The sequence below is a fragment of the Pseudomonas sp. Pdm06 genome, assembly GCF_014851795.1.
GTDB lineage: Bacteria > Pseudomonadota > Gammaproteobacteria > Pseudomonadales > Pseudomonadaceae > Aquipseudomonas > Aquipseudomonas fluorescens_AA.
Window position 1 is genome coordinate 1 of sequence record NZ_JACVAH010000016.1, and the last position, 201,488, is coordinate 201,488.

At 62.2% G+C, this 201,488-nt stretch carries 179 protein-coding genes and 1 riboswitch; of the genes, 91 read left to right on the plus strand and 88 right to left on the minus strand.

Going from position 1 to position 201,488, the window contains the following annotated elements:
• Positions 1-228 precede the first annotated feature (228 nt).
• The 4 genes from IB266_RS23320 to IB266_RS23335 are packed head-to-tail and all read right to left on the minus strand — an operon-like array spanning position 229 to position 4,708.
• The gene (locus IB266_RS23320) at positions 229-1,227 is read right to left on the minus strand and encodes a hydrolase (protein WP_103310935.1); all 999 of its coding nucleotides are present in this window, start codon (positions 1,225-1,227) and stop codon (positions 229-231) included.
• A gap of 31 nt (positions 1,228-1,258) precedes the next feature.
• Positions 1,259-1,870 (minus strand): 16S rRNA (guanine(966)-N(2))-methyltransferase RsmD, encoded by a 612-nt coding sequence (rsmD, locus tag IB266_RS23325; protein WP_192262656.1) that lies wholly within the window; start codon positions 1,868-1,870, stop codon positions 1,259-1,261.
• Positions 1,870-3,360, minus strand: coding sequence for a M16 family metallopeptidase (locus IB266_RS23330; RefSeq protein ID WP_192262658.1), 1,491 nt, complete (start codon positions 3,358-3,360; stop codon positions 1,870-1,872). The genes rsmD and IB266_RS23330 overlap by 1 nt, the downstream gene beginning before the upstream one ends.
• On the minus strand, positions 3,353-4,708 hold the full coding sequence (locus IB266_RS23335; protein ID WP_092203097.1) for a M16 family metallopeptidase: 1,356 nt from the start codon (positions 4,706-4,708) through the stop codon (positions 3,353-3,355). The genes IB266_RS23330 and IB266_RS23335 overlap by 8 nt, the downstream gene beginning before the upstream one ends.
• A 343-nt stretch (positions 4,709-5,051) precedes the next feature.
• On the opposite strand from IB266_RS23335, the gene ftsY reads away from it, so the two are divergent.
• The 4 genes from ftsY (at position 5,052) to rpoH (ending at position 9,139) form a co-directional block, all read left to right on the plus strand.
• Positions 5,052-6,485 carry a signal recognition particle-docking protein FtsY gene (gene ftsY, locus IB266_RS23340; protein ID WP_192262660.1) on the plus strand — a complete coding sequence of 478 codons (1,434 nt, stop codon included), beginning with the start codon at positions 5,052-5,054 and terminating at the stop codon, positions 6,483-6,485.
• On the plus strand, positions 6,482-7,153 hold the full coding sequence (ftsE, locus tag IB266_RS23345; protein WP_060740190.1) for a cell division ATP-binding protein FtsE: 672 nt from the start codon (positions 6,482-6,484) through the stop codon (positions 7,151-7,153). Before ftsY ends, ftsE begins: the two co-directional genes overlap by 4 nt.
• Positions 7,150-8,172, plus strand: coding sequence for a permease-like cell division protein FtsX (ftsX, locus tag IB266_RS23350; protein ID WP_060740191.1), 1,023 nt, complete (start codon positions 7,150-7,152; stop codon positions 8,170-8,172). Before ftsE ends, ftsX begins: the two co-directional genes overlap by 4 nt.
• 112 nt (positions 8,173-8,284) lie before the next feature.
• Positions 8,285-9,139, plus strand: a complete 855-nt coding sequence (rpoH, locus tag IB266_RS23355) for an RNA polymerase sigma factor RpoH (RefSeq protein ID WP_003177476.1) — start codon at positions 8,285-8,287, stop codon at positions 9,137-9,139.
• A 183-nt stretch (positions 9,140-9,322) separates the two neighbouring features.
• Here the strand turns inward: rpoH and mtgA are convergent, their stop codons facing one another.
• Complete coding sequence (mtgA, locus tag IB266_RS23360; RefSeq protein ID WP_060740192.1) at positions 9,323-10,045, minus strand: monofunctional biosynthetic peptidoglycan transglycosylase; 723 nt, start codon at positions 10,043-10,045, stop codon at positions 9,323-9,325.
• 73 nt (positions 10,046-10,118) lie between these two features.
• Here mtgA and IB266_RS23365 point away from each other — a divergent pair, with 73 nt between their 5' ends.
• The 4 genes from IB266_RS23365 to trmB all read left to right on the plus strand — a co-directional run bounded on the left by IB266_RS23365 (position 10,119) and on the right by trmB (position 12,365).
• Positions 10,119-10,490 carry a DUF423 domain-containing protein gene (locus tag IB266_RS23365; RefSeq protein WP_192262661.1) on the plus strand — a complete coding sequence of 124 codons (372 nt, stop codon included), beginning with the start codon at positions 10,119-10,121 and terminating at the stop codon, positions 10,488-10,490.
• 90 nt (positions 10,491-10,580) lie between these two features.
• Positions 10,581-10,781 carry a sulfur carrier protein ThiS gene (gene thiS, locus IB266_RS23370; RefSeq protein WP_060740194.1) on the plus strand — a complete coding sequence of 67 codons (201 nt, stop codon included), beginning with the start codon at positions 10,581-10,583 and terminating at the stop codon, positions 10,779-10,781.
• Between the two features lie 54 nt (positions 10,782-10,835).
• Entirely contained in the window at positions 10,836-11,630 is a 795-nt protein-coding gene (locus IB266_RS23375) for a thiazole synthase (protein WP_060740195.1), read from the plus strand.
• 9 nt (positions 11,631-11,639) lie between these two features.
• Entirely contained in the window at positions 11,640-12,365 is a 726-nt protein-coding gene (gene trmB / locus IB266_RS23380) for a tRNA (guanosine(46)-N7)-methyltransferase TrmB (RefSeq protein WP_014340682.1), read from the plus strand.
• A 161-nt stretch (positions 12,366-12,526) separates the two neighbouring features.
• Here the strand turns inward: trmB and IB266_RS23385 are convergent, their stop codons facing one another.
• The 9 genes from IB266_RS23385 to IB266_RS23425 form a co-directional block, all read right to left on the minus strand.
• Positions 12,527-12,850 carry a DUF3392 domain-containing protein gene (locus tag IB266_RS23385; RefSeq protein WP_060740196.1) on the minus strand — a complete coding sequence of 108 codons (324 nt, stop codon included), beginning with the start codon at positions 12,848-12,850 and terminating at the stop codon, positions 12,527-12,529.
• A gap of 18 nt (positions 12,851-12,868) precedes the next feature.
• On the minus strand, positions 12,869-14,068 hold the full coding sequence (hemW, locus tag IB266_RS23390; RefSeq protein WP_225613634.1) for a radical SAM family heme chaperone HemW: 1,200 nt from the start codon (positions 14,066-14,068) through the stop codon (positions 12,869-12,871).
• A complete protein-coding gene (rdgB, locus tag IB266_RS23395) occupies positions 14,065-14,661 on the minus strand; it encodes an RdgB/HAM1 family non-canonical purine NTP pyrophosphatase (RefSeq protein WP_060740198.1) in 597 nt (198 codons plus the stop codon). Before rdgB ends, hemW begins: the two co-directional genes overlap by 4 nt.
• Positions 14,658-15,092, minus strand: a complete 435-nt coding sequence (locus tag IB266_RS23400) for a DUF4426 domain-containing protein (RefSeq protein WP_192262663.1) — start codon at positions 15,090-15,092, stop codon at positions 14,658-14,660. The genes rdgB and IB266_RS23400 overlap by 4 nt, the downstream gene beginning before the upstream one ends.
• A gap of 25 nt (positions 15,093-15,117) precedes the next feature.
• Positions 15,118-15,738 (minus strand): methionine biosynthesis protein MetW, encoded by a 621-nt coding sequence (gene metW, locus IB266_RS23405; protein WP_060740200.1) that lies wholly within the window; start codon positions 15,736-15,738, stop codon positions 15,118-15,120.
• Positions 15,739-15,745: 7 nt separating this feature from the next.
• Entirely contained in the window at positions 15,746-16,885 is a 1,140-nt protein-coding gene (gene metX / locus IB266_RS23410) for a homoserine O-succinyltransferase MetX (protein ID WP_046063237.1), read from the minus strand.
• Positions 16,886-17,102: 217 nt separating this feature from the next.
• A complete protein-coding gene (locus IB266_RS23415; RefSeq protein ID WP_014340674.1) occupies positions 17,103-17,693 on the minus strand; it encodes a YggT family protein in 591 nt (196 codons plus the stop codon).
• A 10-nt stretch (positions 17,694-17,703) separates the two neighbouring features.
• Positions 17,704-18,522 (minus strand): pyrroline-5-carboxylate reductase, encoded by an 819-nt coding sequence (gene proC / locus IB266_RS23420; protein WP_192262665.1) that lies wholly within the window; start codon positions 18,520-18,522, stop codon positions 17,704-17,706.
• A 35-nt stretch (positions 18,523-18,557) separates the two neighbouring features.
• Complete coding sequence (locus IB266_RS23425; protein ID WP_192262667.1) at positions 18,558-19,244, minus strand: YggS family pyridoxal phosphate-dependent enzyme; 687 nt, start codon at positions 19,242-19,244, stop codon at positions 18,558-18,560.
• Positions 19,245-19,298: 54 nt separating this feature from the next.
• Between IB266_RS23425 and IB266_RS23430 the strand changes: the two genes are divergently transcribed.
• A complete protein-coding gene (locus IB266_RS23430; protein WP_060740204.1) occupies positions 19,299-20,333 on the plus strand; it encodes a type IV pilus twitching motility protein PilT in 1,035 nt (344 codons plus the stop codon).
• A 182-nt stretch (positions 20,334-20,515) separates the two neighbouring features.
• On the opposite strand, the gene IB266_RS23435 is transcribed toward IB266_RS23430, so the two are convergent.
• Positions 20,516-21,127 (minus strand): C40 family peptidase, encoded by a 612-nt coding sequence (locus IB266_RS23435; RefSeq protein WP_192262669.1) that lies wholly within the window; start codon positions 21,125-21,127, stop codon positions 20,516-20,518.
• A gap of 249 nt (positions 21,128-21,376) precedes the next feature.
• Between IB266_RS23435 and IB266_RS23440 the strand changes: the two genes are divergently transcribed.
• Positions 21,377-21,805 (plus strand): NINE protein, encoded by a 429-nt coding sequence (locus IB266_RS23440; protein WP_072405906.1) that lies wholly within the window; start codon positions 21,377-21,379, stop codon positions 21,803-21,805.
• 132 nt (positions 21,806-21,937) lie between these two features.
• On the opposite strand, the gene IB266_RS23445 is transcribed toward IB266_RS23440, so the two are convergent.
• The 7 genes from IB266_RS23445 to gshB all read right to left on the minus strand — a co-directional run bounded on the left by IB266_RS23445 (position 21,938) and on the right by gshB (position 27,980).
• A complete protein-coding gene (locus IB266_RS23445) occupies positions 21,938-23,209 on the minus strand; it encodes a dihydroorotase (RefSeq protein ID WP_072405905.1) in 1,272 nt (423 codons plus the stop codon).
• Positions 23,206-24,210, minus strand: a complete 1,005-nt coding sequence (locus IB266_RS23450) for an aspartate carbamoyltransferase catalytic subunit (RefSeq protein WP_003177495.1) — start codon at positions 24,208-24,210, stop codon at positions 23,206-23,208. Before IB266_RS23450 ends, IB266_RS23445 begins: the two co-directional genes overlap by 4 nt.
• A 24-nt stretch (positions 24,211-24,234) precedes the next feature.
• Positions 24,235-24,741: a bifunctional pyr operon transcriptional regulator/uracil phosphoribosyltransferase PyrR gene (pyrR, locus tag IB266_RS23455; protein WP_060740208.1), complete on the minus strand. Its 507-nt coding sequence runs from the start codon at positions 24,739-24,741 to the stop codon at positions 24,235-24,237.
• A gap of 85 nt (positions 24,742-24,826) precedes the next feature.
• Positions 24,827-25,264: a Holliday junction resolvase RuvX gene (ruvX, locus tag IB266_RS23460; protein WP_003177497.1), complete on the minus strand. Its 438-nt coding sequence runs from the start codon at positions 25,262-25,264 to the stop codon at positions 24,827-24,829.
• Positions 25,264-25,833: a YqgE/AlgH family protein gene (locus IB266_RS23465; protein WP_092203077.1), complete on the minus strand. Its 570-nt coding sequence runs from the start codon at positions 25,831-25,833 to the stop codon at positions 25,264-25,266. The genes ruvX and IB266_RS23465 overlap by 1 nt, the downstream gene beginning before the upstream one ends.
• A gap of 220 nt (positions 25,834-26,053) precedes the next feature.
• Positions 26,054-26,950, minus strand: a complete 897-nt coding sequence (locus tag IB266_RS23470; protein WP_192262671.1) for an energy transducer TonB — start codon at positions 26,948-26,950, stop codon at positions 26,054-26,056.
• A gap of 76 nt (positions 26,951-27,026) precedes the next feature.
• The gene (gshB, locus tag IB266_RS23475) at positions 27,027-27,980 is read right to left on the minus strand and encodes a glutathione synthase (RefSeq protein WP_060740210.1); all 954 of its coding nucleotides are present in this window, start codon (positions 27,978-27,980) and stop codon (positions 27,027-27,029) included.
• A gap of 224 nt (positions 27,981-28,204) precedes the next feature.
• On the opposite strand from gshB, the gene IB266_RS23480 reads away from it, so the two are divergent.
• The 17 genes from IB266_RS23480 (at position 28,205) to madM (ending at position 47,194) form a co-directional block, all read left to right on the plus strand.
• Positions 28,205-28,633, plus strand: coding sequence for a response regulator (locus tag IB266_RS23480; RefSeq protein ID WP_060740211.1), 429 nt, complete (start codon positions 28,205-28,207; stop codon positions 28,631-28,633).
• 48 nt (positions 28,634-28,681) lie between these two features.
• Positions 28,682-29,047 (plus strand): twitching motility response regulator PilH, encoded by a 366-nt coding sequence (gene pilH / locus IB266_RS23485; RefSeq protein WP_003206465.1) that lies wholly within the window; start codon positions 28,682-28,684, stop codon positions 29,045-29,047.
• Between the two features lie 10 nt (positions 29,048-29,057).
• Positions 29,058-29,597 (plus strand): chemotaxis protein CheW, encoded by a 540-nt coding sequence (locus IB266_RS23490; RefSeq protein ID WP_060740212.1) that lies wholly within the window; start codon positions 29,058-29,060, stop codon positions 29,595-29,597.
• A 210-nt stretch (positions 29,598-29,807) separates the two neighbouring features.
• Positions 29,808-31,868, plus strand: a complete 2,061-nt coding sequence (locus tag IB266_RS23495; protein WP_192262672.1) for a methyl-accepting chemotaxis protein — start codon at positions 29,808-29,810, stop codon at positions 31,866-31,868.
• Positions 31,869-32,054: 186 nt separating this feature from the next.
• Positions 32,055-37,991, plus strand: a complete 5,937-nt coding sequence (locus IB266_RS23500) for an Hpt domain-containing protein (protein WP_192262674.1) — start codon at positions 32,055-32,057, stop codon at positions 37,989-37,991.
• Positions 37,984-38,454, plus strand: coding sequence for a chemotaxis protein CheW (locus tag IB266_RS23505; protein ID WP_192262676.1), 471 nt, complete (start codon positions 37,984-37,986; stop codon positions 38,452-38,454). Before IB266_RS23500 ends, IB266_RS23505 begins: the two co-directional genes overlap by 8 nt.
• A gap of 196 nt (positions 38,455-38,650) precedes the next feature.
• Positions 38,651-39,280, plus strand: coding sequence for a nucleotidyltransferase domain-containing protein (locus tag IB266_RS23510; protein ID WP_103308875.1), 630 nt, complete (start codon positions 38,651-38,653; stop codon positions 39,278-39,280).
• Positions 39,243-39,668: a hypothetical protein gene (locus tag IB266_RS23515; RefSeq protein WP_103308874.1), complete on the plus strand. Its 426-nt coding sequence runs from the start codon at positions 39,243-39,245 to the stop codon at positions 39,666-39,668. Before IB266_RS23510 ends, IB266_RS23515 begins: the two co-directional genes overlap by 38 nt.
• Positions 39,669-39,921: 253 nt before the next feature.
• Entirely contained in the window at positions 39,922-41,592 is a 1,671-nt protein-coding gene (gene mdcA / locus IB266_RS23520; RefSeq protein ID WP_192262678.1) for a malonate decarboxylase subunit alpha, read from the plus strand.
• Entirely contained in the window at positions 41,593-42,468 is an 876-nt protein-coding gene (locus tag IB266_RS23525) for a triphosphoribosyl-dephospho-CoA synthase (RefSeq protein ID WP_060740217.1), read from the plus strand.
• Entirely contained in the window at positions 42,468-42,767 is a 300-nt protein-coding gene (locus IB266_RS23530; protein WP_003206454.1) for a malonate decarboxylase subunit delta, read from the plus strand. The genes IB266_RS23525 and IB266_RS23530 overlap by 1 nt, the downstream gene beginning before the upstream one ends.
• Entirely contained in the window at positions 42,760-43,611 is an 852-nt protein-coding gene (locus IB266_RS23535) for a biotin-independent malonate decarboxylase subunit beta (protein WP_192262680.1), read from the plus strand. The genes IB266_RS23530 and IB266_RS23535 overlap by 8 nt, the downstream gene beginning before the upstream one ends.
• Complete coding sequence (gene mdcE / locus IB266_RS23540; RefSeq protein ID WP_192262682.1) at positions 43,608-44,411, plus strand: biotin-independent malonate decarboxylase subunit gamma; 804 nt, start codon at positions 43,608-43,610, stop codon at positions 44,409-44,411. Before IB266_RS23535 ends, mdcE begins: the two co-directional genes overlap by 4 nt.
• Complete coding sequence (locus IB266_RS23545; protein ID WP_192262684.1) at positions 44,405-45,028, plus strand: malonate decarboxylase holo-ACP synthase; 624 nt, start codon at positions 44,405-44,407, stop codon at positions 45,026-45,028. The genes mdcE and IB266_RS23545 overlap by 7 nt, the downstream gene beginning before the upstream one ends.
• Complete coding sequence (mdcH, locus tag IB266_RS23550; RefSeq protein ID WP_192262686.1) at positions 45,025-45,945, plus strand: malonate decarboxylase subunit epsilon; 921 nt, start codon at positions 45,025-45,027, stop codon at positions 45,943-45,945. The genes IB266_RS23545 and mdcH overlap by 4 nt, the downstream gene beginning before the upstream one ends.
• A gap of 66 nt (positions 45,946-46,011) precedes the next feature.
• Positions 46,012-46,428, plus strand: coding sequence for a malonate transporter subunit MadL (gene madL, locus IB266_RS23555; RefSeq protein WP_060740222.1), 417 nt, complete (start codon positions 46,012-46,014; stop codon positions 46,426-46,428).
• A gap of 1 nt (position 46,429) precedes the next feature.
• Entirely contained in the window at positions 46,430-47,194 is a 765-nt protein-coding gene (madM, locus tag IB266_RS23560; RefSeq protein WP_060740223.1) for a malonate transporter subunit MadM, read from the plus strand.
• Between the two features lie 137 nt (positions 47,195-47,331).
• Here madM and IB266_RS23565 read toward each other — a convergent pair whose 3' ends face one another.
• Positions 47,332-48,246, minus strand: coding sequence for a LysR substrate-binding domain-containing protein (locus IB266_RS23565; RefSeq protein WP_060740224.1), 915 nt, complete (start codon positions 48,244-48,246; stop codon positions 47,332-47,334).
• Positions 48,247-48,404: 158 nt separating this feature from the next.
• Here IB266_RS23565 and trhA point away from each other — a divergent pair, with 158 nt between their 5' ends.
• Complete coding sequence (gene trhA, locus IB266_RS23570; RefSeq protein WP_060740225.1) at positions 48,405-49,022, plus strand: PAQR family membrane homeostasis protein TrhA; 618 nt, start codon at positions 48,405-48,407, stop codon at positions 49,020-49,022.
• Between the two features lie 137 nt (positions 49,023-49,159).
• On the opposite strand, the gene IB266_RS23575 is transcribed toward trhA, so the two are convergent.
• The gene (locus IB266_RS23575; protein WP_192262688.1) at positions 49,160-49,879 is read right to left on the minus strand and encodes a 16S rRNA (uracil(1498)-N(3))-methyltransferase; all 720 of its coding nucleotides are present in this window, start codon (positions 49,877-49,879) and stop codon (positions 49,160-49,162) included.
• A 157-nt stretch (positions 49,880-50,036) separates the two neighbouring features.
• Positions 50,037-51,443 carry an adenosylmethionine--8-amino-7-oxononanoate transaminase gene (locus IB266_RS23580; RefSeq protein ID WP_092177031.1) on the minus strand — a complete coding sequence of 469 codons (1,407 nt, stop codon included), beginning with the start codon at positions 51,441-51,443 and terminating at the stop codon, positions 50,037-50,039.
• Positions 51,444-51,689: 246 nt separating this feature from the next.
• Between IB266_RS23580 and IB266_RS23585 the strand changes: the two genes are divergently transcribed.
• From IB266_RS23585 to IB266_RS23595, 3 genes are all read left to right on the plus strand, one after another.
• Positions 51,690-53,441 carry a flavin monoamine oxidase family protein gene (locus IB266_RS23585; RefSeq protein ID WP_192262690.1) on the plus strand — a complete coding sequence of 584 codons (1,752 nt, stop codon included), beginning with the start codon at positions 51,690-51,692 and terminating at the stop codon, positions 53,439-53,441.
• A gap of 826 nt (positions 53,442-54,267) precedes the next feature.
• A complete protein-coding gene (locus IB266_RS23590; RefSeq protein ID WP_072405882.1) occupies positions 54,268-54,819 on the plus strand; it encodes a cytochrome b in 552 nt (183 codons plus the stop codon).
• A 32-nt stretch (positions 54,820-54,851) separates the two neighbouring features.
• Positions 54,852-55,448: a YceI family protein gene (locus IB266_RS23595; RefSeq protein ID WP_025215936.1), complete on the plus strand. Its 597-nt coding sequence runs from the start codon at positions 54,852-54,854 to the stop codon at positions 55,446-55,448.
• A gap of 413 nt (positions 55,449-55,861) precedes the next feature.
• Here the strand turns inward: IB266_RS23595 and IB266_RS23600 are convergent, their stop codons facing one another.
• The 5 genes from IB266_RS23600 to ahcY form a co-directional block, all read right to left on the minus strand.
• A complete protein-coding gene (locus IB266_RS23600) occupies positions 55,862-57,730 on the minus strand; it encodes a DEAD/DEAH box helicase (protein WP_092204931.1) in 1,869 nt (622 codons plus the stop codon).
• Between the two features lie 261 nt (positions 57,731-57,991).
• Positions 57,992-58,771 carry a substrate-binding periplasmic protein gene (locus tag IB266_RS23605; protein WP_192262844.1) on the minus strand — a complete coding sequence of 260 codons (780 nt, stop codon included), beginning with the start codon at positions 58,769-58,771 and terminating at the stop codon, positions 57,992-57,994.
• A 124-nt stretch (positions 58,772-58,895) separates the two neighbouring features.
• Positions 58,896-59,978 carry a hypothetical protein gene (locus IB266_RS23610; protein WP_192262692.1) on the minus strand — a complete coding sequence of 361 codons (1,083 nt, stop codon included), beginning with the start codon at positions 59,976-59,978 and terminating at the stop codon, positions 58,896-58,898.
• Positions 59,979-60,064: 86 nt separating this feature from the next.
• On the minus strand, positions 60,065-60,910 hold the full coding sequence (metF, locus tag IB266_RS23615) for a methylenetetrahydrofolate reductase [NAD(P)H] (RefSeq protein ID WP_060740233.1): 846 nt from the start codon (positions 60,908-60,910) through the stop codon (positions 60,065-60,067).
• Positions 60,911-61,094: 184 nt separating this feature from the next.
• Positions 61,095-62,504, minus strand: a complete 1,410-nt coding sequence (gene ahcY / locus IB266_RS23620) for an adenosylhomocysteinase (protein ID WP_103311190.1) — start codon at positions 62,502-62,504, stop codon at positions 61,095-61,097.
• A 23-nt stretch (positions 62,505-62,527) separates the two neighbouring features.
• Positions 62,528-62,634: riboswitch (S-adenosyl-L-homocysteine riboswitch) on the minus strand.
• Between the two features lie 191 nt (positions 62,635-62,825).
• Between ahcY and IB266_RS23625 the strand changes: the two genes are divergently transcribed.
• Complete coding sequence (locus IB266_RS23625; RefSeq protein ID WP_060740235.1) at positions 62,826-63,227, plus strand: acyl-CoA thioesterase; 402 nt, start codon at positions 62,826-62,828, stop codon at positions 63,225-63,227.
• A 231-nt stretch (positions 63,228-63,458) separates the two neighbouring features.
• A complete protein-coding gene (locus IB266_RS23630; protein WP_192262694.1) occupies positions 63,459-64,340 on the plus strand; it encodes a formate/nitrite transporter family protein in 882 nt (293 codons plus the stop codon).
• 38 nt (positions 64,341-64,378) lie between these two features.
• Here the strand turns inward: IB266_RS23630 and IB266_RS23635 are convergent, their stop codons facing one another.
• Both IB266_RS23635 and IB266_RS23640 read right to left on the minus strand, forming a co-directional pair.
• On the minus strand, positions 64,379-66,325 hold the full coding sequence (locus IB266_RS23635; RefSeq protein WP_192262695.1) for a patatin-like phospholipase family protein: 1,947 nt from the start codon (positions 66,323-66,325) through the stop codon (positions 64,379-64,381).
• A gap of 244 nt (positions 66,326-66,569) precedes the next feature.
• Entirely contained in the window at positions 66,570-67,730 is a 1,161-nt protein-coding gene (locus tag IB266_RS23640) for an MFS transporter (protein WP_192262696.1), read from the minus strand.
• Positions 67,731-68,031: 301 nt separating this feature from the next.
• Between IB266_RS23640 and IB266_RS23645 the strand changes: the two genes are divergently transcribed.
• Together IB266_RS23645 and IB266_RS23650 are read left to right on the plus strand one after the other, a co-directional pair.
• Positions 68,032-68,865, plus strand: coding sequence for an EamA family transporter (locus IB266_RS23645; RefSeq protein ID WP_192262697.1), 834 nt, complete (start codon positions 68,032-68,034; stop codon positions 68,863-68,865).
• Positions 68,866-68,914: 49 nt separating this feature from the next.
• A complete protein-coding gene (locus tag IB266_RS23650; protein WP_060740239.1) occupies positions 68,915-69,298 on the plus strand; it encodes an MAPEG family protein in 384 nt (127 codons plus the stop codon).
• Positions 69,299-69,452: 154 nt separating this feature from the next.
• Here the strand turns inward: IB266_RS23650 and IB266_RS23655 are convergent, their stop codons facing one another.
• Positions 69,453-70,640, minus strand: coding sequence for a murein transglycosylase A (locus IB266_RS23655; protein WP_192262698.1), 1,188 nt, complete (start codon positions 70,638-70,640; stop codon positions 69,453-69,455).
• A gap of 125 nt (positions 70,641-70,765) precedes the next feature.
• Between IB266_RS23655 and IB266_RS23660 the strand changes: the two genes are divergently transcribed.
• The gene (locus tag IB266_RS23660) at positions 70,766-71,215 is read left to right on the plus strand and encodes a c-type cytochrome (RefSeq protein WP_092474620.1); all 450 of its coding nucleotides are present in this window, start codon (positions 70,766-70,768) and stop codon (positions 71,213-71,215) included.
• A gap of 48 nt (positions 71,216-71,263) precedes the next feature.
• Here IB266_RS23660 and IB266_RS23665 read toward each other — a convergent pair whose 3' ends face one another.
• Both IB266_RS23665 and ligB read right to left on the minus strand, forming a co-directional pair.
• Positions 71,264-71,659 carry a DUF1090 domain-containing protein gene (locus tag IB266_RS23665; protein ID WP_060740242.1) on the minus strand — a complete coding sequence of 132 codons (396 nt, stop codon included), beginning with the start codon at positions 71,657-71,659 and terminating at the stop codon, positions 71,264-71,266.
• Between the two features lie 90 nt (positions 71,660-71,749).
• On the minus strand, positions 71,750-73,423 hold the full coding sequence (gene ligB, locus IB266_RS23670) for an NAD-dependent DNA ligase LigB (RefSeq protein ID WP_192262699.1): 1,674 nt from the start codon (positions 73,421-73,423) through the stop codon (positions 71,750-71,752).
• Positions 73,424-73,629: 206 nt separating this feature from the next.
• Between ligB and IB266_RS23675 the strand changes: the two genes are divergently transcribed.
• A complete protein-coding gene (locus IB266_RS23675) occupies positions 73,630-74,250 on the plus strand; it encodes a LysE family translocator (RefSeq protein ID WP_192262700.1) in 621 nt (206 codons plus the stop codon).
• A 224-nt stretch (positions 74,251-74,474) separates the two neighbouring features.
• On the opposite strand, the gene metK is transcribed toward IB266_RS23675, so the two are convergent.
• Both metK and IB266_RS23685 read right to left on the minus strand, forming a co-directional pair.
• Positions 74,475-75,665 (minus strand): methionine adenosyltransferase, encoded by a 1,191-nt coding sequence (metK, locus tag IB266_RS23680; protein ID WP_060740245.1) that lies wholly within the window; start codon positions 75,663-75,665, stop codon positions 74,475-74,477.
• Positions 75,666-75,684: 19 nt separating this feature from the next.
• Positions 75,685-76,680, minus strand: a complete 996-nt coding sequence (locus IB266_RS23685) for an ArsR/SmtB family transcription factor (RefSeq protein ID WP_192262702.1) — start codon at positions 76,678-76,680, stop codon at positions 75,685-75,687.
• Between the two features lie 310 nt (positions 76,681-76,990).
• Here IB266_RS23685 and tkt point away from each other — a divergent pair, with 310 nt between their 5' ends.
• The 6 genes from tkt (at position 76,991) to fba (ending at position 83,384) form a co-directional block, all read left to right on the plus strand.
• A complete protein-coding gene (tkt, locus tag IB266_RS23690) occupies positions 76,991-78,988 on the plus strand; it encodes a transketolase (RefSeq protein ID WP_192262704.1) in 1,998 nt (665 codons plus the stop codon).
• A 165-nt stretch (positions 78,989-79,153) separates the two neighbouring features.
• Complete coding sequence (gene epd / locus IB266_RS23695; RefSeq protein ID WP_060740248.1) at positions 79,154-80,209, plus strand: erythrose-4-phosphate dehydrogenase; 1,056 nt, start codon at positions 79,154-79,156, stop codon at positions 80,207-80,209.
• A gap of 24 nt (positions 80,210-80,233) precedes the next feature.
• Positions 80,234-81,397, plus strand: a complete 1,164-nt coding sequence (locus tag IB266_RS23700) for a phosphoglycerate kinase (RefSeq protein WP_192262706.1) — start codon at positions 80,234-80,236, stop codon at positions 81,395-81,397.
• Between the two features lie 31 nt (positions 81,398-81,428).
• Entirely contained in the window at positions 81,429-81,653 is a 225-nt protein-coding gene (locus IB266_RS23705) for a hypothetical protein (protein ID WP_192262708.1), read from the plus strand.
• Between the two features lie 56 nt (positions 81,654-81,709).
• Positions 81,710-82,045, plus strand: a complete 336-nt coding sequence (locus IB266_RS23710) for an MliC family protein (protein ID WP_103310280.1) — start codon at positions 81,710-81,712, stop codon at positions 82,043-82,045.
• 274 nt (positions 82,046-82,319) lie between these two features.
• The gene (gene fba, locus IB266_RS23715) at positions 82,320-83,384 is read left to right on the plus strand and encodes a class II fructose-bisphosphate aldolase (RefSeq protein WP_003177554.1); all 1,065 of its coding nucleotides are present in this window, start codon (positions 82,320-82,322) and stop codon (positions 83,382-83,384) included.
• A 467-nt stretch (positions 83,385-83,851) separates the two neighbouring features.
• On the opposite strand, the gene IB266_RS23720 is transcribed toward fba, so the two are convergent.
• The 3 genes from IB266_RS23720 to IB266_RS23730 all read right to left on the minus strand — a co-directional run bounded on the left by IB266_RS23720 (position 83,852) and on the right by IB266_RS23730 (position 86,691).
• Positions 83,852-84,136 (minus strand): fructose-bisphosphate aldolase, encoded by a 285-nt coding sequence (locus IB266_RS23720; RefSeq protein ID WP_192262710.1) that lies wholly within the window; start codon positions 84,134-84,136, stop codon positions 83,852-83,854.
• An 884-nt stretch (positions 84,137-85,020) separates the two neighbouring features.
• Positions 85,021-85,689 carry a polysaccharide lyase family 7 protein gene (locus IB266_RS23725; protein ID WP_092446209.1) on the minus strand — a complete coding sequence of 223 codons (669 nt, stop codon included), beginning with the start codon at positions 85,687-85,689 and terminating at the stop codon, positions 85,021-85,023.
• Between the two features lie 333 nt (positions 85,690-86,022).
• The gene (locus tag IB266_RS23730; RefSeq protein ID WP_060740254.1) at positions 86,023-86,691 is read right to left on the minus strand and encodes a polysaccharide lyase family 7 protein; all 669 of its coding nucleotides are present in this window, start codon (positions 86,689-86,691) and stop codon (positions 86,023-86,025) included.
• A gap of 322 nt (positions 86,692-87,013) precedes the next feature.
• On the opposite strand from IB266_RS23730, the gene IB266_RS23735 reads away from it, so the two are divergent.
• The 3 genes from IB266_RS23735 to IB266_RS23745 are packed head-to-tail and all read left to right on the plus strand — an operon-like array spanning position 87,014 to position 89,984.
• Entirely contained in the window at positions 87,014-89,137 is a 2,124-nt protein-coding gene (locus IB266_RS23735; protein ID WP_192262712.1) for a putative bifunctional diguanylate cyclase/phosphodiesterase, read from the plus strand.
• 42 nt (positions 89,138-89,179) lie between these two features.
• Positions 89,180-89,683: a M48 family metallopeptidase gene (locus IB266_RS23740; RefSeq protein WP_122566584.1), complete on the plus strand. Its 504-nt coding sequence runs from the start codon at positions 89,180-89,182 to the stop codon at positions 89,681-89,683.
• Between the two features lie 4 nt (positions 89,684-89,687).
• The gene (locus IB266_RS23745) at positions 89,688-89,984 is read left to right on the plus strand and encodes a winged helix-turn-helix domain-containing protein (RefSeq protein ID WP_192262714.1); all 297 of its coding nucleotides are present in this window, start codon (positions 89,688-89,690) and stop codon (positions 89,982-89,984) included.
• 126 nt (positions 89,985-90,110) lie between these two features.
• Here the strand turns inward: IB266_RS23745 and IB266_RS23750 are convergent, their stop codons facing one another.
• Complete coding sequence (locus IB266_RS23750) at positions 90,111-90,563, minus strand: GNAT family N-acetyltransferase (RefSeq protein WP_192262716.1); 453 nt, start codon at positions 90,561-90,563, stop codon at positions 90,111-90,113.
• Between the two features lie 259 nt (positions 90,564-90,822).
• On the opposite strand from IB266_RS23750, the gene IB266_RS23755 reads away from it, so the two are divergent.
• Complete coding sequence (locus IB266_RS23755; protein WP_192262718.1) at positions 90,823-91,560, plus strand: substrate-binding periplasmic protein; 738 nt, start codon at positions 90,823-90,825, stop codon at positions 91,558-91,560.
• A gap of 133 nt (positions 91,561-91,693) precedes the next feature.
• Here the strand turns inward: IB266_RS23755 and yccS are convergent, their stop codons facing one another.
• From yccS to IB266_RS23815, 12 genes are all read right to left on the minus strand, one after another.
• Positions 91,694-93,877, minus strand: a complete 2,184-nt coding sequence (gene yccS / locus IB266_RS23760; protein ID WP_192262720.1) for a YccS family putative transporter — start codon at positions 93,875-93,877, stop codon at positions 91,694-91,696.
• Between the two features lie 279 nt (positions 93,878-94,156).
• Positions 94,157-95,335 carry an NAD(P)/FAD-dependent oxidoreductase gene (locus tag IB266_RS23765; RefSeq protein ID WP_192262722.1) on the minus strand — a complete coding sequence of 393 codons (1,179 nt, stop codon included), beginning with the start codon at positions 95,333-95,335 and terminating at the stop codon, positions 94,157-94,159.
• A gap of 192 nt (positions 95,336-95,527) precedes the next feature.
• On the minus strand, positions 95,528-96,865 hold the full coding sequence (gene dbpA, locus IB266_RS23770; RefSeq protein ID WP_256217155.1) for an ATP-dependent RNA helicase DbpA: 1,338 nt from the start codon (positions 96,863-96,865) through the stop codon (positions 95,528-95,530).
• A 314-nt stretch (positions 96,866-97,179) separates the two neighbouring features.
• Positions 97,180-98,646 carry a multidrug transporter subunit MdtD gene (gene mdtD / locus IB266_RS23775; protein WP_109791138.1) on the minus strand — a complete coding sequence of 489 codons (1,467 nt, stop codon included), beginning with the start codon at positions 98,644-98,646 and terminating at the stop codon, positions 97,180-97,182.
• Positions 98,647-98,716: 70 nt separating this feature from the next.
• Entirely contained in the window at positions 98,717-100,054 is a 1,338-nt protein-coding gene (locus IB266_RS23780) for a TldD/PmbA family protein (RefSeq protein WP_192262724.1), read from the minus strand.
• Positions 100,054-101,496, minus strand: coding sequence for a TldD/PmbA family protein (locus tag IB266_RS23785; protein ID WP_192262726.1), 1,443 nt, complete (start codon positions 101,494-101,496; stop codon positions 100,054-100,056). Before IB266_RS23785 ends, IB266_RS23780 begins: the two co-directional genes overlap by 1 nt.
• Before the next feature lie 641 nt (positions 101,497-102,137).
• The gene (gene betA, locus IB266_RS23790; RefSeq protein WP_192262733.1) at positions 102,138-103,841 is read right to left on the minus strand and encodes a choline dehydrogenase; all 1,704 of its coding nucleotides are present in this window, start codon (positions 103,839-103,841) and stop codon (positions 102,138-102,140) included.
• Positions 103,842-104,059: 218 nt separating this feature from the next.
• On the minus strand, positions 104,060-105,532 hold the full coding sequence (betB, locus tag IB266_RS23795) for a betaine-aldehyde dehydrogenase (RefSeq protein WP_192262735.1): 1,473 nt from the start codon (positions 105,530-105,532) through the stop codon (positions 104,060-104,062).
• 79 nt (positions 105,533-105,611) lie between these two features.
• Positions 105,612-106,232 (minus strand): transcriptional regulator BetI, encoded by a 621-nt coding sequence (gene betI, locus IB266_RS23800; protein ID WP_192262737.1) that lies wholly within the window; start codon positions 106,230-106,232, stop codon positions 105,612-105,614.
• 310 nt (positions 106,233-106,542) lie between these two features.
• A complete protein-coding gene (gene choV, locus IB266_RS23805; RefSeq protein WP_192262739.1) occupies positions 106,543-107,721 on the minus strand; it encodes a choline ABC transporter ATP-binding protein in 1,179 nt (392 codons plus the stop codon).
• Positions 107,718-108,563, minus strand: a complete 846-nt coding sequence (choW, locus tag IB266_RS23810) for a choline ABC transporter permease subunit (protein WP_060740269.1) — start codon at positions 108,561-108,563, stop codon at positions 107,718-107,720. Before choW ends, choV begins: the two co-directional genes overlap by 4 nt.
• 71 nt (positions 108,564-108,634) lie before the next feature.
• The gene (locus tag IB266_RS23815) at positions 108,635-109,582 is read right to left on the minus strand and encodes a choline ABC transporter substrate-binding protein (protein WP_192262741.1); all 948 of its coding nucleotides are present in this window, start codon (positions 109,580-109,582) and stop codon (positions 108,635-108,637) included.
• Between the two features lie 425 nt (positions 109,583-110,007).
• On the opposite strand from IB266_RS23815, the gene IB266_RS23820 reads away from it, so the two are divergent.
• Both IB266_RS23820 and IB266_RS23825 read left to right on the plus strand, forming a co-directional pair.
• Positions 110,008-111,384 carry an L-serine ammonia-lyase gene (locus IB266_RS23820; RefSeq protein WP_192262743.1) on the plus strand — a complete coding sequence of 459 codons (1,377 nt, stop codon included), beginning with the start codon at positions 110,008-110,010 and terminating at the stop codon, positions 111,382-111,384.
• A gap of 617 nt (positions 111,385-112,001) precedes the next feature.
• Complete coding sequence (locus IB266_RS23825) at positions 112,002-113,105, plus strand: GlxA family transcriptional regulator (protein ID WP_060740272.1); 1,104 nt, start codon at positions 112,002-112,004, stop codon at positions 113,103-113,105.
• Positions 113,106-113,223: 118 nt separating this feature from the next.
• On the opposite strand, the gene IB266_RS23830 is transcribed toward IB266_RS23825, so the two are convergent.
• The 6 genes from IB266_RS23830 to choX form a co-directional block, all read right to left on the minus strand.
• Complete coding sequence (locus tag IB266_RS23830; protein WP_060740273.1) at positions 113,224-113,487, minus strand: hypothetical protein; 264 nt, start codon at positions 113,485-113,487, stop codon at positions 113,224-113,226.
• Between the two features lie 382 nt (positions 113,488-113,869).
• The gene (locus IB266_RS23835; RefSeq protein WP_192262745.1) at positions 113,870-115,033 is read right to left on the minus strand and encodes a gamma-butyrobetaine dioxygenase; all 1,164 of its coding nucleotides are present in this window, start codon (positions 115,031-115,033) and stop codon (positions 113,870-113,872) included.
• Positions 115,034-115,052: 19 nt separating this feature from the next.
• Positions 115,053-115,529 carry a thioesterase family protein gene (locus tag IB266_RS23840; RefSeq protein ID WP_060740275.1) on the minus strand — a complete coding sequence of 159 codons (477 nt, stop codon included), beginning with the start codon at positions 115,527-115,529 and terminating at the stop codon, positions 115,053-115,055.
• Positions 115,530-115,741: 212 nt separating this feature from the next.
• A complete protein-coding gene (locus IB266_RS23845; protein ID WP_192262747.1) occupies positions 115,742-116,707 on the minus strand; it encodes an L-carnitine dehydrogenase in 966 nt (321 codons plus the stop codon).
• A gap of 162 nt (positions 116,708-116,869) precedes the next feature.
• Positions 116,870-117,757, minus strand: a complete 888-nt coding sequence (locus IB266_RS23850; RefSeq protein WP_060740277.1) for a 3-keto-5-aminohexanoate cleavage protein — start codon at positions 117,755-117,757, stop codon at positions 116,870-116,872.
• A gap of 71 nt (positions 117,758-117,828) precedes the next feature.
• A complete protein-coding gene (gene choX, locus IB266_RS23855) occupies positions 117,829-118,773 on the minus strand; it encodes a choline ABC transporter substrate-binding protein (RefSeq protein ID WP_192262749.1) in 945 nt (314 codons plus the stop codon).
• Positions 118,774-118,965: 192 nt separating this feature from the next.
• Here choX and IB266_RS23860 point away from each other — a divergent pair, with 192 nt between their 5' ends.
• A complete protein-coding gene (locus IB266_RS23860; protein WP_192262847.1) occupies positions 118,966-119,925 on the plus strand; it encodes a GlxA family transcriptional regulator in 960 nt (319 codons plus the stop codon).
• 118 nt (positions 119,926-120,043) lie between these two features.
• On the opposite strand, the gene IB266_RS23865 is transcribed toward IB266_RS23860, so the two are convergent.
• From IB266_RS23865 to IB266_RS23875, 3 genes are all read right to left on the minus strand, one after another.
• Positions 120,044-120,460 (minus strand): DUF3010 family protein, encoded by a 417-nt coding sequence (locus tag IB266_RS23865; RefSeq protein ID WP_192262751.1) that lies wholly within the window; start codon positions 120,458-120,460, stop codon positions 120,044-120,046.
• 32 nt (positions 120,461-120,492) lie between these two features.
• Positions 120,493-120,816 (minus strand): helix-turn-helix domain-containing protein, encoded by a 324-nt coding sequence (locus IB266_RS23870; protein WP_060740283.1) that lies wholly within the window; start codon positions 120,814-120,816, stop codon positions 120,493-120,495.
• 105 nt (positions 120,817-120,921) lie between these two features.
• Positions 120,922-121,323 carry a lysozyme inhibitor LprI family protein gene (locus tag IB266_RS23875; RefSeq protein WP_192262849.1) on the minus strand — a complete coding sequence of 134 codons (402 nt, stop codon included), beginning with the start codon at positions 121,321-121,323 and terminating at the stop codon, positions 120,922-120,924.
• Positions 121,324-121,558: 235 nt separating this feature from the next.
• Here IB266_RS23875 and IB266_RS23880 point away from each other — a divergent pair, with 235 nt between their 5' ends.
• From IB266_RS23880 to IB266_RS23925, 10 genes are all read left to right on the plus strand, one after another.
• On the plus strand, positions 121,559-122,536 hold the full coding sequence (locus IB266_RS23880) for a dipeptidase (protein ID WP_030139307.1): 978 nt from the start codon (positions 121,559-121,561) through the stop codon (positions 122,534-122,536).
• Positions 122,537-122,615: 79 nt separating this feature from the next.
• On the plus strand, positions 122,616-123,146 hold the full coding sequence (locus IB266_RS23885) for a DUF5943 domain-containing protein (protein WP_025215877.1): 531 nt from the start codon (positions 122,616-122,618) through the stop codon (positions 123,144-123,146).
• Positions 123,147-123,161: 15 nt separating this feature from the next.
• Positions 123,162-125,222 (plus strand): dimethylglycine demethylation protein DgcA, encoded by a 2,061-nt coding sequence (gene dgcA / locus IB266_RS23890; protein ID WP_060740286.1) that lies wholly within the window; start codon positions 123,162-123,164, stop codon positions 125,220-125,222.
• Between the two features lie 170 nt (positions 125,223-125,392).
• Positions 125,393-127,342 carry a dimethylglycine demethylation protein DgcB gene (dgcB, locus tag IB266_RS23895; RefSeq protein WP_192262753.1) on the plus strand — a complete coding sequence of 650 codons (1,950 nt, stop codon included), beginning with the start codon at positions 125,393-125,395 and terminating at the stop codon, positions 127,340-127,342.
• Positions 127,342-128,562 (plus strand): electron transfer flavoprotein subunit alpha/FixB family protein, encoded by a 1,221-nt coding sequence (locus tag IB266_RS23900; protein WP_192262755.1) that lies wholly within the window; start codon positions 127,342-127,344, stop codon positions 128,560-128,562. Before dgcB ends, IB266_RS23900 begins: the two co-directional genes overlap by 1 nt.
• Positions 128,563-128,575: 13 nt before the next feature.
• On the plus strand, positions 128,576-129,346 hold the full coding sequence (locus tag IB266_RS23905) for an electron transfer flavoprotein subunit beta (protein WP_060740289.1): 771 nt from the start codon (positions 128,576-128,578) through the stop codon (positions 129,344-129,346).
• A 321-nt stretch (positions 129,347-129,667) separates the two neighbouring features.
• Positions 129,668-130,234 carry a GNAT family N-acetyltransferase gene (locus tag IB266_RS23910; RefSeq protein ID WP_060740290.1) on the plus strand — a complete coding sequence of 189 codons (567 nt, stop codon included), beginning with the start codon at positions 129,668-129,670 and terminating at the stop codon, positions 130,232-130,234.
• A gap of 1,102 nt (positions 130,235-131,336) precedes the next feature.
• Entirely contained in the window at positions 131,337-134,789 is a 3,453-nt protein-coding gene (locus IB266_RS23915) for a GMC oxidoreductase (protein ID WP_192262757.1), read from the plus strand.
• Positions 134,790-135,000: 211 nt separating this feature from the next.
• Positions 135,001-136,869, plus strand: a complete 1,869-nt coding sequence (locus IB266_RS23920; protein WP_192262759.1) for a hypothetical protein — start codon at positions 135,001-135,003, stop codon at positions 136,867-136,869.
• A 27-nt stretch (positions 136,870-136,896) separates the two neighbouring features.
• Positions 136,897-138,141, plus strand: coding sequence for a metallophosphoesterase (locus IB266_RS23925; protein WP_192262761.1), 1,245 nt, complete (start codon positions 136,897-136,899; stop codon positions 138,139-138,141).
• A gap of 102 nt (positions 138,142-138,243) precedes the next feature.
• Here the strand turns inward: IB266_RS23925 and gbcA are convergent, their stop codons facing one another.
• Positions 138,244-139,536: a glycine-betaine demethylase subunit GbcA gene (gene gbcA / locus IB266_RS23930; protein ID WP_122566619.1), complete on the minus strand. Its 1,293-nt coding sequence runs from the start codon at positions 139,534-139,536 to the stop codon at positions 138,244-138,246.
• 284 nt (positions 139,537-139,820) lie between these two features.
• Between gbcA and gbcB the strand changes: the two genes are divergently transcribed.
• Positions 139,821-140,921: a glycine-betaine demethylase subunit GbcB gene (gbcB, locus tag IB266_RS23935; RefSeq protein ID WP_192262763.1), complete on the plus strand. Its 1,101-nt coding sequence runs from the start codon at positions 139,821-139,823 to the stop codon at positions 140,919-140,921.
• Between the two features lie 175 nt (positions 140,922-141,096).
• Here the strand turns inward: gbcB and IB266_RS23940 are convergent, their stop codons facing one another.
• The gene (locus IB266_RS23940; protein ID WP_192262765.1) at positions 141,097-142,137 is read right to left on the minus strand and encodes a low specificity L-threonine aldolase; all 1,041 of its coding nucleotides are present in this window, start codon (positions 142,135-142,137) and stop codon (positions 141,097-141,099) included.
• Between the two features lie 194 nt (positions 142,138-142,331).
• Here IB266_RS23940 and IB266_RS23945 point away from each other — a divergent pair, with 194 nt between their 5' ends.
• From IB266_RS23945 to fdhA, 8 genes are all read left to right on the plus strand, one after another.
• Positions 142,332-143,036 (plus strand): TraX family protein, encoded by a 705-nt coding sequence (locus tag IB266_RS23945; protein ID WP_192262767.1) that lies wholly within the window; start codon positions 142,332-142,334, stop codon positions 143,034-143,036.
• 300 nt (positions 143,037-143,336) lie between these two features.
• The gene (glyA, locus tag IB266_RS23950; protein WP_003206308.1) at positions 143,337-144,590 is read left to right on the plus strand and encodes a serine hydroxymethyltransferase; all 1,254 of its coding nucleotides are present in this window, start codon (positions 143,337-143,339) and stop codon (positions 144,588-144,590) included.
• A 21-nt stretch (positions 144,591-144,611) separates the two neighbouring features.
• Positions 144,612-145,862, plus strand: a complete 1,251-nt coding sequence (locus tag IB266_RS23955) for a sarcosine oxidase subunit beta (RefSeq protein ID WP_003177603.1) — start codon at positions 144,612-144,614, stop codon at positions 145,860-145,862.
• Positions 145,863-145,876: 14 nt separating this feature from the next.
• The gene (locus IB266_RS23960; protein WP_014340581.1) at positions 145,877-146,206 is read left to right on the plus strand and encodes a sarcosine oxidase subunit delta; all 330 of its coding nucleotides are present in this window, start codon (positions 145,877-145,879) and stop codon (positions 146,204-146,206) included.
• Positions 146,203-149,220 carry a sarcosine oxidase subunit alpha gene (locus IB266_RS23965; RefSeq protein ID WP_060740299.1) on the plus strand — a complete coding sequence of 1,006 codons (3,018 nt, stop codon included), beginning with the start codon at positions 146,203-146,205 and terminating at the stop codon, positions 149,218-149,220. Before IB266_RS23960 ends, IB266_RS23965 begins: the two co-directional genes overlap by 4 nt.
• A gap of 159 nt (positions 149,221-149,379) precedes the next feature.
• Positions 149,380-150,012, plus strand: a complete 633-nt coding sequence (locus IB266_RS23970) for a sarcosine oxidase subunit gamma (RefSeq protein ID WP_192262769.1) — start codon at positions 149,380-149,382, stop codon at positions 150,010-150,012.
• A gap of 231 nt (positions 150,013-150,243) precedes the next feature.
• Positions 150,244-151,101 carry a formyltetrahydrofolate deformylase gene (gene purU, locus IB266_RS23975; RefSeq protein WP_092333332.1) on the plus strand — a complete coding sequence of 286 codons (858 nt, stop codon included), beginning with the start codon at positions 150,244-150,246 and terminating at the stop codon, positions 151,099-151,101.
• 224 nt (positions 151,102-151,325) lie between these two features.
• Entirely contained in the window at positions 151,326-152,525 is a 1,200-nt protein-coding gene (fdhA, locus tag IB266_RS23980) for a formaldehyde dehydrogenase, glutathione-independent (RefSeq protein ID WP_060740302.1), read from the plus strand.
• A 98-nt stretch (positions 152,526-152,623) separates the two neighbouring features.
• Here the strand turns inward: fdhA and IB266_RS23985 are convergent, their stop codons facing one another.
• From IB266_RS23985 to IB266_RS24005, 5 genes are all read right to left on the minus strand, one after another.
• Entirely contained in the window at positions 152,624-152,953 is a 330-nt protein-coding gene (locus IB266_RS23985; RefSeq protein ID WP_192262771.1) for a hypothetical protein, read from the minus strand.
• Positions 152,954-153,098: 145 nt separating this feature from the next.
• Positions 153,099-153,311, minus strand: coding sequence for a cold-shock protein (locus IB266_RS23990; protein WP_192262851.1), 213 nt, complete (start codon positions 153,309-153,311; stop codon positions 153,099-153,101).
• 178 nt (positions 153,312-153,489) lie between these two features.
• A complete protein-coding gene (locus IB266_RS23995) occupies positions 153,490-153,762 on the minus strand; it encodes a hypothetical protein (RefSeq protein ID WP_192262773.1) in 273 nt (90 codons plus the stop codon).
• 454 nt (positions 153,763-154,216) lie between these two features.
• Entirely contained in the window at positions 154,217-154,792 is a 576-nt protein-coding gene (locus IB266_RS24000; protein WP_192262775.1) for a hypothetical protein, read from the minus strand.
• Between the two features lie 105 nt (positions 154,793-154,897).
• The gene (locus tag IB266_RS24005) at positions 154,898-155,320 is read right to left on the minus strand and encodes a DUF3757 domain-containing protein (RefSeq protein ID WP_192262777.1); all 423 of its coding nucleotides are present in this window, start codon (positions 155,318-155,320) and stop codon (positions 154,898-154,900) included.
• Positions 155,321-155,623: 303 nt separating this feature from the next.
• On the opposite strand from IB266_RS24005, the gene IB266_RS24010 reads away from it, so the two are divergent.
• Positions 155,624-156,193: a DUF2780 domain-containing protein gene (locus IB266_RS24010; RefSeq protein ID WP_060740305.1), complete on the plus strand. Its 570-nt coding sequence runs from the start codon at positions 155,624-155,626 to the stop codon at positions 156,191-156,193.
• Here IB266_RS24010 and IB266_RS24015 read toward each other — a convergent pair whose 3' ends face one another.
• The gene (locus IB266_RS24015; RefSeq protein WP_192262779.1) at positions 156,194-157,081 is read right to left on the minus strand and encodes an acyltransferase; all 888 of its coding nucleotides are present in this window, start codon (positions 157,079-157,081) and stop codon (positions 156,194-156,196) included.
• A gap of 207 nt (positions 157,082-157,288) precedes the next feature.
• Here IB266_RS24015 and IB266_RS24020 point away from each other — a divergent pair, with 207 nt between their 5' ends.
• The 5 genes from IB266_RS24020 to creD all read left to right on the plus strand — a co-directional run bounded on the left by IB266_RS24020 (position 157,289) and on the right by creD (position 162,537).
• Positions 157,289-157,795, plus strand: a complete 507-nt coding sequence (locus IB266_RS24020) for an ATP-dependent zinc protease (RefSeq protein WP_053188779.1) — start codon at positions 157,289-157,291, stop codon at positions 157,793-157,795.
• Positions 157,796-157,865: 70 nt separating this feature from the next.
• On the plus strand, positions 157,866-158,546 hold the full coding sequence (gene creB, locus IB266_RS24025) for a two-component system response regulator CreB (RefSeq protein ID WP_192262781.1): 681 nt from the start codon (positions 157,866-157,868) through the stop codon (positions 158,544-158,546).
• Positions 158,546-159,964: a two-component system sensor histidine kinase CreC gene (gene creC / locus IB266_RS24030; protein ID WP_192262783.1), complete on the plus strand. Its 1,419-nt coding sequence runs from the start codon at positions 158,546-158,548 to the stop codon at positions 159,962-159,964. Before creB ends, creC begins: the two co-directional genes overlap by 1 nt.
• Before the next feature lie 170 nt (positions 159,965-160,134).
• Entirely contained in the window at positions 160,135-161,109 is a 975-nt protein-coding gene (locus IB266_RS24035; RefSeq protein ID WP_192262785.1) for an alpha/beta hydrolase, read from the plus strand.
• A gap of 54 nt (positions 161,110-161,163) precedes the next feature.
• Positions 161,164-162,537, plus strand: a complete 1,374-nt coding sequence (creD, locus tag IB266_RS24040; RefSeq protein WP_192262787.1) for a cell envelope integrity protein CreD — start codon at positions 161,164-161,166, stop codon at positions 162,535-162,537.
• 196 nt (positions 162,538-162,733) lie between these two features.
• Here creD and IB266_RS24045 read toward each other — a convergent pair whose 3' ends face one another.
• The 9 genes from IB266_RS24045 to IB266_RS24085 form a co-directional block, all read right to left on the minus strand.
• On the minus strand, positions 162,734-163,363 hold the full coding sequence (locus IB266_RS24045) for a glutathione S-transferase (RefSeq protein ID WP_192262789.1): 630 nt from the start codon (positions 163,361-163,363) through the stop codon (positions 162,734-162,736).
• A 101-nt stretch (positions 163,364-163,464) separates the two neighbouring features.
• Positions 163,465-164,763, minus strand: a complete 1,299-nt coding sequence (locus tag IB266_RS24050) for an MFS transporter (RefSeq protein ID WP_192262791.1) — start codon at positions 164,761-164,763, stop codon at positions 163,465-163,467.
• 206 nt (positions 164,764-164,969) lie between these two features.
• On the minus strand, positions 164,970-165,149 hold the full coding sequence (locus IB266_RS24055; protein WP_192262793.1) for a hypothetical protein: 180 nt from the start codon (positions 165,147-165,149) through the stop codon (positions 164,970-164,972).
• Positions 165,146-166,276 (minus strand): PepSY-associated TM helix domain-containing protein, encoded by a 1,131-nt coding sequence (locus tag IB266_RS24060; protein ID WP_192262795.1) that lies wholly within the window; start codon positions 166,274-166,276, stop codon positions 165,146-165,148. The genes IB266_RS24055 and IB266_RS24060 overlap by 4 nt, the downstream gene beginning before the upstream one ends.
• A 216-nt stretch (positions 166,277-166,492) precedes the next feature.
• Positions 166,493-168,931: a TonB-dependent siderophore receptor gene (locus tag IB266_RS24065; protein ID WP_192262797.1), complete on the minus strand. Its 2,439-nt coding sequence runs from the start codon at positions 168,929-168,931 to the stop codon at positions 166,493-166,495.
• 231 nt (positions 168,932-169,162) lie between these two features.
• Positions 169,163-170,134 carry a FecR domain-containing protein gene (locus IB266_RS24070; protein ID WP_192262799.1) on the minus strand — a complete coding sequence of 324 codons (972 nt, stop codon included), beginning with the start codon at positions 170,132-170,134 and terminating at the stop codon, positions 169,163-169,165.
• Entirely contained in the window at positions 170,131-170,649 is a 519-nt protein-coding gene (locus IB266_RS24075; protein WP_060740316.1) for an RNA polymerase sigma factor, read from the minus strand. The genes IB266_RS24070 and IB266_RS24075 overlap by 4 nt, the downstream gene beginning before the upstream one ends.
• 244 nt (positions 170,650-170,893) lie before the next feature.
• Positions 170,894-171,601: a PolC-type DNA polymerase III gene (locus IB266_RS24080; RefSeq protein WP_060740317.1), complete on the minus strand. Its 708-nt coding sequence runs from the start codon at positions 171,599-171,601 to the stop codon at positions 170,894-170,896.
• A complete protein-coding gene (locus tag IB266_RS24085) occupies positions 171,598-173,532 on the minus strand; it encodes a putative nucleotidyltransferase substrate binding domain-containing protein (protein WP_318646602.1) in 1,935 nt (644 codons plus the stop codon). Before IB266_RS24085 ends, IB266_RS24080 begins: the two co-directional genes overlap by 4 nt.
• Before the next feature lie 259 nt (positions 173,533-173,791).
• Between IB266_RS24085 and IB266_RS24090 the strand changes: the two genes are divergently transcribed.
• The gene (locus IB266_RS24090) at positions 173,792-174,238 is read left to right on the plus strand and encodes a response regulator (protein WP_060740319.1); all 447 of its coding nucleotides are present in this window, start codon (positions 173,792-173,794) and stop codon (positions 174,236-174,238) included.
• A gap of 107 nt (positions 174,239-174,345) precedes the next feature.
• Here IB266_RS24090 and IB266_RS24095 read toward each other — a convergent pair whose 3' ends face one another.
• Positions 174,346-176,523, minus strand: a complete 2,178-nt coding sequence (locus tag IB266_RS24095) for a malate synthase G (RefSeq protein ID WP_192262810.1) — start codon at positions 176,521-176,523, stop codon at positions 174,346-174,348.
• Positions 176,524-177,087: 564 nt separating this feature from the next.
• Here IB266_RS24095 and IB266_RS24100 point away from each other — a divergent pair.
• Positions 177,088-177,606: a glycine cleavage system protein R gene (locus IB266_RS24100; RefSeq protein WP_192262812.1), complete on the plus strand. Its 519-nt coding sequence runs from the start codon at positions 177,088-177,090 to the stop codon at positions 177,604-177,606.
• 217 nt (positions 177,607-177,823) lie between these two features.
• On the opposite strand, the gene rarD is transcribed toward IB266_RS24100, so the two are convergent.
• From rarD to IB266_RS24125, 5 genes are all read right to left on the minus strand, one after another.
• Complete coding sequence (rarD, locus tag IB266_RS24105; protein ID WP_192262814.1) at positions 177,824-178,711, minus strand: EamA family transporter RarD; 888 nt, start codon at positions 178,709-178,711, stop codon at positions 177,824-177,826.
• Positions 178,712-178,918: 207 nt separating this feature from the next.
• Positions 178,919-179,893, minus strand: a complete 975-nt coding sequence (locus IB266_RS24110) for a serine/threonine protein kinase (protein WP_060740323.1) — start codon at positions 179,891-179,893, stop codon at positions 178,919-178,921.
• Positions 179,894-180,109: 216 nt separating this feature from the next.
• A complete protein-coding gene (locus IB266_RS24115; protein ID WP_192262816.1) occupies positions 180,110-182,011 on the minus strand; it encodes a PhoX family protein in 1,902 nt (633 codons plus the stop codon).
• A 67-nt stretch (positions 182,012-182,078) separates the two neighbouring features.
• A complete protein-coding gene (locus tag IB266_RS24120; RefSeq protein ID WP_192262818.1) occupies positions 182,079-182,843 on the minus strand; it encodes a TOBE domain-containing protein in 765 nt (254 codons plus the stop codon).
• 58 nt (positions 182,844-182,901) lie between these two features.
• Positions 182,902-183,642, minus strand: coding sequence for a ComF family protein (locus IB266_RS24125; protein WP_192262820.1), 741 nt, complete (start codon positions 183,640-183,642; stop codon positions 182,902-182,904).
• A gap of 90 nt (positions 183,643-183,732) precedes the next feature.
• Between IB266_RS24125 and bioB the strand changes: the two genes are divergently transcribed.
• The 14 genes from bioB (at position 183,733) to IB266_RS24190 (ending at position 198,302) form a co-directional block, all read left to right on the plus strand.
• Positions 183,733-184,788 carry a biotin synthase BioB gene (gene bioB, locus IB266_RS24130; protein ID WP_014340550.1) on the plus strand — a complete coding sequence of 352 codons (1,056 nt, stop codon included), beginning with the start codon at positions 183,733-183,735 and terminating at the stop codon, positions 184,786-184,788.
• A gap of 171 nt (positions 184,789-184,959) precedes the next feature.
• On the plus strand, positions 184,960-186,138 hold the full coding sequence (gene bioF, locus IB266_RS24135) for an 8-amino-7-oxononanoate synthase (RefSeq protein ID WP_192262822.1): 1,179 nt from the start codon (positions 184,960-184,962) through the stop codon (positions 186,136-186,138).
• The gene (locus IB266_RS24140) at positions 186,131-186,862 is read left to right on the plus strand and encodes an alpha/beta fold hydrolase (protein WP_192262824.1); all 732 of its coding nucleotides are present in this window, start codon (positions 186,131-186,133) and stop codon (positions 186,860-186,862) included. Before bioF ends, IB266_RS24140 begins: the two co-directional genes overlap by 8 nt.
• Positions 186,855-187,667, plus strand: coding sequence for a malonyl-ACP O-methyltransferase BioC (gene bioC / locus IB266_RS24145; protein ID WP_192262826.1), 813 nt, complete (start codon positions 186,855-186,857; stop codon positions 187,665-187,667). Before IB266_RS24140 ends, bioC begins: the two co-directional genes overlap by 8 nt.
• On the plus strand, positions 187,664-188,344 hold the full coding sequence (bioD, locus tag IB266_RS24150) for a dethiobiotin synthase (protein ID WP_192262828.1): 681 nt from the start codon (positions 187,664-187,666) through the stop codon (positions 188,342-188,344). The genes bioC and bioD overlap by 4 nt, the downstream gene beginning before the upstream one ends.
• Positions 188,345-188,463: 119 nt before the next feature.
• Complete coding sequence (locus tag IB266_RS24155) at positions 188,464-188,760, plus strand: pyrroloquinoline quinone biosynthesis protein PqqE (protein ID WP_192262830.1); 297 nt, start codon at positions 188,464-188,466, stop codon at positions 188,758-188,760.
• A 277-nt stretch (positions 188,761-189,037) separates the two neighbouring features.
• Entirely contained in the window at positions 189,038-190,843 is a 1,806-nt protein-coding gene (locus IB266_RS24160) for a phenylacyl-CoA dehydrogenase (RefSeq protein WP_060740332.1), read from the plus strand.
• Positions 190,844-191,201: 358 nt separating this feature from the next.
• Complete coding sequence (locus IB266_RS30905) at positions 191,202-191,336, plus strand: hypothetical protein (protein WP_263864937.1); 135 nt, start codon at positions 191,202-191,204, stop codon at positions 191,334-191,336.
• Positions 191,326-191,817 (plus strand): DUF1097 domain-containing protein, encoded by a 492-nt coding sequence (locus tag IB266_RS24165; protein ID WP_192262832.1) that lies wholly within the window; start codon positions 191,326-191,328, stop codon positions 191,815-191,817. Before IB266_RS30905 ends, IB266_RS24165 begins: the two co-directional genes overlap by 11 nt.
• A gap of 86 nt (positions 191,818-191,903) precedes the next feature.
• On the plus strand, positions 191,904-192,416 hold the full coding sequence (locus IB266_RS24170) for a DoxX family protein (RefSeq protein WP_225613636.1): 513 nt from the start codon (positions 191,904-191,906) through the stop codon (positions 192,414-192,416).
• Between the two features lie 180 nt (positions 192,417-192,596).
• Positions 192,597-193,886: a GGDEF domain-containing protein gene (locus IB266_RS24175; protein ID WP_060740334.1), complete on the plus strand. Its 1,290-nt coding sequence runs from the start codon at positions 192,597-192,599 to the stop codon at positions 193,884-193,886.
• A gap of 91 nt (positions 193,887-193,977) precedes the next feature.
• The gene (locus IB266_RS24180; protein WP_192262834.1) at positions 193,978-195,774 is read left to right on the plus strand and encodes an acyl-CoA dehydrogenase C-terminal domain-containing protein; all 1,797 of its coding nucleotides are present in this window, start codon (positions 193,978-193,980) and stop codon (positions 195,772-195,774) included.
• Positions 195,775-196,018: 244 nt separating this feature from the next.
• Positions 196,019-197,797: an acyl-CoA dehydrogenase C-terminal domain-containing protein gene (locus tag IB266_RS24185; RefSeq protein WP_192262836.1), complete on the plus strand. Its 1,779-nt coding sequence runs from the start codon at positions 196,019-196,021 to the stop codon at positions 197,795-197,797.
• A 346-nt stretch (positions 197,798-198,143) separates the two neighbouring features.
• The gene (locus tag IB266_RS24190) at positions 198,144-198,302 is read left to right on the plus strand and encodes a YqaE/Pmp3 family membrane protein (protein WP_003177654.1); all 159 of its coding nucleotides are present in this window, start codon (positions 198,144-198,146) and stop codon (positions 198,300-198,302) included.
• A 127-nt stretch (positions 198,303-198,429) separates the two neighbouring features.
• On the opposite strand, the gene IB266_RS24195 is transcribed toward IB266_RS24190, so the two are convergent.
• The 3 genes from IB266_RS24195 to IB266_RS24205 form a co-directional block, all read right to left on the minus strand.
• Positions 198,430-200,259, minus strand: a complete 1,830-nt coding sequence (locus IB266_RS24195; protein ID WP_192262838.1) for an alpha/beta hydrolase family protein — start codon at positions 200,257-200,259, stop codon at positions 198,430-198,432.
• On the minus strand, positions 200,225-201,394 hold the full coding sequence (gene pqqE, locus IB266_RS24200) for a pyrroloquinoline quinone biosynthesis protein PqqE (protein ID WP_060740338.1): 1,170 nt from the start codon (positions 201,392-201,394) through the stop codon (positions 200,225-200,227). The genes IB266_RS24195 and pqqE overlap by 35 nt, the downstream gene beginning before the upstream one ends.
• The coding region (locus IB266_RS24205) for a PqqD family peptide modification chaperone (protein WP_192262840.1) at positions 201,366-201,488 on the minus strand (123 nt) is incomplete at its 5' end. The genes IB266_RS24205 and pqqE, both read right to left, overlap by 29 nt.

Below are 201,488 nucleotides of genomic sequence, written 5' to 3' on the forward strand. Positions count from 1 at the left end.
GCTATCGCGAGCAAGCTCGCTCCCACAGGGGATTCCTGGTGAACGCTGAACCGGTGAACACCCCAAAAAAATTGTGGGAGCGAGCTTGCTCGCGATGACGGTGTGCCAGGCAATTTCAATGTCGCTGTCCCGCCGCTATCGCGAGCAAGCTCGCTCCCACAGGGGATTCCTGGCGAACGCTGAACCGGTGAACACCTCCCACAGTGGATTTGTGTTGTCTGCAAATGGTCAGCCGCGCCTCAGGCCGGCCAGCCAATCGGGAATCCGTCGCTCCAGGTAATACCCCGGGCGCCGCAGGGTTCCGTCGACAAACCCGACATGCCCGCCCCGGGCGTGCAGTTCAAGTCGGGTCGAGGTGGATAACTCGCCGGGTTCGGGCAGGCTGTGGGGAAACACAAAAGGATCGTCGGCGGCCTGGATGACCAGGGTCGGCGTGCTGATGCTCGCCATGAAATAACGGCTGGAGGCGCGGCGGTAGTAGTCCGCGGCATCGGAGAACCCGTGCAGCGGTGCCGTCACCCGGCCGTCAAAGTCCCAGAAGGTGCGCATGTTCTCCAGCGGGCCAAGGGCCGCCAGGGTCGCCAGGCCTTCGTGGCGTCCGTCGTGCTGGAACTGGCGTTGCTTGTTGCGCACATAGGCCACCATCTGTCGCATGAAGTGCGCCTGGTAGAACTTGGAAAATCCCTGGCCGATGCGATCGGCGCACTGGTCGAGGCGAAACGGTACCGAGACCGCCACGGCCCCTTGCAACTGGCTGTCGCGGCCGGCTTCTCCCAAGTGCTTGAGCAACACATTGCCGCCCAGTGAATAACCCACCGCAAACAGCGGCGCCAAGGGCCGCCTGGCGCGCAAGTGAGTAATGGCGGCGGCCAGGTCTTCGCTGACGCCCGAGTGGTAGCTGCGGGGCAACAGGTTCGGCTCGCCCGAGCAGCCGCGCCAGTTCAAGGCCGCGCTGGCCCAGCCCTGGCGACCGAGCGCCTGCTGCAACCCGGCCACGTAAGGCGAGTTGGAAGAGCCGGTCAGCCCGTGCAGCACCAGCACCAGTGGCGCCTCGGCGCTGTGGGGGCCGTGCCAGTCGAGGTCGAGGAAATCACCGTCTTCCAGCCACAGGCGCTCGCGTTGACGCTCGATGTGGGTGGTCTGGCGCCACAAGGGGCCCCACAAGGTTTGCAGGTGCGGGTTGCCAAGGCCCGGGGCAGGGACGAAACGTTCAGATGCGGCGGACATCATTATTATTCTCGATGCACTGGTCAGCCGTTCAGCCAATGTCCTTTGTCAAACGCTGCCACAACGCGTAATACACCCGTCCGGATTTCTGCTCGCGGTGCAAGCGCCAGTTGCCCGGCAAGCCCAGGGTGGACGGGGCAGTCTCGCTTTCAGTGTAGACCCAGGCATCCTCGGCCAGCCAGTGACGCTCCTCGAGCAAGGCGCAGACCGTCGGCAACAGGTTCTGGTTGAAAGGAGGGTCCAGGAACACCAGGTCGAAAGGCGTTGCCGGCTGGCTGTCCAGGTAGCGCAGCGCGTCGGCGGTCTGTACCTGACCGACGGTGCAACGCAGGGTGCCCAGGTGTTCCTTGAGGCTGGAGACCGCCAGGTTGCTGGCATCCAGCGCCTGGCCCATGGCGGCGCCACGGGACAGGGCCTCGAGAAACAGCGCGCCGCTGCCGGCGAACGGGTCGAGCACCCGGGCGCCTGCCACGTACGGCGCGAGCCAGTTGAACAGGGTTTCCCGCACGCGGTCCGGGGTGGGGCGCAACCCCGGGGCATCCGGGAAACTCAGGCGCCGGCTGCGCCATTCGCCGCCGATGATGCGCAACTGGTTCACACCGTTGTGCACAGGTTTCTTGCTGGAATTCGATGGGCGGGCCATTAGTGCTCCGGAACCCCGAGCGGCTGCTCGGCAGGTTTGTCAGTAGGGGGCGGCAACGGCTTTTGCGGCACGCTCGGGCCGGCGGTGACGATGACCATTTTGTCAGTGCTCAGGTGTTTGTTCAGCGCGGCCTTGACCTGCTCGACCGTCAGTTCCTGGGACTGGCGCATGAAGTCCTCCAGGTAGCTGAGCGGCAAGTCATAGAACCCCATGGCGCCGAGCTGGCCGACGATGTCGGCATTGCTGGCGGTGGACAGCGGGAAGCTGCCCGCCAACTCACGCTTGGCGTCATCGAGTTCTTTCTGGGTCGGACCGTTCTTGAGGTAGTCGGCGAACACGTCCTGCACCAGTTTCAAGGTGCCTTCGCTCATCTCGGCACGGGTCTGCAGGTTGATCATGAACGGGCCGCGGGCCTGCATCGCCGTAAAGCCGGAATACACGCCGTAGGTCAGGCCGCGTTTTTCACGGACTTCAGTCATCAGCCGCGTGCCGAAGCCACCGCCGCCGAGGATTTGGTTGCCCAGGGATACCGCGGCATAGTCCGGATCGTCGCGGTCGATGCCCAATTGCGCGAGCATCAGGTTGGTCTGCTTGGACGGGAACTCGATGTGGCCGATGCTCGCCTTCGGTTCCACCGGTGCCGGGGTTTTCGCCAGGGCCGGGCCTTTGGGCAGCGCGGCGGCGACCTGGTTGGCAATCGTTTCGGCTTCGGCGCGGGACAAGTCCCCCACCAGCGCGATCACGGCGTTGCCGGCGGCATAGGCCTTGGCGTGGAAAGCCCGGGCCTGGGCCAAGGTGATCGGTGGGATGCTGTCGGCGGTGCCGTCGCTGGAGTGGGCATAAGGATGCTCGCCGTAGAGGCGCTTCATCAGTTCCAGGCCCGCCAGTTTGCCGGGGTTCTGCTTCTGGTATTCGAAGCCGGCGAGCATCTGGTTCTTGATCCGGGCGAAGGAGTCGGCGGGGAAGGTTGGTTTGCCAACGACTTCGGCGAACAGCTTCAATGCCGGCTCACGCTTGTCGGCTGCGCTGAGACTGCGCAGGGACGCCACGGCCATGTCCCGATAGGCGCCGTTGCCGAAGTCCGCGCCGAGGCTTTCGAAACCTTGGGCGATGGCGCTGACGTCCTTGCCGGCCACGCCTTCGTTGAGCATGGCGTTGGTCAGCAGGGCGAGGCCGGGGGCGTCGCCGTCCTGGCTGCTGCCGGCGGCGAAGGTCAGGCGCAGGTCGAACATCGGCAATTCCCGGGCTTCGACGAACAGCACCTTGGCGCCGTCAGCGGTTGTCCAGGTTTGCACGTCGAGCTGGCGCCGACTGGGGGCCTTGTCGTTCAGTTCGGCCAGGGATTGCAGCTTGTTGCCGGACTTGGCCTTGTCCAATGCCTGGCTGGCGTTGGAGTCGCTGGACGGCGACAGGTAAAAGGCCAGGGCGCCGGCCAGGGCGATCAATACCAGGCCGATCGGCACCAGGCGCGATGATTTGCGCTCATTCATGAGCTTTCTCCTCGGGCAGGACGTGCGCAACGCTCAGGCGCGAGCGGGTGAAATACAGCTGGGCTGCCTTCTGGATGTCTTGCGGGGTCACGCTTTGCAGTTCGGCGAGTTCGGTGTCCATCAGCTTCCAGGACAAGCCGACGGTTTCCAGCTGGCCGATGGCGGTGGCCTGGCTGGTGATCGAGTCGCGCTCATACACCAGGCCGGCGATGACCTGGGCGCGCACGCGTTCCAGTTCGTCGGCGGTCGGGGCGGTGGTTTTCAACTGCTCAAGCAGGCGCCACAAACCTGCTTCTGCTTGGGCGAGGGTTTTGTTTTTCTGCGTGTTGGGCGTCGCCGACAAGGTGAACAACGAGTCGCCGCGGGTGAAGGCGTCGTAGCTCGACGAGCCGCCGGACACTAATTCTTCGCCGCGCTCCAGTTGGGTCGGGATCCGGCCGCTGTAGCCGCCGTCCAACAGGGCCGAGATCAGCCGCAGCGCGTTGACCGACGCCTTGTCCGTCGCGGTGGCGATGCTCGGCACGTTGAAGGCCAGCATCACGCTGGGCAGTTGGGTCTGCACGTGCAGGGTGATCTGGCGTTCGCCGGGTTCGGCCAGTTCCAGGGGGATTTTCGCGACCGGCACCGCGCGCCGGGCAATCGGGCCGAAATAACGCTGGGCCAGGGCCTTGACCTCCTCCGGCGTCACGTCGCCAACCACCACCAGGGTCGCGTTGTTCGGGGTGTACCAGGACTCGTACCAGTGACGCAGTTCCTCGACGGTCATCCGGTCCAGGTCGGCCATCCAGCCGATGGTCGGCGTGTGGTAGCCGCTGGCCGGGTAAGCCATGGCCTGGAAGCGCTCGTAGGCCTTGGACATGGGCTTGTCGTCGGTGCGCATGCGGCGCTCTTCCTTGATCACCTCGATTTCGCGGCTGAATTCCTCCGGCGGCAGGCGCAGGCTGGCCATGCGGTCGGCTTCCAGTTCGAAGGCCACGCCCAGGCGGTCGCGGGCCAGCACCTGGTAGTAGGCGGTGAAGTCGTCGCTGGTGAAGGCGTTCTCTTCGGCACCGAGGTCGCGCAGGATCAGCGACGCTTCGCCGGGGCCGACTTTTTCACTGCCCTTGAACATCATGTGCTCAAGGGCGTGGGACAAACCGGTCTGGCCTGGCGTTTCGTAGCTGGAACCGACCTTGTACCAGACCTGGGACACCACCACCGGCGCACGATGGTCTTCGCGCACGACGACCTTCAGGCCGTTGTCGAGGGTGAATTCATGGGTGGGTTGTGGGTCGGCAGCCAGGGCTGAAAGAGGCAGACAAACTGTGCTGAGCAGCAGGCCTGCGGCGCGGCGGGCAAGAGCATTCATTCGTGTTTAAACCTGTTGGGTTGCCTGCTAGGTCTTAGCCTCAGCAGGCGAGGAGGTGCTAGGATACTGATCCGTTTTACTGGCGGCCACGCCTATCGGGCCTTTTATCGGCCCGGGGTTGTCTGGGTTCTGCGGAGAAACCCTGGGTTTGCTCGTTGATCCCGGCGTTTTCGCCGATGATGCCGTACCAGTCCTTCGAAAAAATCGACTTTGAGGCGTCCGGGGACGCTTCGACAAAATGTTGCGCGTGAACAAGCTGGATGAAACGCAGTCTGTTCAGCATTGAATATTTATCACCGAGGCGCCCTCGTGGCGCGTCGCTACCGTGAGATAGCCGTCCTCCATGTTTGGTTCCAACGACGACAAGAAGACCCCAGCCGCGGCTGGCGAGAAAAAAGGCCTGTTCGGATGGCTGCGCAAGAAGCCGCAGGATACCGTCGTCGAACAGCCACAAGCGCTGCCTGAGCCCGCCGCCGAGGCAGTGGCCGAAGAGGCCGCGCCCATTGTCCTGCCGATCGCCGAGCCGGTGCTGCAACCGGTCGAGCCTGAGCCCGTTGCCGAGCCGATGGCCGAGCAGCCGCTGACCCCGCCCGCCGAGCAAACGCCCTGGCTGACCTTGCCGGTGGCGGAAGAGCCCGTCGCGCTGGTCGAGGAAGCGGCGCCCCATATCACCCCGCCGATTCCAGCGCCGACACAGGTTGTCGAGGCGCCAGTCGTCGAAGCTGTCATTGAACCGCCAGCCGCCGTCGTTGCACCCGTGGTTGCGCCTGCCGCCCCCGATCCGGCACCTGCTGTGCTGGAAGTCATGGCCCCCGTCGAGCCCGTCCGTAGCGCTGAGGAAAACAAGGTCGGCTTCTTCGCCCGCCTCAAGCAGGGCTTGTCCAAGACCAGCGCCAGCATCGGCGAAGGCATGGCCAGCCTGTTCCTGGGCAAGAAAGTCATCGACGACGAATTGCTGGAGGACATCGAAACCCGCCTGCTGACCGCCGATGTCGGCGTCGAGGCCACCTCGGTGATCATCCAGAGCCTGACCCAGAAGGTCGCACGCAAGCAGCTGACCGACGCCGACGCCCTGTACAAATCCCTGCAGGGCGAGCTGACCAGCCTGCTCAAGCCGGTGGAAAAGCCGCTGGTGATCGCCTCGCAGAACAAGCCGTTCGTGATCCTGGTCGTTGGTGTCAATGGCGCCGGCAAGACCACCACCATCGGCAAGCTGGCCAAGAAGCTGCAACTCGAAGGCAAGAAAGTCATGCTCGCCGCCGGCGACACCTTCCGCGCCGCCGCGGTCGAACAACTGCAAGTGTGGGGCGAGCGCAACAAGATCCCGGTGATCGCCCAGCACACCGGCGCCGACTCCGCTTCGGTGATCTTCGACGCCGTGCAGGCGGCCAAGGCCCGTGGCATCGATGTACTGATCGCCGACACGGCCGGTCGCCTGCACACCAAAGACAACCTGATGGAAGAATTGAAGAAGGTGCGCCGGGTGATCGGCAAGCTCGACGCCGACGCGCCCCACGAAGTGCTGCTGGTGCTGGACGCCGGTACCGGCCAGAACGCCATCAACCAGGCCAAGCAATTCAACCAGACCGTCGAACTGACCGGGCTGGCCCTGACCAAGCTCGACGGCACCGCCAAGGGCGGGGTGATTTTCGCCCTGGCCAAGCAGTTCGGCCTGCCCATTCGCTACATCGGCGTGGGCGAAGGCATCGACGACTTGCGCACCTTTGAAGCCGAGCCCTTTGTCCAGGCACTGTTTGCCGAACGGGAGCATTCATGATTCGTTTCGAACAGGTCGGTAAACGCTATCCGAACGGTCACGTCGGCTTGCATGAGCTGAGCTTTCGGGTCCGTCGGGGCGAGTTTCTGTTTGTCACCGGCCATTCCGGCGCCGGTAAAAGCACCTTGCTGCGCCTGTTGCTGGCGATGGAGCGGCCTTCCACCGGCAAACTGCTGCTGGCCGGCCAGGACCTGAGCACCATCAGCAATGCCCAGATCCCCTACCTGCGGCGGCAGATCGGCGTGGTGTTCCAGAATCACCAGTTGTTGTTCGACCGCACGGTGTTCAACAACGTGGCGTTGCCGTTGCAGATCCTTGGCCTGTCCAAGGCCGAGATCATCAAGCGCGTGGACTCGGCCCTGGAGCGTGTGGCCCTGTCGGACAAGACCGACCTGTACCCGGGCGACCTCTCCACCGGCCAGCAACAACGCGTCGGCATCGCCCGCGCCATCGTCCATCGCCCGGCCTTGCTGCTGGCGGACGAGCCCACCGGTAACCTCGACCCGCGCCTGGCGGCGGAAATCATGGGCGTGTTCGAAGACATCAACCGCCTGGGCACCAGTGTGCTGATTGCCAGTCACGACCTGGCCCTGATCGCCCGCATGCGTCACCGCATGCTCACCTTGCAACGCGGTCGATTGATCGGTGACGGGGAGGCTGGCGCATGAGTGCTACTCGCAGCCCGAAAGTGGCCGAACGCGTGGCCCCGAAGGCCTCCGATCCGCAGCCGCAAAAGAAAAAGCGCGACGATGACGACGGCCCGGACTTCGCCACGCTGCTGCGCGCCTGGATCGAAAGCCATCGCGCCAGCCTGCTGGACAGCCTGCGGCGTCTGGGCAAGCAGCCCATCGGCAGCTTCTTTACCTGCATGGTGATGGCGGTTGCCTTGAGCCTGCCCATGGGCCTGTCATTATTGCTGAATAATGTGGAGCGCCTGGGCGGCTCCTGGCAGCGCGCGGCGCAGATTTCCCTCTACCTGCAGATGGACGCCAGTCCCGCCGAAGGCCAGGCATTGGGTGAGCAGATCAAGGCGATGCCGGGAGTGGCCGAAGCCGAGTACATCGGCCGCGAGCAGGCGCTGGAAGAGTTCCAGCAACAGTCCGGCCTGGGCGACGCGCTCAAGGAACTGCCGGAGAACCCGCTGCCGGGCGTGGTGCTGGTGACCCCGAACGAGGTCGACAAGCCCGCCCTTGAAGCATTAAGACAAAGACTTTCCGAGTTGCCGAAGGTACAACAGGCGCAACTTGATCTAGTCTGGGTCGAGCGTCTTGCGGCGATCCTCAAGCTCGGCGACCGGTTTGTCTTCGGTCTGACGGTGCTGCTGGTTTCTGCATTACTTTTGGTGATAGGCAATACCATTCGTCTTCATATTGAAAACCGCCGCACCGAGATAGAAGTGATTAAACTCGTCGGCGGTACGGACAGTTATGTTCGCAGGCCCTTCCTTTATATGGGGGCGCTGTATGGCTTCGGTGCGGGGATTCTGTCCTGGGGCGTATTGGCGTTTGGCCTGGACTGGCTGAACGATGCGGTAGTGGGGCTGGCCGGTTTGTACGGCAGTGATTTCGCGCTGGCCGGAGTGCCAGTCGCCGACGGTCTGTCGCTCTTGCTTGGCGCGGTGCTGTTGGGTTATATCGGTGCATGGATTGCGGTCGCACGCCACTTGCGTGAGCTTGCGCCAAAATAGTGTTTTTTGCGCGTATTGACCTTTCGGTTTTTGTGGGAACTTGTCTTTGGGTTCCCGGTCAATTTTCGCAGTGCTGAACTGCACGAGTTATGTGAGTCGGAGGTTTTTTCGTATGACCACTTCTTTGCAACCTGCTTATGCTCTGGTCCCGGGTGCGAACCTGGAGGCCTATGTGCACACGGTGAACAGCATTCCCTTGCTGACGCCCGAGCAGGAGCGTGAACTGGCCGAGAGTCTCTATTATGAGCAGGATCTTGAGGCGGCTCGGCAGATGGTGCTCGCCCACCTGCGTTTTGTCGTACATATCGCCCGCAGCTATTCCGGCTACGGGCTGGCCCAGGCCGACCTGATCCAGGAAGGCAACGTCGGCCTGATGAAGGCGGTCAAGCGCTTCAACCCGGAAATGGGTGTGCGCCTGGTGTCGTTCGCCGTGCACTGGATCAAGGCGGAAATCCACGAGTTCATCCTGCGCAACTGGCGCATCGTGAAAGTCGCGACCACCAAGGCCCAGCGCAAGCTGTTCTTCAACCTGCGCAGCCAGAAGAAGCGTCTGGCCTGGCTGAACAACGAAGAAGTCCACCGCGTGGCTGAAAGCCTGGGCGTAGAACCCCGGGAAGTGCGCGAGATGGAAAGCCGCCTGACCGGCCATGACATGGCCTTCGACCCGGCCGCCGAAGCGGACGACGACAGCGCTTTCCAATCGCCGGCCAACTACCTGGAAGACCACCGGTATGACCCGGCGCGTCAACTGGAAGACGCCGACTGGAGCGACAACTCCAACACCAACCTGCACGAAGCCCTGGAAGTGCTGGACGAACGCAGCCGCGACATCCTCTACCAGCGCTGGCTGGCCGAGGAAAAAGCCACGCTGCACGACCTGGCGCAGAAGTACAACGTGTCGGCCGAGCGGATTCGCCAGCTCGAGAAGAGCGCGATGAACAAGCTCAAGGTGTCGATTGCGGCTTGACCTGCGATAGCAGCCATGAAAAACGCCCCGATCAGTGATGATCGGGGCGTTTTTGTTTGTGTGGGCAAAACCTCTGTGGGAGCGGGCTTGCTCGCGAATGCGGTGTGTCAGTCCATATCAATGTGTCTGACGCACCGCATTCGCGAGCAAGCCCGCTCCCACAAGGGATTTCCAGTGTCTGGGCTACTGCGCCCAAGGCGCTCGCCGCGAACGATCGAGCTCCAGCAGGTAGCTGTCGCCCCCCAGCTGGCTCATCTGCTGGCGAATCCAGCCCGCCCGCCGTAGCACATAGGGGCTCGGCCGGCTGGCGCTCCATTTCCGCGGGTTGGGCAATACCGCCGCCAGCAGGCTGGCCTGTTGCCGGGACAAGGCGTCGGCGCTGGTGCGGAAGTGGTGGCGTGCTGCGGCTTCCGCCCCGAACACACCGTCATCCCACTCGACGCTGTTGAGGTACACCTCAAGGATCCGCTGCTTGGGCCAGAGCACCTCGATCAGCGCGGTGAACCAGGCCTCCAGGCCTTTGCGCAGCCAACTGCGGCCCGACCACAGGAACAGGTTCTTGGACACTTGCTGGCTGAGGGTGCTGGCGCCGCGAATCGAACCGCCACGCCCATTGTGAGCGAAGGCGGCCTGGATCGCGCCAATGTCGAAGCCCCAGTGCTCGGGGAATTTCTGATCTTCACCAGCGATCACCGCCACCTTGAGGCTGTCGGAAATCCGGTCCCAAGGCTGCCAGGTGCGTTGCAGGTCGATCGGCTCACCGCCGAACCAGGATTCAACCTTGCGCTCGATCATCAGCGCGGTGAACGGCGGCGGCACCACGCGAAACAGCAGCACCAGCACGACGCTGCCGACGGCGAACCAGAGCAGGGCTTTAAGGAATCGTCGAAACAATAAACGCAGCATAGAGATGGCTTGGCCGAACCCGTCGAGCGGGCCATTATACAGACCCTGTCCACCGAGTCTGACTGGAGTTCCCATGTTGCGTAGCTTTCTGATGCTGGCGGCTTTTTTCGGTTTCACGGGCGTGGCGCTGGGGGCATTTGCCGCCCATGGCCTGAAAAATCGCCTGAGCGCCGATTACCTGGCGATTTTCCACACCGGCGTCACCTACCAACTGGTGCACACCCTGGCGTTGCTGGGCGTTGCGTTGCTGGCCACGCACATTCCCGGACGCGTCGTCACTTGGGCCGGGATTTCGTTTGTCATCGGCATCCTGTTGTTCTCCGGCAGCCTGTACCTGTTGACCCTGACCGGCATCAGCAAGCTGGGCATCATCACCCCGTTGGGTGGCGTGGCGTTCCTGATCGGCTGGTTGTGCCTGGGGCTTGCCGCCTGGCGGCTGGGCTGACCGGGCAGTCCATTTCATGACGAATGGCTTGGGTCGCCCTGACTGATCGGGCTAGAATGCCAGCCCCTAAAAATGATGGCGGCATCCGGCATGCGCATTCAGTTGAACGGCGAACCCCTTGAACTGCCCGACGGTGAAACCGTTGCGGCCCTGCTGACCCGTCTGGAACTGGCTGGACGTCGCGTCGCGGTGGAGCTCAATCTGGATATCGTCCCGCGCAGCCAGCACGCCGAAACCACGTTGAACGACGGCGATTCGGTCGAAGTGGTCCACGCCATCGGTGGTGGCTAGCCGCCTCGGTTTCGCAGCATTTCGCAAGAACCTCACCCCAACAGAGGATTTCCCATGAGCATCGTTCGTAGCGACAAGCCCTTCGTCCTGGCCGGTCGTACCTACCAGTCGCGCTTGCTGGTAGGCACCGGCAAATACCGCGACATGGAAGAAACCCGCCTGGCCATCGAGGCCTCGGGCGCCGAGATCGTGACCGTCGCCGTGCGCCGGACCAACATCGGCCAGAACCCGGGCGAACCGAACCTGCTGGATATCCTGCCGCCGGATCGCTACACCATCCTGCCGAACACCGCCGGTTGCTTCGACGCCATCGAGGCCGTGCGCACCTGCCGCCTGGCTCGTGAACTGCTCGATGGCCACAACCTGGTGAAGCTGGAAGTGCTGGCGGACCAGAAAACCCTGTTCCCCAACGTGATCGAAACCCTCAAGGCCGCCGAAACCCTGGTCAAGGAAGGTTTCGACGTGATGGTCTACACCAGCGATGACCCGATCATTGCCCGTCAGCTGGCGGAAATCGGCTGCATCGCGGTCATGCCGCTGGCCGGCCTGATCGGCACTGGCCTGGGGATCTGCAACCCGTACAACCTGCAGATCATCCTGGAAGAAGCCAAGATCCCGGTGTTGGTGGATGCCGGTGTCGGCACCGCCTCCGACGCCACTATCGCCATGGAGTTGGGCTGCGAAGCGGTGCTGATGAACTCGGCCATCGCCCACGCCCAGCAGCCAGTCCTGATGGCCGAAGCCATGAAGCACGCCATCGTCGCCGGTCGCCTGGCGTACCTGGCCGGCCGCATGCCGAAAAAACTTTACGCCAGCGCCTCCTCGCCGCTGGATGGTCTGATCAAGTAAGAGCCATTGATGACTGAATCGAACGACACGCCGGTCCTGCCGGAAGAAGGCGAAGAGCGCCAGCACCGCCGCATCAAGAGTTTCGTGATGCGCGCCGGGCGCATGACTGAAGGCCAGCAGCGCGGCCTGGAGCAGGGCGCGCCGCTGTTTGTCCTGCCCCTGGCCGATGCACCGGTGGATTTTGACCAGGTGTTCGGCCGCTCGGCCCCGCGCTCGCTGGAAATCGGCTTCGGCATGGGCCACTCGTTGCTGGAAATGGCCGCCGCTTCGCCGGAGCAGGATTTCATCGGGGTGGAAGTCCACCGTCCCGGCGTGGGTGCGCTGCTCAACGGCGTGCTGACCCAAGGACTGACCAACCTGCGGGTCTACGATTGCGACGCCATCGAAGTGCTCAACCGCTGCGTGGCCGACAACAGTCTCGACCGGCTGATGCTGTTCTTCCCGGACCCTTGGCACAAAAGCCGGCACCACAAGCGCCGTATCGTCCAGGCGTCGTTCGCTGAACTGGTGCGCAGCAAGTTGAAGGTCGGCGGTGTGCTGCACATGGCCACCGACTGGGAACCCTACGCCGAGTACATGCTGGAAGTGATGAACGTCGCCCCGGGCTATCGCAACCTGGCCGAAGACGGCAAGTGCGTGCCACGCCCGGCCGAACGGCCGATCACCAAGTTCGAACGCCGTGGCGAACGGCTTGGGCATGGGGTTTGGGATTTGAAGTTCGAGAAGGTGGCATAAGTATCACGCGATACCCAATGTGGGAGTGAGCTTCTGTGGGAGCAAGGCTTGCCCGCGACAGCAGCGCCTCGGTCGCAACCTGAACCCCGAGTCGCCTGCATCGCGAGCAAGCTCAGCTCCCACAGAGGCTCGCTCCCACATTTGTTTCTGGCGTGCCTGGATCAGCGCCGATCCGCCACCACGCCAATCAACACCAGCACCACCAACAACACTGGCGCCAGGCTGTAGTTGTTGAACTGGCTCAAGCCCCTGACGATCCATGGCGTGGCATAGATCAGCGCGGCACCGCTGCCGATCATGCACAGCAGGGCGATCAAGGGGACGCGCAAGGCGCCGGCGATGCTGCCCAGGCGTTGGTCGACCCAGCCCTTGATGTCGGCACCAAACAGCACCAGCAGGCAGCCTACCAATGCCAGGGAGATTTCCGACAGGTTGCTGCGGCTCCAGCGGGACACGGTGGCCAGCAGGTCGAGTACCAGATCCATTCGATTTCCTTGTGTTGATCAGCTCAGAAATGTCTGCAGCAAGTCATTGAGAAACAGCTGTCCGCGCTCGGTGGCCGCCAGACGTGTCGGTTCGACCTGCAACAACCCGCTTTGTTCGGCCTCGCGCCGGCCTTCGGCCAGGCTTTGCAGGGGCAACCCGGTGCGTTCCGGGTACAGACGCGCGTCCACGCCTGCAGTCAGGCGCAGGGCGTTCATCAGGAACTCGAACGGCAGTTCTTCATTGGCCAGGGTTTTCTCGCCAGCCTGGAAGCTTTTGGCCGGATTGAGATAGTCCTTGGGCAGTCGGGTCTTCCAGGTGCGCACGATGCGCCCGTCCGGATGGCTGAGCTTGCCGTGGGCGCCGGCGCCGATGCCGATGAAGTCGCCGAAGCTCCAGTAGTTGAGGTTATGCCGCGCCGCTCGGCCGGGCTGGGCGTAGGCCGAGACTTCGTATTGGGCGTAGCCGTGTTCGGCCAGCAAGGCCTGCCCGGCTTCCTGGATATCCCACAGCGTGTCGTCTTCGGGCAAGGTCGGCGGCTGATTCCAGAACACCGTGTTCGGTTCCAGCGTCAGCTGGTACCAGGACAGGTGAGTCGGCTTCAAGGCAATGGCTTGGCGCAGGTCGCTCAAGGCGTCGTCGAGGGACTGGTCGGGCAGCCCATGCATCAGGTCCAGGTTGAAGTTGTCGAACCCGGCCTGGCGGGCCATGCCGGCGGCGCGCACCGCTTCGTCACCGTTGTGGATCCGCCCCAGGGCTTCGAGCTTGGCCTGCTGGAAGCTCTGGATACCGATGGACAGGCGGTTGATGCCCAAGGCCCGGTAAGCGACGAATTTTTCTTGCTCGAACGTGCCGGGGTTGGCTTCCAGGGTGATTTCGATGTCATGGGCGAACGGTATCCGCGCCTCGACACCCTTGAGCAATCGGCCCAGGGCCTGGGCGCTGAACAGGCTTGGCGTACCGCCACCGAAGAAGATCGAGCTCAGTTCGCGACCATGAACCCCGTGCAGATCCTGATCGAGATCGGCCAGCAAAGCGTCGACGTATTCCTCCTCCGGCAGCTGTGGACTGGCGGTGTGGGAGTTGAAGTCGCAATAGGGGCATTTGCGTACACACCACGGGATGTGGATGTACAGCGCCAGGGGCGGCAACACCGGCAGTGGCGCCCGGGGCGTTTGTGCACCGCCATGGATCAGCGGTGCGGGAGCGTCATCGATCATTGCAGGCCCAGGCGTTGACGCAGCAGGGCCATGGCGCGGGCGCGGTGGCTCAGTTGGTTTTTTTCCACCGGCCCCAGCTCGGCGCTGGAGCAATTGCGCTCCGGCACCCAGAACAACGGGTCGTAGCCAAAACCGTGCTCGCCGCTGGCTTGGGTGAGAATGCGCCCGTGCCACAGGCCTTCGCAGAGGATCGGCAGCGGATCGTCGGCGTGGCGGACCAGGGCCAGCACACAGACAAACTGCGCGCCGCGCTCGGCTTCGGGCACGTCCTTGAGGGCATCGAGCAGCTTGGCGTTGTTCGCCGCATCACCTTTGCCGTCAGCGTAACGGGCCGAGTAAATGCCCGGTGCGCCGCCGAGGAAGTCCACGGCCAGCCCGGAGTCGTCGGCGAGCGCCGGCAGGCCCGAGATGCGTGCGGCATTGCGGGCCTTGAGGATGGCGTTCTCGACGAACGACAGGCCGGTCTCTTCCGGTTCCACCTGGCTGAATTCGCCAATCGAGCGCAACTGCACCGACCCGCCGAGCATGGCCTGCAGTTCCTTGAGTTTGCCGGCGTTGTGGCTGGCCAGTACGAGTTGGGTGAGGTTCATCATTCGCCTGGGAACAGTTCCTGGTTGAAGTTGATGGTGTTGATCTTGTCGCCGGTTTGCACCTTGATTTCAAAGGTGCGGGTTTCCTGTTGGTCCACTGGATACTGGGCGATGTAATAGATCGCGCCTTGTTCGGTGATCTGGCGGAAGGAGAGGGGGACTGTCTTGCTGGTCAGGTCCTTCACCGTGCCGCTGACGTCGGCGATCAATGGCTTGCCGCTTTTGATCACCGAGACATTGATCACACCTTGGTTCTTGCTGCGAATCAGCTCGGCAGCCTTGGCGATGTCCGGCGTCAGGAAGGTGGAGTTGAAGGTGTTGTAGTGCACGGTGATATCACCGAACACTTCCTTGCGCTCGCCCTTGATGACGTCGGCGGCCATGGCGCCCACGCTCAGGCACGCGGTGATGAGAAACAACGCTAGACGTTTCATGTCGTGCTCCTGGTGAGGCCGGGGCTTACACCGCGACCTGGTAATCGGCAAGGCCTGGGCTGCTGACCCGATAGATGCCTATTTCACCTAACAGATTAGGCCATAGCTTGCTGGCCCACCCGTGGCGGTGCTGCTGGTCCACGGCCAGGCGATCGATGACCTTGGCTTCGCGTTCGCGGCACAGCGCTTCGAAATCCTTGAAGGTGCAGAAGTGGATGTTCGGCGTGTTGTACCAGGTGTAGGGCAGGAAATCCGAAACCGGCATGCGACCCTTGCTCGCCAGGTACCAGCGGCAACGCCAGTGGCCGAAGTTGGGGAAGGTGATGATGCACTGGCGCCCGACCCGCAGCATTTCGTCGAGGATCTTGTCCGGGTAGTGCACCGCTTGCAGGGCTTGGGTCATGACCACGATGTCGAAGCTGTTGCTGGCGAAGTTGCCCAGGCCCTTGTCCAGATCCTGCTCGATGACGTTGATGCCCTTGGCGACGCACTCGGCAATGTTGTCCGGGTCGTTTTCCAGGCCGTAGCCGGTGACCTGTTTGTTGTCCCGCAGCCAGGTCAGCAGTTCGCCGTTGCCGCAGCCCAGGTCGAGCACGCGGCTGCCGGCGGGGATCCATTCCTGGATGATGTCCAGATCGGCTCTCATGGCGTCCTCACAGCGTTATACGGTTCATGTAGTTGCCGAACGCCTGCAGGTAGCGCGGGATCGGGATCAAAAAGGCGTCGTGGCCCTGGGGCGCGTCGATTTCCAGGTAGCAGACGTCCTTGCGCGCGGCCATCAGCGCGTCCACCAGCTCCCGCGAGCGCGCCGGGGAGAAGCGCCAGTCGGTGGTGAACGACATCACGCAGAACTTGGCGGTGGCATTGGCGAAAGTTTTCGCCAGGTTATCGTCGAAGTTCGCCGCCGGATCGAAGTAGTCCAGCGCCTTGGTCATCAACAGGTAGGTGTTGGCGTCGAAACGCCCGGAAAACTCCTCGCCCTGGTAACGCAGGTAGCTTTCGACCTGGAACTCGACGCTGTGGAAGTCGTAGTTGAGCTTTTCGCTCTTGAGGCCACGGCCGAATTTCTCGCCCATGGAGTCGTCGGACAGGTAGGTGATGTGCCCGACCATCCGCGCCAGCATCAGCCCGCGCTTGGGGATCACGCCGTGTTCCTGGAACGAACCGCCGTGGAATTCGGGGTCGGTGAGGATCGCCTGGCGCGCCACTTCGTTGAAGGCGATGTTTTGCGCCGACAGCTTGGGGGCCGAGGCGATTGCCAGGCAGTGGCGCACGCGGTCCGGGTAGGTGATGGTCCATTGCAGGGCCTGCATGCCCCCCAGGCTGCCGCCGATCACGGCGGCCCACTGGCCGATACCGAGGCGGTCGGCCAGGCGGGCCTGGCTGTGGACCCAGTCTTCCACGGTCAGCACCGGGAAATCGGCGCCGAAGGGCTTGCCGGTGTCCGGGTTGAGACTGCTGGGGCCGGTGGAACCGTTGCAGCCGCCCAGGTTGTTCAGGCTGACCACGAAGAACTTGCTGGTGTCGATGGGCTTGCCCGGGCCGATGCAGCTGTCCCACCAGCCGGGCTTGCGGTCGTCGATGCTGTGGTAGCCAGCGGCGTGGTGATGCCCCGACAAGGCGTGGCAAATCAGCACGGCATTGCTCGCCGTGGCATTGAGGGTGCCGTAGGTTTCGTAGATCAGGTCATAGGCTGGCAACGAACGGCCGCAGGCCAGGGCCAGGGGCTCGCTGAAATGCGCCGTTTGCGGCGTCACCAGACCAACGGAATCGGGGGGAAAGGCAGCTGGCATCGACCCTGCTCGCGTTGAAATGAGGCGTAAGTCTAAAGACCGCTGGGGCGGGCGGCAAGCAAAGGGCGGCGCTGATTCTTCGGTGAGCGTAGGCCCTGTGGGAGCAAGGCTTGCCCGCGATGGGGGCGATGCGGTCTTTTGGGGACCGAGGCGCCTGTTTCGCGAGCAAGCTTTGCTCCCACAGAGAGAGTTGCTGACTGATCAGGCCGGTATCGGGTCAGATCAGCAGCCGCAGGATTTCCGGCATCATGGTCATCGCCGCCAGGTTGTTGATCACCAGCATGTCGATCAGCTTGAGCACCATGAACGCCAGGATCGGCGAGATATCCAGGCCACCCAGGTTCGGCAGGATGCGGCGGAACGGCGCCAGGGCCGGTTCGCAGATCTGGTTCACCAGTTCGGCCCCCGGGTTATGGCTGCCCGGCGCGACCCACGACAGGATCACGCTGATGATCATGGCGAAGAAGAAAATCTTCAGGAACAGCGCGGTGACGCCAATGAGCGACCAGATCAGCAATTGCAGCGGGTTGCCGGTGGTGCCGTAGGTCAGCAGCAGGGTCAGGGCCATCAGCGCCAGTTGCACGAGAATCGCCAGGACCAGCGACGACATGTCCAGGCCGAACAGGCTCGGGATGATCCGGCGCAGCGGCTTGAGCAGCGGCTGGGTGGCCTTGACGATGAACTGGCACAGCGGGTTGTAGAAGTTGGCGCGCACCAGTTGCAGCACGAAACGCAGCAGCACGATCAGCAAGTACAGGCTGCCGAGGGTTTGCAGCACGTAGACCGCTGCAGTGTTCAATCCAATCATGAATGGCTCCTTATTGGCCCAGTTGTTCGGCCATTTCGGCCGAGCGGTGCGCGGCGGCGCCGAGTGCTTTTTCCACCAGGGCTTCGAAGCCCCCGGCCTGGAACGATTTGATGGCCGCTTCGGTGGTGCCGGCCGGCGAGGTTACGCGACGACGCAGCTCGGCCGCATCGACGTCGCTCGACACCGCCATGTGCGCGGCACCGAGGGCGGTCTGCAAGGTCAACTGGGCGGCGGTTTCCCGGGTCAGGCCAAGTTTTTCGCCAGCGGCGGTCATGGCTTCGATCAGCAGGAAAAAGTACGCCGGGCCGGAGCCGGAGACGGCGGTGACCGCGTCCAGTTGCTGTTCGGTGTCCAGCCACAGGGCCAGGCCGACGGCCGACAGCAGCGTTTCGGCCTGCTGGCGTTGCTCGGCGCTCACGCGTGGCGTGGCGAACAGGCCGCTGACGCCCTGGCGTAGCAGCGCCGGAGTGTTGGGCATGCAGCGGACGATCGGCTGCTCGCCGAGCCAGTTGTTCATGCTGGCGCAGGTGATGCCGGCGGCAATCGATACCACCAGTTGATGGGGCTTGAGGCTGGGGCGAAGGGCTTCGCAGACGGTTTTCATCGCTTGCGGCTTGACCGCCAGCACGATGACGTCGGCGCCGTCGATGGCCTGGGCATTGTCGGCGAAGGTTTCGATGCCGTGCTCGGCACTCACTCGGGTGCGGGTCTCTTCACCCGGATCGCTGGCGCGGATCAGCGAAGCGTCCAGGCCCTTGGCCCGCAGGCCGCCGATCAGGCTGGCGGCCATGTTGCCGGCGCCGATGAAGGCAATACGCGTGTTGCTCATGACAGGTCCTTATAAAGAGATGAGTCGGTCATGGTTCAGGAGTGACCATAGTCGCGGGCACCAAACAGGGCAGTACCGATGCGCACCCAGGTGGCGCCTTGGGCAATGGCCGCCTCGAGGTCGTGGCTCATGCCCATGGAAAGCGTGTCCAGCGGCAGTGCCAGGCTGGCTTGCAGGCGTTGAACGGCGGCGAAGGCTGCATCCTGGGCGGCACGTTCTTCGGTGGGTTCGGGAATCGCCATCAGCCCGCGCAGCGTCAGGCGCGGCAGAGCGCTGATGGCGCTGGCCAGGGCGGGCAGGTCCGCCGGGGCGCAGCCGGATTTGCTGGCTTCACCGCTGACGTTGACCTGGATACAGATGTTCAGCGGCGGCAACTCGGCCGGGCGCTGCTCGGACAGGCGCTGTGCAATTTTCAAACGATCCACGGAATGCACCCAGTCGAAGTGTTCGGCGATAGCGCGCGTCTTGTTCGATTGAATGGGGCCGATGAAGTGCCAGATCAAGGGCAGGTCGGTCAATTCGACCTGTTTGCCCAGGGCCTCTTGCAGGTAGTTCTCGCCAAAGTCCCGCAGGCCGGCGGCATAGGCTTCACGCAGGGCCTGGGCAGGCTTGGTCTTGCTCACGGCCAGCAGTTGGACACTGCCTTCGGCGCGTTGGACGGTCTGCTCCGCCGTGCGGATGCGCGAACTAACCTGAGCAATGTTGTCTGCTATCGTGGACATAAAGGAAGCGCCAGCGGTGAGGTTCGCGGCATTCTACTGGAATTGAGGAGCGCTATGGATATCACTGAATTGCTGGCGTTCAGCGCCAAACAGGGGGCGTCGGACCTGCACCTGTCCGCTGGGCTGCCGCCGATGATCCGCGTGGATGGCGATGTGCGGCGGATCAACCTGCCGGCGCTGGACCACAAGCAGGTCCATGAACTGATCTACGACATCATGAACGACCGGCAGCGGGTGGATTACGAAAAGTTTCTGGAGACCGACTTTTCCTTCGACGTGCCGGGCGTCGCGCGATTCCGGGTCAACGCCTTCAACCAGAATCGCGGCGCGGGGGCGGTGTTCCGGACCATTCCGTCGAAAGTCCTGACCATGGAAGACCTGGGAATGGGCGAGGTGTTTCGCAAGGTGACCGAATCGCCGCGTGGGCTGGTGCTGGTGACCGGGCCGACCGGTTCGGGCAAGTCCACCACCCTGGCGGCCATGATCGACTACCTCAACAGCCATAAGCACCATCACATCCTCACCATCGAAGACCCTATCGAATTCGTTCACGAACCGCGCAAATGCCTGATCAACCAGCGCGAGGTGCACCGCGACACCCAAAGTTTCTCCACGGCGCTGCGTTCAGCCCTGCGGGAGGATCCGGACGTGATTCTGGTGGGCGAGATGCGCGACCTGGAAACCATCCGCCTGGCGCTGACCGCCGCCGAAACCGGGCACCTGGTGTTCGGCACCTTGCACACCACCTCGGCGGCCAAGACCATCGACCGGGTGGTGGACGTGTTCCCTGGTGACGAGAAATCCATGGTTCGCTCGATGTTGTCGGAGTCGTTGCAGGCGGTGATTTCCCAGGCGCTGATCAAGAAGATCGGCGGTGGCCGGATCGCGGCGCATGAAATCATGCTGGGGACCTCGGCCATCCGGAACCTGATCCGTGAAGACAAGGTGGCGCAGATGTACTCGTCCATCCAGACCGGCGGCTCGCTGGGGATGCAAACCCTGGACATGTGTTTGAAGGACTTGGTGAACAAGGGCCTGATCAGCCGCGAACATGCCCGGGAGCGGGCGCGTACGCCGGATAACTTCTGAGGCGGGGAAACGGTCAGTAAGGTCTGATACGGTCCCTGTGGCGAGGGAGCTTGCTCCCGCTGGGCCGCGAAGCGGACCCAAAATAATTGGGCCCCCAGAGATCATTGGTCTGTTTTGGGGCGGCTGCGCCACCCCGCGGGAGCAAGCTCCCTCGCCACAGGGGGGCCGGTGAGTTCTTCAGCTCAGCGCTGAACCACGCGCAGCGCACCTGGTTCTTTCGGCAGCACTCGCTTGGCGACCACGTAGTGACTGTCCCAGTACGGCTTGTTCAAGGTGTCGATGGTCACCGACTTGCCACGGCGTGGGGCGTGGATGAAGCGGTCGTTGCCCAGGTAGATGGCCACGTGGTTGACCCGGCGGCTCTTGAGCTTGAAGAAGATCAGGTCGCCGGGCTTGAGATCCTTGCGCTCGACTTTCTCGCCATGACCGGCGGCCATGGCGTTGGACGTGCGCGGCAGGTCGAACGTGGCGTCGTTGAAAGCGTATTTCACCAACCCGCTGCAATCGAAGCCTTTACTTGGGCTGCTGCCGCCCCAACGATAAGGTGTGCCGAGTACATTCACGGCGCGGCTCAGCACGTTGCTGCTCGCTTTGGTCGCCATGGGCGGAACCAGCTTGCTGTTGGCCGTGCCCACGCGCTGGACGCTTGGCTTGTTCTTGCTCGAAGGAGCAGAAACATGGGATTTCGGGGTGTAGCCGTTGACGTTGGGAAGACGTTGCTCACGATTGGTGGCGTGGGCGGCCAGTGGCAATAATAGGCAGATGGTTAGCCATGTCTTGAAAAATGGACGCATTAGGCAAGGCTCTTAAAGGTTAGCGCGCAACTTTATAACAGCTTTTTTTGCCATTCCGAGGCCGTTTGTCGATTCGAAACCCAGCGTAAACCCTGCACAATGGCGACAATTTGGCTTGATTGTCCGACAGAACCCCCGTGACACGGGGGTTTCCCCGGTTCGTGTCGCCCAGGACCGCTTGTCGGCGAGACACAAAAAAGTCACAAAAAGTCCGAACAAATTTTTCTATCGAGGCAAAAGAGGCCATTCATGAACAGCTATCAGCAGGACGCAATCCGCGATACCCACAGCAAAGTCATTGGGTATCTGCTGTGGATTTTCGGTTTTACCGGCGCCCACCGTTTCTATTACGGCAAGCCGGTCACGGGCACGATCTGGTTCTTCACCTTCGGCCTGCTGGGCATCGGTTGGCTGATCGACCTGTTCCTGATCCCGGCCATGGACCGCGAGGCGGACCTGCGTTTCACCCCAGGGCCGATCGAGTACAGCGTGGCGTGGATTCTGCTGACGTTTCTCGGGGTGCTGGGCGTACACCGGATGTACCAGGGCAAGTGGATCAGCGGGATTATTTACCTGCTGACCGGCGGGGTGTTTTTTCTCGGGGTGCTGTATGACTTCTGGACGCTGAACGATCAGGTGTCGATTCGTAATGCACAGAAGCGGGGGGCTTTTCACTAAGTCAGCTAGACCGAGTCGCCTGCATTCGCGAGCAAGCCCGCTCCCACACGGGATCCGCTGTGAACACATGATGTGTGAACACCTCAGATCCAATGTGGGAGCGGGCTTGCTCGCGAAGCAGGCGCCTCGGTATCAGGCCTGGTGGGTGATCCGCCCATCCATCAGGGTATAGCGCACCACTCCCGGCAGGCTGTGACCGAGGAACGGGCAGTTGTCGCCCTTGGAGCGCCAGGCTTCGCCGGCCACGGTGGATGCGGCTGGGTCGAACAGCACCAGGTCCGCCGCGGCGCCCACCGCCAGTTTCCCCGCCGGCAATTGCAGCGCCTGGGCCGGGCCGGCGCTCAGGCGGGCCAGCAAGGTCGGCAGGTCCAGCAAGCCGTCTTCCACCAGCGTCAGGGCGAGCGGCAGCAGCAGTTCGACGCTGCTGATGCCTGGCTCGGTGGCGCCGAACGGGGCCAGCTTGGCATCGCGCTCGTGGGGTTGGTGATGGCTGGAGATGGCCGAGATCACCCCGGACTTCACCGCCTCGCGCAGGCCATCGCGGTCGGCGCGGGTGCGCAGCGGCGGCTGGACGTGGTAGACGCTGTTGAAGTCGATCAGCGCCTCGTCGGTCAGGATCAACTGGTACAGCGCCACATCGGCAGTCACCGGCAAGCCGCGGGCCTGGGCCTGGGCGATCAATGCCGCGCCGCGGGCGCTGGTCAGCTGGCTGAAGTGGGCGCGCACGCCGCTTTGTTCCACCAACAGCAGGTCCCGGGCCAGGGCCACGGTCTCGGCGGTTTCCGGGATGCCCGGCAGGCCGAGGAAGCTGGCGGTCGGGCCTTCGTGGGCCAAGCCACCTTCGGCCAGGTCGTGATCCTGGGAGTTGAAGATCACCGTCAGGCCGAAGGTCGCCGCGTATTCCAGGGCGCGGCACAGGGTACGGGTGTTGCGGAAACTGTTCAGGCCGTTGCCGAACGCCACGCAACCGGCGTCCCGCAGGGCGATGAGTTCGGCCAGTTGCTCGCCGTCGAGGCCTTTGCTCAGTGCGCCGATCGGGAAGACCTTGGTGTTGCCGGCTTCGCGGGCGCGGTCGAGGATCAGTTCGGCCACGGCCGAGGTGTCCAGTACCGGTTTGGTCTGCGGCGGGCAACACAGGCTGGTCACGCCACCGGCGGCGGCGGCCCGGGTTTCGCTGACGATGCTGCCTTTGCGGCTGTAGCCCGGTTCGCGCAGGGCGACGTTCAGGTCCACCAGGCCAGGCGCGGCCACCAGGCCCTGGGCGTCGAGGATTTCAGCCGCCACGAAACCGGTGGGCGCGGCGCCCAGGGCGACGATCTTGCAGGCGTCGATATGGATGTCTGTCACTTGATCCAGGCCGCTGGCCGGATCGATCACGCGTGCGCCGAGAATGCTGAGCTTCACTGGGCGTTCTCCTGGTCGAATTGGCGCTGGGCCGTTTGCCCGCTCATGGCCATGGACAGCACGGCCATGCGGATGGCGATGCCGTAGGTCACCTGGTTGAGGATCACCGAGTGCGGCCCGTCGGCCACCGCCGACTCGATCTCCACGCCGCGGTTGATCGGCCCCGGGTGCATGACGATTGCATCCGGCTTGGCCCCGGCCAGGCGCGCCGTGGTCAGGCCGAACAGGCGGTAGAACTCGCCTTCGCTGGGCAGCAGGCCGCCGGTCATGCGCTCGCGTTGCAGGCGCAGCATGATCACCACGTCCACATCCTTGAGGCCTTCGGTCATGTCGGTGTAGACCTTCACGCCGTATTGCTCGACGCCGATGGGCAGCAGGGTTTTCGGCGCGATCACGCGGATGTCCGGGCAACCGAGGGTCTTGAGGGCCAGCATGTTCGAGCGGGCGACCCGCGAGTGCAGGATGTCGCCGACGATGGCCACCGACAGGTTTTCGAAGCTGCCCTTGTGCCGACGGATGGTCAGCATGTCGAGCATGCCCTGGGTCGGGTGGGCGTGACGGCCGTCGCCGCCGTTGATGATCGCCACTTGCGGGCACACGTGTTCGGCAATGAAATGCGCTGCGCCGGAGTCGCCGTGGCGCACGACGAACATGTCGGCGGCCATGGCTTCGAGGTTGCGCAAGGTGTCGAGCAGGGTTTCGCCCTTGCTCGCCGAGGACGTGGACACGTTCAAGGTGATCACGTCCGCCGACAGGCGCTGGGCCGCCAGTTCGAAGGTGGTGCGGGTGCGGGTGGAGTTTTCGAAGAACACGTTGCACACGGTCTTGCCGCGCAGCAACGGGACTTTCTTCACTGCCCGGGCACCGACCTCGAGGAACGAGTCGGCAGTGTCGAGGATTTCCGTCAACAGCTCGCGGCGCAGGCCGTCGAGGGACAGGAAGTGCCGCAGCTGGCCCTGATCGTTGAGCTGCAGCGGGCGCTTGGTTTCGAGAGGCGTCATCGCGATGGACTCTTACAAGGGCAGTTAAAGGGCAAGGTCTTGCAGTTCGAGTTGCAGCGGCGACGGCCCGGAGAGCTTGACCCGCTCATGGGCGGCCAGCGTCAGCGTCGCGCCGACCACGTTCGGCCGGATCGGCAGCTCGGCGGCGTCCAGGTCCAGCAGGCACACCAGCGTCACGCTGGCCGGGCGACCGTAGTCGAACAGTTCGTTCATGGCGGCGCGGATGGTCCGGCCGCTCATCAGCACGTCGTCGATCAGCACCAGGTGCTGGCCTTCGATCTCGAACGGCAGCGCCGAGGGGCGTACTTGCGGGTGCAGGCCGTTCTGGCTGAAGTCGTCGCGGTAGAAGGACACATCCAGGGTGCCCAGCGGCGATTGGCTGCCCAGTGCTTCGAGCAAGGCCTGGGCGACCCAGACGCCACCGGTGCGAATGCCGATGTAGCGCGGTTCGCTGATGCCGCGGTGTTCCAGGTGTGCCGTGAGACGAATCGCCATCTGGCTGATCAGTTCGGCAGGATTGGGCAGGCTCATGCTGGCTCCTTCAGGTTCCCGGGCCGGTGGTGAGTGGCGCGGCTTGTCGCTAAAAGAAAGCGCCTTGGCGGCGCTTTGTAAAAAATCAGGTTTCGAACAGGGCGGCGTTGGCGTCGAGCCAGCCTTGCAGCAGCAGGGCGGCGGCGATGGCGTCCACCGGGTTGTCGCGGTAGCTGCCTTTCTGCCCGCCGCGCACTAGGCGCTCGCCCTTGGCCTCGAAGGTGGTCAGGCGCTCGTCATGGGTATAGAAGGGCAGGTTGTAGCGGCCATTGAGCCGGCGGGCGAACTTTTCGGCGCGCAGGCACATGTCGCTGGGCGTGCCGTCCATGTTCAGCGGCAGGCCGACCACCACGGCATCGGGTTTCCATTCCTTGATCAGCGCTTCGACCTGGTTCCAGTCCGGAACACCGTTCTGCGCCTTCAAGGTGCACAACTCACGGGCCTGGCCGGTAATGACCTGGCCGACCGCTACGCCGATCTGTTTGGTGCCGTAATCGAAGCCCAGCAGCAAGCGCAGGGCCATCAGGCGTGTCCTGCCTGGCTGGTGAGCAGGCTGAGGTTGACCCCCAACCGGCTGGCCGCCGCTTCCAGGCGCAGTTCGCTGCTGGTATTGAACAGGATGTCGGCGTCGAACGGGCAGGTCAGCCAGGCGTTGTCGGCCAGCTCGGCTTCCAGTTGCCCGGGTTCCCAACCGGCATAGCCGAGGGCGATCAGGCTTTTCTGCGGGCCGACGCCATCGGCGATGGCGAACAATACGTCCTGGGAGGTGGACAGCGACAAGCCGTCCAGGTCCACCGTGGCCTGGTATTTGGGGCCCGACGGATGGAGCACGAAACCGCGGTCGGTCTGCACCGGGCCACCGATGAAAATCGGCACGTGCTGGCACAAAAGTGGCGGTTCGATCTCGGGCCGCAGTTGCTCAAGAATGTCCGCCAGGTTCAGCTCCTGCGGGCGATTGATCACCAGCCCCATGGCCCCATTGGCCGTGTGCTCGACGATGTAGGTCAAGGTATGGGCAAAGTTCGGATCGGCCATGTGCGGCATGGCAATCAGGAAGTGATGCTTGAGGTAGGTGGGGCTGACGTTTTTCATAGGCGCTAGTGTGGCGGCGCAGGGCCGAACTGACAAGCTGGGGATGTGCAGGAAATGCCCCGATCTGGCTGGCGACACCGATCAAATGTGGGAGCGGGCTTTGTGGGAGCAAGGCTTGCCCGCGATGAAAACGCTGCGGTCTCTTGAGGACCGCAGCGCCTGGATCGCGAGCAAGCTTTGCTCCCACAAAGCTCGCTCCCACAAGGGGATTGGGGGGTTATCAGTTGCTGGACAGCCGGTCGCCGCGGGCGAATTTCCAGGTGCGGATGATTTCCAGCCGGTCGATGTCCGACAGGTCCCCGGTAAACGGCGCGAACGGTGCGGCCAGGCGCACGATCCGCTGGGCGGCCTGGTCCAGCAACGGCTGGCCGGAAGATTCGAGCACCAGCACTTCATACAACGAGCCGTCCCGATTGATCGAGACCATTAGCCGCAGGTTGCCGTAGATCTGCTTGCGCCGCGCTTCGTCAGGGTAGTTGAGGTTGCCGATGCGCTCGACCTTCTTGCGCCACTCGTCCTTGTACCAGGCACCCTTGTCGCGCATGGTCGAAGCGGCGCTCAGGCGGTGGATGCGCGGGCGCTTGGCGTAGAGCTGTTGCTCCTGGGCCAGTTCGGCTTCCAGGCTGGCGATGTCGCTGGACAGCTGGGAGCTGTCGAAGGTGGGCACGGGGGCCTGGGGCTTGGGATCAGGCTTGACCTCTTCCTTGACCGGGGCTTTCTTCGGCTTCGGCGCCACGGTGGTCACGGCCGCCTTGGGCGCTGTCTCCTGCACTTCGGGCTTGGCCGCTGGCGGCGGGGTGACTTTCTGCACCGTGTTGTCCTGGAAGGGCGCGATCTCGGTGGTCTTGGGGATCGCCTTTTTTTCCAGGGTGCCGCTGCCTTGCTGGTTTTCCTGGGCGAGGAAGTCGGCCTTCTTGGGCTTGGTTTCGCTCTTGAAGGTGGCCAGGGTGATTTCCAGGGTCTGGCTGATCTGTTTCGGCTCGACCGTGGCAAACCCGACGCCCAGCAGCAAGGCCAGGTGGATCAACGCCGCCAGGAACAGGGTAAAACCGAGGCGATCGGCCGGGCGCACGCCACGATGGGCGAGCTCTTGGGGCAGATCGGACGGGAGTGTCATGACAAGGAAACCAACATCGCGTTTTTTTCAGGCCGGGCATGATAGCGCAATGTGGGTTTCCTTCAGCAGATCTGGATCAACGAGCCTTGAGCTTCTGATCGATGGCATCCATCAGCATGCCGCCGATGTCGGTGCCAAAGGCGTTATCGATCTCGCGGATGCAGGTCGGGCTGGTGACGTTGATTTCCGTCAGGTGCTCGCCGATCACGTCCAGGCCCACGAACAACAGGCCTTTTTCCCGCAGGGTCGGGCCGACCTGGGCAGCGATCCAGCGGTCCTTCTCGGTCAACGGCCGTGCCTCGCCGCGTCCGCCGGCTGCCAGGTTGCCCCGGGTTTCACCGGCCGCCGGGATACGCGCCAAGCAATAGTCCACCGGTTCGCCGTCGATCATCAGGATGCGTTTGTCGCCATCGACGATGGCCGGCAGGTAGCCCTGGATCATGATCTGCTGCTTGCCGTGCAGCGTCAGGGTTTCCAGGATCACCGACAGATTCGGGTGGCCGGCGGTGTGCCGGAAGATCGAGGATCCGCCCATGCCGTCCAAGGGCTTGAGGATCACGTCGCCGTGATGGTCGGCAAATTCGCGCAACACGTCCGGGCGACGGCTGACGATGGTCGGCGGCGTGCACTGCGGGAACAGCGTGGCAAACAGCTTTTCGTTGCAGTCGCGCAGGCTCTGGGGCTTGTTGACCACCAGCACGCCGGCGTTTTCCGCTTGTTCCAGCAGGTAGGTGGAGTACACGAACTCCATGTCGAACGGCGGATCCTTGCGCATCAGGATCACGTCCAGGTCGCTGAGCAGCGCATCGCGCTCGTCGCCCAGCTCGAACCACTTCTCAGGGTTGGCGAAGACGTTCAGCGGCTTCATCCGCGCCCGTGCCTGGCCTTCGGCCTGGTAGAGGTCGCGCTGCTCCATGTAGAACAGCTCCCAGCCGCGCTTCTGAGCGGCCAGCAGCATGGCCAGCGAGCTATCCTTTTTATAGGAAATGCTGGCGATAGGGTCCATGACAATGCCGACGCGTACGCTCATGGCTTGGTTCCTCGAAATATGATGGGCACATAATGGCGTGAAAAAGTGGCGTCAGAGTGGCGCCCGGAAGATTGGCGGTCAAGGAAAAACCACCGCGCCCAGCGGCCGATAGATCGGCGATGGAGACTGTGCTAAAAAGGCTGCCATGTGACGTGCGGGCCTTGAACATCAAGGGTTTGCGCTGTCGTTCACTCTCAGGCGTTAAAAACCGGTCCGCAGCGGCAATGGCAGAGCACTCTACGCAACAGCAACCCAGCGCCTTGAAGGTCATGGTCATCGACGACTCGAAGACCATCCGCCGCACCGCCGAAACCTTGCTGCGCAACGTGGGCTGCGAGGTGATCACGGCGATCGACGGTTTCGATGCCCTGGCCAAGATCGCCGATCATCATCCGGGCATCATCTTCGTCGACATCATGATGCCGCGCCTCGATGGCTACCAGACCTGTGCCCTGATCAAGAACAACAGCGCGTTCAAGGCCACGCCGGTGATCATGCTGTCGTCCCGGGATGGGTTGTTCGACAAGGCCAAGGGGCGCATCGTCGGTTCCGATCAGTTTTTGACCAAGCCGTTCAGCAAGGAAGAACTGCTGGGGGCGATACAGGCCCATGTCCCGGGCTTTGCCGCTGTCCAGCCGCACCAGGCACATTAATGACACTCGGCCAACGGGCCTGGGGTCAACAAGAAAATGGGGAACACCATGGCACGAGTTCTGATCGTCGATGATTCGCCGACTGAAATGTACAAACTGACCGGCATGCTGGAAAAGCACGGCCATCAGGTCCTGAAGGCCGAGAATGGCGCCGATGGCGTGGCGCTGGCCCGCCAGGAAAAACCCGATGCGGTGCTGATGGACATCGTCATGCCCGGCCTCAATGGTTTCCAGGCCACGCGCCAGTTGACCAAGGACCCGGACACCGGCCATATCCCGGTGATCATCATCACCACCAAGGATCAGGACACCGACAAGGTCTGGGGTACGCGCCAGGGGGCGAAGGACTACCTGACCAAGCCGGTGGACGAAGAAACCCTGATCGCGACCCTGAACAAAGTGCTGGCGGGTTGACGGCGCGGCCATGAGCCAATCCCTGACGGCCTTCGAACTGCTGCTGCAGATCGACCGGCGTTGCCGGCTGCTGGGGGCGGACCTGCCCTCCCAGCCGACCCATCGTGCCGGCTGGAGCGGCATCGGCTTTCGTCTGGGCGAGCACTGGTACGTGGCGCCGATGGGCGAAGTCAGCGAAGTGCTGCACGAGCCTCGTCACACGCATTTGCCCGGGGTCAAGCCGTGGGTGCGTGGCGTGGCTAACCTGCGCGGGCGCTTGTTGCCGTTGATGGATTTGTGCGGGTTCTTCGGCCATGAGCTGTCCACCGTGCGCAAGCAGCGGCGGGTGCTGGTGGTGGACCACGACGAGGTGTTCGCCGGGTTGCTGGTGGACGAGGTCCTCGGGCTGCAGCACTTTGCCCAGGACAGTCTGGAACCGATGCTGGTGGACGACCACGACGGCCCGGAAGCAGCCTTCGTCAAGGGCCGGTTCGGCGGCGAGCGCGAGTGGCAGGTGTTCAGCCCGTTTGCCCTGGCGCGGTCGCCGGGGTTCATGGATGTGGCGATTTGACGGAAAAGCTCGGGTGAATGGGCTGGCCCTTTCGCGAGCAAGCCCGCTCCCACCTTGGATCTATGGTGCTCACAAAGCTTGAGTTCACAGTAGATCCCAATGTGGGAGCGGGCTTGCTCGCGAAGGAGGCGACTCGGTCTGACAGGTAAGCAAGGCAGTGGCCCCACTGATAAAGCAGTGAGTTGGACTGGGTAGCACAGGCGAGAACCGATGATCAAAGCAAAAACAGGCAAGCCACTGGAAGCGTCGCGCAGTCGTTCGCAGATCATCGTGCTGTTCGTCGCGCTGATCGTCTTCATCGTGCTGCTGTTCGCCAACTTCGCTTACCTCAACACCCAGTCCACCTACGACAAACAGTACATCGGCCATGCCGGTGAGCTGCGGGTGCTGTCCCAGCGCATCGCCAAGAACGCCACCGAGGCCGCCGCCGGCAAGCCTGCGGCGTTCAAGCTGCTGAGCGATGCGCGCAATGACTTCGCCCAGCGCTGGGGCTACCTGAAACAGGGCGACCCGGTGACCGGCCTGCCGCCTGCGCCCGCCACCCTGCGCCCGCAGATGCGCGCCGTGCAGCTGGATTGGGAGCGCCTGCTCAAGAACACCGATGCCATTCTCTCCAGCGAACAGACCGTGCTGTCGCTGCACCAGGTGGCGGCCACCCTGGCCGAAACCGTGCCGCAGTTGCAGGTCGAGTACGAAAAAGTCGTCGAAATCCTGCTGCAACGCGGCGCCCCCGCCACCCAGGTGGCCATGGCCCAGCGCCAGTCCCTACTGGCCGAGCGGATTCTCGGCGCGGTGAATACCGTGCTGGCGGGGGACGAAAACGCCAGCCAGGCCGCCGATACCTTCGGTCGCGACGCGGCGCGTTTTGGCCAGGTGCTCAATGGCATGTTGCAAGGTGACCCGACCCTGAAAATCTCCCAGGTCCAGGACCGCGATGCCCGGGCGCGACTGAGCGAAATCAGCGAGCTGTTCGAGTTCGTCTCCGGCTCGGTGGATGAAATCCTCGAGACCTCGCCGGAGCTGTTCAAGGTCCGCGAATCGGCCGGCAATATCTTCAACCTGTCGCAGACCTTGCTCGACGAGGCTTCGCACCTGGCCACGGCCTTCGAAAACCTGGCCGGCGGGCGTTCCGTCAATACCATCGGCGGTTATGTGCTGGGCCTGCTGGCGCTGATGTCGATCATCCTGATCGGGCTGGTGATGGTCCGCGAGACCAACCGCCAGTTGCACGAAACCGCGGAAAAGAACGAGCGCAACCAGAACGCGATCATGCGGCTGCTGGATGAAATCGAGGACCTGGCCGACGGCGACCTGACCGTCACGGCCTCGGTCACCGAGGATTTCACCGGCACCATCGCCGATTCCATCAACTACTCGGTGGACCAACTGCGCGATCTGGTGGCGACCATCAACCTCACCGCCGGCCAGGTCGCCGCCGCCGTGCAGGAAACCCAGGCCACGGCGATGCACCTGGCCCAGGCGTCCGAGCACCAGGCCCAGCAAATTTCCGAAGCTTCGACTTCAATTAATGAAATGGCCCAGTCCATCGACCAGGTGTCGGCCAATGCCGCCGAATCGTCGGCGGTGGCCGAGCGTTCGGTGGAAATTGCCAACAAGGGTAATGAGGTGGTGCACAACACCATTCATGGCATGGACAACATTCGCGAGCAGATCCAGGACACCGCCAAGCGCATCAAACGCCTGGGTGAGTCATCCCAGGAAATTGGCGACATTGTCAGCCTGATCGACGACATCGCCGACCAGACCAACATCCTGGCCCTCAACGCCGCCATCCAGGCGTCCATGGCCGGTGATGCCGGGCGCGGGTTCGCGGTGGTGGCCGATGAAGTGCAACGCCTGGCCGAGCGTTCTTCGGCGGCGACCCGGCAAATCGAAACCCTGGTGCGGGCGATCCAGGCCGACACCAACGAAGCGGTGATTTCCATGGAGCAGACCACCACCGAAGTGGTGCGCGGTGCGCGACTGGCCCAGGACGCCGGCGTCGCCCTGGAAGAAATCGAAGGTGTGTCCAAGACCCTGGCGGCGCTGATCCAGAGCATCTCCAACGCGGCGCAGCAACAGACCACCTCGGCGGGGCAGATTTCCTTGACCATGAACGTGATCCAGCAGATCACCACGCAGACTTCGTCGGGCTCCACCGCCACCGCCGAAAGCATCGGCAACCTGGCGAAAATGGCCAGCCAACTGCGCCGTTCGGTGTCGGGGTTTACCTTGCCGGCTGCTGCGGCTGGCGATGAGGAAAAAGTGTGACCAACCGGATCCATCTGTTGGAAAAGGTTTTTGGTGGCGAGGAGGTTTCTGTGGGAGCAAGGCTTGCCCGCGATGAATGTAGCGCGGTACTTCGGAAACCGAGGTGTTTGCGTCGCGAGCAAGCTTTGCTCCCACAGGTAAATCCCTTCTCCACAGGCGTGTTGTGTTCTCCTGATTGGAGTGGTTATGGGTGATCGGCACGACTACGTGGCCCTGGAATGGGTCAAGGGCGAGATTGCCGAAACGCTGAAGCAGGCTCATCTGGCCCTCAACCGCCTGGTGGACGATCCCCAGGCGTCGGACGCCCTCGGGCAATGCCTGGCCTGCATTCACCAGGTCCACGGCGGCCTGCAGATGGTCGAGTTCTACGGTGCGGCGTTGCTGGCCGAGGAGATGGAGCAACTGTGCGCCGCCCTGCAGGACAACCGCGTCATCCATCGCGACGAAGCCATCAGTCTGTTGAGCCAGGCCCTGGGGCAGTTGCCGATCTACCTGGACCGTATACAAGGCGCCCGCCGTGACCTGCCGCTGGTGGTGTTGCCCTTGATCAACGACCTGCGCAGTGCCCGGGGCGAGAGCCTGTTGTCGGAAACCAGCCTGTTCAGTCCCGAGTTGCCCGATATTGCGCCGCTCAGCGACGAGGCCTTGCAGCGCCTCGAACCCGCTGACCTGCCAAACACCTTGCGCAAATGGCGCCAGACCCTGCAAATGGCCCTGGTGGGCCTGCTGCGCGAACAGGATGACGCGACCCACCTCGGTTACCTGGCCAAGGTTTTCCAGCGCCTGGAAACGTTGTGCGCCGGGGCGCCGCTCAATGCCTTATGGCAAGTGGCCTCAGCGCTGGTCGAAGGCATGCGTGACGGGCGCATCGCCAACAGCCCGGCGCTGCGCAGCCTGTTCAAGGAAGCCGACAAGGAGCTCAAGCGCCTGCTGGACCAAGGCATGTCCGGTATCAATCAGCCGGCACCGCCCCACCTGCTCAAGAGCTTGTTGTTCTATATTGCCAAGGCCGAACATCCCAGCGGGCAGATGCAGATCATGAAAGAACGCTACTCACTGGACGACGCGCTGCCCGACAGCGCCATGGTCGACGAAGAACGCGCGCGCCTGGCCGGGCCCGACCGCGATGCCATGCGCTCGGTGCTCGCCGCGCTGTGCGAGGAGTTGGTACGGGTCAAGGAGCGCCTGGACCTGTTCGTGCGCAGCGATCGCCAGCACGCCTCGGAACTGGACAGCCTGCTGGCGCCGTTGCGGCAGATCGCCGACACCTTGGCGGTGCTGGGTTTCGGCCAGCCGCGCAAGGTCATCATCGATCAGCTGGCGGTGGTGCTGAGCCTTGCCCAGGGCCAGCGCGAGCCGGATGACGCGACCCTCATGGACGTTGCCGGGGCCTTGCTCTATGTCGAGGCGACCCTGGCCGGCATGGTCGGCACCGTCGAGCCCGAGAGCCGCGAAGACACGCACCTGCCCACCACCGACCTGACCCAGATCCACCAGATCGTCATCAAGGAAACCCACACCTGCCTGCAACAGGCCAAGGATATGATCGTCGACTACATCGACGCGGACTGGAACAGCGAGCAGCTGCAACCGTTGCCGGCGCTGCTGACCCAGGTGCGCGGTGCGCTGGCCATGATCCCCCTGAGCCGTGCCGCCAGCCTGGTGGAGTCCTGCAATGCGTTCATCCGCGACCATCTGTTGCTGGAGCAGGCCCAGCCGGGTTGGGAAGAGCTCGACCATTTGGCCGACGTCATCACAGGTCTCGAATACTACCTGGAGCGCTTGAGCGAGGACCCGGAAACCCCTGGCGAGCCCTTGCTCGATGGGGTCGAACGGAGCCTGGCCGCGCTCGGTTATTACCCTGACGAAGCGCGGGTGCCGGTGCTTGACGATGTGTTGAGTCCCAACGAAGCCCAGGTCATGCAGGACTTGCAGGAACTGGATGACCCGCAGACGGTACAGTCCTTGGCACAAGTGCTGGCCAGTCCGGTGTCGGCGGTCAATCCGCCGGCCAGGAGCACCCCAGGCAGCCTGTTGCCCCCACCACGGGACGAGAGCCCGGTGGACGACGAGTTGCGCGAGGTCTTCCTCGAGGAAACCGCCGAGGTGCTCGACGTTCTGCGCGAATACTTGCCGCGCTGGAGTGCCCATCCCGACGACCACGGCGCCCTGAGCGAACTGCGCCGGGCTTTCCACACCCTCAAGGGCAGTGGTCGGATGGTGCGGGCGCTGGTGCTGGGTGAACTGGCCTGGGCTGTGGAAAACCTGCTCAACCGGGTGCTGGAGCGCAGCGTCGAACCGCAGGTGTCGGTCCGCCAGTTGATCGAAGACACGGTGCAGTTGTTGCCGGACCTGGTGGCCGAGTTCGCGGCCAATCGGCAACGCCAGCGCGATGACGTCGACCGCCTGGCCGCCCGCGCCCATGCCCTGGCCAAGGGCGGCGATGAGGACGACGAAGACGACGAGCAGGACGTGGCCGCTCTCGATCCGCTGTTGTTGAAGATCTTCGACAACGAAGCCCAGGGCCACCTCGCCAGCCTCAATCGTTTTCTCGACCAGGCGGCCGACCACCTGCCGTTGCAGGCCAGCGATGAATTGCAGCGGGCTTTGCACACCCTCAAGGGCAGCGCTTCGATGGCCGGCGTGCTACCCATCGCCGAGTTGGCCGGTGCGATGGATGAGCTGGCCCGGGAGTACCGGGCGCACCTGATTGTCCTCGACCTGGATGAGGTGGAATTGCTGCTGGAGGCCGAAGGGTTGCTGCGCCGCGGCCTGCGCCAGTTGCACAGCGAGCCGCTGGCGCCGATCCCCGACGCCGAGGATCTGATCCAGCGTGCCCAGGCCCTGCTGGCCGAGCGTCTGCACGCCGCCAACAGTGCGCCGGACAAAGCACTACGGACCAAGCGCGATCCACAACTGATCAACAACTTCCTCGCCCAGGGCATGGACATCCTGCTGGACGCCGAAAGCCTCTTGCAGCGCTGGCAGCAGCACCCCGGCGAAGGCCAGGAACTGAGTGCGCTGCTGGATGAGCTGACCACCCTCGGCGAAGGCGCGCACCTGGCCGATCTGCACCCGGTGGACGAACTCTGCGAAGCCTTGCTGGACCTCTACGGCGCGGTGGAAGAAAGCAGCCTGGCGGTCAGCGATGAATTTTTCCGGCAGGCGCAGCTCGCCCATGAAGCGCTGATCGACATGCTCGATCAGTTGGCGGCCGGGCAGCATGTGCGTGCGCAGCCGGAGCGGGTAGCGGCCCTGCGTCGCCTGCTTCAGGAGAGCCTCGACCCGTCGGCCACTGGCCTGATCCGCAGCGACGGCAGCCGCACGCTGAGTATCCGCGAACTGGGCCACGCGACGGCGGAAATGGAACGCGACGCGCCCGCCGAGACCTCGGTGGAAGATGACCTCGCGTCGATTTTCCTCGAAGAGGCCCAGGACATCCTCGAAAGTGCCGCCCAGGCCTTGCAACGCTGGTTGGCCGATCCGGATAACGGTGCGCCGCTGTCCTCGCTGCAACGTGACTTGCACACCCTCAAGGGCGGCGCGCGGATGGCCGACATCCGGCCGGTGAGCGACCTGGCCCAGGAGCTGGAAAACCTTTACGAAGGGCTGGTGGACCGGCGCTACAGCTACAGCGAGGAACTGGCGCAACTGCTCGGCAGCAGCCACGAACGCCTCGACCTGTTGCTCGGGCAGTTGCAACAGGGCCAACCGTTGGGCGATCCCGTTGCACTGATCGACTCTATCCGAAGGTTCCGCCAGGACAAGCCGAACGCCATCGAGACGAGCGCAGCGGCCCAGGCCGACGGTGCCGGCCATGATCCCGAGTTGCTGGAAATCTTCCTTGAAGAAGGTTTCGACATTCTCGACAGCTCAGGCGCGGCGTTGCTGCGCTGGCAGGAAGAACCGTCGAATCGCCAGGCCGTGGAAACCCTGCTGCGGGATTTGCACACCCTCAAGGGCGGTGCGCGGATGGTGGAAATCGTCCCTATCGGCGATTTGGCCCACGAGCTGGAAAACCTCTATGAAGGCCTGTCGGCGGGCCTGCTCCAGCCGACCCCGGCGCTGTTCGCCTTGCTGCAAAGCAGTCATGACCGACTGGCGCAGATGCTCGATGCGGTGCGCGCCGGCCATCCGTGTCCGCTGGCCGATCGGCTGATCGCGCAGATCCAGGCGGTGAATCATCCCCAGGCAAGTGCGGTGTCACAGGCTGCCCCGGCGCCGGAGCCGATCACGCCCCCCATCGCAAGTCCGCCCGCGGCGCCCGCCAGACAAGACCCCAGTGCCGCGGGCGACGGTGCGGACATGGTCAAGGTCTCCGCCGAGCTGCTCGACGACCTGGTGAACCTGGCGGGGGAAACCTCGATTTTCCGTGGGCGCATCGAACAGCAGGTCAACGACGCACACGTGGCCCTGGGCGAAATGGAAACCACCATCGAGCGCATGCGCGACCAGTTGCGGCGCCTGGATACCGAAACCCAGGGGCGGATTCTCAGTCGTCAACAGGTGGAGGCCGAGCGCCTGGGCTACGAAGAGTTCGACCCGCTGGAGATGGATCGGCATTCCCAGTTGCAGCAACTGTCCCGGGCGCTGTTCGAGTCTGCCTCGGACTTGCTCGAACTCAAGGAAACCCTGGATCGCAGCAATCATGATGCCGAGCTTCTGCTGCAACAGCAGGGGCGGATCAACACCGAGCTCCAGGAAGGCCTGATGCGCACGCGCATGGTGCCGTTCGAGCGCATGCTGCCGCGGCTCAAGCGCATCGTCCGGCAAGTGGCGCAGGAACTGGGCAAGGACGTGGAATTCGTGGTGGGCAATGCCGACGGCGAGATGGACCGTAACGTCCTGGAGCGTATGGCCGCGCCCCTGGAACACATGCTACGCAACGCCGTCGACCACGGCCTGGAACCGGCCGACGTGCGCGTCGCCGCTGGCAAGCCGGCGCGAGGGCGCATCAGCCTCGACCTGTCGCGGGAAGGCGGCGACATCATTTTCGACATCCGCGACGACGGTGCCGGCGTGCCACTGGAGGCGGTGCGGAGCAAGGCGATCAAGCGTGGCCTGCTTACGCCGAACAGCGATATCAGCGACCGCGACGTGCTGCAGTTCATCCTGCAACCGGGGTTTTCCACGGCGGAAAAAATCACCCAGATCTCCGGGCGTGGCGTGGGCATGGACGTGGTCCACGAAGAGGTGCGGCAGTTGGGCGGCAGCATGATCATCGATTCCACGCCGGGGCAGGGCGTGCATTTCCGCATTCGCCTGCCGTTTACCGTGGCGGTGAACCGGGCGTTGATGGTGCATTGTCACGAAGACCAGTACGCGATCCCGCTGAACGCCATCGAAAGCATTGTCCGGGTGTTGCCGGCCGAACTGGACGGCTATTACCAACTCGACCCGCCGACCTACACCTACGCCGGGCAACGCTATGAACTGTGCTACCTGGGCGAGCTGCTGAAAACCGGCGCCCGGCCGAAGCTGCTGGGCCAGAGCCAGCCGTTGCCGGTGCTGCTGGTGCAGTGCAACGAGCGGCACGTGGCCGTGCAGGTGGACGCTATCGCCGGGACCCGGGAGATCGTGGTCAAGAGCCTTGGCCCGCAGTTCTCGGCGGTGCAGGGCCTGTCCGGGGCGACGATCCTGGGGGATGGCCGGGTGGTGTTGATTCTCGACCTGCTGGCGCCGATCCGCGCCTTGCCCCACCAGGTCCCGCGTCGCCAGGTGCCAGCGGAGGGCGAGGGTGAACCGCAACGGCCACTGCTGGTGCTGGTGGTGGATGACTCAGTGACGGTGCGCAAGGTCACCAGCCGCCTGCTGGAGCGCCATGGCATGCACGTCCTGACCGCCAAGGACGGCGTGGACGCCATGGCACTGCTGTCCGAGCACGCGCCTGACCTGATGCTGCTGGACATCGAGATGCCGCGCATGGACGGCTTCGAAGTGGCCACGCAAGTGCGCAACGACCCACGCCTGGCGCACCTGCCGATCATCATGATCACCTCTCGCACCGGCCAAAAACACCGCGACCGCGCCATGGCCATCGGCGTCAACGACTACCTGGGCAAGCCGTACCAGGAATCGGTGCTGCTCGACAGCATCGCCTACTGGAGCAGAACCCATGCATGACCTGCATCACTCACGCGCCAGCCACCTCACCGGCCTGCTGCTGCCACTGGCCGACCGGCATCTGATCTTGCCCAACGTGGCGGTGGCCGAGCTGATCGACTACCAGAGCAGCGCCTTCGATATGGATACCCCGCCGTGGTTCCTGGGCTGGGTAAGCTGGCGCGAACGGCAAATCCCGCTGCTGAGCTTCGAGTCGGCCTGCGGCCAGAAAACCGTGATGGGCGAGCGCGTACGCATCGTCGTGCTCAATGCCCTGGGCGGCCGGCCGGATCTGCGCTTCATCGCCCTGCTGGTGCAAGGCATTCCCCGCTCCTGCAAGCTCGACAGTCAGTTGAGCTATGTCGACGTGCCGCTGTGCGGGCTGGAGCAGGCGGCGGTGCAGGTGGGGGAACACGTGGCGAAAGTGCCGGACTTGTTGGCGTTGGAGGAGTTGGTGGTGGCGGCCGGGTTGGTGAATACCTGAGACGGGCACGATACCTGTGGGAGCGAGCTTGCTCGCGATGGCGAAGTGTCAGCCGGCTCAGTGTTGACTGATCCACCGTCATCGTGAGCAAGCCCGCTCCACAAAAGTCCAGACGCTTACGTTTAACGCCACTTCCAACTTGATAAGTCCCAAAAAGGGACCTATCGTTCCCTTTTTGGGACTTATGGCCTTTTCCATGAATCACCTCTCTCTAAGCGATGCCTTGTTCACGGCCACTCAGCAACGGGTCCTGGGCCTGTTGTTCGGTAAACCGGATCAAAGTTTCTATGCCAATGAAATTGCTCGCTGGGCTCAAGTCGGCAAGGGCAGTCTGATGCGGGAGTTGGAGCGTTTGCAAAACTCTGGGATCTTGATGATGACTCGCCAGGGCAATCAAACCCATTACCAAGCCAATGTGAACTGCCCGATTTACGCGGAACTGTTGGGCATCGTTCAAAAAACCATGGGTATAGCGGAACCTTTGCGCCAAGCCTTGCAGCCGTTTTCCAGGCAGTTGAGCTGGGCATTCGTCTACGGTTCCATCGCCAAAGGCCAGGCGAACGCATCCAGTGATATAGATCTCATGCTGATCGGCGAAGGCCTGCACTACAGTGAAGTGATGGAGCGGCTTATGCCTCTGGAAGAGCAACTGGGCCGTCCTCTTAACCCTACGCTCTACACGCCCCAGGACTGGGCCGCAAAATTTGCGGCGGGTAACAGCTTCGTGGTTCGGGTAGCGCAGCAGGACAAGATCAACTTGCTGGGTGAAGACCCTTTGGAGTCCAAGGATGGGCAAGCAGGAAAGCCTGGAAAATCTGTTACGTAGCGGCAGCCTCAAAGCAGAACCGCCTGATCGCCAGGAATGTGAGGGCTTGATGCGTTCTGCAATGGACCGCCTGACAGATGCGCAAACAGTGTCTCTTTCGTTTGCCAGTCGATTCGACTTGGCGTACAACGCCGCCCATGCCGCCGCCCTTACGGCGTTACGTTTGAGCGGCTATCGTTCGGACAAGCGTTATCTGGTCTTTCAGTGTCTGGTTCATACGGCGGATGTCACTAAAGTGCAGGTCCGGCTATTCGCCCTATGCCATGAGCGGCGCAACCTTGCCGAGTACGAGGGCTACATGGATGAAGATGACGCGCTTCTTACCCAACTGATTGAGAGTGCGGTAGAACTGCTCGAACGGGTCCGGCAATTGATGGGTATGAGTTGATCCCTGCTGGCCGCCACAAAATCCAAAGCCAAACGCAATCCTTGTGGGAGCGAGCTTGCTCGCGATAGCGGAGTGTCAGCCGGCTCGGCGTTGACTGATCCACCGTCATCGCGAGCAAGCTCGCTCCCACAGGGGACTGGATCCGTTTTTCCACCGTTACTCCAACCGTAACGATCCGCCGCTGAGCTTGATTGATGCCCTCGCCACAACACTCCTAAGGTAACCCCCACGACAGCGAACCCGTGGAGTGGTCATGACAACAACAATATCCCCCGACTCGCGCTGGACGCGGCGGCGCAGCGAAAAGCAGCGGCGTCTCGAACTGGTGAAGGGGCTTGCCGACGGTGTGGTGTTGCCCACCGACAAGATCGTCGCGGCGCTGGAGGCGTTGATCCTGCCCGGCGACCGTGTGGTGCTGGAGGGCAATAACCAAAAGCAGGCGGATTTTCTCTCGCGCTCCCTGGCCAAGGCCGACCCGGGCAAGCTGCATGACTTGCACATGATCATGCCCAGCGTCGGCCGTTCCGAGCACCTGGACCTGTTCGAACGTGGCATCGCCCGCAAGCTCGATTTCTCCTTTGCCGGTACCCAGAGCCTGCGCATCAGCCAATTGCTGGAAGACGGCCTGCTGGAAATCGGTGCGATCCACACCTACATCGAACTCTACGCTCGGCTGGTGGTGGACCTGATTCCCAACGTGGTGCTCTCGGCCGGTTTCATGGCCGACCGCGCCGGCAACATCTACACCGGCCCCAGCACCGAAGACACGCCGGCGCTGATCGAGCCGGCGGCTTTCAGTGACGGGATTGTCATTGTCCAGGTCAACCAGTTGGTGGACGACGTCAGCGACCTGCCGCGAGTGGACATTCCGGCGTCCTGGGTGGACTTCGTGGTGGTGGCCGACAAGCCGTTCTACATCGAGCCGCTGTTCACCCGCGACCCGCGCCACATCAAGCCTGTGCATGTGTTGATGGCGATGATGGCGATCCGTGGGATCTACGAAAAGCACAACGTCCAGTCCCTCAATCACGGCATCGGTTTCAACACCGCGGCCATCGAATTGATCCTGCCGACCTACGGCGAATCCCTCGGCCTGAAGGGCAAGATCTGCCGCAACTGGACCCTCAATCCGCACCCAACCCTGATCCCGGCCATCGAAAGCGGCTGGGTCGAAAGCGTGCATTGCTTCGGCACCGAGTTGGGCATGGAAAATTACATCGCCGCCCGCCCCGACGTGTTCTTCACCGGCCACGACGGCTCGCTGCGTTCCAATCGCATGGTCTGCCAACTGGCCGGGCAGTACGCGGTGGATCTGTTCATCGGCGCCACCCTGCAAGTGGACGGCGACGGGCACTCCTCCACCGTGACCCGCGGCCGCTTGGCCGGCTTCGGCGGTGCGCCGAACATGGGCCACGACCCCCGCGGTCGCCGTCATGGCACGCCGGCCTGGCTCGACATGCGCCATGGCGATGGCGAGGCGCCGTTGCTCGAACGCGGCAAGAAGCTGGTGGTGCAGATGGTCGAGACGTTCCAGGAGGGCGGCAAACCGACCTTCGTCGAGACCCTCGATGCGGTGGACGTGGCGAAGAAAGCCGGCATGCCCCTGGCGCCGATCATGATCTACGGCGACGACGTCACCCACCTGCTGACCGAAGAGGGCATCGCCTACCTGTACAAGGCTCGTTCCCTGGAAGAACGCCAGGCGATGATCGCCGCCGTGGCCGGGGTCACTGCCATCGGCTTGCGCCACAACCCGAAAGACACCGCGCGCATGCGCCGCGAAGGGCTGATCGCCTTGCCCGAAGACCTCGGCATCCGTCGCACCGACGCCACCCGCGAGTTGCTCGCGGCCAAGAGCGTGGCCGATCTGGTGGAGTGGTCCGGTGGCCTCTACAACCCACCCGCCAAGTTCAGGAGCTGGTAAATGCACGCCTTCAACCTGCAACCGAAAAAACTGTCCTTGGCCGAACGTCTGGCGGACATGGCGGTGGATGCGCTGATCGACGAAGCCGACCTGTCACCTAAACCGGCCTTGGTGGACCGTCGTGGCAATGGCGCCCACACCGACCTGCACCTGGGCCTGATGCATGCTTCGGCGCTGTCGCTGTGGCCGGCGTTCAAGGAAATGGCCGAGGCCGCCCTGGAATGCGGCGAAATCGGCCTGCCGTTGCGTGAAGCCCTTGGGCGGATCGGCCGTGAGGGGGAAGCGGCGATGCTTGCCACCACGGGCGGGGTAAACACCCATCGTGGCGCGATCTGGGCCTTGGGCTTGCTCGTGGCGGCGGCGGCGCTGGAACCTGAATCCAGTGTCGCCAGCGCCGTTACTTTGCGCGCCGCCCGCCTGGCCTTGCTCAACGACCGTTATGCGCCTCGCCCCTTGAGCCATGGCGCCCAGGTCGCCCAGCGCTACGGCGTGCGCGGTGCCCGGGAAGAAGCGCAACTGGCGTTTCCGGCGGTGACTGGCCTGGGCCTGCCGCAACTCAAGCGCAGCCGCGCGGCAGGGGCGGGCGAGCAGAACGCCCGGCTCGATGCCTTGCTGGCGATCATGACCACCCTGGCCGACACCTGCGTGCTCTACCGCGCTGGCGAGCCGGGTTTGCAGGCCATGCAACAAGGCGCCAGAGCGGTGCTTGATGCCGGTGGCAGTGCGAGCCTGGGCGGTCGGCGCCAATTGCACGCGCTGGACCAACAACTGATTGCCTTGAACGCCTCGCCCGGCGGCGCTGCCGACCTGCTCGCCGCCTGCCTGTTCCTCGATCGTATCGAGCGCGGCGATGGCCTCTTCCCTGGAGTGTGCTGATGGAAACCTTATCCTTTGAATTCCCCGCCGGGCAGCCGCCACGAGGCCGGGCGCTGGTGGGCTGCGTCGGCTCGGGCGACCTGGAAGTGCTGATCGAACCTGGCCTGGCGGGCAAGCTGACCATCCAGGTGCAGACCTCGGTCAATGGCAGCGAGCAACGCTGGCAACATCTGTTCGCCCGCATGTTCGACGGCCAGACGCCACCGGCCCTGTCCATCGACATCCATGATTTCGGCGCCACCCCCGGCGTGGTGCGTTTGCGCCTGGAGCAAGGTTTCGAGGAGATCGGCCATGACTGACAGCGCAGCGTTGCTCAACAAGCACAGCTTCGTCGAACTCGGCGCCCGGCAGCGGGCCAAGGCCTTGCTCGATGACGGCACTTTCCGTGAATTGCTCGACCCGTTCCAGCGGGTCATGTCGCCGTGGTTGTTGCGTCAGGGCGTGGTGCCGCAAAGCGACGATGGCGTGGTGATCGCCAAAGGCTCGCTCGATGGCCTGCCCGTGGTGATCGCCGCCATTGAAGGTGCGTTCCAGGGCGGCAGCCTCGGCGAAGTCGGCGGGGCGAAGATTGCCGGGGCGTTGGAGCTGGCCGCCGAAGACAACCGCAAAGGCATTCCGACCCGCGCCGTGCTGCTGCTGGAAACCGGTGGCGTGCGGTTGCAGGAGGCCAACCTGGGGCTGGCGGCGATTGCCGAGATTCATTCGGCGATTGTCGATTTGCGTCAGTACCATCCGGTGGTGGGCGTGGTGGCAGGCAGCGTCGGTTGCTTTGGCGGCATGTCCATCGCCGCCGGGCTGTGCAGTTATCTGCTGGTGACCCGGGAAGCGCGGCTGGGCCTGAACGGTCCGCAAGTGATCGAACAGGAAGCCGGCCTCGACGAATACGACTCCCGTGACCGGCCATTCATCTGGAGCCTGACGGGCGGCGAGCAGCGTTTCGCTACGGGACTGGTGGATCGTTATGCGGCCGACGATGTGACGCAGATCCGCCAACAGGTCGGCCAATTGCTGCACCTGGGCGTGCCCGTGCAACACCGTAGCGGCCAGGCCGAGCTGTTCCTGCAGCGCTTGGCGCGCTTGGACACTGATGTGCAAATCGAACCGGCAGCGGTTCGTCAGTTGTATCAGGGAGAACGCCCATGAGTGCGTATTCATTGAGAGGCTTGCGCTGGTTCGAAGCCTTGAGTGGCGATGCCAGCGCGGTACAAGGTTTGCCTGCTTCGTTGAAAGTCGCCGATGTCCGCCTGGGCGAGCAAACCGTACGCCTGCTGGCGGTGGTGGCCGATCCCGACAACCGTTTCCCCCGGGCGCGCAACGGCGAAGTCGGCTTGCTGGAAGGCTGGGGCCTGGCCAAGGCGGTGGATGACGCCATCGATGCCGACCGCGATGCCACCCACAAGCGTGCGTTGATCGCGATTGTCGATGTACCGAGCCAGGCCTATGGCCGGCGTGAAGAAGCCCTGGGCATTCATCAGGCCTTGGCCGGTGCGGCCGACAGCTATGCCCGTGCGCGGTTGGCCGGGCATCCGGTAATTGGCTTGCTGGTGGGCAAGGCGATGTCGGGGGCGTTCCTGGCCCACGGCTACCAGGCCAACCGGCTGATTGCCCTGCGCGACCCGGGCGTGATGGTCCACGCCATGGGCAAGGCCTCGGCGGCGCGGGTGACCTTGCGCAGTGTCGAAGAGCTTGAAGCCTTGGCCGCCAGCGTGCCGCCGATGGCCTACGACATCGACAGTTTTGCCAGTCTGGGCCTGCTGTGGGAAACCTTGTCGGTGGAGCAGATCGAGCAGCCCTGCGCGAGCGATCTGGCTCGGGTCACCGACTGCCTGCAACAAGCGATCAACGATGTCGCCACGGCACCTCGCGACTTGCGCAGCCGCCTCGGTGCGACCCATCGGGCAGCCTCCAGCACCGTTCGCCAATTGTTGAGCGCGCAGTGGTGAACGGGTTCCTGGCCCATGACCTGCTCTGGGGAATGACGCCGGAGCACTTGCCGGCGGATGCACCAGGCTGGGCCGTCGAGAGCCTCGGCCTCGGTCAACCGGTGGTGGTGCGCCGGGCGCTGACCTTGCCCGGGGATGTCGCGGTGGGCGTGCGCGGTCGCTCCAGGGAGCAGCGTTACGCCACGTCGATGCCGATGGCTGCGATCCAGCGCCGGGTGCGCCCGGAGGACCTGTGCCAGGTCGAGTCGCCGCGCGATCTGCCGGCCCTGCACGCCCTGGCCCGGCTGCGCCCGCTGCTCGATGGCCGTGGCTGGACCTGGGGCGTCAGCGGCAGCGCCGGGTTCGAACTCGCCAGCGGTGTCGAGGCCCTGCATGAACGCAGTGACCTGGATTTGATTCTGCGCACACCGCACTGTCTGGATCGTCTCCAGGCCAGGGATTTGCTGGTGCTACTGGATGCTTCGGTATGCGCCGTGGACATGCAGTTGCAAACGCCTTGCGGCGCGGTGGCTCTGCGGGAATGGGCGGGTTCGTCGCCTCGGGTCTTGCTCAAGGATGATGTTCAGGCCCGGCTGGTGAGCGACCCTTGGCAGCCTTGCGTGGAGCAGGTCGCGTGAGCAGCCTCTTCGTTTTTCCCGGCCAGGGTGCGCAGCGCGTGGGCATGCTCCATGGGCTGGCGCCGCTGATCCTGGACGAGGCGGGGGATGTGCTCGGTGAAGACGTCTTGCGACTGGACAGCGCCGAGGCGTTGCAATCGACCCGCGCCGTGCAGCTGTGCCTGCTGATCGCCGGCGTGGCGGCGGCCCGCAGATTGCTGGAACAAGCCCCCGCGCCGGATTATGTGGCAGGGCTGTCCATCGGTGCGTATCCGGCGGCGGTCGTTGCCGGGGCGCTGGGCTTCGAGGATGCGCTGCGGCTGGTCAGCCTGCGCGGTGAACTGATGCAGCAGGCGTATCCGCATGGCTACGGCATGAGCGCGATCATCGGCCTGGACCTGGCGGCAGTGGAAGCCTTGCTGGAGCAGGTGCACGGTGAAACAACGCCGGTCTACCTGGCCAATATCAACGCCGACAACCAAGTGGTCATTGCCGGCAGCGACGAAGCCATGGGCCTGGTCGCCGAAAAGGCTCGGCGCCAAGGCGCTGGCAAAGCCTGTCGGCTGGCGGTGAGCGTGCCGTCCCATTGCCCGTTGCTGGAGGCTCCGGCGCGGACATTGGCCCAGGCGTTTGCCGAGGTGCCGTTGAAAGCCGCCACACTGGGCTATCTCAGCGGCAGCCGCGCCCGGCCGGTGATCAGCACTGAGGCCCTGCGCGACGACCTGGCCTTCAACATGTGCCGCGTCGTCGATTGGCGCGGCACCGTGCAAAGCGCCTACGAGCGTGGCGTGCGGCTACAGATCGAACTGCCACCCGGCGCGGTACTCACCGGGCTGGCGCGCCGGGTGTTCGAGCAGGGCACCGTCATTGCCTTCGACGGTGCCCGGCTCGATACCTTGCAGGCGCTGTTGCGTGAGGAGGGAAACCGCCAACCCTAGACACCGACTCAAGCTGGCGAAGCACAAAAACAACAACTTCGACGATGCACTTTGAGGACTACGACAATGATTATTTACGGTGTGGCGCTGTTGGCGATCTGTACGCTGACAGGGGTGATCCTGGGCGACATGCTCGGCGTGTTGCTGGGCGTCAAGTCCAACGTGGGCGGGGTCGGCATTGCCATGATCCTGCTGATCTGCGCACGGCTGTGGATGCAAAAACGCGGCGGCATGACCAAGGACTGTGAGATGGGCGTGGCCTTCTGGGGCGCCATGTACATTCCGGTGGTGGTGGCGATGGCCGCGCAGCAGAACGTGGTTACGGCCCTGCACGGTGGCCCGGTGGCGGTGTTGGCGGCCATCGGTTCGGTGGTGCTCTGTGGTTGCACCATTGCGCTGATCAGCCGGACCCACAAAGGCGAGCCATTGCCTGATGAGCCGGCGGAACTGACCCCGCTGGGCACGCCAGCAGGAGGCCGCTGATATGTGGGATCTCATCGAGAAAGGCCTGGAACACAACGGTCTGATCACGGCGTTCGCGTTCGTGGGCGTGATCATGTGGGTATCGGTGGTGTTGTCCAAGCGCCTGACCTATGGACGGATCCACGGCTCGGCGATCGCTATTGTCATCGGCCTGGTGCTGGCCTGGGTGGGCGGCACCATGACTGGCGGGCAAAAAGGTCTGGCGGACTTGTCCCTGTTCTCCGGTATCGGTTTGATGGGCGGGGCCATGTTGCGTGACTTCGCCATCGTTGCCACGGCCTTCGAAGTGCAGGCCACCGAGGCGAAGAAGGCCGGGATGATTGGCGTCATCGCGTTGCTGCTGGGCACGATCCTGCCGTTCATCGTCGGCGCGAGCATTGCCTGGTTGTTCGGTTATCGCGACGCGGTGAGCATGACCACCATCGGCGCGGGTGCGGTGACCTACATCGTCGGGCCCGTGACCGGGGCCGCGATTGGCGCCACGTCCGATGTGATGGCGTTGTCGATTGCCACCGGCTTGATCAAGGCGATCATCGTAATGGTCGGCACCCCCATGGCGGCCCGCTGGATGGGCCTGGATAACCCGCGCTCGGCCATGGTATTCGGTGGCTTGGCCGGGACGGTGAGTGGTGTGACGGCCGGCTTGGCGGCGACGGACCGGCGGCTGGTGCCGTACGGCGCGTTGACGGCGACCTTCCACACCGGGTTGGGGTGCTTGCTGGGGCCTTCGTTGTTGTACTTCATTGTTCGCGGGATTGTTGGTTAAGCCTCCGGATCGGCTCTGAGTGGGCCGATGCCATCGCGAGCAAGCTCGCTCCCACAGTGGATCGGGGTGAACCTGGATTCTGGGTATGCCACGAACCTTGTGGGAGCGAGCTTGCTCGCGATGGGGGCAGCACGATTTCAGGCCTGGCGATTGGCGTACATCCGGCACTCGGCCAACAGCGCCAGCAGGTTCGGATCACGCTCCTTGGCCTTCAGGAACACCACGCCGATGTGCTGCTGCAACCGGTACTTTTCCTGCAACGGGATCAGTTTCACCCGGTTTTCATACACCGCCGCAATCCGGCCCGGCAGCAAGGCATAGCCCACCCCGGAACTGACCATGCTCAGCAGGGTGAAGATGTCGTTGACCTGCATCGCCACCTTCGGTTCGAACCCCGCCTGCTTGAATACCCGAATCCCGTCCTGATGTGTGGCAAAACCCTGGGTCAAGGTGATGAATGTCTCGTCGCGGACCTCGGCCAGGTCGACTTCGCTGCGCTGGGCAAAGGGTGAGTCGGCTGGCGTGGCGAGGAAGATGTCATCGGAAAACAGCGCAATCTGCTCGCAGTCCGGGTCGTTGACGCTGTCGTCCAGGGACACCAGGATCGCATCGACCTCCATGTTCTTGAGCTTGTACAGCAAGTCGATGTTGGAGCCCATGATCAGGTCGATATTGAGTTCGCTGCGGCGGATCTTCAGGCCCATGATCAACTGCGGCACGGTCTTGACCGTCAGCGAATACAGCGAGCCGAGCTTGAAGCGCTCGGCGGAGAAACCGGCGGCCTCACGGGTCAGGCGCACGCTGTCGACCACGTCCTGGATCAGCTTCTGCGCCCGCTCTTCCAGCACGTAAGCGCTTTCCAGCGGTGTGAGGTTGCGACCTTCATGCTTGAACAATGGGCAGCGCAGGGCGCTTTCCAGTGAGTGAATAGCCCGGTGCACACTGACGTTGCTGGTCTGCAACTCGGCCGCTGCCCGCGCCAGGTTGCCGGTGCGCATGAAGGCCAGGAACACCTCCAGTTTCTTCAGGGTCAATTCTTCGTCGATCAGCATGGGGCGGACTCTTATTCGTATGGTTTGATTGTGCCCCAATCGACTCTTTTTGGAGGAGTTAATCAGTGGTGGGCTCAGAGGGGTAGCAGCAAAGCATTGCACTTTGCAGCGCCAAGCCTGAGCCTGGGCACCTGTTTCTAAATGTGAGGTGGTATTGGATGTATCACGGGGAACGACTCAACGCCTGGACGCACCTGGTGGGGGCGGTGGCGGCGTTTATCGGCGCAGTGTGGTTGCTGGTGATCGCCGGGATGGCGGGCGATCCGTGGAAGATCGTCAGCGTGGCGATCTACGGGTTCACCTTGTTGGTGCTGTACAGCGCTTCGACGGTTTATCACAGCGTGCGCGGGCGCAAAAAAGAAATCATGCAGAAGGTCGATCACTTTTCGATCTACCTGTTGATCGCCGGCAGCTATACCCCGTTCTGCCTGGTGACCCTGCGCGGGCCGTGGGGCTGGACGTTGTTCGGGATCGTCTGGGGCCTGGCGGTGATCGGGATCTTGCAGGAAATCAAGCCGCGTTCCGAAGCGCGGATCCTGTCGATCGTGATCTACGCCGTAATGGGCTGGATCGTGCTGGTGGCGGTCAAACCGTTGTTGGCGGCTCTGGGCAGCACCGGGTTCGCCTGGCTGGCCTCGGGCGGCGTGTTGTACACCGTGGGCATCATCTTTTTCGCTCTTGACCATCGGTTGCGCCACGCCCACGGCATCTGGCACCTGTTCGTGATCGCCGGCAGCCTGCTGCACTTCGTGGCGATTCTGTTTTATGTGCTCTAACTCATGACCACCACCAAACTACTGTGGGAGCGGGCTTGCTCGCGAAAGCGGTGTATCAGCCGGCATAGATATTGGCTGACACTCCGTCTTCGCGAGCAAGCCCGCTCCCACATTTGGTCTTCAGCATCCGCAGGACACTAGAAATCCCCCCATAACTGCTGCGCCACGGCCAGGGCCACCACCGGCGCGGTTTCGGTGCGCAGCACGCGCGGGCCGAGGCGGGCGGCCTGGTAGCCGGCGGTCTTGGCCTGCTCGACCTCGGCATCCGACAACCCGCCTTCGGGACCGATCAGGAAGGCCAGGGTCGACGGTTTTTCATGACTGACCAGCGGCTCGGCCACCGGGTGCAGCACCAGCTTCAGTTCGGCTTCGGCCTGCTTCAGCCAGTCAGCCAGCAGCAGCGGTGGGTGGATCACCGGCACGGTCGAGCGCCCGCACTGCTCGCAAGCGCTGATCGCCACCTGGCGCCAATGCAGCAGGCGCTTGTCGGCGCGTTCGTCCTTGAGGCGCACTTCGCAACGTTCGCTGAAAATCGGGGTGATCTCGCTGACCCCCAGCTCCGTGGCTTTCTGGATCGCCCAATCCATGCGCTCGCCTCGGGACAGGCCCTGGCCGAGGTGAATGCGTAGCGGCGATTCAGGTTGTCCGGCGAACTGCTCGTCCAACTGCACCCGCACGCGCTTTTTGCCGACTTCGGCCAACGTGCCGCGAAACTCCTGGCCGGAGCCATCGAACACCTGCACCGCATCGCCCTCGGCCATGCGCAGCACCCGACCGATGTAGTGGGCCTGGGCTTCAGGCAGTTCGTGGTCGCCGAGGCTCAGGGGGGCGTCGATGAAGAAGCGGGACAGTCTCATGTTTTGTTCTCTATTGAATCTGAATTCGACATTGCTGCAGGGGAGCTTTTGTGGCGAGGGAGCTTGCTCCCGCTCGGGTGCGCAGCGCCCGCTCTTCTTTAAGGGCCGCTTCGCAGCCCAGCGGGAGCAAGCTCCCTCGCCACAGAGAAACGTGTCGTCAGCCCGGATCGCGATAGCCTGGGTGAAAGTCCTTTGGCACCGCCACGCTGACCTTGTCCCGGGTGGCGATGTCGATGCCTTCACTGGCCACCTCGGCAAGGAAGTCGATCTGCTCGGGGGTGATGACATACGGCGGCAGGAAATACACCACGCTACCCAACGGCCGCAACAATGCACCGCGCTCCAGGGCATGCTGGAACACCGCCAGGCCACGCCGTTCCTGCCACGGATACGCGGTTTTGCTGGCCTTGTCCTTGACCATCTCGATGGCCAGCACCATGCCGGTCTGGCGCACTTCGGCGACGTTCGGGTGATCGGCCAGGTGCGCGGTGGCGCTGGCCATGCGCTGGGCCAGGGCCTGGTTGTTTTCGATGACGTTGTCTTCTTCGAAGATGTCCAGCGTCGCCAGGGCCGCCGCGCAGGCAAGCGGGTTGCCGGTGTAGCTGTGGGAGTGCAGGAAGGCGCGCAGGGTCGGGTAGTCGTCGTAGAACGCGCTGTAGACCTCGTCGGTGGTCACGCACGCCGCCAGCGGCAGGTAGCCGCCGGTCAGGGCCTTGGACAGACAGAGAAAATCCGGTGTGATACCGGCCTGCTCACAAGCGAACATCGTCCCGGTGCGGCCAAAGCCGACGGCGATTTCGTCATGGATCAGGTGCACGCCATAGCGGTCGCACGCCTCGCGCAATAACTTCAGGTACACCGGGTGGTACATGCGCATGCCGCCGGCACCCTGGATCAGCGGTTCGACGATCACCGCCGCCACCGTGTCGTGGTGCTCGGCCAGGGTCTGCTCCATGGCGGCGAACAGGTTGCGCGAATGTTCTTCCCAGCCCATGCCTTCGGGGCGGTGGTAGCAGTCGGGGCTCGGCACCTTGATCGTGTCCAGCAGCAACGCTTTGTAGGTTTCGGTGAACAACGGCACATCGCCCACTGACATCGCCGCAATGGTTTCGCCGTGGTAACTGTTGCTCAGGGTGACGAAGCGCTTCTTGTCCGGCCGGCCGCGATTGATCCAGTAGTGGAAGCTCATCTTCATCGCCACTTCGATGCAGGACGAGCCGTTATCGGCATAGAAGCACCGGGTCAGGCCCTCGGGCGTCATCTTCACCAGGCGCTCGGACAGTTCGATCACGGGCTGATGGCTGAAGCCGGCCAGGATCACATGCTCCAACTGATCGACCTGGTCCTTGATGCGCTGGTTGATGCGCGGGTTGGCGTGGCCGAACACGTTGACCCACCAGGAACTGACGGCATCGAGGTAGCGCTTGCCTTCGAAATCCTCCAGCCACACGCCTTCACCGCGCTTGATGGGGATCAGCGGCAGCTGTTCGTGGTCTTTCATCTGGGTGCAGGGATGCCACAGCACCGCGAGGTCGCGTTGCATCCACTGGTTATTCAGGCCCATTTACAGTCTCCTCGAGGCGGCTCGCGGCGGGCGCGGGCAAAACAATCGCGCAAGCCTATGCAATGGCGGCCCTGGGGACAACCCATTGTGTCGTTGACGCTACTTTGCGCGAGGCGATAGACGCCGCTGGCGGCGCTTTGATGGCTGTCGTATTCTTCGCTGTTCCCTGAGCCGACTGGCTCGAAAAACCGAGAGCCGCCTGGCTCGAAAGCTGAAATTTCCTACGTTTAATCCGGAGTTCGTTGAATGTCTGCTGGTTGGCTGCGCGCCTGTGCGCTGGTGATGATAGGGCTGTTCAGCGTTTCGGCGCTGGCCAAGGACAAACAACCGACGGCCATCGTCATCGGCGGCGGCCTGGCGGGACTCACCGCGGCCTATGAGCTGCAGAACAAGGGCTGGGCCGTGACTCTGCTGGAAGCCAAGCCGGACCTGGGCGGTCGCTCGGGCATGGCCACCAGCGAGTGGATCGGCAATGAGAAGACGCAGCCGGTACTGAACAAGTACGTCTCGAGCTTCAAGCTGAGCACCACGCCGGCCCCGGAATTCGTGCGTACCCCCAGCTACCTGATCGACGGCACCTACTTCACCGCCGCCGACCTGGCGACCAAGCAGCCGGCCACCGCCGAAGCCCTCAAGCGCTACGAAACCACCCTGGACGACCTGGCGCGCTCCATCGAAGACCCGCAGAACCCGGCAGCCAACAATACCCTGCATGCCCTGGACCAGATCAGCGTGTCCAACTGGCTCGACCGCCTGCAACTGCCAGCCACCGCGCGGCAACTGGTCAACCAGGAAATTCGTACCCGTTATGACGAGCCTTCGCGCTTGTCGCTGCTGTATTTCGCCCAGCAGAGCCGAGTCTATCGCGGTGTGTCCGACCGCGACCTGCGGGCCTCGCGCCTGCTCGGCGGCAGTCCGACCCTGGCCCAGGCGTTCGTCAAGCAACTGAAAACCATCAAGACCAACTCGCCGGTGTCGGCCATCTCCCAGGACAAGGATGGCGTGACCGTCAAGGTCGGCAGCGTGGGTTACCAGGCTGACTACGTGGTGCTGGCGGTGCCACTGCGGGCGCTGAACAAGATCCAGTTGACCCCGGCCCTGGACGCCCAGCATCAAGGCGCGATCAAGGGCACCAACTACGGTTGGCGCGACCAGATCATGCTCAAGTTCAAGACCCCCGTCTGGGACAGCAAGGCACGCATGTCGGGCGAAATCTACAGCAACGCCGGCCTGGGCATGATGTGGATCGAGCCGGCCATGAAGGGCGGCGCCAACGTGGTCATCAACCTGTCCGGCGACAACGCCCGGGTGATGCAGGCCTTCGGCGACAAGCAGATGGTCGATCAGGTGCTGATCCGTCTGCACGCGTTTTATCCACAGGCCCGTGGCGCGTTCACCGGCTATGAAATCCGCCGCTACAGCACCGACCCGTCCACGGGCGGCGCGTACCTGGCCTTTGGCCCGGGCCAGATCAGCAAGTACTGGCGTCTGTGGGAAAAACCGTTGCAGCGTGTAGCCTTTGCCGGCGAACACACCGACACCCTGTATCCGGGCACCCTGGAAGGCGCGTTGCGCAGCGGCCAGCGGGCGGCCAGCCAGGTTGAAGACCTGGCGGCCGGCAAGTCGTTCGAACCGGCCAAGGTCGCTCCCGCCGCGACAGCCGCCGCTGCCGGTGCGGTGGCGGCGAAGAAGGGCAACTTCTTCAGCAACCTGTTCGGTGGCTCGGATGACGACAAGAAGCCGGAGCCGGTCAAGGCGCCCGAGCCGGTAGCGCCGCCAGCACCGACGCCTGCGCCAACCCCGGCACCTGCGCCGGTAGAAGCGCCTAAGGCCGCGGCCCCGGTAAAAGCCGAGCCTGCCAAGAAAGCACCGGCGAAGAAACCGGCAGCCAAGACCCCGGCAAAAAAAGCCCCGGCCAAGGCCCCGGTGAAAAAGACTGAATCGGCGAAGAAGCCAGCGGCGAAGCCGGCGACGACCACTGAAACCAAGGTTCAGTAGTCGTCCTGGCGAAAAGCGCGGCTCAAGGGTCTAGCACTGTTCGCTCAAGGCTTGTCTGAATCATTGTGGCGAGGGAGCTTGCTCCCGCTGGGCTGCGCAGCAGCCCCTTTTTGTGAGCGCTTCGCACTCAAGCGGGAGCAAGCTCCCTCGCCACGGGCTCATCGCTTTTCTTAAGTAAGCAGCATAAGGCCCAAGGGCTGCTCTTTTTTTATCCTGCATTAGGCGTGTACTGACGCTGTCACCCAGAGCCCGGCGTTGTGCAACGAGCGCTAACTTCTTACACGCTGCGGCGATATATCGGAACTTCCCACCCATTAACAGGATGGAAGTGATAGAGCGCACCAGTCATAGGCTCTAGGCTCCTAAAAACTGGAGCGCTTATGAAAATCCTAATAGCGATGGTTGCGTTGGTAGTACTTTCTGGGTGTGTCTATGGCGAATGCCGGGATCCTTTGAGAATTCCGATGATCCCAAAAAGAGATCTGCAGTTGGCATACAAGTGCACGATGGATCCATACAAGCCCGAGTGCTCGGTGAATTAGTACATCAACTGTCAGGCTATCCTAGGATATTAGAGCTGGGGAGGGCCCAGCACACATGCTTCATGGCAAAAAAGCGCCGTGAGCAGGCTGCGATAGGGCCCTTTCAATCACGCGATCGCTGTTTGCACCGGTCGCCATCACCCACCGTTTCCCCTTTAATCTTTCCTTAACCCACCCCCTCCAGACTGATGATCGTATTTCTCGATATTTCAAAGCGAAAATTTCCGCTTTAAATCGATAGATAACTCGCTAGTCTTGATCGCAGTTTTTACAGGATATGAGCAATGCAGCTTCGCAACTCTTCTTCTCGCTATGGCTGGGTCAGTATCGCTGTGCACTGGGGCGTTGCGCTGGTGGTGTACGGGCTGTTCGCCCTGGGCCTGTGGATGGTCGGCCTGGATTACTACAGCACCTGGCGCAAAGACGCGCCGGACCTGCACAAGAGCATTGGCCTGGTGCTGCTGGCGGTCATGTTGCTGCGGGTGGTCTGGCGGTTTGTCAGCCCGCCACCACCGACCCTGCCAACCTATGGCCGCCTGACCCGCGTCGGCGCCAAGCTTGGCCATAGCGCACTGTATCTCGGGTTGTTCGCCGTGATGATTGCCGGTTACCTGATTTCCACCGCAGACGGTGTCGGGATCCCGGTGTTTGGCCTGTTTGAAGTACCCGCGCTGGTGTCCGGACTGCCCGATCAGGCAGACGTCGCCGGTGAGATTCACTTCTACCTGGCATGGGCGCTGGTCATTTTTTCCGGCCTTCATGCGTTGGCAGCATTGAAACACCACTTTATCGACCGTGACGCGACCCTCAAGCGAATGCTGGGGCGCCAAGCCTGATGTTCAACCTCGACTCCAAAGGAATAGAAAGCATGTTGAAAAAGACGCTCGCCGCCCTGGCAATCGGTTCTGCCCTGCTGTCTGCCGGCCAGGCCATGGCTGCCGACTACGTCGTCGACAAGGAAGGCCAGCACGCCTTCGTCGACTTCAAGATCAGCCACCTGGGCTATAGCTACATCACCGGTACCTTCAAGGACATCGACGGCAAGTTCAGCTTCGACGCCGCCAAGCCTGAAGCCAGCAAGATCGAGTTCAACGTGAATACCGCCAGTGTGTTCACCAACCACGCCGAGCGCGACAAGCACATCGCCAGCGCTGACTTCCTGAACGCCAGCAAATTCGGCAAGGCGACCTTCGTTTCCACCAGCGTCAAGTCCACTGGCAAGAACGCTGATGGCAAGGAAACCGCCGATGTGACCGGTGACCTGACCCTGCTGGGCGTGACCAAGCCGGTCGTGGTCAAGGCCACCTTCCTGGGTGAAGGCAAGGACCCGTGGGGCGGCTACCGTGCTGGCTTCGAAGGCACCACCAGCATCAAGCGTTCGGACTTCGGCAAGCAGAAAGACCTGGGTCCAACCTCCGACGCGGTCGAACTGTACGTCTCGTTTGAAGGTGTCAAAGCGAAGTAACCTTCGCGCCTGACAAAAAACGCCCCTGGTCTTGGGACCTGGGGCGTTTTTTATTGCGCGGATTCGGGCAACGCAGAGAACCCTGTGGGAGCGAGCCTGCTCGCGATGACGGCAGTTCTGTCACATTGATGTTGGCTGATACACCGCTATCGCGAGCAAGCTCGCTCCCACATTTGGAATGTGTCGGGCCAAAAAAACTGGTCTTGGGACCAGGGGCGTTTTTTATTGCGCGGATTCGGGCAACGCAGAGAACCCTGTGGGAGCGAGCTTGCTCGCGATGACGGCAGTTCTGTCACATTGGTGTTGGCTGATACACCGCTATCGCGAGCAAGCTCGCTCCCACATCTGGAATGTGTCGAGCCAAAAAAAGCCCCGGGTCGCGAGACCCGGGGCTTTTTCACGGCTTGAAAAACTCAGCGATTGCGCGTCAGCAATGCCGGTTTTTCGCCCCGTGGACGGCTTGGCAGTTGATCCAGCTGTTCAGGTGTCGGGAAGCGATCGGCTTTCGATTCCTTGTGCATGATCTTCGGCTGGTTGCTGCGTGGGTTTTGCACGGCAGGTTCCTGGCGAGGCTGGTCGTCACGAGCCGGGCGGCGCGGGCGGGTGTCGTCGCGGCGGGCCTGGCCGTCACGGGGGGCGCCGTTGCGTGGGCCGCTGCGCTTGGCCGGTGGTGTGCCGGTAGATGAGCCGTTGCTGTTGCGCGGACCGTTCTGGCGACCCTGTGGCTGGCCACTGCGCGGTGCCCCTGCACCTGCGCCCTGTGCCGGGGCGCCCGGACGGCGACCGCGGCCCTGGGCCGGTTTCTGCTGTGGCACGTAGTCGACGCGGTTACCGAAGTTATCGACATCGTCATCCAGGAACTCGTCCGGGGCACGATCGGCTGCGGCGCGTGGAGCCGGGCGCTGCTGCTCACGGGCCGGGGTGCCTTCGCGGGGCTTCTGCTCGCGGGCAGGGCGTTCGCCGCGGCCATTGCTGTTGCTGGCCGATTTTTCCTTGCCCTTGTCCTTGCCTTTGTCTTTGCGACCGCCGCCACCACCGCCGCCGTTCGGACCGTCGCCCCGTGGGCCACGGGCATTGCGCGGATTACGCACATCCGGACGTTCGCGTACTTCAGGCTTCTCGGCTTCGATGGTGCTGGCATCGAAGCCCATCAGGTCGCCGTCGGCGATTTTCTGCTTGGTCATGCGCTCGATGCTTTTGAGCAGCTTTTCTTCGTCCGGCGCGACCAGCGAGATCGCTTCGCCCGAACGACCGGCACGGCCGGTACGGCCGATACGGTGAACGTAATCTTCATCGACGTTCGGCAGCTCGAAGTTGACCACGTGGGGCAACTGGTCGATGTCCAGGCCACGGGCCGCGATGTCGGTGGCCACGAGGATGCGCACTTCGCCGGCCTTGAAGTCGGCCAGGGCCTTGGTGCGGGCGTTCTGGCTCTTGTTGCCGTGGATCGCCACGGCTGGCAGGCCGTGCTTGTCCAGGTACTCGGCCAGGCGGTTGGCGCCGTGCTTGGTACGGGTGAAGACCAGGACCTGTTCCCAGGCGCCGGCGGTAATCAGGTGCGCCAGCAGGGCACGCTTGTGGCTGGCCGCCAGGCGGAACACACGCTGCTCGATACGCTCCACCGTGGTGTTCGGCGGCGTGACTTCGATGCGCTCCGGGTTGTGCAGCAGTTTGCCGGCCAGGTCGGTGATGTCCTTGGAGAACGTCGCCGAAAACAGCAGGTTCTGGCGCTTGGCAGGCAGGCGGGCGAGGACTTTCTTCACGTCATGGACGAAGCCCATGTCGAGCATGCGGTCGGCTTCGTCCAGCACGAGGATTTCAACGTGGGACAAATCGACGCTGCCCTGGCCGGCCAGGTCCAGCAGGCGACCGGGGCAGGCCACCAGTACATCGACGCCACGGGACATGGCCTGGACCTGGGGGTTCATGCCGACGCCGCCAAAAATGCAGGCGCTGACGAACTTCAGGTCGCGAGCGTAGACCTTGAAGCTCTCGTGTACCTGGGCCGCCAGTTCGCGGGTGGGGGTCAGGACCAGTACGCGCGGTTGGCGCGGGCCATGACGCTGGGATTTGTCTGGGTGACCGTTGGGAAACAACCGCTCCAGGATCGGAAGGGCGAAACCACCGGTTTTACCAGTACCTGTCTGCGCCGCGACCATCAGGTCGCGACCTTGCAACACGGCGGGAATGGCCCGCTGTTGCACCGGGGTAGGCTGGGTATAGCCGGCGGCTTCGATGGCGCCGACTAAAGCCTCGGAGAGACCGAGGGAAGCAAAGGACATGAGTAATCCTGTTTTAGTGAGGGCCTGGCCCAATGGGATAGTCTTGCCGGGCGCGAATGACGTTCAACCAAAAGACGTCATCCCGTCCGGTCCTGCCGGGCCTCGAAGGCGGGTCCGGACAAGGCTCGCGCGGGCTGTAGGCTGCGCTGTAGCGGTGTCGGGATGCCTTTTGCAAGACCGGGCGTCCGGGCGTGAGCCTGGCGGGAAGGCCGGAGTATAACAGAGCAAACGCCTCGCGCCGCTTTCCTGCTGCTCAACGGTTTATTTCAGCTCTGGTCCAGCGGGTGAGGTGGCCTTGGTCATGGCGCCTGCACCGTAGCGGGCGCTCAGTTCGGCATAGGCCGGTTCGCGCTTGAAACGCTTGAGTTCGGCACTGAAGCGTTGCACCAGCAAATCCATCCCGGCATTGCGTCGCACCGCCAGGTATTGGCTTTGACGGCTCACCACCACTGGGTTTTCGGTGATCTGGTCGCCCAACTGCATTTGTTCGAGCACATGTCGGCCGACCCTGCGGTCGGTGATGAGCAGGTCGATCCGTCCCAGTTGCAACTTGCCGAAATTGGCTTCGTGGGTGGGCGCCGCTTCACGTTTGAACAGGGTCGACTCACTGAAGGCCTGGCTGTACAGGTAACCGGGCGAGGTGCCGACGGTCAGGCCGCCCAGGTCGTCGAGCGTGCGAAACGGATGGGGGCGGGCGTTGGCGTAGAACATCACGAATTCCACGTCCGACAGTGGTTCGCTGGGGTAAAGCAACAGGGCATCGCGCTCATCGCTGTGGAAAATGTCCAGCGCACCGTCCGCCAACCCTTGTTCCAGCATCGCCAGGCACCGCTTCCAGGGCAGGAATTGCCATTCCACGTCGATGCCCAGGCGCTTGAACACAATGGCCGTGGTTTCGTAGTCCAGGCCGAGCATCTTGCCGTTCTCTTCGTAGACATAAGGCGCCCAGGGTTCGGTGACAATGCGCAACTTTTCGGCCTGGGCGGTGACGCTCAGGCACAAGAGAAGAAGGGTGGTCAGCAACTGGGCAATGACGGGCATGGGCCTGAGGTTACGACGAGAGCTCATCAAATAGCTAGAGCGCTCTGGCCTGTGCCCTGGTGGCCTGTTTGGTGAGTGAGTCAACTTCTGCGAATTTGAACTGACGAACTCACCACACAGGCCACTAGTTGCCTTTTGCCTGCATCAGGTGCGCATAGATGGCTTCGCGGCGCTCACCCAGTACGAGGCGAATCAGCGGATGATCGAGCCAACGTTTGAGCTCATGGTCCTGCAGCGATTTTTCCAGGCGATGTTCGACGTTCTCCAGGGCTTTTTCCCACCAGACCGGGGCACAGGCCTGGTCGAACTCGTTGGTATGGCGGTAGCAGCCATAGAGAATCTCGCGCATGAACTGGCGTTTATGGCTGGGCAGCCCCAGGGTGATGAATTTGTAGGCCAGGCGTTGGAGGGTCGGCGGCCGAGGCAGGGTGGCGGTGACTTGGCCGGTTTCATCCAGGGCCTGGTGGCAAGTCGGTGCGGCACCGTGTTTGTCGAGCCAGGCTTTGGTCTTGGCGCGGAACAGCTGTTTGCGGCTCCAATAGTGGTGGATCAGGTCCGGACACTCGCGCACCTGCACCGAGCGATAGGCCGCTACCGAAAGGCAGAATTCTTCCAGCGTGTAGGCACCCTTCGCCAATGGATACAGCTCATCCATCAGGGCGATCGAGCGATCCAGGACTGACGCATCGACGCAGTTGAGACCAATGACCCCGGAGTTCAACAAGGGCATGTCGTCGTCCGCCAGCTGCCGCTGGCGCAGTGTGTCGGCCAGTGTCAGGTAAAGCCCGGCGTCCTTGTTGGCGCCATACGTCAGGCCGAAGGCATTGCACAGCAACGTACCAGGCTGGACGCGGCGAAACAGTTCGAGGGGGGAGCAATGGAAAAAAGTGTCGGTGTCGATCAGCAGCGCCACTTCGGCTTCTTCGAGCACCTTCTGCATTACCACGTGCTTGGCACGGAAGTGATACCCGTGGGGTTCGATCCAGGCCTGGCGGGTTTCATTGTCCAGTGGGCGCAAACGCACCGGCAGCCCTGCGTACGGTGCGGGATTGTCGGTGAACACCTGGATATCCAAGGCTTCGTCCGGTGTCTTGCGCAGGCCGGCCAACGCGCTGGCGATGCTGAACAACGCTTCCTGGTGATAGGTTTCGGCCCCGTAGACCAGATAAATGAGTTGTGGGGTCGTTAACCTGTGACCGTTGGGCATCTACTGCGATCCTCCAGATGTCTGTGCCTAAAAAAAAAGGCCTTGGTTTTCGCCAAGGCCTCTTTGTACCACCGCATTAAGTCAATTCAGCGCGGCAGCTTGAGGTTGTTCCATACCGCGAGGCTGGGCTCGGCCTGGTTAAGGGTATAGAAATGCAGCCCCGGTGCACCGCCCTGCAACAAACGCTCACACATTTGTGTGATGACTTCCTCGCCGAAGCTTTGGATGCTTGAGGAGTCATCGCCATACGCTTCCAGTTGTTTGCGGATCCAGCGTGGGATTTCTGCACCGCATGCGTCGGAGAAGCGCGCCAGCTTGCTGTAGTTGGTGATCGGCATGATTCCCGGCACGACAGGAATGTCGACGCCCAGCTTGCGGATACGTTCGACGAAGTAGAAATAACTGTCGGCGTTGAAGAAGTACTGGGTGATGGCGCTGTTGGCGCCAGCATTGGCTTTACGCACGAAATTGCGCAGATCGTCTTCGAAGTTGCGCGCTTGCGGGTGCATTTCCGGATACGCAGCCACTTCGACGTGGAAGTGTTCGCCGGTTTCCTCGCGAATGAAGCTCACCAGTTCGTTGGCGTGGCGCAGCTCACCGCTGGCCATGCCCATGCCCGACGGCAGGTCGCCGCGCAGGGCAACGATGCGCTTGATGCCGGCGGCCTTGTACTGGGCCAACAGGCTGCGCAGGTCGTCCTTGCTGTCGCCGACGCAGGACAGGTGAGGGGCTGCGGGAACTTTGACTTCGCTTTCGAGCTGCAACACGGTGTTCAGGGTGCGATCACGGGTCGAACCACCGGCGCCATAGGTGCAGGAGAAGAAGTCGGGGTTGTAGCTGGCCAACTGGCGGGCAGTGGCGATCAGTTTTTCATGCCCAGCATCGGTCTTCGTCGGGAAGAACTCGAAGCTGTAGCGACGGTCTTGGGACATGGTCATATCCTTGGAAACTCGTAGGCCGGTGAGGCTTGCATATCCCTGGTGGGGGCGGGCTTATGTGGGAGCAAGCTTGCTCGCGATTGCCATCGCCTCGGTACGGCAGTTGGGCCGAGGTGTCTGCATCGCGAGCAAGCTCGCTCCCACAAAAAAGCCTGCTCCCGTGGGGGAGCGGCGCCGATCAGTAGCGGTAAGCGTGCGGCTTGAACGGGCCTTCGACGGTGACGCCGATGTAGTCAGCCTGTTGCTTGGTCAGCTTGGTGACCACGCCGCCGAAACCGCGGACCATTTCCAGGGCCACTTCTTCGTCGAGTTTCTTGGGCAGTACTTCCACGGTCAGGCGCTCGGCTTTCTGGGCCGGCGACAGGTCGGCGTATTTCTGGCCGAACAGGAAGATCTGGGCCAGGACCTGGTTGGCGAACGAACCGTCCATGATGCGGCTTGGGTGACCGGTGGCGTTGCCCAGGTTAACCAGGCGGCCTTCGGCCAGCAGGATCAGGTAGTCGTCGTTCTGTGGGTCGAAGCTGCCGGTGCCGGTGCGGTGCACCTTGTGGACCTGTGGCTTCACTTCTTCCCATGCCCAGTTCTTGCGCATGAAAGCGGTGTCGATTTCGTTGTCGAAGTGACCGATGTTGCAGACCACGGCGCGCTTCTTCAGGGCCTTGAGCATGTTGGCATCGCAGACATTGACGTTGCCGGTGGTGGTCACGATCAGGTCGATCTTGCCCAGCAGCGCCTTGTCGATGCTGGCCTCGGTGCCGTCGTTGATCCCGTCGATGAACGGCGAAACCAGCTCGAAACCGTCCATGCAAGCCTGCATGGCGCAGATCGGGTCGACTTCGGACACCTTGACGATCATGCCTTCCTGACGCAGGGACTGGGAAGAACCCTTGCCCACGTCACCGTAGCCGATCACCAGCGCCTGCTTGCCCGACAGCAGGTGGTCGGTACCGCGCTTGATGGCGTCGTTGAGGCTGTGACGGCAGCCGTACTTGTTGTCGTTCTTGCTCTTGGTCACCGAGTCGTTGACGTTGATGGCCGGGATCTTCAGTTCGCCCTTGGCCAGCATGTCCAGCAGGCGGTGTACGCCGGTGGTGGTTTCCTCGGTCACGCCGTGGACGTTTTCCAGCACGGATGCGTATTTCTTGTGCAGCAGCTCGGTCAGGTCGCCGCCGTCGTCGAGGATCATGTTGGTGTCCCATGGCTGGCCATCCTTGAGGATGGTCTGTTCCAGGCACCACTCGTACTCTTGCTCGGTCTCGCCTTTCCAGGCGAATACCGGGATACCGGCGGCGGCGATGGCGGCAGCGGCCTGGTCCTGGGTCGAGAAGATGTTGCAGGACGACCAGCGCACTTCGGCACCCAGGGCAACCAGGGTTTCGATCAGCACGGCGGTCTGGATGGTCATGTGGATGCAGCCGAGGATTTTTGCGCCTTTCAATGGCTGTTCGCCAGAGTACTTGCGACGCAGACCCATCAGGGCTGGCATTTCGGATTCGGCGATGATGATTTCGCGACGGCCCCAGGCAGCCAGGGACATGTCGGCGACTTTGTAATCGGTAAAAGCTGCAGGCGTGATAACAGCGCTCATGAAGAGCCTCCATTCGTAATGTATGCGAATGGGCGCCGTTGTGCGTTTAGTGTCCGTGCGGGCAGGCCCGTACAAACAACGCCCCATCCGAGCCTGACAGGTCGAGCCTGCTGCAGCGCCCCTCGGACAGGTGGCGGGAACGGTCCAACGGGTGGACCGGGTAAAGCGGGGGCGATTATAACGGGCTAATCGGATCTTCCAAAAGGGTTTCTGTCGGCAAATCGAAATTGCCGATGATCGTCATAGGGCCCGCGACCTAGAGCCTGACCGCCCGGTCTGCCATGATGCGGCTATTCAACGGCCAGACGCTCAGGAGTGATCATGAATTTCCACACCCGCAAATGGGTCAAGCCCGAAGACCTCAACCCCAACGGCACGCTGTTCGGCGGCAGCCTGTTGCGCTGGATCGACGAGGAGGCGGCGATCTACGCCATTGTCCAGTTGGGCAACCAGCGCGTGGTCACCAAGTACATCTCGGAAATCAATTTCGTCAGCGCTTCGCGCCAGGGCGACATCATCGAGCTGGGCATCACCGCCACCGAGTTTGGCCGCACCTCCATCACCCTGACCTGCGAGGTGCGCAACAAGATCACCCGCAAGAGCATCCTGACCGTGGAGAAGATGGTCTTCGTCAACCTCGGCGAAGACGGCTTGCCCGCGCCTCATGGGCGGACCGAGATCACGTACGTCAAGGATCAGTTCAAGGAGGATGTCGTCGGGTGAGATCGGCGGCGTTGTCATCGCGAGCAAGCTCGCTCCCACAAGGGGTCTGCGGTGAGGACTCCCCTGTGGGAGCGAGCTTGCTCGCGATGACGATTGCACATTCAACACCGATGCAAACCGACCCACCGCTATCGCGAGCAAGCTCGCTCCCACATTTGTGTTTGGGGTGCCACTGAACAGCTCTGAACGCCGCGTGTCGTAGGTACATCACGCCACCGGTTCAGGAGCTGTATGGACACCCACAAAGACGGCAAGACCCCTGACCTTTCGGCTCAGGAGCAGCACGAAGTCGACCGTAACCAGCCGCCACGGGCGGCCGTGTTGCATGAAATCATCCGCACCCAGGGCAATCTGGAGCTGGAACGCAGTATCGCCGCGCTCTGGTGGTCGGCCCTGGCGGCGGGACTGACCATGGGGTTGTCGCTGATGGCGATGGGCTTGCTCAGCTCCCGGCTGCCGGACCACGAGGGCTTCAAGGTGATCGCCAGTTTCGGTTACTGCGCCGGCTTTCTCGCGGTGATCCTGGCCCGTCAGCAGCTGTTCACCGAAAACACCCTGACCGCCGTGCTGCCGATCATGAGCAAACCCACGCTGGGCAACTTCGGTCGGTTGTTGCGGCTGTGGGGGGTGGTGCTGGTGGGCAACCTGTGCGGCACCTTGCTGGTGGCCTACGTGATGCTGCACCTGCCCATTTTCGACCCGCGCACCGACCAGGCTTTCCTGGAAATCGGCCGCAAGGTCATGGAGAACGACACCGGCCAGATGTTCGCCAAGGGCATCATTTCCGGCTGGATGATCGCCACCATGGTCTGGATGATCCCGTCCATGGAAAGCGCCAAGATGTGGATCATCATTCTGATTACTTACCTGATGGCGCTGGGGGATTTCACCCACATCGTCGTCGGCTCGGCCGAAGTGTCCTACCTGGTGTTCGCCGGCCAGTTGTCCTGGGAGGACTTCTGGATGGTGTTCGCCGGGCCGACGCTGGCCGGCAACATCGTCGGCGGTAGCTTCATCTTCGCTTTGATCAGCCATGCACAGATCCGCAGCGAAGTCGGCCTGCCCAACGATAAACGCCCAGATAAGCCTGCGCGGCGCAGTGATTCGGAGTAGGCGGGAACCTGATCCCTGGCTCCCGGCGTGAGCGGCGGTTATTTGAATTGCATGTTGCGCAGTGTCTGGCGGGTTGTCGACTCTGGATCGAGCATCCCCGTGTAGCGCGACCTGTAGTTGGCGATGACCCGTTCGAGTGAATTGTTGAACGCGATCTTCTGTTCCAGTGAGTTTTTGAAGGCCTTTGGATCTTGCACGTCCTGCAGGTCCCGGATGACCCCTTTTATCAGCTTGATGTTCGCATCGGGCTGGCCGCCGATAAAGCGTGCGGGATTCAGCACGTTTTGCACGACGTTATGGATGCGCGTGGCAATGTCGTGCAGGTGCATTTGCTCGACGGCGTGACGGGTCACCTCGGAAATGGCGCCGGTCGCGCCGCTGTCCCACTCGGCGGCAGCCTGCAGGAACTGCATGAAGTCCGGGTCATTGCCGTGGTTGAGGCGTTTTGCCAACCAATCCAGCTTGCCGGGCTGGTCCGCAAGCTGGTCGAGGGCCCAGATGGCCCTGTGCATTTGTGAAGTGGGTTCAAGCTTGGAGGATGTTTCGTTGGCCGCCTGGATCGCTTCCTTCAATTGCGTCAACGCCAGTAGTGCGTGGCGCCTGAAGGCGATTACCTCGGCGCAGGCTTCGTCGCCTTCCAGTTCTATGCTCAGCGGCTCGAAGTCCTTGTCGCTCAACGCCAGCAGGGCGTCCTCGACCGAGGCAAACGAAAAGGTCTGCTGCGTGGCGTTGCGCTCGTCCACGTGGGTTTGAACAGCCTTGCGCAGTTCTTCCTGGAGATGGTTCTTGGTCTCCTTGGACATGCTGAAGTTGATCGTTCCGCTCACCAAGCCAGAGTAATTGCCTTTATCGGTTATCAGCGGCACGACGACGGTCTTGTCGGCAAAGGGCTTCAGTTGTTCGGCATTCCATGCAGAGCTGGCTGTGTGGGGAGCCTTGAGCACCCGATCGATCAGGGCCGAGATGCCCGTGCCTCGCGGGCTTTCCTGGGCCGACTCTTGAGCCTCGAATACCAGAATCAACGGCTCGCCGTCCGGAATCGGGCTCATGGAGGTGGCCGGGTTGTAGATGGCAGGTACCGGTGTGTTGTTCAGGATGCCGCCATCGGCAAATGCCGTGGTGGCGCCCATCGGTTGGAACGGCTGTCCTTGCAGGGTCGGCTGGCTGAACACCACCGGCAGCGATGCGGAGATATGCGCAGCCACGGCAATGTCCATATCGGGGGTCAGGTCCGCGCTGAAGACCACCAATTGCGTGCCTTCCTCGAACATGGCGGTGCCGGTGATTTCCACGGATTTGATTTGCGGGACCTCTTTGCTCAGGACGGCCAGGTCGGCAAAAGTGACGTATTGGTTCCTTTCCACATTGGCAACGGCTTGTTGCGCGTCTTCGGAAAGAGGCTCCGGGTGTTCTTTGCAACGCTGCAACAGCGACGTGCAAGCCTCTTCCCTGATCAGTTTCTCCAGTGGCATCCCTTTGGAGCCCAGGCGTGGCAGCAAATCACACAACAGTTGCGCCAGCGGGAGTTTTTCCAGTTTCTCGCCCAGCTTCGACAATCCGTTCTGGATTTTTTGAACAGTAGCGTTGGTGCTGTCGAGCAAGGAAATGAGAGGGATATCGTCAGAAATCCTATCGAAGCCGGCATGATTCATGCCGCTGGCGAGCAACGCTGCCGATATGGCCCCCGCAGAGGAGCCTGAAATCGTTCTGATATTGTCCATGATGCCGTTGGTTTCGAGCGTATCGACGAAGCCGGAATACGCCACCCCCTTGGCGCCACCGCCACTGAGTACCAATTCTGTGATGGGAGGCCGATTGATACTGACCTGAGCGCTACCGTCTTCATTTCGAACGAGGGTGATCGACCGGTCTGTCGCGCCGCATGCCAGTTGTTGGGGGCGTTCAGGGATGGCTTGTTTGGCGAACTGGCCTACGTTTTCAAAAGACGAGTGAAGGGAAGGGGCGTGTTGCGAGATTGCTAGCATTCTGGTTCGTTCCGTGTGCCCGGGAGGGAGGGGGCCGAACTGTAAGCAAGATCTGAAGGCTAATTGCGTTGCGACTCAATTGGACAAATATCCGCCGGCTGCGAACGGCAATCGGCGGATCTCAATGAAAGCCCTCTGGAACAAGACTTCTGGAGGGTGGGTAAAACAGCTCGCAGGGATGGGGGCAAAGTCTTACTGAAGGCGTCGCCCATTCGCTCACGGGCAGGGCATATTTCTCAGGCCCTCAAACAGCGACTGCCGCCAAGCGTCGTTGTCGCTGAATAAAGAACAAGGCGGTCAATACCGTGAGGCCGCCGACCGCTGCTCCGGTCCAGGGTAGATCCGCCAGGTCGGCACCGCTGGCCACCACCAACCCACCCATCCAGGCCCCGGCGGCGTTGCCCAGGTTGAATGCGCTCTGGTTGAGTGTGGAGCCGAGGTTCGGTGCTTCGTGGGCCTGGTCGATGATCAGCAATTGCAGGATCGGGCACAGGGCGAAGGCGAAGATGCCCCACAGCACCAGGGTGATTGCCGCCGGGATCACCGACCGGCTGGTCTGGCTGAACGCGGCCAATACCAGCACCACGGCCAGGGCCATGCCGACGAGCGAAGGCAGCAGGCGCCGGTCCGCCAGGCGTCCACCGAGGAAGCTGCCGGCCGTCAGGCCGACGCCGAACAACAGCAGCATGACGGTGATGCCGTGGGGGCTGACACCGGTGATGTCCTGCAGGATCGGCGCGATGTAGGTGAATACGCTGAACAGACTGGTTGAGGCCAGTACGCTCATGCCCAGGGCGAGCAACACGTTGACCTTGCCCAGGACCTTGAACTCACTGGCCAGGTTGGCTTTGTCCATGGGGATTTCCTTGGGCAGCCAGACCCATTGGGCAATGGCCGCGATCACGCCGATGATCGAGACCGCCCAGAAAGTCGAGCGCCAGCCGGCGTATTGACCCAGGGCCGTGCCCAACGGGACGCCCAGCACGTTGGCCAGGGTCAGGCCGGTGAACATCATGGCAATCGCCTGGGCCCGCTTGTTCGGCGCCACCAGTCCGGCGGCCACCACCGAGCCGATGCCGAAGAACGCCCCGTGGCACAGCGCCGTGATCACCCGGGCAGCCATCAGCGTGGTGTAGTTCGGCGCCAGGGCGCAGAGCACATTGCCGAGAATGAACATCAGGGTCATGCCCAACAGCGTGGCCTTGCGCGGCATGTTGGCGGTGCCGATCGCCAGGATCGGCGCGCCGAACACCACGCCCAGGGCGTAGCCGGTGATCAGCAGCCCGGCCTGGGGAATGCTCACGGCCAGGTCCCGGGCGACATCGGGCAACAGCCCCATGATGACGAATTCAGTCGTGCCGATGCCAAAAGCGGCAACGGCCAAAGCAAGCAAGGCGAGTGGCATGCGCAGGGTCTCTGTCTGTAGTCTTGACGCTCTGATCAGGCATACGCATGCCGGCGCCCGGTTCTAGTGAACTTGGCAGCAGCAGAATTATTGGAATTGGCTTATGCGCAACTGAGTGCGGCGTGGTCGGCTTGAAGTATAAACGATCGCGAATCAATTCATGAGCCCCGCTGATCGTAGGAGCTGTCGAGTGAAACGAGGCTGCGATCTTTCCACTGACAATTGAGTCTGGCGTGAAAGATCAAAAGATCGCAGCCTTCGGCAGCTCCTACGGGCGGAGGGAGAAGACAAGGAGCGTGCCGTGCTTGCGACGGCCTTGGTGTTGGTAGCGGCGCTGTTGCATGCGGCGTGGAATACGCTGATCAAATTCAGTGGCGAGCGTTTGCTGGTGGTGGCGTGCATGGACAGCGTCGCCCTGCTGTTCGTCGCGTTGACCCTGGGTTTCGTGGCATTGCCGCCGTTGGAGATCTGGCCGTGGATCCTGGCGTCGGCGGCGTTCGAGCTGTTGTACCGCTATTTGCTGATCCAGGCTTATCGGGTCGGTGACCTGGGGTTGGTCTATCCACTGATGCGTGGCCTGTCGCCGCTGGTGGTGCTGGCCCTGACGTTTATTTTCGCCGGTGAAGCGCTGACGACCCAGCAGGTCATCGGTATTTTGCTGATCCCGCTCGGCATGCTTTGCCTGTTGTGGCAGGGCGGTGGCGGCGACCGGCTGCCCTGGTCGATGCTGCCAGTGGTGGCGCTGATCGGCCTGTGCATCGGTTGCTACACCTTCATCGATGGCCATGCCCTGCGGCGTTGGTCCCATCCGCTGGATTACCTGGTCTGGGTCACGCTGCTCAGCGCCTGGCCCTTCCCCTTGCTGGCGTTGGTGAGCAAACGACCGGCGTTCATGCGGTTCTGGCACGAACAGTGGCGGCTGGGGTTGGCGGTCGGATTCTGCGTATTGTTCAGCTACGCTCTGGTGCTATGGGCCATGCAACTGGGTTCGATCGCCGAAGCGGCGGCACTGCGGGAGATCAGCGTGATCCTGGTGGTGCTGTTTGGCATGCGCTACCTGAAAGAACCTTTTGGCCGGCCGCGGCTCTTAGCTTGCGGGCTGGTGCTGATTGGCATGTTGGTGATGAAAGCCTGAGCGGCGCCTGACGCTCGACTCTCTATAAAACTCAAAAAGGAAGTGCGGTATGACGGTTGCCCTGTGGTGTGTGTTGATTGCTTTTCTCCTGCCTTACCTGTGTATCGGGATCGCCAAGGCCGGTGGGAAATACCGGTTGCAGGATAATCACGATCCCCGGGACTTTCTCGATTCACTCGAAGGCGCTCCCCGGCGCGCCTACGCGGCGCAACTGAACAGCTTTGAAATCAGCCCGTTTTTCGCCGCCGCCGTGATCGTTGCCCACCTGGCCGGCAACGCCGAACTGGTCACCATCAACGTGCTGGCGGTGCTGTTCATCACCAGTCGCCTGCTCTACATCATTTGCTATCTGGCGGACTGGGCGATTCTGCGTTCGCTGGTGTGGTTCGTGGGGGTAGGGTTGGTGGCGAGTTTCTTCTTCGTTTCGATTTGAGCCTGGCGGCTGAATCGTCGGCGTCTGTACTGGCCTTATCGCGAGCAAGCTCGCTCCCACATTGGATCAAGCCGCACACAAGATATGTGCCCACTGGCGATCGACTGTGGGAGCGAGCTTGCTCGCGATGGGGCCAGTACCATCAATCCATCTCTCAAGGGTTGGCGGTCACCGCATTCGCCACCTGAGGCACTTGCGGCAACGCCATGCCCTTGGGCCAGAGCATCCAGATCTGCCCCTGCTGTTTCATGTCCCCGGCCAGTTGGCCTGCCGCTTCACCCGTGCCCCAGAACAGGTCCGCCCGTACTTCGCCGGTAATCGCACCGCCAGTGTCCTGGGCGGCGACGGGGCGATTCAAGGCGCTGCCGTCGGGGCGAGTGGTGGATAACCACAACAGGCTGCCCAGCGGAATCACCTTGCGGTCCACCGCCACGCTGTAGCCGGCGGTCAGGGGTACATTCAGCGAACCGCGCGGGCCTTCGTTGCTGTCGGGGTTGCGGTTGAAGAACACGTAGCTGGGGTTGCTGGCGAGCAATTCGGGAATGCGGTTCGGGTTGGCCTTGGCCCAGGCACTGATGGTGCCCATGGTCACGTCTTCTTTCTTGAGTTCGCCTTGTTCGACCAGCCAGCGTCCGATGGGGCGGTAGGGATGGCCGTTCTGGTCGGCATAGCCGATGCGCAGTTGGCGGCCGTCAGCCAGTTGAATGCGTCCCGAACCCTGGATCTGCAGGAATTGCAGGTTCATGGGATCGGTCAGCCAGGCAATGACCGGCGCCTTCACGCCATTGGTCTCGATGGTGGCCGCGTCGTCGTACGGCTTGAGCACCCGGCCTTCGAGGCGGCCGCGCAGGCGTTTGCCCTTGAGCTCAGGGTAGATGCTGTCCAGCGACACGATGATCATGTCCTCCGGTACACCGTAGACCGGGATATTCGCCGTGGTGGTCTGGGTGAGGCTGCCGGGGTAGACCGGCTCGTAATAGCCGGTAATCAGGCCGTTGGGGCTGTTGTCCCCCGAGCGCAGGCCATAGACGTCCAGGTTCTGTTTCAGGAAGTTGCGTACATCCTGTGGGGTTTGCGGCACGTTGGCCGCTGCCGCACAGGTCGGACCCCAGGTCGCATCGGCCTTGAGCCGGGTACACGCGCTGCGCCAGGAACCGAAACCGGCCAGCAGGTCTGCATCGGACACCGCCGGCAGCGCCTCCCAGGGGGCGCTGACATAGGTGGCGAGGGCGTGGGTCTGAGGTTCTTCGACCTTTTCGCCGCGGTTACAACCGGCCAACAGTGCCATCAGCGGTAGGGTCAATGCCAGGCCTTTGTGCCAGGGCTTGATGCGGCTGTTCATGAAGATTTCCTTTGCAGCCATTCGGGCGCTGTCAGGCGCTCGAACAACCCGTATTGTTGATAGGGCCATTGGTCTTTACCGATGACCCGAGGATACTAACCGCCGTTTCCTGCCCCGAGGCCAAGATGTTTGTAAAACGATTTTCCATGGCCGTGCTGGCCTGCCTGATGTTGTCCGCCTGTGGCGGCGTCGATCCCAATTCTCCCCTGGGCCAGCGCAAGACCATCTTCAAGCAGATGCTCAAGACCAACGAAGAGCTGGGCGGCATGTTGCGCGGCCGAGTCCCGTTTGACGGCGCACGTTTCGCCGAGGGCGCGGCGCAACTGGACCAATTGTCCCATGAGCCGTGGAAGCACTTCCCGCAAGTGCGCGAGCAAGACCACACCAGCGCCCGGGATGACGTCTGGCAAAAACAGGCACGCTTCCAGGAACTGGCTCGCAGCCTTGAAGCGGCCACCGGTGAGTTGGTGACCGCCAGCAAAGTCCAGCCTTACAGGGCCAGTTACCTGGGGCCGGCGGTGCAGAAGGTCGAAGATGCGTGCAGTGCCTGTCATAAAGAGTTTCGGGATTATTGACATGCCTTGAAGGATCGCAGGCTTCGCCAGCGCCTACAGATCGGATGTTCACTTATCCAACTCATCCACCGCTTCCTGCAACTCCTTGCGGGAGGTTGCCAGCTTGTCCTTGCGTTTGTTGATCCGCTCGGCGTCGCCTTTCTTCATGGCCTTTTCCAGGTCGGCCTGACGCCGGCTGACCTCGTGCTTGGCATCGAGTACCTTGTTTTCACGCTCCTTGCGCAAGGATGCATCGGTGCAATGGGTGGTGACTTCACTCAATGCGGTTTCCAGGCCTGCCTGCTGGTCCTGGTTGCCACGGGACTTGGCCAGTTCGATCTGGTTGATGATGCCCTGGCGCTTGGCCGCGCAGCCGGTGAGTTCCGGGGTTTGCTCGTCCGCCAGCAAAGGGGCGGCCATGGCGCTGCATAAGACCAGCAGGGCAACGGGGGACAGAAAATTCATAGCAACTCCGTAAAAAATCGCGAGCGGTCGGTACAGATGCGCTGTTGGAACGCATGTTCGCCCCTTGGGTTCAACCGCACGGGGGCCGGATTAAAAACCGTCGACCCCGGCGGAGCGTAATACGTCACTCAAGGCCAGCACCTGCGGGTCGCGAAAAAAGGCGCTCAATTGCGCGGCGCGTCCCGCTCCGATGCCGACTTCGGCTTGCCATTGTTCGGTGCTGCGCTCGGCCAGCGCCTGCCACGGCCCGTCCAGCCCGGCCTCACCGATGGGTGGCAGGCCCAAGGCCTTGAGCCATTGCCCGAAAGGGCGTTGCCGGGCGCTGTCGAGGCTGGCGAGCAGGCGCGCGCTAGTGCGTTCGCCGAAGCCGTCAATGTTAGCAAGCTCGGCGGCATCGAGGGTCAACCAATCCAACAATCCGTGGAGTCGACCGGCAGCCAGGAGTTTTTCCCAGGTGCCGGGGCCGACATGGGCCAGGGCGAGCCCGTGCTTGCCGCTGAGCCAGTTCAGGCGTGCGAGGAATTGGCTTTCACAGCCGGGCGTCGCTTGCCAGCAACTCAAGAAGTGGTGATCGCTTGCCGTGGGGACATTGACGTCCTGGCGCTCGAGGCTGCGCAGCACCACCTCGTCGAGGCGTGGAATGGTCAGCCCGGCCAGGCTGATGGCAACCCGATCGCCGGGACGGATGTCCATCTCCTCCCAGCGCTTGAGGGAACTGACGCTGACCCGGCGAATCCGCCGGTCGTCGAGCAGGGTCGGTTCAAGTTCCAACACAGGGGTGATGCGCCCGGTACGCCCGACCTTGAAGCGCACCTTGCGCACTTCGGCCAGGGCCTGGGCATACGGGTATTTCCAGGCCACGCTCCAGAACGGCGTCCTGGCCTGCCAACGGTCGGCGGGTGGGCGGCGGCTCTGGCGCAGGACGATCCCGTCGCTGGCGAAGGGCAGCGGCGTGCGGTACCAGTGGTCGCGCCACCGCTGGGCATCCCTCAGTGTCCGGACAGGTTGGTTGTAGTCGCGGGTGTCAGCGAAACCCAGCGCGTTCAGCGCGGCCATCCGCTCTGGCAGGGTGCCGGGCCCTTCAGGCCAGTCCCAGACGAACAGGCCGATGGAGGATGCCTCCTGCGCTGTCAAATTGTTGCGCGCCATCAAACCCGCCACGGTTGCGCGGGCGTTCAGGCTGCCGTGGCTGGCTTGGACATGGGCGTCCAGGCGCCAGTACAACTCGCCCTGGACGACCAGGTCCACGGGCTGGCGCAGTCGCTGGGCGATGGCGCCGATCTGGTGCGCACTCGCGGTCCAGTCATGCCCCAGGACGCCATCGCCGCGGCTGATCGCCTGATGCAGGCGACCCGTGCGGTAAACCAGGGAGACCGCCACGCCATCGACTTTCGGTTGCACCCAGACGTCCTCTCGACCGAGCAGCCAGGCCTCCACGGCGTCGGCGTCCTTCAGTTTTTCCAGGCCGGTATGGACGACAGGGTGCCGCACCTTTCCGCCCGCTGAGCGCAGGGGATCGTCGGGCGCCGCGAGATTGAAGCAGCGGCGCCATTGGCCCAGCTGTGTACGGGATTGATCATAAAGCTCATCGGCCACCAGCGACTGGCCGAGGCGGTGGTAACGGTCGTCCCAGGTGTCGATTTGTTGTTGCAGTGCGGCGATCTCCGCCCGGGCCCGTTCAGCGGGCCAGTCGGGACAGGGTGCGGCTAGCGCGGGGAGGGCCATGAATACGAGGCAGGCGAGGGCATAGAGGAACGGTGGCATCGAAGCATCCTTGCTCGGTTGAGTATCTGAAGGCTAGTCAGCGTCCCGGCTGTTGCGAGGGGCGGAGCGTTACCGGATTTTGCGGTGCCTGGTGGCAAAGTCGCGGCGGTACAGTCCCGTAGGATTTCGTCAGGCAACTGTCCCTTGAACCCCTCGATGACCGGTGCAGAATGAGCCTTCGATCCACCTCTGCCTGGAACGCCCGAATGGACCTGCCGACACTCGCTGTTTTCATTCCGGCCTGCTTTGCGCTGAACATGGCGCCGGGGCCGAACAACCTGCTCTCTATCAGCAACGCCTCGCGTTATGGCTTCGTCCGGGCGTGCAGCGGTGGCGTCGGTCGGTTGCTGGCGTTTGCGATCATGATCGCCCTGGCTGCGGTGGGGCTCACCGCCGTGTTGCACACATCGGAGCTGCTGTTCCTGGGAATCAAGCTCGTCGGTGCCGCTTACCTGTTCTATCTGGCCGTGCAGTTGTGGCGGGCCCAGCCCGAGGCCGACAGCGAAGCCGGGCTCGCATCGATGACCCGGGCCGGCCTGGCGCGCCAGGAGTTTCTGGTGGCGATTGGCAATCCGAAGGCAATTTTGTTGTTCACTGCGTTCCTGCCGCAATTCGTCGACCGTACAGGTACCGTCACCCAACAATTCGCCGTGCTGGGCGGCTTGTTCCTCGCGCTGGAGTGCATCGCCATCGGGTTGTATTGCTACATGGGCATTTACGCGCGGCGGCTGTTCGCCCGGCCCAGTGGCAAACGCCTGTTCAATCGGATGTGTGCGGGGCTGCTCGCCAGTGCGGCTTCGTTTTTGCTGGTGGCACGGCGTTCTTGAGCGCCATGACGAGGGGATTTTGTGGGAGCAAGGCTTGCCCGCGATACAGGCGCCTCGTTACCGCAGGGACCGCGTTGTCCTCATCGCGGGCAAGCCTTGCTCCCACAGATAAATTCTCCCGCCACAAGAACCTGGCATGACTTTGCACTCTGAGTAGTCAAGCACCTGGCATGAAAAAGCCCCTGACGACCCAGTCGCCAGGGGCTTTTCCTTACACGCGGGTGTTACAGGCCGGCAGCGGCGCGCAGGGCGTCCGCGCGGTCGGTTTTTTCCCAGGTGAACGTGGTGAAGGTATCGCCATCGACGGTCCTGGTCTCTGGCGTACGGCCGAAGTGACCATAGGCGGCGGTTTCCTGGTACATCGGGTGCAGCAGGTCGAGCATGGTGGTGATGGCGTATGGACGCAGGTCGAACACTTCGCGGACCAGGTTGATGATCTTGTCATCGCCGATCTTGCCGGTGCCGAAGGTGTTCAGCGAGATCGACGTAGGCTGGGCGACGCCAATGGCGTAGGACACCTGGATCTCGCAGCGCTCGGCCAGGCCGGCGGCCACGATGTTCTTGGCGACATAACGACCGGCGTAGGCGGCCGAACGGTCAACCTTCGATGGATCCTTGCCGGAAAACGCGCCACCGCCGTGACGGGCCATGCCGCCATAGCTGTCGACGATGATCTTGCGACCGGTCAGGCCGCAGTCGCCCACCGGGCCGCCGATGATGAACTGGCCGGTCGGGTTGATGTGGAACTGGGTGTCCTTGGACAGCAATTCGGCAGGCAGCACGTGCTTGACGATCAATTCCATCACGCCTTCGCGCAGGTCTTTGTAGGACACCTCAGGGTTGTGCTGGGTCGACAGGACGACGGCGTCGATACCGACCACCTTGCCGCCTTCGTAACGGCAGGTCACCTGGGACTTGGCGTCCGGGCGCAGCCACGGCAGCAGGCCGGATTTACGGGCCTCGGCCTGGCGTTTAACCAACTGGTGCGAGAAGGTGATCGGGGCCGGCATCAGCACGTCGGTCTCGTTGCTGGCGTAGCCGAACATCAGGCCCTGGTCGCCTGCGCCCTGGTCTTCAGGCTTGGCCCGGTCAACGCCCTGGTTGATGTCCGGGGACTGCTTGCCGATGATGTTCATCACGCCGCAGGTCGCGCCGTCGAAGCCGACGTCGGAGCTGTTGTAGCCGATGCCCAGGATGACGTCGCGAACGATCTGTTCCAGGTCGACCCAGGCCGACGTGGTGACTTCGCCAGCGATGATCGCCACGCCCGTTTTCACCAGAGTCTCGCACGCCACGCGGGCGAACTTGTCTTCAGCAATGATGGCGTCCAGCACCGCATCAGAAATCTGGTCGGCGATTTTGTCCGGATGCCCTTCAGACACGGACTCGGAGGTGAAAAGGGAGTATTCGCTCATCTCGATGTTTTCCTACAAGTTACCGTTGGTGAGTGTCGCCAGTGGGTCGCTGAAAGTGGCGAACCTGGATCTGGAAACCATTACGTAAGCCTACATAGAGGCTTTCCCCGGGCACGAGGCCCGCTGCGGTGGCCCAGCGGGCCAGATCGTCCTGTTCAAAGCCGAGCCAGAGGTCGCCGCAGGCTTCCCTGGCCCAGCTCTGGTTGTGGCTGCATAACTCGGTCACCAGCAGGCTGCCGCCCGGTTGCAGCAGGCGGGCCATGTGCTTGAGTGCATCGGCCGGCGCGGCGAAATGATGCAGCACCATGTTCAATACCACGCAGTCGGCCTGCAGGCTCATGCCATCCAGTGCATCGGCCAGTTGCAGGCGCACGTTAGCCAGGGCCTCGCGCTCACACACCTGGCGCGCCAGTTCGAGCATGGCCGGGCTGTTGTCCAGTGCCGTCACCTGGCTGAAGCGCCGCGCCAGCTCCGGCAGAAAGGCGCCATCGCCGGGGCCGACTTCGATCGCCGTGGCCGCAGGCTCGAAGCTCAATTTGTCGAGCAGCGCTACCACGCTTTCACGGTACTGCGGCAAGCCGGCGATCAGGTCTTGCTGGGCGCGAAACTTCTCGGCGACCCGTGCGAAGAAGTCCTGGCTGGCGGCTGCCCGTTGCCCGTGAACCTGGGCGATGCGAGTCTGCACGTCGGTCGGCAGGCTCAGTGCGTCCACTTCGTCCAGCAGCGCCGCGTGCAGCTTACCGCCCAGCAGGTCGGTGTGGGGCAGGGCGCGACGATAGAAAATGGCGTTGCCTTCCCGGCGGGTCGCCACCAGGTCGGCCTGGGCCAGGACCTTGAGGTGGTGACTCATGCCGGACTGGCCGATGCCGAAGATCTGCGCCAGTTCCAGCACGCCGAACGAATCGTTGGCCAGGGCGCGCAATACATTGAGCCGCAACGGATCGCCGCCGGCCTTGCAAAGGGCCGCCAGCTCTTCGCAGTCGTCGTGGCGAATGGAGGGCGCGGGCAGGTTCATAGTGGGGCCGTCTGTTTCATGAGTGGTGCGGTCCGTTTCAGTGGGGCAGTCTAGTGAGGGGTTTGGATCATCGCAAGTTCAATATCAAAAAGTTTTGATATTGGATGATAAATGGCACTTCCCGATCCGTGCTTGACTCTACAGGCCATCAGCGGAAAGGTTTCACCCGGCGAATGCGACTTTATCCACCGGAAAAACGCTCAAGGATGACTATCTGTCATTGCCCCGGAGCGGGTGGGTGAGGGAAAATGCTCGCCTTTTTCAGTTTCGTTTTATTCATTCTCGATTCAATACCCGCAGGAGAACAGCGATGCCCAGCCGTCGTGAGCGTGCCAATGCCATTCGTGCCCTCAGCATGGATGCCGTGCAGAAAGCCAACAGCGGCCATCCCGGTGCCCCCATGGGTATGGCGGATATCGCCGAGGTGCTTTGGCGCGACTACCTCAAGCACAGCCCGAGCAATCCTTCGTTCGCCGACCGTGACCGCTTCGTGCTGTCCAACGGCCACGGTTCGATGTTGATCTACTCGCTGCTGCACCTGACCGGCTATGACCTGTCGATCGATGACCTGAAGAACTTCCGCCAGTTGCACAGCCGCACCCCGGGCCACCCGGAATACGGCTACACCCCTGGCGTGGAAACCACCACCGGCCCGTTGGGCCAGGGCCTGGCCAACGCCGTGGGTTTTGCCCTCGCCGAGAAAGTCCTGGCGGCGCAGTTCAACCGCCCAGGTCACAACGTCGTCGACCACCACACCTACGTGTTCCTGGGCGATGGCTGCATGATGGAAGGTATTTCCCATGAGGTCGCCTCCCTGGCTGGCACCCTGGGCCTGGACAAGCTGATCGCGTTCTACGACGACAACGGCATCTCCATCGATGGCGAAGTCGAAGGCTGGTTCACCGACGACACCCCCAAGCGCTTCGAAGCCTACAACTGGCTGGTGATTCGCAATGTCGACGGCCACGACCCGGAAGAAATCAAGACCGCCATCGAGACCGCTCGCAAAAGCGCCCAGCCGACCCTGATCTGCTGCAAGACCACCATCGGTTTCGGCTCGCCGAACAAGCAAGGCAAGGAAGATTGCCACGGTGCACCGTTGGGGGCCGAGGAAATCGCCCTGACCCGCGCTGCGCTGAAATGGAACCATGGCCCGTTCGAAATCCCGGCCGACATCTACGCCGAATGGGATGCCAAGGAAAAGGGCCGTGCGCTCGAAGCCGAGTGGGACCAGCGTTTCGCTGCCTATTCCGCCGAATTCCCCGCGCTGGCAAACGAGCTGGTGCGTCGCCTCAGCGGCGAGCTGCCGGCCGACTTCGCCGAAAAAGCCTCGGCGTACATCGCTGAAGTCGCCGCCAAGGGCGAAACCATTGCCAGCCGCAAGGCCAGCCAGAACACCCTGAACGCCTTCGGCCCATTGCTGCCTGAGCTGCTGGGCGGTTCGGCCGACCTGGCCGGATCCAACCTGACCCTGTGGAAAGGCTGCAAAGGCGTCAGCGCCGAAGACGCCAGCGGCAACTACATGTACTACGGCGTTCGCGAGTTCGGCATGAGCGCAATCATGAACGGCGTCGCGCTGCACGGTGGCCTGGTACCTTACGGCGCCACTTTCCTGATGTTCATGGAATACGCCCGCAACGCCGTGCGCATGTCGGCGCTGATGAAAAAACGCATCCTGTATGTGTTCACCCACGATTCCATCGGCCTGGGCGAAGACGGCCCGACGCACCAGCCGATCGAGCAACTGGCGAGCCTGCGTTGCACGCCGAACCTGGACACCTGGCGTCCCTGCGACGCCGTGGAATCGGCAGTGGCCTGGAAATACGCCCTCGAGCGTAACGACGGCCCATCGGCGCTGATCTTCTCCCGTCAGAACCTGCAGCACCAGAACCGCGATGCCGACCAGATCGGCGATATCACGCGCGGCGGCTACGTGCTCAAGGACTGCATCGGCGAGCCTGAACTGATCCTGATCGCCACCGGCTCCGAAGTCGGCCTGGCCGTCCAGGCCTACGACAAGCTGACCGAGCAGGGCCGCAACGTACGCGTCGTGTCCATGCCGTGCACCAGCGTGTTCGATGCCCAGGAGGCTGGCTACAAGCAGGCGGTGTTGCCGCTGCAAGTCAGCGCGCGGATCGCCATCGAGGCTGCCCATGCCGATTACTGGTACAAGTACGTGGGCCTGGAAGGCCGCGTGATCGGCATGACCACCTACGGCGAATCGGCACCTGCGCCGGCGCTGTTCGAGGAGTTCGGCTTCACCCTGGAAAATATCCTGGGCCAGGCTGAAGAGCTGCTGGAAGACTAAGTCCAGGAATGCATCGCCAGTTCTGACGTTATCGCGGGCAAGCCTTGCTCCCACAGGATGTGCACACCCACTGGGAAATGCCATCCTGTGGGAGCATGGCTTGCCCGCGATGACAATGGCATGTTCAGCGCCACATTCATGGATTCACCCAGGCCAGAGAACCCCATGCCCCAACCGCGTCCCTACAAAGTTGCACTCAACGGCTACGGCCGGATAGGTCGTTGCGTCTTGCGTGCGTTGTTCGAGCGAGGGGCCAAGGCCGATTTCGAAATCGTGGCGATCAATGACCTGGCCGACATGGCCAGCATCGAATACCTGACACGCTTTGACTCCACCCACGGCCGGTTTCCCGGTGAAGTGCGGGTCGAGGGCGATTGTCTGCATATCAATGGCGACTGCGTGAAAGTGCTGCGCAGTGCCACCCCCGAAGGCATCGATTGGGCGTCCCTGGGTGTCGACCTGGTGCTCGAGTGTTCCGGTGCCTACCACACCCGCGAAGACGGCCAGCGTTTTCTCGCTGCCGGCGCGCCACGGGTGCTGTTCTCCCAGCCGATGGCCAGCGAAGCGGATGTCGATGCCACCATCGTCTACGGCGTGAACCAGGATTGCCTGACCGGCGAAGAGCTGCTGGTGTCCAACGCGTCCTGCACCACCAACTGCGGCGTGCCGCTGTTGCGCCTGCTGGACCAGGCCATTGGTCTGGAATATGTGTCGATCACCACGATCCACTCGGCGATGAACGACCAGCCAGTGATCGACGCCTACCATCATGAGGACTTGCGCCGCACCCGTTCGGCGTTCCAATCGGTGATTCCGGTGTCCACTGGTCTGGCGCGCGGCATTGAACGGCTGCTGCCGGAACTTGCCGGGCGAATTCAGGCCAAAGCCGTGCGGGTGCCGACGGTCAACGTGTCCTGCCTCGACATCACGATGCAGACCGTGAGCGATACCGACGCCACCGAGGTCAACCGGATCCTGCGCGAAGCCGCCACCAGCGGCCCGCTCAAAGGCCTCCTGGCTTACACCGAGTTGCCTCACGCCAGTTGTGATTTTAACCATGACCCCCATTCGGCCATTGTCGATGCCAGCCAGACCCGTGTTTCCGGGCCGCGGCTTGTGAACATCCTGGCCTGGTTCGACAACGAATGGGGGTTTGCCAACCGAATGCTGGACGTTGCCGAGCATTACCTGCAAACCGCTTCGAAAAAACCTGCTCTCTAAACAGTTACCCAGGAATTGCGACCCATGACCGTGTTGAAGATGTCCGACCTCGATCTGCAAGGTAAGCGCGTACTGATCCGCGAAGACCTCAACGTCCCCATCAAGGACGGTGTTGTCACCAGCGACGCGCGTATCCTGGCTTCGCTGCCGACCATCAAGCTGGCCCTGGAAAAAGGCGCGGCCGTGATGATCTGCTCCCACCTGGGCCGCCCGACCGAAGGCGAGTTTTCTGCGGAAAACAGCCTCAAGCCGGTAGCCGATTACTTGAGCCGTGCCCTGGGCCGCGACGTGCCGTTGGTCGCGGACTACCTGGACGGCGTCGATGTGAAGGCCGGTGATGTCGTGCTGTTCGAAAACGTGCGCTTCAACAAGGGCGAGAAAAAGAACGCCGACGAATTGGCCCAGCAGTACGCCGCGCTGTGCGACGTATTCGTGATGGACGCCTTTGGCACCGCTCACCGCGCCGAGGGTTCGACCCATGGCGTGGCGAAATTCGCCAAAGTCGCCGCCGCAGGCCCGTTGCTGGCGGCCGAGCTGGATGCACTGGGCAAGGCCCTGGGCTCTCCAGCCCAGCCGATGGCCGCCATCGTGGCCGGCTCCAAGGTCTCCACCAAGCTGGACGTGCTCAACAGCCTGAGCCAGGTGTGCAACCAGTTGATCGTCGGTGGCGGCATCGCCAACACGTTCCTCGCCGCCGCCGGTCACCCGGTCGGCAAATCCCTGTACGAGCCGGACCTGCTGGACACCGCCCGGGAAATCGCCGCCAAGGTCAGCGTACCGCTGCCGGTGGACGTGGTCGTGGCCAAGGAATTCGCTGAAAGCGCGACGGCCACTGTCAAGTTGGTGGCCGACGTGGCCGACGATGACATGATCCTCGACATTGGTCCGCAAACCGCAGCCAACTTCGCCCAATTGCTGAAATCCTCCCAGACGATCCTGTGGAACGGCCCGGTTGGCGTGTTCGAGTTCGACCAGTTCGGCAACGGCACCAAGGTGCTGGCCCAAGCCATCGCCGAAAGCGCTGCGTTCTCCATCGCGGGCGGCGGCGATACCCTGGCGGCCATCGACAAATATGGCGTGGCCGCGCAGATCTCCTACATTTCCACCGGTGGCGGCGCATTCCTCGAGTTCGTCGAGGGCAAAGTGTTGCCGGCCGTGGAAGTCCTGGAAAGCCGGGCCAAGGCCTGAGGCTGCGTTGACCAGGCAAAGGAGTGTTCTGATGGTCAAGACGTTCACGTTGCTGCTGGCGACAACGATGCTGGTGGCTTGCTCGAGCAGCCCGCAGGCTCCGGCCCCGCAAACCGGCACGCCGACGCCCGAAGAAGGCTGTTACCAGGCCGACTGGCAGGCCGAGACGAATCCGGTGCTGAACAAGCGTTCCGGACCGGACGGCCTGGACAAATACGAGACGCAAACCCCGGCCAAGGAACATGGTTGTCCTTGACGGGTCTGACTCTTAACTCATGGCGGGCGGCGTGTGCCGTCCGTCGAGGAACACGGATGAAAGGCTTGATCGCCGTTATGGCGTTGGCATTGCTGGCCGGTTGTTCGCAGCTGGGTTTTTTGCAGTCGTCCGAGCCCGTTGCAGAGGGCTGGACGAGTTGGACCTGTGACAGCGAGGCCAAAGTGCTCTGGCGCTACACCGATGCCGCCCGCAAGGAAGTCGATGTACGCCTGGGCGGCGCCGATAAGGTTTATCGCCTCAAGCTTGAGCCGGGTGCTGAAGGTTCGCTGTACAGCGATGACATGCTGGCATTTCACGTCAAGGGTGAAGAAGGCCTGGTGTACTGGGTCGCCACCAATGACTTGATTGGGCGTGGCTGCAAGGCGCAGTAATACGATTGAACTGATCCACAGAGATCCAAATGTGGGAGCAGATCCAGTGTGGGAGCGAGCTTGCTCGCGATAGCGGTGTACCAGGCAACAGTGATGTTGAATGTACCGCCCTCATCGCGAGCAAGCTCGCTCCCACACGGATCGCGTCAGTATTTGGATTTAGCGATACCGAACACGCAGCTCGGGCCAACCCCCGATCCGCAATGACTTGAATAGCCGCCGCCGCTCCGGCAGGCTGGCACGATTAACGACCCTCGACCGGGAGAGAGACACAATGGCACTTATCAGCATGCGTCAGATGCTGGACCACGCAGCCGAGTTCGGCTACGGCGTTCCAGCCTTTAACGTCAACAACCTTGAGCAGATGCGCGCCATCATGGAAGCCGCTGACAAGACTGACTCTCCGGTGATCGTCCAGGCTTCGGCCGGTGCCCGCAAATACGCCGGCGCGCCGTTCCTGCGTCACCTGATCCTGGCGGCGATCGAAGAATTCCCGCACATCCCGGTGTGCATGCACCAGGACCACGGCACCAGCCCGGACGTTTGCCAGCGCTCCATCCAACTGGGCTTCAGCTCGGTGATGATGGACGGTTCCCTGGGTGAAGACGGCAAGACCCCGACCGACTACGAATACAACGTCCGCGTTACCCAGCAGACCGTGGCCATGGCCCACGCCTGCGGCGTTTCCGTGGAAGGCGAGCTGGGTTGCCTGGGTTCGTTGGAAACCGGCATGGCCGGTGAAGAAGACGGCATCGGTGCCGAAGGCGTGCTGGACCACAGCCAGATGCTGACCGACCCGGAAGAAGCGGCGGACTTCGTCAAGAAAACCCAGGTCGACGCCCTGGCCATCGCCATCGGCACCAGCCACGGCGCCTACAAGTTCACCAAGCCACCTACCGGCGACGTGCTGGCCATCGACCGCATCAAGGAAATCCACAAGCGCATTCCCAACACCCACTTGGTGATGCACGGTTCGTCCTCGGTACCGCAAGAGTGGCTGGCGATCATCAACCAGTACGGCGGCGACATCAAGGAAACCTACGGCGTGCCGGTTGAGGAGATCGTCGAAGGTATCAAGTACGGCGTGCGCAAGGTCAACATCGACACTGACCTGCGCCTGGCCTCTACCGGTGCCATGCGTCGTTTGATGGCGACCAATCCGAGTGAGTTCGACCCGCGTAAGTTCTTCGGCGCTACTGTGACGGCCATGCGTGATGTGTGCATTGCGCGGTATGAGGCGTTTGGGACGGCGGGTAATGCTTCTAAGATCAAGCCGATCTCGTTGGAAGCGATGTATCAGCGGTATTTGAAGGGTGAGTTGAACGCTAAGGTCAACTGAGGCTTCAGTGTTGTGAGAAAACCCGCAGTGATGCGGGTTTTTTTATGTTTTGGGTTTGTGTGTATATCCGTTTCTTGGGTAACGGCGGCTTATGGTTCCGCCCTTACGGCGGGTTACTTTTGGCAAACGCCCCAAAAGTAACCAAAAGGTCTTTGCCCCACCACTCGGCACCTCGCCTAGGCTCGGTGTGCCCTCACTCCGGCATTGCTCCGTGGGCCGCCGCGAAGGGCCATCCATGGCCCAGCGCGGCTATCCCGGCATCCATGCCGGGATGCCCACTACGCAATACCTGCGTTCGGCCAGCGTGGTTAATGGGGCCCCCAGATCAAAAGCCCGCCGAGGCGGCCTTATAGCCGACCTGATTCTTGATGTGATCGCGTTTCTCCTGTGGGAGCGGGCTTGCTCGCGAAGGCACTGTTACTGTCGATGAAGATATTGAGTTTGCAGGCTTCTTCCTACGGGAAGCTTTACTGCCCTTCGAGCCCGCGCTGTTCAATCACGCCAAAAACATCCGCTACATCCTGGACCATGATTCGGGCGATGTTGGTGATGGTGTTGATGTCGGTCTCTGCTGAATCGCGCAGTGTGGTGCAGGCCATCAGCGTCAGGTAGTCGAGGGTGGCGTGCAGGCGTTCGCTGGCGCAGGCGTGGAGCTCGGGCAGTGGGGCGGTTTTATCGATGAACAGGACGGGTTGGGTGGTGGCGATTGGGGTTAGCGGGGTGAAGCTGTTGGACGATTGATTCGATGTCATAAGGTTTAATTCCTCAAGAAAAAAGAAATGCCACCTTTTCGCTGCGAAACAAACGGGTGGCAGCTACGCGCGGGTTCGCAGACCGAAGAGGAATCAAACTCGGCAGACCCAAAGATCTCCCGCGCGCAACCGCCATAAAATGAACGCGGGCAAGTTTGCCTGAATTTTCATTCGACGGTGTATTCCTCAATGGGCTGCGAAACCCTCCCACCGACCAAAGCCAGTAGGTGAACCAAACTATAGAAGGGGATTTTTGACGCAACAACCGACCTGTAGGACGCCCACAACCCCCGTGGCGAGGGAGCTTGCTCCCGTTCGGTGGCGCAGCCGCCGTAAATCCTGGGCATGGGGCTGGTCTGACGAAAAGAGGGGGTTGCTTCGCAGCCCAGCGGGGATAAATCCCCTCGCCACAAAAGGGGGGATTCCTACGAGATTTTCAGAAGGTCGGGGGAACGATCAAAATCTCCGACCACCCCACAAATCCTAGTCGGCTGTCAGGCCGCCATCGCGAGCAAGCTCGCTCCCACAATTGGATCGGAGTACGACCGTGAGGGCCAGGCCGGCTGGCAGGCCGCCTCGCGGTGGACGTTGATCTCGGCGCCCCGTTAACCACGCTGGCCGAACGTAGGTATTGCGCAGTGGGCACCTCGGCATGGATGCCGAGGTAGCCGCGCTGGGCCATGGATGGCCCTTCGCGGCGGCCCACGGAGCAATGCCTACGTTCGGGCATGCCGAGCCTAGGCGAGGCACCGAGTGGTGGGGCATAAAGCGTTTTGCTTACTTTTGCGCTTCTCAAAAGTGAGCCGCTGTAAGAGCGGAACCGCCAGTAGCCGTGACCGCAGCAATGGATATACACACGGTATCTCTCTATCGAAGACACACAATCAAGTGTTGTGATCGATATCCAACTTGCTGAACGTCACCTTCCCACCTTCGCTGGTATAGCCACTGTTGTCCTGCACATACACACCAGCCTTGAAGTACAACGGCTTGACCTTCCATTTGGAACTGACGGTGGTGTACCAACTACGACCCGCCGCAGTAATACCCAGGTCACCCGTACGATCAAGGTGAAGCCGATAACTGAAGGACTGAGCCAGCTTCACGCCGGACGCGACGGTGATAACCCGACCCTCATCGTCATCGGGACGCATGCGGACCTTGGCAACGATGTCGCCAGTCTTGCCGTCATCCTTATACTGGTACTCCAGTTTCACCATGGGTTTGCTGCTGTCCTTGGCATGAATCTGCCCGATCACGATCTTGCCGCTGCTGGGCACCTGGTTGACCACCAGGGTCGCGCTCAATTTATTGTCGGCGTCAGGGTAGACCCAGTTGCGCAAGGTGCCGTCTTTATAGGTTTCCCGTAATTCACTGCGCGGGTAGATCGCGTTTTCGGTCTTGGTGCCGGTGACAGGCGACCAGAAGTACACCGTGCTGCCTTCTGAGTTGAAGTACTTATCCTTGAACCCATCCACCAGTCGAGGCGTTTCGATGGTTTTCGGTGGGCTGCCCTCGGGGATGCTCAGGTTCCAGGTTGCAAGATCGACCATGTTCGGATCCTTTCTGAGAAGAAGAAATGATTTACGCCACAGCCGGAGGGCTCTAAGACGCGCTTTTGCTGAGGCCAAGAAGGGGGCGCGAACGCGTATTTGGCACGTTCGTACGGCGGAGGGTTGGCGTCAACAGTCCGTCAGAGTTGCGTTTACCGGTTTGGTGCCCGAGATAGACGACCGTTAGTCGGCTAGTAGGAATTTTTCGGGAACATGGCGATATGGCATCTGTCTATGGCGCCCTGTTGTAGGGCGTCAAGCAGCGGATACGGAGGTTTTTGTCGCACGAGGCAAGCAGCGTCCCTGCTGCTATGGCGCTACGAGAGGGCGCAATCAGAGGTTGTGATCGATATCCAGCATGCTGAAGGTCACTTTCCCGCCTTCGGTGACGTAGCCGGTGTTGTCTTGCACATACACGCCTGCCTTGAAGTACAGCGGCTTGTCGCTCCAGGTGTTGCTGATGTTGGTATTCCACTGATAGCCGGCGCCGTTGATGGTCAGGACGCCGGCGGGGCTGAGGTGAATCAGGTAGGAGAACGACTGGTTCAGCTTGATACCCGTGGCGATGGTGATGACCTGGCCCGATTCGTCATCGGGGCGAATGCGGACCTTGGCGACGATGTTGCCGGTGGAGCTATAGGTCTTGTACTGGTACTCCAGCTTCACCATGGGGCTGGTGCTGTCCTTGGCGTGGATCTGGCCGATCACGATCTTGCCGCTGCTGGGCACTTGGCTGACGGTCAGGGTGGCGGCCAGTTTGTTGTCCGCCGCCGAGTACAGCCAGTTGCGCAACGTACCGTTGCTGTAGGTCTCCCGCAGTTCGCTGCGCGGGTAGATCGCGTTTTCCGTCTTGGCGCCGGTCACCGGTGCCCAGAAGAACAGGGTCCCGGTTTCGGAGTTGAAGTATTGGTCCTTGAACCCCTGTACCAGCAGCGGGGTTGAAATGGTTGCCGGTGGGCTGCCCTCTGGGATGCTCAAGTTCCAGGTTGCGAGATCGATCATGTCCAGGTCCTGCGTGTCGAGATGTAAAGGTGGACGCCGTAGCGGGAGGCTTTAAACCGCCCTTTTGAAGCGTTTCGGAACGCTGGACTGGGCTTTTTCTTGTTGACCGTTCGGCGAATGTTTGACGTCAATTGTCCGTCGATTGGGTCTTTGCAGTTTCTGTGCCTGAAGAGGGTGACCGTTAGTCGGCTATTTCGGGCTTTGTCTGGATGATGGCGCGATGACACCTACTGCTTTTCAAAATCCCGGTCTAGAGTGAGGGGACAGTATTTGTCCGATTTGCTACGTAAAAACGGACGTGGCGCCCGATAAGAGAAGCAGCATGGAATGCGCGCAACCAACGCCCGGCGAAGACAGCTCTGTCCTTTTGATTGTTGATGATTACCCTGAAAACCTGCTCAGCATGCGGGCCTTGTTGCAGCGGCAGGATTGGCGAGTGATGACCGCGTCCTCGGGGGTCGAGGCGCTTAACCTGCTGCTCGAACACGACATCGATCTGGTGCTGCTGGATGTGCAGATGCCCGACATGGACGGTTTCGAAGTGGCGCGCTTGATGCGCGGCAGCCAGCGCACGCGGCTCACGCCGATCATTTTCCTGACCGCCAACGAGCAATCCCAGGACGCGGTCATCAAGGGCTACGCCAGTGGCGCCGTGGATTACCTGTTCAAACCCTTCGATCCGCAAATCCTCAAGCCCAAGGTTCAGGCATTGCTCGAGCACCAGCGCAATCGCCGGGCCTTGCAGCGCCTGAGCCAGGATCTCGAAGCGGCCAGGGCCTTCAATGCCTCGGTGCTGGACAACGCCGCCGAAGGCATCCTGGTGGTGGATGAGAATGGCTGTATCCGCTTCGCCAACCCGTCGACCTGCCGTTTGCTCAATGCCACCGCCGATCAGTTGCAGGGGATGCCGTTCCTGGATTTCCTGCAGAAACCCCATATTCCCGAGTGGATCGGTTCCGATATCCATAACGCCTATCGGCGTGGTGAAACCTGGCGACTGCATGACGCGGTGCTGCGCACGGCACCCGGCCAGCAGGTGTCGGTGGCCTTGTCCTGCGCGCCGCTGCCCTCGGAGCAGAAGGCGATGGTGGTGACGCTCCAGGACATGTCCGTGGTTCGCCACTTGCACCAGCAGCTCGAATACCAGGCTGTCACGGACCCGCTGACCGGCTTGCTCAACCGCCGGGGCTTCTACCAGACCGCGGAAAACCTGTTGATGCGCAGCGAGCGGCTTGAAAGCAATTGGGTGCTGCTGTACCTGGACCTCGATGGCTTCAAGCGGGTCAATGACTCGCTGGGGCACGATGCCGGGGACCGGGTCTTGCGCTGGGTGTCGGAGCAGTTGAAGGCGTGCCTGCGCCCCTTCGATATTCTGGCGCGGCTGGGCGGTGACGAGTTCACGGCCCTGCTGGATCTGGAGTTTCCCGAGCAGGCGGCGAAGATCGCGGAGAAACTCATCGAGCGCGTCGCGATCTGCCAGCAGATCGAAGGCATGGACGTGGCACTCGGCGCCAGTATTGGCATTGCGACGTACCCGGACTGTGGCGCCAACCTCGATGGCTTGCTACGGGCCTCCGACATCGCCATGTACGAAGCCAAGCGTGCCGGTCGCCAGCAATACCGTTTCTACGACCATGAAATGAACGGTCGAGCCCGTTCACGGCTGATGCTGGAAGAGAGCGTGCGCTCGGCCATCGAAAACCGTGATTTCAATATGGTCTACCAGCCGCAGGTGAGCATCGTCGACGGGCGGATCCGTGGGTTCGAGGCGCTGTTGCGCTGGCAGCATCCGAGCGTCGGCGATGTGCCGCCAGGCCTGTTCCTGCCGTTGCTGGAAGAGGCGCGATTGATCAGTCGGCTGGGCAGTTGGATTTATCATCGCAGTGCAGCCCAGCGCAAAGTCTGGGAGCGCTTGTTCGCTGACGACCTGGTGTTGGGGGTAAGCCTGAGCAGCACTCAGTTCGGCATGCCGAACCTGGTGACCGAGTTGCGCCAGGTCCTGGAGCGCCATGCCTTGAAGCCTCGGCAGTTGGAGGTCGAGGTGACCGAGGATGCGTTGATGCGCAATCCCGATGAAACTCAAAAGCAATTGCGGTTGCTGCGCCAGCTCGGGGTGCGGGTGGCGTTGGATGACTTCGGTTCGGGCCCGTGTTCGCTGACGCATCTGCGCGACCTTGACCTCGATACCCTCAAGCTGGATCGGCACTTGATTGCCCGCTTGCCGGGGTCGCCCCGGGACGCCGCGTTGGCCGCCTCGGTCATCGACCTCTGTACGCAGTTGGGTTTGCGGGTCATCGCCGAAGGGGTGGAAACCCGCGAGCAGTATCTGTGGCTACACGCCCACGGCTGTGAGTTCGTGCAGGGGTTCCTGGTGGCGCGACCGTTGATGGCCGAAGACACCGATGTCTTCGCCACGCCCTTCGACTGGAGCGCGGTGCAGGCCTGAATTCGCTACACTGGCGGCCTCTTGTGACTGTGTTGCCTGCCGATGACCGCGCTCAAATACCTCCAGGCCTACCCCGCCGCCCTGCAAGCCCAAGTGCAGCAATTGATCGCCCAGGACCGCCTGGGCGATTACCTGCAACAGCGCTACCCGGGTCGGCATCCGATCCAGAGCGACAAGGCCCTGTACGGTTATGCACTGGACCTCAAGCAGCAATACCTGCGTAACGCGCCGGCCATCGACAAGGTATTGTTCGACAGTCGCCTGGACCTGACCCACCGTGCTCTCGGCCTGCACACCGCGGTGTCGCGGGTGCAGGGCGGCAAGCTCAAGGCCAAGAAGGAAATCCGCATCGCGGCGCTGTTCAAGGACGCGGCACCCGAGTTCCTGAAGATGATCGTGGTACACGAGCTGGCGCACTTCAAGGAGTCGGACCACAACAAGGCTTTCTACCAACTCTGCGAACACATGCTGCCGGGCTATCACCAACTGGAATTCGACCTGCGGGTGTACCTGACCTGGCGTGACCTGCAACCTCACAAGGACTGACCGGATGGACGTGAGCAAGACCAAGACCAGTTTTTACCGTCGCCTGTACGTGGCTTACCTGATCGACAGCGGCCTGGCGAGCAACGTCCCGGCGCTCACGGAAGTCACCGGCATGCCGCGACGCACTGCCCAGGACACGGTCGCGGCCCTGGCGGACCTGGATATTGTGTGTGAGTTCGAACAAGAGGAGGGCGCTCGCAACCACGCCGGGCGTTATCGGATTCGCGACTGGGGGGCGATTGACCGGGGGTGGATCGAGGCGAATCTGCTGCGGATCAAGGCGGTGCTCGAGTATCCCTGATTGTTGGGTGGTGTTTGGGCTGGCCCTATCGCGAGCAAGCTCGCTCCCACATCGATCTTCGGTGAACACGCGATTGATGTACGACCTGGATCCACTGTGGGAGCGAGCTTGCTCGCGATGCCGTCATCAAGGTCGATGCATACCGATGTGTGGAATCCCATCCTCCAGGTATTCCACCCCCACCACTTCAAACCCGTACCGCCCGTAGTACCCCTGCAAATGCGCCTGGGCCGACAATGAGATCGATGTGCCGGGCCAATGTTTCTTGGCCTGCTTGAGCGCCTGTTCCATCAGCGTGTGGCCCAACCCCTGGCCGCGCGCCTGGGGTGCGATGATCACGCGCCCGATCACCACGTCACTGTTCTGCGAGTGCGGGTCGAGCAAACGCAGGTAGGCCACCAAGTGGTTGTCATGCCAGGCCATCAGGTGGCAGGTGTCGCCCTCCAGGTCCAGCCCGTCGACGTCCGGGTAGGCGCAGTTCTGCTCGACGACGAAGACGTCGGCGCGCAATTTGAGGATGGCATACAGCTGTTCCTTGCTCAGGTCACTGTGATGTTTGCAGACCCACTCGATATCCATTTTTGAATTTCCTGAAGAACCTGCTGCCGATATTAAGCGTGGTTGACTCGGAAGTCTCTTGCTCGCGCGACCGGAAAATCTGTGACAAAGACCAAAATGCCATCATTCCTTTGTCGCGGTGCTGTCGTCTTTGTGTAATCTTCGTGACAGCCCTGCGCAGCGGTTCCAATGAGCTAATGTTAGGACCGGGTGTCCGAGGATGCCTGTTGAGTTTCGGCTAAAAACAAACCGGGCTTTGAACCCGTCAAGGACGCTTGGCATGCCGCGATTGCATCGAACTCTTGCATTGATCGGGTTGCTGTTGCTGAGCTACGAGGCTTGCGCGCAGAAGTTGCGCCTGGTCGCCGATGCCTGGCCGCCCTTTACCGACTCCACCTTGATCAATGGCGGCCTGGCGACCGATATCGTCAGCACCGCCCTGGCGCGGGCCGGCTATGCCGCGGACTTCGAACAGGTGCCTTGGGCCCGGGCGATGCTGGGCATCGGCGAGGGCCGCTATGACGTGCTGATCAACGCCTGGTACAGCGAGGAGCGCACCCATATCGGCCGGTTCTCCGCCGAATACCTGATCAACCGCGTGCGCTTCATCAAGCGCAAGGACGAGGCGATCCAGTTCGACAGCCTGCAACAGCTGCGTGCCTATCCCATCGCTGTCGTGCGCGGTTATGCCTATTCCAAGGACTTCGATGAAGACCCGCAAATGCAGAAAGTCCCGGTGCATAACTTCGCCATGGCGGTGCGCATGCTGGCTGCCGACCGCGTGAAGTTGACCCTGGAAGACGAGTTCGTCGCCCGCTATTACCTGGCCCGCGAATCGCCAAAGGTGCGTAGCGCCGTGGAGTTCCTGCCCAAGCCCTTGAGCGAAAACAGCCTGCACATCCTGGTCAGCCTGAAGAACCCGGAGCATGAGCAGATCGTGGCCGGGTTCGATCGGGAGATCGCAGCGATGAAGGCGGATGGGAGTTATGCGCGGTTATTGAAGGCGCATGGGATGTAGCGCCTGAGCCGGCCCTATCGCGAGCAAGCTCGCTCCCACAGTGGATCGCTGGTGTGCACAGACTTTGTGTTACAGCAGATTCAATGTGGGAGCGAGCTTGCTCGCGATGAGGTCCGCTTGGACACCACAGCCCTCAAGCCTCGCCAGTGTCCTTGATCAAATGCGCGGCCAACGTGCGCAACGGCCCCAACTGTCGACAGATCAACCCCAGTTGCGTCTGCACCAGGCGCTGGCCTTCGTCGATTTCATCGGGCATCTGTTCAAGCTCGCTGGCCAGGGCTTCCTCTTCGTCGCTCTGGATCGCAATCGGTTGTTTGCTCGCCAGGCCCTGGGCGATTTCATCGATGCTCGCTGCCAGTCTCACCCCGGCACCGTCGATTAACTGTTCGCGCACTTCCGTCGGCAGTTCGGTGCCCCGGTGGGCGCCCAGGCCAGACAAGTAACTGAGCAAGGTGTGGGACAGCACCAGGAAGCGGAACCCCACATCGGCTTCCTTGCGGAAATGCCCAGGCTCCATCAGCATGTTGGCCAGCGTGGTGGACAGCGCGGCATCGGCGTTGTGGGCGTTGCGTCGGGCCAGGCGGTAGGCCAGGTCGTCACTTTTGCCAGCGGCGTATTGCTGCATGATCTGGCGCAGGTAAATGCTGTTGCAGGTCAGCGTGTTGGCCAGCACTTTGTTCAGCCGCCGACCTTGCCAGTCGGGCAGGAACAGGAACACCGCCAGCCCGGCGATCAGGCTGCCGAGCAAGGTATCGAACAGCCGCGGCAGCAGCAGACCATAGCCGTCGCCCACCTGGTTGAAGCAGAACAGCACCATGATGGTTATCCCCGCCGTTGCCAGGGTGTAGCGGGTGGTGCGGTTGGTAAAGAACACCACCCCGGCGGCAATGGCGAAGCACGATTGCACCAGCGGGTTGGGGAACAGATCGAACAGCGCCCAGGCCACCGTCAGGCCGATGGCGGTGCCGATGATCCGCTGGCCGAGCTTGCGGCGGGTGGCGCCGTAGTTGGGTTGGCACACGAACAGCGTGGTGAGGATGATCCAATAGCCCTGGGACGGGTGGATCATGTGCACCACGGCGTAACCCACGCTCAAAGCCAGGGGCAAGCGCAGGGCATGCCGGAACAGCAGCGAGGTGGGCGTGAGCTGGGTGCGCAAGCGCAGCCAGACATCCTTGAGGCTGCGCGGCGAGCGGTCCAGCAGGCTGCTGTCGGTGGCGTCGGCCAGGGCGTCGGGGTTGCTCGCGTCGCTGAGCAGGCGGTCCATGGTGCCCAGGTTCACCGCCAGCGCCCGTAACGAGCGCAGCAAGCCGCGCCAGGCCGGGTTGCTCTGGATGCGCAGGTGCTCAAGGGACGCGTGCAGGTCGTTGAGGGCCTCGGCGAAGGTGTCGTCGTAGACGAACGGCTGGCGCAGTTGGATCGACTCGGCCAGCGCCTGGCAGGCCTTGCCTTGCTGGCGCAGCAGGCGCTGGCAGCGGAACAGCACGTCGCTGTGGAAGAAGGCCTCGGCCAGGGCGTTGTAGGGATAGTGGGAGGAACTGGCGCGTTCGTGGATGTCCTGGGCCAGGAAGTACAGCTTCAGGTAGCGACTGACCTTCGAGCCCGGCCGGCCGTTGCCCACGCGGTGCAGGATGATTTCCTTCGCGCTGTTGAGCGCGGCGACCACCCGGCCATTCTGCTGGGCCAGTTCCAGGCGGCGGGCCTCGACGTCGAGTTGGCGGATCGGCTCGAGGAGCGACGATTTGAGTTTGAGGTAGCGTCCCAACTCGCGAAACAGCCGCGCCAGGCTTTGCTGCACCGGTTGGTTGGAAAACAGCGCCTGCCACAGCACCGAAAGCAGGCCGTACCAGGTGGCGCCGGCCACCAGCAGCAGCGGCTCATGCCAGAAATCGGTGACCGCGCCGCCGCGCTGGTCCACGCCGATCATGGTGTAGACCGAAAGGATCAGGGTGGCCGAGGCAATCGCGCCATAACGTTCGCCCAGGGCGCCGAGCATGGTCAGGCCGAAGCTCGCCAGGGCCAGGGCGATGATGAACAGGACGGGGTAGGGGAACAGCAACTCCACCGACAGCGCCGCGACGGTGAAACACACCAGGGTCACGGCCAGCGCATTGAGACGGCCCTGCCAGCTGTCATCGGTCTCGGCCAGGGCACTGGCGATGATGCCCAGGAACAGGGGAATCAGCAGCGCCATTTCGTCCAGGTACCAGCACAGCCCCATGCTGCCGGTCAGGGCGATGAAGACCCGCACGCTATAACTGAACTTATCCAACGCCCAAAGGCGACGCAAAGACTGGCTAAACGAGTTCGATGACATGAAGTGCACGGGCCTGACGGGCAATGACGCTAAATTGAGGCAGTAATGACGCCGACGCAATGGCGGCGATCACATCTGACAGCAAAAAGTGTTCCGGGAGCCGCCTGAGGCCCCTTTACCTGTGGCGAGGGAGCTTGCTCCCGCTCGACTGCGCAGCAGTCGCAAAACAGGCACCGCACGCTGCCTGAATAAACTCAGCGCATCAAAGGAAGGGGCTGCTTCGCAGCCCAGCGGGAGCAAGCTCCCTCGCCACAAAAGCAGGCTCAACCCAGGTTGGGATCAGACGTACTGCGCCGCCGCATAACCCGATGCCCACGCCCATTGGAAATTGAACCCGCCCAGGTGCCCGGTGACGTCCAGCACTTCGCCGATGAAGTACAGGCCAGGGCTTTTCAACGATTCCATGGTCTTGGACGAGACTTCCCGGGTGTCGACGCCGCCGAGGGTAACTTCGGCGGTGCGGTAGCCTTCGGTACCGGCGGGGACGACGTTCCAGCTCGCCAATTTCTCGGCAATGTCCGCTAGCTCGGCGTGGGTGTACTGCTTCATGGGTTTGGACACGAACCAGGTGTCGGCCAGCAGGTTGGCCATTTTCTTGGTGAACAGCTCGCCCAGCAGGGTCTTGAGTTCATTGTTGGGGCGTTCGGCCTGCTGTTGTTGCAGCCATTGCGGCACATCTTGATCGGGCAGCAGGTTGATCTGTACCGTGTCCCCCGGTTCCCAGAATGAAGAAATCTGCAGGATCGCCGGCCCGCTCAGGCCGCGATGGGTGAACAGGATGTTCTCGCGAAAACCCTGGTCGTTGCAGCTCACCAGGCAATCCACCGAGGTGCCCGACAGCTCGGTGCACAGCGCCTTGAGCTGATCGGTGATGGTGAACGGCACCAGCCCGGCGCGGGTCGGCAGCAGCGCATGGCCAAACTGTTTCGCCACCTGATAACCAAAACCGGTCGCCCCGAGGGTCGGGATCGACAACCCACCCGTGGCGATCACCAGGGATTGGCAGGCGAGGGCGCCGAGGGTGGTCTGCAGCAGGTAGCCGCCGTCGGTTTTTTCGATCTGGGTGATCGACGTGTCGAGGTGCAGGCTGACGCCGGCCTGGTCGCATTCATCCAGCAGCAGGCCGAGGATGTCGCTGGACTTGTTATCGCAGAACAACTGGCCGAGCTTTTTCTCGTGATAGGGCACGCCGTGCTTGGCCACCAGTGCGATGAAATCCCACTGGGTGTAGCGGGCCAGGGCCGACTTGCAGAAGTGCGGGTTCTGCGACAGGAAGTTGCCCGGCTCGGTGTACATGTTGGTGAAATTGCAGCGCCCACCGCCGGACATGAGGATTTTCTTGCCGGCCTTGTTGGCGTGGTCCAGCAGCATCACCTGCCGCCCGCGCGCGGCCGCGGTCAATGCACACATCAACCCCGCGGCGCCAGCGCCAATGATCACGACTTCGGTAGAGCGCAAAACGGTGTCCTCTGAATGTCTGGGGTCTGGCAGGAGTTTGCTCTTGTGGCGAGGGAGCTTGCTCCCGCTGGGCTGCGCAGCAGCTCTGAAAGCGATGAACGCGATGCTTCAGACAGTTCGCGTTCGTTGGTTTTGCGACCGCTTCGCTCGAGCGGGAGCAAGCTCCCTCGCCACAGGGTGAATCAACAGCGGTCAGAGGATCCGCACTCGCAACGAGCGGCCCTTGATCTTGCCATCGTTCAGGCGTTGCAGGGCCTGTTTGGCGATGCCGCGTTCCACGGCCACATAGGCCTGGAAATCGAAGATCGCGATCTTGCCGACCTGGGCGCCGGGGATGCCGGCCTCGCCGGTCAGGGCGCCGAGGATGTCGCCGGGGCGGACCTTGTCCTTGCGCCCGGCGCCGATGCACAGGGTGCTCATGGCCGGCAACAGCGGGCCGCCGCCCTGGGGCTTGAGGTTGTCCAGTTGGTCCCAGCTCAGGGGCGACTTCTGCAGTTGCTCGATGGCCTGGGCGCGATGGGCTTCGGACGGCGCCACCAGGCTGATGGCGATGCCTTTTTCACCGGCGCGACCGGTGCGGCCGACGCGGTGGATATGAATTTCCGAGTCCCGGGCCAGTTCGACGTTGATCACCATGTCCAGGGCATCGATGTCCAGGCCGCGGGCCGCCACGTCAGTAGCCACCAGCACCGAGGTACTGCGGTTGGCGAACATCGCCAGCACCTGGTCGCGGTCGCGCTGTTCCAGGTCGCCGTGCAGGCCAACGGCAGAAATGCCCTTGGCGGTCAGGTGGTCGACGGTTTCCTGGACTTGCTGCTTGGTGAAGCAGAACGCCACGCAGGAGGCCGGGCGGAAATGCGCCAGCACCTTGACCACCGCGTCCATGCGCTCCTCGGGGGAGATCTCATAGAAGCGCTGCTCGATCTGCGCGTCGGAGTGAAACGCCTCGGCTTTCACTTGCTGCGGATTGCGCATGAACTTGGACGACAGTTGCTTGATGCCCACCGGATAGGTGGCGGAGAACAGCAGCGTCTGGCGGCGTTCCGGGGTCTGTTGGATGATGTCTTCGATGGCGTCGTAGAAGCCCATGTCGAGCATGCGGTCGGCTTCGTCGAGGATCAGCGTATTGAGGCCATCGAGCACCAGCGAACCCTTGCGCAGGTGTTGCTGGATACGCCCTGGCGTGCCGACGATGATGTGGGCGCCGTGTTCGAGGGAAGCGATCTGCGGGCCGAAGGACACGCCGCCGCACAGGGTCAGGACCTTGATGTTGTCTTCGGCGCGGGCCAGGCGACGGATTTCCTTGGCGACCTGGTCAGCCAGCTCGCGGGTGGGGCACATCACCAGTGCCTGGCAGCCGAAGAAGCGTGGGTTGATCGGGTTCAGCAGGCCGATGCCGAAGGCGGCGGTCTTGCCGCTGCCGGTCTTGGCCTGGGCGATCAGGTCCATGCCCTTGAGGATCACCGGCAAGCTTTGCGCCTGGATCGGCGTCATCTGGGCATAACCGAGTGATTCGAGGTTAGCCAGCATGGCGGCGGACAGCGGCAAAGTATTAAAAGCGGTGGCAATGGTGGTCACGGGACTGGCCTGCAAAACAAAATGTCGCGCAGTGTAGCAGCCTCGTGCCACTTTCTTCGAAAGTTCTGGACGAGCTGTGGGGCAGGGTCCGGAAGCAAGACCATGGGGACAAGGCTGTGGGAGCAAGGCTTGCCCGCGAAACAGGCACCTCGGTTATTCAAGGCACCGCGTGCTCCTTATCGCGAGCAAGCTTTGCTCCCACAACTCCATCACAGGGTTGCCGGGTCTGGCTTCTCAATCGCTCCCTCCAATGTTCAGCCAGCCTTTCAGTGCTCGATATGCTCATCGGGACGCTTCTGCCGCCGGCCATCCTGCTTGGACAACTGGGAAAAAATCGTCGCCGCCAGCATGGCCATGATCCCCACCGTCACGAATGTCAGCTGGAACGCGCCCAGCACCGTCTCCACCCCGTCGTTGCCCACCTGGGCGGTAAAGCCGCCGAGCAGGGCGCCGGCGCAGGCCACGCCGAGGCTCAGGGACAGTTGCGCCACCACCGACAACAGGCTGTTGCCGCTGCTGGCGCTGGCGTCGTCCAGGTCGATCAGGGTCACGGTGTTCATCGCGGTGAATTGCAGCGAGTTGATCGCCCCCAGCACCGCCAGTTGCGCCAGCAGCAGCCAGTACGGCGTCTGTTCGCTGACCAGGCCCATGCTCGCCAGCATCACGCCCAGGGCCACGGTATTGCCGGTCAGGACGATGCGATAGCCCAGGCGTTCGATCAGCGGTCGGGCCACGGACTTGGCGACCATGGCCGCTGCCGCCAGGGGCAGCATGCTCATGCCGGCCTGGGACGGTGAATAGCCGAGGGCGACTTGCAGCAGCAACGGCACCAGGAACGGCAATGCGCCGCTGCCCAGGCGCGCGAACAGGTTGCCGAGGATGCCCACCGCGAAGGTGCGGGTCTTGAACAGCGACGGCGGGAACAGCGCGTTCTCGACATGCCCGGCCCGCAGCCAATAGGCCGCCAGGCAGGCCATGCCGCCGAACAGCAACAGCATCACCCGCAGGTGCGGCAGGTGCAGTTCGCCCAGGCCCTCCATGGCGACGGTGATCAGCACCATCGCCGCGCCGAACAGCAGGAACCCCAGGCCATCGAACCGGGTGCGCTCGCTGCCGCGCAGGTCGGGGATGAATTTCCACACCGCGTAACAGCCGATCACGCCCACCGGCAGGTTGATGATGAAGATCCAGTGCCAGGTCAGGTACTCGACCATCCAGCCGCCCATGGTCGGCCCGATTAGTGGGCCGAGCAGGCCGGGGATGGTGATGAAGCCCATGATCCGCACCAGTTCCGAGCGCGGATAAGCCCGCAGCACCACCAGCCTGCCCACCGGCAGCATCAGCGCACCGCCCAGGCCCTGGATGACCCGGGCGCCGATCAGCATGCTCAACGAATTGGACAGGGCGCACAGCAGCGAGCCGAAGCTGAACAGCAGGATCGCCCCGAAGAAAATCTTCTTGGTGCCGAAGCGGTCGGCGATCCAGCCCGAGGCCGGGATCAGCAACGCCACGGTGAGCATGTAGGCGATGATCACGCCTTGCATGCGCAGCGGGTTTTCCGCCAGGTCGCTGGCCATGGCGGGCAGGGCGGTGTTGAGGATGGTCCCGTCCAGGGACTGCATGAAGAAGGCAATCGCCACGACCCATGGAAGCCAGCGGGCGGTGACGGCGTCGAGCGGTGCGCGGTTGGGCATGGGACCTCTTGTTTGTGTTCGGGTGTCTGTTGGCTTCATCGCGGGCAAGCCTTGCTCCCACATGTACGGCGCACATCCTGTGGGAGCAAGGCTTGCCCGCGATGCTTTGTTACAGCGTCAAGGTCAACCGCTTCACCAGTGCCCCCGGCAACAACATCGAGGCCGTTGCTCGCTGGCTGTAGGTGCTGGCCGAGAGCAGAAGTTCCCGCTCTTGGGTCAGGCTTTCCAGTTGTGAGCCGAGCAGGCTGTAGACGCTGTCGTCGAAACGCATGGTGCTGACCGGCGCCACGATCTGGCCATTCTCGACCCAGAACGTGGCGAAGCGGGTCATGCCGGTCAGGCGCGCCGCCGGTTGGTCCGAGTAGTTCAGGTACCAGAGGTTGCTGATGTACAGCCCGGTGCCGAGTTCTTCGAGGATGTGTCTTTGCTCCAGTTGTCCGCCCCGCATGTCCAGCGCCGTAGGGTATTCGTAGCTGCTGGCGCCGTTGGCCGCGAGGCCATATTCGGCGGCGCTGCGGGAGTTGACCAGTCGCGCATTGGCCGTGCCCTTGGCGATCAGCCCCAAGTCATCGCGGGGATAACCTTCGTCGGAAAATGCCGGGCTCAAAGAGCCGCTGACCTGCTCCGCCAGCCACACGTTGGGGCTGAAGTGGGCTTCGCCAGCGTAGAACTTCTGCAGCGGGCTTTGCTTGCTGGCGATTGCACGGGCCGAGAATCCGCCCCAACTGAGCATGCCCATGATCTCTTCCAGAGCGGCCGGCGCCAGGTAGGCGCGATATTCGCCGGGCGGCAGCGTGCGCAGCGGGCGGCCGAGGAATTCCAATTGCTTGCGGGCCTGTTCGAAGCGCCGGGCAAATCCGTCACTGCTCCATTCATGCCCGGCGTAGCTGGCTTTCACCGCCTGGCCATTGTCATGGAACAGGCTGAAATCGAAGTTGAAGCTGTTGGCCTGATGCCAAGCGAACGCCCCCGAAGAACTGGCGAAACCACGGCTGATGGGCCCGGCGGCGTAGAACCCCACCAGGTCCAGGCCTTCGGCAGCGCGGGTGATTTCGGTAACGGCCTGTTCCGTCTCGGGCAATGGATGGGCCTGCACATTGTTGCTCTGCCAGTGGTCGGGGTTGAGCAGCAGGTAGGGATCGCGGGGCAGCAATGGCAAGGTTTCGCGCAGTTGTTGCAGGCCTTCGGCCAGGCGTTGCAAGTCCGTCTCGGCTTCGCCGGACAAGGTGATCTGCAAATCGGCGTGGCGCCCGTCGTCGATCAGTTTGAAACTGACATTGGCTTGCTGCACCTGGCCGGCCTGGCGGACCTTGCCATGGTTGAAACGGACGAAGGCCGAAGACTCGGCGGCGTAGCCGAGGGTGAACTGTTCAGGCGCATGCAGGGCATCGCGCAGCCAGTCGACCAGCGCCTTGAAGACCTCGGCCTGATTATTGACGGTGCTCATCAGGCATCTCCCCCAAACACATCAACGTTGCTGAACACGCAGGCTGGCGACGCATGGCCGACGCGGATGACCTGGTTCGGTTCGCCCTTGCCACAGTTCGGCGTGCCCAGGACCTGGAGGGTGCTGGCATCGCCCACCGCGCGCAGGCTCTTCCAGAATTGCGCGGAAATGCCCCGGTAGTTGGGGTTCTTCACCACGCCCTTGAGCTCGCCGTTCTCGATCAACTGGCCCCACTCGCAGCCGAACTGGAACTTGTTGCGGGCGTCGTCGATGGACCAGGAGCGGTTGGTGCGCATCAGCACGCCCCGTTCAGTGCCCTGGATCAGTTGCGCCAGGGACTGGTCGCCGGGTTCGATGTTCAGGTTCGCCATGCGGTCGATGGGTGGCCGATTCCAGCCGCAGGCGCGGCTGTTGGCGACACCGTCGAGGCCGGCGCGGAACTGCGACAGCGCGCCGCCCAGTGGACGCAGCAACAGGCCTTCGCGAATCAGGAACTGTTTGCTGGCGGCGCTGCCGTCGTCGTCGTGGCTGTAGCTGGCCAGTTCTTCGGGAATGTTCGGGTCGAAGGTCACGTTCAGCAGGCGGGAGCCGTATTGCAGATGGCCGAAATCGCCGGTCTTGACGAAGCTGGTGCCGGCGTAATTGCGCTCGTCACCCAGGATGCGGTCCAGTTCCAGCGGATGGCCGATGGACTCGTGGATCTGCAGCATCATCTGGTCGGGCATCAGCAGCAGGTCACGGGGACCTTGCGGCGTGTTCGGCGCCATCAGCAGCTGCAGGGCCTGGTCGGCGATTTTCGGCCCGGCACCGATCAGGCCGCAGCGGCTGATCACATCGAAGCCGCCCTGCTGGCCGAAATTTTCCCGGCCCAGGGTGCGGGTCTGACTGTCGTGGCCGTCGAAGGCGGTGACTTCCAGGGCTGGGTAGATGAAGCGTTGGGCCTGGCGTAGTTCTGCGCCGGCACTGTTGAGGTAGATCTGCTCGACCTGGGTCAGGCCGATGCTGGCCTGCCAGTTCACCAGGCGCTCGTCCTGGGGCACCGCGGCCGATTCGTCGCCGAGCAATTGGTAGCAGTCGCTCAGGGGCGGGAAGGCCTGGTCGAAATGTGGCGAGAAGTAATCGGCGCGGTCACTGGACACGGCTTGCTCGCGCAGGTCGAGCAAGGCATGGGGCTTGAGCTGGCGAGCATGTTGTTCGGCACGTTCCAGTGCCGCTTGCAGACCGGCCTGGGACAGGTCGTTGGTGGCGGCATACGCCTCGACACCGTTGACCCGCGCGGTGAGCATCGCACCTTCATCACGGTTCAGGCTGGGCGGTTCGGCGACGTTCTTGCGCACCGACAAATGCTGGCCGGATTCGCGCACGTAACGCAGGGAAAAGAATTCAGCGCCCGTGCGCAAGGCAGCAAAACGCTCCTTGAGCCGGGGGTGGAAGTCGAACATGGAACCTCCTTGTCTGGAGCGAGGGTGCGGCGCATTGCGGTGATTTGACGCGGCGGCTCTAGATTAGGCCTGGGGTGGGGGTGGGATCAAGGTAGAAGGGAATACTGAGGTTGTCAGGGCGGACGCTTTCGCGAGCAAGCCCGCTCCCACATTGGATCTTCGGCGGGCACGGGATCCGTGCCGGCCATCGTGCCCTTTGTGGGAGCGGGCTTGCCGCGAAGACGGCGGTACATCCGACATGGATGCACGCTGATCCACCGCTTTCGCGAGCAAGCTCGCTCCCACATTGGATCTTCGGTGGGCACGGGATCCGTGCCGGCCATCGTGCCCTTTGTGGGAGCGGGCTTGCCCGCGAAGACGGCGGTACATCCGACGTGGATGCACGCTGACCCACCGCTTTCGCGAGCAAGCTCGCTCCCACACTGGATCTTCGGCGAGCACGGGATCCGTGCCGGCCATCGTGCCCTTTGTGGGAGCGGGCTTGCCCGCGAAGACGGCGGTACATCCGACGTGGATGCACGCTGACCCACCGCTTTCGCGAGCAAGCTCGCTCCCACAGAGGGATCTTCAATGGTCACAAAATGTGCGTCCGCTGCAGATCCCTGTGGGAGCGAGCTTGCTCGCGATGGCTGTCCTGAGCCTTACTGAGCCATTGGCCCCACTTCGCGCAGTGGCTTGCCACGCACCGGCGCTTCGCCGGCCACGTAGTACGGGGCGGTGCTGCGTGGCAGGGGCTTGCGGCCGCGGATCTTGTCGGCGATTTTCTCGGCGATCATGATCGTCGGCGCGTTCAGGTTGCCGGTGGTGATGATCGGCATGATCGAGGCATCCACCACGCGCAGCCCTTGCATGCCATGCACACGGCCTTCGCCGTCCACCACGGCCATATCGTCGGTGCCCATCTTGCACGAGCAGGACGGGTGGAACGCGGTTTCGGCGTGTTCGCGGATGAACTGGTCCAGTTGCGCGTCCGTCTGCACCTCGATGCCCGGACTGATCTCGCGACCCCGGAACGGGTCGAGTGCCGGTTGCTGCATGATCTCGCGGGTCAGGCGGATGCCGTCGCGAAACTCCTGCCAGTCCTGTTCGGTCGCCATGTAGTTGAACAGGATGCTCGGGTGCTGGCGCGGGTCCTTGGACTTGGCCTGGATCCGGCCGCGGCTTGGCGAGCGCATGGAGCCCATGTGCGCCTGGAAACCGTGTTCCTTCACGCCGTTGCTGCCGTTGTAGTTAATCGCCACCGGCAGGAAGTGATACTGGATGTTCGGCCAATCGAAATCCGGACGGGTGCGGATGAAGCCGCCGGCCTCGAACTGGTTGCTGGCACCGATACCAGTGCCGTTGAACAGCCATTCGGCCCCGATGGCCGGTTGGTTGTACCAGAGCAGCGAGGGGTACAGCGAGACCGGTTGGGTGCAGGCGTATTGCAGGTACAGCTCCAGGTGGTCCTGCAGGTTCTCACCGACCCCCGGCAGGTCGTGGACCACCGGAATGTCGAGGCTTTCCAGCAAGTGGGCCGGGCCGACGCCGGAGCGTTGCAGGATCTGTGGCGAGGCGATGGCGCCGGAGCACAGCAGCACTTCCTTGCGTGCCCGGGCTTCCACGCGCTCTTCAGCCGCGCCCACCAGGTAACGCACGCCGACCGCGCGTTTGCCTTCGAAGATGATCTTGTCGGTCAGGGCGTGGGTGACGATGGTCAGGGTCGAGCGCTTCTTGGCGACGTCCAGGTAACCGCGCGCGGTGCTGGCCCGACGGCCGTTGGGCGTGACGGTACGGTCCATCGGGCCGAAACCTTCCTGCTGGTAGCCGTTGAGGTCTTCGGTACGCGGGTAACCGGCCTGCACGCCGGCTTCGACCATGGCGTGGAACAATGGGTTGTTGCCGGCCTTGGGCGTGGTCACGCTGACCGGGCCGTCACCACCGTGGTAGTCGTTCGGGCCGATGTCCCGGGTCTCGGCTTTTCTGAAGTAGGGCAGGCAGTCCAGGTACGTCCAGTCCTCGAGGCCAGGCAGTTTTGCCCAGTTGTCATAGTCCAGGGCGTTGCCGCGGATGTAGCACATGCCATTGATCAGCGAAGAACCGCCCAGGCCCTTGCCGCGACCGCATTCCATGCGGCGGCCGTTCATGTGCGGCTCCGGGTCGGTCTCGTAGGCCCAGTTGTAGCGTCGGCCTTGCAGCGGGAACGCCAGGGCGGCGGGCATTTGCGTGCGAAAGTCCAGGCGATAGTCCGGGCCGCCGGCTTCGAGCAGCAGGACGGTGACGCCCTCGTCTTCGGTCAGGCGGGTGGCCAGGGTGTTACCGGCCGAGCCGGCGCCGATGATGATGTAATCGAATTCTTGGGACATGAAATGCACCCTCTTTTTGAATTGGGTTCAGGTCGCGGTCGCCGAGTGCCCTTGTGGCGAGGGAGCTTGCTCCCGCTCGGCTGCGCAGCAGTCGCATGCAGAGCGACCGTGTTCTGTCTGGATGACCTGTAGGGCTGGTTTGGGGCTGCTTCGCAGCCCAGCGGGAGCAAGCTCCCTCGCCACAAAAGCCTCAGCCCGGTCCCAGGTCCAGCGTCAGATCAGAACACCGACGCGTAATCGCCCAGTTCGACCTGTACCGATTTGATTCGCGTGAAGTTGTTCAGCGAACTGATGCCGTTCTCCCGGCCTACGCCCGATTGCTTGTAGCCGCCCACCGGCATTTCAGCCGCCGATTCGCCCCAGGCGTTGATCCAGCAGATGCCGGCTTCGAGCTGGTGGATCACGCGGTGGGCGCGGTTCAGGTCGCGGGTCACGACGCCGGCGGCCAGGCCGAAGTCGGTGTCGTTGGCGCGGCGGATCACTTCTTCTTCGGTGTCATAGGTGAGGATGCTCATCACCGGGCCGAAGATTTCCTCGCGCACGATGGTCATCTCATCGGTGCAATCGGTGAACACGGTCGGAGCGACGAACGCGCCCTTGGCCAATTCGCCTTCAGTCAGGCGACCGCCGCCGCACAGCAGGCGCGCGCCTTCGGCTTTGCCTTTCTCGATGTAGCCCAGCACGCTTTCCATGTGGGCGAAGCTCACCAGTGGGCCGAAGTTGGTGTTTTCGTCCTCTGGGTTGCCAACGCGGATGCGTGCCACACGCTCGGCGATCTTGGCTTCGAAGGCGGCCTTGAGGTGGCTCGGCACGAACACGCGGGTGCCGTTGGTGCAAACCTGGCCGGAACTGTAGAAGTTGGCCATCATCGCGGTGTCGGCGGCGCGATCCAGGTCGGCGTCGTCGAAGATGATCAGCGGCGACTTGCCGCCCAGCTCCATGGTCACGTCCTTGAGCGAAGAGCTCGAGGCGCTGGCCATGACTTTCTTGCCGGTGTCGGTGCCGCCGGTGAAGGAGATTTTCTCGATGCGCGGGTGCTCGGTCAGCCAGGTGCCGACTTCACGGCCGCTGCCGGTCAATACGTTGAACACACCCGCTGGAACCCCGGCTTCGGTGTAGATCTCGGCCAGTTTCAGGGTGGTGAGGGAGGTGACTTCGCTCGGCTTGAAGATCATCGCGTTGCCAGCCGCCAGGGCCGGTGCGGATTTCCACAGGGCGATCTGGATCGGGTAGTTCCACGCGCCGATACCGGCTACCACGCCCAGGGGCTCGCGACGGGTGTAGACGAATGAAGTGGTGCGCAGCGGAACCTGCTCGCCTTCGATGGCAGGCACCAGGCCGGCGTAGTACTCCAGCACGTCGGCGCCGGTGACGATGTCGACGTAGCGGGTTTCGGAGTAGGCCTTGCCGGTGTCCAGGGTTTCCAGGGCGGCCAGTTCATCGTTGCGCTCGCGCAGGATGTCCACGGCGCGGCGCAGGATGCGCGAACGCTGCATGGCGGTCATGGCGGCCCAGACTTTCTGGCCCTTTTCGGCGCTGACCACGGCGCGCTCGACGTCCTCGAACGTTGCGCGCTGCACCAGGGCGAGTACTTCACCGTTGGCCGGGTTGATGGCTTCGAAAGTGGCGTCGCCGCTGGCATCGCTGTACGCGCCATCGATGTAGAGTTTTTGCAGTTCGAAACGGGCCATAAAGTCCTCGCAAGTGCATGAGTGGTTGGCTGGCCACCGAGCGTGTCGTTTACAGCTGACTACGCGCTGCGGTGGGGGTTCAGGAGTCGAGCGGTTCTGTGTGCTCTGGCACCCCTGCCTTGGCCAGTTGGAAATCCATGTATTCGTAAGCGATCTGGTGCGCCTGGGCGGTATCGAACGCGTCTCCCGACAGCGCTCCGCGCAGCCACAAACCGTCAATCAATGCGGCCAGGCCCCGTGCCGCGCTGCGTGCCTGATCAACGGGCAACACGCGGCGGAACTGGCTACACAGGTTGGAATACAGACGGTGATCGTTGATCCGCTGCAACCTGTGCAAAGACGGGTGGTGCATGCTGGTGGCCCAGAAGGCCAGCCAGGTTTTCATTGCCGGGCCATTGACCTGGCTGGCGTCGAAGTTGCCTTCGATGATCACCTTGAGGTGAGCCCGCGGGCTCGAATCCTCCAGCGCATGACGGCGCGCGGTGACGTTCTCGCTCAGGACAGTCATCAGGTACTGGGCCGTGGCCGCGATCAGGCCGTTCTTGTCCTGAAAGTAGTGACTGATGATGCCGTTGGAGACACCGGCCAAACGGGCGATCAGCGCAATGCTGGCGTCCCCCATCCCGACCTGATCGACCGCTTGCAACGTGGCTTCGATCAATTGTTGGCGGCGGATGGGTTGCATACCGACCTTGGGCATCTAGCACATCTCCTTAGGCCTGCAGGCGGACGAGTGCAGTCCGTCATGGCGAGGGCCAGTCTATTTTGTTTTGATTGAACGTTCAATCAACAAAAACAAAGTTCTATGACAAGTCGTCGCTGTTTGTCGGGATTCCATGTGTAAATGGCGCCTGAAGGCACATGGAAACCCGCCGCGCGGGGGCGAGGACTTTTTCGGGATGTCTTTATAACACTCGTCGGTCGGTTGCCGAGCAAACGGTTGTGGCTAGGCTGAATGTCCGCACAAACAAAAACGCCGCGATCATCTCGCGGCGTTTGTGTGCGTGGGCTCAGCCCAGGTTCTTGCCGAGCAGTGCGTGGTACAGCTCGCTGTCGCCCAGGATCCCGACGACTTTCTGGTTATCGTGGAGCACCAGTTTGTTGCCGGTCTGGTAGCGGATCTGCAACGCGTCGCGCATGCCGATGTTGGAGTCCACCAGGGTCGGACGCCGGCCCAGCTCTTCTACCGATTGGCCCGGTGCCCAGTTTTGCAGGTCCAGGACCGCGCCGTTCTGCCGGGCGCCCTTGATGGTGTTGCCTTCGGCCAGGTCGAGCCAGGAGTCGCCGCCCGGATCCAGGCAGACCGAACCGTTGATGCGCTTGCAGTTGTCCAGGGTGCGCATCAGGCTGCGACCGCAGAGCACGTTGAGTGGGTTGGTGTGGGCGACGAAGGTGCGCACATAGTCGTCCGCCGGGTTCAGCACGATCTCTTCCGGCTTGCTGTACTGGATGATCTTGCCGTCTTTCATGATGGCGATCCGCGTGCCCAGTTTCAGGGCTTCGTCCAGGTCATGGCTGACGAACACGATGGTCTTTTGCAGTTTGCGTTGCAGTTCCAACAGTTCGTCCTGCAAACCCTGGCGGATCAGCGGGTCGAGGGCCGAGAACGGTTCGTCCATCAGCAGGATGTCGGCGTCCATCGCCAGGGCGCGGGCCAGGCCGACCCGTTGCTGCATACCGCCGGACAGCTCGTCGGGTTTCTTGTTGCGCCACTGGGTCAGGCCCACCAGCTCAAGCTTTTCATCCACCAGCTTGCGCCGTTCCTTCTCCGGGCGGCCCTGCATTTCCAGGCCGAAGCTGATGTTTTCGCGCACCGTCAGCCAAGGCATCAGGGCGAACTTCTGGAACACCATGGCGATGCGCTTGGTGCGCATCATCTTCAGTTCGGCGGGGGTGCAGGAAGCGATGTCGATCTGCCGGCCTTCGTGCTCGACGAACAACTTGCCACGACTGACGGTGTTCAAGCCGTTGATGCAGCGCAGCAGGCTGGATTTGCCTGAGCCGGAAAGGCCCATCAAGACGCAGATCTCACCCTTCTCGATGGATAGGCTGGCTTTTTCCACGCCGACGATCAGGCCGGTCTGCTGCAGGATCTCGGGGCGCGAAAAACCCTTGTCCAGCAGGTCCAGCGCGGCCTTGGGGCGGTTGGAGAAAATAACATCGACGTCTTCGAAACGAATGATGCTCATGCGTCACCCCCTACTTTAGCGTCGGGTTGTTTGCAGATTCGGTCGAGCATGATCGCCAGTAATACGATCGCCAGGCCGGCTTCGAAGCCCAGGGCGATATCGGCGGTGTTCAGTGCGTTGACCACGGGTTTGCCCAGGCCATCGGCACCCACCAGCGCGGCGATCACTACCATCGACAACGACAGCATGATGCACTGGGTGATACCGGCCGCGATGCTTGGCATCGCATGGGGCAGTTCGATACGCGACAGGAGTTGGCGGCGGGAGCAGCCGAAGGCTTTGCCGGCGTCCATCAGTTCGTCCGGAACGTCGCGGATGCCCAGGTAGGTCAGGCGGATGGGCGCGGCAATCGCGAACACCACCGTGGAGATCAGGCCCGGGACCACACCCAGACCGAAAAGGGTCAGGGTAGGAATGAGGTAGACGAAGGTCGGTACGGTCTGCATCAGATCGAGTACCGGCCGCATCATTGTGTAGAACATCGGCTTGTGCGCGGCAACAATGCCCAGCGGCACGCCGATCAGCACGCAGACCAGGGTCGCGAACAGCACCTGGGCCAGGGTTTCCATGGTTTCTTGCCAGTAACCCAGGTTGAGAATCAGCAGGAAGGACGCGATGACGAATACGGTCAGGCCCCATTTGCGCTGGATGAAGTGCGCCAATAGCGCGATGAGGCCGATCAGGGCCAGGGGGTTGAACCAGGTCAGCGCAAACGTCACGCCGTGAATCATCGTTTCCAGAAACAGCGCGATTGCGTCGAATGTGCTGGCGCCGTTTTGCGTCAACCATTCGACAAAGCCCGCGATGTACTGGCCCAAGGGTATTTTCTGATCAATAAGCATGGTAGTGAACGTCCGCATGCAAGGGAATAAACAGCCCGGGCGAGCGAACTCGCCCGGCATAACATAAGCAGTTACTGCGCAAGTTTGGCTTTCACGGCTTCCAGGCCAGGTTTACCGTCAATGGTGGTCACGCCAGCGAGCCAGGTATCGAGTACCTGTGGGTTTTTCTTCAGCCAGGCCTTGGCGGCGGCCTCAGGTTTCATCTTGTCGTCGAGCACGTTGCCCATCAGCGTGCTTTCCATGTCGACGGTGAACTCCAGGTTTTTCAACAGTTGTCCAACGTTGCTGCATTCCTGGCTGTAGCCCTTGCGGGTGTTGGTCGCCACGGTAGCGGCACCGAAGTTGGGGCCGAAGAAGTCGTCGCCGCCGGTCAGGTACTGGATCTTGAAACGCGTGTTCATCGGGTGTGGCGCCCAGCCGAGGAACACCACGTCGGTGCCACGCTTGGAGGCGCGGTCGACCTGCGAGAGCATGCCCGCTTCACTCGACTCGACGACTTTGAAGCCGGCGTCCTTCAGGCCGAAGGCGTTCTTTTCGATCATGCTCTGGATCAGGCGGTTGCCGTCGTTGCCTGGTTCGATGCCGTAGATCTTGCCGTCCAGCTCTTTCTTGAATTTGGGGATGTCGGCGAAGTCATGCAGACCTTTGTCGTACAAGGCCTGGGGCACGGCGAGGGTGTACTTGGCGCCCTTGAGGTTGGTGCGCACGGTTTCCACGGTGCCGGCTTCGCGGTAGGCCTTGATGTCGTTTTCCATGGTCGGCATCCAGTTGCCGAGGAATACATCCATGTTCTTGCCATCGGCCAGGGACTTGTAGGTCACCGGCACGGAAATCATGGTGGTCTTGGTCTTGTAGCCCAGCGCGTCCAGCACCACGCTGGTGGTCGCCGTGGTCACGGTAATGTCGGTCCAGCCGACATCGGAGAAGTTGACGGTGCTGCACTTTTCGGGGTCTGCAGCGTTGGCCAGCATCGGAAGACTCAGCATGGCGGCCAACAACAACGGCTTGGAACCTTTCATGGGTGGACTCCTGGTGTTTTATCGGCGGTGTCCGGTCAGGACAACCACGCTTAATTGGATGTTGCGGTTGGTGGCGCGTGGGCACTCTCTGACACGCGGCCTTGCAAACGAGCCGTAACCGATCATGTACCAGTGCAAATCTGACGCCTACAGGGTGGGTCGTATCCAGTACAGGGATGGTCGCATCCAGTGTCGGTGACGTCGTTTACAGATTTTTTCCGCCCCTGACGGGCCTCTGAGACGCAGAAAAACGCCGCAGAAACGGGGTCAGGGACGGGCGGCGCTGGTGGGCATGATTGCGTCGGTGTCAGACGTCGGGCGCCCAGGCAAAAACCGGATGATGCGGCCATCCCGGCGTTGAGCGTAGCAGCTCCGTCACCGGACGCTCCTGCGCCCGGATGTGCCTGTTCTGGAGGTTATCGGCAATGGCAATCAGCGTTTTCGACTTGTTCAAAATCGGTATCGGCCCGTCCAGTTCCCACACCGTGGGCCCCATGCGTGCCGCGGCGCTGTTCGTTGAAGCGCTGAAGGCAAAGGCCCTGCTCAATGATGTGCGCCGGGTCGAGGTGCAATTGTTCGGTTCGCTGTCGGCCACCGGCATCGGCCACGGCAGTGACAACGCCGTGATCATGGGCCTGATGGGGGAGTGGCCGGACGCAATCGACCCGTCGCAGATCGGCCCGCGCATCGAGCTGCTGCGTGAAACCCAGACCCTGCTGCTCGACGGTCGCCTGCCGGTGCCGTTCGTATGGTCCCGGGACATGCGCCTGATCGACGAGAACCTGCCGTTCCATCCCAACGCGATGACGCTGGTGGCCGAGGGCGCCGACGGCGAGCTGCACCGTGACACTTATTACTCGGTGGGCGGTGGCTTTGTCGTCGATCAGGCCCAGGCCTCCAGCGGCGTGGTGGATCTGGACAGCACTGAGCTGCCTTACGATTTCTCCAGTGCCGAAGAGTTGCTTGAGCTGTGCCGTACCCACAACTTGCGGGTAGCCGAGTTGATGCTGGCCAACGAAAAGGTTTGGCGGTCCGAAGAAGAGATCCGCAGTGGCCTGATGAAACTGTGGCGGGCCATGCAGGATTGCGTCGAGCAGGGCCTCAAGCACGAAGGCATTCTGCCGGGCGGTTTGAATGTGCGCCGGCGGGCGGCCAAGTTGCACCGCAGCCTGCAAGAGCTGAACAAGCCCAATGTCATCGGCTCGACCCTCAGCGCCATGGAGTGGGTCAACCTGTTCGCCCTGGCGGTCAACGAGGAGAACGCGGCAGGCGGGCGTATGGTCACGGCGCCGACCAACGGTGCGGCGGGGATCATCCCGGCGGTGCTGCACTACTTCATGAAATTCAGCGAAGCGGTCACCGACGCCAACGTCGTGGATTATTTCCTCGCTGCGGCGGCCATCGGGATCCTGTGCAAAAAGAACGCATCGATCTCCGGCGCCGAAGTCGGTTGCCAGGGCGAGGTGGGATCGGCTTGTGCCATGGCGGCGGCAGGCCTGGCGGAAATCCTCGGGGCCACGCCGGAGCAACTGTGCAACGCGGCGGAAATCGGCCTGGAACACAACCTCGGCCTGACCTGCGACCCGGTGGGCGGCCTGGTGCAGGTGCCGTGCATCGAGCGCAACGCGATCGCCGCGGTCAAGGCCATCAACGCCGCACAAATGGCCCTGCGCGGGGATGGCCAGCATTTCATCTCTCTGGACCGGGTGATCCGCACCATGCGTGATACCGGTGCCGACATGCATGACAAATATAAAGAGACCTCGCGCGGCGGCTTGGCGGTCAGTGCGGTGGAGTGCTGAAGCACGCATTGCCGGGGCTCCCTGTGGCGAGGGAGCTTGCTCCCGCTGGGCCCGGTAGGAGCTGGCGAAGCCTGCGATCTTTTGATCTTGATCTTTGGCTCTCGATTCAATGGGCTGTGGAAAGATCGCAGCCTCGCTTCGCTCGACAGCTCCTACCGGGCTGAGCGGGAGCAAGCTCCCTCGTCACGGGTTGTTCTTAAAATCGCTCACAAAATGCACACCCATCCTGAAACACGCCACCTTTTAGCGCGTCGCAAACAGACAAGGCACCCGTTGTCGGGCCAGCCGCTCAATCGTGCTCGACCGTCCGTCACCCGCACCTGTGGTGCTACTCCTTGCGCTAGCCGCGCAGCCCAGTTCCCACAAGTGCTACCGAACTGCTCACAGCCTTCTGTGATCGGTACCTGCCGCCATTGATGGCACCTAAAACCTGGACGCGATGCACGCCTTATATAGACAGGCCGCGATGTCGTTTTCAGGATTTATTGAACACACATTCAATTTTAGGCATGGCAATTGCTCTATCCCGATAAAGCCCTGTCTCGCGCAAGAGAACGTGGCAATAACAAGAGCCTCCGCCTGAGGCCATCACCCGCTTTGTGTGAGGAGATACCGCGATGACGACGTCCAACTCCGGGGCCCAACCCCAGAACCGTGCGCCTCAATCCATCGGCTTTTTGCTGCTGGACAATTTCACGCTGATTTCCCTGGCGTCCGCGGTGGAACCGCTACGCATGGCCAACCAGCTGTCCGGTCGCGAGCTGTATCGCTGGACCACCCTCACCGTCGATGGCGGCCAGGTCTGGGCCAGCGACGGTTTGCAGATCACCCCCGACGCCTCCATGCACAAGGCGCCGCCCCTGGACACCGTCATCGTCTGTGGGGGCATTGGCATCCAACGCACCGTGACCCGTGAACACGTGTCGTGGTTGCAGAGCCAGGCCCGCCAGTCCCGTCGCCTCGGCGCGGTCTGCACCGGCAGCTGGGCCCTGGCCTGCGCCGGCCTGTTGGATGGTTTCGATTGCAGCGTGCACTGGGAATGCCTGGCGGCGATGCAGGAAGCGTTCCCGCGGGTGTCGATGAGTACCCGCCTGTTCACCCTCGACCGCAACCGCTTCACCAGCTCCGGTGGCACCGCGCCGCTGGACATGATGCTGCACTTGATCAGTCGCGATCACGGTCGCGAGCTGTCGGCGGCGATCTCTGAAATGTTTGTCTACGAACGTATCCGCAACGAGCAGGATCACCAGCGTGTACCGCTCAAGCACATGCTTGGCACCAACCAGCCGAAGTTGCAGGAAATCGTGGCGTTGATGGAAGCCAACCTCGAAGAGCCGATCGACCTGGACGAACTGGCGGTGTACGTCGCCGTGTCCCGGCGTCAGCTGGAGCGGTTGTTCCAGAAATACCTGCACTGCTCACCGTCGCGCTACTACCTCAAGCTGCGGCTCATTCGTGCGCGGCAGTTGCTCAAGCAGACGCCGATGTCGATCATCGAGGTGGCCTCGGTGTGCGGCTTCGTTTCCACCCCGCACTTCTCCAAGTGCTACCGCGAATACTTCGGCATTCCACCGCGGGACGAACGCGTAGGCTCCAACACCACGCAACAGGTGGCGATGATGCCGCTGCCGCAGGCGTTGGTGCTGTCGCCATTGTCCGGGCCGCTGTCGGCGCTGAGCCAGGCGCGTAATGAATCGACGTTTGCCAGTGTGAGGCTCTAAGACCTCTAGCGCCTTCATCGCGAGCAAGCTCGCTCCCACAGGGCGATCGCCTGGGTGCAATAGAAAGTGCGCACACCAGGGATCACTGTGGGAGCGAGCTTGCTCGCGATTGGTTTTATCAGGCGCTGTGGTTTTGCTGGTAATTCATCAGCGCCGGCAACAGCTGCTTGTCGATTGCCTGGCGCACGGCCGGCAGGATGGTGGCGCTGCTGGTGTACATGTCCTTGACCATCCGCCGCAGTTCATTGGCGCGGGCCTGGTCCAAACCCCGCACAGCGCACTCGCAGGCCTGTTCGGCGGTGGAGCCACTGGGTATCTGCAGTCCCAGGGCCTTGAGATGGCCCAGCAGGTCTTCCTGGTCGATCAAATCGGCGTGCATCATGACGCTTTTCCTTGTTCAGGGATTGGGGTCGTGTCTCGATTCTGGTAGCCACCCGAAGCGGCGGCAAGGGCAAATGGTCGCAATGTCACGAATGACTATGGAGGCGTCGTTTTCGGTTAACTTGCCCAGGCCTGGACTGGGCACACTGGCCCCAAGCTGAATCACGATGGTTTGGTCACCCTCGCGCGACAGCTCCTCCAGTAACGCAACCTGCCCCGATCCTGTCACGGCTTGATCGGGGATTTTTTTGTCTGTGACAATCAGGGAGTGATGGGTTGTTCGTCAGGACGCTATCGCGGGCAAGCTCGCTCCCACAGGGGGTTGTGTCGTTCACGAAACCTAATGTGGGAGCGAGCTTGCTCGCGATGAACGATGACGCGGTCTACCTCTGCAACACCAGAATCCGCGACAACAATTCATCCCGATCCACATAGCACCCCTGGAAATGCCGCGCGCCGGAAGCCGGGTCGAAGGCGTTGCGCGCGTGAAGCGTGCGGCGGTTGTCGAAGCACCAGAGCTGGCCCGGTTCGAGACGCTGCACCAAGCGAAAGCGTGGCTCGCGGGTCAGGGCGATGAAGCGGCGGTAGGCGCGGTAGAGTTTGGGCATCTGCTCGACCGAGGTGTCGAACGGCCCACGCAGGAAGTTCGCCATGCGGATTTCCGAGACTTCTCCGAGGGCGTCCAGGGCGATGATCGGCGCCAGGCAGCGGTAGTCGCTGCGGCGGTCCTTGTTGCGAAACTCCACCGGAATCCGGCACAAGGCGTCGAAGGCCTCGGGGTCTTCCTGGCGCAGGGTTTCGGCAATGGCAAAACCGTCGACAAAAATGCTCTCGCCACCGTCGGCGTCATTCACCAGGCAATGCAAGAACTGCAGCCCCGGCTGCAACTCCCGGGTCGGCAGGTCGGTGTGCAGCGGCAGGTTGAAAGCGGTGTAGGCGTTGCTGTCGGCATCGGCCTTGGACTGCACGTTGAACAGCACGCCGAAGTTGCTCTCGCGGATGAAGGCGATGCGTTGGGCTACCCGTTTCAGCGAACCGGGTTCGGTGGGCACCCCGCGCACTTGGGTCAGGCCGATGTCGCGCAGCGCCAGCAACCATTGCAGCAGCGCGTCGGTATCGTCCATCAGCGCCGGATAATCGAACACCGGCAGCGGCAGGTCGTGCCGCCACAGCTGGCGCCGGGGCTTGTTCGCCAGGCGCTCGGCCCGGGATTGATCATCGTAGGCATGGGCACGCAACCAGCCGGGGTCAAAACGGCTCTGGTGGCCGTCCTGCCAGTCCACGCATAGGCAGCCTTCGTCGTCGAGGCGAATCGCGCCGGGGGCCATGTCCTCAGCGACATCGACGATTTCCAGCACCTGCTCGCGGGTGACGCTGTAGACGCATTGGGGGCAAGGGCAGTTGTCCCGTAACCATGGGTGATGAAAGGGGCTGGTCCGGCCATCGGCCCATGTGACTTGCACACGGTCGGCCAAGGGGGTTGCGGCGGTCAACGCGAAGATCAGGGGATAACGGCGAAAGTCGGCAAAAGCGGCGGCGGTGTTCATGCGATCTCCTGTGCGAGGCTTACCGGGCGGGGGGCAGGGCGATGACCCGACCGATGTAGGCTGGGGGCGGCAGGTCGGATTGCTCGTCCAGCAGGGCGTCGAGCCGGGCCAGGGTCTGCTCCGTGAAGGGCGCCGAGCGCGGGCCGGCCAGGTCGACGTGCAGCAGCATCTGTTCATTACCGGCCAGTTCTTTATCACCACCAACCAGATGCAGGCTGTGGTAGAGGTGCAGGCGTTTGGCGTCGTGACCGATGATCTGCGTGTGCACTTGCACCTCGGCCCCGAGCTTCACTTCGTGCAGGTAGTTGAGGTGTAGCTCGAGGGTGAACAGCGAGTGACCGCTGGCTTCGCGGTTCTGGCTGTCCAGGCCGAGCCGGTCCATCAGCGCGTCGGTGGCGTAGCTGAAGATCAGCAAGTAGAAGGCATCGCGCAGATGGCCGTTGTAGTCGACCCATTCGGGGAGGATGCGGGTTTGGTAGGTGGTGAGGGTGGGCATGCTGGAACTCCACAAATAGTCGCTGGTGTACACCCTTGTGGCGAGGGAGCTTGTTTCCTCTGGGTTGCGGTGTAGGAGCTGTCGAGTGCAACGAGGCTGCGATCTTTCCCCAGACAATTGAGTCCTGAGCGAAAGATCAAAAGATCGCAGCCTTCGGCAGCTCCTACGCGCAGTCCAGCGGGAGCAAGCTCCCTCGCCACAAGGGGGAGTGTTTATTCGCTAAAGGCCATTCCATGCTTGGCCTTGGTGGTCTTCACCGCCTCCAGCACCGCCAGCAAACAATCATCACGATAGCGCTCCAGGGCCGAGATGCTGTGGCTGCCCAATTGCTCGCTCGTGCCGTCCACCACATCGTCGATCAGCTTCTCGGTCAGCTCCGGCGCAGGCAGGTAGGTCCAGGGCAGTTGCAGTGCCGGGCCGAACTGGGCCATGAAGTGCCGCATGCCGGCATCGCCACCGGCCAGGGTGTAGGTCAGGAACGTGCCCATGAATGACCAGCGCAGGCCGGCGCCAAAACGAATGGCATCGTCGATTTCCCCAGTGGTGGCGACGCCGTCGTTGACCAGGTGCAGGGCTTCGCGCCACAGCGCTTCGAGCAGGCGGTCGGCGATGAAGCCGGGCACTTCCTTGCGTACGTGCAGCGGTCGCATGCCGAGGGATTCATACACTTGCATGGCGGCCTGCACGGCTTCGGGTGCGGTGTTCTTGCCACCGACCACTTCCACCAGCGGCAACAGGTAGACCGGGTTGAACGGGTGTCCGACCACGCAGCGTTCGGGGTGGGTGCAACCTTCGTAGAACTCACTGGGCAGCAGCCCCGAAGTGCTGGAACCGATCAATGCATTCGGCTTGGCGGCTGCGCTGATCTGGCCGTGCAGTTCGAGCTTCAGTTCCAGGCGCTCGGGGGCGCTTTCCTGGATGAAGTCGGCGTCGCGCACGCATTCTTCGACGGTCGCGACAAAGCGCAGCCGATCCTGTGAGGCACCAGGGGCCAGGCCTTGTTTCTCCAGCGCGCCCCAAGCGTTGGCGACGCGTTTGCGCAATGCCGCCTCGGCACCCGGCGCCGGGTCCCAGGCGACAACGTCGAGGCCATGGGCCAAGGCCCGGCTGACCCAGCCGCTGCCGATCACGCCGCTGCCCAGGGCGGCGAAGGTCTTGATGTCGGTGATAAAGCTCATGGTGATGTCCTGAAAAAATAGTTCGGTGGTCTCCTGTGGGAGCAAGGCTTGCCCGCGATGGCGGCAGTAGATTCAGCAGGGATGTCGACTGACATACCGTCATCGCGGGCAAGCCTTGCTCCCACAGGTTGTGCCCCCCAATAGGGGAATGTGGATGTCGGCTCAGCCGCGCTGGGCCAAGCCCATTTTCTTGCGGCCTTCAGCCGGGGTGAGCACGCGGGCACCGAGGCGGCTGAGGATTTCGCCAGCGCGTTCCACCAGTTGGCCGTTGGTGGCGAGCACGCCTTTATCCAGCCAGAGGTTGTCTTCCAGCCCGACCCGCACGTTGCCCCCCAGCAGCACCGCCTGGGCGGCCATCGGCATTTGCATGCGGCCGATGCCGAAGCCGGCCCACACCGCGTCGGCGGGCAGGTTGTCGACCATGGCCTTCATGGTGGTGGTGTCGGCCGGCGCGCCCCATGGGATGCCCAGGCAGAGCTGGAACAGCGGGTTGTCCAGCAGGCCTTCCTTGATCAGTTGCTTGGCGAACCACAGGTGCCCGGTGTCGAAGATTTCCAGCTCGGCCTTGACCCCCAGCTCGGTGATCCGCTTGGCCCCGGCCCGTAGTTGCGCCGGGGTGGAGACGTAAATGGTGTCGCCGTCGCCGAAGTTCAGGGTGCCGCAATCCAGCGTGCAGATTTCCGGCAACAGCTCTTCGACGTGGGCCAGGCGGGTCAGCGGACCCACCAGGTCAGTGTTGGGGCCGAACTCCATCGGCCGTTCGCCCGCACCGATCTCCAGGTCACCGCCCATGCCGGCGGTGAGGTTGACGATGATGTCCACGTCCGCCTCGCGGATGCGCTCCATCACTTCGCGGTACAGCGCCACGTCGCGGCTGAACTTGCCAGTCTGCGGGTCGCGGACGTGGCAGTGGACCACGGTGGCACCGGCCTTGGCGGCTTCGACGGCAGCAGCGGCGATCTGTTTCGGGGTGACCGGCACGTGGGGGCTCTTGGCGGTCGTGTCGCCAGCACCGGTGAGTGCGCAGGTGATGATGACGTCGTGGTTCATGGTGCGGATTCCTTCAGGCGTGGTGAGTCACCGCGCAGCCGTGTGGTGCTGCGCAGAGGGAGAACGGTTGGTCAGTTACTGGTGAGTTTCAGGTTGTCGGCGGCCGGCTTGCCGTCGAAGGTGGTCACACCGTCGAGCCAGCGCTGCTTGTCTTGCGGATGATCCTTGAGCCACTGCCGGGCCGATTCGAGCGGATCCTTGTGATCGAGCAGCGGCTGCATCATCCGGCTCTCGTCTTCGGCGGTGAAGGTCAGGTTGCTCAGCAAGCGACCGACGTTCGGGCATTGCTCGGCGTAGTTCGGCGCAGTGACGGTCCAGACGGTGGCCATGCCTTCGTTCGGACCGAGGGCGTCTTCGCTGCCGGTGAGGTAGGTCATTTGCACGTTGACGTTCATCGGATGCGGCGCCCAGCCAAAGAACACCACGGCTTCCTTGCGCCGTACGGCGCGGTCCACGGCGGCGAGCATGCCGGCTTCGCTGGACTCCACCAGTTGGAATTTGCCCAGGCCGAACTGGTTCTTGGTGATCATCGCCTTGATCTGCGTGTTGGCGCCGGAGCCGGGTTCGATGCCGTAGATCTTGCCACCCAACTCTTTTTCGAATTTGGCGATGTCGGCGAAGGTCTTCAGGCCCTTGTCGGCCAGGTAGGTCGGCACGGCCAGGGTGGCGCGGGCGTCCTTGAGGCTGGGTTGTTCCAGGACCTTGACCTGCTTGGCTTCGACGAATGGGGTGATGGTCTGGGTCATCAGCGGGTTCCAGTAGCCCAGGAACAGGTCCAGGCGTTGGTCACGAATGCCGGCGAAGATGATTTGCTGGGAGGCGCTGGTCTGCTTGGTCTTGTAGCCGAGGCCATCGAGCATCACCTGGGTCAGGGCGCTGGTGGCGATGACGTCGGTCCAGTTGACCACACCCAGGCGCACGTTCTGGCACGCGGCGGGTTCGGCGGCCATGGCGGCGCCATTCAGTAAAGTGGTAGCGCTGAGTGCAAGAACGCAAGAGCTGATCAGTCGTTTCATGTCGGGTTCCTCGGCAGCTTATTGTTATGGGGCCCGGTGTCTGTGCGCCGGTGATGCCAAGTTACGCAGCCCGAAGCGTGGCAAAACGCACAGCGGCGACGTGCTCTTGCACTGCAGCGACCTGCGCCCTTGAACGACGCTTGCAACTGGCGTATCAAGGTCCGCACGCTACCCGTCGACCGAGTGCGCTCCATGTCCCAGGATTTCTACTTCTTGTTGATGCCGGGCTTTTCAGCCATCGGTTTCATCTCGGCCATCGAGCCGTTGCGGGTCGCCAATCGCTTTCGTGGCGAGCTGTATCGCTGGCATGTGTTGAGCGTCGATGGCGGGGCGGTGCTGGCGAGCAATGGCATGTCGGTCAACGCCGATGCCGCGCTGGAACCGTTGAAGAAGGGCGCGACCCTTTGGGTGGTGGCGGGATTCGAACCGCTGAAGTTCGCCACCCCGGCATTGGAGCGCTGGCTGCACCGGCTGGACAACGAAGGCGTGACCCTGGGCGGCATCGACACGGGCAGTGTGGTCTTGGCCGAAGCGGGTCTGCTGGAAGGGCATCGCGTGACCCTGCATTGGGAAGCGATCGAAGCGTTCAAGGAGTCTTATCCACAGCTCAGCGTGACCCAGGAACTGTTCGAAATCGACCGCCGCCGCATCACCTGCGCGGGCGGCACTGCTTCCATTGATCTGATGCTGGACCTGATCGGCCAGGCCCACGGCGCGGAGTTGGCGATCCAGGTCAGCGAACAGTTCGTGCTTGGCCGCATCCGCCCGCGCAAAGATCACCAGCGCATGGAAATCGCCAGTCGCTACGGCATTCGCAACAAGAAGCTGGTGCACGTCATCGGTGAGATGGAAACCCACAGCGAGCCGCCCCTGAGCACCTTGGCCCTGGCCGAATCCATCAACGTCACGCGACGCCAGCTCGAAAGGCTGTTCCGCCTGCACCTGAACGACACCCCGAGCAACTTCTATCTGCGCTTGCGCCTGGAAAAGGCCCGGCAACTGCTGCGCCAGACCGACATGAGCGTGCTGGAAGTGAGCATCGCCTGCGGTTTTGAATCACCGTCGTACTTCACCCGCAGTTACCGGGCACGGTTCGCGCGCTGTCCACGGGAGGATCGGCGGCGACAGGGGGATGGGCGGGAGCTGGTTTGACAGGCTTTTATACTCAATTATGTTCGGGACTATAAATTATACCTGTCGCCATAATTGGGTATAAAAGCTTGATACCGCCAGTCATCGGTCATAGATCTGTGGCGAGGGGAGAGCGCATTTATTTTCTCACCAGCGCCGAGCACGCCGCCTTGTACGCCTCGTGCTGATACTTGTTCAGCGTCGCCGGCAAGACGAAGTCATGTTTCTTGTGCTGCGCGTTGAGGGTCTGCGGTGACAGCAGTGTCACCTCGCAGCCTTCCAGCAACTGGAAAACCCCTTCAATCTTGAACGTGGTCGGTCCGCCGGCGAACTCGCCTTTCTTGCTGCGCTTCTTGATGGCGATGCGTTCGATGCCATTCTCGACCACGAACGCCCGTACCTGGGCGGCAAACGCCTTGACGTTGGCAGCTTCGTCATCGTCGTCCAAGGCGATTTTCTTGGTGTTCAGCGCGATGTGAGTCAACGCCTGCTGCTCCAGCGAGGCAACGGCGATGATCGCTTCGCTGCCTTTGATTTCGATACCGCAGGTTTTCATGGGAGTCTCTTTGCTCGGTGGTGACGTACAGCTTACAGCTCTAACTGATCAGCATGGATACCAAAGGCAGCGGCAATTTTCTCGCGAGTAGCCCGGCGAGGCTTTGCGACCGATTCCTGTTGAGCAAACGCTGACTGAGAAATACCCAGGCGCCTGGCGACTTCATCCTGAGTCAGGTTCAAGTGTTCGCGCCAGGCGCGGATAGGCGTAGCGCCGTCGACGATACGGCTGACCACTTCATGGGGAATTAGATCGGGCTCCAGTTTTTGCGCAACGTATTGTGCGTACGGAATGACCACAAATGCCGGGTTTCCGTCTGCATCGTTGATGATCTGAATATCAGTAGGTGCGTTCATCATAGAAGGGATATAAGTCTTTTATAAGATTTGCGAATCCTGACTTATATTCTTTCCGGGGCCAACGCGTGAACGATGTCTGGATATTGCTCCGTGGATAACCCTTTACTCCTGCCCAATCGACTCCAAAAACTCCGACCGATCATCGCTCACCTGGGCCATGCAGTCGTTTTCGGCGATTTTGTAGGCTTCGCTGCCGGGTTTGGCTGGGAAGGCGGCGATGGCGCAATCGGCGTCGCGTTGTTTGAGCCACAGTTGTTGGGCGGCCTTGACCTTGGCGGTGATGTCGTTGAGCTGGGCCTTGTCGCTGGCGTAGCGGGTTTGCAGGCGTTCGTTGAGGCTCTGCAGGTTTTCGTTGAGCAGTTGTTCGGCGGCCGTCTTGCCGTAGGCCGAGCAGGCCAGGGTCTGGACGTCGTTTTCAACTTCGTCGCAGGGGTTGGGCTCGGTGTCTTCGGTTGCGTGTGCCAGGGTGCTGATCAGTGCCAAAGCCAGGAAGATTGATTTCATCGCGTTGCCGCTCAAGTCCAGTGAAAACCAGTGATGCGGCGGATTCTGGCGCAACCGTCGGGTAAAGAACAGACGGGCAGGGTGGGCCTGTCGTAGCCCATTGTCGTGGATTGACGCTTTCGGCAATTCCCCTGTCGTTTTTGCACCGGGTCGCGACGGCCCTCAGGCATATGCTGGCCCCAAAGCGCCGGCACACGATTCGGCGCATGAATCGCTGACAAAAGGGGACTGCCTGATGAGCCCAGCCGAATTGCACGCCGACAGCATCGTTATCGACGGGCTGATTATTGCCAAGTGGAACCGCGACCTGTTCGAAGACATGCGCAAGGGCGGCCTGACCGCAGCCAACTGCACCGTGTCGGTGTGGGAAGGTTTCCAGGCCACCATCAACAACATCGTCGCCAGCCAGAAGCTGATCCGCGAGAACAGCGACCTGGTGATTCCGGTGAAAACCACTGCCGACATCCGTCGCGCCAAGGAACAGGGCAAGACCGGCATCATCTTCGGCTTCCAGAACGCCCACGCCTTCGAAGACCAGCTCGGCTACGTCGAGATCTTCAAGCAGTTGGGCGTCGGTGTGGTGCAGATGTGCTACAACACCCAGAACCTGGTCGGCACCGGTTGCTACGAACGCGACGGCGGCCTGTCGGGCTTCGGTCGCGAGATCGTCGCCGAGATGAACCGTGTCGGCATCATGTGCGACCTGTCCCACGTCGGTTCCAAGACCTCCGAAGAAGTCATCCTCGAATCGAAGAAGCCGGTGTGCTACTCCCACTGCCTGCCGTCCGGCCTGAAAGAGCACCCGCGCAACAAATCCGATGAAGAGCTGAAGTTCATCGCCGACCACGGCGGTTTCGTCGGCGTGACCATGTTCGCGCCGTTCCTGGCCAAGGGCATCGATTCGACCATCGACGACTACGCCGAAGCCATCGAATACACCATGAACATCGTCGGTGAGGACGCCATCGGCATCGGTACCGACTTCACCCAGGGCCACGGCCAGGATTTCTTCGAAATGCTGACCCACGACAAGGGCTACGCCCGTCGTCTGACCAGCTTCGGCAAGATCATCAACCCCCTGGGCATCCGCACCGTGGGCGAGTTTCCGAACCTCACCGAGACGCTGCTCAAGCGCGGCCATCCTGAGCGGGTGGTGCGCAAGATCATGGGTGAAAACTGGGTCAACGTGCTGAAAGACGTCTGGGGCGAATAACCGCCGCCGCATCGCTAATCCTCTACCTGCGGCCCTCTGCGCCGCAGGCAATACCACGAATTTCCGGAGTCAAGTTTTCATGGCCAAGATCGCCCCGCAACTGCCTATCGAAGTCGACAGCGAAACCGGTATCTGGACGTCCGACGCCCTGCCGATGCTGTACGTACCGCGTCACTTCTTCGTCAACAACCACATGGGCATCGAAGAAGTGCTGGGCGCCGACGCCTACGCCGAGATTCTCTACAAGGCCGGCTACAAATCCGCCTGGCACTGGTGTGAAAAAGAAGCCGAATGCCACGGCCTGGAAGGCGTCGCAGTGTTCGAGCACTACATGAAGCGCCTGTCCCAGCGTGGCTGGGGCCTGTTCAAGATCCAGGACATCGACCTGGATAAAGGCACCGCCAGCGTCAAGCTCGAGCACTCGGCGTTCGTCTATGTGTACGGCAAGGTCGGGCGCAAGGTCGACTACATGTTCACCGGCTGGTTCGCCGGCGCCATGGACCAGATCCTCGCCGCTCGTGGCAGTTCGATCCGCACCGTGGCCGAGCAGGTCTACGGCGGTTCCGAAGAAGGCCACGACGACGGCCTGTTCATCGTCAAGCCGTTGTAAGTCGAGGATCGCGCCATGGCTTTTGAAGCAATGTTCCAGCCGATCCAGATCGGCAAGCTGACCATCCGCAACCGCGTGCTCAGCACCGCGCACGCCGAGGTCTACGCCACCGACGGCGGCATGACCACCGACCGGTACGTGAAGTATTACGAAGAGAAGGCCAAGGGCGGCATCGGCCTGGCGATCTGTGGTGGCTCGTCGGTGGTTGCCATCGACAGCCCGCAGGAATGGTGGAGCTCGGTGAACCTGTCCACCGACCGCATTATCCCGCACTTCCAGAACCTGGCCGACGCCATGCACAAGCATGGCGCCAAGATCATGATCCAGATTACCCACATGGGCCGTCGCTCGCGCTGGGACGGTTTCAATTGGCCGACCCTGATGTCGCCGTCCGGCGTGCGTGAGCCGGTGCACCGTGCCACCTGCAAGACCATCGAGCCGGAAGAAATCTGGCGGGTGATTGGCAACTACGCCCAGGCGGCACGGCGTGCCAAGGCCGGTGGCCTGGACGGCGTCGAGCTGTCCGCCGTGCACCAGCACATGATCGACCAGTTCTGGAGCCCGCGGGTCAACAAGCGTACCGACGAATGGGGCGGCAGCTTCGAAGGCCGCATGAAGTTCGGCCTGGAAGTGCTGAAGGCCGTGCGCGCCGAAGTGGGCGACGATTTCTGCGTGGGCATGCGCCTGTGCGGCGACGAGTTCCACCCGGACGGCTTGTCCCACGAGGACATGAAGCAGATCGCCAAATACTACGACGACACCGGCATGCTGGATTTCATCGGCGTGGTGGGCTCGGGTTGCGACACCCACAACACCCTGGCCAACGTCATCCCGAACATGAGTTATCCACCGGAGCCGTTCCTGCACTTGGCCGCCGGTATCAAGGAAGTGGTCAAGGTCCCGGTGCTGCACGCGCAGAACATCAAGGACCCGAACCAGGCCACGCGGATCCTGGAAGGCGGTTACGTCGACATGGTCGGCATGACCCGTGCCCACATCGCCGACCCGCACCTGATCGCCAAGATCAAGATGGGCCAGATTGACCAGATCAAGCAGTGCGTGGGCGCCAACTACTGCATCGACCGTCAGTACCAAGGCCTGGACGTGCTGTGCATCCAGAACGCCGCGACGTCCCGTGAATACATGGGCGTGCCGCACATCATCGAGAAGTCCACCGGGCCCAAGCGCAAAGTGGTCGTCGTCGGTGCCGGCCCGGCCGGGATGGAAGCGGCGCGTGTCGCTGCCGAACGTGGGCACGACGTGACCTTGTTCGAGAAGAAGGAATTCATCGGCGGGCAGATCACTACCGCCTCGAAAGCCCCGCAACGGGACCAGATCGCCGGTATCACTCGCTGGTTCCAACTGGAACTGGCGCGGCTGAAAGTCGACCTGCGCCTGGGCGTGGCGGCTGACGCGGCGACGATCATGGACCTGCGTCCGGATGTGGTAGTGCTCGCCGTCGGCGGCCATCCGTTCCTGGAGCAGAACGAACACTGGGGCGCCGCCGAAGGGCTGGTGGTCAGCAGTTGGGACGTGCTCGACGGCAAGGTCGCGCCGGGCAAGAACGTGCTGGTCTACGACACCATTTGCGAGTTCACCGGCATGTCGGTGGCCGACTTCCTCGCCGACAAAGGCAGCCAGGTCGAGATCGTCACCGACGACATCAAGCCGGGCGTGGCCATTGGCGGGACTTCGTTCCCCACGTACTACCGCAGCATGTACCCCAAGGAAGTGATCATGACCGGGGACATGATGCTGGAGAAGGTCTACCGCGAAGGCGACAAGCTGGTGGCGGTGCTGGAGAACGAATACACCGGCGCCAAGGAAGAACGCGTGGTGGACCAGGTGGTGGTGGAAAACGGCGTGCGGCCGGACGAAGAAATCTACTACGCGCTCAAGGAAGGTTCGCGCAACAAGGGCCAGATCGACGTCGAAGCCTTGTTCGCGATCAAGCCCCAGCCGTGCCTGGAGCAGAGCGGCGATGGCTACCTGCTGTTCCGCATCGGTGACTGCGTGGCCCAGCGTAATACCCACGCGGCCATCTACGACGCCCTGCGGTTGTGCAAGGATTTCTAACGGCTTGTGGATAACCCTGTGGGAGCGAGCTTGCTCGCGATAGCGGTGGATCAGGCGACATTTATGTTGGATCTGAGTCCGTCTTCGCGAGCAAGCTCGCTCCCACAGGGATCGAGCAAGACATCCAGGTTTCTGTGCCTGCAAGACCTGAGGTCTTTGGGAGCTTCACCATGCTGAACACCCTTCTTCCAATCCTGCTGTTCGCAGCCCTGGGCCTCGCGGTCCTCGGCGCCTTGCGGCGGGTGAACATGTGGCGCCGGGGACGACCGGCCAAGGTCGACCTGATCGGCGGTCTCTTTGCCATGCCCAAGCGCTACATGGTGGATTTGCACCACGTAGTGGCGCGGGACAAATACATTGCCAACACCCACGTGGCCACGGCCGGTGGTGCGGTGGCGTCGGTGGTGCTGGCGATCCTGGTCCACGGGTTTGGCCTGCATAACCGTTTCCTCGGCTATGCGTTGCTGTTGATGTCGGCCGTCATGTTCGTCGGTGCGATCTTCGTCTACCTGCGTCGGCGCAATCCGCCGGCCCGTTTGTCCAAGGGCCCGTGGATGCGCCTGCCGAAAAGCCTGTTGGCGTTTTCGGCGTCGTTCTTCCTGGTGACCCTGCCGGTGGCGGGCATCCTGCCGGAGAACTTCGGCGGTTGGCTGGTGGCGGCGGTCCTGGGTGTCGGTGTGCTGTGGGGCGTGTCGGAATTGTTCTTCGGCATGACCTGGGGCGGGCCGATGAAGCACGCCTTCGCCGGTGCCCTGCACCTGGCCTGGCACCGCCGCGCCGAGCGCTTTGGCGGCGGCCGTTCCACCGGTCTCAAGCCGCTGGACCTGAACGATCCCGCCGCGCCACTGGGCGTGGAGAAACCCAAGGATTTCACCTGGAACCAACTGCTGGGCTTCGACGCCTGCGTGCAGTGCGGCAAGTGTGAGGCTGCCTGCCCGGCGTTCGCGGCCGGCCAGCCGTTGAACCCGAAAAAACTCATCCAGGACATGGTCGTCGGCCTGGCCGGCGGCACCGACGCGAAATTCGCTGGCAGCCCATACCCGGGCAAACCTGTGGGCGAACATGCGGGTAATCCCCATCAGCCGATCGTCAACGGCCTGGTAGACGCCGAGACCCTGTGGTCCTGCACCACCTGCCGTGCGTGCGTCGAGGAATGCCCGATGATGATCGAGCACGTCGATGCCATCGTCGACATGCGTCGCCACCTGACCCTGGAAAAAGGCGCCACGCCGAACAAGGGTGCCGAGGTGCTGGAAAACCTCATTGCCACCGACAACCCTGGCGGCTTTGCCCCGGGCGGGCGGATGAACTGGGCGGCGGACCTGAACTTGAACCTGCTCAGCGAGAAGAAATCCACCGACGTGCTGTTCTGGGTCGGCGACGGTGCCTTCGACATGCGCAACCAGCGCACCTTGCGCGCCTTCGTCAAAGTGCTGAAGGCGGCGAAAATCGATTTTGCCGTGCTCGGCCTCGAAGAACGCGACAGTGGCGACGTGGCCCGGCGCCTGGGTGACGAAGCGACGTTCCAACTGTTGGCCAAACGCAACATCCAGACCCTGGCCAAATACAGCTTCAACCGCATCGTCACCTGCGACCCCCACAGCTTCCATGTGCTGAAAAACGAGTACGGCGCCTTCGATGGCAACTACCTGGTGCAGCACCACAGCACCTATCTGGCGGAGATTATCGACGCCGGTGCGCTGAACCTCGGCCAGCACAAGGGCGACAGCGTGACGTATCACGACCCGTGCTACCTGGGCCGCTACAACGGCGAATACGAGGCGCCGCGCCAGGTGCTGCGTGCGCTGGGTATCGAGGTCAAGGAGATGCAGCGTTCCGGTTTCCGTTCGCGTTGCTGCGGCGGCGGCGGCGGTGCGCCGATCACTGACATTCCAGGCAAGCAGCGGATTCCTGACATGCGCATGGACGACATTCGCGAAACCGGCGCTGAGCTGGTGGCGGTGGGTTGTCCACAGTGCACCGCGATGCTCGAAGGCGTGGTCGAACCACGGCCAATGATCAAGGACATTGCCGAACTGGTGGCTGACGCATTGCTTGAAGACGCAACGCCGAGCAAGCCCGTGGCCCCAGCCAAACGTGAACCTGCGGAGGTGCATTAATGAGCGACATCATCCGCCGCGACCCTCGCGCCGAGTGGATCGCCCGCAACCGCCTGCACCCGCTGCACGCGGCCATGCAACCGGCACAACACAGCTGGATGGGCCCCAACGGCGTCATTCGCAAGAACGTCCATGGCATCGGTTTCATCGGCCCCAACGGCATCAAGCGCATCGACCGCAGCGGTGCCCAGCAGGGTGGCGCGACCAAGCGTACCGCCGCGACCGAAGTGCAATTGCCGCTGCATCAGGTGCCGCAACCGGCGTTCTACATCAGTGTGGTGCCGGACATGGTCGGTGGTCGCCTCAGCAGCCACGACCGCGATCTGCTGGGCCTGGCCCATCAGCTTGCGGGGACGGACGGCGCGGTGCTGGCAGTGGTGTTCGGTGAGCACAAGGAAAACGCCTTCGCCACGGCCGGTGTCGACCGCTTGCTGGTACTGGAAGGTGAGGCCTTCAGCGGTTATGCACCGGAACAACGGGTGCAGGGCCTGCGGGCTGTGGATAACCAATTCAACCCACGCCATTGGCTGCTGCCCGACAGCCGCACCGGTGGCGGTGAACTGGGCCGGCGTTTTGCCGCAGCCCTGGGCGAGCGCCCGGCCACGCGGGTCTGGCAGGTCAAGGGCGAGGAGTGCATTGGCCGTGCCGGTGCGGGCCTGCAAGACTTGGCCCGGCCACTGGCGCGCTTGATCCTGGCAGCGGCCGAATGCGCCGAACCGGTCAGCGAAACCCGCCACGAAGCCTCGCCGGTGGAGTTATCCACAAGCGTGGCCCGCAGCTTGTCGCGAATCGAAGATCTCGGTGCGGTGGCGGTGGACCCGGGCGCGATCCCGATGGCCGAGGCCGAATTCATTTTCTCTGGCGGCAACGGGGTCAAGGACTGGGCGCTGTTCCACCAGACCGCTGCGGCCCTGGGCGCCACCGAAGGCGCTTCGCGGGTGGCAGTGGACGACGGCTTCATGGCCCGGGATCGCCAGGTCGGTGCGTCCGGTACCTGGGTCACGGCACGGGTCTACGTGGCGGTGGGGATTTCCGGGGCGATCCAGCACCTGCAGGGCATTGGCGCCTGCGACAAGGTGGTGGCGATCAACCTCGACCCAGGCTGCGACATGATCAAACGGGCAGACCTGTCGGTGATCGGTGACAGCGCGGCGATTCTCCAGGCCTTGATCGCGGCGGTAGAGGCTTACCGCAACGAAGCCAAGCGCGATGCGGCTTAAGAAGGATAAGTTGATGAGTACCCAAGTGATCAGCCTCGTGTCCATTGGCGCCCACCCCACTTCCGGTCGGCCCCGGCGCGCCGAACAGGACGCCCGGGCCGTGGAACTGGGCCTGCAACTGGCCGGCAACGACCTGCAAGTGCTGCACGCCGGTGACGTGGCCGAACCGGCCCTGCGCGCCTACTTGGGCATGGGCCTGGATGAACTCCACGTCCTGGAAAATCCCGAGGGGGCCGACGCCCTGCCGGCCCTGACCGACTACCTGCGTGACGCTGGCGCCCAAGTGGTGCTCACCGGCAGCCAGGCGGAAACCGGTGAAGGCTCGGGCATGCTTCCCTTTCTGCTGGCGGAAAACCTCGGTTGGCCGTTGGTGGTGGGGCTGGCCCAGGTCGAGTCCATCGACAGCGGCGTGGCCCTGGTGCTGCAAGCCTTGCCCCGCGGCCAACGGCGCCGTCTCAAAGTGCGCCTGCCATTCCTGGCCACTGTGGATAACGCCGCGCCAAAACCTCGGCAAAGCGCCTACGGCCCGGCCCGGCGTGGGGCATTGCATGCCGAGGAAGTCGAAGTGATCGACGACACCTTGCTGGCGGTGGCGACCCTGCAACCGGCCAAGCCACGCCCCAAGCGCTTGAAAGTGATCAAGGCCAAGAGTGGCGCCGACCGCATGAAAGCCGCCACGGCCAAGGCCAGCGGCGGAGGCGGGCAAGTGCTCAAAGGCGTGAGCCCGGAGGCCGGGGCCGAGGCCATTCTCAAGTTGTTGATTGAGGAAGGGGTTGTTCGCTAAACCCAGGAATACCTGAATCCCTTTGTGGGAGCGAGCTTGCTCGCGATGGCGGTATGTCAGGTTGCATCTTCTTCGCTGACACGCCGCTATCGCGAGCAAGCTCGCTCCCACAGGAGGGCCGTGTTTGCCCACCATTGCTGTGCGTCTCTGTGGATAACCTGCTCGGCCCCCCGCCGTAAACCAGGCCATCCAGGCCTGCGCTCAAAAAACACCCACCTGACCTGCTGCAACATCCGGCCATAAAACCGCTGGCCTGACGGGTTGCCGCGTTTCAAGCCTGTGGGTGAAAAAGGTCGTTTCATCGCCAATGGAGTCCTATCAATGGAAGTAGCAATTCGCCCGGCCTTGCCCACGGATGCACGGGAGATCGCCCGTCTGTTCCGGATTTCCTCAGAGGGTGCGTCGGATTACATCTGGAGCCAGCTGGCGGAGCCAGGCCAGGATCTCCTTGACGTGGGCGCCGCGCGTTATGCCCGGGAAGGTGTCGATTTTTCCTACCAGAACTGCCTTGTCGCCCAGGCCAACGGACAGGTCATCGGCATGATGCACGCTTATGTAACGCGTCATGATCCACAGGCGGCCCCAGTCACAGACCCGGTCCTGGCGCCCTACGCCGACATGGAAGTGCCCGACACCCTCTATATCTCAAGCTTGGCCCTGCATGAAGGCTGGCGTAACAAGGGGCTCGGCGTTCGCTTCCTCGAACTGGCGCAACAGCGTGCCGATCAACTGGCACTCAAGGGCCTGAGCCTGATCGACTACGCCGCGAACACCGGCGCCCGGCGTTTTTACGAGCGCCATGGCTTTGGCATTGTCAAAACCTGTCAGGTCGTCCCGCATCCGTTGATTCAAGTAACGGGCGCGGCCTATCTCATGCATCGGCCGTAGCCGGCACGGCGGCCCTGAAACCCTGTGGGAGCGAGCTTGCTCGCGATAGCGGTAGATCAGTGGCATCGATGTTGACTGACGCACCGCCATCGCGAGCAAGCTCGCTCCCACAGGGGCATGTGTTTACTCACAATCCCTGTGCGCGCCTCTGTGGATAACCTGTTCGCCCCTCGCTGCACCCCATGCAAATCGGGCCCTGCCGGCCTGCGATCAAAAAGTAGCTAGTCTAACCCACGGTTTTTATTGGCTTTTTGTTGTGAATAACGACTCCTATCAGGCGAAACTTGCCCCCAATCTCTGTTGGCGCTTCTGTGGATAAGATGTTCGCTCAACGCTGCAAGCCATACGGGACGTGGTGTTCAGTGGATTGATCATAAAATGATCGATTGGTGTTTTTTATCGGTAAAACCTCCGGAAAACCGCGATTTACAAGCCGTCCACGGGGTTTTCCACAGAATCGTCAAAATTACCCCCAAACACTGTTGGCGCTTCTGTGGATAAGGTGTTTGCTCACCGCCACAGCCCATGCTTATCGGGGCTTACAGGGAGTTGGTCAAAAAACAACCGATAAGCCAGTAAAACCGGCATTGTCCATAAGTCACGGTTTTTATTCACTTTGCCGGGGAGAAAATGCCCGACTTACGCACACTTGTCCCCATTTGCTGTGGGTGGCCATGTGGATAACTTGTTCGCCAAACGCTGCAGGCCACGGCCGGCATAGCGCAAATCGCGATAGATCAAATTTCATACAGTTCTAAGGCCCAACCTTGACGCAGGTCTGTCGGCTGTCTTCACTTCCATGGCACAAGGACATCGCACTTTATCCACATCAGGTTCAGGGAGAACACATGATGGATAGCAATCACCCCCGCTCGCACCCGCTTCCCCTGCTGACCTGCGTCCCGGCACCGCCTGCTTCGCTGCATAAACGCATCCACCGTCGCGCCGCCAATCAGCGTGCACGTCTATAGCGTCCGGTTTTTCCCCCTGTAGCACCGCTGACTGCCGCTGGACCCTGCACGGGACAGTGGCCAGGCGTTCGTGCGCCTGTCGATTTGCAGGCAACCGCAGAGTTGCCCCTTCTGCCTGAGAGGACTTGAACATGACACGGATCTCAACCCCCATCAGTGATATCCAGGAGCACTACGACGTCATCGTCATCGGTTCCGGCTACGGTGGCGGCATTGCTGCCTCGCGCCTGTCCCGGGCCGGACGCAAGGTATGCCTGCTGGAGCGTGGCCGGGAGATCCAGCCCGGCGAATACCCCAACACCCTGCTCGCGGCCACCGAGGAACTGCAGGTCCATGATCCGGACGGGCATATCGGCTCGCGCACCGGGCTGTTTGACCTGCACGTCAACGCCCAGCAGAACGTGGTGGTTGGCTGCGGCCTGGGCGGCACGTCGCTGATCAATGCCAACGTTGCGCTGGAGCCGGAGCCTGGCGTATTCGACGACCCGCGCTGGCCCCTGGCGGTACGGGAGCACCGCGACACGCTGCTCAAGGACGGCTACGCCCGGGCCCGGGAGATGCTCAAGCCCAACCCTTACCCGGCTTCAGCACCGAACCTGCCCAAGCTCGACGCTCACAAGAAGTCGGCCGATTACCTCAAGCAAGGCGCGCATTTCTACAAGCCGCCGATCAACGTGACCTTCGACAAGCTGCCCAACAACCTCAACCACGTCGGCGTCGAACAGTTGCCCTGCAATGGCTGTGGCGATTGCGTCTCGGGCTGTAACAACAAGGCCAAGAACACCACGCTGATGAATTACCTGCCGGATGCCTGGAACCACGGCGCGGAAATTTTCTGCCAGGCCGAGGTGCGGCACCTGGAGCGCGACGGCGACGGCTGGATCGTGCACTTCCAATACCTGGACAGCGGCCGCGAGCTGTTCTCGGCGCCCACGTTGTTCGTGCGGGCCGATATCGTGGTGGTGTCCGCCGGCACCCTGGGCTCCACCGAAATCATGTTGCGCTCGCGGGACAAGGGCCTGGCCATGTCCAGCCAACTGGGCGAGCACATGAGCGGCAACGGCGACATCCTCGGCTTCGGCCATAACTGCGACCAGGTCATCAATGGCATCGGTTTCGGCGCCCATCCGGCCAAGGAGCTGGAGCCGGTGGGGCCGTGCATCACCTCGATCATCGACATGCGCACCGAAGGCGACTGGCGCAGCCGCATGGTCATCGAGGAAGGTTCGATTCCCGGCGCCCTCGGCCGGGCCATGGTGCCGAGCATGGCGGCGTTTGCCGAAATGATCGGCGTGCCCACCGACACCGGTTTCGGTGCCAGCCTCAAGTACAAGGGCCGGGAGGCCGAGAGCTTCCTGCGCGGGCCGTATTACGGCGCGCTGCACAACATGCAGACCTACTTGATCATGAGCCATGACAACGCCAAGGGCCGCATGCTGCTCGACAACAAGGACCAGTTGCGCATCGACTGGCCCGGCGGCGGCGAACAGGAGAACGTCACCCTTGGCAACGAGCGGCTGCACCAGAGCACCAAGGCCCTGGGCGGGATCTGGGTCGAGAACCCGATCTGGACCAAGCTGCTCAAGCACAGCATCGTTTCGGTCCACCCCCTGGGCGGTTGCGTGATGGGCGAGGACGCGACGCAAGGGGTGGTCAACCATAAGGGCCAGGTGTTCAGTGGCGCCAGTGGCACCGATGTCTACCCGGGCCTGTACGTGACTGACGGTGCGGTGATTCCCACGTCCTTGGCGGTCAACCCGCTGCTGACCATCTCGGCGGTAAGCGAGCGCAACATGGGCCTGTTGGCGGCCGACCGTGGCTGGATCATCGACTACACGCTGCCCTCGGCCCCGCGCAAAGCGGTGGCGCCGCCGACCCTCGGCGTGCAATTCACCGAAACCATGAAGGGCTACTTCTCCACGGCCTTCACCCAGGCCCAGGGCACCGATCTGAGCCTGTACGCAGCGGCGGCCAAGCGCGGCAAGGCCGACAACTCGCCCATCGAATTCACCCTGACCATCACCGCCGCCGACCTCAACCGTCTGATCAAGGAGCCGGAACACGCCGCCACCCTGGTGGGCACCCTCGAGGCACCGCTGCTCTCACCGCAACCGCTGGTGGCCAGCAACGGGGTGTTCAACCTGTTCGAGCAGTACCAGGAACAGGTCGGCGTACGGCACATGAACTACGACATGAAGCTGACCGCCGAGGACGGCAGCGACTATTACTTCAGCGCCTTCAAGACCGTGCCCGAGGACAACGGCGTGCTGAATATCTGGCACGACACCAGCACGCTCTATGTCACGCTCTATCGCGGGCCGGACAAGACCGGCGCAGTGATTGGCTGCGGCGTGATGCACATCCTGCCGGCCGACTTCGCCAAGCAGATGACCACCATGAAAGTGCTCAACGCGCGCAACGAGCGTGAGCGCGTGGAGGCGCTGGCGCGATTCGGCAAGTTCTTTGCCGGGATCCTGTGGGAGAGCTACGGCGGTGTCTTCGCCGGCGACGTCTATTTCAACCCGGACGCGCCGCCCCGGTTGAAACGGCCGTTGGATGCGCCGGCGCCGGCCGTGCATTTCTTCCAGACCGAAGACAACGTCGAGCTGCGCCTGACCCGTTATCAGGCCGGCACCAAAGGTCCGGTGATGTTGGTCCATGGCTTGGGTGTGGGCTCGAACATCTTCTCCACCGACACCATCCATACCAACCTGCTGGAATACCTCTGCAAGCACGAATACGACGTCTGGCTCCTGGATTTACGGGTGAGCATCCTGCTGCCGGCCAGCAAGCATGAATGGAACGGCGACCAGGTGGCCCAGTACGATTTCAAGGCCGCCATCGAGCAGATCCAGCAAGCGACCCTGGCCCGTGACGTGCAGTGCGTGGTGCATTGCTACGGCGCGACGACGTTCTTCATGTCGATGCTGGCGGGGCTGCAGGGTGTGCGCTCGGTGGTCTGCTCGCAGATCGCCGCCGACACGGTGGTCGCCACCGCCACCGGTCTGAAGGCCGGTTTGCACTTGCCGGGAATGCTCGATGCCATCGGCATCAAGTCCCTCACGGCCTACGCCGACACCAAGGAAAGCTGGTTCAACAAACTCTACGACAAGGCCCTCAATGGCTATGCCCGGATCGAGGCCCAGGGCTATTGCACCAACCCGGTCTGCCATCGCATCACGTTCATGTATGCATCGTTGTACCGCCACGACACCCTCAACGAAACCCTGCACGACAACCTGCATGAGCTGTTCGGCGAGTCGAACATCCAGACCTTCGAGCACCTGGCGCTGATCGTGCGCAAGGGGCACCTGGTGGACTTCAAGGGCAACGACGTCTACATGCCGCATTTCGATCGGTTGAAGTTGCCGATCTGCTTCATCAGCGGCGCCGACAACCAGTGCTACCTGCCGCAAAGCACCCTCAAGACCTACGAGCGACTGTGCGAGATGCATGGCCCGCAGTTGTTCAGCCGCCACGAAGTGCCGGGGTATGGCCATATCGACTGCATGTTTGGCAAGGATGCGGTGGTGGATGTGTATCCGATCATTCTTGGGCACTTGGAAAAGACCGCCCTCGGCTAGGGGCACAACTGATCCGTGGCGAGGGAGCTTGCTCCCGCTCGGCTCTGTAGGAGCTGCCGAAGGCTGCGATCTTTTTGATCTTTCGCTTGGGATTCAAGTGTCCGGGGAAAGATCGCAGCCTCGTTGCACTCGACAGCTCCTACGCCTAGCGGGAGCAAGCTCCCTCGCCACAAAAGCTTTGCTCTGAGCCAAGAATAAGGAAAAGGATGCCATGAACGCTTACATCCGCTGGTTCCAACGCATCATCTGGGTCGGGATTGTCATGAACATGTTCTTCGCGATCCCGGCGTTGTTCGCGCCGGCATTGCTGACGTCCATGATCGGCCTGCCACCTGTCTTGTCCGATCCCTGGCTGGAGAACGCCGGCATGTTGCTGGTGGGGATCAGCCTGTTCTACATGCCCTCGGGGTTCAACGCGCTGCGTTTCGTGGTGCATTCGTGGTTGTGCGTGCTGTCGCGGCTGGTGGCGGTGGTGTTCTGGATCTACCTGATCAACACCAATAACCAGGGCCAATTATTTGTGCCGATGTTGATGGGCGACCTGAGCATGTTCCTGATCCTGGGCGTGCTGCTGTACCTGGGCAGCCCGGTGGCCAATCGTCCGTTGGCCTTGCTCTGCGACGGTTGGCGGGAGTGGCGCGCCGGCTGGGCGCTGCGCTGGCAGAGCCACGGGTTCAAGGTCGGCATGTTGGTGGTGGTCGTGCTGCTGGGTTTCATTGGCTACCAGACCTGGTACCAAATGATCCGGGAGGTGCCGCAACCGGACTTTGCCTCCGACGAAGACCATTACAAATACGCCGCGATCGGCCTGGGCATCGAGGCGCGGATTCCCTACTACCTGTTCGCCGTGCTGCCGCAAATGTGCCCGGAAAAACTGCCCAAGCCCGGCGGCTACGAAGTGTTCGGGTTTCTCTATGAAAACGGCAAAGACCTGCCCATCGGCATGGCCAAGCGGCAACTCGGTTACCCCACGGTCGAGCCCAATTGCGCCCTGTGTCACACCGGTTCCTACCGGGCCAATGCCACTGACGTGGCAGTGCCGGTCGCCGCCGCGCCGGCCAATACCCTGCAACTGCAAGCCTTCCAGTGGTTCGCCTACGATTGCGCCAGCGACCCGAAATTCACCCCCGAGGCGGTGATGGCGGCGATCAATGGCAAGTTCCAGCTGGGTTTTTTCGAAAAACTGTACAACCGTTACTTGATCATCCCGATGGCCAAGAGTGCGCTGCTCAAGCAGAAGCAGGCCTATGCCTGGCAGAAGCTGCGCCCGGCCCAGGGGCCAGGGCGGACCGACACCTTCAACCCGACCAAAATGGTGGTGTTCGGCTTCCCGGATGACTCCACCATCGGCACCGTGGATCTGCCACAGGTCTGGAACCAGAAACCCCGCGAGTCCATGTACCTGCATTGGGACGGCAATAACAACCAGATCCACGAGCGCAACTACGCAGCGGCCATGGCCGTGGGCGCGACACCGGAATCGGTGCTGCCGCCGAGTTTCAACCGGGTGACCAACTGGCTGCTGGGCCACAAGGCACCGGCCTGGCCGTTCGCCCTGGACTCGGCGAAAGTCGCCCAGGGCAAACCGATCTGGGAGAAAAACTGCGCGGGCTGCCATGATTTCGGCCGCAGCGACACCGGCCAGGTCACCACCAACATCGACCAGTTGGGCACTGATCCCCATCGCCTGAATTCCTTCACCACAGGCTTGGTGACGGCGTTCCACGGCTTCAAGAAACCGCCGTTCGACTTTGGCGCCTACCGCAAGACCCAGAGCTACAGCAACACCCCCACCGACGGCATCTGGCTGCGCGCGCCGTACCTGCACAACGGTTCGGTGCCGACCCTGTGGGATTTGCTGCAAGCGCCGGAACAGCGTCCGCAGGTGTTCTACACCGGCTCTGACATTTACGACCAGGAGAAGGTCGGCTTCGTCACCCGCGGTGCACAGATGAAAGCATCGGCGGATTTCAAATACGACACCCGCCTGGAAGGCAACCACAACGGCGGCCACCTGTATGGCACGCAGCTGTCGGACATCGACAAACGGGCCCTGATCGAATTCATGAAGACCCTGTAGCCCAGGGCATTGCGAAGGAGCGTTCACATGTCATTACTGCACCATTGGGAACATGAGTTCGACAAGGTCAAGGTCCGCCTGCACGGGTTGGTCACGCGGCTGGAGATGTCCTGGAAGAAACTCGTCAACGACCTGGAACCCGAGGAGTTTCAGGCCATCGTCAAACTGCTGCAGCGCGGGCACGACCAGGCGCGGCACGTCATCGAGCATGGCGACCTCCCGGATGACGAGCCGGCCGTACCCTGGGAGCTGGCCCACGGCCTTTCGATCCTGAAGATCGGCAACCCCACGCCGTTGCCGCAAAGCGAAGACGAACTGCCGACCCGGGTGCTCAAGGACGGCACCTTGCTTGGTTGCCGCAAATGGGAGCTGCTGGACCTGCTGTGGAGCGAGGCGCTGCTCAAGTGGATCGAAAACCTGCGGCATCACGCGCCGTTCGCCACCAACCCGGCGCTGGTGAAAATGGACAGCGACGTGGTGCTGGCCATCGCCGGCGACTGGGGCACCGGGCCGTTCGACAGTCACGCGCCGGCGGTGGCCGTGGCCAATCAGATGCAACTGGCCCAGGCTGACTTCACCATCCATCTGGGTGATGTGTATTACGCCGGTACCCATTCCCAGGAAGACGTCGACATGGTCGGCTGGCCCCAGGGCAAGCACGGCTCGTTCACCCTCAACTCCAACCACGAGATGTACAGCGGTGCCCACGGTTACTTCAAGGAACTGGCCAAGCGTTTTCCGGTGCAGCAAGGCACCAGCTACTTTGCCTTGTACAACGACGACTGGCTGGTGGTTGGCCTGGACAGTGCCTACGCCTCGGACGCGATGAACCTGTACATGGACGGCACCCTCAACACCCAGCAGATCGAGTGGATGAAAACCTTGCCCAAGCGCAAGAAGTTGATGGTGCTCAGTCATCACCAGGGCTTCGATATTTCCGGGCACAACAAGACCGCCCTCTACCAACCGGTGTGCGATGCCCTGGGGCGTGAGCCGGACTACTGGTATTGGGGGCATTTGCACAACGGCATCTGCTACGCGCCGCAAGGCGGGTTGCACGCGCGCTGCGCCGGGCACGGGGCGATTCCCTACGGCACTACCAGCGAGCTGAACGGGCATGCCCGGGTGCTGTGGTCGGAGACTCAATTGGCGGGGGACGAGGCGTATCCGGAGCGGGTGTTGAATGGGTACGTGAAGGTGCGGTTGGTGGGGGAGGAGATTGTCGAGACGTTTTATGGGGAGGATGGCAGTGTGCGGTGGTCTTCCAAGTAGTCGGTGAGTGTCAGGCCGCTATCGCGAGCAAGCTCGCTCCCACAGGTTTTGTGAACGACACAGAACCCCTGTGGGAGCGAGCTTGCTCGCGATGCTTCTGACTTAGCCCTGGACCGGAACACCCTTGAGGTACGGTGCAGGCTCGGCCCCGAGGTTGTTGAGCATGCGCTCGCTGTACCAGTCCACGAAGTTCACCACGCCGAACTCGTAGGTCTTGGAGTACGGGCCAGGCTGGTAGGCGGTGGAGTTGATGCCGCGCTGGTTTTCTTCGGCCAGGCGACGGTCCTGGTCGTTGGTGGCGTCCCAGACTTCACGCATGCGCGCCACGTCGTAGTCCACGCCTTCGACCGCGTCCTTGTGCACCAGCCACTTGGTGGTGACCATGGTTTCCTGGGCGCTGATCGGCCACACGGTGAACACGATGATGTGGTCGCCCATGCAGTGGTTCCACGAGTGCGGCAGGTGCAGGATGCGCATCGAACCCAGGTCCGGGTTCTTGATGCGGCCCATCAGCTTGGCGCAGCCTTGCTTGCCGTCCATGGTCATCGACACGGTGCCCTTGAGCAACGGCATGCGCACGATACGATTGCGCAGGCCGAAGCTGGCGTGGGCGTAAGGGATCTTCTCGGCGTCCCAGGCGGCGGCGGAAGCGGCCACGTGGTCCTTGAAGGCCTGGTCGGCCCGCGGGTCGGTGACGTCGTCCCATTCCAGCAGGGTCTTGAGCAATTCGGGGTGCGAGGCGTTGCAGTGGTAACACTCGCGGTTGTTTTCCAGCACCAGTTTCCAGTTGGCCTTTTCCATCAAGGTGGTTTGCACCGCCACCTTGGTGTTCTCCATGTCGTACGGTTCCATGTAATGGTTCAGCGTCGACAGGAAGTCATCGATGGCCGGCGGGTTCTCGGCCAGGCTGATGAAGATGTAGCCACCGGCAGTCTTCACGTTCACGGGTTTCAAGCCATACTGCTTCATGTCGAAGTCGGCGCCCATCTCGGTGCCGGCGAACAGCAGGCGACCGTCCAGCTCGTAGGTCCACTGGTGGTAGTGGCAGACCAGTTTGGCGACCTTACCCTTTTCGCTGGTGCACAGCCGCGAACCGCGGTGGCGGCAGACGTTATGGAACGCGTGGACCACACCGTCGGCACCGCGAATCACGATGATCGGGTTCTTGCCGACTTGCAGGGTCAGGTAGTTGCCCTTGGCCGGGATTTCGCAGGTCATGCCGGCGATCAACCATTCCTTCTGGAAGATTTCCTGCATGTCGATATCGAACAGGCGCTCATCGCTGTAGAACGGTTGCGGCAGCGAGAAGGTGCGCTCGCGCTCTTGCAGCATTTGCGCGGTGGCCTTGCGTGCGGGTTCCAGCGGATCGCCCAGGCTCAGGGTAGTGGTGTCCATCGTTTTATCCTCGTGGCCCTCTAAGCGGAGCCGGTGAAAATGACTAATCGGTTGTGCTACGCAAGGCAGAAAACTTCGTTTATCTGTTGGGGCGAGTGTGGGGCCGCGCAGGGGCCGAACCTTATCCATGGGCGACATGGCCCAATCTGTTCCCGACGCGCAAGCCCCGGTAGTTAAGGGCTGGTCGCGATAAGTATGTGAATGTCGCAGATAGGTAAATGGTCACCCAGGCGCCTGCGCACAATCGCCAACATGAAGGCCGACAGTCGGCCGTGGAGATCAGCATGTCCAATAACTTCCTGAACCCGGTCACCACCCAGACCTGGGCCAATGGCCGACATATCGTACGTTGCGTCAAAGTCATCCAGGAAACCTGGGATGTGCGCACCTTCTGCTTCATGGCCGATCAGCCGATCATGTTCTTTTTCAAGCCGGGGCAATTCGTCACCCTGGAGCTGGAAATCGAAGGCCAGCCGATCATGCGCTCCTACACCATCTCCAGTTCGCCGTCGGTGCCCTACAGCTTCTCGGTCACCATCAAGCGCGTGCCGGGGGGCAAGGTGTCCAACTGGTTGCACGACACCCTGCATGAAGGTCAGGAGTTGGCGGTGCACGGGCCGGTGGGGCTGTTCAACGCCATCGACTTCTCCAGCCCCAAGGTGCTCTACCTCAGTGGTGGCGTCGGGATTACCCCGGTAATGTCCATGGCGCGCTGGTATTACGACACCAACGCCAACGTCGACATGGTGTTTATCCACAGCGCCCGCTCGCCCAAGGACATCATCTATCACCGCGAGCTGGAACACATGGCGTCGCGGATCGACAACTTCAGCCTCCACCTGATTTGCGAAAAACACGGCCTGGGCGAGCCTTGGGCTGGCTATCGCGGCTACCTGAACCACAAGATGCTGGAGTTGATGGCGCCGGACTTCCTGGAGCGTGAAGTGTTCTGCTGCGGCCCGACGCCGTACATGAACGCGGTCAAGCGCTTGCTGGAGACCTGTGGCTTCGACATGAAGCGCTATCACGAGGAATCCTTCGGTGCCACGCCACCGGAAGCCCGTGCCGACGCCGTGGAACAGGCCGAACAGGCGGCCGACGCGCCGGAAGTCGATGCGGCGGACCTGCACCTGGTGGAATTCACCTCCTCTGGCAAGAGCATCCGCGTGGGCCCGGGCGAAACCGTACACGCCGCCGCCGCCAAGCTCGGCATGATGATCCCCAAGGCCTGCGGCATGGGCATCTGCGGCACCTGCAAGGTGTTGAAGCTGGGCGGGGAGGTGGAGATGGATCACAACGGCGGGATCACCGAGGACGACGAGGCCGAGGGCTACATCCTGTCGTGCTGCAGCGTGCCAAAGGGGGATGTGCGGATCGAGTTTTGATGCCGCAGTGAGCCCCCTGTGGCGGGGGAGCTTGCTCCCGCTCGGCTGCGCAGCAGTCGTTATCCGGTAAACACGAGCTACCTGATACACCGCATGGGGCTGCTACGCAGCCCAGCGGGAGCAAGCTCCCTCGCCACAAAAGGCGCCCAAAGCCATCCAGGCTTTGGGTGGTCGCTTAAAGACTCATCACTTCCCGAATATCCGCCGCCAATTCCCGCACCCGCGCTTCTTCGGTATCCCACGAGCACATGAAGCGTGCGCCGCCCTTGCCGATGAAGGTGTAGAAGCGCCAGCCCTTGGCGGTCAGCGCGGCGATGGCCGGTTCCGACAGTTGCAGGAAAACGCCGTTGGCCTGGACCGGGAACATCAGTTCCACGCCGGGAATGTCGCTGACCAGTTCTGCCAGCAATTGGGCGCAGTGGTTGGCGTGGCGGGCGTGTTTGAGCCAGGCGTCGTTCTGTAGCAGGCCGACCCAGGGCGCGGACAGGAAGCGCATTTTCGACGCCAGTTGCCCGGCCTGTTTGCAGCGGTAGTCGAAATCCACGGCCAGGTCGTGGTTGAAGAACAGGATCGCTTCGCCCACCGCCATGCCGTTCTTGGTGCCGCCAAAGCACAGCACGTCCACGCCGACCTTCCAGGTCAGGTCCGCCGGGGAGCAGCCGAGGAAGGCGCAGGCGTTGGAAAAGCGCGCGCCGTCCATGTGCAGGTTCAGTCCCAGTTCCTTGCAGGTGACGCTGATGGCGCGGATTTCATCCGGCGTGTAGACGCTGCCGACTTCCGTGGCTTGGGTCAGGGTGACGACCCGAGGCTTGGGGTAGTGGATGTCCTGGCGCTTGAGGGCGATCTCGCGGATCGCCTCGGGGGTCAGCTTGCCGTTTTCAGTACGTGCCAGCAGCAGCTTGGAGCCGTTGGAGAAGAACTCCGGTGCGCCGCATTCGTCGGTTTCGACGTGGGCGGTTTCCGAGCAGATCACGCTGTGATAACTCTGGCACAGCGAGGACAGGGCCAGGGAGTTGGCCGCCGTGCCGTTGAACGCGAAGAACACTTCGCAGTCGGTTTCGAACAAGGCCCGGAAATCGTCCGCCGCGCGGTGGGTCCACTCATCGTCGCCGTAGGCACGTTGGTGACCCTGGTTGGCTTCTTCCATGGCGGCCCAGGCTTCGGGGCAAATGCCGGAATAGTTGTCGCTGGCAAACTGTTGACTCTTGTCGGTCATGGCCTTGCTCCTGAATAGAGAGTCCTGGATAAAGAGATCCCTGGCGGAATGCCCGGGTGGGGCGTTCCCTGGTTCGGCGTGTTTGGGTCCACAGCGCCGTGGTCGATACTGGTGCGCACTTTACCCAAGATTAGTGGGGGAACACACCGGATGTTTCTGTCGGAAAGTATCAATCTCGTCGCGCGGCTTTATACATGAACCGGCGTGACGGGGCCCTGGACCTGCTCAAGTGGTTGGCTCTTTTGTCGATGGTCCTCGATCATCTGCGATATGTCGGTTTTTCCGTCGACTGGCTCTATGTGCCGGGACGCTTGGCATTCCCGTGGTTCTGCCTGGCGATGGCGGCGAATCTGGCGCGCAGGGGTGCCAGCGCCGCTCCATGGCGGTACCTGGGCTGGCTGCTGCTATTCAGTGCCGTCAGCGAAATCCCCTACCGCTTGTTCATTCCTGATCCCACCACCCTGAATGTGATGCCAACCCTGGTGCTGGGATTGTTGGTGGCGCGCTGCTGGCAAACGCCCACCCTGGAGGCGCGATGCCTGGCGGTGATGGCGTTGCTGTTGGCGGCGCTGTTTTCGTCGCAGTTGATGTTCGGTTTCTTCGGTGTGCTGCTGCCGCTGGCGATGTTGCTGGTATTCAAGCGTCCCTTGTACATGGCGCTGTTGCCGGGGTTGGTCTGCGTGGCGGCCAACCAATGGCGGGTGTTGTATGGCGCGGCGTGGTTGGGAGATGGGGTGGCGTTGTGGGGGCTGGTGACTTGCCTGATCGCGCCATGGCTTGGGCAGGTGCTTTTGCGACATGCCGGTCGTTTTCATCCGCCGGCGATGCGGCGCTGGGCCTATGGCCTTTATCCCGCGCATTTCCTGCTGTTGCTCGCGGTTCGCCAGATCGCTGCTTAACCCTGCGGGAACTGTATTTTGGGAACAGGCCTGTGGGAGCAAGGCTTGCCCGCGATGAAAGCGCCGCGGTCTCCCATGGATCGCGGCGCCTGGATCGCGAGCAAGCTTTGCTCCCACAGTGCTATCGCGCAGGCCTTGCTCTCCGACTCTTTGATCCCATGTCGTAAACGCACCTTTGCGTGGCGTCCATAGGCATTTGACATGCCTGCGCCAGCCATACCATCGCATCCAAAGGGCACGACCGAATGGTCCGTGCCTCACCGAGACGAAAGGCGCACCGCCGCCGCTGGGAGAGACGCGATGTTCAGCAAACAAGACCAAATTCAAGGCTACGATGATGCGCTGCTGGCGGCGATGAACGCCGAAGAGCAACGCCAGGAAGATCACATCGAGCTGATCGCGTCGGAGAACTACACCAGCAAGCGCGTGATGGAGGCCCAAGGCAGTGGCCTGACCAACAAGTACGCCGAAGGCTATCCGGGCAAGCGCTACTACGGTGGCTGCGAGCACGTCGACAAAGTCGAAGCCCTGGCCATCGAGCGCGCCAAGCAGTTGTTCGGTGCCGATTACGCCAACGTCCAGCCGCACTCCGGGTCTTCGGCCAACAGCGCCGTGTACCTGGCCCTGCTGCAGGCCGGCGACACCATCCTGGGCATGAGCCTGGCCCATGGCGGCCACCTGACCCACGGTGCCAAGGTGTCGTCCTCGGGCAAGCTCTACAACGCGGTGCAATACGGCATCGACACCACCACCGGCCTGATCGACTACGATGAAGTCGAGCGCCTGGCGGTCGAGCACAAGCCGAAAATGATCGTGGCTGGTTTCTCCGCTTACTCCAAGACCCTGGATTTCCCACGTTTCCGTCAGATCGCCGACAAGGTCGGTGCCCTGCTGTTCGTCGACATGGCCCACGTGGCGGGCCTGGTTGCCGCCGGTCTGTACCCGAACCCGCTGCCGTACGCCGACGTGGTCACCACCACCACCCACAAGACCCTGCGCGGTCCGCGTGGTGGCCTGATCCTGGCCAAGGCCAACGAAGAAATCGAGAAGAAGCTCAACGCCGCGGTATTCCCCGGCGCCCAGGGCGGCCCGCTGATGCACGTGATCGCCGGCAAGGCAGTGTGCTTCAAGGAAGCGGCGGAGCCTGGCTTCAAGGCTTATCAGCAGCAAGTGATCGATAACGCCCAGGCCATGGCTGGCGTGTTCATCAAGCGCGGCTACGATGTAGTGTCCGGTGGTACCGATAACCACCTGTTCCTGGTCAGCCTGATCCGTCAGGGCCTGACCGGCAAGGATGCCGATGCTGCCTTGGGCCGCGCCCACATCACCGTCAACAAGAACGCCGTGCCGAACGACCCGCAATCGCCATTCGTGACGTCGGGCCTGCGCATCGGCACCCCGGCGGTGACCACCCGTGGCTTCAAGGTTACCCAGTGCGTCACGCTGGCCGGCTGGATCTGCGACATTCTCGACAACCTCGGCGATGCCGATGTCGAGGCCAATGTCGCACAGCAAGTGGCGGCCCTGTGCGCGGACTTCCCGGTTTATCGCTGAGTCGGTTTTGGAGTAATGACTATGCAACGCTATTCGGGCTTCGGCCTCTTCAAACACTCACTCAGCCATCACGAAAACTGGCAGCGGATGTGGCGCACGCCGACCCCGAAAAAGGTCTACGACGTGGTCATCGTCGGCGGTGGCGGGCATGGTCTGGCGACCGCCTACTACCTGGCCAAGGAACACGGCATCACCAACGTGGCGGTGGTCGAGAAGGGTTGGTTGGGCGGCGGTAACACCGCGCGCAACACCACCATCGTGCGCTCCAACTACTTGTGGGACGAATCGGCCCACCTGTACGAACACGCGATGAAACTCTGGGAAGGCCTGTCCCAGGACCTGAACTACAACGTGATGTTCTCCCAGCGTGGCGTCTACAACCTGTGCCACACCCTGCAGGACATCCGTGATTCCGAGCGTCGCGTCAGCGCCAACCGCCTCAACGGCGTGGATGGCGAGCTGCTCAACGCCAAGCAAGTGGCCGATGAGATCCCGTACCTGGATTGCTCGAAAAACACCCGCTACCCGGTGATGGGCGCCACCGTCCAGCGTCGCGGCGGCGTGGCCCGTCACGATGCCGTGGCCTGGGGCTTTGCCCGGGCGGCGGACGCGTTGGGCGTGGACTTGATCCAGCAGACCGAAGTGATCGGTTTCCGCAAGGAAAACGGCGTGTGTATCGGCGTGGAAACCAACAAGGGCTTCATCGGCGCCAAGCGCGTCGGCGTGGTGACCGCCGGTAACTCCGGGCACATGGCCAAGCTCGCGGGCTTCCGTCTGCCGATCGAATCCCATCCGCTGCAAGCGTTGGTGTCCGAGCCGATCAAGCCGATCATCGACAGCGTGATCATGTCCAACGCCGTGCACGGCTACATCAGCCAGTCCGACAAGGGCGACCTGGTGATCGGTGCCGGTATCGACGGCTACAACGGCTACGGCCAGCGCGGCTCGTACCCGGTGATCGAACACACGGTCCAGGCCATCGTCGAGATGTTCCCGGTGTTGTCCCGCGTACGCATGAACCGCCAGTGGGGCGGCATCGTCGACACCACGCCGGACGCCTGCCCGATCATCTCCAAGACCCCGGTGCCGAACATGTTCTTCAACTGCGGTTGGGGTACCGGCGGCTTCAAGGCCACCCCGGGTTCGGGCAACGTCTTCGCTGCAAGCCTGGCCAAGGGTGAAATGCACCCGCTGGCCGCGCCGTTTTCCATCGACCGTTTCCACAACGGCGCACTGATCGACGAACACGGCGCTGCTGCCGTCGCCCACTAACAGGAGAAATCCCTATGTTGCACATCTTCTGTCCTCACTGCGGCGAACTGCGCTCCGAAGAGGAATTCCATGCATCCGGCCAGGCGCATATCCCGCGTCCGCTGGATCCGAACGCCTGCACCGACGAGGAGTGGGGCGACTACATGTTCTTCCGTGACAACCCACGCGGGTTGCACCATGAACTGTGGGACCACGTCGCCGGTTGCCGCCAGTACTTCAACGTGACCCGTGACACCGTGACCTACGAGATTCTCGAAACCTACAAGATCGGCCAAAAGCCGCAGTTCACCGACAAGGCTGACAGTCCGAAAGCGGCTGCACAGGCTCTGGGAGAGAAGGTATGAGCCAGATCAATCGCCTGTCCAACGGCGGACGGATCGACCGCAACAAAGTGCTGAGCTTCACCTTCAACGGCCAGACCTACAAAGGTTTCGAGGGCGATTCCCTGGCCGCTGCGCTGCTGGCCAACGGTGTCGACATCATCGGTCGCAGCTTCAAGTATTCCCGGCCGCGCGGCATCTTCGCCGCCGGTGCCGAAGAGCCGAACGCGGTGCTGCAGATCGGTGCCACCGAAGCCACGCAGATCCCTAACGTGCGCGCCACGCAACAGGCGCTGTATCAAGGTTTGGTCGCCACCAGCACCAACGGCTGGCCGAACGTGAACAACGACATGATGGGCATTCTCGGCAAGGTCGGCGGCAAGCTGATGCCGCCGGGCTTCTACTACAAAACCTTCATGTACCCGCAATCGTTCTGGATGACCTACGAGAAGTACATCCGCAAGGCCGCCGGCCTGGGCCGCTCGCCGACCGAGAACGATCCGGACACCTACGACTACATGAACCGTCACTGCGACGTGTTGATCGTCGGTGCTGGCCCTGCTGGTTTGGCCGCCGCATTGGCTGCGGCCCGCAGCGGTGCGCGCGTCATCCTGGCCGATGAGCAGGAAGAGTTCGGCGGTAGCCTGCTCGACTCCCGCGAGAGCCTGGACGGCAAGCCGGCGACCGAATGGGTAGCCTCTGTTGTCGCTGAACTCAAGTCGATGCCCGACGTGGTGCTGCTGCCTCGTGCCACGGTGAACGGTTACCACGACCATAACTTCCTGACCATCCACGAGCGCCTCACCGACCACCTCGGTGACCGCGCACCGATCGGCCAGGTCCGCCAGCGCATCAACCGCGTTCGCGCCAAGCGCGTGGTGCTGGCGACCGGCGCCTGCGAGCGTCCGCTGGTCTACGGCAACAACGACGTGCCGGGCAACATGCTGGCCGGTGCGGTATCCACCTACGTGCGCCGCTACGGCGTGGCACCAGGCAAGAAACTGGTGTTGAGCACCAACAACGACCACGCTTATCGCGTCGCCCTGGACTGGTTCGACGCCGGTCTGCAAGTGGTGGCCGTGGCCGATGCGCGCAGCAACCCACGTGGCGCGCTGGTGGAAGAAGCCCGCGCCAAGGGCATCCGTATCCTCACCGGCAGCGCCGTGGTCGAAGCCCGTGGCAGCAAGCGCGTCACCGGGGCACGTGTTGCCGCGATCGACGTTCGCGCCCATAAAGTCACCAGCCCTGGCGAATGGCTGGACTGCGACCTGGTGGCCAGCTCCGGTGGCTACAGTCCGGTGGTCCACCTGGCTTCGCACCTGGGCGGCAAGCCGATCTGGCGTGAAGACATCCTCGGTTTCGTACCGGGCGAAGCACCGCAAAAACGTGTATGCGTCGGTGGTGTGAACGGTGTCTACAGCCTCGGCGACAGCTTGGCCGACGGTTTTGAAGGCGGCGTGCGCGCGGCCAGCGAAGCCGGCTTCAAGGCGGTGGAGGGCGTGTTGCCCAAAGCCCTGAGCCGTCATGAAGAGCCGACCCTGGCGCTGTTCCAGGTGCCTCACGAAAAATCCACCGCGCGGGCGCCGAAGCAATTCGTCGACCTGCAGAACGACGTCACTGCCGCGGCCATCGAACTCGCCACCCGCGAAGGCTTCGAGTCGGTGGAACACGTCAAGCGCTACACCGCACTGGGCTTCGGTACCGACCAGGGCAAACTGGGTAACGTCAACGGCCTGGCTATCGCGGCCCGTTCGCTGAACGTGAGCATCCCGCAGATGGGCACCACCATGTTCCGTCCGAACTACACGCCGGTGACTTTCGGCGCGGTGGCTGGCCGGCACTGTGGGCACATCTTCGAGCCGGTGCGCTTCACCGCACTGCATGCCTGGCATGTGAAGAATGGCGCCGAGTTCGAAGACGTCGGCCAATGGAAACGCCCTTGGTACTTCCCGAAGAACGGCGAAGACATGCACGCCGCGGTCAAGCGCGAATGCAAGGCGGTGCGTGACAGCGTCGGCCTGCTCGATGCCTCGACCCTGGGCAAGATCGACATCCAGGGCCCGGATGCCCGCGAGTTCCTCAACCGCGTCTACACCAACGCCTGGACCAAGCTCGACGTGGGCAAGGCCCGCTACGGCCTGATGTGCAAGGAAGACGGCATGGTCTTCGACGACGGCGTAACGGCCTGTCTGGCGGACAACCACTTCCTGATGACCACCACCACGGGCGGCGCGGCGCGCGTGCTGCAATGGCTGGAGATCTATCACCAGACCGAATGGCCGGACCTGAAGGTGTACTTCACCTCGGTCACCGACCACTGGGCGACCATGACCCTGTCGGGCCCCAACAGCCGCAAGCTGCTGAGCGAAGTCACCGACATCGACCTGGACAAGGACGCGTTCCCGTTCATGACCTGGAAGGAAGGCCTGGTGGGTGGCGTGCCGGCACGGGTGTTCCGGATCTCGTTCACCGGTGAACTGTCGTACGAAATCAACGTACAGGCCGACTACGCCATGGGCGTGCTCGAGCAGATCGTCGAGGCCGGGAAGAAATACAACCTGACCCCGTATGGCACCGAGACCATGCACGTACTGCGGGCCGAGAAGGGCTTCATCATCGTCGGTCAGGACACTGACAGCTCGATGACGCCGGACGACCTGAACATGGGCTGGTGTGTAGGCCGGACCAAACCGTTTTCGTGGATCGGCTGGCGTGGCATGAATCGCGAAGATTGCGTGCGTGAAGACCGCAAGCAACTGGTGGGTCTCAAGCCGATCGACCCGAATGTCTGGCTGCCGGAAGGTGCGCAACTGGTGTTCAACACCAAGCAGGCGATCCCGATGACCATGGTGGGTCACGTGACCTCCAGCTACGCCCACAACTCCCTGGGTTATTCATTTGCCATGGGTGTGGTCAAGGGCGGCCTCAAGCGGATGGGCGAGCGAGTGTTCGCGCCATTGGCCGATGGCAGCGTGATCGAGGCAGAGATCGTTTCTTCGGTGTTCTTCGATCCGAAGGGGGATCGGCAGAATATCTAACATTCAAGCCCTGCGGTGGGGGCATGTGGGAGCAAAGCTTGCTCGCGATGCAGGCGACACGGTAGCCATCAGACCGAGTTATCGTTCATCGCGGGCAAGCCTTGCTCCCACAGCGCCACGCACCGGCAGGTCGAGCAAGCATTCAGACAGGTGCTCCATATGACCGCAGTCAACGTGTACCAACAACGCCCAACCACCGGGGCCAAGGCCGAGTCGTCGCTGCACCATGCCGACCTCGCCAGCCTGGTAGGCAAGGGTCGCAAGAACGCCGGTGTGACCGTGCGCGAGAAAAAACTCCTGGGCCACCTGACCCTCCGTGGCGATGGCCACGACCCAGCGTTCGCCGCGGCCGTGCACAAGGCCCTGGGCCTGGAATTGCCAGGCGCCCTGGCCGTCATCGTCAAGGGTGAAACCAGCCTGCAATGGCTCGGCCCGGATGAATGGCTGCTGGTGGTGCCCACTGGCGAAGAGTTCGCCGCCGAGCAGAAACTGCGTGAAGCCCTGGGCGACCTGCACATCCAGATCGTCAATGTCAGCGGCGGCCAGCAGCTCCTTGAGCTGTCCGGCCCGAACGTGCGCGACGTGCTGATGAAATCCACCAGCTACGATGTACACCCAAGCAACTTCCCGGTGGGCAAGGCCGTGGGTACGGTGTTCGCCAAGTCGCAACTGGTGATCCGCCACACGGGCGAAGACACCTGGGAATTGGTGATTCGCCGCAGCTTCTCCGATTACTGGTGGCTGTGGTTGCAGGATGCCGCGGCTGAGTATGGGTTGAGCGTGCAGGCCTGATTGATGGCCTTGGAATGCTTTTGTGGCGAGGGAGCTTGCTCCCGCTGGGTTGCGCCCTGTAGGAGCTGCCGAAGGCTGCGATCTTTTGATCTTGATCTTACCTCCAGATTCAATTGTCTGGGACAAGATCGCAGCCTCGTTGCACTCGGCAGCTCCTACGGTCCGGTGGGAGCACGCTCCCTCGCCACAGGGTTCTTTGTCGCCCAGTTAATTTGAACAGGAGTCACCGCAATGAGCCGCGCCCCGGATACATGGATCTTGACTGCCGACTGCCCCAGCGTGCTCGGCACCGTGGACGCTGTGACCCGCTTTCTGTTCGAGCAGGGCTGCTATGTCACCGAGCACCACTCCTTCGACGACCGGCTCTCGGCGCGTTTCTTCATTCGCGTGGAGTTTCGCCAGCCCGACGGTTTTGACGAGCAGGACTTTCGCGCCGGCCTGGCCGAGCGTGCGCAAGCCTTCGGCATGGTCTTCGAACTGACGCCGCCCAACTACCGCCCCAAAGTGGTGATCATGGTCTCCAAGGCCGATCACTGCCTCAACGATCTGCTCTACCGCCAGCGCATCGGCCAGTTGTCCATGGACGTGGTGGCCGTGGTGTCCAATCACCCCGACCTCAAGCCGCTGGCCGACTGGCACCAGATTCCCTACTACCATTTCCCCCTGGACCCGAACGACAAGCCGGCCCAGGAGCGGCAGGTGTGGCAGGTGATCGAAGACACCGGTGCCGAACTGGTGATCCTTGCCCGTTACATGCAAGTGCTGTCGCCGGAGTTGTGCCGCAAGCTCGACGGCAAGGCGATCAACATCCATCACTCGCTGCTGCCGGGCTTCAAGGGGGCCAAACCGTATCACCAGGCCTATAACAAAGGCGTGAAGCTGGTGGGCGCCACGGCGCACTACATCAACAACGACCTGGACGAAGGCCCGATCATCGCCCAGGGCGTGGAAGTGGTGGACCACAGCCACTATCCCGAAGACCTGATCGCCAAGGGCCGGGACATCGAAGGGCTCACCTTGGCCCGGGCGGTGGGGTATCACATTGAAAGAAGGGTGTTCCTGAACGCCAATCGCACTGTCGTTCTTTAGATTTTAGGGCCGCTTCGCAGCCATTCGCGAGCAAGCCCGCTCCCACAGGATTTGTGTCGGTATGCAGATCCCAGATCCACCAAAAATACAATGTGGGAGCGGGCTTGCCCGCGAAGAGGCCCTTACAGACAACAAAGAAACAAGACACAAGCACTAACCCGAGCAATCAACGCGCTGCCTGCCTGGGCAACGCAGTTCCACAAAAACAACAGCGAGGTGAAAGCATGTCTGGTAATCGTGGTGTCGTGTATCTCGGCAACGGCAAGGTCGAAGTACAGAAAATCGACTATCCAAAAATGCAGGACCCGCGCGGCAGGAAGATTGAGCACGGTGTCATCCTGCGCGTGGTCTCCACCAACATCTGCGGCTCCGACCAACACATGGTCCGCGGTCGTACCACTGCCCAGACCGGCCTGGTCCTGGGTCACGAGATCACCGGTGAAGTGATCGAAAAGGGCAGCGACGTCGAGAACCTGAAAATCGGTGACCTGGTGTCGGTGCCGTTCAACGTGGCTTGCGGGCGCTGCCGTTCCTGCAAGGAGCAACACACTGGCGTCTGCCTGACCGTCAACCCGGCCCGTGCCGGCGGTGCCTACGGTTATGTGGACATGGGCGACTGGACCGGCGGCCAGGCCGAATACGTGCTGGTGCCGTACGCCGATTTCAACCTGCTGAAACTGCCGGATCGCGACAAGGCCATGGAGAAGATCCGTGACCTGACCTGCCTGTCCGACATTCTGCCGACCGGCTACCACGGTGCCGTCACTGCGGGTGTTGGCCCTGGCAGCACCGTCTACATCGCGGGTGCCGGCCCGGTTGGCCTGGCGGCTGCCGCTTCCGCTCGCCTGTTGGGCGCGGCGGTGGTGATCATCGGCGACGTCAACCCGGTCCGCCTGGCTCACGCCAAGGCCCAGGGTTTCGAAATTGCCGACCTGTCCACCGATACACCGTTGCACGAACAGATCGCTGCGCTGCTGGGCGAGCCTGAAGTCGACTGTGCTGTCGATGCGGTAGGCTTCGAAGCCCGCGGCCATGGCCATGACGGCGTCAAGCACGAAGCCCCGGCCACCGTGCTCAACTCGTTGATGGGTGTGGTCCGCGTCGCTGGCAAGATCGGTATCCCCGGTCTCTACGTCACCGAAGATCCGGGCGCAGTTGATGCAGCGGCAAAAATGGGCAGCCTGAGCATCCGTTTCGGCCTGGGCTGGGCCAAATCCCACAGCTTCCACACCGGCCAGACCCCGGTCATGAAGTACAACCGCGCGCTGATGCAAGCGATCATGTGGGACCGTATCAACATCGCCGAAATCGTGGGTGTGCAGGTCATCAGCCTGGATGATGCGCCGAAGGGTTATGGCGAGTTCGATGCGGGCGTGCCGAAGAAGTTTGTGATCGATCCGCACAAGTTGTTCAGTGCGGCGTAAAGCAGTAGGCAAGACGGAAAAAGGGCGACAGTGATGTCGCCCTTTTTTATTTGTCTTGGCTGGCTTCGTGCAAAAAATGGGATGTACGGAATGAGTTATCAACTCCCTTTGGTGAGTGTCAGTGTTCGCTTCTTGGTGTTCCCATATTGGTCCATTGGTATCTCCACAGCATATACGCAGGTGTTTGGGGATGAGCTTTCCAGTGCTAAGCCATTCAGCAACAGGATATTGTCCCCATGGGCCTGCCCCGACCAGCCTGAACTGCTCACTTTATATTCGTAAGACCCTACCGGATCATTCGGCGAGGTATTGGGTAATGGAGTAGCTACTATCTCTTGTATAGAGGGACAACTTGCTGCGTACACAGTATGAACGGCGCCTAGTAGCCCAGCGATGGATAGCAGGCCAGCAAAAAAAATTTTGTTCATGATTTTCATTCCTTGCTAGGTTGGAGTTCTGATAGTCATTTGATCGGCAGGGCTGGACTACTGTCAGGATTGACAGTGGTCCAAACAGATAGGAAATAACTGGGCTATCTTTCATAACGCGATCATCGACTGGAAGGGCCGGTCATTATTCCGGCATCACTCTCGTAGCCTGCATGCCTTTCGCTCCCCTCTCGATTTCAAAGGAAACGGTTTGCCTTTCCTTCAGCGTTTTATAACCCTCGCCGGATATTGCGGAATAGTGCACGAACAATTCTTCACCACCTTTGCCACATGTAATGAAGCCATAGCCTTTTGCATCGTTAAACCATTTAACGGTTCCTATGATTCGGTCGCCCATTTTTATTGTCTCTGCTTGCCCGAATATATAAGGCCGATTGTCCATGGCCTTGTTATCGTTGACACGGTTCGAGCTTAAATTCGGGCCGAACAGCTGCCTACTGTCAGAGTTGACAGTAGGCAATACCGAGAGGAAATAACCGGTGGCAGGTGATATTCAGATGACCGTCACGTGGCGGTCATGCCATAGCTTGCGCCTGTAGGCGGCGGCCGATTACGTCCAGCACATCGCAGCCATCGCGCAATGGAATCGCCAGGAGCAGGGCGAAGTCGTGGAGGACGACGGCGTCGGAACTGATCTCCTCGCGGAAGGCGATGTTTTCCAGTAGTTGGGTGGCGGCGCGGATGCGGTAGGCGGCGGTTTCGTAGAGGACGTCGAGGGGGGCTTGGGTGTCGATGAGCAAGGTGGCGGGGGTGCAGTCGACACCGGTGATGGGTATGTATCGGTTCATGGCTAGAGCCTCGTTGATTAAAAAATAGGAGTTCTGACCGTGGTTTTCCGAGTCGCCAAACCCGGGTCGCCCACTGGACGACCGGGACGAACTATAGGTTTCGCCTGTGGAGCGGTGCAAGGTTCGAGGTTGCGGGGGATTTCCCAAGTAGTTGTGGGATTTTTGGTCGTGAACATTCAGGCAGGAACACCGCTTCCTTTGTGGCGAGGTGCAGCAGCCCCAAATGCCAGTCAGTTAAAGCCTCAAACCCGTGGGAGCAAAGCTTGCTCGCGATTGGGGTGAGCCAGTCGACAACGCCATTGACTGGTCTGCCGCCATCGCGAGCAAGCTTTGCTCCCACAGGTTTTGTGTCGTTTGATCCTTAACGGACTTGGCATTAGCGGCAGCCCCCTGCTTTTCAGATACCAGCGGCGAGCGCTTCGCACTCGAGCGGGAGCAAGCTCCCTCGCCACGGTTATGGGTGTGCAGTTGCGGCCTCGACCCGGTCGCAGAATTCAGGGTAGAAACCCCGGGCGCTGGGGCCTTGGCAATAGTCTTGCGCCTGGGTCAGGGCATCGACGCTGAAATTCAGGTTACGGGGCATGCTGGCGAAGGTGACGTAGCCGCCCTGTTGCGTCTTGATGGCGTCGAAACCCTGCATGTCGTAGACCAACTCCACGTCATCATCAGCCAGCAGTCGCGCCTTGACCGTCACCTGTGTGTATTGCTTGCCCCCTGGTGCGCCATTGAGTGCTGCCAGGCCGTGGCCGACGACACGCAGCATGTGCGGGACCCAGGGCTCGCAGTCGTCCGTGCAAGCGCTGGGACGGTAGAGCACGGTCAGCGCTTGCTGATCGCGGCTCACCTCGGTCAGGGTCGGGTCGGAGCGCTTGATGCGGTATTCGATGGTCAACCAGGTCTTTTGCGCTTCGCTGACGTCATCGGCAAGCTCCGGATTCAGCGGACCCCGCTGGCACTCGGTGACGCCAAAGGCAAGGAGCATGCCCGTCAGAATGATCGCGAGGGTGGCGCCGCCGATTTTTACGTTCATGGACAAACTCTGCTGGAGGAAGCCGCACTGTACGGTAATGGCGCAGGCGAGGGCAGGGGGCTTTGGGCGGCGGTGCTGGAACAGTGACGCAGTTGCCATGACCGATCAGTAAATCAAGTTGAAGTAGTCGCCGTCCATCAACCTGCACATTCGGGTCTCCGCGCTTTCGCAGCGATTGCTCATCCACTTTGAAAAAGCCGGTTCCAGGATTTGTTGATCGTCCAACTTCAGATTGATCGCCCCGTACCGGCACGTGATGGTTGTACGGGGGGCTGTCTGCTCGTCCCCATCGTCCTCATGGATGACGTACTCGGCACCTTCGAATTGCAACGAGGTCGGGTCGACCACGTCCACCAGGCTTTCGCTCTTCCATTCGTGGTCTTCCCGGATATCGACGAAGTAAACGTCTTCCAGGGATTCAATGTTCCTGTGAATGTCAGTGACGGCGGGGCACGTTATTTCACCGGCATGGACGTGGCCGATGATCAGCAAAAGCAAGACCGCGCCTCCAGCCAGTATTTTTTTCATGTGCCAGGCTCCAGGGCTCAGTTCGACAATTTCACGGCTTTGGTCGGGGCGGGCTACTGTCAATGTTGGCAGTTATTTATGTCAATTTAGAACTGTATAATTATATTTGGTAACTTTTAGCTATATAAAAACACGCAGTTTTCGCTAAATCAGACGCTTCTGACGGCCCTTGAAGAATTTTCTGTAATGGCTATCGGCCATTCCCTTAATACGTTTAGGAACAATCCCCGTCCGTGCCAGTCCAACGCACGCTTTACGCCGCTCTGTATGGGCGGCTTTTTCATGCTCAAGAGGATGTACCGGATGAAGGTTTCACGAGGTTTTGCACTGTCCTGGCTGCTGACACTGGCCGCCAGCCCGGCTTTCGCGCAGTTCAGCCTCAGCGATGCGGCCAATGTGGTGTCGGCGATGCAGGGCAACTCAGGTGAGGAAGAGGGCGTTGTAGCCGCCGCGCCGAAAGCTGCCGGCCTGCTCAACACCCTGGGATCGGAACTCAAGATCACGCCGGAACAGGCCATCGGCGGCGCCGGTGCGATGCTGGGGCTGGCGAAGAATCGGCTCAGCGAGCCGCAGTTCTCCGAGTTGAGCAAAAGTGTGCCGGGCCTGGATCAGATCGCCGGCAACAGCGCCATCGGGGGGCTAAATGGCTTGGGCGGTCTGCTCGGTGGCGGGTCGGACAAAAATGCCTTGCTCGACGGTCTGCTGGGCAACGTCAAGGACACCGGCGACCTGAACAATGCCTTCAGTGCGCTGGGCATGGACAGCGGCATGATCGGCCAGTTTGCCCCGATCATTCTGCAGTACCTCGGCCAGCAGGGGGTTGCCGGTTCGCTGCTGCAGAACCTGGGCGGTATTTGGGGCACTGGTGTCTGATCAGCCACCCTTGTTGCGCAAAGCCGTAATACGCCGATCCTTTTCAGTCCAGAGCTGGTTGACCCAGTTCTGCACATGCTGGCGAAACACCGGGTCGTTTTCGTAGTCGCCCTGCCACAAGGCGGGGTCCAGTTCGCGGGTCTGGATGTCGATGATGACCCTGGGCACCGCGCCGCTGATCAAGTCCCAGAACCCGGGAATGCGCTCTTGCGGATAGACCACGGTCACGTCCAGTACCGCGTCCAGTTGTTCACCCATGGCCGCCAGTACGAACGCCACGCCACCGGCCTTGGGCTTGAGCAGGTGGGTGAAGGGCGATTGCTGTTGTTGGCTTTTGGCGGCGGTGAAACGGGTGCCTTCGAGGTAGTTGACCACGGTGACCGGTTGCCGCTTGAACAGCTCGCAGGCGGCCTTGGTGATTTCCAGGTCCTTGCCGGCCAGCTCCGGGTTCTTCGCCAGGAACGCCTTGGTGTAGCGTTTCATGAAAGGGTAATCCAAGGCCCACCAGGCCAGGCCCAGGAACGGTACCCAGATCAGTTCCTTCTTGAGGAAGAACTTGAAGAACGGCGTGCGCCGGTTGAGGGTCTGGACGAGGGCGGGGATGTCCACCCAGGACTGGTGATTGCTGATCACCAGGTAAGAGGTATCGCTGCGCAGGTCCGCACCGCCGCGAATGTCCCAGCGGGTGGGGATGCACAGGGCGAAGATCAGCTTGTCGATCTCGGCCCAGGTCTCGGCGATCCACATCACCGCCCACGAGGCGTAGTCGCGAAAGCGTCCGGGCAGGACCAGTTTGAGCAGTGCGAACACCATCAGCGGCCCGAACAGCACCAGGGTGTTGAGCAACAGCAGCAGGGTGACGAAACAGCCGGTGAGCAGGCGGCGCATAGATGACTCTTGCAAACGGGTGGGCGAGCCATGATAAGCAAGCTTCGGGCGGTAGGCCAAATCGGCTTGGACGAAAGTTTCACCTGGGCTTGGCTAAACTGGGCCGGTTTTTGTGGTGAGGGCGCCATCCCTGGCCACAGGTGCGTTTAACCGAACGAATTCATTGGCTACGGTCTAAAAGCCCACCCATACAGGAAGCCTTATTCCATGAAATCCCTTCTCGCCCTGCTTTCCCTGGTGGCCCTTCCAGTGCTGGCCGCCGAGCCGACTCTGTACGGGCGCTACGAATACATCGCGCTGCCGGAAATCGGCGGTGAAGTGCTCAAGGCCAAGATGGACACCGGCGCCCTGACCGCCTCGCTGTCGGCCAAGGACATCGAGACCTTTACCCGTGACGGCGATGATTGGGTGCGGTTCCGCCTGGCGACCAAGGATGCGAGCAACAAGGTCTACGAACACAAGATCGCCCGCATCAGCAAGATCAAGACCCGTTCCGAAGAGGATGAGGACGACGACGAAAAGATCGCCCCCACCAAGCGCCCGGTGGTCGATCTGGAGTTGTGCCTGGGTAACGTCAAGCGCACGGTCGAGGTCAACCTGACCGACCGCAGCAGTTTCAATTACCCGCTGTTGATTGGTGCCAAGGCGTTGCGTGAGTTCGGCGCGGCGGTGAACCCGGCGCGGCGGTTTACGGCGGATAAGCCGGACTGCTGATTTCCCTGATTGACTCACCCCAAGCCTTGCGGCACCGTTCCGGCAACTTTTACTGCCGGGCTCGCAAGCCATGCCTCATATCCTGATTGTCGAAGACGAAGCCGCCATCGCCGATACGCTGGTGTTTGCCCTGCAAGGGGAGGGGTTTGACACCACTTGGTTGAGCCTTGGCGCCGCCGCCCTCGAGTACCAGAAAAGCACCCCGGCGGACCTGATCATTCTCGATGTGGGCCTGCCGGATATCAGCGGATTCGAGACTTGTAAAAATCTCAGACGTTTCAGCGACGTTCCGGTCATTTTTCTGACAGCCCGGGATGGGGAGATCGACCGGATCGTAGGCTTGGAAATCGGTGCCGACGATTACGTGGTCAAACCCTTCAGTCCCCGCGAGGTGGCGGCCAGGGTCCGGGCGATCCTCAAGCGCGTGGCGCCGCGTCCAGTGGTGGAGCCGGGCATGGGGCTGTTTCAGGTCGATGCCGACCGTGTGCAGATCAACTATCGCGGCAAACCGCTGAACCTCACCCGCCACGAATTTCGCCTGCTCAATTGTCTGCTGGAGCAACCCGAGCGGGTCTTCAGCCGCGAACAATTGCTCGATGCCTTGGGCGTTGCCAGCGATGCCGGCTACGAGCGCAGCATCGACAGCCACATCAAGAGCGTGCGCGCCAAGTTGCGCCTGGTCCGGGCCGAGGCCGAGCCGATCCAGACACATCGAGGCCTGGGCTACAGCTACAGCCCGGGGCACAGCTGATGTCGCTGGGGATCCGGATTTTCCTGGTGTATGTGCTGTTTATCGCCCTGACCGGCTATTTCGTGCTCAACACGGTCATGGAGGAAATCCGCCCCGGCGTGCGCCAGTCCACCGAAGAAACCCTGGTGGACACCGCCAACCTGATGGCCGAGATCCTGCGGGACGATTTCAAGGCCGGCACCCTCAACCAGAATCGCTGGCCGCAGTTGCTCAAGGCCTACGGCGAGCGCCAGCCGGCGGCGACGATCTGGGGCCTGCCGAAGAACCAGGTCAGCCATCGCATCTACGTCACTGATGCCAACGGCATCGTGGTGCTCGACTCCAGTGGCGTGGCGGTAGGGCAGGATTATTCGCGCTGGAACGACGTCTACCTGACCCTGCGCGGCCACTACGGCGCCCGCTCGAGCCGCAGTGATCCGGACGATCCGGCGTCTTCGGTGATGCACGTCGGCGCGCCGATCCGCGACAACGGCCGGATCATCGGCGTTGTCACCGTCGCCAAGCCCAACAGTTCCTTGCAACCTTATGTCGACCGCACCGAGCGGCGCCTGTTGGCCTACGGCGCTGGCTTGGTCGCCCTGGGCTTGTTGCTGGGCGGCTTGCTGTCGTGGTGGCTCAGCGCGGCATTGCGGCGTTTGACGAGCTACGCCCAGGCGGTCAGCCAGGGGCGTCGGGTGGAAGTGCCGCATTATCGTGGCGGCGAGTTCGAGCAATTGGCGGGGGCCGTGGAGCACATGCGTACCCAACTCGAAGGCAAGGCGTACGTCGAGCGTTACGTGCACACGCTCACCCACGAACTCAAGAGCCCGCTGGCGGCGATCCGTGGCGCCGCCGAACTGCTGCAAAGCGACATGCCCGCCGCCCAGCACCAGCGCTTTGTCAGTAACATCGACAACGAAAGTGCGCGCATGCAGCAGTTGATCGAGCGTTTGCTCAACCTGGCCCAGATCGAACAACGACAGGGGTTGGAGGACGTGGTCGCCGTGCCGTTGGTCGCGCTACTGGATGAATTGCTGGAGGCGCGTGGTGGCTGGATCGAGCGTCGCCAGTTAAAGGTCGAGCAACACATCGCGGCCGACCTGACGCTGACGGGCGAGGCATTTCTGTTGCGCCAGGCCCTGGGTAATCTGCTGGAAAACGCCCTGGACTTTACCCCCGCCCATGGATTGCTGCGCATCAGCGCCGAGCGTGTCGGCAGCCATGTCGAGATCCGCTTGTTCAATCAGGCCGAACCGATTCCCGACTACGCCCTGTCGCGCCTGAGCGAGCGCTTCTACTCCCTGCCGCGCCCGGACAGCGGCCGCAAGAGCACCGGCCTGGGGCTCAACTTCGTGGAGGAGGTGGTGCAGTTGCATGGGGGGACATTCAGGATTGGCAATGTCGAGGGTGGGGTGGAGGTGCTGCTGCGGTTGCCTTGAGAAAATTTGATTAATTTTATTATCGGTTAATTTACATAATCAATTTTTAGGTTTAGTTTTCGCTCAGCACTGACGAACAATAACTAGACCTGTCAGCACGCCCTGCCTTACGGCGAGATGGCTTTCGGTTCGTTGGTCCTATTCGTGGCTACACAACCGGGAGTATGAGCATGGTAAGCCTCTGGCAAAAATTGCAGGCCAAGTTGCTGCGCGCCTTCGCCAAGCGAATGAAGGCGAAGTTCACCTATGACGCCGCGCTGTTTCCGTTGCGCGCCGTGACCGAACAAACCATTGAAACCCCATGGGGACCCGCGCGGGCGTTGTTCTACTGGCCCCATTCCCAGGCCTCGACGACGCTGCCGGTGTATTTGAATTTTCATGGCGGTGGCTTTGTCGCCGGGACACCCGAGCATGACGATAGCTATTGCCGTCGACTGGCCCACAACCTGAACTGCCTGGTGGTCAACCTGGACTATGCCCTGGCGCCAGAGCAGGCCTTTCCCGTAGCGCCGCGGCAATGTTTTGCCGTGCTCGAGTGGTTGGCGGGCCAGGCTGAAGCGTTGGGTATCGATCCCCTGCGGATCGCCGTCGGTGGCCATAGTGCTGGCGGTAACTTGGCCGCCGTGGTGGCGGGTCTGGCGCGGGGGCATCGAACACTGAAAGTGGTGCATCAATTGATCGACTATGCGGCGCTGGACCTGGCCCAAGACCCGGCGCTGAAGACCTCCACCATTGCTCGTCCCTTGCTCGGCGTCGGCCTGATGCGGTTCTTCATGCGCTGCTACCTGAGCGATCCGGCACAGGCGCTCGATCCGTTGGCGTCGCCCTTGCTGTCGCCGGTCGATGCGCTGGTAGGGATGCCGGCCGCCACGGTGATTACGGCCCAGTACGATATCTTGCGCGGCGAGGGCGAGGCCTATGCCGAGAGATTGCGTCAAGCCGGCGTGCCGGTGCAGCTGCGAATGTTTGAAGGGTGCGACCATATGTTCACCCACCTGGGGCCGGACGAGTCGGCCGAGGAGGCTTGGCAGTTGATGGAAGACTCGCTGCGCGAAGCTTTCCAGGTCGTGGACGTGACGGAGGCCGGCATTCGCGTCCAGCACGGCGAGGGCAGTCTCCACACAATCTCCACAATCGCTCCATAAACCCAGCACACAGCCACCCCAGACTCTCCCTCATTCGAACAGGGAGAGCCCCACATGAACCGCAGCCTCGCCATAAAACTGGGCATGATTGCCCTCTTGATTCTCTTGCTGATGATTCCTCTGTTGATGATCAACGGCCTCATCGATGAGCGCCAGGAATTGCGCGACGGTGTGCTGCAGGACATCGCCCGCAGCTCCAGCTACAGCCAGCAATTGATCGGGCCGATGATCGTGGTGCCGTTTCGCAAGAGCGTGAAGGTCTGGAACACCAACGAGAAGACCGGCGTGCGTTTCCTGGAAACCGTCGAGCGCACGGGCGAGTTGTATTTCTTGCCCGAGCAATTCGAGCTCGACGGCCAGGTCCGCACCGAAACCCGTGCCCGGGGTATCTACGAAGCGCGGATGTTCCACGCCGATAACCGGATCGATGGTCGCTTCAAGGTGCCTGAGCGCTACGGTGTCGCCGCCAAGGACTTTGCCGACTACCGCTTCGACGAACCGTACTTGAGCGTTGGCATCAGCGATATTCGTGGCATCGAGAACGCGCTGACCCTGACGCTGAACCAGCAGACCGTCGACTTCCTGCCCGGTTCGCGGCTTGGCTGGCTGGGGCAGGGTGTGCATGTGCCGCTGCCGATGATCACCGCCCAGGGCGGTCCCGAGCTGACCTTCGGTTTTGACCTGCGCCTGCAAGGCACTGGCGAGTTCCAGATTCTGCCGGTGGGCAAATCCACCAAAGTGCATTTGTCGGCGGACTGGCCGCACCCGAGCTTCATTGGCAACTATCTGCCCAGCAATCGCGAGATCAATGAGCAGGGTTTCAGTGCCGACTGGCAGACGTCGTTTTTCTCCACCAACCTGCTGGAAACATTGCAAGCCTGCGAGCCGAGCGATGGCTGTGAAGCGTTCCGCAGCCGGGCCTTCGGTGTGAGCTTCATCGACCCGGTGGACCAGTACCTCAAGAGCGACCGGGCGATCAAATATGCGTTGCTGTTCATTGCCCTGACGTTCGCCGGCTTCTTTCTCTTCGAAGTGCTCAAGAGCCTGGCCGTCCACCCGGTCCAGTATGCCTTGGTGGGTGTGGCACTGGCGTTCTTCTACCTGCTGCTGTTGTCGCTGTCGGAGCACATCGGCTTCACCCTGGCGTACCTGGTGTCGGCCAGTGCCTGTGTCGTGCTGATCGGGTTTTATGTCTGCTACGTGTTGCGCAGCGTGAGCCACGGCCTGGGGTTTTCGGCAGGGCTGGCGGGTTTGTACGGTTTGCTCTACGGCCTGTTGAGCGCGGAGGACTATGCGTTGCTGATGGGGTCGCTGTTGCTGTTCGGCCTGCTGGGCGTGTTCATGGTGCTGACCCGCAAGCTGGATTGGTATGGGGTCGGAGCGAAGCCGGCCGCTGCGATGGCCTTCGATCTGGGGGAGGTGAAATGAGCCGGTCGTTGGGGTTGCGTGAGGATCAGCGGGAGGGCGCGATGTTGGTGGCGCTGATTGCCGGGTTGTTTCCGATGGGTCGCATTGGCCTATCGCGAGCAAGCTCGCTCCCACAGGAGACCTCGTTTACCCAGGTAATGAAGCCAGATGTGGGAGCGAGCTTGCTCGCGATGGGGCCGGTGCAGCCAGTGCAGAACTAGACTTTGGGCACTGTTTCAAGCATTGAAGGCCGCAAGCTCACCTCAGCAAACCACGCCGCCAATTGCGGGTTGGCCTTGCGCCATTCCAGGTCGGGATGGCGCAGGTCCAGGTAGCCCAGGGCGCAGGCCACGCTGATGGAGGCCACGTCGAAATGGCTGGCCAGTTCGGCGATCGCCTCGGCTTCCAGCAGGCCCAGGGCGCGGCGAATCTTGTCCCGCTGCGCATCGAGCCACTCGTCCCAGTGTTTTTCCACAGGACGTAGCGCGGTTTCGTAGCGGATCATCACCGCCGCATCCATGACTCCATCGGCCAGGGAGGCCAGGGTCAAACGCCGCCAGCGAGCCGCGCCGTCCCGGGGGATCAGCGGGTTGCCGACATGCTGGTGATCGAGGTAGTCGAGAATGACCCGGCTGTCATGAATCACGCTCCCGTTGGCCAGGCGCAGGGCCGGGATCTTGCTCAACGGGTTGTCCTCGATCAGCGCCCGATCCGGCTTGACCGGCGTGAGCTGGCTGAGCTGCAACGCCACGCGGTCCTGCTGACCGGTTTCGTGCAGCAGCACCAGGACCTTGCGAACGAAGGGCGAAGCGGGGTTGTGGAACAGCGTCATGCTGGGGGTGGACATGGCAACATCTCGATTCAATGGGACTTGTTGCGCAGCATAGCGCGTTCATCCGTGTTCAAGGCAGGCGCGACCGAGGCGAAGGCGCCCGGTCGCGCCATGCATCAGGCGGCCGGCTGAAGGGCCTGAGGCTCTGGCGCCGATGTGGTCGGTTGCTGCTTGAGTTCCCGGGCGACAGTCCAGACGATGAACGCGGCGATGACATCGAAAATTGCCAGCAGCACGAACAGTGGGCTGTAGCCGATCTGGGTCACCATGACGCCGAACAGCAGCGTGAAGGCGGCGGCGCCCAGGTAACCGAACATCCCGCCCATGCCGGTGGCGGTGGCGACTTCATTCTTGCCGAACGAATCGGACGTGATGGCGTACAGCGCGCCGGACAGGGTCTGGTGGGCAAAGCCGCCGATGCACAGCAGGGCGATCGCTGTGTACGGACTGGCGACCAGGCCGATGCAGGCTGGGCCGATCATGCAGGACGCACCGAACAGCAGGACCATTTTGCGCGAAGTGAACAACGACACCTTGCAGTATTTATGGAAGAACGGGCTCAGGTAGCCGCCCAGCACGCAACCGAGGTCGGCGGCCAGGAACGGCAACCAGGCGAACATCGCGATCTCCTTGATGTTCATGTGCCGCTCGGTCATCAGGTACAGCGGGATCCAGGCGTTGAACGTCTGCCAGGCCGGCTCGGAGAGGATCCGGGCACTGGCGATGGCGTAGAAGTTGCGGCTGGCGATGATGCGTTTCCAGCTGCCTTTCTTCGGTGTCGGTTCTTGAAAGTGAGCTTCCTGGCCGCTGAGGATGTAATCGCGCTCGGTGTCGCCCAGGAGCTTCTGGTCGCGTGGATGCTTGTAAAAGATCAGCCAGAGGAACGTCCAGGCCACGCCCAGGCCGCCAACGATCAGGAACGCCAGCTCCCAACCACTGTTCAGGATCGCCCAGACCACTAGCGGCGGAGCCAGCACGGCGCCGATCGAGGAGCCGATGTTGAACCAGCCGATGGCCACCGAGCGTTCCTTGGCTGGGAACCATTCGGTAGAGGTCTTTACCGCAGCCGGCAGCCCGGCGGCTTCCGTCAGGCCAAGCAAACCGCGGAAAAACGCCAGGCCCTGCCAGCCCGACGCCATGGCCGCCGCGGCACAGGCGATGGACCAGGCGAACGCGAAAATGGCGAAGCCCATCTTGGTGCCGATGGCATCGATGATGTAGCCGGCCACCGGTTGCATCAACGCGTAGCAGACCTGCCAGGCCACGACGATGTGGGAATACTGCTCGGTGGAGATATTCATTTCGCTCATCAGGGTGGGAGCGGCCACCGAGAGGGTATTGCGAGCCAGGTAGTTGACCATCAGGCCGGCCGTGACCAGGCCGACCATCCACCAGCGGATGCCTTTGATTTTCATCACTTCACCATCGATTATTTTTGGATTTGGCGTGGCGTGGTTTGTTGTAGGTTGTCGTACAACGTGCGCACTTATAGAGGGTCAAGAATTAATTTGTCAACAAATATGTCAAAGGCTGGGCGGTCTGAAACAGCCGGCGCGCTCGCGGTTGTCGTATGACGAAGAGAGAAGGGGCGCCCACTCTGGCAAGTGCACGCCCGGATGACTCAGCGGCGGGGGATCAGTCCCCACACTGCCAACACGGAGGGTATACCCAACCCCAGCCAACTGACGGCGTCCCACAGACCGTCCCCCAGCAAGGCACTGAACAGCCCGGCGGCGCAGAGAATGGCGATCAGCACGGGCATGCCGAACACTTTCCAGAAACTCGACCGCCGTGGCCTCACGAGGCGACCTCCGTACTGACCGTTGCACGCTTGGCCGCTTTGCGCCGCACCAGCCACAGGTAGACGCCGCTGCCGAGGACGATGATGGTGAGCACGTCGAGGGTGGCCCAGAAGATCTGCATCGGCCGGCCACCGTAGTCGCCGAAGTGCAACGGTAGAGACAGGCTCATGACGTCCATGTACCACGGCCGCTCGGCCACCGCAGTGACCTCCAGAGTACTGGCATCGATCAATACCGGCGTCAGCAAGTGCGAGGTCAGGTGGGTGCTGCCTTTCATGAACACGCCGTAGTGGTGTTGGCTGGAAAACAACGTGCCGGGGAAGGCGATGAAGCTAGGCTCCATGCCCGGCGCGACCTCCTTGGCGATGTCGAGCAAGCGGGTGGCTGGGGCCAATTGCGTCAGCGGTGGGGTGTTGCGATAGGGTTCGACCATGGCGCTGAGGCTGTCGTTGCGCCAGGCGGCGATGATCAGGTCGGCGCACGCGGCAATCACGCCAGTGACGCCCACGGTGAGCGCCCAGACCAGCGTCACCACGCCGATCAGGTTGTGCAGGTCGAGCCAGCGCAGGCGCGTGGATTTGTCCTGGCGCACTGTGGCGAACTTCAACCGGCGCATGAAGGGCAGGTACAGGACCACCCCGGAAACGATGGCGATCACGAACAACAGCCCCATGAACGCCAGCAGCAACTTGCCCGGCAAACCTGCGAACATATCCACGTGCAGGCGCAGCATGACCATCATGAAACCGCCGTTGGCCGAGGGCATTTCCAGGGCCTCGCCGGTGCGCGCATCGAGCATGAAGGTATGGGAGGAATTGGGCTCGGTGTCCGGTGTCGGCGCCATGATGGTGAAGATGCCGTTGGGCTCGTCTTCGTCCCAGCCAAAATACTGGACCACTTCACCCGGACGATGGGCCTTGGCCTTTTCCACTAACTGCTGGAGGTCCAGGTGTGGCGTGTCGGCAGGCATCTCCCGGAACTCGGGAGCGTCGCCCAGCAGATGCTCGATTTCATGGTGGAAGATCAACGGCAGCCCGGTGATCGCCAGCATCAGCAGGAACACCGTGCAGATCAGGCTGGTCCAGGTGTGGACGAAGGACCAGCGGCGGATGGTTTTGCTTTTCATGAGCGATCCGAATGCAAGAGGGCCTCGATGCCTGAGCCCCTTCAGTCAAGCCGTGAAACCTGTGGGAGCGAGCTTGCTCGCGAAAGCGGTGTGCCAGACAACATCAATGTTGACTGTTACGCCGTCTTCGCGAGCAAGCTCGCTCCCACAGGGATTTCATTTGACTGGCAGGTCTCGGTACAGGTGCCCTCAAAAGGTTTTGCAAATGCTAACCGTTTACCATTTGTAATTCACGCTGGCGACGACGTTGCGTTGGTCGCCGTAGTAGCAGTAGAAGCCATCGCAAGTGGACAGGTAGTCCTTGTTGAAAATGTTCTTCGCGTCCACCGCCACCGTGACGCCTTTGAGGGTCTTGTTCAAACGCCCGAGGTCGTAATGGGCCGAGGCGTCGTACACGGTATAGGAGCCGACATGACCCCAGTCGGTGTTGGTGGTGTTGCCGTAGGTGTCGCCGACATAACGCACACCGGCGCCGACACCGAAGCCATCCAGCGGGCCGTTGTGCCAGGTGTAGTCCGCCCAGGCGGTGGCCTGGTTGCGCGGCACCTGGGCCATGCGCTTGCCTTTTTCCGCTGCGGTGCCCTTGGTGATTTCACTGTCGTTGTAGGTGTAGGAACCGATCAGCTTCAGGTTGTCGGTCACGTCGCCCGAGGCTTCCAGTTCCAGGCCGCGCACCCGAACTTCGCCCACTTGGCGAGTGATGTTGTTTTCGGTAACCGAGTTGTTCTGCTGCGTCAGGTCGAACACCGCAGCCGTCAGCAAGGTTTTGGTGCCCGGCGGTTGATACTTGATGCCGGCTTCGTACTGCTCGCCTTCTGTTGGCTTGAACGCTTCGGTGCTGTTGACGGTCGAACCGGCCGCCGCCTGGAACGACTGGGCGAAGGAAATGTAGGGCGTCACACCGTTATCGAAGACGTAGCTCAACGCCGCGTTGCCGCTGAATTTCTTGTCGCGCTGGGTGTTGGTGACGTTGTTCTGGTTGTGGAATTCGGTGCCGGTGTGAATCCAGTCTTCGCGGCCGCCGAGGGTCAGGCGCCATTTGTCCAGGGCGATCTGGTCCTGGACATACAGGCCGGTCTGGTTGGTCTTCTGGTTGTAGTCGTACATGGTGAAGTACTGGACGTTGGAGAAATCCTGTCCGTAAGTCGGGTTGTGGATGTTGCTGGTCGGCACGCCGGTCGAGCCCCACAACCAACGCGAATTGCTGTTGGAGCGCTGGTGATCCAGCCCCAGCAGCAGGGTGTGGCTGAGGGCACCGGTCTGGAAATCGGCCTGGAAATTGTTGTCCACGGCGAACTGGCTGATGTCTTCGTCAACGACACTGGCGCTGCGCTTGATGGTGCCATCGGCGCTGACTGCTTCCTCAGGCCCCGCCGGCCAGAACTGCCCGCCAGCGGAGATGCCCTGGGTTTCCAGGTCGCTCTTGGTGTAGCGCAGGTTCTGGCGGAACTGCCAGGTGTCGTTCAGGCGGTGTTCGAACGCATAGCCGAGCGCGTAGTAGGTACGGTCGTAGAATTCCCAATCTGGATCGCCGAGGTTCTTGTGGTGGGAAATCTTGCCTGCTGGCGAGGACAGCTTGGTGCCTTGCAGCGGCAGGAATTGCCCGGTGATGCCGGTGTCGTCGCGGGTGTACTGGGACAGGAAGGTCAGGCGCGTGTCGTCGTTGATGTTCCAGGTCAGGCTCGGCGCGAGGTTGTAGCGCTTGTCCGGGATGTGGTCGACCTGGGAGTTGCTGTCGCGCACGGTGCCGCTGACCCGATAGAGGAACTGGCCTTCGTCATCGACTTTGCCGGTGCTGTCGAAGTTGATCTGCTTATGTTCGTAGCTGCCGGCCTGCAGCTCGACCTCATGGCTGCTTTCGGTCTGTGGGCGACGGCTGACCATGTCCAGCATGCCGCCAGGTGGCGTCTGGCCGTAGACCGATGAGGCCGGGCCACGCAGCACGGCGATGCGCTCAAGGTTCCAGGGCTCGATTTTCGGCGTGATGTAGTTGCCCTTGGGCAGCGGCAGGCCATCGAGGAATTGGGTCGGCACGAAGCCGCGCACCAACAGCCAGTCGTTGCGCGAATCCGAGCCGTAGCCGCTGCTTTGCACGCCGGCGGTGTAGCGCAGGGCGTCATTGAGGTTGAGGACAGAACGGTCCTCCATCTGTTGGCGGGTGACCACGGAGACGGAGCGCGGCAGTTCGACGATCGGCGTGTCGGTCTTGGTGCCGGCGGCGGTGCGGGTGGCGACGTAGCCCTCGGTCGGGCCCCACGCGGTTTCGCTGAGACCGGCACCGATCACGCTGGTTTCCGGCAAGGCCATGACGCCTTCAGGCACGGCCACCAGGCTGTAGGTGCCAGCGCTGCTTTGTTCCAGTTGCAGGCCGGTGCCGCGCAAGGCCTCGCGCAATGCGCCGGTGGCGTCGAACTGGCCCTGGACCGGGGCCGAGGTCTTGCCCGAGGCCAGGGACGGATTCAGGCTCAGTGCGAGGCCGGCCTGGCTGGCGATCTGGTTCAGGGTGCTGGCCAGGGGCGCGGCGGGCAGGTTGTAGGTGCGCACGCTCGTGGCTTGTTCGGCGGCCAGCAGCGGGGCGCTGGTCAACGGGACGGCGAAGGCAATGGCAACGGCCAACAGGCTGGGGCGCAACAGGGTGTCTAGCGGGCGGGACATACGGCGGCTCCTGAATGGAAATATTTCTCAATTGCCTGGGTGCCGGATGAAAGTCGAAAAGTGATAGGGCTGGATGAAAATAATTTAGATTCGTTTTGCAGCTGGTGGCTTTGTGGTGAAGCGAATGGCCTCATCGCGAGCAAGCTCGCTCCCACAGGATGATTCGTGGGCGACCCGGTCAATGTGGGAGCGAGCTTGCTCGCGATGAGGCCATCCCTGACATAAAGCCATTCAGGGCTTGGCTTCAGCCCGTGGCCCCACCACCACCCACCACTTGGTGTGATGCTCGACCTGCACCGGCAAGGTCGGCAGCAGCGCCGTCAGGGCCAGATCGGTGTTGTGCAGCGGGAAGCTGCCGGTGATGCGCAAATCGGCCACTTGTGGCTCGACGCCCAGGTAGCCGCGACGATAGCGTCCCAACTCGTGGACCAGATCTTCAAGACGCGCGTTATCCACCACCAGCATGCCGCGGGTCCAGGCATCGGCGCCGGGGCTCAGGGCAACGGTCGGCCCGAGGCCGTCGCGGCGCATCAGCACTTGTTGGCCTTCGCGCAGGATCTGTTCGCTGTCCGTGGCCTGGGGATGCGCCGCCACGGCGGATTTCAACACGCTCAGGCGGGTGCCTTCGTCTTCACGCTTGACCAGGAATCGTGTGCCCAACGCGCGCAGGCGGCCTTCGCGGGTCTCGACAATGAACGGGCGCGGGTCGTCGTGGCCGGTTTCCACCAGGATTTCGCCTTCCTGCAGGACGATACGGCGCTGCTTGTCATCGAAACGCACGTCCAGCGCACTGTGGGTGTTGAGGTTGATCAGCGTGCCGTCGGTCAGGCGCAGGGTGCGTTGCTCGCCTGTCGCGGTGCGCTGATCGGCCAGCCAGTAATCCAGCGGCAGACGTTCACTGGCAAACAACGCCAGGCCGATGACCGCGACGACGCTGGCCAGGCCGCTGCCGATCTTGCGTATCCGTCGGCGAATGCTCACCCGCGATTGCAGCAACGCCGCCCGCGCCGGCCCGTTGGCCACGCTGAAGCGCTGGTCGAGCATGCCCAATTGCCGCCAGGCCCGGGCGTGTTCTTCATCGGCGGCATGCCAGCGGGCGAACGCTTCATGCTCCTGGGCGTTGCTCGCGTCCAAAGACAGCTGCCAGGCAATGGCGGCATCCAGCACGCTGGCCGAGACCGGCTTGGCATGGGCCTGGCTCATGTCGGTTCACCGTACAGGGCGATGTAGCACTGTCGGATGCCCTGGGCCAGGTACTGCCGTACCCGCGGCACCGAAACCCCCAGGCGCTCGGCGATTTCGGCATGGCCGAGGCCGTCGAGGCGGTTATAGAGGAAGGCTGCACGGGCCTTGCTCGACAGTTTGCCGAGCAGGCGATCGATGGCCTTGAGGTCTTCCAGGATGATTTGCTGTTCTTCCACCGAGGGCTGCTCGGCCTCGGGGATCAGCATCAGTTCGGTGAGATAAGCCTGCTCCAATGCCGCTCGACGGAAATAATCGAACAACAGGCCCTTGGCGATGGCCACCAGAAATGCCCGGGGCTCGCGGGGCGTCTTCAGGTCCTCGCGTCCCAGCAAGCGTACAAAAGTGTCCTGGCTCAGGTCTTCCGCCCGGTGCGCACACGCCACGTTGCGTCGCAGCCATGCCAATAGCCAAGCGCGATGGTCACGGTACAACGCACCAACCAAATCACTGTGGGGGCTAGGAACTGACGACACGGAGCATCACCGATGTTTTAAGTAACGAGAATTGTTCGCGATTGTGGCAGAGGCGGGGGCGGGAAAGCAATTGGCGCTGGTCGGGACCCGATCTGTGGGGCGGTGTGAGTTTGTGGGTCTGCATGAGTCTGTGGGAGCAAGGCTTGCCCGCGATGCAGGCGACTCGGTCAGTCTCTCAATCCCAAGCGATGCCATCACGGGCAAGCCTTGCTCCCACAGGTGAACCACTCTCGGAGCAGAGGATTTAAAGCGAAGGCGCCTGCTGCCGCCGTTTCCACTGGCCCAGGCGCTGTTGCAGGTCAAGCGGGCTGTGGATCTGTTGCTGGCGGGCGCGGCTGAACAGGATCAGCGCCAGTTCCGCCGTGGCCAGGGCGTCGGCGCTGGCGTTGTGGCGGTCGAAGACTTGCAGCTTGAACCAGTCGATCCACTCGTCCAGGCCGGACTTGCGCAGGTTGGCTTGTGGACAAAGCATCGGGGCCAAGTCCGCCACGTCGAGGAACGGATGCTGCAGGCGATAGCCCAGATGGTCTTTCAAGGCGCGCCCGAGCATGTGGGAATCGAACGGCGCGTGAAAGGCCAGCAGCGGGCTGTCGCCCACGAACGCCATGAACGCCAGCAGCGCCTCGGCCGGGTCGCTGCCGGCGGCGATGGCACTGGGCGCCAGGCCATGGATCAACACACTGGGCCCGAGCTTTTGCTGATTGCACTGCAAGGTACGTTCGAATTGCTGGCTGAAGTCGATGGCGCCGTCTTCGATGACCACCGCGCCGATGGACAGCACCTGGTCCTTGTTCAGGTTCAACCCGGTGGTTTCCAGGTCCAGAACGACCCAGCGTTGCGCCCGCAGGTCGCCTTCGCCCAGTGGCGAGGGCGCGGGCAGGCGCTCCAGGCGCTGCTGCAGCGCGTCGGGCAATGTCGGCTGGGCCGGGCGCAGCCAGGAAAACAGGTTCACAACTGGTACCTCAGCGTCAGGCTGCTTTGCAGGCGTTGGGCCTGGCGCAGGGATTCGCGCAGGATGCGTCGGTCCAGATGGTTGAGACTGTCGGGGTCGACGCGGTTGGAATAGGGCAGGTTCTCGCGGGTTTGCAGTTGGTGTTGCTGCATGCGGGTCTGCTGGATGAAGTGATAGGCCTCTTCATAGGCCGCGCCATCGAGGGGTTCGATCACTTCCTTGACGACCAGTTGTCGCAGGCGCTCCAAGGTATTGTTGGCTTCGATGCCGTTGGCCAGGGCCAGCAGGCGGGCACCGTCGACGAAGGGCGTCAGGCCCTGCACTTTCAAGTCCAGGGTCGCCTTTTCGCCATTCTTGCGGCTCAGCACGAAGTCCCTGAAGCGTCCCACGGGCGGGCGATGACGCAGCGCGTTCTCGGCCATCATGCGCTGGAACAAGCGATTGTCGGCCACTTGACCAAGGATCTGCTGGCGCAACTGCTCGCAACCTTGCTCATCGCCCCAGACCACCCGCAGGTCGAAATAGATGCTCGAGCCCAGCAGGTTTTCCGGCGTCGCTTCGCGAATGAATGACGCGAAGCGCCGGGCCCATTCGGCGCGGGACAGGCACAGTTCGGGGTTGCCGGCCATGATGTTGCCCTTGCACAAGGTGAAGCCGCACTGAGCCAGGCTCTGGTTGATCTGTTGGGCGATGGGCAACAGCAGGCCGCGGATCTGCGCGGCATGGGCGGCGTCCCGGGCTTCGAACAATATGCCGTTGTCCTGGTCGGTGTGCAGGGTTTGCTCGCGCCGGCCTTCACTGCCGAAACACAGCCAACTGAACGGCACACCCGGGTCGCCTTTGTCGGCCAGGGTCAGCTCGATGACGCGGCACACCGTGTGGTCGTTGAGCAGGGTGATGATGTGGGTGATCTGGGTCGACGACGCACCGTGGGCCAGCATGCGCTCCACCAGTTGGCCGATCTCGCCGCGCAGGGCCACGAGGTTTTCCACCCTGGGGGCGTTGCGGATGGTCCGGGCCAGGTGCACCAGGTCGACGCGCTGCAAGGAAAACAGATCGCGCTCCGAGACCACGCCACACAGGCGCTGATCCTTGACCAGGCAGACGTGGGCGATGTGGCGCTCGGTCATGGCGATGGCCGCGTCGAAGGCGCTGTGGTCCGGCGAAAGGAAGAAGGGGGCCTGGGTCATGTGGCCTGCGATGGCCTGGGAAAAGTCCCCGGAACCATCGGCCACCACCTGCCGCAGGTCGCGCAAAGTGAAAATCCCCACTGGCGCTTTTTGCTCATTGACCACCACGATGCTGCCGACCTGCTGCTCGTGCATCAGTTTCACGGCTTCGCGCAGCGGCATGTCCGGGCTGCAACTGACTGGATGGCGCATCGCCAATTCACCCAGCCGTGTATTGAGGGAGTACTGGGTGCCCAGGGTTTGTGCGGATTTCTGCTGGACCTGTTGGTTGACCTGGTCGAGCAGGCTGCTGACCCCGCGCAGGGCGAAATCGCGAAACGGGGCGGACAGGGCGAAGAGCTTGATGAAGGCCAGTTTGTTCAGTTGCAGGCAGAACGTGTCTTCGCCGGCCCGGTGCTCGGTGCGCGTGGCCCGCTCGCCCAGCAGTGCGGCCAGGGGGAAACATTCGCCGGTGGTGATCTCGAAGGTGGTCTCGGTGCCACCTTTGGCCGAATGCGGGCGTTCGCCCACCACCCGACCCTGCTTGACGATGTAAAAGTGCTCCACCGGGCCGTCGGCCGGTTTGATGATGGTGTCGCCCGGGGCGTAGAAACGCAGCAGGCATTGCTCCACCAGATAGGCCAGGTGGGCGTTTTCCATTTGGTTGAACGGCGGAAAGCGCTGGAGAAACTGCAGCGTCCCCTGGATGTTTTGCAACACCGCGGTTTTCCCTGCCTGGATGAAGGCGTCCGCTTTTTTCATAACCATTACGCAGTCTTATTCGAATTGTTGTGGTCGGATCTGTTCTACATGGTCGGCCCCTCAGCGCGGGGTGCCCATTGGACGTAAGTCTAGGTCGCGGCCTAAGGGCCGGACTCACGGAAAAGTCTTACGCCAGGCGTCAGAAAAATCTTCATTGAATGTTCTTGGAAAAAAATCCGACGAAGTGCACATTGAAGCGCCGCAGAACGATGTCTGACCACTGTGCCAGGGGATCGATTTAAAGAACGTAGAGAGCACCATGTCCGACCACGATATTTTGAGTGACGCCGAGCGCGAGGCGCTGAGTGCCGTCATGTTGGAACCTGACCTGCCGCCGCAGCGCGTCTTGATCGTCGATGACGATAAAGACGCTCGCGAGCTGTTGTCGGAGATCCTGGCATTGGATGGGATTCACTGCATGACCGCCGCCAGCGGCGAAACGGCACTCAAGATGCTGGAAACCAAGCCGTCGATCGGCCTGCTGATCACCGACCTGCGCATGGGCAATGTCGATGGCCTGGAACTGGTCCGCCTGGTGCGCGAGTCCGAGCGGGCGGCTCTGCCGATCATCATCGTGTCAGGCGATGCCGACGTGAAGGACGCCATCGAAGCCATGCACTTGAGCGTGGTGGACTTTCTGCTCAAACCGATCGATACCGACAAGCTGCTGGGGTTGGTCAAGCATGAGTTGGGGATGGATCTGTAGCCTGTCGTATTTGTGCCGAAGTGCTGTCGTGGCGAGGTGATGCCGTGCAAATGAAAAAGCCCTGATCTTTCGATCAGGGCTTTTTTTGTGCCGCGTCTAGCGCTCAATCACAACCCATTGGCGGCCTTGAACTCGCGACGGCGACGGTGCAGCACCGGCTCGGTGTAGCCGTTAGGTTGCTTCGTGCCTTCGATCACCAGTTCGACCGCCGCCTGGAAGGCGATGTTGCTGTCGAAGTCTGGCGCCAGTGGCCGGTACAGCGGGTCGCTGGCGTTCTGGCGGTCGACCACTGGCGCCATGCGCTTGAGGCTTTCCATTACCTGGTCTTGCGTAACGATTCCATGGCGCAGCCAGTTGGCGATGTGCTGACTGGAGATACGCAGCGTCGCACGGTCTTCCATCAGGCCGATGTCGTTGATGTCCGGCACCTTGGAGCAGCCGACGCCCTGGTCGATCCAGCGCACCACGTAGCCAAGGATGCCCTGGGCATTGTTGTCCAGTTCGTTCTTGATCTGCTCCGGCGTCCAGTTCGGGTTGACGGCCAGCGGGATGGTCAGGATGTCGTCCACCGAAGCGCGAGTGCGCTTGGCCAGTTCGGCCTGGCGAGCGAACACGTCGACCTTGTGGTAATGCAGCGCGTGCAGGGCGGCGGCGGTCGGCGAGGGAACCCAGGCGGTGTTGGCACCGGCCAGCGGATGAGCGATTTTCTGTTCGAGCATCGCGGCCATCAGGTCCGGCATCGCCCACATGCCCTTGCCGATTTGCGCGCGACCTTGCAGGCCGGTGCTCAAGCCGATATCGACGTTCCAGTTTTCATAGGCGCCGATCCACTTCTCGGCTTTCATGTCGGCCTTGCGCACCATCGGGCCGGCTTCCATGGAGGTGTGGATTTCATCGCCGGTACGGTCGAGGAAGCCGGTGTTGATGAACACTACGCGTTCGCTGGCGGCCTTGATGCAGGCCTTGAGGTTGACCGTGGTACGGCGCTCCTCGTCCATGATCCCGACCTTGAGGGTGTTGCGCGGCAGGTTCAGCACGTCTTCGACGCGACCGAACAGCTCGTTGGTGAACGCGGCTTCTTCCGGGCCGTGCATCTTCGGCTTGACGATGTACACCGAGCCGGTGCGGCTGTTGCGGCGCGAGGTGTTGCCGTTGAGGCTGTGGATCGCCGCCAGGCTGGTGACCAGGCCGTCGAGGATGCCTTCCGGCACTTCGTTGCCGTGCTTGTCCAGGATCGCGTCGATGGTCATCAGATGGCCGACGTTACGCACGAACAGCAGCGAGCGGCCGTGCAGGGTCACGCCCGAGCCGTCGACGGCGGTGTAGACACGGTCAGGGTTCATGGTCCGGGTAAACGTCTGGCCGCCCTTGGCGACTTCTTCCGACAGGTCACCCTTCATCAAGCCGAGCCAGTTGCGGTAGATCACCACTTTGTCATCGGCGTCGACGGCGGCGACCGAGTCTTCGCAGTCCATGATGGTGGTCAGCGCTGCTTCCATCAGGATGTCTTTGACGCCGGCGGCATCGGTCTGGCCGACGGGCGTGCTGGCATCGATCTGGATTTCGAAGTGCAGGCCGTTGTGTTTCAGCAGCACGGCAGTCGGTGCCGAGGCATCGCCCTGGAAGCCGATCAACTGGGCATCGTCACGCAGGCCGCTGTTGCTGCCGCCCTTGAGGGCGACGACCAGTTTGCCGTCGACGATCTTATACGCGGTGGAGTCGACATGGGAGCCGGCCGCCAGGGGGGCCGCTTCGTCGAGGAAGGCGCGGGCGAAGGCGATGACCTTGTCGCCGCGCACCTTGTTGTAGCCTTTGCCTTTTTCCGCGCCATCGGCTTCGCTGATGGCATCGGTGCCGTACAACGCGTCGTACAGCGAACCCCAGCGGGCGTTCGAGGCATTGAGGGCGAAGCGGGCGTTCATCACCGGTACCACCAGCTGTGGACCGGCCATGCGGGCGATTTCGTCATCGACGTTCTGGGTCGTGGCCTGGAAATCCGCCGCTTCTGGCAGCAGGTAGCCAATGTCTTGCAGGAAGGCTTTGTAAGCCACGGCGTCGTGGGCCTGGCCGGCACGGGCCTGGTGCCAGGCATCGATCCGCGCCTGGAAATCATCGCGTTTGGCGAGTAGGGCTTGGTTCTTCGGGGCCAGGTCGTGGATGACCTTGTCGGCACCGGCCCAGAATGCGTCGGCGGTGAGGCCGGTTCCGGGAATGGCTTCGTTATTCACGAAGTCGAACAGGACTTTGGCGACCTGCAGGCCACCGACTTGAACGTGTTCAGTCATTGCTTGCCTCACTCTGCTCAGCTATTTCGCTTTTCAGCTCTTCGATTTTGACAATGAAGCCTCGGGACATTTAAACCACAAACCCCGGAACCAGTACATGCCATCGCTGGCGGCTGGGTATTCAAGCCTTGCTGACGGGGCTTTTCAGGGATGCGACTGGCCTTAAGCAGACATCGGTACAACAGGGGTGTCACGATTATGTAGTGCGCGCTGCGGCATACTACATGATCAGTTGCGGTTGTGAAAATTAGACTAATTGCGTCGTTCCGCGACCGACTAAAGCAGTACAGTCACGGCGCGGCACAGGATGTTCTCAAAAAACTTATGGATTGTTCCAGATAAATCTAAGATTCGTACACATATTCCGTTGTAGGAGCTGCCGAAGGCTGCGATCTTTTGATCTTTCGCTTTCGACTCAATTGATACCGACAAGATCGCAGCCTCGTTGCACTCGACAGCTCCTACGGGGTCCGGCGGAAGCGTGTTCCATTGCCGTGAAAGCGCGACCGTGTTGATTTTCTGCCTTGCCTATACTGTCCCTTCCATCAACAAGAGGACTGCGCCATGGACCACCTCGTCATCACTGTTTTAGCCCCGGACAAGCCCGGGCAGGTCGAGCGCATCGCCGATTGCATTGTCGAACATGGCGGTAACTGGCTGGAAAGCCGCATGGCGCATCTGGCCGGGCAATTTGCCGGGATTGTGCGCTTCAGCGCCCCGGCCGAGGCCCATGAAGAATTGATCGAAGCCTTGCAGGGGCTGGCGGCCCACGGCATCCACGTATTGATCGCTGAAAGCGCCGTTGAGGAGTCCTGCACCTGGAAACCCATCACCATGGAGTTGGTGGGCAACGATCGTCCCGGTATCGTGCGGGACATCACCCGGTTGTTGAGCGAGCAGGGCGTCAATGTCGAGCGTCTGGTGACTCATGTCCGGCCGGCACCGATGAGCAGCGAGCTGCTGTTTCATGCCGAAGCGATCCTGGGCGTGCCCTTGACCTTGTCCCTGGAGACCTTGCAGGAACGTCTGGAAACCTTGGCCGATGAGTTGATGGTGGAGCTCAAGCTCAGCGACGAAGTGTAATGAAGGTTATCCAAGGAAAAACTGCGCCTGCCTGTGGATAACCTGTAGAGACCCGGCCCCAGCCCAGGCCCGCCGGGGCTCAGCGGCCAATGATCAAAAAATCACCAGTTTTCAAGGGTTTGTGCACAAACGGCGGGGATCACGCTGTGGATAACCTTGGGAAGGATAAGCGCAGGCCACGGCGCACGTGGCCTGTAGAGGGTTGTGCGTTTTTTGATCAGCTGCGCCGGCGCATGCTGATCACCGCATCGACGCTGTACACCGCCAGCCCGGCCCAGATGAACAGGAACGCCACCAGCGTGCTGGACGACAGGTGCTCACCGAACAGCAGCACGGCGAGTAACAGCACCAGCGTCGGCGCGATGTACTGGAGAAACCCCAGGGTGGTGTAGGGCAAATGCCGGGCCGCGGCGTTGAAGCACACCAGCGGAACCAGTGTCACGGGGCCGGCCGCCACCAGCCACCAGGCTTCGGAGGTGGTCCAGAACGCGGCCTGGGCACTGGTGGCCGTGGGATTGAACAGCAACCAGGCGATGGCGATCGGCACCAGCATCCAGGTTTCCACCACCAGCCCCGGCAATGCCTTGACCGGCGCTTGTTTGCGGATCAGCCCATAGAAACCGAAGGTCAGCGCCAGCACCAGCGACACCCACGGCAGGCTGCCCACTTGCCAGACCTGCTGCGCCACGCCGATGGCCGCCAGCCCCACCGCCAGCCATTGCATGCGGCGCAGGCGCTCGCCGAGGATCAACATGCCCAGCAACACGTTCACCAGCGGGTTGATGTAGTAACCCAAGCTGGCTTCGAGCATGCGTTCGTTGTTCACCGCCCAGACGTAGGTCAGCCAGTTGGCCGCGATCAGTGTCCCGCTCAGGGCGAGAATCGCCAGGCGCTGTGGATTGTCCCGCAGTTCGCGCCACCAGCCCGGGTGTTTCCAGACCAGCAGCAATGCCGCACCGAACAGGGCCGACCACAGCACCCGGTGGATGATGATTTCCACTGACGGTACGCTGGCGATGGCCTTGAAGTAGATCGGGAACAGACCCCAGATGATGTAGGCACTCAGGCCCAGGATATACCCGCGACGCGGGTTGGCGGCTTGCATGCAGAATCCTTGCTTAGGCAGCTAACAAAGGCGTGATTGTAAGGAGATTTGTCTGGTTGTGCTGTGAACCTTTGTGAGCGTTCCAGCGCAAATCCCTTTGTGGGAGCGAGCTTGCTCGCGATAGCGATGTGTCAGTCGACAGAGGTGTCGAGTGTTCGATCGCCATCGCGAGCAAGCTCGCTCCCACAAGGGGATCCGCGGCGCTCATCAGAACAACTTCAACGGCTCTTCATTGAGCGCCGCCAATTGCTCGCGCAATGCCAGCACCTGGTCGCCCCAGTAGCGCTCGCTGCCGAACCACGGGAAGCTGCGGGGGAACGCCGGGTCGTCCCAGCGCCGTGCCAGCCAGGCGCTGTAGTGCATCAGGCGCAGGGCTCGCAGCGGTTCGATCAGCGCCAGTTCACGCGGGTCGAAGTCGTGGAACTCACGGTAGCCGTCCATCAGTTCCGACAATTGCCCCAGGCACTCCTGGCGATCGCCGGCGAGCATCATCCACAAGTCCTGCACCGCCGGGCCCATGCGGCAGTCGTCCAGGTCGACGATGTGAAACACCTCGTCGCGGCACATCATGTTGCCGGGGTGGCAATCGCCGTGCATGCGGATGTTCTGGTGGGGCGTGGCGGCGTAGACCTCTTCGACGCGCTTGAGCAAGTCCCGGGCGACCGACTCATAGGCCGGCAGCAGGCTGCGGGGAACGAAGCCGCTAGCCAACACGGTGGCCAATGAATCGTGGCCGAAATTTTTCACGCCCAGGGCTTCGCGATGCTCGAACGGCCGGGTCGCCCCGAGCGCGTGCAGGCGTCCGAGCAATTGTCCCAGGCGATAGAGTTGGTCGAGATTGCCCGGCTCTGGCGCCCGGCCACCGCGACGAGGAAACAGGGTGAAACGAAACCCGGCGTGTTCGTGCAGGCTGGCGCCGTTGTGGATCAGCGGCGCCACCACGGGCACTTCGTATTCGGCCAGCTCGAAGGTAAAGCTGTGCTCTTCCAGGATCGCTTCGTTGGTCCAGCGCTGGGGGCGATAGAACTTGGCGATCAGCGGCTCGGAATCTTCGATGCCCACCTGATAGACGCGGTTCTCGTAGCTGTTGAGGGCCAACACGCGGGCGTCGCTGAGAAAGCCGATGCTTTCAACGGCATCGAGCACCAGGTCGGGCGTGAGGGTTTCAAACGGATGGGACATGCTGACTCCTGCGCAGCGGCAGGGCTGCCGCGTCCGGCACAGCATGGTAGCGCAGACAGAGGCAGATAGGTGGCGGCTGTGCTGACGTTATCGCGAGCAAGCTCGCTCCCACAGGGATAGCGGATCCATTGGACTGCCCCCAAAAGTCAGATGGGTGTCCAACTTTTTGGGGGCAGTCCACATTGTGGGAGCGAGCTTGCTCGCGATGAGGCCCTATCAGGCGCCGATGACCCCGCCATCTTCCCGGGTAATCACCATCACCGAAGACCGAGGCTTGCCGTTGGGCAGGTGCTCAGGGAAGGTCGAACCACCGTTTTCCCCGGGATGCTGGATCCCGACGAACAAGGCTTTCTGGTCCGGGGCAAAACTGATCCCGGTCACTTCGCAGCCCACCGGTCCGACCATGAAGCGGCGGATTTCGCCACTGTTGGGGTCGGCGCAGAGCATCTGGTTGTTGCCCATGCCGGCGAAGTCCCCGGCGTTGCTGGAGTCGCCGTCGGTGAGAATCCACAGCCGGCCGGCCTTGTCGAAGCCCAGGCCGTCGGGGCTGTTGAACATGTTCTGCGGGTTGATATTGGACGACCCGGCTTTCGGCGTGCCGGCGTGTACCGTCGGGTTGCCGGCGACCACGAACAGATCCCAGGAGAAGGTCTTGGCGGCATGATCGTCGCGGTCGGTGCGCCAGCGCAGGATCTGCCCGTAGACATTCTTGGCCCGAGGGTTCGGCCCGTCCACCGGTTGGCCGTCCTCGCCGCGCTTGGAGTTGTTGGTCAGGGTGCAATAGACCTGGCCGTCTTTCGGGCTGACCACGATCCACTCAGGGCGGTCCATGCGGGTGGCACCCACGGCGCTGGCGGCCAGGCGCGCATGGATCAGCACCTCGGCCTGGTCGGCGAAGCCACTGCTGGCGTCGAGGCCGTTCTTGCCGTGGGTCAACTCGATCCACTGGCCCTTGCCTTTGGGGTGGTCCGGGTTGCCGTCGCCGGCATCGAAGCGCGCCACGTACAAGGTGCCGTGGTCCAGCAGGTTGCGGTTGGCCTTGGCATTGCGATGATTGATGCGCTCGCGGCTGACGAACTTGTAGATGAACTCACCACGTTCATCGTCGCCCATGTACACCACGGCGCGACCGTCGTTGGTTTGTGCCAGAGCGGCGTTTTCGTGTTTGAAGCGGCCCAGGGCGGTGCGTTTCACCGGCGTGGATTCTGGATCGAACGGATCGATTTCCACCACCCAACCATGGCGATTGAGCTCGTTGGGGTTCTTCGCCAGGTCGAAACGCGGGTCGTACAGGTGCCAGTTGATCTCGCGGCTGGTGACGGTGGCGCCGTAGCGCTTTTGCGCCTCATCGAACTGCAGGTCGGTCTTGCTGCTGCCGAAGCAGTCGGTGAAGTTTTCTTCGCAGGTCAGGTAGGTGCCCCACGGCGTCATGCCGTTGGCGCAGTTCTGGAAGGTGCCCAGCACTTTCTTGCCGCTCTTGTCGGCACCGGTTTTCAGCAGGTCGTGGCCGGCGGCCGGACCACGCAGGCGAATCGGCGTGTTGCCGTGGATCCTGCGGTTGTAACGCGATTCCTGGACGAACTGCCACTGGCCGCGACGACGCTGGACCTCGATCACCGACACCCCTTCGCTGGCCTGGGCCTTGTGCACGTCTTCGGCCGACTGCGGCTGGCCGCCGTGGGGGAAGAGGTAGCGGTAGTTGGTGTATTCGTTGTTGATCGCCATCAGCGCCCGGTTCTTGTCGCCGGGGAATTCGAACAGGCTCATGCCGTCGTTGTTGTCGCCAAACTGCACTTCCTGTGCGCGGGCTGTTCCATTGCCACTGGGGTCGAACGCCGGTGCATTTTTCTGCAGCGGCTGGCCCCAACTGATCAGCACCGAGGCCTTGTAGCCTGGCGGCAGCGTGATGGTGTCGGCCGTGGCGGCGGCGATGCTGTTGAAACCCAGCAGCCGGCTGTTGCCTTCGCTCACGGCGGCGGCCAGCACGCTGCGGCTCAGCAGGTTGCCGCCCAGGAACATCGCCGCGCCGCACAGGGCGCCGGCGCTGATGAAACTGCGCCGGCTCAGGCCGACGATCTTTTCCAGGTCGGTGGATTGGTTTTCTTCTAATAGGCTCATCATCAGGCTCCCTGCTGGTTTTGGCAGTCACCTTAAAGCGGGTCGATGAAGCTATTGTTGCAGCGCGCTACAGCGGTGTGCCGAGCAGCACATTTGTCGCTGAAAACGTCACTTGCACCGGTGAGCCGGCTGCCAGGTCCTGCGCTTGCAACTGAAGCGGGTCGGCCAGGGCGCACAGTGTCTGGCCGTTGGGCAGGCCGATGCGCACTTCGCTGGGGCCGTCTTCGGCGGCGTCGACCTGCTCGATCAGGCCGCGCAGCGTATTGATCCCCGGTTTTTCCGCTTGTTCGACGGGGTGCAATTCCAGCCAGCCAGCCTTGATCAGCGCCACCACATCGGTGCCGACAGCCAGCTCGAGGCGCAACGTGCTGTCATGGGTGATCCGCGCTTCGATGACCAGGCCCCGGGCCAGTTCCAGGTGTACCCGGTCGTTGTGCCCCTGGGCCTCGATGCCCAGGACCTTGCCATGCAATTGATTGCGGGCACTGGTGCGCAGCATCAGGCGACTGAGCAGGCCCAGGTCCCCGGCGTCTTCGCTGGCTTCCAGCAGTTGCGCCTGCAGCGCTTGCAGGCGCTGATACAGGCGCAGCACGCGTTGGCCTTCCTGCGACAGTCTCGCGCCGCCACCGCCCTTGCCGCCGACGCTGCGTTCCACCAACGGATGGTCTGCGAGGTTGTTCAACTCATCGATGGCATCCCATGCCGCCTTGTAGCTCAGGCCCGCGCTCTTGGCGGCGCGGGTGATCGAGCCCTGTTCGGCGATGTGCTGCAACAGGGCGATGCGTTGTGGTCGCCGAACGATGTGTTGGGTCAGAAGCGTGGGCAATGACATGACGGCAAACTGCGTGCAAAAGTCGATGAGCGGACGTTGGCGCCTTGGACGCGGCACGTCAAGCCGGTTCACCGGGTTTCGGTGTGCGGGCCAGGCAATACACATCGACCCGCGCCGCGCCGGCATCGAGTAACAGGGCGGCCAGGGCCTGGGCGGTGGCGCCGGTGGTCAGCACATCGTCGACCAGCGCCAGGTGACGATTGCGTAACGTTGCCTGGGGCGCGAGGGCAAAGGCCTGGCGCAGGTTTTGTCGCCGGGCCCTGGCGTCGAGGGCCTGTTGGGCGGGCGTGTCCTGGGTGCGTCGCAGCAGGTTTTCTTCGCAAGGGATCGCCAGCGGCCCACTGAGCCAGCGGGCCAGCAGTGTCGCCTGGTTGAAACCGCGCTGGCGCAAACGCCGGGTTGCCAGTGGCACCGGTACCAGTGCGTCGGGCCGTTCCAGCCCTTCGTCGAAATGATGTTGCAGCGATTGCGCCAGCAGTTCGCCCAGCAGCCGGCCAAGGGGCCATTTCGCCTGATGCTTGAAGCGAGTGATCAGGCTGTCCACCGGGAAGTCGTAGGCCCAGGGTGCCAGGACCCGCTCGAAGGCCGGCGGCCGCGAGGCACATTGGCCGCAACGCAGTCCGGCCATGGGCAGTGGCAGGGCGCAAATGCTGCATTGATCGCCGAGCCAGGGCAGCTCGCTTTCGCAAGGGGTGCAGATAGGCTGCGGGGTATCAGTGCTTTCGCCGCACAGCAGGCAGAATTGTTTGTTTTTTAACCAGATGTAAACCGGTCCTTTGTATCGTGGTTGACAGCGCATGGCTCTTCCTTAAATATGCCGAACATCCGTGTCGCGCCTGTGGGTATTCCGTGCCCCAGGCGCCAGCCAAGCATAATCAAGGAAATGCCCATGAGCGCCAGCACCACTGCCAACCTGCGTCATGACTGGTCTTTGGCCGAAGTCAAAGCACTCTTTGTCCAGCCATTCAATGACCTGTTGTTCCAGGCGCAGACCGTGCACCGCGCGCACTTCGACGCCAACCGCGTCCAGGTTTCCACGCTGCTGTCGATCAAGACTGGCGCTTGCCCGGAAGATTGCAAATATTGTCCGCAGTCCGGTCACTACAACACCGGTCTGGATAAAGAGAAATTGCTCGAAGTGCAGAAGGTCCTCGAAGAGGCTGCGCGGGCCAAGGCCATCGGTTCGACCCGTTTCTGCATGGGCGCGGCCTGGAAACATCCGTCGGCCAAGGACATGCCGTATGTGCTGGAAATGGTCAAAGGCGTGAAGGCCATGGGCCTGGAAACCTGCATGACCCTGGGCCGCCTCGACCAGGAACAGACCGAAGCGCTGGCCCAGGCTGGCCTGGACTACTACAACCACAACCTCGATACCTCGCCGGAGTTCTACGGCAGCATCATTACCACCCGTACCTACAGCGAGCGCCTGCAAACCCTGGCCTATGTGCGTGATTCGGGGATGAAGATCTGCTCCGGCGGCATCCTGGGCATGGGCGAGTCCCTGGACGACCGCGCCAACCTGCTGATCCAGCTGGCGAACCTGCCGGAGCACCCGGAATCGGTGCCGATCAACATGCTGGTCAAAGTCGCTGGCACGCCGCTGGAGAATGCCGAAGACATCGATCCGTTCGATTTCATCCGCATGCTTGCCGTGGCGCGGATCATGATGCCCCAGTCCCATGTGCGCCTGTCCGCTGGCCGTGAAGCGATGAACGAGCAGATGCAGGCCCTGGCATTTTTTGCCGGCGCCAACTCGATTTTCTACGGCGACAAGCTGTTGACCACCGCCAACCCGCAAGCCGACAAGGACATGCAATTGTTCGCACGCCTGGGCATCCAGCCCGAAGCCCGCGAAGAACATGCCGACGAAGTGCACCAGGCGGCGATCGAACAGGCGCTGGTGGAGCAGAAGAGCAGCGAGCAGTTCTATAACGCCGCTGTCTGATTGCTCACCGATCCCCTGATTGGAATGCAAGACCTTGTGGGAGCGAGCTTGCTCGCGATGGCGGTATAACAGCCGACAGAGATGTTGAATGTAATGGCCTCATCGCGAGCAAGCTCGCTCCCACATTGGATTTCATTAGTTTTCTAAATAGCGGTTCACCCCGAGGCCTGCATGCCCTTCGATCTCGCCGCACGCCTGGCTGCCCGTCGTGCCGAAAACCTCTACCGCCAACGCCCGCTGCTCGAAAGCCCCCAGGGCCCGGAAGTGGTGGTGGACGGCCAGCCGTTGCTGGCGTTCTGCAACAACGATTACCTGGGCCTGGCCAATCACCCGCAAGTGATCGAGGCCTGGCGCGCCGGCGCGGCGCGTTGGGGCGTCGGGGGTGGGGCCTCCCATTTGGTGATCGGCCACAGCAGCCCTCATCACGCCTTGGAAGAAGCGTTGGCCGACCTGACGGGGCGTCCGCGGGCGTTGTTGTTTACCACCGGTTACATGGCCAACCTCGGCGCGGTCACCGCGCTGGTGGGGCAGGGCGATACGGTGCTGGAAGACCGCCTCAATCACGCTTCGCTGCTCGACGCCGGGCTGTTGTCCGGTGCGCGTTTCAACCGATACCTGCACAACGATGCCCAGAGCCTGGCCAGTCGTCTGGAGAAAGCCACTGGCAATACCCTGGTGGTCACCGACGGTGTGTTCAGCATGGACGGCGACATTGCCGACCTGCCGGCCCTGGCCCGTGAGGCAAAGGCCCGGGGCGCCTGGCTGATGGTCGACGATGCCCACGGCTTCGGTCCGCTGGGGGCCCATGGCGGCGGTATCGTCGAACATTTCGGCTTGAGCCAGGAGGACGTGCCGGTGCTGGTCGGCACCCTGGGCAAGGCCTTTGGCACCGCCGGGGCCTTCGTCGCCGGTAGCGAGGAACTGATCGAAAGCCTGATCCAGTTCGCGCGTCCCTACATCTACACCACCAGCCAACCGCCGGCCCTGGCCTGCGCCACGCTCAAGAGCCTGGAACTGCTGCGCGGCGAGCATTGGCGGCGCGAACACCTGCAGGTGCTGATCCGTCAGTTCCGCCAAGGTGCCGAGCAGATCGGCCTGCAATTGATGGACAGCTTCACGCCGATCCAGCCGATCCTGGTGGGTGATGCGGGGCGGGCCATGCGCTTGTCGCAGATGCTGCGTGAGCGGGGGCTGATGGTCACGGCGATCCGCCCACCCACCGTGCCGGCCGGCAGCGCTCGTTTGCGCGTGACTCTGACCGCCGCCCATAGCGAGGCCCAGGTGCAGCTATTGTTGAATGCACTGGCCGAGTGTTTTGCCCTGTTGGGACCGGAGCCAAGCCATGCGTGATCGACTGATTTTGCTGCCCGGTTGGGGCTTGGGCGTTTCACCGCTGGAACCGCTGGCGGCGGCTTTGCAAGGGCTCGACGAACACCTGCGGGTGGAAATCGAGCCGTTGCCGGCATTGCTATCGAGCGACCCTGATGAATGGCTCGAAGAGTTGGACGCCACCGTGCCTCAGGACACCTGGCTGGGCGGTTGGTCCCTGGGCGGCATGCTGGCCTCGGCGCTGGCGGCGCGCCGGGGTGAGCGCTGCTGTGGTCTGCTGACCATGGCCAGCAATCCGTCCTTTGTCGCCCACGAGCAATGGCCGAGCGCGATGGACGGCCAGACGTTCGATGGCTTTCTCGCCGGCTGTGCGGCCGACCCACGCCAGACCCTCAAGCGTTTCAGTCTGCTGTGTGCCCAGGGCTGCAGCGATCCACGCGGGTTGTCGCGGTTGTTGTTGGCCGGGGCGCCAAGCACTTCGCCCGAAGTATTGATGGTCGGGCTCGAACTGCTGGCGCGATTGGACACCCGCGCTGCGTTGCAGAGTTTCCGAGGCCCGCAACTGCATCTGTTTGCCGGGCTCGATGCCCTGGTGCCGGCCGAGGCCGCGGGTGATTTGCTGGTCTTGCTGCCGGATGTCGAAATCGGTCTGATTGAACAGGCCGGCCACGGATTCCTTCTGGAAGACCCTCACGGTATAGCGGCGGCGATCCAGGTTTTTTTGCATGAGTCCGGCGATGACTGATTTGTCTCTCCCTCCATTGCCCGGTGCCTTGCCCGACAAGCGCCAGGTAGCGGCTTCGTTTTCCCGGGCCGCGACCAGCTATGACAGCGTGGCCGAGCTGCAGCGCGACGTAGGCCAGCAATTGCTTGGTCGCTTGCCGCCTTCTTTCACGCCGCAACGTTGGCTGGACCTGGGCTGCGGCACCGGCTATTTCACTCGGGCCTTGGGTGCGCGTTTTGGTGCGACCACCGGCCTGGCGTTGGATATCGCCGAAGGCATGCTCAACCATGCGCGTCCCCAGGGTGGCGCGGCGTATTTTGTCGCCGGTGATGCTGAGCGGCTGCCTTTGCAGGCGGCGAGCTGCGACCTGGTGTTCTCCAGCCTGGCGGTGCAATGGTGCGCGGATTTCGCCACGGTGCTGAGCGAGGCCCATCGGGTGTTGAAACCGGGTGGGGTGTTGGCCTTCACCAGCCTCTGCGTGGGCACTTTGTACGAATTGCGCGACAGCTGGCGTCAGGTGGATGGCTTGGTACACGTCAACCGTTTCCGTGCGTTCGAGACGTATCAACACCTTTGCGCGGCCAGCGGGCTGAATGTCGTCAGTCTTGAAAATCGTCCTCATGTGCTGCATTACCCTGACGTGCGCAGCCTGACGCATGAATTGAAAGCTTTGGGTGCCCACAATCTGAACCCTGGTCGCCCCGGTGGCTTGACGGGCAGGGCGCGGATTCTCGCGCTGGTTGAAGCTTATGAGCAGTTTCGTCAGGCCCAGGGGCTGCCGGCAACTTACCAGGTGGTCTACGCCGTTTTGGAGAAACCGCTATGAGCAAGGCCTATTTCATTACCGGCACCGACACCGATGTAGGCAAGACCACGGTCGCGGCGGGCCTGTTGCATGCTGCGCGGCAGGCTGGGATGAGCACGGCTGCCGGAAAACCCGTGGCCTCTGGCTGCGACGTGACGCCCAAGGGCCTGCGCAACGCCGATGCCTTGGCCTTGCTGGCCGAATGCTCGATACCGTTGACTTATGCACAGGTCAATCCGGTGGCGTTCGAACCGGCAATAGCGCCGCACCTGGCCGCCCGGGAAGCGGGTGTTGCCTTGACGGTGCAGTCGCTACTCGGCCCGATGCGCGAAGTGCTGGCGCTGAACGCCGATTTCACCTTGATCGAGGGCGCAGGTGGTTGGCGTGTGCCGCTGGTCGGCCAGGACAATCTTTCCGATCTGGCGATCGCGCTGGGCTTGCCGGTGATTCTGGTGGTGGGCGTGCGCCTGGGTTGCATCAGTCACGCATTGTTGACCGCCGAAGCTATCGCCCGTGATGGCTTGCAGCTTGCCGGTTGGGTCGCGAATATCATCGACCCGGCCACCTCGCGCCTGGAAGAAAACCTGGCAACCTTGGCCGAGCGACTTCCGGCGCCGTGCCTGGGCAGGGTGGCACGGATCCAGAGCGTGACGGCCGAAGCCGTGGCCGGACACCTGCAATTGGATCTGCTGGACTGAGCCCCCGGCAAGGTTTTGCCTATGACACGGCACTGTGCCATTAGTGTTTTTGTCGGGCCTTTTCCCTGGGCTTCTGATTCAATGGCCACTGTCGACCCTTCAAGAAGACGAGCTCTGCCATGGAAATCTCAGGAAGTACCGCGTTTTATGCCGGTCTGAGCACGATTCAGACAGGGCAGAGCCGCGTCGATCAGGCCTCCAGCCAGATCGCCAACAACACGATCGAGCGTTCGGTCACCAGCCAGTCGTCCGAAGTCCAGGTAGATCGCCTGCGTTCGGTGGATCGTAGCCAGCAGTCGGACCAGGCCGCCAACATGGTCGAAATGGCCCAGGGCAAGTTCCAGGTGCAACTGGGTGCCAACGTCGCCAAGGCATCCGACGAAATGCTCGGGACATTGATCGATACCTTTGCCTGATCCTGCTCTTCAGATTTGCCAAGACGCCGCGATTATTCGCGGCGTTTTTGTCTCTAACGTCTTATTGCTCAACTAATCTTTTCCTACGCGCATCGCGGATTCTTCAGGGCGATGGGTTTCCTGTGTCCGACGTTTTTCTCAGGCTGATGACGAACGGCAAAAGATCGGCGCTTGACAAGATTTGGGCGTAAACGTATGTTTCAAACAACTGTTTGACCGCTACAACAAAATCCACGCGGTCGTTCATTCCCGGTTACATCAGCAGAGGTTTATCGCTATGCCTGACTACAAGGCCCCCTTGCGTGATATTCGCTTCGTTCGTGACGAACTGCTTGGCTACGAAGCGCATTATCAGAGCCTTCCGGCTTGCCAGGACGCAACTCCGGACATGGTTGACGCCATTCTCGAAGAAGGCGCCAAGTTTTGTGAGCAGGTACTGGCTCCGCTGAACCGTGTGGGCGACATCGAAGGTTGCACTTGGAGCGAGTCCGGCGTGAAAACCCCGGCCGGTTTCAAGGAAGCCTACAAGCAATTCGTCGAAGGTGGCTGGCCGAGCCTGGCCCACGACGTCGAGCATGGCGGTCAAGGCCTGCCGGAATCCCTGGGCCTGGCGGTCAGCGAGATGGTCGGTGAAGCCAACTGGTCGTGGGGCATGTACCCGGGCCTGTCCCATGGCGCGATGAACACGATTTCCGAGCACGGTACGCCCGAGCAGCAAGAGGCCTACCTGACCAAGCTGGTTTCCGGCGAATGGACCGGCACCATGTGCCTGACCGAACCGCACTGTGGCACCGACCTGGGCATGCTGCGCACCAAGGCCGAGCCTCAGGCCGACGGTTCCTACAAGGTTTCCGGTACGAAGATCTTCATTTCGGCCGGTGAACACGACATGGCCGACAACATCGTCCACATCGTGCTGGCACGCCTGCCGGACGCACCGGCTGGCACCAAGGGCATTTCGCTGTTCATCGTTCCAAAATTCCTGCCTAACGCCGACGGCTCCATCGGTCAGCGCAACGCGGTGAGCTGTGGTTCCCTGGAACACAAGATGGGCATTCACGGCAACGCCACTTGCGTGATGAACTTCGACGCGGCCACCGGTTACCTGATCGGCCCGGCGAACAAAGGCCTGAACTGCATGTTCACCTTCATGAACACCGCACGCCTGGGCACTGCGCTGCAAGGCCTGGCCCACGCCGAGATCGGCTTCCAGGGCGGCCTGAAATATGCCCGTGATCGCCTGCAAATGCGTTCCCTGACGGGCCCGAAAGCGCCAGACAAGGCCGCCGACCCGATCATCGTGCACCCGGACGTGCGTCGCATGCTGCTGACCATGAAGGCCTTCGCCGAAGGTAACCGGGCGATGGTGTACTTCACCGCCAAGCAGGTCGACATCGTCAAGTACGGCGTGGACGAAGAGGAGAAGAAAAAAGCCGATGCGCTGCTGGCGTTCATGACGCCGATCGCCAAGGCCTTCATGACCGAAGTCGGTTTCGAATCGGCCAACCATGGCGTGCAGATCTACGGCGGCCACGGCTTCATCGCCGAGTGGGGCATGGAGCAGAACGTTCGCGACAGCCGCATCTCGATGCTGTACGAAGGCACCACCGGCATCCAGGCCCTCGACCTGCTGGGCCGTAAAGTGCTGATGACCCAGGGCGAGGCACTCAAGGGCTTCACCAAGATCGTCCACAAGTTCTGCCAGAGCAACGAAGGCAACGAAGCGGTCAAGGAGTTCGTCGAACCCCTGGCTGCGCTGAACAAGGAATGGGGCGAGCTGACCATGAAGGTCGGCATGGCGGCCATGAAGGATCGTGAAGAAGTGGGCGCGGCATCGGTGGACTACCTGATGTACTCCGGTTACGCCTGCCTGGCCTATTTCTGGGCCGACATGGCGCGCCTGGCGGCGGAAAAACTCGCAGCCGGCACCACCGAAGAAGCCTTCTACACCGCCAAGCTGCAGACCGCGCGCTTCTACTTCCAGCGCATCCTGCCGCGTACCCGTACCCACGTGGCAACCATGCTGTCGGGCGCCAACAACCTGATGGACATGAAAGAAGAAGACTTCGCGCTGGGTTACTAAGCCTTACGCGGTTCTTTGAAAAAAGCCGCTGCTTCTTCGGGAGCAGCGGCTTTTTTTTGCGCCGCCGACAAACACGCGCCTCAAGCACCAACAGGCTTCAAGTCGCCGAATTTCTTACTGTGGAAATGCAGCCTCGTGCTTCAAATTCCGTCACCTGTCCCTGCAACGCGTCGAAACGGTCCATAACGGCCCATTTGTTGTGGTTTTTGGAATAGATAAGTCAATTTCATCCCGTTTATTCACAGGCGGTCAATCGACATCATGGGGTTGTGGGCTGACAACCTTCGCTCCATGTGGGCTCGGCCGGTGCCGATCCCGTGAAACCAGCTTTATCGCACGTACCGGAAAGGAATTGACCATGAACGTGAACATCACTCTTGCGGCTTGGTGCCTGATCGCCGCTGGCGAGCGCTTCTTGCGTCGTATCGCCCTGTCTGGCCTCTTGACGTCACGGCGGGTACCTGCGACCCGGGAGGTGAGTCATGGCCAATAATGCATTTTTCACTCATCTGAAGGTGGTGGTGGGGGAGTCGGTCATTGCGTCATCAGCCGCCACCCTGAGCGTGATGGCGCTGGAGGTTCCGGTGTGGGCCATGTTTGTCGGGTGGATTTCATTCTTTACCCGCGGGCTCAACCTCAAGCAAGGGGCGATCAATCTGGCCTGCGTGCTGATCGGCGTCATTCTGGGCATCGGTGCGGCCAATGCCATGGCTGCCCTGACGCCTGTTCTGGGTAGCTATGCCATCAGTGCAGTGGTGTTCGCCATCACGGTCATTGCGCTGTCTTTGGCCAAGGCGCCGGTGTTCAACAACCTGCTCGGTTTCTTCCTGGGGCTGGTGGCGTATTTCGCTTCGCACCAACCCCCGTCGCTCACAACCTTCGGGATGCTGGCCCTGGCCGGGACGCTGGGAGCGACAGCGGCCCTGCTGGCGCATTCGCTGCAAAAGCGGGTTCGCCAGGGCGCTGGTCATTGACGCGGGGAGTCCAGCATCTCGCCAGCAAGTGCCGGCCGCGTTAGCGGGTGGCTCTGAAAACCTCATTCATAAAAAGGACTACCGCGATGGACACGTCACAACGTAAATCCGCGATGACCTCCATAGAAACCACCGCCTCCCAAGAGCGCCTGCTGTTTCCTGCGCTGGATGGGCTTTACACCCGTGCGGAGCCCGTTTTGTATGCAGTGCTGCGGTTTGCGTTCGGCGTTGTCATGTTCACCCACGGCCTTCCAAAAGCCCTGGGGATATCCCACGGTTCCATGGCGGATCCCATGGCGGGCTCCATCAACCTGATCCAGAACGTCATGGGCTTGCCGTTCGCCGCGCAATGGGCAGTTCTGGTCATGCTTCTTGAAACGGTCGGCGCGGTCATGCTGGCTGTCGGTCTGTGGGCGCGCCCGGTCGCGTTCATGATGGCGGTGCAAATGGTGGCTATCAGCTACGCGCTTGGCCCCACTTGGCCGTGGATCGATCGCGGCATTGAGTTTCCCGTATTGATGGGATTTCTTGCGCTCTATATTGCCGTGCGCGGTAGCGGCCACTTTGCGGTGGATCGCAAGCTCAGGTTTTCCATCTGAGCAGCCGCAGTTGTTTGCATGAAAATTCTGTAACAACAATTGCTCCGACAAAGCCTTAAGAAAACCTTCCGCCCTGCCGTTACAGCGATGGCAGTGTGACATCTGTCACATCTCGCGTGCCTTACTGTTCCAATTGCAGGCACAATGCCATCTTTGATCAGCCGGGTCGGAGCTTTACCCTTGCCGCGTTCTTCCGCTGTACGTTTGAGCCATTTCCTACCGTCGTTGCTGTTGTTGGTGGCGGGGCTTGCGGCTGCCTACGTCAAGGATCTCAACGTTTTCTTCACCTCGCTGTTCAACGTTCTCCCGACGCTGGTGCTGTTGCTAGGTGGAGCGTATTGCGCGGTCTACCGACGTCAGCGTGAACTGTTTCTGATGGTCACGGTGTATATCGCCTACTTTCTCCTCGACACCCAGACCGACTTTTATCGCGATAACGGTAAAGTGCGCGAAGACGCGGCGGTGGTGTTCCATCTCGTCTGCCTGTTGTTGCCGCTGTTGTTCGGGCTGTTCGCCGCGTGGCAGGAGCGCACCCACCTGTTCCAGGACATGGTGGCGCGGTTTGCGGTGTTGCTGGTCTTTGGCAGTGTGGCGCTGGCCTTGGAGCAGAGTTTCCCCCAGGCCTTGTTGTTGTGGCTCTCGGAGATCCGCTGGCCCGCGTTGCACGGTGCCTGGATGAGCCTGATCCAATTGTCCTACCCGATGTTCGCCGCCGCGTTCCTGCTGTTGGCCTGGCAATACTGGCGCAATCCCCGGCCATTGCACGCGGCGCAACTGGTGGGTTTGCTGGGGTTGTTCTGGATGCTGCCCAAGACCTTTATCCTGCCGTTCACCCTGAACATCATGTGCAGCCAGGTCATGTTGATGATCGCCGCGGCGGTCGCCCACGAGGCCTATCAGATGGCTTTCCGTGACGAGCTCACCGGCCTGCCGGGCCGGCGGGCACTGAACGAACGCATGCAGCGCCTGGGGCGCAACTATGTGTTGGCGATGAGTGACGTGGACCATTTCAAGAAATTCAACGACACCCACGGCCACGACGTGGGCGACCAGGTGCTGCGCCTGGTCGCCAGCAAGTTGTCGAAGATCGGCGGTGGCGGTAGGGCGTATCGCTACGGCGGTGAGGAATTTGCCCTGGTGTTCGCAGGCAAGACCATCGACGAGTGCATGCCCCATCTTGAGGTCATCCGCCAGTCCATCGAGACGTATGCCATCCAGCTGCGCAATCCCGATAGCCGTCCCCAGGACGATCAGCAAGGTCGCCAGCGTCGCTCCGGCGCGGGTGCTTCCAGCGTATCGGTGACGGTCAGCATCGGCGTCGCGGAGCGCCTTGAGCAGCGCACGCCCGAAGAAGTGCTCAAGTCCGCCGACCAGGCGCTGTATAACGCCAAGGGCGCGGGGCGAAACTGTGTGGTTGCCTTCGGCCAGAACCGCCGCGGCGCGGTGCGCATGGAAGCCGCCGCGGGTTGAGTGATGACGGCGCATTCAGCGTCTGGACTGTGATTGTGGGACAGGGTGGCCGGCAGTAGGTTGGAACGATCTGCTACCGGAGAAAACCACCATGCCCGAGTACAAAGCCCCCCTGCGCGACATGCGCTTTCTGATCGATCACGTCTTCGATTTCCATGGCCGTTATGCCGAGCTGGGTGCCAGCGATGCCAGCCCGGACATGGTCAGCGCGATCCTCGAGGAAGGCGCCAAATTCTGTGAAAACGTGCTGGCGCCGCTCAATCGCTCCGGTGATGAAGAGGGTTGCCATTTCGACAACGGCGTAGTCACCACGCCTACAGGCTTCAAGCAGGCTTTCGCACAGTACGTGGAAGGTGGCTGGCACGGCTTGGCGGCAGATCCGGCTTATGGTGGCCAAGGCTTGCCCAGCTCCCTGGGCCTGGTCATCAGCGAGATGATTGGCTCCAGCAACACGTCCTGGGGCATGTACCCGGGCCTGACGCACGGTGCCATGTCGGCCATTCATGCCCACGGCACTGAAGAACAGAAACAGACCTACCTGAGCAAACTCACCGCCGGCCAGTGGACCGGCACCATGTGCCTGACCGAAGCCCACTGCGGCACCGACCTGGGCATCATCAAGACCCGCGTCGTGCCCCAGGCCGACGGCAGTTACGCGATCTCCGGCAGCAAGATTTTCATCTCCGCCGGCGAACACGACATGAGCGATAACATCATCCACCTGGTGCTGGCCAAGCTGCCGGACGCTCCCGCCGGGACCAAAGGCATCTCGTTGTTCATCGTGCCCAAGTTCCTGCCCGACGCCACCGGTGAGGCCGGAGCGCGCAATGGCGTTTCCTGTGGCTCGATCGAACACAAGATGGGCATCAAGGCTTCGGCCACTTGTGTGTTGAATTTCGATGGGGCCAAAGGTTTCCTGATCGGCGAGCCGAACAAGGGCCTCAACTGCATGTTCACTATGATGAACCACGCCCGGCTTGGCACCGGCATGCAGGGCCTGTGCCTGGGGGAGGCGAGCTTCCAGGGCGCGATCAAATACGCCAACGACCGTCTGCAGATGCGCGCGCTGACCGGCCCCAAGGCGCCGGAAAAAGTTGCCGACCCGATCATCGTCCATCCCGATGTGCGCAGGATGTTGCTGACCATGAAGGCCTTCAACGAAGGCAACCGGGCACTGACGTATTTCACCGCGCAACTGCTCGATACCGCCCACCTGAGCCCGGACGACACCGCGCGCCAGGAGGCCGAGGACCTGCTGGCGTTTCTCACCCCGATCTGCAAGGCCTTCATGACCGACACCGGGCTGGAGGTAACCAACCACGGCATGCAAGTGTTCGGCGGCCACGGCTTCATCCGCGAGTGGGGCATGGAGCAGTTGGTGCGCGACTGCCGCATCGCGCCGATCTACGAGGGCACCAACGGCATCCAGGCCCTGGATTTGCTGGGGCGCAAGGTGCTGGGTAGCCAGGGCAAATTGCTGCGAGGTTTCACCAAAATCGTCCATAAATTCTGCGCTGCCAATGCGCAACATCCGCAGCTCAAGGAGTACGTCGCGCAACTCGACGGGCTCAACCAGCAGTGGGGCGAGCTGACCACTCGGGTTGGCATGGCCGCCATGAAGAATCCGGATGAAGTGGGTGCCGCCTCGGTGGACTACCTGATGTACAGCGGCTACATCATCCTGGCCTACCTGTGGCTGCGCATGGCCTTGGTGGCCCAGGCGCAACTCGACAGCGGCAAGGGTGACGGCGATTTCTGCCAGGCCAAACTGGCGACCTGCGAGTTCTACTTCAAGCGCCTGCTGCCGCGTACGACCGCCCATCGGGCTGCGGTCGAGGCCGGGAGCGAGTGTTTGATGAAGCTGCCGGCAGCGTTGTTTGCCCTCTGACTGAACCGTGGCGAGGGCGCTTGCTCCCGTTGGGCTGCGTAGCAGCCCTCTTTATTGTGATGCTGCGCACTCAAGCGGGAGCAAGCTCTTTCGCCACGGTTAATCTCTAAAATCCTGTGGTGACTAAAAATAACAAAACAGTCATGGGTTGACCCTATGTGTCGCAAAAGTTGTTGAGGTACACTCGGGTCATTGCGAAACCGTCTTTTACGAACCCAACTGTTTAGATCCTGCGAGGTTTGCCATGGCTGACTACAAAGCGCCCCTGCGCGATATGCGCTTCGTCCTCAATGAAGTGTTCGAGGTCGCGAAACTCTGGGCCCAATTGCCGGTGCTGGCCGATACCGTGGACGCTGAAACGGTCGAAGCGATCCTCGAAGAAGCCGGCAAAGTCACCAGCAAAAGCATCGCCCCCCTCAGCCGCGCCGCTGACGAAGAAGGTTGCCACTGGGCCGACGGCGCCGTCACCACGCCGGCAGGTTTCCCACAGGCCTACCAGACTTACGCTGAAGGCGGTTGGGTCGGTGTCGGTGGTGATCCGGTGTACGGCGGCATGGGCATGCCCAAGGCCGTTTCGGCCCAGGTCGAGGAAATGGTCAACTCCGCCAGCCTGTCCTTCGGCTTGTATCCGATGCTGACCGCCGGCGCCTGCCTGTCGATCAATGCCCATGCGAGCGAAGAACTGAAGGCGGCGTACCTGCCGAACATGTACGCCGGCGTCTGGGCCGGTTCCATGTGCCTGACCGAGCCTCACGCCGGTACGGACCTGGGGATCATCCGCACCAAGGCCGAACCTCAGGCCGACGGTTCCTACAAGGTCAGTGGCACGAAGATTTTCATCACCGGTGGCGAGCACGACCTCACCGAGAACATCATCCACCTGGTGCTGGCGAAACTGCCAGACGCACCGGCGGGCCCGAAGGGTATCTCGCTGTTCCTGGTGCCCAAGTTCATGGTCAATGCCGACGGCAGCCTGGGCGCGCGCAACGCGGCCAACTGCGGGTCGATCGAACACAAGATGGGCATCCAGGCGTCCGCCACCTGCGTGATGAACTTCGACGAAGCTGTGGGCTACCTGGTGGGTGAGCCGAACAAAGGCCTGGCGGCGATGTTCACCATGATGAACTACGAGCGTCTGGGGGTTGGCATCCAAGGCCTGGCCTCCGGCGAGCGTTCCTACCAGAACGCCGTCGAATATGCCCGTGACCGCCTGCAAAGCCGTTCGCCCACTGGTGCGCAGAACAAGGACAAGGTCGCTGACCCGATCATCGTCCACCCCGACGTGCGTCGGATGCTGCTGACCATGAAGGCCTCGAACGAGGGTGGCCGGGCATTTTCCACCTACGTGGCGATGCAACTGGACACCGCCAAGTTCAGCGAAGACCCGGTCACCCGCAAGCGCGCCGAAGACCTGGTGGCGTTGCTGACCCCAGTGGCCAAGGCATTCCTGACCGACCTGGGCCTGGAAACCACGGTTCATGGCCAGCAGGTGTTCGGCGGCCATGGTTACATTCGTGAATGGGGCCAGGAGCAACTGGTGCGTGACGTGCGCATCACCCAGATCTACGAAGGTACCAACGGTATCCAGGCGCTGGACCTGGTAGGGCGCAAGATCGTCGGCAGTGGCGGAGCGTTCTACCGGTTGTTCGCCGATGAAATCCGCCATTTCACCGCCACCGCGAGCAGCGACCTGGCGGAGTTCACCAAGCCACTGAACGATGCGGTCGGTACGCTGGATGAGTTGACCGATTGGTTGCTGGACCGGGCGAAGAACAACCCGAACGAAATCGGCGCCGCTTCGGTGGAGTACCTCCAGGCGTTCGGCTACACCGCTTACGCTTACATGTGGGCGTTGATGGCCAAGGCGGCTTTTGGCAAAGAAAACCAGGATGATTTCTACGCGAGCAAACTGGGCACGGCGCGGTTCTATTTCGCTCGCCTGCTGCCGCGCATTCACTCCCTGAGTGCTTCGGTGAAAGCTGGCAGCGAGTCGCTGTTTCTGCTGGAGCCCGGGCAGTTCTAAAAACTGACATTGTGTAAGCAAAAGCTTACACAATGTGCTGGCGTTTTCCCTCTATCGGCAGATTGGATCCAGGGCTAATCTACTTCACATGGACGCCGCGCAGGACGCGCAAAAGTAACAACATGGACACGTAGGATTCTGCCAGGACGGCGGAGTGAAATGGATGTCAGGGAAACAGTCTGCAAAGCCCCGCTTCGGCGGGGTTTTCTTTTGCCTGGATTTTTTGTTCCTTGGCAGCGCGCCCTACTCCGGGCTGCTTCTGTTTGCGTTTCACTGAACCCTGACGAGCGGCTTGAGGTCAATGAGCTATGTGGCAATTTGGCCATCGTCGATCAGGGAGTCATCCATGGATTTCATTCGCATTATTATCGCCATCCTGCTGCCGCCATTGGGTGTGTTCCTACAAGTCGGTTTCGGCGGGGCGTTCTGGCTGAATATCCTGCTGACGCTGTTGGGTTACATCCCTGGCATCGTGCATGCGGTGTACATCATCGCCAAGCGCTGAATTCATCGGTCATAAAATCCCCCTGTGGGAGCGAGCTTGCTCGCGATAGCGGTGTGTCAGTCCACGGAAATATCGACTGGACTACCGCTATCGCGAGCAAGTTCGCTCCCACAGTTTGTCTGGCGTCCTACAGATCGCCATCCATCACCTTGCGATAGAACAACCACTCATGCTCCAGAGCATGCGCCTGGTTCGCGGCCTTGCGAAAACCGTGGCGCTCATCCGGATAGTAGTGCGCCTCGACGGCCACGCCGTTGGCCTGTAAGGCACTGACCATGTCGCGGGTTTGCTGCGGCACCACCACGGCGTCCAGTTCACCCTGGAAAAAGATCACCGGCACACGGATGTTCCCGGCGTGTAGCAACGGGGTGCGGGCGCGGTAGCGTTCGACGTCCTGTTGCGGATCGCCGATCAGCCAGTCCAGGTAATCACCTTCGAACTTGTGCGTGGCCCGGCCGAGGGCGACAGGGTCGCTCACGCCATAGAGGCTGGCGCCGGCACGGAAGACCTCATGGAACGCCAAGGCGCAGAGGGTCGTATAGCCACCGGCACTGCCACCCCGAATGGACGCATGACGGCCATCGATCAGGCCTTGCTCATCCAGGTAGGCAACCACCGCGCAGGCATCCTCGACATCCACCACGCCCCAGTTCAAATGCAATGCCTGCCGATAGGCCCGGCCATAGCCGCTGCTGCCGCGGTAATTGAGATCGGCAACGGCAAAGCCACGCTGGGTCCAATACTGGATACGCGGATCGAACAGGGGATAACAGGCCGAGGTGGGGCCGCCGTGAATGAACACCACCAGGGGCGGCTTCGCCTGTACATTCATGGCCGGGTAAAAGAACCCGTGGGCCTCACCTGACCCGGACGGATAACGCAGAGTGCGAGGACGGCTGATCTGTTCGACGGGCAATGGCGCGGCGCCGCCGGCCAGCACCGCCACGTCATGACTATGCCGCTCGATGGCAATGACCGCCGACGGGCCGGTCGGCGAGGCGGCAATGGCGTAGATGAACCGCTCATCCAGCGCCAGGCTGCGAAAGCGGGTATAGGTGCCGGTAAAGTCCTCGCTGGCGTGGTCTTCGCGACACAGGCCCAGGCGCCCGAAACCCGCTTCGGTCCAACTCGCCAGGTACGTGTGTTCATCCAGCGGCAGCCAGGTACAGCCACCCAGTTGCCATGGCGCCGGGGCGTGATCGGCTTCGGCGGCGGGCAGTGCTGCCAGGCCTTGGGCCGACTCCCTCCAAGGCTGCCAATAACCACCGCGATCACTCAGGCAATAAAGGCGACTGGCCGCGTCGAAGCGCGGTTGCTGAATAGACTCTTGCTCACCCTCGCCGGCCACACAGCGTGGCTCGCCCCAACCCGAAGCATTGCGTTCGGCCAACATCAACCGCGTGGCTGTCCAGGGTTGATGCGGGCGGCTCCACTCAACCCAGGCGAGCCGCTGGCCGTCCGGGCTCAGGGTCGGCGAAGCGTAGAAATCGGCACCTTCAGCCAGTAGATGCCGTTGATGATCCGCCAACCCGATCGACACCAGGCGATGCTGGTTGGCTTGTTCTTCCACCGCCAACACCTGGCCACCGGCAAAGCCGAGGTCCCCGTAGCGGCACTCACCGGAGGTCAGCGCCACGGGCTGCCCGTCGCTCAGCGACTGGTGATACAGCTGCTGGTCGGTCTCATTGACGAACAGCACGCCGTCATGGCTCAGGCAGAACGATCCTCCACCGTATTCATAGACCCGGCTGCGCGCGCTGAACCCGTCCGGCGTCAAACAGCGGGCCTCGGCCTCTTGCCAATGCCAGATCCGGCAGGCGCCGTCCGCGGGGCGGTACTCATTCCAGAACAAGCCCAAGGGCCCGACCTGCAGTTCGGCGAAGTCAGTGCCGGCGGCAACGGCCTGGGCGGCGCTGAAAGGCTCAGCCTTTGGCGATGAGGCGCGAGTTTCGTTCATTGCGAAAGGCCAACTGTTCAATGGTTTGCGTGGCGTGCTCGGCGTCTTCACGCGCCTGGAGAATCACCCCGTGGTGTTCGGACTTGCTGCACACCGGGTCGGCGTTGCTGGCGTCCCCCGTGAGCATGAACGCCTGGCAGCGACAGCCACCGAAGTCCTTTTCTTTTTCATCGCAGGAGCGGCACGGTTCGGGCATCCAGTCATAACCGCGGAAACGGTTGAAACCGAACGAGTCGTACCAGATGTGCTGCATGCTGTGGTCGCGCACATTGGGAAACTGCACCGGCAGCTGTCGGGCGCCGTGACAGGGCAATGCCGTGCCGTCCGGCGTGACGGTGAGGAAAATGCTGCCCCAGCCGTTCATGCAGCCCTTGGGGCGTTCTTCATAGTAGTCCGGCGTGACAAAGATCAACTTGCACGGATTGCCTTCGGCTTCCAGCTTGGCGCGGTATTCATTGGTGATGCGCTCGGCGCGTACCAGTTGCTCCCGGGTGGGCAGCAGGCCGACACGGTTCAATTGCGCCCAGCCGTAGAACTGGCAAGTGGCGAGTTCGACGAAGTCGGCCTCCAGGGCAATGCACAGCTCGATGATGCGGTCGATCTTGTCGATGTTGTGCCGGTGGGTCACGAAGTTCAGCACCATCGGATAGCCGTGGGCCTTCACCGCCCGGGCCATTTCCAGTTTTTGCGCGAAGGCTTTCTTCGAGCCGGCCAGGAGGTTGTTCACCTGCTCGTCGCTGGCCTGGAAACTGATCTGGATATGGTCCAGCCCGGCCTTCTTGAAGTCACTGATTTTCTGTTCGGTCAAGCCGATGCCGGAGGTGATCAGGTTGGTATAGAAACCCAGCCTGCGCGCTTCACCGATCAGCTCGGCCAGGTCCTGGCGCACCAGCGGCTCGCCGCCGGAAAAACCCAGCTGCGCGGCGCCCATCTCCCGGGCTTCGCGAAAGACCTTGAACCACTGCTCGGTGCTCAGCTCCTTGCCCTGCTCGGCGAAGTCCAACGGGTTGGAGCAGTACGGGCACTGCAACGGGCACCGATAGGTCAGCTCCGCCAGCAGCCACAGCGGCAGGCCGACTTCCGGCCTGGGTGGCAGGGCGGTGGTGTCAGGCAAGTTCGATCCAGTGCTGTGCACGGGCGACCTCCATGAATTGCTCGATGTCGTCACCAAGTTCCGGCACGTCGGGAAACTGCTTGGCCAACTCGTCGATGATGGTCGCGACATCCCG

Coding starts and splice junctions, on each gene's coding strand:
- IB266_RS23320 (WP_103310935.1), bottom strand. CDS start 1,227: ATGTCCGCCGCATCTGAACGTTTCGTCCCTGCCCCGGGCCTTGGCAAC.
- rsmD (WP_192262656.1), bottom strand. CDS start 1,870: ATGGCCCGCCCATCGAATTCCAGCAAGAAACCTGTGCACAACGGTGTG.
- IB266_RS23330 (WP_192262658.1), bottom strand. CDS start 3,360: ATGAATGAGCGCAAATCATCGCGCCTGGTGCCGATCGGCCTGGTATTG.
- IB266_RS23335 (WP_092203097.1), bottom strand. CDS start 4,708: ATGAATGCTCTTGCCCGCCGCGCCGCAGGCCTGCTGCTCAGCACAGTT.
- ftsY (WP_192262660.1), top strand. CDS start 5,052: ATGTTTGGTTCCAACGACGACAAGAAGACCCCAGCCGCGGCTGGCGAG.
- ftsE (WP_060740190.1), top strand. CDS start 6,482: ATGATTCGTTTCGAACAGGTCGGTAAACGCTATCCGAACGGTCACGTC.
- ftsX (WP_060740191.1), top strand. CDS start 7,150: ATGAGTGCTACTCGCAGCCCGAAAGTGGCCGAACGCGTGGCCCCGAAG.
- rpoH (WP_003177476.1), top strand. CDS start 8,285: ATGACCACTTCTTTGCAACCTGCTTATGCTCTGGTCCCGGGTGCGAAC.
- mtgA (WP_060740192.1), bottom strand. CDS start 10,045: ATGCTGCGTTTATTGTTTCGACGATTCCTTAAAGCCCTGCTCTGGTTC.
- IB266_RS23365 (WP_192262661.1), top strand. CDS start 10,119: ATGTTGCGTAGCTTTCTGATGCTGGCGGCTTTTTTCGGTTTCACGGGC.
- thiS (WP_060740194.1), top strand. CDS start 10,581: ATGCGCATTCAGTTGAACGGCGAACCCCTTGAACTGCCCGACGGTGAA.
- IB266_RS23375 (WP_060740195.1), top strand. CDS start 10,836: ATGAGCATCGTTCGTAGCGACAAGCCCTTCGTCCTGGCCGGTCGTACC.
- trmB (WP_014340682.1), top strand. CDS start 11,640: ATGACTGAATCGAACGACACGCCGGTCCTGCCGGAAGAAGGCGAAGAG.
- IB266_RS23385 (WP_060740196.1), bottom strand. CDS start 12,850: ATGGATCTGGTACTCGACCTGCTGGCCACCGTGTCCCGCTGGAGCCGC.
- hemW (WP_225613634.1), bottom strand. CDS start 14,068: ATGATCGATGACGCTCCCGCACCGCTGATCCATGGCGGTGCACAAACG.
- rdgB (WP_060740198.1), bottom strand. CDS start 14,661: ATGATGAACCTCACCCAACTCGTACTGGCCAGCCACAACGCCGGCAAA.
- IB266_RS23400 (WP_192262663.1), bottom strand. CDS start 15,092: ATGAAACGTCTAGCGTTGTTTCTCATCACCGCGTGCCTGAGCGTGGGC.
- metW (WP_060740200.1), bottom strand. CDS start 15,738: ATGAGAGCCGATCTGGACATCATCCAGGAATGGATCCCCGCCGGCAGC.
- metX (WP_046063237.1), bottom strand. CDS start 16,885: ATGCCAGCTGCCTTTCCCCCCGATTCCGTTGGTCTGGTGACGCCGCAA.
- IB266_RS23415 (WP_014340674.1), bottom strand. CDS start 17,693: ATGATTGGATTGAACACTGCAGCGGTCTACGTGCTGCAAACCCTCGGC.
- proC (WP_192262665.1), bottom strand. CDS start 18,522: ATGAGCAACACGCGTATTGCCTTCATCGGCGCCGGCAACATGGCCGCC.
- IB266_RS23425 (WP_192262667.1), bottom strand. CDS start 19,244: ATGTCCACGATAGCAGACAACATTGCTCAGGTTAGTTCGCGCATCCGC.
- IB266_RS23430 (WP_060740204.1), top strand. CDS start 19,299: ATGGATATCACTGAATTGCTGGCGTTCAGCGCCAAACAGGGGGCGTCG.
- IB266_RS23435 (WP_192262669.1), bottom strand. CDS start 21,127: ATGCGTCCATTTTTCAAGACATGGCTAACCATCTGCCTATTATTGCCA.
- IB266_RS23440 (WP_072405906.1), top strand. CDS start 21,377: ATGAACAGCTATCAGCAGGACGCAATCCGCGATACCCACAGCAAAGTC.
- IB266_RS23450 (WP_003177495.1), bottom strand. CDS start 24,210: ATGACGCCTCTCGAAACCAAGCGCCCGCTGCAGCTCAACGATCAGGGC.
- pyrR (WP_060740208.1), bottom strand. CDS start 24,741: ATGAGCCTGCCCAATCCTGCCGAACTGATCAGCCAGATGGCGATTCGT.
- ruvX (WP_003177497.1), bottom strand. CDS start 25,264: ATGGCCCTGCGCTTGCTGCTGGGCTTCGATTACGGCACCAAACAGATC.
- IB266_RS23465 (WP_092203077.1), bottom strand. CDS start 25,833: ATGAAAAACGTCAGCCCCACCTACCTCAAGCATCACTTCCTGATTGCC.
- IB266_RS23470 (WP_192262671.1), bottom strand. CDS start 26,950: ATGACACTCCCGTCCGATCTGCCCCAAGAGCTCGCCCATCGTGGCGTG.
- gshB (WP_060740210.1), bottom strand. CDS start 27,980: ATGAGCGTACGCGTCGGCATTGTCATGGACCCTATCGCCAGCATTTCC.
- IB266_RS23480 (WP_060740211.1), top strand. CDS start 28,205: ATGGCAGAGCACTCTACGCAACAGCAACCCAGCGCCTTGAAGGTCATG.
- pilH (WP_003206465.1), top strand. CDS start 28,682: ATGGCACGAGTTCTGATCGTCGATGATTCGCCGACTGAAATGTACAAA.
- IB266_RS23490 (WP_060740212.1), top strand. CDS start 29,058: ATGAGCCAATCCCTGACGGCCTTCGAACTGCTGCTGCAGATCGACCGG.
- IB266_RS23495 (WP_192262672.1), top strand. CDS start 29,808: ATGATCAAAGCAAAAACAGGCAAGCCACTGGAAGCGTCGCGCAGTCGT.
- IB266_RS23500 (WP_192262674.1), top strand. CDS start 32,055: ATGGGTGATCGGCACGACTACGTGGCCCTGGAATGGGTCAAGGGCGAG.
- IB266_RS23505 (WP_192262676.1), top strand. CDS start 37,984: ATGCATGACCTGCATCACTCACGCGCCAGCCACCTCACCGGCCTGCTG.
- IB266_RS23510 (WP_103308875.1), top strand. CDS start 38,651: ATGAATCACCTCTCTCTAAGCGATGCCTTGTTCACGGCCACTCAGCAA.
- IB266_RS23515 (WP_103308874.1), top strand. CDS start 39,243: ATGGGCAAGCAGGAAAGCCTGGAAAATCTGTTACGTAGCGGCAGCCTC.
- mdcA (WP_192262678.1), top strand. CDS start 39,922: ATGACAACAACAATATCCCCCGACTCGCGCTGGACGCGGCGGCGCAGC.
- IB266_RS23525 (WP_060740217.1), top strand. CDS start 41,593: ATGCACGCCTTCAACCTGCAACCGAAAAAACTGTCCTTGGCCGAACGT.
- IB266_RS23530 (WP_003206454.1), top strand. CDS start 42,468: ATGGAAACCTTATCCTTTGAATTCCCCGCCGGGCAGCCGCCACGAGGC.
- IB266_RS23535 (WP_192262680.1), top strand. CDS start 42,760: ATGACTGACAGCGCAGCGTTGCTCAACAAGCACAGCTTCGTCGAACTC.
- mdcE (WP_192262682.1), top strand. CDS start 43,608: ATGAGTGCGTATTCATTGAGAGGCTTGCGCTGGTTCGAAGCCTTGAGT.
- madL (WP_060740222.1), top strand. CDS start 46,012: ATGATTATTTACGGTGTGGCGCTGTTGGCGATCTGTACGCTGACAGGG.
- madM (WP_060740223.1), top strand. CDS start 46,430: ATGTGGGATCTCATCGAGAAAGGCCTGGAACACAACGGTCTGATCACG.
- IB266_RS23565 (WP_060740224.1), bottom strand. CDS start 48,246: ATGCTGATCGACGAAGAATTGACCCTGAAGAAACTGGAGGTGTTCCTG.
- trhA (WP_060740225.1), top strand. CDS start 48,405: ATGTATCACGGGGAACGACTCAACGCCTGGACGCACCTGGTGGGGGCG.
- IB266_RS23575 (WP_192262688.1), bottom strand. CDS start 49,879: ATGAGACTGTCCCGCTTCTTCATCGACGCCCCCCTGAGCCTCGGCGAC.
- IB266_RS23580 (WP_092177031.1), bottom strand. CDS start 51,443: ATGGGCCTGAATAACCAGTGGATGCAACGCGACCTCGCGGTGCTGTGG.
- IB266_RS23585 (WP_192262690.1), top strand. CDS start 51,690: ATGTCTGCTGGTTGGCTGCGCGCCTGTGCGCTGGTGATGATAGGGCTG.
- IB266_RS23590 (WP_072405882.1), top strand. CDS start 54,268: ATGCAGCTTCGCAACTCTTCTTCTCGCTATGGCTGGGTCAGTATCGCT.
- IB266_RS23595 (WP_025215936.1), top strand. CDS start 54,852: ATGTTGAAAAAGACGCTCGCCGCCCTGGCAATCGGTTCTGCCCTGCTG.
- IB266_RS23600 (WP_092204931.1), bottom strand. CDS start 57,730: ATGTCCTTTGCTTCCCTCGGTCTCTCCGAGGCTTTAGTCGGCGCCATC.
- IB266_RS23605 (WP_192262844.1), bottom strand. CDS start 58,771: ATGCCCGTCATTGCCCAGTTGCTGACCACCCTTCTTCTCTTGTGCCTG.
- IB266_RS23610 (WP_192262692.1), bottom strand. CDS start 59,978: ATGCCCAACGGTCACAGGTTAACGACCCCACAACTCATTTATCTGGTC.
- metF (WP_060740233.1), bottom strand. CDS start 60,910: ATGTCCCAAGACCGTCGCTACAGCTTCGAGTTCTTCCCGACGAAGACC.
- ahcY (WP_103311190.1), bottom strand. CDS start 62,504: ATGAGCGCTGTTATCACGCCTGCAGCTTTTACCGATTACAAAGTCGCC.
- IB266_RS23625 (WP_060740235.1), top strand. CDS start 62,826: ATGAATTTCCACACCCGCAAATGGGTCAAGCCCGAAGACCTCAACCCC.
- IB266_RS23630 (WP_192262694.1), top strand. CDS start 63,459: ATGGACACCCACAAAGACGGCAAGACCCCTGACCTTTCGGCTCAGGAG.
- IB266_RS23635 (WP_192262695.1), bottom strand. CDS start 66,325: ATGCTAGCAATCTCGCAACACGCCCCTTCCCTTCACTCGTCTTTTGAA.
- IB266_RS23640 (WP_192262696.1), bottom strand. CDS start 67,730: ATGCCACTCGCCTTGCTTGCTTTGGCCGTTGCCGCTTTTGGCATCGGC.
- IB266_RS23650 (WP_060740239.1), top strand. CDS start 68,915: ATGACGGTTGCCCTGTGGTGTGTGTTGATTGCTTTTCTCCTGCCTTAC.
- IB266_RS23655 (WP_192262698.1), bottom strand. CDS start 70,640: ATGAACAGCCGCATCAAGCCCTGGCACAAAGGCCTGGCATTGACCCTA.
- IB266_RS23660 (WP_092474620.1), top strand. CDS start 70,766: ATGTTTGTAAAACGATTTTCCATGGCCGTGCTGGCCTGCCTGATGTTG.
- IB266_RS23665 (WP_060740242.1), bottom strand. CDS start 71,659: ATGAATTTTCTGTCCCCCGTTGCCCTGCTGGTCTTATGCAGCGCCATG.
- ligB (WP_192262699.1), bottom strand. CDS start 73,423: ATGCCACCGTTCCTCTATGCCCTCGCCTGCCTCGTATTCATGGCCCTC.
- IB266_RS23675 (WP_192262700.1), top strand. CDS start 73,630: ATGGACCTGCCGACACTCGCTGTTTTCATTCCGGCCTGCTTTGCGCTG.
- metK (WP_060740245.1), bottom strand. CDS start 75,665: ATGAGCGAATACTCCCTTTTCACCTCCGAGTCCGTGTCTGAAGGGCAT.
- IB266_RS23685 (WP_192262702.1), bottom strand. CDS start 76,680: ATGAACCTGCCCGCGCCCTCCATTCGCCACGACGACTGCGAAGAGCTG.
- tkt (WP_192262704.1), top strand. CDS start 76,991: ATGCCCAGCCGTCGTGAGCGTGCCAATGCCATTCGTGCCCTCAGCATG.
- epd (WP_060740248.1), top strand. CDS start 79,154: ATGCCCCAACCGCGTCCCTACAAAGTTGCACTCAACGGCTACGGCCGG.
- IB266_RS23700 (WP_192262706.1), top strand. CDS start 80,234: ATGACCGTGTTGAAGATGTCCGACCTCGATCTGCAAGGTAAGCGCGTA.
- IB266_RS23705 (WP_192262708.1), top strand. CDS start 81,429: ATGGTCAAGACGTTCACGTTGCTGCTGGCGACAACGATGCTGGTGGCT.
- IB266_RS23710 (WP_103310280.1), top strand. CDS start 81,710: ATGAAAGGCTTGATCGCCGTTATGGCGTTGGCATTGCTGGCCGGTTGT.
- fba (WP_003177554.1), top strand. CDS start 82,320: ATGGCACTTATCAGCATGCGTCAGATGCTGGACCACGCAGCCGAGTTC.
- IB266_RS23720 (WP_192262710.1), bottom strand. CDS start 84,136: ATGACATCGAATCAATCGTCCAACAGCTTCACCCCGCTAACCCCAATC.
- IB266_RS23725 (WP_092446209.1), bottom strand. CDS start 85,689: ATGGTCGATCTTGCAACCTGGAACCTGAGCATCCCCGAGGGCAGCCCA.
- IB266_RS23730 (WP_060740254.1), bottom strand. CDS start 86,691: ATGATCGATCTCGCAACCTGGAACTTGAGCATCCCAGAGGGCAGCCCA.
- IB266_RS23735 (WP_192262712.1), top strand. CDS start 87,014: ATGGAATGCGCGCAACCAACGCCCGGCGAAGACAGCTCTGTCCTTTTG.
- IB266_RS23740 (WP_122566584.1), top strand. CDS start 89,180: ATGACCGCGCTCAAATACCTCCAGGCCTACCCCGCCGCCCTGCAAGCC.
- IB266_RS23745 (WP_192262714.1), top strand. CDS start 89,688: ATGGACGTGAGCAAGACCAAGACCAGTTTTTACCGTCGCCTGTACGTG.
- IB266_RS23750 (WP_192262716.1), bottom strand. CDS start 90,563: ATGGATATCGAGTGGGTCTGCAAACATCACAGTGACCTGAGCAAGGAA.
- IB266_RS23755 (WP_192262718.1), top strand. CDS start 90,823: ATGCCGCGATTGCATCGAACTCTTGCATTGATCGGGTTGCTGTTGCTG.
- yccS (WP_192262720.1), bottom strand. CDS start 93,877: ATGTCATCGAACTCGTTTAGCCAGTCTTTGCGTCGCCTTTGGGCGTTG.
- dbpA (WP_256217155.1), bottom strand. CDS start 96,865: ATGCTGGCTAACCTCGAATCACTCGGTTATGCCCAGATGACGCCGATC.
- mdtD (WP_109791138.1), bottom strand. CDS start 98,646: ATGAAGCCAACAGACACCCGAACACAAACAAGAGGTCCCATGCCCAAC.
- IB266_RS23780 (WP_192262724.1), bottom strand. CDS start 100,054: ATGAGCACCGTCAATAATCAGGCCGAGGTCTTCAAGGCGCTGGTCGAC.
- IB266_RS23785 (WP_192262726.1), bottom strand. CDS start 101,496: ATGTTCGACTTCCACCCCCGGCTCAAGGAGCGTTTTGCTGCCTTGCGC.
- betA (WP_192262733.1), bottom strand. CDS start 103,841: ATGTCCCAAGAATTCGATTACATCATCATCGGCGCCGGCTCGGCCGGT.
- betB (WP_192262735.1), bottom strand. CDS start 105,532: ATGGCCCGTTTCGAACTGCAAAAACTCTACATCGATGGCGCGTACAGC.
- betI (WP_192262737.1), bottom strand. CDS start 106,232: ATGCCCAAGGTCGGTATGCAACCCATCCGCCGCCAACAATTGATCGAA.
- choV (WP_192262739.1), bottom strand. CDS start 107,721: ATGAGCATCATTCGTTTCGAAGACGTCGATGTTATTTTCTCCAACCGC.
- choW (WP_060740269.1), bottom strand. CDS start 108,563: ATGCTTATTGATCAGAAAATACCCTTGGGCCAGTACATCGCGGGCTTT.
- IB266_RS23815 (WP_192262741.1), bottom strand. CDS start 109,582: ATGAAAGGTTCCAAGCCGTTGTTGTTGGCCGCCATGCTGAGTCTTCCG.
- IB266_RS23820 (WP_192262743.1), top strand. CDS start 110,008: ATGGCAATCAGCGTTTTCGACTTGTTCAAAATCGGTATCGGCCCGTCC.
- IB266_RS23825 (WP_060740272.1), top strand. CDS start 112,002: ATGACGACGTCCAACTCCGGGGCCCAACCCCAGAACCGTGCGCCTCAA.
- IB266_RS23830 (WP_060740273.1), bottom strand. CDS start 113,487: ATGATGCACGCCGATTTGATCGACCAGGAAGACCTGCTGGGCCATCTC.
- IB266_RS23835 (WP_192262745.1), bottom strand. CDS start 115,033: ATGAACACCGCCGCCGCTTTTGCCGACTTTCGCCGTTATCCCCTGATC.
- IB266_RS23840 (WP_060740275.1), bottom strand. CDS start 115,529: ATGCCCACCCTCACCACCTACCAAACCCGCATCCTCCCCGAATGGGTC.
- IB266_RS23845 (WP_192262747.1), bottom strand. CDS start 116,707: ATGAGCTTTATCACCGACATCAAGACCTTCGCCGCCCTGGGCAGCGGC.
- IB266_RS23850 (WP_060740277.1), bottom strand. CDS start 117,757: ATGAACCACGACGTCATCATCACCTGCGCACTCACCGGTGCTGGCGAC.
- choX (WP_192262749.1), bottom strand. CDS start 118,773: ATGAAACGACTGATCAGCTCTTGCGTTCTTGCACTCAGCGCTACCACT.
- IB266_RS23860 (WP_192262847.1), top strand. CDS start 118,966: ATGTCCCAGGATTTCTACTTCTTGTTGATGCCGGGCTTTTCAGCCATC.
- IB266_RS23865 (WP_192262751.1), bottom strand. CDS start 120,460: ATGAAAACCTGCGGTATCGAAATCAAAGGCAGCGAAGCGATCATCGCC.
- IB266_RS23870 (WP_060740283.1), bottom strand. CDS start 120,816: ATGAACGCACCTACTGATATTCAGATCATCAACGATGCAGACGGAAAC.
- IB266_RS23875 (WP_192262849.1), bottom strand. CDS start 121,323: ATGAAATCAATCTTCCTGGCTTTGGCACTGATCAGCACCCTGGCACAC.
- IB266_RS23880 (WP_030139307.1), top strand. CDS start 121,559: ATGAGCCCAGCCGAATTGCACGCCGACAGCATCGTTATCGACGGGCTG.
- IB266_RS23885 (WP_025215877.1), top strand. CDS start 122,616: ATGGCCAAGATCGCCCCGCAACTGCCTATCGAAGTCGACAGCGAAACC.
- dgcA (WP_060740286.1), top strand. CDS start 123,162: ATGGCTTTTGAAGCAATGTTCCAGCCGATCCAGATCGGCAAGCTGACC.
- dgcB (WP_192262753.1), top strand. CDS start 125,393: ATGCTGAACACCCTTCTTCCAATCCTGCTGTTCGCAGCCCTGGGCCTC.
- IB266_RS23900 (WP_192262755.1), top strand. CDS start 127,342: ATGAGCGACATCATCCGCCGCGACCCTCGCGCCGAGTGGATCGCCCGC.
- IB266_RS23905 (WP_060740289.1), top strand. CDS start 128,576: ATGAGTACCCAAGTGATCAGCCTCGTGTCCATTGGCGCCCACCCCACT.
- IB266_RS23910 (WP_060740290.1), top strand. CDS start 129,668: ATGGAAGTAGCAATTCGCCCGGCCTTGCCCACGGATGCACGGGAGATC.
- IB266_RS23915 (WP_192262757.1), top strand. CDS start 131,337: ATGACACGGATCTCAACCCCCATCAGTGATATCCAGGAGCACTACGAC.
- IB266_RS23920 (WP_192262759.1), top strand. CDS start 135,001: ATGAACGCTTACATCCGCTGGTTCCAACGCATCATCTGGGTCGGGATT.
- IB266_RS23925 (WP_192262761.1), top strand. CDS start 136,897: ATGTCATTACTGCACCATTGGGAACATGAGTTCGACAAGGTCAAGGTC.
- gbcA (WP_122566619.1), bottom strand. CDS start 139,536: ATGGACACCACTACCCTGAGCCTGGGCGATCCGCTGGAACCCGCACGC.
- gbcB (WP_192262763.1), top strand. CDS start 139,821: ATGTCCAATAACTTCCTGAACCCGGTCACCACCCAGACCTGGGCCAAT.
- IB266_RS23940 (WP_192262765.1), bottom strand. CDS start 142,137: ATGACCGACAAGAGTCAACAGTTTGCCAGCGACAACTATTCCGGCATT.
- IB266_RS23945 (WP_192262767.1), top strand. CDS start 142,332: ATGAACCGGCGTGACGGGGCCCTGGACCTGCTCAAGTGGTTGGCTCTT.
- glyA (WP_003206308.1), top strand. CDS start 143,337: ATGTTCAGCAAACAAGACCAAATTCAAGGCTACGATGATGCGCTGCTG.
- IB266_RS23955 (WP_003177603.1), top strand. CDS start 144,612: ATGCAACGCTATTCGGGCTTCGGCCTCTTCAAACACTCACTCAGCCAT.
- IB266_RS23960 (WP_014340581.1), top strand. CDS start 145,877: ATGTTGCACATCTTCTGTCCTCACTGCGGCGAACTGCGCTCCGAAGAG.
- IB266_RS23965 (WP_060740299.1), top strand. CDS start 146,203: ATGAGCCAGATCAATCGCCTGTCCAACGGCGGACGGATCGACCGCAAC.
- IB266_RS23970 (WP_192262769.1), top strand. CDS start 149,380: ATGACCGCAGTCAACGTGTACCAACAACGCCCAACCACCGGGGCCAAG.
- purU (WP_092333332.1), top strand. CDS start 150,244: ATGAGCCGCGCCCCGGATACATGGATCTTGACTGCCGACTGCCCCAGC.
- fdhA (WP_060740302.1), top strand. CDS start 151,326: ATGTCTGGTAATCGTGGTGTCGTGTATCTCGGCAACGGCAAGGTCGAA.
- IB266_RS23985 (WP_192262771.1), bottom strand. CDS start 152,953: ATGAACAAAATTTTTTTTGCTGGCCTGCTATCCATCGCTGGGCTACTA.
- IB266_RS23990 (WP_192262851.1), bottom strand. CDS start 153,311: ATGGGCGACCGAATCATAGGAACCGTTAAATGGTTTAACGATGCAAAA.
- IB266_RS23995 (WP_192262773.1), bottom strand. CDS start 153,762: ATGAACCGATACATACCCATCACCGGTGTCGACTGCACCCCCGCCACC.
- IB266_RS24000 (WP_192262775.1), bottom strand. CDS start 154,792: ATGAACGTAAAAATCGGCGGCGCCACCCTCGCGATCATTCTGACGGGC.
- IB266_RS24005 (WP_192262777.1), bottom strand. CDS start 155,320: ATGAAAAAAATACTGGCTGGAGGCGCGGTCTTGCTTTTGCTGATCATC.
- IB266_RS24010 (WP_060740305.1), top strand. CDS start 155,624: ATGAAGGTTTCACGAGGTTTTGCACTGTCCTGGCTGCTGACACTGGCC.
- IB266_RS24015 (WP_192262779.1), bottom strand. CDS start 157,081: ATGCGCCGCCTGCTCACCGGCTGTTTCGTCACCCTGCTGCTGTTGCTC.
- IB266_RS24020 (WP_053188779.1), top strand. CDS start 157,289: ATGAAATCCCTTCTCGCCCTGCTTTCCCTGGTGGCCCTTCCAGTGCTG.
- creB (WP_192262781.1), top strand. CDS start 157,866: ATGCCTCATATCCTGATTGTCGAAGACGAAGCCGCCATCGCCGATACG.
- creC (WP_192262783.1), top strand. CDS start 158,546: ATGTCGCTGGGGATCCGGATTTTCCTGGTGTATGTGCTGTTTATCGCC.
- IB266_RS24035 (WP_192262785.1), top strand. CDS start 160,135: ATGGTAAGCCTCTGGCAAAAATTGCAGGCCAAGTTGCTGCGCGCCTTC.
- creD (WP_192262787.1), top strand. CDS start 161,164: ATGAACCGCAGCCTCGCCATAAAACTGGGCATGATTGCCCTCTTGATT.
- IB266_RS24045 (WP_192262789.1), bottom strand. CDS start 163,363: ATGTCCACCCCCAGCATGACGCTGTTCCACAACCCCGCTTCGCCCTTC.
- IB266_RS24050 (WP_192262791.1), bottom strand. CDS start 164,763: ATGAAAATCAAAGGCATCCGCTGGTGGATGGTCGGCCTGGTCACGGCC.
- IB266_RS24060 (WP_192262795.1), bottom strand. CDS start 166,276: ATGAAAAGCAAAACCATCCGCCGCTGGTCCTTCGTCCACACCTGGACC.
- IB266_RS24065 (WP_192262797.1), bottom strand. CDS start 168,931: ATGTCCCGCCCGCTAGACACCCTGTTGCGCCCCAGCCTGTTGGCCGTT.
- IB266_RS24070 (WP_192262799.1), bottom strand. CDS start 170,134: ATGAGCCAGGCCCATGCCAAGCCGGTCTCGGCCAGCGTGCTGGATGCC.
- IB266_RS24085 (WP_318646602.1), bottom strand. CDS start 173,532: ATGAAAAAAGCGGACGCCTTCATCCAGGCAGGGAAAACCGCGGTGTTG.
- IB266_RS24090 (WP_060740319.1), top strand. CDS start 173,792: ATGTCCGACCACGATATTTTGAGTGACGCCGAGCGCGAGGCGCTGAGT.
- IB266_RS24095 (WP_192262810.1), bottom strand. CDS start 176,523: ATGACTGAACACGTTCAAGTCGGTGGCCTGCAGGTCGCCAAAGTCCTG.
- IB266_RS24100 (WP_192262812.1), top strand. CDS start 177,088: ATGGACCACCTCGTCATCACTGTTTTAGCCCCGGACAAGCCCGGGCAG.
- rarD (WP_192262814.1), bottom strand. CDS start 178,711: ATGCAAGCCGCCAACCCGCGTCGCGGGTATATCCTGGGCCTGAGTGCC.
- IB266_RS24110 (WP_060740323.1), bottom strand. CDS start 179,893: ATGTCCCATCCGTTTGAAACCCTCACGCCCGACCTGGTGCTCGATGCC.
- IB266_RS24115 (WP_192262816.1), bottom strand. CDS start 182,011: ATGAGCCTATTAGAAGAAAACCAATCCACCGACCTGGAAAAGATCGTC.
- IB266_RS24120 (WP_192262818.1), bottom strand. CDS start 182,843: ATGTCATTGCCCACGCTTCTGACCCAACACATCGTTCGGCGACCACAA.
- IB266_RS24125 (WP_192262820.1), bottom strand. CDS start 183,642: ATGCGCTGTCAACCACGATACAAAGGACCGGTTTACATCTGGTTAAAA.
- bioB (WP_014340550.1), top strand. CDS start 183,733: ATGAGCGCCAGCACCACTGCCAACCTGCGTCATGACTGGTCTTTGGCC.
- bioF (WP_192262822.1), top strand. CDS start 184,960: ATGCCCTTCGATCTCGCCGCACGCCTGGCTGCCCGTCGTGCCGAAAAC.
- IB266_RS24140 (WP_192262824.1), top strand. CDS start 186,131: ATGCGTGATCGACTGATTTTGCTGCCCGGTTGGGGCTTGGGCGTTTCA.
- bioC (WP_192262826.1), top strand. CDS start 186,855: ATGACTGATTTGTCTCTCCCTCCATTGCCCGGTGCCTTGCCCGACAAG.
- bioD (WP_192262828.1), top strand. CDS start 187,664: ATGAGCAAGGCCTATTTCATTACCGGCACCGACACCGATGTAGGCAAG.
- IB266_RS24155 (WP_192262830.1), top strand. CDS start 188,464: ATGGAAATCTCAGGAAGTACCGCGTTTTATGCCGGTCTGAGCACGATT.
- IB266_RS24160 (WP_060740332.1), top strand. CDS start 189,038: ATGCCTGACTACAAGGCCCCCTTGCGTGATATTCGCTTCGTTCGTGAC.
- IB266_RS30905 (WP_263864937.1), top strand. CDS start 191,202: ATGAACGTGAACATCACTCTTGCGGCTTGGTGCCTGATCGCCGCTGGC.
- IB266_RS24165 (WP_192262832.1), top strand. CDS start 191,326: ATGGCCAATAATGCATTTTTCACTCATCTGAAGGTGGTGGTGGGGGAG.
- IB266_RS24170 (WP_225613636.1), top strand. CDS start 191,904: ATGGACACGTCACAACGTAAATCCGCGATGACCTCCATAGAAACCACC.
- IB266_RS24180 (WP_192262834.1), top strand. CDS start 193,978: ATGCCCGAGTACAAAGCCCCCCTGCGCGACATGCGCTTTCTGATCGAT.
- IB266_RS24185 (WP_192262836.1), top strand. CDS start 196,019: ATGGCTGACTACAAAGCGCCCCTGCGCGATATGCGCTTCGTCCTCAAT.
- IB266_RS24190 (WP_003177654.1), top strand. CDS start 198,144: ATGGATTTCATTCGCATTATTATCGCCATCCTGCTGCCGCCATTGGGT.
- IB266_RS24195 (WP_192262838.1), bottom strand. CDS start 200,259: ATGAACGAAACTCGCGCCTCATCGCCAAAGGCTGAGCCTTTCAGCGCC.